This window comes from Streptomyces sp. NPDC031379 (assembly GCF_055569615.1).
Genome location: NZ_JBVIIT010000005.1, coordinates 1 through 199795 on the forward strand (window position 1 = coordinate 1; position 199795 = coordinate 199795).

The 199795-nt window shown below is 72.1% G+C and carries 169 protein-coding genes and 3 pseudogenes; 87 read left to right on the forward strand and 85 right to left on the reverse strand.

Features of this window, described 5'->3' with window-relative positions; genetic code table 11:
- Together ACZ5CW_RS08540 and ACZ5CW_RS08545 are read right to left on the reverse strand one after the other, a co-directional pair.
- On the reverse strand, positions 1-94 hold a 94-nt coding region (locus ACZ5CW_RS08540), incomplete at its 3' end, for a biotin carboxylase N-terminal domain-containing protein (protein WP_280842533.1).
- Positions 95-145: 51 nt separating this feature from the next.
- Positions 146-283, reverse strand: coding sequence for a surface protein (locus ACZ5CW_RS08545; RefSeq protein WP_468599530.1), 138 nt, complete (start codon positions 281-283; stop codon positions 146-148).
- A 780-nt stretch (positions 284-1063) separates the two neighbouring features.
- Between ACZ5CW_RS08545 and ACZ5CW_RS08550 the strand changes: the two genes are divergently transcribed.
- A complete protein-coding gene (locus ACZ5CW_RS08550) occupies positions 1064-1816 on the forward strand; it encodes a response regulator transcription factor (protein ID WP_468599531.1) in 753 nt (250 codons plus the stop codon).
- A gap of 10 nt (positions 1817-1826) precedes the next feature.
- Here the strand turns inward: ACZ5CW_RS08550 and ACZ5CW_RS08555 are convergent, their stop codons facing one another.
- Complete coding sequence (locus ACZ5CW_RS08555) at positions 1827-2720, reverse strand: hypothetical protein (RefSeq protein ID WP_468599532.1); 894 nt, start codon at positions 2718-2720, stop codon at positions 1827-1829.
- Positions 2721-2977: 257 nt separating this feature from the next.
- Positions 2978-3433, reverse strand: coding sequence for a MarR family winged helix-turn-helix transcriptional regulator (locus ACZ5CW_RS08560; protein WP_468599841.1), 456 nt, complete (start codon positions 3431-3433; stop codon positions 2978-2980).
- A gap of 152 nt (positions 3434-3585) precedes the next feature.
- Here ACZ5CW_RS08560 and ACZ5CW_RS08565 point away from each other — a divergent pair, with 152 nt between their 5' ends.
- Positions 3586-4410 carry an NmrA family NAD(P)-binding protein gene (locus tag ACZ5CW_RS08565; protein WP_468599533.1) on the forward strand — a complete coding sequence of 275 codons (825 nt, stop codon included), beginning with the start codon at positions 3586-3588 and terminating at the stop codon, positions 4408-4410.
- A 206-nt stretch (positions 4411-4616) separates the two neighbouring features.
- Here ACZ5CW_RS08565 and ACZ5CW_RS08570 read toward each other — a convergent pair whose 3' ends face one another.
- From ACZ5CW_RS08570 to ACZ5CW_RS08585, 4 genes are all read right to left on the reverse strand, one after another.
- Positions 4617-5534 (reverse strand): alpha/beta hydrolase, encoded by a 918-nt coding sequence (locus ACZ5CW_RS08570; RefSeq protein ID WP_468599534.1) that lies wholly within the window; start codon positions 5532-5534, stop codon positions 4617-4619.
- Positions 5535-5592: 58 nt separating this feature from the next.
- A complete protein-coding gene (locus ACZ5CW_RS08575; protein ID WP_468599535.1) occupies positions 5593-6222 on the reverse strand; it encodes an NADPH-dependent FMN reductase in 630 nt (209 codons plus the stop codon).
- A gap of 36 nt (positions 6223-6258) precedes the next feature.
- Complete coding sequence (locus tag ACZ5CW_RS08580) at positions 6259-7077, reverse strand: NAD(P)H-binding protein (protein ID WP_468599536.1); 819 nt, start codon at positions 7075-7077, stop codon at positions 6259-6261.
- An 89-nt stretch (positions 7078-7166) separates the two neighbouring features.
- Positions 7167-8705 (reverse strand): acyl-CoA dehydrogenase family protein, encoded by a 1539-nt coding sequence (locus ACZ5CW_RS08585; protein ID WP_468599537.1) that lies wholly within the window; start codon positions 8703-8705, stop codon positions 7167-7169.
- A 131-nt stretch (positions 8706-8836) separates the two neighbouring features.
- Here ACZ5CW_RS08585 and ACZ5CW_RS08590 point away from each other — a divergent pair, with 131 nt between their 5' ends.
- Positions 8837-10360, forward strand: coding sequence for an MFS transporter (locus tag ACZ5CW_RS08590; RefSeq protein ID WP_468599538.1), 1524 nt, complete (start codon positions 8837-8839; stop codon positions 10358-10360).
- Positions 10361-10412: 52 nt separating this feature from the next.
- A complete protein-coding gene (locus ACZ5CW_RS08595) occupies positions 10413-11087 on the forward strand; it encodes a TetR/AcrR family transcriptional regulator (protein WP_468599539.1) in 675 nt (224 codons plus the stop codon).
- A 105-nt stretch (positions 11088-11192) separates the two neighbouring features.
- Here the strand turns inward: ACZ5CW_RS08595 and ACZ5CW_RS08600 are convergent, their stop codons facing one another.
- The 16 genes from ACZ5CW_RS08600 to ACZ5CW_RS08675 all read right to left on the reverse strand — a co-directional run bounded on the left by ACZ5CW_RS08600 (position 11193) and on the right by ACZ5CW_RS08675 (position 28090).
- Entirely contained in the window at positions 11193-12200 is a 1008-nt protein-coding gene (locus ACZ5CW_RS08600) for an acyltransferase domain-containing protein (RefSeq protein WP_468599540.1), read from the reverse strand.
- Positions 12201-12279: 79 nt separating this feature from the next.
- Positions 12280-12477, reverse strand: coding sequence for an acyl-CoA carboxylase epsilon subunit (locus ACZ5CW_RS08605; protein WP_468599541.1), 198 nt, complete (start codon positions 12475-12477; stop codon positions 12280-12282).
- 68 nt (positions 12478-12545) lie between these two features.
- Positions 12546-14090: an acyl-CoA carboxylase subunit beta gene (locus tag ACZ5CW_RS08610; RefSeq protein WP_468599542.1), complete on the reverse strand. Its 1545-nt coding sequence runs from the start codon at positions 14088-14090 to the stop codon at positions 12546-12548.
- Complete coding sequence (fabD, locus tag ACZ5CW_RS08615; RefSeq protein ID WP_468599543.1) at positions 14091-15059, reverse strand: ACP S-malonyltransferase; 969 nt, start codon at positions 15057-15059, stop codon at positions 14091-14093.
- A 49-nt stretch (positions 15060-15108) separates the two neighbouring features.
- Positions 15109-17481 (reverse strand): SDR family oxidoreductase, encoded by a 2373-nt coding sequence (locus ACZ5CW_RS08620; protein WP_468599544.1) that lies wholly within the window; start codon positions 17479-17481, stop codon positions 15109-15111.
- Entirely contained in the window at positions 17478-18749 is a 1272-nt protein-coding gene (locus ACZ5CW_RS08625) for an NAD(P)/FAD-dependent oxidoreductase (RefSeq protein ID WP_468599545.1), read from the reverse strand. The genes ACZ5CW_RS08620 and ACZ5CW_RS08625 overlap by 4 nt, the downstream gene beginning before the upstream one ends.
- Complete coding sequence (locus tag ACZ5CW_RS08630) at positions 18746-20083, reverse strand: FAD-dependent oxidoreductase (RefSeq protein WP_468599546.1); 1338 nt, start codon at positions 20081-20083, stop codon at positions 18746-18748. Before ACZ5CW_RS08630 ends, ACZ5CW_RS08625 begins: the two co-directional genes overlap by 4 nt.
- Positions 20084-20132: 49 nt before the next feature.
- On the reverse strand, positions 20133-20336 hold the full coding sequence (locus ACZ5CW_RS08635; protein ID WP_468599547.1) for a ferredoxin: 204 nt from the start codon (positions 20334-20336) through the stop codon (positions 20133-20135).
- A gap of 47 nt (positions 20337-20383) precedes the next feature.
- Entirely contained in the window at positions 20384-21568 is a 1185-nt protein-coding gene (locus tag ACZ5CW_RS08640) for a cytochrome P450 (protein ID WP_468599548.1), read from the reverse strand.
- A 31-nt stretch (positions 21569-21599) separates the two neighbouring features.
- Positions 21600-22541 (reverse strand): aromatase/cyclase, encoded by a 942-nt coding sequence (locus ACZ5CW_RS08645; protein ID WP_468599549.1) that lies wholly within the window; start codon positions 22539-22541, stop codon positions 21600-21602.
- 34 nt (positions 22542-22575) lie between these two features.
- Positions 22576-23358, reverse strand: coding sequence for a 3-oxoacyl-ACP reductase FabG (gene fabG / locus ACZ5CW_RS08650; protein ID WP_468599550.1), 783 nt, complete (start codon positions 23356-23358; stop codon positions 22576-22578).
- A gap of 86 nt (positions 23359-23444) precedes the next feature.
- Complete coding sequence (locus ACZ5CW_RS08655; RefSeq protein WP_468599551.1) at positions 23445-23708, reverse strand: acyl carrier protein; 264 nt, start codon at positions 23706-23708, stop codon at positions 23445-23447.
- 51 nt (positions 23709-23759) lie between these two features.
- Complete coding sequence (locus tag ACZ5CW_RS08660; protein WP_468599552.1) at positions 23760-24974, reverse strand: ketosynthase chain-length factor; 1215 nt, start codon at positions 24972-24974, stop codon at positions 23760-23762.
- Positions 24971-26239 (reverse strand): beta-ketoacyl-[acyl-carrier-protein] synthase family protein, encoded by a 1269-nt coding sequence (locus ACZ5CW_RS08665; protein ID WP_468599553.1) that lies wholly within the window; start codon positions 26237-26239, stop codon positions 24971-24973. The genes ACZ5CW_RS08660 and ACZ5CW_RS08665 overlap by 4 nt, the downstream gene beginning before the upstream one ends.
- Complete coding sequence (locus ACZ5CW_RS08670) at positions 26236-26574, reverse strand: TcmI family type II polyketide cyclase (RefSeq protein WP_468599554.1); 339 nt, start codon at positions 26572-26574, stop codon at positions 26236-26238. The genes ACZ5CW_RS08665 and ACZ5CW_RS08670 overlap by 4 nt, the downstream gene beginning before the upstream one ends.
- A gap of 52 nt (positions 26575-26626) precedes the next feature.
- Positions 26627-28090: an FAD-dependent monooxygenase gene (locus ACZ5CW_RS08675; protein WP_468599555.1), complete on the reverse strand. Its 1464-nt coding sequence runs from the start codon at positions 28088-28090 to the stop codon at positions 26627-26629.
- A gap of 657 nt (positions 28091-28747) precedes the next feature.
- On the opposite strand from ACZ5CW_RS08675, the gene ACZ5CW_RS08680 reads away from it, so the two are divergent.
- From ACZ5CW_RS08680 to ACZ5CW_RS08695, 4 genes are read left to right on the forward strand one after another with little or no spacing between them, the layout of a single operon-like run.
- Complete coding sequence (locus ACZ5CW_RS08680) at positions 28748-29731, forward strand: ABC transporter permease (RefSeq protein ID WP_468599556.1); 984 nt, start codon at positions 28748-28750, stop codon at positions 29729-29731.
- A gap of 1 nt (position 29732) precedes the next feature.
- The gene (locus ACZ5CW_RS08685; RefSeq protein WP_468599557.1) at positions 29733-30683 is read left to right on the forward strand and encodes an ABC transporter permease; all 951 of its coding nucleotides are present in this window, start codon (positions 29733-29735) and stop codon (positions 30681-30683) included.
- Complete coding sequence (locus tag ACZ5CW_RS08690) at positions 30680-32764, forward strand: dipeptide ABC transporter ATP-binding protein (RefSeq protein ID WP_468599558.1); 2085 nt, start codon at positions 30680-30682, stop codon at positions 32762-32764. The genes ACZ5CW_RS08685 and ACZ5CW_RS08690 overlap by 4 nt, the downstream gene beginning before the upstream one ends.
- A gap of 52 nt (positions 32765-32816) precedes the next feature.
- Positions 32817-34499 carry an ABC transporter family substrate-binding protein gene (locus tag ACZ5CW_RS08695; protein WP_468599559.1) on the forward strand — a complete coding sequence of 561 codons (1683 nt, stop codon included), beginning with the start codon at positions 32817-32819 and terminating at the stop codon, positions 34497-34499.
- A gap of 172 nt (positions 34500-34671) precedes the next feature.
- On the opposite strand, the gene ACZ5CW_RS08700 is transcribed toward ACZ5CW_RS08695, so the two are convergent.
- Positions 34672-35496 carry a DUF1684 domain-containing protein gene (locus ACZ5CW_RS08700; RefSeq protein WP_468599560.1) on the reverse strand — a complete coding sequence of 275 codons (825 nt, stop codon included), beginning with the start codon at positions 35494-35496 and terminating at the stop codon, positions 34672-34674.
- A gap of 79 nt (positions 35497-35575) precedes the next feature.
- Positions 35576-36499, reverse strand: coding sequence for an LLM class F420-dependent oxidoreductase (locus ACZ5CW_RS08705; protein WP_468599561.1), 924 nt, complete (start codon positions 36497-36499; stop codon positions 35576-35578).
- Positions 36500-36715: 216 nt separating this feature from the next.
- Here ACZ5CW_RS08705 and ACZ5CW_RS08710 point away from each other — a divergent pair, with 216 nt between their 5' ends.
- The 4 genes from ACZ5CW_RS08710 (at position 36716) to ACZ5CW_RS08725 (ending at position 39662) form a co-directional block, all read left to right on the forward strand.
- A complete protein-coding gene (locus ACZ5CW_RS08710; protein WP_468599562.1) occupies positions 36716-37087 on the forward strand; it encodes a hypothetical protein in 372 nt (123 codons plus the stop codon).
- Between the two features lie 11 nt (positions 37088-37098).
- Positions 37099-38682: a peptidoglycan-binding protein gene (locus tag ACZ5CW_RS08715; RefSeq protein WP_468599563.1), complete on the forward strand. Its 1584-nt coding sequence runs from the start codon at positions 37099-37101 to the stop codon at positions 38680-38682.
- A 142-nt stretch (positions 38683-38824) separates the two neighbouring features.
- Complete coding sequence (locus tag ACZ5CW_RS08720) at positions 38825-39202, forward strand: protease inhibitor I42 family protein (protein ID WP_468599564.1); 378 nt, start codon at positions 38825-38827, stop codon at positions 39200-39202.
- Between the two features lie 46 nt (positions 39203-39248).
- Complete coding sequence (locus ACZ5CW_RS08725; protein WP_468599565.1) at positions 39249-39662, forward strand: hypothetical protein; 414 nt, start codon at positions 39249-39251, stop codon at positions 39660-39662.
- Between the two features lie 115 nt (positions 39663-39777).
- Here ACZ5CW_RS08725 and katG read toward each other — a convergent pair whose 3' ends face one another.
- Positions 39778-41970, reverse strand: coding sequence for a catalase/peroxidase HPI (gene katG / locus ACZ5CW_RS08730; protein ID WP_468599566.1), 2193 nt, complete (start codon positions 41968-41970; stop codon positions 39778-39780).
- A 306-nt stretch (positions 41971-42276) separates the two neighbouring features.
- Positions 42277-42540: pseudogene (locus ACZ5CW_RS08735) on the reverse strand (encapsulin); the annotation flags it as partial.
- Between the two features lie 322 nt (positions 42541-42862).
- Here ACZ5CW_RS08735 and ACZ5CW_RS08740 point away from each other — a divergent pair.
- The gene (locus ACZ5CW_RS08740; protein ID WP_468599567.1) at positions 42863-45181 is read left to right on the forward strand and encodes an FdhF/YdeP family oxidoreductase; all 2319 of its coding nucleotides are present in this window, start codon (positions 42863-42865) and stop codon (positions 45179-45181) included.
- Between the two features lie 33 nt (positions 45182-45214).
- Here the strand turns inward: ACZ5CW_RS08740 and ACZ5CW_RS08745 are convergent, their stop codons facing one another.
- A complete protein-coding gene (locus ACZ5CW_RS08745) occupies positions 45215-46996 on the reverse strand; it encodes an FUSC family protein (RefSeq protein ID WP_468599568.1) in 1782 nt (593 codons plus the stop codon).
- A complete protein-coding gene (locus ACZ5CW_RS08750) occupies positions 46963-47241 on the reverse strand; it encodes a molybdenum cofactor biosynthesis protein MoaE (protein ID WP_468599569.1) in 279 nt (92 codons plus the stop codon). Before ACZ5CW_RS08750 ends, ACZ5CW_RS08745 begins: the two co-directional genes overlap by 34 nt.
- A 161-nt stretch (positions 47242-47402) precedes the next feature.
- Here ACZ5CW_RS08750 and ACZ5CW_RS08755 point away from each other — a divergent pair, with 161 nt between their 5' ends.
- Positions 47403-47891 carry a GNAT family N-acetyltransferase gene (locus tag ACZ5CW_RS08755; protein ID WP_468599570.1) on the forward strand — a complete coding sequence of 163 codons (489 nt, stop codon included), beginning with the start codon at positions 47403-47405 and terminating at the stop codon, positions 47889-47891.
- A 256-nt stretch (positions 47892-48147) separates the two neighbouring features.
- On the opposite strand, the gene ACZ5CW_RS08760 is transcribed toward ACZ5CW_RS08755, so the two are convergent.
- Positions 48148-49368: a metallophosphoesterase gene (locus ACZ5CW_RS08760; RefSeq protein ID WP_468599571.1), complete on the reverse strand. Its 1221-nt coding sequence runs from the start codon at positions 49366-49368 to the stop codon at positions 48148-48150.
- 442 nt (positions 49369-49810) lie between these two features.
- Between ACZ5CW_RS08760 and ACZ5CW_RS08765 the strand changes: the two genes are divergently transcribed.
- Together ACZ5CW_RS08765 and ACZ5CW_RS08770 are read left to right on the forward strand one after the other, a co-directional pair.
- Positions 49811-51124 carry a PP2C family protein-serine/threonine phosphatase gene (locus ACZ5CW_RS08765; protein WP_468599572.1) on the forward strand — a complete coding sequence of 438 codons (1314 nt, stop codon included), beginning with the start codon at positions 49811-49813 and terminating at the stop codon, positions 51122-51124.
- Between the two features lie 134 nt (positions 51125-51258).
- Positions 51259-52116 carry a GAF and ANTAR domain-containing protein gene (locus ACZ5CW_RS08770; RefSeq protein WP_468599573.1) on the forward strand — a complete coding sequence of 286 codons (858 nt, stop codon included), beginning with the start codon at positions 51259-51261 and terminating at the stop codon, positions 52114-52116.
- A gap of 331 nt (positions 52117-52447) precedes the next feature.
- Here ACZ5CW_RS08770 and ACZ5CW_RS08775 read toward each other — a convergent pair.
- From ACZ5CW_RS08775 to ACZ5CW_RS08805, 7 genes and pseudogenes are all read right to left on the reverse strand, one after another.
- A pseudogene (locus ACZ5CW_RS08775) lies at positions 52448-52650 on the reverse strand (IS630 family transposase); the annotation flags it as partial.
- 38 nt (positions 52651-52688) lie between these two features.
- Positions 52689-53393, reverse strand: coding sequence for a hypothetical protein (locus ACZ5CW_RS08780; protein WP_468599574.1), 705 nt, complete (start codon positions 53391-53393; stop codon positions 52689-52691).
- A gap of 68 nt (positions 53394-53461) precedes the next feature.
- A complete protein-coding gene (locus ACZ5CW_RS08785; protein ID WP_468599575.1) occupies positions 53462-53815 on the reverse strand; it encodes a DoxX family protein in 354 nt (117 codons plus the stop codon).
- Positions 53812-55845: an acetoacetate--CoA ligase gene (locus ACZ5CW_RS08790; protein WP_468599576.1), complete on the reverse strand. Its 2034-nt coding sequence runs from the start codon at positions 55843-55845 to the stop codon at positions 53812-53814. The genes ACZ5CW_RS08785 and ACZ5CW_RS08790 overlap by 4 nt, the downstream gene beginning before the upstream one ends.
- The gene (mhpA, locus tag ACZ5CW_RS08795; protein WP_468599577.1) at positions 55842-57464 is read right to left on the reverse strand and encodes a bifunctional 3-(3-hydroxy-phenyl)propionate/3-hydroxycinnamic acid hydroxylase MhpA; all 1623 of its coding nucleotides are present in this window, start codon (positions 57462-57464) and stop codon (positions 55842-55844) included. The genes ACZ5CW_RS08790 and mhpA overlap by 4 nt, the downstream gene beginning before the upstream one ends.
- Positions 57461-58399 carry a fumarylacetoacetate hydrolase family protein gene (locus ACZ5CW_RS08800; RefSeq protein WP_468599578.1) on the reverse strand — a complete coding sequence of 313 codons (939 nt, stop codon included), beginning with the start codon at positions 58397-58399 and terminating at the stop codon, positions 57461-57463. The genes mhpA and ACZ5CW_RS08800 overlap by 4 nt, the downstream gene beginning before the upstream one ends.
- Complete coding sequence (locus ACZ5CW_RS08805; RefSeq protein WP_468599579.1) at positions 58396-59541, reverse strand: VOC family protein; 1146 nt, start codon at positions 59539-59541, stop codon at positions 58396-58398. Before ACZ5CW_RS08805 ends, ACZ5CW_RS08800 begins: the two co-directional genes overlap by 4 nt.
- A gap of 138 nt (positions 59542-59679) precedes the next feature.
- Here ACZ5CW_RS08805 and ACZ5CW_RS08810 point away from each other — a divergent pair, with 138 nt between their 5' ends.
- Entirely contained in the window at positions 59680-60315 is a 636-nt protein-coding gene (locus ACZ5CW_RS08810; RefSeq protein ID WP_468599580.1) for a TetR/AcrR family transcriptional regulator, read from the forward strand.
- Here ACZ5CW_RS08810 and ACZ5CW_RS08815 read toward each other — a convergent pair.
- From ACZ5CW_RS08815 to ACZ5CW_RS08825, 3 genes are all read right to left on the reverse strand, one after another.
- Positions 60284-60934 carry a TetR/AcrR family transcriptional regulator gene (locus ACZ5CW_RS08815; protein WP_468599581.1) on the reverse strand — a complete coding sequence of 217 codons (651 nt, stop codon included), beginning with the start codon at positions 60932-60934 and terminating at the stop codon, positions 60284-60286. The two genes, ACZ5CW_RS08810 and ACZ5CW_RS08815, sit on opposite strands and share 32 nt — an antisense overlap.
- 114 nt (positions 60935-61048) lie before the next feature.
- Positions 61049-62095 carry a zinc-binding dehydrogenase gene (locus tag ACZ5CW_RS08820; RefSeq protein ID WP_468599582.1) on the reverse strand — a complete coding sequence of 349 codons (1047 nt, stop codon included), beginning with the start codon at positions 62093-62095 and terminating at the stop codon, positions 61049-61051.
- A 158-nt stretch (positions 62096-62253) separates the two neighbouring features.
- Positions 62254-65475, reverse strand: a complete 3222-nt coding sequence (locus ACZ5CW_RS08825; RefSeq protein ID WP_468599583.1) for a bifunctional cytochrome P450/NADPH--P450 reductase — start codon at positions 65473-65475, stop codon at positions 62254-62256.
- 245 nt (positions 65476-65720) lie between these two features.
- On the opposite strand from ACZ5CW_RS08825, the gene ACZ5CW_RS08830 reads away from it, so the two are divergent.
- From ACZ5CW_RS08830 to ACZ5CW_RS08845, 4 genes are all read left to right on the forward strand, one after another.
- On the forward strand, positions 65721-66353 hold the full coding sequence (locus tag ACZ5CW_RS08830) for a TetR/AcrR family transcriptional regulator (protein ID WP_468599584.1): 633 nt from the start codon (positions 65721-65723) through the stop codon (positions 66351-66353).
- Positions 66354-67026: 673 nt separating this feature from the next.
- Positions 67027-67236 (forward strand): ferredoxin, encoded by a 210-nt coding sequence (locus ACZ5CW_RS08835; RefSeq protein WP_468599585.1) that lies wholly within the window; start codon positions 67027-67029, stop codon positions 67234-67236.
- Positions 67226-68581 (forward strand): NAD(P)/FAD-dependent oxidoreductase, encoded by a 1356-nt coding sequence (locus ACZ5CW_RS08840; protein WP_468599586.1) that lies wholly within the window; start codon positions 67226-67228, stop codon positions 68579-68581. The genes ACZ5CW_RS08835 and ACZ5CW_RS08840 overlap by 11 nt, the downstream gene beginning before the upstream one ends.
- 31 nt (positions 68582-68612) lie before the next feature.
- The gene (locus ACZ5CW_RS08845) at positions 68613-69797 is read left to right on the forward strand and encodes a cytochrome P450 (protein WP_468599587.1); all 1185 of its coding nucleotides are present in this window, start codon (positions 68613-68615) and stop codon (positions 69795-69797) included.
- Between the two features lie 913 nt (positions 69798-70710).
- Here the strand turns inward: ACZ5CW_RS08845 and ACZ5CW_RS08850 are convergent.
- Positions 70711-71313 (reverse strand): hypothetical protein, encoded by a 603-nt coding sequence (locus ACZ5CW_RS08850; RefSeq protein ID WP_468599588.1) that lies wholly within the window; start codon positions 71311-71313, stop codon positions 70711-70713.
- A gap of 506 nt (positions 71314-71819) precedes the next feature.
- Between ACZ5CW_RS08850 and ACZ5CW_RS08855 the strand changes: the two are divergent.
- From ACZ5CW_RS08855 to ACZ5CW_RS08885, 7 genes and pseudogenes are all read left to right on the forward strand, one after another.
- Positions 71820-72074: pseudogene (locus ACZ5CW_RS08855) on the forward strand (hypothetical protein); the annotation flags it as partial.
- Positions 72075-72154: 80 nt separating this feature from the next.
- Positions 72155-72451: a hypothetical protein gene (locus ACZ5CW_RS08860; RefSeq protein ID WP_468599589.1), complete on the forward strand. Its 297-nt coding sequence runs from the start codon at positions 72155-72157 to the stop codon at positions 72449-72451.
- Between the two features lie 133 nt (positions 72452-72584).
- Entirely contained in the window at positions 72585-73079 is a 495-nt protein-coding gene (locus ACZ5CW_RS08865; RefSeq protein WP_468599590.1) for a DUF5994 family protein, read from the forward strand.
- A 152-nt stretch (positions 73080-73231) separates the two neighbouring features.
- The gene (locus ACZ5CW_RS08870; RefSeq protein ID WP_468599591.1) at positions 73232-73603 is read left to right on the forward strand and encodes an STAS domain-containing protein; all 372 of its coding nucleotides are present in this window, start codon (positions 73232-73234) and stop codon (positions 73601-73603) included.
- Positions 73600-74013, forward strand: a complete 414-nt coding sequence (locus tag ACZ5CW_RS08875; protein ID WP_468599592.1) for a DUF5994 family protein — start codon at positions 73600-73602, stop codon at positions 74011-74013. Before ACZ5CW_RS08870 ends, ACZ5CW_RS08875 begins: the two co-directional genes overlap by 4 nt.
- Positions 74014-74520: 507 nt before the next feature.
- Positions 74521-74940 carry an aspartate 1-decarboxylase gene (gene panD, locus ACZ5CW_RS08880; RefSeq protein WP_468599593.1) on the forward strand — a complete coding sequence of 140 codons (420 nt, stop codon included), beginning with the start codon at positions 74521-74523 and terminating at the stop codon, positions 74938-74940.
- Positions 74941-74972: 32 nt separating this feature from the next.
- On the forward strand, positions 74973-75317 hold the full coding sequence (locus ACZ5CW_RS08885) for a GNAT family N-acetyltransferase (RefSeq protein WP_468599594.1): 345 nt from the start codon (positions 74973-74975) through the stop codon (positions 75315-75317).
- A 1393-nt stretch (positions 75318-76710) separates the two neighbouring features.
- Here ACZ5CW_RS08885 and gndA read toward each other — a convergent pair.
- Entirely contained in the window at positions 76711-78150 is a 1440-nt protein-coding gene (gndA, locus tag ACZ5CW_RS08890; RefSeq protein WP_468599595.1) for an NADP-dependent phosphogluconate dehydrogenase, read from the reverse strand.
- Positions 78151-78422: 272 nt separating this feature from the next.
- Between gndA and ACZ5CW_RS08895 the strand changes: the two genes are divergently transcribed.
- Positions 78423-79655 (forward strand): transglycosylase family protein, encoded by a 1233-nt coding sequence (locus ACZ5CW_RS08895; RefSeq protein ID WP_468599596.1) that lies wholly within the window; start codon positions 78423-78425, stop codon positions 79653-79655.
- Here the strand turns inward: ACZ5CW_RS08895 and ACZ5CW_RS08900 are convergent.
- Positions 79645-80976, reverse strand: a complete 1332-nt coding sequence (locus tag ACZ5CW_RS08900) for a DMT family transporter (protein WP_468599597.1) — start codon at positions 80974-80976, stop codon at positions 79645-79647. The two genes, ACZ5CW_RS08895 and ACZ5CW_RS08900, sit on opposite strands and share 11 nt — an antisense overlap.
- A 253-nt stretch (positions 80977-81229) precedes the next feature.
- On the opposite strand from ACZ5CW_RS08900, the gene ACZ5CW_RS08905 reads away from it, so the two are divergent.
- The 6 genes from ACZ5CW_RS08905 to ACZ5CW_RS08930 all read left to right on the forward strand — a co-directional run bounded on the left by ACZ5CW_RS08905 (position 81230) and on the right by ACZ5CW_RS08930 (position 90209).
- Positions 81230-81985, forward strand: coding sequence for a (2Fe-2S)-binding protein (locus ACZ5CW_RS08905; RefSeq protein WP_468599598.1), 756 nt, complete (start codon positions 81230-81232; stop codon positions 81983-81985).
- Between the two features lie 40 nt (positions 81986-82025).
- Positions 82026-83177 (forward strand): glycogen synthase, encoded by a 1152-nt coding sequence (glgA, locus tag ACZ5CW_RS08910; protein WP_468599599.1) that lies wholly within the window; start codon positions 82026-82028, stop codon positions 83175-83177.
- A 50-nt stretch (positions 83178-83227) separates the two neighbouring features.
- Positions 83228-84448 carry a glucose-1-phosphate adenylyltransferase gene (glgC, locus tag ACZ5CW_RS08915; protein WP_468599600.1) on the forward strand — a complete coding sequence of 407 codons (1221 nt, stop codon included), beginning with the start codon at positions 83228-83230 and terminating at the stop codon, positions 84446-84448.
- A gap of 182 nt (positions 84449-84630) precedes the next feature.
- Positions 84631-86952 carry a GH92 family glycosyl hydrolase gene (locus ACZ5CW_RS08920; protein WP_468599601.1) on the forward strand — a complete coding sequence of 774 codons (2322 nt, stop codon included), beginning with the start codon at positions 84631-84633 and terminating at the stop codon, positions 86950-86952.
- A 145-nt stretch (positions 86953-87097) separates the two neighbouring features.
- Complete coding sequence (locus tag ACZ5CW_RS08925; RefSeq protein ID WP_468599602.1) at positions 87098-88429, forward strand: wax ester/triacylglycerol synthase family O-acyltransferase; 1332 nt, start codon at positions 87098-87100, stop codon at positions 88427-88429.
- Between the two features lie 241 nt (positions 88430-88670).
- Positions 88671-90209, forward strand: coding sequence for an SDR family NAD(P)-dependent oxidoreductase (locus ACZ5CW_RS08930; RefSeq protein WP_468599603.1), 1539 nt, complete (start codon positions 88671-88673; stop codon positions 90207-90209).
- A gap of 222 nt (positions 90210-90431) precedes the next feature.
- Here the strand turns inward: ACZ5CW_RS08930 and ACZ5CW_RS08935 are convergent, their stop codons facing one another.
- On the reverse strand, positions 90432-90827 hold the full coding sequence (locus ACZ5CW_RS08935; protein ID WP_468599604.1) for a hypothetical protein: 396 nt from the start codon (positions 90825-90827) through the stop codon (positions 90432-90434).
- Between the two features lie 498 nt (positions 90828-91325).
- Here ACZ5CW_RS08935 and ACZ5CW_RS08940 point away from each other — a divergent pair, with 498 nt between their 5' ends.
- Positions 91326-91499, forward strand: a complete 174-nt coding sequence (locus tag ACZ5CW_RS08940) for a hypothetical protein (RefSeq protein ID WP_468599605.1) — start codon at positions 91326-91328, stop codon at positions 91497-91499.
- 436 nt (positions 91500-91935) lie between these two features.
- Here the strand turns inward: ACZ5CW_RS08940 and ACZ5CW_RS08945 are convergent, their stop codons facing one another.
- Positions 91936-93288: an amidase gene (locus ACZ5CW_RS08945; protein ID WP_468599606.1), complete on the reverse strand. Its 1353-nt coding sequence runs from the start codon at positions 93286-93288 to the stop codon at positions 91936-91938.
- Positions 93289-93615: 327 nt separating this feature from the next.
- Between ACZ5CW_RS08945 and ACZ5CW_RS08950 the strand changes: the two genes are divergently transcribed.
- The 4 genes from ACZ5CW_RS08950 to ACZ5CW_RS08965 all read left to right on the forward strand — a co-directional run bounded on the left by ACZ5CW_RS08950 (position 93616) and on the right by ACZ5CW_RS08965 (position 100061).
- Positions 93616-95643, forward strand: coding sequence for an endo-beta-N-acetylglucosaminidase (locus ACZ5CW_RS08950; protein WP_468599607.1), 2028 nt, complete (start codon positions 93616-93618; stop codon positions 95641-95643).
- 162 nt (positions 95644-95805) lie between these two features.
- Positions 95806-96534 (forward strand): SAVMC3_10250 family protein, encoded by a 729-nt coding sequence (locus ACZ5CW_RS08955; protein WP_468599608.1) that lies wholly within the window; start codon positions 95806-95808, stop codon positions 96532-96534.
- Positions 96535-96574: 40 nt separating this feature from the next.
- Positions 96575-98689, forward strand: a complete 2115-nt coding sequence (locus tag ACZ5CW_RS08960) for an AIPR family protein (protein ID WP_468599609.1) — start codon at positions 96575-96577, stop codon at positions 98687-98689.
- Between the two features lies 1 nt (position 98690).
- Entirely contained in the window at positions 98691-100061 is a 1371-nt protein-coding gene (locus tag ACZ5CW_RS08965; protein WP_468599610.1) for a protein kinase domain-containing protein, read from the forward strand.
- Here the strand turns inward: ACZ5CW_RS08965 and ACZ5CW_RS08970 are convergent.
- Positions 100014-100772: a FadR/GntR family transcriptional regulator gene (locus ACZ5CW_RS08970; protein WP_468599611.1), complete on the reverse strand. Its 759-nt coding sequence runs from the start codon at positions 100770-100772 to the stop codon at positions 100014-100016. The genes ACZ5CW_RS08965 and ACZ5CW_RS08970 overlap by 48 nt on opposite strands.
- A gap of 165 nt (positions 100773-100937) precedes the next feature.
- Here ACZ5CW_RS08970 and ACZ5CW_RS08975 point away from each other — a divergent pair, with 165 nt between their 5' ends.
- Genes ACZ5CW_RS08975 through ACZ5CW_RS09005 form a run of 7 tightly spaced genes read left to right on the forward strand, consistent with a single transcriptional unit; the run spans position 100938 to position 108503 of the window.
- Positions 100938-102011 (forward strand): sugar ABC transporter substrate-binding protein, encoded by a 1074-nt coding sequence (locus ACZ5CW_RS08975; protein WP_468599612.1) that lies wholly within the window; start codon positions 100938-100940, stop codon positions 102009-102011.
- Entirely contained in the window at positions 102008-103558 is a 1551-nt protein-coding gene (locus ACZ5CW_RS08980; RefSeq protein WP_468599613.1) for a sugar ABC transporter ATP-binding protein, read from the forward strand. The genes ACZ5CW_RS08975 and ACZ5CW_RS08980 overlap by 4 nt, the downstream gene beginning before the upstream one ends.
- The gene (locus tag ACZ5CW_RS08985) at positions 103555-104592 is read left to right on the forward strand and encodes an ABC transporter permease (RefSeq protein WP_468599614.1); all 1038 of its coding nucleotides are present in this window, start codon (positions 103555-103557) and stop codon (positions 104590-104592) included. The genes ACZ5CW_RS08980 and ACZ5CW_RS08985 overlap by 4 nt, the downstream gene beginning before the upstream one ends.
- A gap of 35 nt (positions 104593-104627) precedes the next feature.
- A complete protein-coding gene (locus ACZ5CW_RS08990; RefSeq protein WP_468599615.1) occupies positions 104628-105968 on the forward strand; it encodes an L-fuconate dehydratase in 1341 nt (446 codons plus the stop codon).
- Positions 105965-106720: an SDR family NAD(P)-dependent oxidoreductase gene (locus tag ACZ5CW_RS08995; RefSeq protein WP_468599616.1), complete on the forward strand. Its 756-nt coding sequence runs from the start codon at positions 105965-105967 to the stop codon at positions 106718-106720. The genes ACZ5CW_RS08990 and ACZ5CW_RS08995 overlap by 4 nt, the downstream gene beginning before the upstream one ends.
- A complete protein-coding gene (locus ACZ5CW_RS09000; protein WP_468599617.1) occupies positions 106717-107670 on the forward strand; it encodes an aldo/keto reductase in 954 nt (317 codons plus the stop codon). The genes ACZ5CW_RS08995 and ACZ5CW_RS09000 overlap by 4 nt, the downstream gene beginning before the upstream one ends.
- On the forward strand, positions 107667-108503 hold the full coding sequence (locus ACZ5CW_RS09005; RefSeq protein ID WP_468599618.1) for an amidohydrolase family protein: 837 nt from the start codon (positions 107667-107669) through the stop codon (positions 108501-108503). The genes ACZ5CW_RS09000 and ACZ5CW_RS09005 overlap by 4 nt, the downstream gene beginning before the upstream one ends.
- Here the strand turns inward: ACZ5CW_RS09005 and ACZ5CW_RS09010 are convergent.
- A complete protein-coding gene (locus ACZ5CW_RS09010; protein ID WP_468599619.1) occupies positions 108491-109912 on the reverse strand; it encodes a lipase maturation factor family protein in 1422 nt (473 codons plus the stop codon). The two genes, ACZ5CW_RS09005 and ACZ5CW_RS09010, sit on opposite strands and share 13 nt — an antisense overlap.
- Positions 109913-110072: 160 nt before the next feature.
- Between ACZ5CW_RS09010 and ACZ5CW_RS09015 the strand changes: the two genes are divergently transcribed.
- Positions 110073-112139: a SpoIIE family protein phosphatase gene (locus ACZ5CW_RS09015; protein ID WP_468599620.1), complete on the forward strand. Its 2067-nt coding sequence runs from the start codon at positions 110073-110075 to the stop codon at positions 112137-112139.
- A 95-nt stretch (positions 112140-112234) separates the two neighbouring features.
- The gene (locus tag ACZ5CW_RS09020) at positions 112235-113098 is read left to right on the forward strand and encodes an Fpg/Nei family DNA glycosylase (protein ID WP_468599621.1); all 864 of its coding nucleotides are present in this window, start codon (positions 112235-112237) and stop codon (positions 113096-113098) included.
- 4 nt (positions 113099-113102) lie between these two features.
- Here the strand turns inward: ACZ5CW_RS09020 and ACZ5CW_RS09025 are convergent, their stop codons facing one another.
- The 3 genes from ACZ5CW_RS09025 to ACZ5CW_RS09035 form a co-directional block, all read right to left on the reverse strand.
- Positions 113103-113756 carry a zf-HC2 domain-containing protein gene (locus ACZ5CW_RS09025; protein ID WP_468599622.1) on the reverse strand — a complete coding sequence of 218 codons (654 nt, stop codon included), beginning with the start codon at positions 113754-113756 and terminating at the stop codon, positions 113103-113105.
- A 151-nt stretch (positions 113757-113907) separates the two neighbouring features.
- On the reverse strand, positions 113908-114423 hold the full coding sequence (locus ACZ5CW_RS09030) for a hypothetical protein (RefSeq protein ID WP_468599623.1): 516 nt from the start codon (positions 114421-114423) through the stop codon (positions 113908-113910).
- Between the two features lie 142 nt (positions 114424-114565).
- Positions 114566-115135, reverse strand: a complete 570-nt coding sequence (locus tag ACZ5CW_RS09035; protein ID WP_468599624.1) for a sigma-70 family RNA polymerase sigma factor — start codon at positions 115133-115135, stop codon at positions 114566-114568.
- A gap of 216 nt (positions 115136-115351) precedes the next feature.
- On the opposite strand from ACZ5CW_RS09035, the gene ACZ5CW_RS09040 reads away from it, so the two are divergent.
- A complete protein-coding gene (locus ACZ5CW_RS09040) occupies positions 115352-116551 on the forward strand; it encodes a CapA family protein (protein ID WP_468599625.1) in 1200 nt (399 codons plus the stop codon).
- Here ACZ5CW_RS09040 and ACZ5CW_RS09045 read toward each other — a convergent pair whose 3' ends face one another.
- Both ACZ5CW_RS09045 and ACZ5CW_RS09050 read right to left on the reverse strand, forming a co-directional pair.
- Positions 116552-117976 carry an amino acid permease gene (locus tag ACZ5CW_RS09045; protein ID WP_468599626.1) on the reverse strand — a complete coding sequence of 475 codons (1425 nt, stop codon included), beginning with the start codon at positions 117974-117976 and terminating at the stop codon, positions 116552-116554. It lies immediately after the preceding gene.
- A gap of 520 nt (positions 117977-118496) precedes the next feature.
- On the reverse strand, positions 118497-118967 hold the full coding sequence (locus ACZ5CW_RS09050) for a universal stress protein (protein WP_468599627.1): 471 nt from the start codon (positions 118965-118967) through the stop codon (positions 118497-118499).
- Between the two features lie 609 nt (positions 118968-119576).
- Here ACZ5CW_RS09050 and lysX point away from each other — a divergent pair.
- Together lysX and ACZ5CW_RS09060 are read left to right on the forward strand one after the other, a co-directional pair.
- Entirely contained in the window at positions 119577-122855 is a 3279-nt protein-coding gene (lysX, locus tag ACZ5CW_RS09055) for a bifunctional lysylphosphatidylglycerol synthetase/lysine--tRNA ligase LysX (RefSeq protein WP_468599628.1), read from the forward strand.
- Positions 122856-122947: 92 nt separating this feature from the next.
- Complete coding sequence (locus ACZ5CW_RS09060) at positions 122948-123778, forward strand: polysaccharide deacetylase family protein (RefSeq protein WP_468599629.1); 831 nt, start codon at positions 122948-122950, stop codon at positions 123776-123778.
- A 30-nt stretch (positions 123779-123808) separates the two neighbouring features.
- Here the strand turns inward: ACZ5CW_RS09060 and ACZ5CW_RS09065 are convergent, their stop codons facing one another.
- Positions 123809-124480 carry a class F sortase gene (locus ACZ5CW_RS09065; RefSeq protein ID WP_468599630.1) on the reverse strand — a complete coding sequence of 224 codons (672 nt, stop codon included), beginning with the start codon at positions 124478-124480 and terminating at the stop codon, positions 123809-123811.
- A 329-nt stretch (positions 124481-124809) separates the two neighbouring features.
- Here ACZ5CW_RS09065 and ACZ5CW_RS09070 point away from each other — a divergent pair, with 329 nt between their 5' ends.
- The gene (locus ACZ5CW_RS09070; RefSeq protein ID WP_468599631.1) at positions 124810-125790 is read left to right on the forward strand and encodes a hypothetical protein; all 981 of its coding nucleotides are present in this window, start codon (positions 124810-124812) and stop codon (positions 125788-125790) included.
- Between the two features lie 136 nt (positions 125791-125926).
- Here ACZ5CW_RS09070 and ACZ5CW_RS09075 read toward each other — a convergent pair whose 3' ends face one another.
- Positions 125927-126691 (reverse strand): bestrophin-like domain, encoded by a 765-nt coding sequence (locus ACZ5CW_RS09075; RefSeq protein ID WP_468599632.1) that lies wholly within the window; start codon positions 126689-126691, stop codon positions 125927-125929.
- A 32-nt stretch (positions 126692-126723) separates the two neighbouring features.
- The gene (locus tag ACZ5CW_RS09080) at positions 126724-126852 is read right to left on the reverse strand and encodes a hypothetical protein (protein ID WP_468599633.1); all 129 of its coding nucleotides are present in this window, start codon (positions 126850-126852) and stop codon (positions 126724-126726) included.
- 797 nt (positions 126853-127649) lie between these two features.
- On the opposite strand from ACZ5CW_RS09080, the gene ACZ5CW_RS09085 reads away from it, so the two are divergent.
- From ACZ5CW_RS09085 to ACZ5CW_RS09095, 3 genes are all read left to right on the forward strand, one after another.
- Positions 127650-128615: an SCO0930 family lipoprotein gene (locus ACZ5CW_RS09085; RefSeq protein WP_468599842.1), complete on the forward strand. Its 966-nt coding sequence runs from the start codon at positions 127650-127652 to the stop codon at positions 128613-128615.
- A 277-nt stretch (positions 128616-128892) separates the two neighbouring features.
- Positions 128893-129705 (forward strand): SAM-dependent methyltransferase, encoded by an 813-nt coding sequence (locus ACZ5CW_RS09090; protein ID WP_468599634.1) that lies wholly within the window; start codon positions 128893-128895, stop codon positions 129703-129705.
- On the forward strand, positions 129702-131846 hold the full coding sequence (locus tag ACZ5CW_RS09095; protein ID WP_468599635.1) for a putative bifunctional diguanylate cyclase/phosphodiesterase: 2145 nt from the start codon (positions 129702-129704) through the stop codon (positions 131844-131846). The genes ACZ5CW_RS09090 and ACZ5CW_RS09095 overlap by 4 nt, the downstream gene beginning before the upstream one ends.
- A 127-nt stretch (positions 131847-131973) precedes the next feature.
- Here ACZ5CW_RS09095 and ACZ5CW_RS09100 read toward each other — a convergent pair whose 3' ends face one another.
- Positions 131974-132858 carry a LysR family transcriptional regulator gene (locus ACZ5CW_RS09100; protein ID WP_468599636.1) on the reverse strand — a complete coding sequence of 295 codons (885 nt, stop codon included), beginning with the start codon at positions 132856-132858 and terminating at the stop codon, positions 131974-131976.
- A gap of 120 nt (positions 132859-132978) precedes the next feature.
- On the opposite strand from ACZ5CW_RS09100, the gene ACZ5CW_RS09105 reads away from it, so the two are divergent.
- From ACZ5CW_RS09105 to ACZ5CW_RS09140, 8 genes are all read left to right on the forward strand, one after another.
- Positions 132979-133650 (forward strand): succinate dehydrogenase, encoded by a 672-nt coding sequence (locus tag ACZ5CW_RS09105; protein WP_468599843.1) that lies wholly within the window; start codon positions 132979-132981, stop codon positions 133648-133650.
- Position 133651: 1 nt separating this feature from the next.
- Positions 133652-135601, forward strand: coding sequence for a fumarate reductase/succinate dehydrogenase flavoprotein subunit (locus tag ACZ5CW_RS09110; RefSeq protein WP_468599637.1), 1950 nt, complete (start codon positions 133652-133654; stop codon positions 135599-135601).
- Positions 135598-136347, forward strand: a complete 750-nt coding sequence (locus ACZ5CW_RS09115; RefSeq protein WP_468599638.1) for a succinate dehydrogenase/fumarate reductase iron-sulfur subunit — start codon at positions 135598-135600, stop codon at positions 136345-136347. The genes ACZ5CW_RS09110 and ACZ5CW_RS09115 overlap by 4 nt, the downstream gene beginning before the upstream one ends.
- A 295-nt stretch (positions 136348-136642) precedes the next feature.
- Complete coding sequence (locus ACZ5CW_RS09120) at positions 136643-137413, forward strand: GNAT family N-acetyltransferase (protein WP_468599639.1); 771 nt, start codon at positions 136643-136645, stop codon at positions 137411-137413.
- Complete coding sequence (locus ACZ5CW_RS09125) at positions 137413-138255, forward strand: lysophospholipid acyltransferase family protein (protein ID WP_468599640.1); 843 nt, start codon at positions 137413-137415, stop codon at positions 138253-138255. The genes ACZ5CW_RS09120 and ACZ5CW_RS09125 overlap by 1 nt, the downstream gene beginning before the upstream one ends.
- 266 nt (positions 138256-138521) lie before the next feature.
- The gene (locus tag ACZ5CW_RS09130; protein WP_468599641.1) at positions 138522-140825 is read left to right on the forward strand and encodes an NACHT domain-containing protein; all 2304 of its coding nucleotides are present in this window, start codon (positions 138522-138524) and stop codon (positions 140823-140825) included.
- Positions 140822-141481, forward strand: coding sequence for an HAD family hydrolase (locus ACZ5CW_RS09135; protein WP_468599642.1), 660 nt, complete (start codon positions 140822-140824; stop codon positions 141479-141481). The genes ACZ5CW_RS09130 and ACZ5CW_RS09135 overlap by 4 nt, the downstream gene beginning before the upstream one ends.
- A 22-nt stretch (positions 141482-141503) precedes the next feature.
- Positions 141504-143045, forward strand: a complete 1542-nt coding sequence (locus tag ACZ5CW_RS09140) for a B12-binding domain-containing radical SAM protein (RefSeq protein WP_468599643.1) — start codon at positions 141504-141506, stop codon at positions 143043-143045.
- A gap of 6 nt (positions 143046-143051) precedes the next feature.
- On the opposite strand, the gene ACZ5CW_RS09145 is transcribed toward ACZ5CW_RS09140, so the two are convergent.
- From ACZ5CW_RS09145 to ACZ5CW_RS09155, 3 genes are all read right to left on the reverse strand, one after another.
- On the reverse strand, positions 143052-145382 hold the full coding sequence (locus ACZ5CW_RS09145) for an ATP-binding cassette domain-containing protein (RefSeq protein ID WP_468599644.1): 2331 nt from the start codon (positions 145380-145382) through the stop codon (positions 143052-143054).
- 71 nt (positions 145383-145453) lie between these two features.
- Positions 145454-145642: an antitoxin gene (locus tag ACZ5CW_RS09150; RefSeq protein WP_468599645.1), complete on the reverse strand. Its 189-nt coding sequence runs from the start codon at positions 145640-145642 to the stop codon at positions 145454-145456.
- 79 nt (positions 145643-145721) lie between these two features.
- Positions 145722-146729 carry an LLM class flavin-dependent oxidoreductase gene (locus ACZ5CW_RS09155; protein WP_468599646.1) on the reverse strand — a complete coding sequence of 336 codons (1008 nt, stop codon included), beginning with the start codon at positions 146727-146729 and terminating at the stop codon, positions 145722-145724.
- Between the two features lie 201 nt (positions 146730-146930).
- On the opposite strand from ACZ5CW_RS09155, the gene ACZ5CW_RS09160 reads away from it, so the two are divergent.
- Entirely contained in the window at positions 146931-147422 is a 492-nt protein-coding gene (locus tag ACZ5CW_RS09160; RefSeq protein WP_468599647.1) for a phosphatase domain-containing protein, read from the forward strand.
- A gap of 3 nt (positions 147423-147425) precedes the next feature.
- On the opposite strand, the gene ACZ5CW_RS09165 is transcribed toward ACZ5CW_RS09160, so the two are convergent.
- Positions 147426-147641 carry a dodecin gene (locus ACZ5CW_RS09165; RefSeq protein WP_067043298.1) on the reverse strand — a complete coding sequence of 72 codons (216 nt, stop codon included), beginning with the start codon at positions 147639-147641 and terminating at the stop codon, positions 147426-147428.
- A 220-nt stretch (positions 147642-147861) separates the two neighbouring features.
- Here ACZ5CW_RS09165 and ACZ5CW_RS09170 point away from each other — a divergent pair, with 220 nt between their 5' ends.
- Positions 147862-149118 (forward strand): extracellular solute-binding protein, encoded by a 1257-nt coding sequence (locus ACZ5CW_RS09170; RefSeq protein ID WP_468599648.1) that lies wholly within the window; start codon positions 147862-147864, stop codon positions 149116-149118.
- A 1-nt stretch (position 149119) separates the two neighbouring features.
- On the opposite strand, the gene egtD is transcribed toward ACZ5CW_RS09170, so the two are convergent.
- The 4 genes from egtD to egtA are packed head-to-tail and all read right to left on the reverse strand — an operon-like array spanning position 149120 to position 153595.
- On the reverse strand, positions 149120-150079 hold the full coding sequence (gene egtD, locus ACZ5CW_RS09175) for an L-histidine N(alpha)-methyltransferase (RefSeq protein WP_468599649.1): 960 nt from the start codon (positions 150077-150079) through the stop codon (positions 149120-149122).
- On the reverse strand, positions 150076-150891 hold the full coding sequence (gene egtC / locus ACZ5CW_RS09180; protein WP_468599650.1) for an ergothioneine biosynthesis protein EgtC: 816 nt from the start codon (positions 150889-150891) through the stop codon (positions 150076-150078). The genes egtD and egtC overlap by 4 nt, the downstream gene beginning before the upstream one ends.
- Positions 150891-152249, reverse strand: coding sequence for an ergothioneine biosynthesis protein EgtB (gene egtB, locus ACZ5CW_RS09185; protein WP_468599651.1), 1359 nt, complete (start codon positions 152247-152249; stop codon positions 150891-150893). Before egtB ends, egtC begins: the two co-directional genes overlap by 1 nt.
- The gene (gene egtA, locus ACZ5CW_RS09190; protein WP_468599652.1) at positions 152246-153595 is read right to left on the reverse strand and encodes an ergothioneine biosynthesis glutamate--cysteine ligase EgtA; all 1350 of its coding nucleotides are present in this window, start codon (positions 153593-153595) and stop codon (positions 152246-152248) included. Before egtA ends, egtB begins: the two co-directional genes overlap by 4 nt.
- Positions 153596-153871: 276 nt before the next feature.
- Between egtA and ACZ5CW_RS09195 the strand changes: the two genes are divergently transcribed.
- A complete protein-coding gene (locus tag ACZ5CW_RS09195) occupies positions 153872-154771 on the forward strand; it encodes a TIGR02452 family protein (protein ID WP_468599653.1) in 900 nt (299 codons plus the stop codon).
- Between the two features lie 37 nt (positions 154772-154808).
- Here the strand turns inward: ACZ5CW_RS09195 and ACZ5CW_RS09200 are convergent, their stop codons facing one another.
- Positions 154809-155255: a type II toxin-antitoxin system PemK/MazF family toxin gene (locus ACZ5CW_RS09200; protein ID WP_468599654.1), complete on the reverse strand. Its 447-nt coding sequence runs from the start codon at positions 155253-155255 to the stop codon at positions 154809-154811.
- Between the two features lie 55 nt (positions 155256-155310).
- A complete protein-coding gene (locus ACZ5CW_RS09205; RefSeq protein WP_468599655.1) occupies positions 155311-155778 on the reverse strand; it encodes a hypothetical protein in 468 nt (155 codons plus the stop codon).
- A 155-nt stretch (positions 155779-155933) separates the two neighbouring features.
- Between ACZ5CW_RS09205 and ACZ5CW_RS09210 the strand changes: the two genes are divergently transcribed.
- The gene (locus tag ACZ5CW_RS09210) at positions 155934-156566 is read left to right on the forward strand and encodes a helix-turn-helix transcriptional regulator (protein WP_468599656.1); all 633 of its coding nucleotides are present in this window, start codon (positions 155934-155936) and stop codon (positions 156564-156566) included.
- Positions 156567-156645: 79 nt separating this feature from the next.
- Positions 156646-157074 carry a hypothetical protein gene (locus tag ACZ5CW_RS09215; protein ID WP_468599657.1) on the forward strand — a complete coding sequence of 143 codons (429 nt, stop codon included), beginning with the start codon at positions 156646-156648 and terminating at the stop codon, positions 157072-157074.
- A 147-nt stretch (positions 157075-157221) separates the two neighbouring features.
- Here ACZ5CW_RS09215 and ACZ5CW_RS09220 read toward each other — a convergent pair whose 3' ends face one another.
- From ACZ5CW_RS09220 to ACZ5CW_RS09235, 4 genes are all read right to left on the reverse strand, one after another.
- Positions 157222-158709 (reverse strand): SPFH domain-containing protein, encoded by a 1488-nt coding sequence (locus tag ACZ5CW_RS09220; protein ID WP_468599658.1) that lies wholly within the window; start codon positions 158707-158709, stop codon positions 157222-157224.
- A 133-nt stretch (positions 158710-158842) separates the two neighbouring features.
- Complete coding sequence (locus ACZ5CW_RS09225) at positions 158843-159061, reverse strand: hypothetical protein (protein WP_468599659.1); 219 nt, start codon at positions 159059-159061, stop codon at positions 158843-158845.
- A 26-nt stretch (positions 159062-159087) separates the two neighbouring features.
- Entirely contained in the window at positions 159088-160515 is a 1428-nt protein-coding gene (locus tag ACZ5CW_RS09230) for an amidase (RefSeq protein WP_468599660.1), read from the reverse strand.
- 51 nt (positions 160516-160566) lie between these two features.
- Positions 160567-161517 (reverse strand): LysR substrate-binding domain-containing protein, encoded by a 951-nt coding sequence (locus ACZ5CW_RS09235; RefSeq protein WP_468599661.1) that lies wholly within the window; start codon positions 161515-161517, stop codon positions 160567-160569.
- Between the two features lie 142 nt (positions 161518-161659).
- Here ACZ5CW_RS09235 and ACZ5CW_RS09240 point away from each other — a divergent pair, with 142 nt between their 5' ends.
- Positions 161660-162667 carry an aldo/keto reductase gene (locus ACZ5CW_RS09240; protein ID WP_468599662.1) on the forward strand — a complete coding sequence of 336 codons (1008 nt, stop codon included), beginning with the start codon at positions 161660-161662 and terminating at the stop codon, positions 162665-162667.
- Between the two features lie 54 nt (positions 162668-162721).
- The gene (locus tag ACZ5CW_RS09245; RefSeq protein WP_468599663.1) at positions 162722-163132 is read left to right on the forward strand and encodes an SRPBCC family protein; all 411 of its coding nucleotides are present in this window, start codon (positions 162722-162724) and stop codon (positions 163130-163132) included.
- Between the two features lie 733 nt (positions 163133-163865).
- On the opposite strand, the gene ACZ5CW_RS09250 is transcribed toward ACZ5CW_RS09245, so the two are convergent.
- A complete protein-coding gene (locus ACZ5CW_RS09250; protein ID WP_468599664.1) occupies positions 163866-164837 on the reverse strand; it encodes an alpha/beta hydrolase in 972 nt (323 codons plus the stop codon).
- A gap of 148 nt (positions 164838-164985) precedes the next feature.
- Positions 164986-166212: an MFS transporter gene (locus ACZ5CW_RS09255; protein WP_468599665.1), complete on the reverse strand. Its 1227-nt coding sequence runs from the start codon at positions 166210-166212 to the stop codon at positions 164986-164988.
- Positions 166213-166268: 56 nt separating this feature from the next.
- Here ACZ5CW_RS09255 and ACZ5CW_RS09260 point away from each other — a divergent pair, with 56 nt between their 5' ends.
- Positions 166269-167246: an ArsR/SmtB family transcription factor gene (locus ACZ5CW_RS09260; RefSeq protein ID WP_468599666.1), complete on the forward strand. Its 978-nt coding sequence runs from the start codon at positions 166269-166271 to the stop codon at positions 167244-167246.
- 197 nt (positions 167247-167443) lie between these two features.
- On the opposite strand, the gene ACZ5CW_RS09265 is transcribed toward ACZ5CW_RS09260, so the two are convergent.
- Positions 167444-168007 carry an NAD(P)H-dependent oxidoreductase gene (locus ACZ5CW_RS09265; protein WP_468599667.1) on the reverse strand — a complete coding sequence of 188 codons (564 nt, stop codon included), beginning with the start codon at positions 168005-168007 and terminating at the stop codon, positions 167444-167446.
- Positions 168008-168107: 100 nt separating this feature from the next.
- On the opposite strand from ACZ5CW_RS09265, the gene ACZ5CW_RS09270 reads away from it, so the two are divergent.
- Positions 168108-168791, forward strand: a complete 684-nt coding sequence (locus ACZ5CW_RS09270) for a TetR/AcrR family transcriptional regulator (RefSeq protein WP_468599668.1) — start codon at positions 168108-168110, stop codon at positions 168789-168791.
- Positions 168792-169235: 444 nt separating this feature from the next.
- Here the strand turns inward: ACZ5CW_RS09270 and ACZ5CW_RS09275 are convergent, their stop codons facing one another.
- Together ACZ5CW_RS09275 and ACZ5CW_RS09280 are read right to left on the reverse strand one after the other, a co-directional pair.
- Positions 169236-170381, reverse strand: a complete 1146-nt coding sequence (locus ACZ5CW_RS09275; RefSeq protein ID WP_468599669.1) for an FAD-dependent oxidoreductase — start codon at positions 170379-170381, stop codon at positions 169236-169238.
- A gap of 22 nt (positions 170382-170403) precedes the next feature.
- Positions 170404-171066, reverse strand: coding sequence for a TetR/AcrR family transcriptional regulator (locus ACZ5CW_RS09280; RefSeq protein ID WP_468599670.1), 663 nt, complete (start codon positions 171064-171066; stop codon positions 170404-170406).
- Positions 171067-171215: 149 nt separating this feature from the next.
- Between ACZ5CW_RS09280 and ACZ5CW_RS09285 the strand changes: the two genes are divergently transcribed.
- Entirely contained in the window at positions 171216-172217 is a 1002-nt protein-coding gene (locus ACZ5CW_RS09285) for a LacI family DNA-binding transcriptional regulator (RefSeq protein WP_468599671.1), read from the forward strand.
- Positions 172218-172283: 66 nt separating this feature from the next.
- Here the strand turns inward: ACZ5CW_RS09285 and trxA are convergent, their stop codons facing one another.
- Complete coding sequence (trxA, locus tag ACZ5CW_RS09290; protein WP_468599672.1) at positions 172284-172661, reverse strand: thioredoxin; 378 nt, start codon at positions 172659-172661, stop codon at positions 172284-172286.
- Positions 172662-172802: 141 nt separating this feature from the next.
- Between trxA and ACZ5CW_RS09295 the strand changes: the two genes are divergently transcribed.
- Positions 172803-174233, forward strand: coding sequence for a dihydrolipoyl dehydrogenase family protein (locus tag ACZ5CW_RS09295; protein WP_468599673.1), 1431 nt, complete (start codon positions 172803-172805; stop codon positions 174231-174233).
- Positions 174234-174258: 25 nt separating this feature from the next.
- On the opposite strand, the gene ACZ5CW_RS09300 is transcribed toward ACZ5CW_RS09295, so the two are convergent.
- On the reverse strand, positions 174259-174903 hold the full coding sequence (locus ACZ5CW_RS09300) for a peptide deformylase (RefSeq protein ID WP_468599674.1): 645 nt from the start codon (positions 174901-174903) through the stop codon (positions 174259-174261).
- Between the two features lie 154 nt (positions 174904-175057).
- Between ACZ5CW_RS09300 and ACZ5CW_RS09305 the strand changes: the two genes are divergently transcribed.
- A complete protein-coding gene (locus ACZ5CW_RS09305) occupies positions 175058-175567 on the forward strand; it encodes a BlaI/MecI/CopY family transcriptional regulator (protein ID WP_468599675.1) in 510 nt (169 codons plus the stop codon).
- Positions 175462-176391 carry a M48 family metalloprotease gene (locus tag ACZ5CW_RS09310; RefSeq protein ID WP_468599676.1) on the forward strand — a complete coding sequence of 310 codons (930 nt, stop codon included), beginning with the start codon at positions 175462-175464 and terminating at the stop codon, positions 176389-176391. The genes ACZ5CW_RS09305 and ACZ5CW_RS09310 overlap by 106 nt, the downstream gene beginning before the upstream one ends.
- 52 nt (positions 176392-176443) lie before the next feature.
- Here the strand turns inward: ACZ5CW_RS09310 and ACZ5CW_RS09315 are convergent, their stop codons facing one another.
- Together ACZ5CW_RS09315 and ACZ5CW_RS09320 are read right to left on the reverse strand one after the other, a co-directional pair.
- Positions 176444-176791: a tetratricopeptide repeat protein gene (locus ACZ5CW_RS09315; RefSeq protein WP_468599844.1), complete on the reverse strand. Its 348-nt coding sequence runs from the start codon at positions 176789-176791 to the stop codon at positions 176444-176446.
- A gap of 186 nt (positions 176792-176977) precedes the next feature.
- Positions 176978-177628 carry a histidine phosphatase family protein gene (locus ACZ5CW_RS09320; protein ID WP_468599677.1) on the reverse strand — a complete coding sequence of 217 codons (651 nt, stop codon included), beginning with the start codon at positions 177626-177628 and terminating at the stop codon, positions 176978-176980.
- A gap of 231 nt (positions 177629-177859) precedes the next feature.
- Between ACZ5CW_RS09320 and ACZ5CW_RS09325 the strand changes: the two genes are divergently transcribed.
- From ACZ5CW_RS09325 to ACZ5CW_RS09345, 5 genes are all read left to right on the forward strand, one after another.
- Positions 177860-178525 (forward strand): response regulator, encoded by a 666-nt coding sequence (locus tag ACZ5CW_RS09325; protein WP_468599678.1) that lies wholly within the window; start codon positions 177860-177862, stop codon positions 178523-178525.
- Positions 178522-179628: a sensor histidine kinase gene (locus tag ACZ5CW_RS09330; RefSeq protein ID WP_468599679.1), complete on the forward strand. Its 1107-nt coding sequence runs from the start codon at positions 178522-178524 to the stop codon at positions 179626-179628. The genes ACZ5CW_RS09325 and ACZ5CW_RS09330 overlap by 4 nt, the downstream gene beginning before the upstream one ends.
- A 194-nt stretch (positions 179629-179822) precedes the next feature.
- Entirely contained in the window at positions 179823-181193 is a 1371-nt protein-coding gene (locus ACZ5CW_RS09335; protein WP_468599680.1) for a rhodanese-like domain-containing protein, read from the forward strand.
- Complete coding sequence (locus ACZ5CW_RS09340; RefSeq protein WP_468599681.1) at positions 181190-181357, forward strand: hypothetical protein; 168 nt, start codon at positions 181190-181192, stop codon at positions 181355-181357. Before ACZ5CW_RS09335 ends, ACZ5CW_RS09340 begins: the two co-directional genes overlap by 4 nt.
- Positions 181354-182100 (forward strand): sulfite exporter TauE/SafE family protein, encoded by a 747-nt coding sequence (locus tag ACZ5CW_RS09345; protein ID WP_468599682.1) that lies wholly within the window; start codon positions 181354-181356, stop codon positions 182098-182100. Before ACZ5CW_RS09340 ends, ACZ5CW_RS09345 begins: the two co-directional genes overlap by 4 nt.
- Before the next feature lie 15 nt (positions 182101-182115).
- On the opposite strand, the gene ACZ5CW_RS09350 is transcribed toward ACZ5CW_RS09345, so the two are convergent.
- On the reverse strand, positions 182116-182403 hold the full coding sequence (locus ACZ5CW_RS09350) for a metal-sensitive transcriptional regulator (protein WP_468599683.1): 288 nt from the start codon (positions 182401-182403) through the stop codon (positions 182116-182118).
- 81 nt (positions 182404-182484) lie between these two features.
- Between ACZ5CW_RS09350 and ACZ5CW_RS09355 the strand changes: the two genes are divergently transcribed.
- Positions 182485-183114 (forward strand): rhodanese-like domain-containing protein, encoded by a 630-nt coding sequence (locus ACZ5CW_RS09355; protein ID WP_468599684.1) that lies wholly within the window; start codon positions 182485-182487, stop codon positions 183112-183114.
- Between the two features lie 82 nt (positions 183115-183196).
- Here ACZ5CW_RS09355 and ACZ5CW_RS09360 read toward each other — a convergent pair whose 3' ends face one another.
- On the reverse strand, positions 183197-184162 hold the full coding sequence (locus ACZ5CW_RS09360; RefSeq protein WP_468599685.1) for a hypothetical protein: 966 nt from the start codon (positions 184160-184162) through the stop codon (positions 183197-183199).
- A 181-nt stretch (positions 184163-184343) separates the two neighbouring features.
- Here ACZ5CW_RS09360 and ACZ5CW_RS09365 point away from each other — a divergent pair, with 181 nt between their 5' ends.
- Both ACZ5CW_RS09365 and ACZ5CW_RS09370 read left to right on the forward strand, forming a co-directional pair.
- The gene (locus ACZ5CW_RS09365; protein WP_468599686.1) at positions 184344-186644 is read left to right on the forward strand and encodes a heavy metal translocating P-type ATPase; all 2301 of its coding nucleotides are present in this window, start codon (positions 184344-184346) and stop codon (positions 186642-186644) included.
- 154 nt (positions 186645-186798) lie between these two features.
- Positions 186799-187923: a S8 family peptidase gene (locus ACZ5CW_RS09370; protein ID WP_468599687.1), complete on the forward strand. Its 1125-nt coding sequence runs from the start codon at positions 186799-186801 to the stop codon at positions 187921-187923.
- 154 nt (positions 187924-188077) lie between these two features.
- On the opposite strand, the gene ACZ5CW_RS09375 is transcribed toward ACZ5CW_RS09370, so the two are convergent.
- On the reverse strand, positions 188078-189355 hold the full coding sequence (locus ACZ5CW_RS09375; protein WP_468599688.1) for a helix-turn-helix domain-containing protein: 1278 nt from the start codon (positions 189353-189355) through the stop codon (positions 188078-188080).
- A 580-nt stretch (positions 189356-189935) separates the two neighbouring features.
- On the opposite strand from ACZ5CW_RS09375, the gene ACZ5CW_RS09380 reads away from it, so the two are divergent.
- The gene (locus ACZ5CW_RS09380; protein WP_468599689.1) at positions 189936-190607 is read left to right on the forward strand and encodes a PAS domain-containing protein; all 672 of its coding nucleotides are present in this window, start codon (positions 189936-189938) and stop codon (positions 190605-190607) included.
- A 66-nt stretch (positions 190608-190673) separates the two neighbouring features.
- On the opposite strand, the gene ACZ5CW_RS09385 is transcribed toward ACZ5CW_RS09380, so the two are convergent.
- Together ACZ5CW_RS09385 and ACZ5CW_RS09390 are read right to left on the reverse strand one after the other, a co-directional pair.
- A complete protein-coding gene (locus ACZ5CW_RS09385) occupies positions 190674-191192 on the reverse strand; it encodes an RNA polymerase sigma factor (RefSeq protein WP_468599690.1) in 519 nt (172 codons plus the stop codon).
- Between the two features lie 63 nt (positions 191193-191255).
- On the reverse strand, positions 191256-192485 hold the full coding sequence (locus ACZ5CW_RS09390) for a phthiocerol/phthiodiolone dimycocerosyl transferase family protein (RefSeq protein ID WP_468599691.1): 1230 nt from the start codon (positions 192483-192485) through the stop codon (positions 191256-191258).
- 482 nt (positions 192486-192967) lie between these two features.
- On the opposite strand from ACZ5CW_RS09390, the gene ACZ5CW_RS09395 reads away from it, so the two are divergent.
- Positions 192968-199795 (forward strand): amino acid adenylation domain-containing protein (locus ACZ5CW_RS09395; protein WP_468599692.1); only part of this gene is annotated, 6828 nt, incomplete at its 3' end.

A 199795-nucleotide genomic window follows, 5' to 3' on the forward strand; every position in this document is an offset into this window, starting at 1 on the left:
CGTAGACGGCCACGCTCGCGATACCCGCGTCCCGACAGGCCCGGGCCACGCGGACAGCGATTTCGCCACGGTTGGCGATGAGCACCTTGCGCACGGTGACTCCTTGATTCTGTTTCAAGTGGGGAGAGGGCACGGGGATTGACGATCAGTCGATGCCGCGCACGATGTGGTCCTCGAACTCCTGCTCGTCGTCGCCGGCGAGCAGGAGCGGGGGAGCGGCCACCACCGCCGGCTGCGGGGCGTCGACGCGGGGACGGCCTTCGTGTTCAACAACAGGGTTCATCGCTCCTCCGTGCTCCTCCGGTTCGTCCGTGTGAAGAATGTCTCCGAAGCGGCCACTCATGGCGTCACGCCGCTCGCTCCCCGGGCGCGTCGACACTCGGTCGCCGTACTGCCGGCACGCCGCGCCGGTCGACGTACGGCTGTGAAAAGCACCCACCGGGACGGGTGGCTGGTATTCACCGGACCTGTGTAACGGCCGGTGTAGCGCCGGGGTGTTGGGCGGGGGAGCCAATAGTTCGGGCCGCCGGCCACGTGCGACCGCATCGCCGAGTGAGCCGGGTTGCGGGGCCGCTGAATTCACGGTGACAGATACACCTACTCCATGATGTTGCTCATTCTCTTCGCTCGGTCCAGGGTCCGTCAAGGGTGCCAGGACGTGTCCTGATTGCGCTCTTGAAATAACCAGCTGAGCCGAAACGTGACCACCGGAGGCACGGATTCCGCTCGAGAAAGCCCTCATTTTGGCGTCACATCAGGGGGCGATTCGGACATCCTCGGCGGGAAGGCAAGTCCTCGTTTCGGCCAAATCGTCATTTCAGCATTGAAATGACAGCGCTACGTCCTAAGACTGGTGATGCGTTCACAGGAGTCGGTGAGTTACTGATCGGCGTGGATGTCGAACCGCCGGATTGCGATACCGAAGGGGGAGCGGTGTATCCATGTCTGTGCCGTTCGTTTTCCAAGAGGTCCCTGTAATTTCGAAGTATCCACTTCGTGCAGCCACATTTGATTTAGGCAACAATTTCTGTTGCAGTTCAGGGTGGGAAAACGAGAGGTGAATATGCGCGTGCTCTTTGTGACAGGTGACGGCGACCCTTTACTCAGTATAGGAACACTGAAGCGCTATGGGCACAAAATCCTCATGGCGCGTTCGGCGCAGCAGGCGCTGGCCATGCACACCCAGGCGGATTTCGTCTTCCTCGACCTCGGCATGACCGATGCGGACGGGCTCGAGGTCTGCCGGGCGATCCGGAAGGTCAGCGACACGCCCATGATCGCGGTGACCGAGCAGGGCGACGAACTCGAACGGGTCCTCGGTCTGAAGGCGGGAGCGGACGACTGCGTCGACCGCGGCTGCGGCATCCACGAGCTGGTGGCGCGGATCGAGGCCGTCACGCGGCGCAGCGGCGTGCGGCACAGGCCCTCCGGCATCATCGCCTACGGGCCGCTGCGCATCGACCAGTCGTCCCGCGCGGCCTGGCTCGCCGGCAAACCGATCAAGCTGACCCGCAAGGAGTTCGACCTGCTGCTCACGCTCGCCTCCCGGCCCGGCGTCGTCCTCACCCGTAAGGAGCTGATGTCGCATGTCTGGAACGACAGCTGGACCCGGGGCCGGACGATCGACACGCATGTCAACAGCCTGCGGACCAAACTGGGTTCGAACGACTGGATCGTGACCGTCCGGGGGGTGGGATTCCGGTTCGGTGAGTGTGTCGCCGAGCCGCCCACCGGTCCGGAACCTTCGGACAGCGCCCTGCAGATGGGGCACCACCGGACCGGTACGCACGTCGTGCCGCCGGCCCGCGTGGGCTGATCCGCAGCTTCTACGGTGCGGCGCGACGGCCGCGTTCGGACAGGGAACGCTGGGCGTCGCCCGCGTGGTAGAAGGTCCGGCCCGCCCGGTTCCGGCGGCGCCAGCCCTTCTCGCTCGCCAGTCGGTACACGGTGCCGCGGGGCGCCTGCCACAGCTGCGCTATGTCCGTCGCGGACAGCCACAAGGAGGTGGCGGCCGCGGCGGCACTCGGCGTGTCGTCGTCCGCGTGCTCCGGGGCCGGCGGCTGACCGGCGTCCTTCGGGAGCCACTCGTGAAGTGCCCAGCGATGACCGGGGGCTGCGGTGCAGACCACCTCCGGAGCCGTCCCCGAGTCCCGCGCGGTCCGGGCCACCAGGGTGCCGCCGCACCCGGCCACCGGGCACCCGCCGACCGGCATCCTCCGCTCGGGCGGCGTGTCCACCACACGGGCCGCCGTGCGCATCAGTCCCGCCACCTCCTCGGCGAGGTCGACGACGGCCTGATGGCCGGAAAGCCAGTCCAGGTGACGCAACAGGAAGCCCGCGAGGGCGGGAACCTCGCGCCGCGGTGTGACGGTGCCGCGCTGCTCGGCCACCAGACCGCTCCACGAGGCGAGCACGCGAGTGATCGCCGTGCGTGCCTCCACGGCCGCCGTGTTGAGCGGCATGCCGGGCATCGTCCGGCTGGACGTGCGCTCCTCCCAGCGCCGGGTGCGGGAGCCGTCGAGGACGCGTCCGCACTCCTCGTAGACGCCGGGAAGTGCCACCAGCGAACGGGCCAGCCGGCCCGTGCAGTCGGCGCACAGCCGTGTTCTCGGTGTTCCGCCGCCGGTCCCGGCCGACGTCCGCCGCCGGGTTTTCACGCAGCGGAGATTCGGGCAGTGCACCCGTCCTTCCATTTCGCGCCCGGTGTTCGGCTGCCGCATTTGTGACTCCTTTTCGACGGGGTTTCCGTCCCGTCGACCATGCTGCCCGTCGAATCGCCGTCGAATGCGCTGCCTGCGGGGACCTGACGAGGAGCGGTACAAGGCTTTCCGTGGGCAGCACCGGCTTGTCGGCATGTGCGGGAGAACTGGATGAGGCCTTGACGCACAGCGGTGGCGCAGTTCACGGAAATTTGACAGTCGCGGGCGCGGCACCCGGCTGTGCGGAAGCGAACGGAGGCGGCCCGGCCGGCGGGGCTTCAGTCGCCGGGAGTCAGCCGGTGTTCGAGCACGCGATCGAGGAGGGCCGTCAGCTGCCCCCGCTCGCCGGGCTCCAGCGGGGCCAGGAGGCTGTCCTGGGCCTCGGTCAGGGCGTGCTCGATGCGCTTCAGCTGCCGTACGCCGGCCGGGGTGATGGTGATGGTGTTGCGTCTGCGGTCCGTGGCGTCCACGTCGCGCACCACGAAGCCGCCGCCCACGAGTTCGTTGACCGCCTCCACGATGTAGCTGCGGTCGATCCCGCAGCGTCGGCCGAGTTCCGCCTGGCTCAGCGGGCCGAACTCGTCGAGCGACGCCAGGAGCGCGAAGTGGTAGCGACGGGCGTCGACGGAGGCCAGCGCCTGCGAGACCAGGCGGGCCGTGTGGAGGGCGATCTGGGTCACGAGCCAGCTGGGCATGGCCCGCAGCCGGGCCGGAGCGTGGGAGATCGCCTTCATGGTCACCGCACCACCGTACCAGCGGGCTCGGGAAATCTGTTGGTCAGGCCCACGAATATGTTACGTTGGTCAGGTCAACGATTCGGGAGCGTCGCCGGCTCCGTCCGCGTCGACCGTCCCGCCCCCCACCCCGTCTCTTGGTAAGTGAGTTCATGATCCTCGTCACCGGAGCCACCGGAAATGTCGGTCGTCAAGTCGTGCTGCAGTTGCTGGAGGCGGGCCAGCCGGTCCGGGCCCTCACGCGCAACCCGGACCAGGCCAGACTTCCCGCAGAGGTGGAGGTGGTCGCCGGCGACATCGCGGACCCGAAGAGCCTGCCGCCCGCACTGAAGGGCGTGGACCGGGCTTTCCTGTTCCCCGTCTTCGGGCAGCTGGCCGGGTTCCTGGAGGTTGCCAAGGAGTCCGGTGTGGACCACATCGCCATGCTGTCCTCCTCGGCCGTCGAGTTCGACGAGCCGGGCTTCATCGGGCAGGTGCACCAGGAGTGCGAGGACGCGGTGACGGGGTCCGGCATCCCGCGCAGCTTCGTCCGGGCCGGCCTCTTCATGCTCAACGACCGGGGCTGGGCACCGCAGATCCGGGAGGCGGGCGTGGTGCGCACGGCGTACGGCACGGCGGCGGCGGCCCCCGTCGACGAGCGGGACATCGCCGCGGTCGCGACCGCCTCGCTGCTGGCGCCGGAGGACGGCAGCGTCCACAGCCTCACCGGCCCCGAGTCCCTGACCCAGATCGACCGCGTCCGGATCATCGGAGAGGTGCTCGGCAAGCCGGTGGCGTTCGAGGAGCTGTCCCGTGAGGCGGCCCTGAGCCACCTCGTCCGGCACATGCCGCAGGACGGCGCCGAGTTCCTGCTGAACCAGCTCGCCTCCTGGCAGGGCGTCACCGCCGAGGTGCTGCCCACGGTCGAGGACGTGACCGGCCGCCCCGCGCACACGTACGCGCAGTGGGTCGAGCACCACGTCGCCGACTTCGCCTGACACATCCCCGTACGGTCCGTCCTCCGTCGGGCCGTACGGGGAAACAGGATGCGGGAAATCGCGGTGTGCGTGACGGCGGATTCATTGCCCGTCACGCACAGCGCCTTTTTCCATGCCGGGAAAAAAGCCGTGAGCCTGTCGGTGTCATCTGGTGATCGATCCGCGGCGCGCATCCCCGGGAACACCGCGGGAATTCCGCGGTCGCCTCAGCCGACGGCCCGGTGCAGGAGGCATTCCTCCAGGAAGGCGAGCATCCTCAGGTGGTAGGACCGGGCGGCCCAGCCGAGGCTGATGTTGTGGCCGGCGTCCGGCTGCCGGTCGACGGTGACGGGCGCGTGGAGCAGCAGGCCGCCCAGCTCGGCCAGCGCCGGCGGATCGTGCCGCCACCGCTGCTCGTGCTCGGCGAAGGTGAACCGGACGGGAATCCGCACCTCGGGGGCCAGCCGCTCCAGAGTCCCGGGCCAGGCGGGCAGTTCGGCCGCCTCACGCGGAGGCATCGCGCTGCTCAGGGACTGCGCCAGCGTGAAGGTGCGCGGGGGATAGAGCCCCAGCGGACCCCAGTTGTTGGCACGCAGCCGGCGCCGCCACTGCGCGGCCCCGGCTGCGTCCGGCTCCTCGGTGAACCGATGGCCGCAGCCCGACACCGCCAGCCCCGCCAGCGGCAGTTCGTGGTGCCGGGCCGCGAGGGTCAGGGCCACCTTGCCGCCGTAGGAGTGCGCGAGGACGAACGGGCGCGCCCCGCCGGGCCGGGAGTCGAGGAAACCGGCCAGCGCCCGGCTCAGCACGGCCGCCTGCTCCACCAGCGGCAGCCCCTCGGGCAGCTGCGCGGCCGAGAGGCCGTAGCCCGGCCGGTCCACGGCGAGGACGGTCAGGCCGAGTTCCGCTCCGAGGGTGAGCAGCGACAGGCCGGGTGCGGCCGTCTGGTGGAAGTAGCCGGCGCGCATGCCGCCGCCGTGCACGGCGATGACGACGGCGCGCGGCACCGCCCGGCGGGGCTCGGCCAGCAGACCGGACAGCCGGAGCCCTCCGGACTCCAGGACGATCTCCCGCACCGTGATGGGGAACCGGTGCGCGGCGGCGGCATGCGCCGTCTGGCCGCGGACACCGACGGACGGCGACGACATGGTCAGAACCCTCCTCGGGTGAAGGTGGGGATGGACATCCGTGGTGGCCCGTGCGCCCTCACGCCGGCCGGCCCGCGGCGGACACGACGGGAGGGCGGGCCCCGTGCGGGTAGGGATGGTGGACGCGGCCCTCCCGCAACACGCGGGCCCACCAGACCAGCTGGGCGACGAGCTGCTCGGCTGCCGCGGTGCTGCCGGCCGGGTCGGTGGGCTGCCCGTCGCTGTCGAAGAGCCGGCCCACGCCGTGGAAGCTGACCGTGTCCCGCACCGGCACCGCGTGCAACTCACCGAACACCTGGCGCAGTTGCTCGACCGCCCGCAGTCCGCCGGAGCGGCCGCCGTAGGAGACGAAGCCCACCGGCTTGGCCTGCCACTCACTGTCGTGCCAGTCGATCGCGGTCTTCAGCGTGGCCGGGAACGAACGGTTGTACTCGGGCGTGACCACGACGAACATGTCCGCGCGGTCCAGCCGCGGGGTCAGACCCGCGAGGACCTCGCGGACCTCCGGCGGCGGCACCGGGACCGGCTCGGCGGGCAGGGGGTGCTCGGCGAGGTCGACGACGTCCGTCTCCACACCGTCACACCGGCGCGCCGTCTCGGCGAACCAGCGGGCGACGGCGGTGCCGCTCCTTCCCGGCCTGCCGCTGCCGACCAGGACGGCCAGCCGCACGGGGTCGTACCACATCATCAGCCTTTCCACGGCGGGGCGTACCGGCGGGGACGATCAGGTGAAGTCGGCCACGTGGTCGGCCGCCCACTCGGCGAAGCTGCGGGCGGGCCGGCCGAGGAACGGCTCGATCGGCGAGATCTCGTGCGGCCGGTCGACCAGAGCCGCGAACATGCGCAGCCGGGCCTCGACGGCGGCCGGCGGGATGCCCGCCTCGGCCATCTCCTTGCGGGTCTCGTCGTGGCTGATCTCCTCGAACCGCACCGGCTTGCCGATCGCCTCACCGATGAGCCGGGCCCGGTCCGCGTAGGTGATCGACTCCGGGCCGCTGAACATCGGCTTGGCGCCGAGCAGTTCGTCGGTGAGCAGGGCGCGGGCCGCCAGTTCGGCGATGTCCCGCTCGTGCACCGGCGCCGAGTGGGCCCGGCCGAACGGGCCGCGGGCCACCTGGGTGGTGCGGATCTGATGGCTCCACTCCAGCGCGGTCACCGCCAGGCCGCCGGCCGGCTGCAGGGCGGTCCACTCCAGGCCGGACGCCTCGATCTGCCGTTCCAGATCGCGATGGCGCACCGCGATGGAGTTCTTCGGGTCGTTGTCGCGCGCCGAGTAGGAGGACAGGGCGACGATGCGTCGCACGCCGTGCTCCTGAGCCTGGCGGATCACCTCGGCGGGGCCGTCGGGGAACGCGGCGAGTACGAAGAAGACCGCGTCGACGCCCTTCATGGGCAGCTCGTCGGTGCGCGCCACTTCCACCCCCTCGGGCAGCCGGGCCCGCTCCGGGTTCCGGGTCAGGGCGCGCACGCTCACCCCGCCCTTGACCAGGAGGTCGACCAGGGGGCGTCCGACGTGTCCGGTGGCGCCGGTGACCAGTATCAAGGTGTTCTCCCGTTCGAGTTCGTCGGTCTCTGAGGTCGGTGTCTTGGGTCGGTGTCGTCGCGGGCGTCGCCGCGGCGTGGCCGGTGGCGTCAGCCGGCCAGGCCGCGCGTGTAGTCCAGTCCGGCGGGCTCGAACTGCACGACGGCGTGGCTCGCCACCGAGTGGACGTCGCGCCAGAACCGCTGCAGCGGGTGCCGGGCGTCCTGCGCGCGGGTGCCCCCGGCGCGCAGCAGCAGGTCCACCGCCTCCACGAGGAGTTCCAGGGCGTGCGCCGCGTCACGGCGGCTGCGGCGGACGAGCACGGGGTTGAGCCGTCCGGTGTCGGCGACCTCGGCGACCCGGATCAGCAGCAGCTGGGCCGCGTCGATCAGGCCGGCGGCGCGCGCGTACCCGATCTGGTAGGCCTGTCCGGACGCCTCGCGCGGACCGGTCGCGGGGACGGTGGTGGCCGGGGCGGCGGCACGCAGCGCGCCCAGCGCGGCGCCGAGCGCCGGGGCCACGAAGGTCAGGCCGTTGACCGCCATGGTGGGCGGCGGCGGAGTGGCCACGCCGACCACGCGGCCCTTCATGGCGTCCTCCCGCAGGCAGGTGCGGTGCTCCGGAACCAGCACGTCGTCCAGGACGACCGTGTGGCTGCCGGTGCCCCGCATGCCGAGCGAGTCCCAGGTGTCGCGGTAGGTGAAGTCCGCACGGGGCACGAGGAAGAACCGCAGCGGCTCGCCGCCCTTTCCGGGCGGACCGGCGGGGGCGGGACCGGCGAGCAGCGCCCAGTCGGCGAACTCGACGCCGCTGACGAACGTCCACTCGCCGGACAGCCGCCAGCCGTCCTCGGTCCGGGAGGCCTTGCCGAGCGGCTTGTTGACCACGCACACCCGGGCGTCGGGGCCGTCCCCCCAGACCTCGGCCTGCGCCTTCTCGGGCAGGCAGGCGACGTACCGGGCGGCGAACGCGAACAGCGAGGCCAGCCAGGCGGTGGAGGCGCATTCGGCGCCCAGCGTCGCGACCGAGCGCACGAGTTCGGCGTAGCCGCGGGGGTCGCCGCCCCGCTCGCTCGGTACCAACCAGCGGGCGAACCCGGCGGTGGTCAGGGCCTCGATCACCTCCGGGGCCACGCGCCGTCCGGTGTCGGCCGAGCCGGCCTGCGCCGCGGCCAGCACCGCCGCGTCACGCACCGGCGCCGGCGGCCAGGCGGCCGGCTCCGTGGGAGCGGGTTCGGGCTGCTCGGCCAGCAGGTCGCGTCCCTCCGGGCTGTCCAGCGACGCGACGGTGTCGAAGGAGGTGAGGTGGACGACGGCACCGTCCGCGGAGTGCACCGTGGCGGGGCCGGAGCCGGTGTAGGAGCCGCCCTCGCGCAGGGCGTCGACGCTGACGCGGACGTATCCGGCCATGCCGGTGACGGCCGGGTCGAGGGTCTCGATGAACGAGTAGGCGAAGCCCCGGTCGGTCGGCCGCCAGGTACCCCGGCCGCGGCTGATCGGGGTGACCAGTGTGACGGTCCCGTCGGGCAGGAAGGAGATCGTGAACGGGTCGGTCTGCCCGTCGTGGTCGGCCGTGCCGGTCCACACTCCGACCGGGGTCGAGGGGGAGCCGAGGGCGGAGCCGGCGGGGTCGTGGATGCCTGTGGTCATGTGACACCTTCCCTGGAAAAAGTACAAGCGGTCATTTATGATCGGGCGTACATTTTTTTGCTCCCGTGTGGTCCCGGGGGATCCCCCCGCTGGGGCTGGGAGCGGCCCCCACCGGAGGAGTTGGAGGAGCCATGTCCGTGGACGACCGACCCGCGGCCGCCGAGGCGGCGACCGGGCAGCCGAGCGGCCGGGGCTTAGTCCTGGCCGTCCTCGCCACGGCCCAAGTCATGATCATTCTGGACGGCACGATCATGAACATCGCGCTGCCCAGCGTTCAGCGCGATCTCGGGGTCAGCAGTGGTGCACTGGCCTGGATCGTCACCGCATACGCACTGTCCTTCGGCGGCCTGCTGCTGATCGGCGGACGCGCCGGTGACATCTACGGCCGCCTGCGGCTGTTCCGCCTGGGCATCGCCGTCTTCACCCTGGCGTCCCTGGCGGGCGGCCTCGCACCGAACGAGGGCGTGCTCATCGCCGCCCGCGCAGCCCAGGGCCTGGGCGGCGCCCTGGTCTCCCCGGCCGTCGTCGCGCTCATCGCGGCGAACTTCCCCGAAGGCCCCGCGCGCAACCGGGCCATGGGCGTGTACGGCTCGATGAACGGCGTCGGATCCACGCTGGGCCTGCTGCTCGGCGGCGTGCTCACCGCCTACCTGGACTGGCGCTGGGTCCTGCTGGTCAACGTCCCCGTCGGTGTTGCCGTCGTCTGGGGCACCGGGCTGCTGCGCGACCCGGGCCGGCACGCCGGCCGACTCGACGGACCCGGCGCGCTCGCCGGCACGATCGGCCTCACCTCGCTGGTGTACGGACTCACCCGGGGTGGCGACGACGGCTGGGCGGACCCGGTGACCGTCGCCTCGCTCGGCGGCGCCGCCGTCCTGCTCGTCCTGTTCCTCGTGGTCCAGGCGCGCAGCGACCACCCGATGATGCCGCTCCGGCTGCTGCGCGACCGCAATCGCGGCGGCGGCTACGCCACGATGCTGCTCATCGGTGCGGGCATGTTCGCGATGTACTACTTCCTCACCCTGTACATGCAGCAGATCCTCGGCTTCTCGGCGATGCGCACCGGACTGGCCTATCTGCCGCTGAGCCTCGGCATGTTCGTCTCCGGCGGCTTCCTCGCCCCGCGGCTGGTGGGCCGGCTGCCCACCCGCGCCGTGACCGGACCGGGGCTGGCACTGAGTACGCTGGGTGTCCTGTGGTTCAGCACCCTGACGCCGCACTCGGCGTACCTCACCCACCTCGCCCCGGCGATGCTGCTCACCTCGGTCGGACTCGGGCTGTGCTTCGTGCCGCTGACGATCCGTATCCTCAGCGGTGTCGCCCCGCAGGAGACCGGCATCGGCGCCGGCATCCTCACCACCGCGAGCCAGATCGGCGGCGCCCTCGGGCTGGCCTTCCTGCCGGGCATCGCGGCGACCACGGCCGAGGACCGGACGGCGGACGCGCCGGACGCCCTGCTGCGGGCGCTCGCCCGGCACGACCAGGACCTGCTGGACCGGGCGGCCGACGCCCTCACCCACGGCTACGGCACGGCGTTCCGCATCGTCGCCGCCCTGTACGCCGTGGGCCTGGTGACCGTGGTGGCCCTGGTCACGGCCGGAAGGCCGCGGGCCATCCGGCCGGAACACTCCGAGCGGCAGCGAGCGCGGGCGTAGCCGGACACGGCAGCATGACTGAGCAACCATGACACGACAAGGAGGCAGCGCAGTGATCCCCAGCGTCGACGAAACGCCGCAGCACCATCCGGCGGCGAGCACCCCGGTGGTCGTGCCGCGGCCTGACGGCAAGGGTGAACGGACTCGTCGCCGCATCCTCCTCGCGGCACGCCGAGTCTTCGGCGAGTACGGCTACGAGCGGGCGACCATCCGTCTGATCGCGGAGGCCGCCGACGCCCACAAGTCCTCCGTGATGCAGTACTTCGGCACCAAGGACCAACTGTTCAGGGAGGCTGTCCACTTCGAGATCCCGATCGACGAACTGACCACGCCCGACCCGGTGAGCAGCGCCGAGAACTACCTGCGCACGATGCTCGGCCGGTGGGCCGCGAGCCCGGACAGCCCGATGGCGGTCCTGGTCCGCACGAGCATGACCAGCGAGGTCGCGGCGGAAGAGCTGCGCCGCCTGGTCACCGACCAGTCGACCGAGGCCATCGCCCAGCACATCGGCCTGCCCGACGCGCGGGTCCGGGCGGGCCTGTTCTCGGTGATCATGTTCGGCATCGCCAGCGGACGCTACCTGCTGCGCATCCCGGACGTCAGCGAACCGGACCTGGAGGACATCATCCGGGTGGCCGCCCCGGTGATCCGCTCCCTGATCGCCGGCGACGACGGGCCGGCGGGCGAGTGCGGGACGGAACAGCAGGGCCGGCCGGAGCACGACTGAGGTACGGCCGGGCCGGAGCCCCGGGTACGGCCGCGGGCCGTGGCCCGGGGGCCGGGCCCGCACACGGCCCCCGGCGTCCCACGGTGGGGACGTGCCGACAGCCCGTCACCCCCGCGCCGCGACCGGGCCGCTGGTCACACCGAGTTCCGCCAGCCGGTCCAGCGCCGCCTGCCAGGTGCCCCAGCAGTCCTGGCGCTCGCCCGGAAGCATCGAGATCACCTCGCTGCGGCCGGAGCGCACGGACGGGTGCCGGCGGGCCGGGGCGGACAGCGAGATGCCCGGTCCCGTCTCGACCAGCGTGTAGTCGCCGGAGTCCAGCAACTTGGACAGCGCCTCCCAGTACAGCACCGGCTCGGCCATCTGACCGGCCCAGAACGCCGGGTCCACGGCCTCGCGTCCGGTGACGGCCCGGCCGGTGCGCGCCGAACGGATCGGCACCCGCGGCGGATGCAGCGGCTCGGCGGCCACCGCCTCCTCGAAGGCGAGCGCCGCGTCCCGCAGCACCGGCGAGTGCCACGGCTCGGTCGCCCGCACCCGCCGGGCCACCAGCCCGGCGGTGCGCAGCGTCTCCTCGGTCCGCACCAGCGACGACTCGGGCCCGGCCAGGATCGTCTGCGCGGGCGCGTTGACCGCGCCGACGGCGACACCCCGGTGCGCACCCTCCGCGTCGAGCCAGGGCCGTATCCGCTCCGGCGCGGCGGCGACCGCGAGCATGCCGCCGGCGGGCGCGGCCGACAGCGACCGCGAGCGGGCCAGCAGGATGCGGGCCGCGCTCGGCAGGTCGAAGACACCGGCCAGAGCCGCCGCGGCCAGTTCGCCGATGCTGTGCCCGAGGAGCACCGCCGGGCGCACACCGTAGTCCTGGAGGACCCGGCCGACGCCGTAGCCGATGGCGAACAACAGCGGCTGGGCCCGCCGCCCGTCGTCCACCGGCAGTGCCGGCGCGTCACCGAGCCAGTCCTCGCGGATCCGTGCTCCCTGCGGGCCCATCAGGTCCAGCACCTCGTCCACGGCGACGCGGAACCGGGGCTCTCGTTGGTACAGCGGTACCGCCATGCGCGGGTACTGCGCACCCTGACCGGGGAGCAGCAGCGCGACGGGGCGTTCGGCCATGGGGGTCTCCGTCACAGATCTGGGAACAAAAGGGAAGGACGTGGGTGGGAAGGGGCCGCGGAGGAGGGCCGGGCGGCCTTCAGTGCCGCCAGCTGCGCGGCGAACCGAACGCGGTGCGCCGTTCGGGCCGCTGCCAGCGGACGACGGGCGGGTCCGCCTGCTCCTGCGGCCCGTCCGCGCCGGCCAGCGCCAGCAGCACCACGAGGACCGCGGCGATCTCCTCCTCGGCGGCGTTCCCGCGCTCGACGCGCAACACGTCCCCGACGGCCGTCGACATCGTGAACTCCTCTCGTTCGCGGGCCGGTACGGCCCACGGGGCTGGTGGGACGCGTGTGCGGGCGGTGCTCACTGCGGCGGATTGCCGTGCTTGCGGTGCGGCAGTTCCGCATGCTTGGTACGCAGCATGTGCAGCGAGCCGATCAGGATCCGGCGGGTCTCGGACGGGTCGATCACCTCGTCGATCAGCCCGCGCTCGGCGGCGTAGTACGGGTGCATCAGCTCGGCCCGGTACTCCTTGACCCGGCGGGCGCGCACCGCCTCCGGGTCGTCCGCCTCGGCGATCTGGCGCCGGAAGATGACGTTGGCCGCGCCCTCCGCGCCCATCACGGCGATCTCGTTCGTCGGCCAGGCGTAGGTCAGGTCGGCGCCGATGGACTGCGAGTCCATGACGATGTAGGCGCCCCCGTATGCCTTGCGCAGCACCAGGGAGATACGGGGCGTGGTCGCGTTGCAGTACGCGTACAGGAGCTTGGCGCCGTGCCGGATGATGCCGCCGTGCTCCTGGTCGACGCCGGGCAGGAAGCCCGGGACGTCCAGCAGCGTGACGATCGGGATGTTGAAGGCGTCGCACAGCTGCACGAACCGCGCGGCCTTCTCGGACGCGTGGATGTCGAGCACGCCCGCCAGTACCTGCGGCTGGTTCGCGACGATGCCCACGACCTGGCCGTCGAGCCGGGCCAGCGCGCAGATGATGTTGCGTGCCCAGCGGTCGTGGACCTCGAGCAGTTCCCCGTCGTCGACGATCTCCTCGATCACCGCCCGCATGTCGTACGGCCGGTTGCCGTCCTCCGGCACGAGTTCGAGCAGCGCGTCGGTGACCCGCTCGCGTGAGTCCGACGGCACGGTCACCGGGGGCAGTTCGCGGTTGTTGGACGGCAGCAGGGACAGCAGATAGCGGACCTCGGCCAGGCAGGTCTCCTCGTCGTCGTGGACGAAGTGGGCCACCCCGGAGTTCCCGGCGTGCACATCGGCGCCGCCCAGCCCGTCGTGCGTGATGTCCTCGCCCGTGACGGCCTTGACCACGTCCGGGCCGGTGATGAACATCTGCGACGTGCCCCGCACCATGAACACGAAGTCCGTCAGCGCGGGGGAGTAGGCCGCGCCGCCGGCGCACGGGCCGAGCATCACGGAGATCTGCGGGATGACACCGCTCGCCCGGGTGTTGCGCTGGAAGATGCCGCCGTACCCGGCGAGCGCCGAGACGCCCTCCTGGATCCGGGCGCCGGCGCCGTCGTTCAGCGAGACCAGGGGCGCTCCGGCCGCGATGGCCATGTCCATGATCTTGTGGATCTTGGTGGCGTGGGCCTCGCCCAGCGCACCGCCGAAGATCCGGAAGTCATGGGCGTAGACGAACACCGTGCGGCCGTCCACCGTGCCCCAGCCGGTGATCACACCGTCGGTGTACGGCTTCTTCGTCTCCAGGCCGAACCCGGTCGCCCGGTGCCGGCGCAGCGACTCGACCTCGTGGAACGAGCCCTTGTCCAGCAGCAGATCGATCCGCTCACGGGCGGTCAGCTTGCCCTTGGCCCGCTGCGCCTCGGTGGCCCGCTCGCTCGGCCCGCGCAGCACCTGTTCTCGTAACGCGTGCAGTTCCGCCACCCGGGAGAACATTCAGACCACTCCTTCGGCCGCCGTCGACCGCACCAGGGCGTTCACGGTCGTCTTCATCTGCTGCGCGTCGGTGGTGCGCAGTGTCTCCACACCCGGCACGATCCGCGTGCACAGGCCGCTGAGCGCCTTGCCCTGGCCCACCTCGACGAACCGGTCCACGCCGGCGTCCGACATGTGCCGCACCGCGTCCGTCCACAGCACCTGCCCGGTGAGCTGGGCCTGCAGGAACTCCTTCGCCTGAGCCCCGCTGGTGACCAGGGCGCCCCCCGTGCCCGAGTACAGCGGCACCGCCGGGTCCAGGAACTCCACCTCGTCCAGCGCGGCGGCGAACTCCGGGGCCACCCGGCCCATCAGGCTGCAGTGCGCCGGGCCGCCGATGCGCAGGACGACGACCCGGTTGGCGCCCGCCGAATCCACCAGCTGCACGAGCCGGTCCACGCCCTCCACCTGGCCGGAGACGACCACCTGGGTGGGGTCGTTGTGGTTCGCGATCTCCACCACGCAGCCCGTCTCCTCGGCCGCCTGCGTGCACAGCTCCGCCACCTGAGGCAGCGTCAGCCCCAGCACGGCCGCCATCCGGCCCGGCACGGATTCCGTCACCGAGGCCATCAGCTCGCCACGCACCTGCACCACGCGCAGCGCGTCCTTCCAGTCCAGCACGCCCGCACAGACCAGCGCGGCGAACTCGCCCAGGCTGTGCCCGGCCACCGCGTCCGGCGCGGCCCCGTGGGACCGCAGCACATCGAGCGCGGCCACACTGGTCACCAGCATGGCCGGCTGGGTGACCCGCATGTCGGCCAGCGCCTCGGCCGGGCCCTCGAAGCACAGCGTGGAGATCGGCATGCCGAGCAGTTCGTCGGCGGGCGCGTAGTAGGTGTCGATCAGATACGGCCACTGCTTGGCGAGGTCGAGTCCCATGCCGACCCGCTGCGAGCCCTGACCGGGGAATACGAAAGCGGTCCTGCCCATGCTGGGCCCCTCCTGGTGAACGTGTCGGTTGAGCGTGGGCCGGCCGGGGTCACAGGAGCGTGCCGCCGGTGGCGTCGATGAAGGCGCCCGTGATCCAGCGCGAGGAGTCGGAGGCGAGGAAGGCGACCACGTCGGCGATGTCCGACGGCTCGCCCACCCGGTTGAAGGCGGACAACTGGGCCATGAACTGCACGGCCTGCGGGTTGTCGAAGATCTCACCGCCGTTGTTCGTCACCCCGGGGGCCACGCTGTTGACGGTGATGCCGCGCCCGGCGAGGTGCTTGGCGTAGTGCCGGGCCAGGGTCTCGACGGCGCCCTTGGTCATCGCGTACGCGATCTCCTCGGGGTTGGCGAACCGGGTGAGTCCCGAGGTGATGTTGATGATCCGGCCGCCGTCGCGCAGGGTGCGCAGCGCCCGCTGGATGATGAAGAACGGCGCCCTGGCGTTGATCGCCACGAGCCGGTCGAACAGCTCCGGTGTGGTGTCCTCAGGGGAGACGCCGCCCATGATCCCGGCGTTGTTGACGACGATGTCCAGCTCGACGCCGCCGGTGTGCTCCTTGAGCCCTTCCTCGATCCCGTCGAAGAGGGCGTCGACGTCACCGGCAGCGCCGAGGGTCGCGCGGACCGCGAAGGCACGGCCGCCGGCGGCCCGGATGCCGGTCACGGTGTCCTCCGCGGCCTCCTTGTTCCGGGCGTAGTGCACCACGACCAGCGCGCCCTCGGCGGCCAGCCGCTCGGCCACGGCCCGGCCGATACCACGGCTGGAACCGGTCACCAGGGCCGTCTTGTTCTCCAGCGTTCCCATCTTCTGCCTCCTGGGGAGTGGGGCGGGTGCCGATGTGCCGGCCGGGCGAGCGGTCTGCGCACCGCCCGTTGCTGCCGTACGTCCTCCCGCGCGGGCCACGGTGCCCAGTTCGCGGGGCGCGCCGAACCAGCGGCGCAGCGCGTCGAGGGCGGCCGCGGTGCCCTCCGGGTGAGCCCAGACGATGTGTCCGTCGGGACGCACCAGGACGGCGCCGAGCCGCGCCGGTTCGCTGTCCGGGGCCGCGGTGGCCACGACGACCCGGACCCGGTCGGCCCACAGCGCGGCCTGTGCACGCAGGTGCGCGTGGCCCGGCGCGTCGGGGTCGGTGTCGATCAGCAGACCGGTGCCCGAGCGCAGCAGTTCGGCCGTGGAGACGGCCGCGCCGAGGCCGGTGACCAGTTCCGCCGGTGCCAGCCGGGCACCGGACCAGGGTTCGCCCAAGGCCCCGGCGGTGCGCAGGTCCACGCCGCTGATCCGGCCCGCCAGCTGCCGCACGGCGCTGTCGTGGCGCAGGACCTCGGCGAGGACGGCGCGCAGGTCGGTCACCTCGCCGCCGCCGAGCAGGACCGCCGACTGCGCCGCGATGTTGTCGAGCACCTGCCGCCCGATGGCGTGCCGTTCCTCGTGGTAGGTGTCGAGCAGCCCCTCGGGCGCCCGGCCGGCCACCTCGGCGGCGAGCTTCCAGCCCAGGTTCGCGGCGTCCTGCAGACCCAGGTTGAGGGCCTGGCCGCCGACGGGCATCTGGACGTGCGCGGCGTCCCCGGCGAGCAGGACCCGGCCGACGCGGTAACGGTCGGCCTGCCGCCGGGCGTCGCCGAAGGCGTTCAGCCACAGCGGGGTGCCGGCGCCGATGTCCTCACCGGTGACCTCCCGCCACACGGCGGCGACCTCGGCGAACTCCGGGTCGGCGGTCCGCCGCACGGCGGGCCTGCCGAACCGGTGCACCATGACCCGGGTCACGCCGTCCGGCCGGCGGCCGGCGATGGCCAGCCCGTCCGGGAACCGCTCGAAGCGGCGGTCCGGGATGTCGATCCCGGCCACGTCCGCGCGCAGCAGCTCCCGGGTGGCGTCGACGCCGGGGAACGCGAAGCCGGCCAGGCGCCGCACCGCGCTTTCCTCGCCGTCGCAGCCGACCAGGTAGGCGGAGCCGATCCGCAGCGTGCGCCCGTCGGCGGTGCGCACGGTGGCCAGCACCCGGTCCTCGTCCTGCGCCAGCGCGACCAGCTCGTGCCCGGACCGGACATCGGCGCCCAGCCCGGTCGCCCACTCCAGGAGGACCTCCCGGGTGCGGGTCTGCGGCACCTTCCACTGGCCGGCGTACGGACTGTCGACGCCGCCCAGATCCATGGGGATGCCGCCGAAGTGGCCCCGAGGGTCCCGCGGCGGGGTCGGGCCGATGCGCTCCACCAGGCCGCGCTGGTCGAACAGTTCCATGGTCCGGGCATGCAGGGTGGTCGCCCTGGACTCCTGGGACGGTTCGGTCAGCCGCTCCAGGACCACGACGTCGGCGCCGCCGAGCCGCAGTTCACCGGCGAGCAGCAGACCGACCGGCCCCCCGCCCACCACGACGACCTGTGTGTCCCACGGCGCCCGCGGACCTGTCGTGCCGTTCACTTCCGTCCTCCGTTCAGCGCCGCTGCGCGTCGGTTCCCGCCGGTCGCGTCAGCGCCACCGGACTCCCGGCGAGCCGCGTGGTCCAGTGCCTCGCGCCACGTCGCGCGGGCACGGAGCAACTGCCGGTACCGGGCGACCTCGCCGCGCCGGTCGACGGCCAGCACGCCGGTGAGCCGGTCGCCCGTGCCGAGCAGGGCGACGAAGCGGTGTGCGGCGGGATCCCCGATGATCTCGGTGCGCTCGGCCTGGGGAACCCCGAGGAACTGGATGCGCACCCCGTACCAGTCCGACCAGAAGTACGGCACCGTCGCGCATTCCTCGCGCTCCGGGCCCACCGCGTTACGGGCGGCGAGGGCGCCCTGCTCGGCCGCGTTGGTCCAGTGCTCGAGGCGCATGGACCGGCCGAACAGCGGATTGTGCCAGCGCAGCACGTCGCCGGCCGCGTACACGCCGGGGACGCCGGTGGCGAGGTCGCTGCCGCACACCACGCCGTCGTCCAGCACCACTCCGCTGCCGTGCAGCCACTCGACGGCCGGATCCGCCCCGATCCCGAAGACGACCAGGTCGGCCGGCAGCACGGTGCCGTCCTTCAGCACCACCCGCTCCACCCGCCCGGCGCCCTCGACCCGCTCGACGAGGGCCCCGCATCGCAGCCGGCTGCCCGCGTCGGCGTGCAACCGCGCCAGGAGGGAGCCGAGTTCGGGACCGACCGAGCGGATCAGCGGCGAAGTCGCCGCGTCCAGCAGCGTCACCTCGGCACCGCACTCCCGGGCGGCCGAGGCCACCTCGGCGCCGACGAACCCGGCGCCCACCACGACGACCCGGCGGGCCGTGCGCAGCTCGCGGCGCAGGGCCCGGGCGTCGTCCACCGTGCGCAGCGTGTGCACACCGGCGGGCGGCACGGCCCCGGACATCCGCCGGGCGCGTACCCCGGTGGCGATGACCAGCCGGTCGTACGGCACCGCGGTGTCGCCGACGTGGACCGCACGGGCGTCGGCGTCCAGCGCGGTGGCGGGGGTGCCGAGCAGCAGCCGTACGCCCAACTCTTCGGCGTAGGAGGCCGGGTCACGGTAGTGCGGGACCGGTGGCTCGACGGCCGCCGGATCCGCGAGGAAGGACTTGGAGAGCACGGTGCGGTCGTAGGGCAGGTGCGGTTCGGCACCGACGAGGGTCAGCTCGCCGGTGAACCCGGCCGTCCGCGCGGCCTCCACGGCCCGCAGCCCGGCCAGCGACGCGCCCACCACGACCAGCCGGCGGGGGACGCTCACCGCACACCCCGCGCGGCCAGAGTGCGCAGCACACGCAGCACGAACCGCGGGCGCAGCAGCGCCGTGCCCGGGTCCACCAGCGACAGCACCCGGATCAGGGTGCGGCTGACGGTGGCGTCCCGTGACGCGGCCCGCTGCACGAGGCCGGTGTACGCCTGGATGAACCGGGTGCGCGGTGAACGCCGGCCGGGAACGCCGGGGAACCGCAGGTCGTTGACGGCGTTGGTGTCCCACACCGGACCGACCGCCTGCCGGGCCAGGTCCCGCAGATACGGCAGCGGCGCCGGGTGGCCGCCGCGGCGCAGGTGCTCGCGCAGCACCTCGGCACCCAGCGCGGCCACCGTCATGCCCTGGGCGTAGACGGGGTTGAAGCTGCACACCCCGTCCCCGGCGACCAGCAGCCGCTCCGGGAACCGCGTCATGTGCTCGTAGCGCCGGCGCATGCTCACCGGGAAACGATGGGCGACCGGGTCGTCCAGTGGTTCGGCGAGCTGCGTCAGCTCGTGGAGGTCCGGCACGGGCAGCGACTTGAGGTAGGCCTCGAACTCGGCCGGCTCGGTGGGCGGGACGTCGCCCAGGATGCCGTTGACCGTCACCTGGATCCGCCCGTCCTCGATGTGCGCGCAGATCCCGCCCCGCGGATTGTCCGGGGACGCGATCACCACGACCGCCCGGCCGTGGTGATCGACGCCCGGCCGCAGCCGGTACTGGCGGGTGGCGTAGCCCACGCCGATCTCCAGCCGGTCGGTGGCGACCTCCGGGTAGCCCAGCTCGGTCAGCCACCCCGGCGTGCGGGTGCCGCGGCCCATGGCGTCGACCACCAGGTCGGCGGAGAACTCCTGTTCGCTGCCGTCCGAACGCCGGCGCACCACCGCTCCGGTGACCCGGCGCCGGTCGGGCGTGGCCGTCAGGCCGGTGACCTCGTGGCCGTCGGCGATGACCACCCCCGGCAGCTCCCGGACCCGTTCCCGGATGTAGGCCTCCAGGAACGGCCGGCTGGCCGCCAGTGTCACCAGGTCGCTGCGGGCCTTGCGCACCGACAGCGTGCCGAAGTACCAGTCGCCGCCCGCGACCGTGTCGTTGACCCGGGCCCCGGCCGCTGTCATACCGTCGGTCAGACCGGGGAACAGCGACTCCAGGATCCGCAGGCCCCGCGCCTGCAGACCGTGGATCTGCCGGCCCTGTGGAACGCCGCGCCGGGCAGCGGTGCCCTGCAGCTCGTCGCGGTCGACCACGGTCACCCGCGCGTACCGGTCGGACAGCACCCGCGCGGTCAGCAGCCCCGCGAGACTGCCGCCGAGCACCAGCGCGTGCTCACCGGTGTGCGATGTCATCGCCCTCACCTCCTCGCTTTGCGTGTCGTCTCGTCGGCGTCGACACCGGTCACTCGCTCCGGCTGCGCAGCGCGCCGATCGGGCACACCCGCACGGCACTCGCGGCGGCCGCCTGCTGCTCCGCCGGCAGCTCCGCCGCGGTGTCGAACAGGACGTCGAGATCCCCCTGGTCGTCCAGCCGGAACAGCTCCGGCGCCGCCTCCTCACACAGGCCGTGGCCCTCGCACCGGGCAAGGTCGACGGACAGCTTCATACCTCTGCGCTCCTAGTCGTTCGATGCCTCGTCGGTCCGGCCGCGGGTCAGGCGTGCAGAACCACGGGAAGGGACTCGATGCCCCGGATGGTGTTGTGCAGCCGCCACTGCGGACGCCCGACCTCGATCCGCCGGACCTTGCGCAGCAGCGCGTCCATCAGCGAGTGGCCCTCCAGACGGGACAGGGCCTGGCCGACACAGCCGTGGATGCCGTGCCCGAAGCCGAGATGCTCGGCCGCGTTGGGCCGGGTGATGTCGAAGGTCTCCGGCGACTGCCAGTGCCGCTCGTCGCGGTTGGCCGACCCGTACAGCAGCAGCACCCGGGTGCCCGAGGTCAGCGGGACACCGCCCAGCTCACGGTCGACGGTGAGCAGCCGGGTGAAGCCGCGCAGCGGCGACTCCAGACGGACCACCTCGTTGAAGGCGTTCGATGCCAGCGTGGGTTCGGCGCGCAGCAGTTCCCACTGGCCGGAGTGCGAGCCGAACAGCCACAGCAGGCTCGACAGCGCGCTCACGGAGGTGTCCATCGAGGGCGCGAGGAAGTCACCGAGCAGGGCGGGCAGCAACTGATCGGCGATCTTCCCTTCCTGCGCGTCGGCGACCAGCTGGGCACCCCAGGTGCCCGGCCGCAGGTTGCCCGGCACGGACATGCGGTGCAGGAACTCGCCCATCTCCTGCAGCAGCGGGAAGCCCGCCATGGTCCGCTCGTTGAGCGGGCCGAAGGCGTTGAAGCCGGCCGCGGCCCAGTCGAGGAGCCGCTCGCGGCCCTCGTCCACCGGCCAGCCCAGCAGGTCCGGCACGAGCGCCAGCGGGAAAGCCTGACCGAAGTCCCGCACCGCGTCGAACTCGCCGCGGGCGATCAGCTCGTCCACCAGCCGGTCCGCCCAGTCCTTGACGTGGGCCTGCACCTCACGCAGCGACTTCGGCGTCAGATGCCGGGCGACCAGACCGCGCACCATGTCGTGGTAGGGCGGGTCGCTGGTGAGGCTGCTGCCGTGCTGTGCCTTGTTGAGCTGTTCGGTGATGCCGACGCCTTCGCCGGAGATGAACGACTCGTGGTCGTGGAGGGCGTCGTAGACCTCCTGGTAGCGGGCGACGGCGTGCACCTGGTACTGGTCCAGGCGCACTACCGGGCCCAGATCGCGCAGCGCCCGGTACGGGCCGTACGGATCGAGGATCGACTCGTCCGTGTACGGGTCGATGTCGGAAGTGGGGATGTCAGTGGTCAGCACGGGGACTCCTCGGGTCTCCGGGTGCGGAAGGTCAGCGGCGGGCCTCGGCGTACGCCTTGGCGTGGCCGAGGGTGGCGCGGCTGTTGCCGCTGAGCGCGGTGCGCACGAACTCCTGGGCCTGGGCGAGAGTGGCGTCGGGGCCCAGAACGCTCGCGATGTTGGCCGTGTTGATGGCGACCGTGTGCTGCGAGGTGGCCCGCACGCCGCCGTCGTTCTCCTCGAGCAGCCAGTAGCCGGTGTGCAGCGTCATCAGCGCGGGCAGCACCGACTGCTTGTAGACGATGCGGTGGTGCGGGAAGCACACCCGGACCGACTTGGTGGTGTGCGTGGAACCGTCCTTGGTGCGGGTGTCCATCTCCAGCGTCTGCAGACCCGGCGACGGCTCCTCCAGCCGTACGGCGGCCACGTGCGGCAGCCGCTCGGTCCACAGCCCGGCCTCGTTGAGGAAGTCGTACACGTCCTTGGCCGATCCGGCGATCTGCACGGTGTCCTCGAACGACACCACGGTGTCGCCGGCGGTGACCAGCTCCAGGCTCGTCTTCAGGGCCCCGAGTTCGGAGCGCGAGTTACGGTCCACGGCCTCGTCGATCCAGGCCAGGTCGGCCGGATCGTCGTCGACGGCCCGGTAGTCGTGCAGCAGCCGGATGCGCGAAGTGGTCTCCGACAGCGGCTCGACGATCCAGCTGCCGCCCATGGAGGCCACCGGCGGCGCCGAGATCTCCTGGCGGAAGTCGATCCGCAGCTCGTCGGGCCGGACCGTTCGGCGTGACGTCCAGTTCTTGGGCTCGCCGTTGGCGGTGGCCCAGATGCGGATGCGCTCCTCGGCGCCGTCACGCTCGATCGTCTCGGCGTGCACGGTCGGCGGGAAGACCTGCGGCCAGGTCTCGACCTGCGACAGGAACCGGTAGACGGCACCTGCTTCGGCGAGCACGGTGACCTCGTGCTCGACCCTCTTCGGGGACTGCTGCGCCATGGATGACTCCTTGGTGATCGGCGCCGACGGACGGTCAGAAGTTGCCGAGGCCACCGCAGACGTTGATCGCCTGGGCGGTGATGGAGGCGGCGGTGTCGGTGGTCAGATAGCCGACGAGCCCCGCGACCTCCTCGGGCGTCGAATAGCGGCCGAGCGGGATCTTGGCCTGGAAGCGCTCCAGAATGGCGTCCTCGGTGGTCTCCCAGGCCGCCGCGTACCCCTGCCGCACGCGCTGGGCCATCGGCGTCTCGACATAGCCGGGGCAGACCGCGTTGACGGTGATGCCGGTGGGCGCGAGTTCGTTGCCGAGCGCCTTGGTGAAGCCGACCACCCCGTGCTTGGAGGCCGAGTACGGCGCGGCCAGGACCACACCCTGCTTGCCCGCGGTGGAGGCGATGTTGATGATCCGCCCCCGGTCCTTGTGCCGCATGCCGCCGGTGGTCAGCACCTCCCGTGTCACCCGGAAGACGCTGTGCAGGTTGGTGTCGACGACGTCGAACCACAGCTCGTCGGTGAGGTCGGCGGTCACCCCGCCACCGCTGCGGCCGGCGTTGTTGACCAGCACGTCGACCGTCCCGAACGTGTCGACGGCGGCCTGCACGAAGGCGCGGACCTCGTCGCCCGACCGCACGTCGCACGCGCGCCCGTCGACGGTCAGCCCCTCTTCGGTCAGCTGCTTGACGGTGGCCGCGACGGACTCGTCGGTCCGCGCGCACAGGAAGACGCGGTGCCCCAGCTCGCCGAGCACCCTGGCGACCGCCAGGCCGATGCCGCTGGTCGCGCCGGTGACCAGGGCGACGGGCTGTTGTGTGGTCATGAACCCTCCCGGGGTGGAGAAATGAGCAAGAAGATCGGCGGAGGGCGGCCGGCGGGGGATCCGGCCGCCCTTCCACCGGGCGGGAATCAGGCAGTGCGCAGCGAGAGCAGCTGCTTGTTGAGCGCGTCGACCAGCTGACGCGGCGTCTCGGCGTCGACGAAGACGGTGTCCTCCAGCTCGATGCCGTACTCACGGCCGATCCGGGCACCGGTCTCCAGCAGGGCCAGCGAGTCGTAGCCCAGGTCGCCGAAGGTGACGTCGTCGATGTCGCCGTCCAGGTCGACGTCCTCGCCGGCACCCTCGCGCAGGATGCGGCGCAGGTCGTCCAGGGTGAACTCGTGTGCGGTCACGGGTTGTTTCCTCTCTCTGTTCGTCTGACGGGCGTGGGGGCGGCGGCCGGCTCAGCCGGCGGCGCGGACCACCATCGCCGAGTTGAATCCGCCGTAACCCCGGGCGATGACCAGCGCGGTGCGCACGTCCGCCGAGCGGGGCACCCCGGTCACGAGGTCCAGCTCGTGCGCGGGATCCGGGGTCACGTTGACGGTCGGCGGGACGAGACCGTCCCGGATGGCCAGCAGCGCGGCGGTCACGTCCAGGGACGCGGCCCCCGAGTAGAGCCGCCCGGTCATCGTCTTGGGCGCGGTGACGGGGACACCGAAGGCACCGAACACCTCGCGCAGCGCCTCCGCCTCCTGTCGGTCCAGCTCCGGTACGCCCGCCGCGTCCGCGAAGACGACGTCGACGTCGCCGGGCGAGACGTCCGCGTCCGCCAGCGCCAGGGAGATCGCCCGGCTCAGCGCCGGGGGCCGGTCGCCGCCGGGCCGTGGGTCGGTCGTGGCGGCGTACCCGGCGATCTCTCCGTAGACCCGCGCGCCGCGCTCACGGGCGTGCTCGGCGTCCTCGAGGATCACCAAAGCCCCGCCCTCGCCGGCCACGAAGCCGTCGGCGTCGCGGTCGAAGGGGAGGTAGGCGCGGCCGGGATCGGTGCGGGTGCTCATCCGCCCCGCGGCCATCTGCGCCACCCAGCCCCAGGAGCACAGGGAGCTGTCGATGCCGCCGGAGACGATCAACGAGGTGCCCTTGCGGATCTGCCGGCGCGCCTGCGCGATCGCGTCCAGCCCGCCGGCCTGGTCGGAGACGACCACGCCGCTCGGCCCCCGCATCCCGTGACGGATGGAGATCTGGCCGGTGTTGACGGCGTAGAACCAGGCGTACGACTGGTAGGCACTGACGTACTTGCTGCCCTTGCTCCACAGGTTCTCCAGCTCACGCTGGCCGAACTCGAAGCCGCCGGAGGAGGCCGCCGTGATCACACCGGCGTCGAAGTCGGGCAGTTCGCCCGGCTTGACGTCGGCGTCGGCCAGCGCCCAGTCGGCGGCCGCCAGGGCGAGCCGCGTCATGTGGTCGGTCTGCGGAATCAGCCGGTTCGGCAGATGCTCCTTGGGGGTGAAGCCGGGCACCTCACCGGCCAGCTTCGCCGGGTAGCCCGAGGCGTCGAACCGGCTGACCGGCCGGATGCCGCTGACGCCCAGCCGGGTGGCCCCCCACCAGGCGTCGGTGCCGAGTCCGTTCGGCGCGGTGACACCCACGCCCGTGACGACGACGGACCTGGTCATACTGCCCTCCTGTCCGGCCGCGCGAGCACCATGGCGCTCTGGAAGCCGCCGAATCCGCTGCCCACGGTGAGCACCGAGTCGGTGCGCCATTCCCGGGCGTGCAACGGCACGTAGTCCAGGTCGAGTTCGGGGTCGGGGTTGTGCAGGTTGGCCGTGGGGGGCACCACGTTGTGCTCCATGGCCAGCGCGGAGGCGGCGATCTCGATCGAGCCGATCGCGCCCAGCGAATGCCCGATCATCGACTTGATGGAGCTGACCGGCACCCGGTAGGCGTGCTCGCCGAGCGTGGTCTTGAAGGCCGCCGTCTCGTGCCGGTCGTTCTGCTTGGTGCCCGAGCCGTGCGCGTTGACGTAGTCGATGTCGGACGGGTCGAGCCGCGCCTGGTCCAGGGCCACCCGGATCGCCTCGGCCATCTCCGCGCCGTCGGAGCGCAGACCCGTCATGTGGTACGCGTTGCAACGCGACGCGTAGCCGCAGATCTCCGCGTAGATGTGCGCCCCGCGCCGCCGGGCGCTCTCCAGCTCCTCGAGCACGAACCCCGCCGCGCCCTCGCCGAGCACGAATCCCGTGCGGGTCGCGTCGTAGGGCCGGGAGGCGTGCTCGGGGTCGTCGTTGTACGTCGACGTCGCCTTGATCGCGTCGAAGCAGGCGACGGTGATGGGGGAGATCGGCGCCTCGGTCGCACCGGTGACGGCGATGTCCGCGGTGCCCTCACGGATCAGTTCCACGGCGTAGCCCACCGAGTCGATACCGGAGGTGCAGCCGGTCGAGATGACCGAGGCCGGGCCCTCGGCGCCCACCGTCCAGGCCACCTCGGTGGCGAAGGAGGACGGAACCAGGTGGTGGTACAGGTGCGGCGGGGCGTAGGTGTGGTCGACCAGCGGAAGCCGGCCGTCGTCGCTGACGACCCGGTACTCGTTCTCCAGGCTGATGGTGGCGCCGACCGCACTGCCGATGGCGACCGCCACCCGCGTCGGGTCCGCCGCGGAGAAGTCCAGGCCGCTGTCCGCGACCGCCTCGCGCGCGGTGACCACGGCGAACTGAGCGGCCCGGTCCATCCGGCGCAGCTCCTGCGGCAGCAGACCGTGCTGGCCGGGGTAGAAGTCCACCTCGGCCGCGACCCGGGAACGGTAGCCCGTCGGGTCGAAGCAGGAGAGCGTGCGGGTGGCCGTACGGCCAGCGGTCAGCAGGGCCCAGAAGTCCTTCGCGTTGGTGCCGCCCGGTGCCACCACACCGATGCCGGTGATGACGACGCGTCGGGTCACTTTGATCCAGCCTCCTTCGGATTCCACAGGTAGAAGCGCTCGGCCATCGCGTCGGACGGCGTCTGCCAGGCGGGGTCGTAGGGGTCGATGAAGGGGCGGAGATCGGCGCTGATCTGCTTGAACCGCGGATCGCTCTTGGCCGCCTCGATGGTGTCTCCGCCCTCGGCGTGGTCGAAGTCCTGGAGGTGGAAGTACAGGCCCTTGTAGGCGAACAGCTGGCGGCGCCGCGTGCCCATCAGGTGCGGCATCTCCGTGGCGTCGAACTCGCCGAAGAGCCGGGCGACCTCGGCCTGCGACTCGGCGGCCATCCGGGCCACGATGAGGGTGCTGTGCATCCGTGTCCTCTTTCTCTGTCGGGGTGAATGACCGGCGGTACGCTCCGGCGCCTCAGCGCGGCAGGCCGAACCACCGGTACAGGGACCGCGGCAGGTCGCCGCTCCCGGTCGACGTCCAGGCGACATGGCCGTCGGGGCGGAGCAGCAGGGCCTGCGTGCCCGCGAACGGGCTGCCCTGCGCCGGTTCGTGCGGCCGGCCGGTGAACACGTCGACCCGCCCGTGCCAGGCCGAGGCGATCCGCCGTACGGCGTCGTCGTCGGCCAGGTCGAGCAGGACACCGCGGCCGGCCCGCAGCAGCTCGGTGGTGGTGGTCTTGTCACCGTCCCGCGCCACCAGTTCCTGGAAGGGCAGGCGGCGGCCGAGCAGCGGGTGGTCGCCGGGGCCCACGTCGTACCTGACCTCCAGACCGGTGACCATCTCGGCGAGCTGGAGGCTCACCTCCGGGAGCTGGATCAGCTCACCGAGCAGGTCGCGCAGCGGCTGAACCTCCTCCCCGCCCATGAACAGCAGGCCCTGCGCCCGGGTGTTCATCAGCAGCCGCTCGCCCACCGGGTGCCGCTCGCGGTGGTAGGTGTCGAGCAGTCCGGGCGGGGCCCAGCCGCCGATCACCGCGGCCAGCTTCCAGCCGAGGTTGACGGCGTCCTGGATGCCGACGTTCATGCCCTGGCCGCCGGCCGGGAGATGAATGTGGGCGGCGTCGCCCGCGAGCATGATCCGCCCGCGCCGGTAGGCACTGGTCAGCCTGCTGGCGTCACTGAACGAACTGGCCCACACCGGCGTGGCGCCGCTGATGTCCTGCCCGGTCAGCCGCTGCCACGCTGCCGTGACGTCGGCGAACTCCGCGGGCCGCTCACGGGGCGGTGCGCCGTGCTCCTTCACGATCAGCCGGTGCACGCCGTCGCCCAGCGGTGCCGCCATGGCGACGCCGCCCGGCAGCCGCTCGCCGAAGGGCCTGGCCTCGATCTCGCAGTCGGCGACATCGGCCAGGAGCATCTCGTACGTTCCCGCCTTGCCCGGGAAGTCGAATCCGGCGAGGTTCCGTATCGTGCTGTGTCCGCCGTCGCACCCCACCACATAGGAGGCACGCAGCTTCCGAGGCCCGTCCGGGCCGGTGACCTGGACGTCGACGCCGTAGGAATCCTGCTGGATTCCGGTGACCCGGTGTCCGCGCCGGACGTCCGCGCCGAGTTCCGCGGCCCATTGCCCGAGTACTTCCTCGGTCTGCGACTGCTTGATCCCGTGCGAGGTGCGGTGCGGGCTGTCCAGGTCGGCGAAGTCGACGAGCAGTCCGCCGAAGTGGCCCATGGGGCTGGTCTGTATGTCACCGAACCGGTCGAGCAGCCCGCGCTCGTCCAGGATCTCCATCGTCCGCACGGTGAAGCCGAGCGCACGGGACTGCCTGGTGGGTTCACGCAGTTGCTCCAGCACGACGACGGATGCCCCGGCCAGCCGCAACTCGCCCGCGAGCATCAGCCCCACGGGGCCCGCACCCACGATGATCACCGCGGTGTCCATGACTACCGCCTCTCTTCAGTGGTCGACAGGTCCGGCGGAACGTTTCCGGAACACGAGAACAAGGCCCCTGGGGAGAAATCCCTGAGGCCTTTCCAAAGGAAAATCGGGATGGCTGGCGCGTCCCCCAAAAACGTCCACGAATACGTGTCCCGATGGGGTCTCGAAGACAAAGCACCGGACTCTGACAATGAGTCTCTTCGCCGCAGGTCGAACGCGCAAGATCGATAATTTCAGGGTTCCGCAAAGCTCTTGTCAGTCGATTTACCGAATGTCATGGGACTGTAAGAAGGCGGTCAGGAACGGCACGAAGCCGCAGGTCACGCCGCACGGATCGTGTTCGTCGCCCCCCGCGGGGACAAGGTGACGGCGGCCGGCGGCCGGCGACCGCGAGGCCGTCGACGCGTTCGTGCGGTTGCCTTCCCGGCCGACGTCGAGGCACGGACCAGGGCGGGGCGTGTCCCGTGTGCTACGGCAACATGTCGACCTTGTGGCACCCCCAGGCAAAACCTGGTGCCGCGGCACAGTACGGACCAGGCTGACGTGTACATCCCCATGTCGTCTTCCGTACCCGCAGAAAGCCTCACCGCGCATGCATTCGACCTGTCTCCCCGGTGCTCCAGAGGCACACATCTCGTGTGTGGTGAGGAGGTGCCGCGCGTGGTGCGCTATGTGATGCGCAAGGCGGTCGGCTGGCTGGTGATGATCGTGGTCGCGACGAACGCGACCTATTTCCTCGCCAGTTGGTTCCTCGACCCGCGGTCGAACTTCAAGGAACTGCGGCCCGTCCGCAGCGAGGCACAGATCGACCGGGCCCTCGCGCCGTACAATCTGGACCCCAGGGTGCCGTTGCTGCACCGCTGGTGGGACTGGCTGACCTCGGTGACCCTGCGCTTCGACTGGGGAAAGTCCCCCACCGGCGTCTCCGTCAACGGCGAAGTGGGATACCGGGCGTTCGTCAGCGCGGAGTTGGTCGTCATCGCGACCGTGCTGTCCGTCGTGATCGGCGTCGCGCTCGGCGTCTACACCGCCGCACGGCAGTACGGCTGGGCCGACCGGGTGTCGCAGGCCGTGTCCATCGTGGTGTTCAACGTCCCCGCCTCCGTCGCCGCCCTCGCCGTGGTCTTCGTCGCCATCTGGCTGAACCAGCACGCCGGGTGGCACTTCCTCTACGTCGCCGGGGAGAACTCGCCGGGCGTCGAAGGACTGCTCCCCACGATCGGTGACCGCCTCCTGCACCTGATCCTGCCGACCCTGACGCTCACACTGATGGGGTACGTCGGCTACCACCTGACGCAGCGTTCGCTGCTGCTCGACACGCTCCACGCCGACTTCGTGCGCACCGCGCAGGCCACCGGGCTCACCCGCAGCCAGGCCATCCGCAGGCATGCCCTGAGGGCCGCGCTCATCCCGACCGCGGCTTCCGTGGCGTTCAGCGTTCCGGCCGTCTTCACCGGTGCCGTCATCACGGAGACGATCTTCGGCTGGAACGGCATGGGCCGCTACTTCATCCAGACCATCAGCAAGAACGACGTACACGGCGCGGTCGCGACGGCCGCCTTCGCCGCGGCACTGACCGCGATCGGCGCGATCCTCGCGGACATCGCCACGGTCTTCCTCGACCCCAGAGTGCGGGTGAGCTGACGTGACCACCGACGCGACGACCGCCGCGTCCTCCCGTCCCGCCGCGGAGCCCACTCCCGACGTGCCGGCCACCCCGCGGAAGCACTCGAACCTCGGCCTCGGCCGGCTCTATCTGCGGCGTTTCCTGCGCAACCGCCTGGCCGTCGCCGGAGTGGTGATCTTCGTGTTGCTGGTGGTGTTCTCGGCCTTCGGCGGCCGGTTCACCTCCTACGCCTACACCGACGCCGACTTCACCGCCCTCACCCAGCCTCCGAGCGGCCTCCACTGGTTCGGCACCAATCAGGGTGGCAACGACGTCTACGCCTGCGCCGTGCACGGGCTCCAGCGCTCCCTGGTGATCGCCGTGAGCGTGTCGGTACTGACGATCGTCCTGGCCGCGATCATCGGCTCCGGCGCCGCGTACTTCGGGGGCCGAGTCGAGCGGGTGACCCTCGCCGTCATCCACTTCCTCCTGATCGTCCCCTCGTTCCTCATCCTCGCTCTGGTCTCCCACCGGATGGCCGGCGACTGGCGCGTCCTCATCATCGTGCTGACCGTGTTCGGCTGGATGTCCACCGCGCGCGTGATCTGGTCCGTGTCGACCTCACTGCGCGAACGGGACTACGTGAGGGCGGCCGAGTTCATGGGAGTCGGTCCGCTGCGCATCATCCTCCGGCACATCATCCCCAACCTCGGCTCCCTGCTGATCGTCAACCTGACCCTCGGCGTCGTCGCGACCGTACTCAGTGAGACCGCCCTGTCGTTCCTGGGGTTCGGCGTCCAGACCCCGGACGTCTCCCTCGGCACCATGCTCGCGGACGGTGCGAGCACCGTCACGAGCGCCCCCTGGCTCTTCGCCTGCCCCGCGGGGCTGGTCGTTCTGCTCACCGTGTCGATGACCTTCATCGGTGACGGCTTGCGCGACGCCCTCGACCCCACGTCGGTGACCGGCTCGGCAGGAGGCCGACGATGACCCTCGCGACCCCGCTGCCCGCCCCGGCCCCGTCCACCGGCACCGCCCCCGTCCTCTCCGTACGGGACCTGCGGATCTCCTTCCCCTCCGAGGCGGGCACCGTCGAGGCGGTGCGCGGCGTGAGCTTCGACCTGCTGCCCGGCCGGACCCTCTGCATCGTCGGCGAATCCGGCTCCGGCAAGTCGGCCACCGCGATGGGCGTCATGGGCCTTCTGCCGCCGACTGCCGACGTGCGCGGCCAGGTGCTGCTCAGCGGACAGGACCTCATCGGTCTCGATGACCGGACACTGTCGAAGATTCGCGGCAACTCCATCGGCATGGTCTTCCAGGACCCCTTGTCCGCCCTCACGCCGATCTTCTCGGTGGGCAGGCTGCTTTCCGACGCCCTGCGGGTCCACCAGGACCTGACGAAGCGGGCGGCCTGGGATCAGGCCGTGCAACTGCTCGATCTCGTCGGCATCCCCGACCCGCGCGGCCGGGCCGCAGCCTTCCCGCACGAGTTCTCCGGCGGCATGCGCCAGCGCGTGGTCATCGCCATGGCCATCGCCAACCGGCCGTCCGTGCTCGTGGCCGACGAACCCACCACCGCCCTCGACGTCACCGTGCAGGCCCAGATCCTCGACGTGCTGCGGCTGGCGCAACAGGAGACCGGCGCCGGTCTCGTCCTGATCACGCACGACCTCGGGGTCGTCGCGGGCCACGCGGACGACGTCGCCGTCATGTACGCGGGCCGGTTCGTGGAACAGGCGGGCGTCGCGGAACTCTTCCGCCGCCCGACGATGCCGTACACCGCGCGGCTGCTGACCGCGGTGCCGACCGTGGACAGCGGGGCCCGCCGCCCCCTGATCCCGATCGGTGGGGAACCACCCGCCCTGGTGGGCCTCCCGGACGGGTGTCCCTTCGCGCCCCGCTGTGCCGTCGCCCTCGATGCGTGCCGCTCCGACGAACCGGAGCTGCGCCATGTCACCGGACACGGACATGTGGCCTGCCTCCGCGCCGCCGAGATCGCCGACGGATCCCTGGACCCGACGGGCGATGCCGCCCCCGTCGACCGACCGGCGCCCTCCAGTCGTGTCGAGGCAGGCGAGGTGGTGCTCCGTGTCGAGGACCTCGTCAAGACGTTTCCGGTCACCAAGGGCGCCCTGCTCAAGCGCCGGATCGGCACGCTGCACGCCGTCAACCGGGTCAGCTTCGAGCTGCGCGCCGGCGAGACGCTCGGCCTGGTGGGTGAGTCCGGCAGCGGCAAGACCACGACCCTGATGGAGATCCTTCGGCTACGACGGCCCGAAGGCGGCCGGATAGAGATCTCCGGCACCGACGTCGGCGCGGTCGCGTCCGGCGCGCGCGCACGGGAGCTGCGGCAGGACGTACAGATCGTCATGCAGGACCCCCTGGGGGCCCTGGACCCCCGAATGCCCGTCTTCCACTCGCTGGCCGAACCCCTGCGGGCGATCGGGCGCGATCGCGAGTCGATCCGCGCACGGGTCCATGAACTGCTGACCCTGGTGGGTCTGGACGCCTCGGTGGCCGACCGCTTCCCGGCCGCACTCTCCGGAGGCCAGCGCCAACGGGTCGGTATCGCCCGTGCCCTGGCGACGGAGCCGAAACTGCTCGCGCTCGACGAGCCGCTCTCCGCCCTGGACGTCTCGGTACAGGCCGGGGTGATCAACCTGCTGGTGCGGCTCAAGCGGGAACTCGGACTCGCCTACCTCGTGGTCGCCCACGATCTGGCCGTGATCCGGTACATCTCCGATCGCATCGCCGTGATGTACCTGGGGCACATCGTCGAGACCGGGGACACCGAGACGATCTTCTCCGACCCGAAGCACCCCTACACCCGCGCGCTGCTGTCGGCGATCCCGATACCCGACCCCGACCGGGAACGCACCCGCGAACGCGTCGTGCTGAAGGGAGAGCAGCCGAACGCCGCACACATGCCCGCGGGGTGTGTCTTCGTCGACCGCTGCCCGCTGTACCGCCTTGCCGACGAGGAACTGCGGCACCGCTGCCGCACCCAGCCCCCCGTGCCGACTTCTGCGGCCGGACTCCCCGGCCATCAGTACGCCTGTCACGGCGTCTGAACACCGGCCCCGGCGATGTTGTCCCTCACCCACCTCTAAGGAACCTTCCACCATGCGCACGAGACTGGCCCTGCCCGTCACTCTGATCGCCGCCATCTCCGTCGCCGCCACCGCGTGCCAGTCCTCATCAGGGAAGGACTCCGCGCAGTCGGACGCGAAGAACGCTCCCTCGGCCGCATCGTCCGCCGCCGACTACAACCCCACGCCCTACGACCGGATCAAGGACGGGGGCACGTACACCACGGTCGGGACCTTCGACGACCAGGGCAACCCGTTCAACGTCAATGCCACGCTGACCGCGTCCCGCATCTGGGCCTGGTACAACGCCGACGCGATCACCTACTCGCCGACCGGCGAAGTGCAGTACAACCCGGACTACTTCAGCGACGTGAAGGTCTCCGTGGAAGGCGGCGACCAGAAGGTCACGCTGACCATCAACCCCAAGGCCGTCTTCAACGACGGCACACCTGTCGACTGGACCGCGATCAAGGCCACGTGGAAGGCCAACAACGGTTCCGACAAGGCTTACGCCGCCTCCTCCACGGACGGCTACGACCAGATCACCTCGGTCGACAAGGGCAGGAACGCCAAGCAGGCCGTGATCACCTTCAAGGGAGTGAACCCCTCCTGGTCGAGCCTGTTCACCACCTTCCTGCACCCCAAGGCCGCGACGGTCCAGAACTTCAACAACGCCTACGTCAAGAAGGCCCACCCGGAGTGGGGCGCGGGGCCGTACACCGTCGGCAAGTGGAACACCCACTCGGGCGACATCACGTTCGTCCGCAACCCGAAGTGGTGGGGCAGGAAGGGCAAGCTCGACAAGCGCGTCTACGTCAACCTGGAATCGACCGCGGCGATCAACGCCTTCAAGAACGGGCAGCTCGACTACGTCTCCGCGGTCGACGCCGAGAGCCTCAAGCAGATCAAGGGGCTCCACGGCACGGAGATCCGCAGCGGCGGAAGCCCCTTCGAGTACTCGCTCTACTTCAACACCAAGTCCTCCGTCCTCGCCGACAAGGCCGTGCGCAAGGCCATCGAGGAGAGCATCGACCGCACGCAGATCGCGAAGATCCAGTTCCAGGGCCTGGACTACAAGGAGCCGCTGCCCGGTTCCGCCATCCTCTACAGCTTCCAGAAGGGCTACCAGGACAACCTCTCCGCCGTGCTGAAGTACGCGCCGGACGACGCCGAGAAGGCACTGGACGCGGCGGGCTGGAAGCCCGGGGGCGACGGCGTACGGGTCAAGAACGGCAAGAGACTCGAAGTCGGCTACACACTCCTCGGCGACGACCCGCTGGACAAGGCGACCGCCGGCGCCTTCGCGGCGATGCTGAAATCGGTGGGCATCCGCCTCGACATCAGGAAGGCGGACGAGGCGGACTTCTCCGAGATCCTCAGCGATCGCAAGTTCGATCTGTTCCTGTCCGGGAACCGCTCGATGGACCCGTTCGGCGCCCGCTACCTGTGTGACTTCTACTGCTCCGACCGCGACTCCAACATCACGGGTGCGGGTTCGCCCGCGCTGGACACGGAGATCCGCGCCACCGGCAAGATCGCCGACCTCGGCAAGCAGGCCGCGGCGGCCAACGAGGTCGAGCGGAAGGCGCTCCGGGAGTACGCCTTCCTGCCGCTGTTCAGCGGCCCCTCGACCTACGGGGTGAAGAAGGGCCTCGCCAACGTCGGCGCGACCATCTTCCACAACCCGCTCCCGGAGACGGTCGGCTGGGAGAAGTGACCACCCCGCAGGACAGTGCCGTAGGGCGAGCACTCGCAGGACCAGCCCGCCGCACTGTCCTGCGAGCGCGACCGGCAACCGGCCCGGAGCATCCGCTGGAGACGCTCCTCAGGAGTGAGCCCGGCAAGGGGCACGGCTTGCCGGCCGCCGTCACCTCGGCCGGCATGCCCGTTCAGGACCCGCCGCGCTCGCGGGGGATCTTCAGACCCGCTTCGATCGCCACCGGCAGCCGGTTCTCGGCCGGTGGCAGCGGGCAGGTGGCCAGGTCCGTGTAGGCGCACGGCAGGTTCGCGGCCCGGTTGAAGTCCAGGACGACCGTGCCGTCGGCGGCGGGTGGCTCGACGGCCAGGACCCGGTTGGCGGCGTAGGTGGTGACCCCGGAGGTCGCGTCGGTGAACAGCACCGTCAGCCGGCCGGCACCATGTCCGGGGAACGCGGTCAGGGACAACCGGTGCCCGTGCAGGTGGAATTCGATCCTGCCCGGAGCGTCGTAGACATGCTCAAGGCCCTCGACGGCCGCGCCCACGGTGGTCGGCCGCGGCTCGTCGAAGGGTACGTACCGGCCCGTCACGGCCCAGCGCGGGTCGGGGGTGTACGCGGGTGTTCCGGTGAAGGCGGTGCGCAGCGGCGCGTCCGGGTGCCGGGGGCGCACGATGTCATGGCCGCCCCGCTTGGCGACCTCGATGACGGCGTCTCCCCAGACCGCGTCGACGCCGCTGCGCTCGGCAAGCACGCCGAAGCGGTGTTCACCCCGCACCGGCGTTCCGTCGACGACGAGTTCCTCTCCGTCGTCGAGGTTCACGACGACCCCGTCGCGGCCGGTGTGCCAGGCACCGGGCGCGTCGGGGAAACGCTGCGGACGGCCATCGAGCCAGTGCAGGCCGGTGATGGCCAGGAACCCGTGCGGGTCGGCGAGCCTGGCCTCCTGGGCGCGGTACCAGTCCAGCCAGTCCTCGGTGAAAGCCTGGCGGTCTGTCGTGGTGACCTCAGTGGTCATGGGTTCTCCTTCGTCACGCGAGGCTCGGCCTCGCTCAGGGGTGCAGGGCATCTGCCGGGCCGGTGCCCGGTGGGCTCACTCAGCCGGCCAGTTCGCCGAGGAGTGCCCACGTGCGACGGCGGTCCGCCTCTCCCGCGATGTCGGTGCCCGCGAACACGACCTCGGTGGCGCCGGCGTCGCGGTAACGCCGTACTTCGGCTTCGACCGCCTTCTCGTCGCCGATCACGGCCACGTCGGCGGCCCGGCGGCCGCCGGACAGTTCGATGACCCGCGCGTAGGACGGGATCTGTTCGTAGAACGCGAGGCTGTCGGTGGCCTTCGCCCGCACCGCATCCACGTCGTCCGTGACCACGCCGGGCACCAGGGCCACGACCCGGGGTGCGGGACGGCCGGCGGCCTCCGCCGCGGCGGTCAGGGCGGGGACGATGTGTTCCGCCAGGGCACGCGGTCCCGCCAGATACGGCAGGATCCCGTCCGCCAGCTCGCCGCTGACCCGCAGCGCCTGCGGCCCCATCGCGGCTACCAGCACGGGGACGCCGTTCTCGGCGCCCGGTACACGTGCCGGGACCGGGGTGGTGGCGGTGAGCAGCTCACCGTGGAAGTCGGCCGTGCCGGTCCGGGTCAACTGCCGTAGTGCCGTGAGGAATTCGCGTAGGCGGGCGATGGGGCGTTCGAAGGGGAGGCCGAAGCCGGTCTCTGTCAGCAGTTTGGTGCCCAGGGCCAGACCGAGGTGATAGCGGCCGTGCGTCGCGGCCTGGGCGGTCTGGGCCTGGCTGGAGACGAGCAGTGGGTGCCGGCCGAAGACGGGGATCGCGGAGGTGCCCACATGCAGTCCGGGTACCGCGCGCCCGACGATCGCGGCGAGCTGGGGTGAGTCCGCGCCGAAGGTCTGGCCGAACCAGGCCGACCGCAGACCGGCGGCCGCGGCCTCCTGGGCCAGCTGCACGGTGGCGTCGACCTGGTTCTGCGCGTCGGACGCGTCGAGTGCTACTCCAACAGTCATACCAGTCAGAACGGGTGCCCGCCGGACCCGCATTCCGGTCCGTGTGTGACAGCCTCTTGTCAGTCATGTGTACGGGAGCGGTACCTCCCCGCGGCAGAAGCGCGTGGGCGGGTGATGTGGAGGAGGCGTGTGCGGCGGCCGACGTGTGATCCTTCGTGAATACGGTGCGTGTTAGCCTGCCCGCGATCATGATCGAATGCACACGGGGGAGGCACGGTGGGCTCGGACGGCTACCAGGTCAAGGCAGGTATGACCGGCCAGGCCCAGCAACTCGACGACGCCGGCACGGACATGGACGGCGTCAGCTCGGCCGTCAAGTCCCGCACGACCTACTCGTACGGCGACGTCGGCGGCGATGACGCCGCGTCGGCGCTGAACTCTTTCGTCAAGGCCTGGGAGGCGGAGACCAAGACACTGGCGTCGGCGTTGCACGAACTCGGCGGCAAGGTGCAGTTGGCCAAGAAGACCTACCACGGCGCCGACGGCCTGGTGAAGACGCGCGCGGACAGCGTCCCCGCCGGCGGCACGAGCGGCCTCACCCACACATCGACGCAGGGCGTGCGCACCTCGGCCCTGTCGAGCTACTGAGGGACGGGCCGATGTCGTTCTTCTCCTCTCCCCTCGACTCCCCTTCCTTCCGGCTCGCGTTGCTCGCCGGGCTGTCCAAGAAGATGCTCGGCGCCGGAAGCAAGAACGAGCTCCTCGACCTGATCGACAACGCCCTCTCGGTGCCCGAACCGGGCGGCGACCAGGGCGTGCTGGAGGGCGTGGCCATGCTCTACCGCGGCCAGGTCGACCAGGTCGGCAGCGTCTTCGACCAGGTCGACCGGGTGGGCCGCAAGGGTCTTCCGGAGGTGTGGGTCGGCGACACGAGCGTCCTCGCCTCCGACGTGGTGAACGCCGCCGGGCGGTCCGTGACCCAGATGAGCGAGGCGTTCATGGGGTGCGCGTCGGTGCTGCTGACGCTGGCCGACGCGATCGGCGCCGCGCAGCGCAAGGACGAGCAGGGCCGCGGACAGCTGCTGGAGCAGAAGAAGATGCTCGGCGGCAGGGACGGTTTCTTCGACGACCTGCACGAGAACGACGAGGAGGAGTGGGACCGCAAGAACGCCGCCCACTTCGGCTCCTCCGCCGTCGACATGATGCACGCCGCCGTCTCCGACGCGCAGGAGGCCACCCGCGTCGCGGCCCGGGACCTGAACAAGTGGGCCGCCGAGGCTCGGGCCGGGAAGATGGAGACCAGCGAACTCACCGCCGTCGACAAGCTGATGCTCGCCGACACCGGCGTCGCGGGCGCCGACACCGAGCTGAACGAGATCCTCACGGCCGGCGACCTGACGCGCGCGTCGACGCGCATGGACCAGCTGAGCCTCGACGACGAGACGGCCATGGAGCGGATGCTGGCGAAGTCGGACAGCCCACAGGAGCGGGCCTACCTGATGAAGGCCCTGGCCGCCGGCCACAGCGTCGCCGAGATCGAGACGTTCCAGGGCAAGATCCACGGCAAGGACCCCGACTGGCTGCGCCGGCACCTCACTCCGGTCGTCACCGGCGCGGACAGCATGAAGGACGAGGGCCTGGCGCCGGACGGCTCGAACAACAACAAGGACTACGTGACGTTCGACGGCCAGCGGTGGATCCAGGGCGGCGACGGCTCCGAGGGCACCTGCGTGGCCTCGTCCACCGTCACGTCCCGCGCCATGGTCGACCCCTTGTACGCGCTCGACCTCACCGGCGGCCCCGACGGGCAGCAGGACGACCCCGACGCCTTCAAGCAGCGCCTGGTGGCCGAACAGCACCGGCTGCACACGGAAGGCGAGGGCGGCAAGAACTGGGGCGGCATGGGGCCCGAGGGGCAGGAACGGATCGCCGACACCGCCGTCGGCAGTGCCACCGGCAGTGACTACGAGCGCCAGGACCTGAACAGCGCCGCCGACCGCAGGGCGGTCCTCACCGAGGTCGAGAAGTCGGTGGCGCAGGGGCGGCCGGTGCCGGTCGACGTCTCGGGCAAGGAGGGCGCACACGCGATGACCATCATCGCCCAGGAGGGTGACAAGCTTCAGGTGTACAACCCCTGGGGCTCGACCACCTGGGTCAGCGAGGACGACTTCATCAACGGCCACATGGGCAAGGCATCCACCAGTGATCTCCCCAACGCGTACAGCGTCTATCTTCCGCGGTAGCAGGGGCGGTGCCGCGATCGCGGCGGCCGCGCTCCTCGCTCTGGCCACGGGCTGCGGCTCGGGCACCGACGAACCGGCCGGCGGCTCCACGAGCACCACGAGCCACCCCACGAGCGCCGCGAGCCGTCCGGCGAGCCACCCGGTGAAAGACACCAGCATCACCGCCGAGCCGGGCGAGCGCTTCACGCTCACCGTCGACCAGAACGCCTCCACCCGCGAGTACTGGTACCTGGTCGACCCCGAGCCCGACAGCTCGGTGCTGGTCAGCCGCGGCCAGGACTACGCGTCGGACTCCGGCGACGAACCGGTGGACGGTGCCGGCGGCCGGCTCACCTTCACCTTCGAGGCCAAGGGCAAGGGGACCACCCGGTTCACGCTGCTGCACTGCACTTTCACCACCTGCCAGGGCAACACCTCCACCCTGCCCCCCGAGACGACCGGACCCTCCGCCTCCCCGACGGGGGCGGCCACCCCCTCCCAGGCACCCGAGCGCATCACCTACACCGTCACCGTCGGCTGAGCCGCAGCGGACCAGTCAGATGAGACGAGACACCCGAGGCCCCGCCATGAACGACGACGCCCCGTACCCGCCGGACCGCACGGACGACGAGCTGGCCCGGCTCGACATCACCCTCCTGCTGCGTTACGGCCTCGCCGCCGAGCCCGGCACCCGGCGCACCGCCCTGTTCGGCGACGGCGCCGCGGCCGCGGCCGTCATCCTCGACCGCCTCGGCACCGAGCCGCGCTCGGTCGCCTTCCTCGCCGACACCGTGCGCGCCGGCGGACTCGCCCGCGCCGCGGAGCTGCCCGAGCCCCTGCCCCGCCGGGAGGCGGCCGTCCTCGCACGGGAGTGGCTGCGGGCCGGCACCGAACTCGCGGGCGGGATCACCGCCGACGACACCGCGGCCACCTGGCTGCACGCCGTCGCGACCATCATCGAACTGAAGCAGTTGACCCGGGCGCGGGGCCGGAGCGCGTGATCTGAACAGCCGATCCGACGACGACGGCGGGTGCGGGGCCATCGGGCGGCTGCCGTGGGCTTCACGGAGAAGACCCGTCCCGGGCGGCCGCTGAGGGCCGACCGGGACGCCGGGCTCAGGCGAGGTCGAACCGATCGAGATTCATCACCTTGTTCCACGCTGCCACGAAGTCACGTACGAACTTCTCTCTCCCGTCCTGGGACGCGTAGACCTCCGAGACGGCTCGGAGCTGGGAGTGCGAACCGAAGATCAGGTCGACGGCGGTGGCGGTCCACTTGACCTCGCCGGTGACACGATCCCGGCCTTCGAACACGTTCTCGTCCGTTGCCGACGCCTTCCACTCCGTACCCATGTCGAGCAGATTGACGAAGAAGTCGTTGGTCAGGAGTCCCGGCCGGTGGGTGAAGACACCGTGGGGGGACCCCTTGAAGCCGGTGTTCAGGGCCCGCATGCCGCCGATCAGCACCGTCATCTCGGGAGCGGTCAGCGTCAGCAGGTTGGCGCGGTCCAGCATGAGGGTCTCCGGCGACAGCTTCTCGCCCTCCGGAAGGAAGTTGCGGAAGGCATCCGCCTTGGGCTCCAGCACGGCGAAGGACGTCGCGTCGGTCTGCTCCTGCGAGGCGTCCGTACGCCCCGGAGCGAACGGAACCGTGACGTCGTACCCGGCGTCCCTCGCGGCCTGCTCGACGGCCGCGCACCCGCCGAGGACGATCAGGTCGGCGACGGAGACCCGCGTTCCGCCGTTCTGGGAGAGGTTGAAGTCCTGCTGGATGCGCTCGAGCGCGCGCAGTACCTCGGTCACCTCGGGGAGGTCGTTCAGCTCCCAGTCCTTCTGCGGCGAGAGCCGGATCCGTGCTCCGTTCGCTCCGCCGCGCTTGTCGGTGCCGCGGAAGCTCGCCGCCGACGCCCAGGCGGTGGTGACCAGCTGGGAGAGGGGAAGGCCCGAGGCAAGGATCCTGCCCTTGAGGGCAGCGACGTCCTCGTCCCCGATCAGCTCGTGCTCGACGTCGGGAACGGGGTCCTGCCACAGCTGCGGCTCGGGAATCCACGGGCCGAGGTAACGCGAGCGGGGTCCCATGTCGCGGTGCAGCAGTTTGTACCACGCCTTGGCGAACGCCACCGCGAGTTCGTCCGGGTTCTCGTGGAACCTCTTCGTGATCGGGCCGTAGACCGGGTCCACCTTCAGCGCGAGGTCCGTCGTCAGCATCATGGGGGCGTGCCGCTTCGACGGATCGTGGGCGTCGCGGACGGTGTTCCTGGCCGCGGGATCCGAGGGAGTCCACTGGTGGGCGCCGGCGGGGCTGCTCGTCAGCTCCCACTCGTAGCCGTAAAGATTGTCCAGGTACCCGTTGTCCCACTTGATCGGCTCGGTGGTCCATGCACCCTCCAGACCACTGGTGAGCGCGTGCGGGCCCGTGCCGCTGCCGTAGGTGTTCCGCCAGCCGAGGCCCTGCTGCTCGATGGAGGCGGCTTCGGGTTCCGGGCCGATATAACTGGCCTCGACCGCGCCATGACACTTGCCGAAGGTGTGGCCGCCGACGATGAGTGCGACCGTCTCCTCGTCATTCATCGCCATGCGCCTGAACGTCTCCCGAACGTCCCGGGCGGCAGCCGACGGGTCCGGGTTTCCGTTGGGCCCCTCCGGATTGACGTAGATCAGTCCCATCTGTACGGCGCCGAAAGGACCGGTGAGTTCCCTGTCTCCGCTGTAGCGCTCGTCTCCGAGCCATGTGTCCTCGGGCCCCCAGAAGATCTCCTCGGGTTCCCAGATGTCCTCTCGCCCGAAACCGAACCCGAACGTCTTGAACCCCATGGATTCCATGGCACAGTTTCCGGCGAAGACCAGAAGATCGGCCCAGGAGATTGCCCGGCCGTACTTCTGTTTGACCGGCCAAAGCAGCCGGCGCGCCTTGTCCAGGCTCGCGTTGTCCGGCCAGCTGTTGAGGGGGGCGAAGCGCTGTGCGCCGCTGCCGCCACCGCCGCGGCCGTCCTCGATGCGGTACGTTCCCGCGGCATGCCAGCTCATCCGGATGAAGAGCGGCCCGTAGTGACCGTAGTCGGCAGGCCACCAGTCCTGCGATGTCGTCATCACCTCGAAGACGTCACGCTTCAACGCGTCGACGTCGAGGGTCGCGAACTCTTCCGCGTAGTCGAAGTCCTCGTCCATCGGGTTGGACCGGGGCGAGTGCTGGTGGAGAACCTGAAGGTCCAGCTGATTCGGCCACCAGTCCCGGTTCGTCCTGGGCCGCCGAGTAGGGGTGGGTGTCGGTGAAGGGATTGCCGGATTCTCGCTTTCACTGCCGGACATGCCCGTCCTTCTTCCTGTCTCGGTGTTCCGTCTGCCGGCTGCCGGTCTTGACGTCGCCTGCTTTGCGGGTGTCGAGCACGTCGACCCACGCAATCAGCGCGTCATGGCACCCACCGGCTGGAAAAGGTGTGGTGTCGCGTCCGTATGGTCGCGCACCGCAGACCACACCTCTATGAAACACGCAGAGCACCCCGCATGACAGTCGTGAGAGAAAGGGGTGGCCTTTCTGCTCCCTTGCCGATTTCCAACGCAAGCCGAATCGAATACGACAGCCCGTGAGCAGTCGTCCACCCGTGGTCGGAGGTCTCGCAGCGAGGGCAGGGCCCGGCTGACCGCGTCGGGGTGCTCGCGTGGCCCGGCGGGCAGCCGCAGCACCGGGTTCGACGACCGGGCGCGCAGCCCCTGGACGCCCGCGGCCCCGTACTCGTCGCAGACGGTGCGGTCCTCGACGAACGCCCTCGTGCGCGCCGCCTCCTTCACGGGCTGCCAGTCGGAGTCCTTCGAGCCGCGCCCGACGTCGTCCACGGCGACCCGGGTGACGGTGCACGGGGCCCGGAGCTCGACGACGGGCCTCCTCGGGGGAACGGACGGCCATCGAGCGGGTGAGACCGGCAATGTTCTGGAGCACCTCGCGCACGGTGGCCTCGCAGCCAGGGGCGAGGGTGGCCGTCAGGAGGACGGCCGCCTTGGCGGGCGGTGCAGCGCGGGCTGGGGTGCAGCCATGCGATTCCCGTCGGACCGACAAGATGTCAGGGCGGATGAAATACGCGCGATCACCGAATCCGCGCGCTGGGGGTGGCGCAGTCCGGATGGCAGGCCGGAAATGCCGGACCTAGCCTGATCGAAGGTGTCGTTTTGTCCCCTTGCATCCCTTCGTGAAGGGTTGAGCGTCGTGACCACCAGCAAGGACGAGCACGAACCCACGGTGAAGCCCCGCGTGGGGCCCGATGCGCAGGGGGAGCCTGAATTCCATCCGTACCACCACCCGGCGGCCGGCTGGGGTGCGGCCAAGAGTGTGACGCGCTTCCTGGTGCGTGAGCGCGCTCTTCCGGTGGACGGGCCGCGGGCGATCATGAAGATGAACCACGAGCGGACCGGGTTCGACTGCCCGGGCTGCGCCTGGCCGGACGACACCAAGGGTCTCCATCTCGACATCTGTGAGAACGGCATCAAGCACGTCACGTGGGAGATGACCCGCAAGCGGGTGGGGCGCGAGTTCTTCGCCGCCCATTCGGTGACCGAGCTGTCCGGGTGGACCGACCACGACCTCGAGGATCAGGGTCGGTTGACCGAGCCGATGGTGTACGACCCCGACACGGACCACTATGTGCCCATCGCCTGGAAGGACGCCTTCGAGCTCGTCGGCCGGACCCTGCGCGAACTGGACGACCCGAACCAGGCGTCGTTCTACACCTCGGGACGGCTCGGCAACGAGGCCACGTTCCTCTACCAGCTCATGGCTCGTGAACTCGGCACGAACAACCTGCCGGACTGCTCCAACATGTGCCACGAGGCCAGCGGCCGGGCCATGCAGGCGTCCCTGGGCACCGGCAAGGGCACGGTCGACCTCAAGGACTGGGAGACCGCCGACGCGCTGTTCATCTTCGGCGTCAACGCCGCCTCGAACGCGCCACGGATGCTCACCGCGCTCGCCGAGGCGTACCACCGCGGCGCACAGATCGTGCACGTCAACCCGCTCGTCGAGGCCGCCGCCACACGGGCGATCATCCCGCACGACTTCAAGGACATGGCCACCTTCCACGCCACGAAGACGTCCACGCTCAACCTTCAGCCTCGTATCGGCGGCGACATGGCGCTCGTCCGCGGCATGGCCAAGGCGGTCCTGGAACAGTCCGCGACCGACCCCAAGGCACTGGACCAGGAGTTCATCGACCGCCACACCATCGGTTTCAAGGAATACCGGGCGCTGTGCGAGGCGACGCCCTGGGAGGTGATCGAGCGGCAGTCGGGGCTCAGCCGGGATGACGTCCTCAAGGCAGCGCGGGTGTACGAGGAGGCCGACCGCAGCATCGTCAGCTGGTGCCTGGGGCTCACCCAGCACGAGCACGGCGTCGACACGGTCCGGGAGATCATCAACCTGCTGCTGCTCCGCGGGAACCTGGGACGGGAGGGGGCGGGTCCCTCTCCCGTGCGCGGTCACAGCAACGTGCAGGGCAACCGCACCTGCGGCATCGACCACCGCCCGACCGAGGAATTCCTGGACCGTCTCGCCGAGGTGTGCTGCATCGACCCGCCGCGCGCGCACGGCCTGGACACGGTCCACACCGTCAAGGCGATGCACAGCGGGGACGTGAAGGTGTTCGTCGGCATGGGCGGCAACTTCGCGCTCGCGGCACCGGACACCCCGTATACGTACGCGGCGCTGAAGCAGTGCGAGCTCACCGTGCAGGTGAGCACGAAGCTGAACCGCAGCCACATCGTCCACGGCCGCCGGGCGCTGATCCTGCCGTGCCTCGGCCGCACGGAGAAGGACCACCAGCGAAAGGGCATCCAGAGCACCTCGGTCGAGGACTCGATGAGCATGGTCCACCTGTCGATCGGCATGAAGCGGCCCGCTTCGCCGCACCTGCTCTCCGAGCCGGCCATCATCGCCGGGATGGCGCGCGCCTCACTGCCGGACAGCGAGACGCCGTGGGAGTGGTACGTCGAGGACTACGACCGGATCCGCGACACCATGGCCAAGGCCCTGGACGGCTTCGAGGACTTCAATCGGCGGGTGCGCCTGCCGCTCGGCTTCCGCATCAAGCAGCCGGCCCGGGAACTCGTCTTCCTGACCCCGTCCGGGCGCGCCGAGTTCTCCACCGCCGAGCTGCCCGACGTCATCCCGGCCCCGGGCACCTTGGCGCTGGGCACGATGCGGTCGCACGACCAGTGGAACACCACGATCTACTCCGACAACGACCGCTACCGCGGCATCAAGAACCTGCGCACACTGGTGTTCATGAACCGGGCCGACATGCGCGAGCGCGGTATCGCCGACATGAGCCCGGTCGCCATCACGAGCACCGCGGCGGACGGCAGCCGACGGCACCTCGACGGCTACCTGGCCGTTCCGTACGACATCCCGCGCGGATGCGCGGCCGGCTACATGCCGGAGATGAACGTGCTGTGCGCGCTCGGCGACTACAGCACCCAGAGTGACCAGCCGATCATGAAGCACGTCAAGGTCACCATCAGCTCCTCCTCCTGAGCAGGGCTCCCCGTGGAGCGGCTCGTCCGGGCGTCAGCGCCCCTGGACGAGCCGCTCGAGCAGCAGGTACGCACGCTGCTCCGCGGCGGCCAGCTCGATCGGGTCGATCTCCGCCTGCCACAGCTCGCCCGCCGCCGCGTCGTCGGCCTCGCGCAGCTCTACCACGGCCGCCGCCAGACGGGTCTGGGCGACGAGGTGCGAAGGCTCGGCGTGCTCCGCCAGCGCCCGTTCCGCCCGCGCGCAGGCCGCGGTGCACGCGGCCAGTGCCCGCTCCGCCCGTACGGCCGCGTGGTCGTGGACCACCACGAGCGCGCAGAGCAGCGCGATGACGACGCCGAGCGCACTGCTCAGCGCCCGGTCCACGACGAGGGCCCCGGCGGGCGCGGGCGCGGTCAGGTCGCTGAGCAGCAGCGCCAGCGGCGTCAGGAACACGACGCCAAGTCCGTAGTTGCGGGCGACGACGTACTCCAGCAGGAACTCCAAAAGCACGATCACGAGGACCAGCACCACCGGGCCGGGCTCCAGGGCCAGCAAGCCGAGCGCGAGGCCCAGTCCGGCGACGGTGCCCAGGGTGCGCTGCACCGCGCGCTGCGCGGCGGTGCGCACGTTGATCGAGTGGAGCACTGCAGCGGCAGAGATCGCTGCCCAGTAGCCGTGGCCGAGGCCCAGGGCGAGGGCCGCGCCGCCCGCGAGGCTTGTGCCGATGACCATCCGCAGCGCCGGCACCAGAAGCACCGACACGCGGCCGTGGCAGCCGTGGCCCGGGCCCGTCACCAGCTCCGCGGCACGCAGTTCGGCTGCGCGCGGGGTGGAGGGGGCGTCCGGCGCCGGTCCGGGGCCGGACGGGGCGGCCCGGGCGTCCGCGAGCGGCCCCGTCAGCTCGGGTACGACATCCGGGGCCCGGGCGCGGCGGCTCACGAGCAGTCGGACCTGCACGCGCAGCTGCCCCGCCAGGCCGGCGGGATCGTCCGGCGGGCGGCTCGCGGAGCCGATCGACAGCGACCAGGACAGGTCGGTCAGGACGACGCAGGTGTCGCCCCGGCCGCCCGGCTTCCGCCGCTCCCCGGCCGTCGGGGGCATGCGGCCGATCGTCCGATACGCCTGCAGCACCGCGGCGGTCGCCCGGTGCCGCGCGAGCCCGTCGCCCTTCCCCGCGCCGATCGCCTCCAGCAGGCCCGCGAGTTCACGCAGCGCGGCGGCGACGGCGAGCCGCTGCGGCCGGTCGGGGTGCACGAGGCGGCCCGACACGCCCAGCAGCCAGGCCACGGCCGCGCCCAGGGCGGCCAGGCCGGTGTGCGGAAGGACGTCGGACGGCTCGGGCGATCCGTTGGCCGCCACGGCGAAGGAGAACAGCAGCAGCACGGCCCCGAGCCCGCTCAGCCGTGCCGCGTCGCAGGCGAACTTCGCGAGGCCGGCAACCAGCGCCGTGACCGCCACCACCACGGCGGCGCCCGTTCCCCCGTCCTGCGGACGGGCCCAGGCCCCGAGCGTCGAACCGCCGCCCACGCAGGCCGTCATGGCCACCGCGACCACCGCGAGCACGCGGGCCCGGCGCGCGTACGGCAGGTTGCGGCCGAAGGTGGTCGTGAAGGAGCCGAGCATCGCGTACACGGCCTGGTCGGCGCGGCCCGCGAGCGCCATCGGTACGGCGGGCAGCGCCATGGCCAGTGCGGCCCGCAGGGCGAAGGACAGCGCGCCGTCCACGCTGTGCAGGGCGAGTGCGCCCCGAGGCGAGAGCGCGCTTCCCACGCGCGTGGCCGGACTCCGTCGGCCGCGCGAGGTCACCACGGAGAACGGAGGGCGCAAACGTGACATACGCGGTGTATAGCACCTGCAGGCGCAGCCTTGTGGCCGGCCGACAGCGTGCCCCCACCCACTCCTCGTCGCCGTCGGAGAAGACCTGATGCTTTCCAGAGCGGCACCTCGTGCTCAGGGTCCTCGACCAGGCGGGCGCGGGCCGCGAACGCCTCGGCGCGGTGCGGGCACGGGACGGCGGCGATCACCGCGATGTCGCCGACGGCCGGTGGGCCGGTGCGGTGCACGGCGGCAAGCGTCGGCATGACTCCTGAAAGACCTGGGGATGTGGAGTCGCGCTCCGGCGCGGCTTCGGCGTGAGATCGGTTGCGCTCGCACGAGTGGTTCCCGGGAGCGGTGCAGGAGCGCCTGCCCGAGCAGCCGACCCGCCGCAGGAAGGCACTCCCCGGTGCGAAATACTCTCCCGATGAGTGCACGCACTTCCCCGATCACCCAGCCGATCACGATACGGAGGGCAGTCGCGCGGGATGCCAAACGGCTCACGCGGCTCGTGCGTGGCTCAGACGCCTACGAGGGTAAGTACGCGGCCGCGGTGGCGGGCTACCGGGTCGGTCCTGATTACATCGAGGCCCACCGCGCCTTCGTAGCCGTCGGCGCCGACGAGCATGGAGGCCGGGTCGTCGGGTTCTACTCGCTCGTACTCGCTCCCCCGGAGCTCGACCTGCTGTTCGTCGCCAACGATGCGCAAGGACGTGGTATTGGACGGCTGCTCGTCGCGCACATGCAGTCCGAGGCCCGTGCCGCCGGGCTCGACCGTGTCAAGGTCGTGTCGCATCTTCCCGCCGAGGACTTCTACCACCGCGTCGGTGCGGTGCGGACCGGGACCGCGCTCGCGAACCCGCCCGCCGTGCCGTGGGACCGTCCCACATTCGAGTTTCGCATTCCTTCGGAATGACGCGGTGTGCCGGTTCGCAGGGCACCGGCTTCGCCTGCACGGTGGCTGGCATGCAGGAGGCCGCTGGACGCCGGGCGCTCCGTGTGTGCGGTCGTCTCTGCCCCGGCGGGGTCGGGGGGATCGCCTGCGCCAGTGGCCTCTCCCGGCGACTCCCTCGCCTCCGGCACTCCCGTAGGGCGTTGCAGGATGCGTAGCCCTTCTTCGGGGTGCCGGCGCCCTGCAGCATCTCCGGGCGGAACCGCCGGCCCGCCCAGCGCTACGGCGTGGGGGGCCGCTGCGGGGAGCGGAGCACGAGCAGGGTGATCTCGCTCGGGGCGAAGACGCGGAAGGGCGGGCCCCAGAAGCCGGTGCCGCGGCTGGTGTAGAGGAGCGTGCGGGTGCCGTGGCGGCTGAGGCCGGCGAGGGCGGGCTGGTCGATGCGGACCAGGTGGTGGAAGGGCCAGATCTGGCCGCCGTGGGTGTGGCCGGAGAGCTGGAGGTCGACGCCGCCGGCTGCCGCCCGGTCGATGAACTTGGGCTGGTGGGCCAGGAGCAGGACGGGGTGGTCGGGGTCGGCGCCGTGCAGGGCTCCGGCGAGGTGGGCGCCGTGGCCGGCGAGGCCGGAGGACTCGGCGGTGACGTCATCCACGCCGGCGACCACGAGGGTGTCGCCTCCGCGTTCGAGCAGCAGATGGCGGTTGCGCAGCGGCTCCCAGCCCAGCTCGTCCATCAGGTCGACCCAACCCTGGGCCTCGCTGTAGTACTCGTGGTTGCCGGTGACGTAGACCCGAGCCCGGGTGGCCTGCACGGTGCCGAGTGGGGCGGCCTGGGCGCGGCGGCGTTCGGCCGTGCCGTCCGCGATGTCCCCGGTGTGGCAGACCAGGTCGGCCTTCAGCGTGTTGACCGTCTCGCAGACCCGCGCCGACCAGCGGGCGCGGTCGAGCGGGCCGTAGTGGGTGTCGGTGATGAGGACGACGCGGGTGCCGTCCAACCCGGCCCCCAGGCGCGGAAGTTGCACGTCCAGGCGGCGTACCCGCGGTACCCGGCGGGCCTCGGCGTACCCCCAGGTGAGCAGCACGGTGGCTGCGCCGAGGACCGACCAGGTGACGATCCGGGCCCGGTCCTGGCCGTCGCCGACGCCGGTCACGGTCAGGGCGAGCCGCAGCGGGACGCCGAGCACGACGGACCAGGTGAACAGGGTCCAGATGATGCCCAGCAGGGTGTCTCCGACGATCGCCGCCCAGTCCTGCTGGCGCCGGCCGTGGCCGCGCACCATCGCGAGCGGCATACCGATCAGGCCGAGGGCGAACAGGGCGGTGCCGGCGAGCGTGACAGGGAGCGGCCAGTGCTGGCCGGTGTGCAGCAGCAGCCAGCAGGGCACGGTCCACAGCAGGACGGGGGCGATCAGGGGGAGGTAGCGCATCAGGCGGTGCAGTCGGCTCTGCTGAGTCGCGTGCGCCGTACTGTCGGCGGATCGGGTTTCGCTGGTGTCGGTCACGCTTCCCCTCCTTGAGCAACCAGGATGCCGTCGCGCGCACTGTATCCGGCCGTCCCGGACCGGCCGGACGGACGGGGTGCTCATGGTGGGCAGCCCCATGTGGCGAGGTGGCCTCCGAGTTCGCCCCCGGCTCACGCGGTTGGTGACTCTGCTCCTGACCGGGGCCGCGGCGGCTTCGAACGGTGAGGCGCGGAAGCCCCGAAAGCATGGGGCTGTGTGAGAGGTGAGGAACCCGTGCGACGTCCGCGTACCGCTGCGCTCGTCAAGCGCAACGCCCGCTGCAATACCGTAACGGGAGGTATCGATGCCACGACCGAGAGGGTGTCCGACAGGCAGTACATGCCTGGGCCCTCGTGCCGTGCACGGCTTCAGTGCACTACCCGAGGAGTGGTTTCCCAGGGCGGAAGCGGCCGTAGGGCCACCAGGTGGGTAAGTGGTCGCCATGGACGAGGATGACGCGGACGCGGCGCTGCGAGCGGTGCTCGACCAGCTGGCGTTCGCCACTCGGAGCGCGGCGGCGCTGTCGAGCACGCTGGACGCGGTCGAGGGGCTCAGGCGGGTGTGCCGGGTGCTGGTGCCGGGACTGGCCGATTGGTCCGCGGCCGACCTGATGGACGAGGACGGCGCCGTCGAGCGGGTCTGTTTCTCACACCGCGACCCCAACGCCGCCCTGACCGGCCTGACGGGACCGTTGCCGCCGGTGCCGGAGACGGCGACAGGCCCGCTGTCCCGGGTGCTTCGCGGCGCCGGCCCGCTGCTGTTGTCGGCCGGGCGGCTGCCGACCGGGCAGGAGGCGTCCGATCCGCTGCACACGGCAACCATGCAACCGTTCGCCCGACTCGGGGGAGACTCCGTGATCGTGGCACCCTTGCGGGCACGCCGGAGAGTGCTGGGTGCGCTGACCCTGGTCAGGGGCGAGGGGCACCCTCCGTGGGGCGAGGCGGACCTGGCGCTGGTCGAGGACCTGACCCACCGCATCGCGCTGGCTCTCGACAACGCCAGGCTCTACGCCGAGACCCAGGCCGTCGCCGAGCGCCTCCAGCGCTCCCTGCTGCCGGACCTGCCCGTCGTACCAGGTCTGCGCATCACCGCCCGCTACTCCCCGGCGGGCACCACAGCACGGATCGGCGGTGACTGGTACGACAGCTTCGTCCTGCCGGAAAGCGGTGACACCACTCTGATCATCGGCGACGTCACCGGACACGATCTGCATGCCGCCGTGACCATGAGCCAGATGCGGAACATGCTGCGTGGCATCGCCTGCGACCGCCGGGAGCCCCCCGGCGTGATCCTGCGCCGCTTGGACCTCGCAGTCGACGCCCTCTACAGCCACCGGACCGCCACCTGCGTGTACGCGCTGCTCAAGGGCCAGGAAGGAGGGCCGTACCAGCTGGAATGGGCGAGTGCCGGACATCCACCGCCCCTGCTGGTCACCGCGGACGGCGACACCACCTACCTCTGGGAAGCACACGGCCTGCTGCTGGGCGTCGACCCGCACGCCGAACGGCCCAGTGCCTGCCTGCCCCTGCCCGAGGGCAGCACCCTGCTGCTGTACACGGACGGTCTGATCGAACGGCGCGGCGAATCCCTGGATCACGGCATGACCCGGCTCCGGCAGCACGCTGCCGCCTTGGTCGACCAGGACCTCGACGAGCTGAGCGACGAGCTGATGAACGGACTCGCGGCAGGGGCCCACGACGACATCGCCCTGCTCGCCCTGCGACTGCCACGGTCGGACGACGGCGTCTCGCCCTGAGGCCAAGTCGAATGCTCGCCGTACGCGATGTTCCTGCGACCGTGACGCCTAGGTGTGCGCGCGCTGGCAAGGAGACAATGCAAGACCCGGGAGCATGGGGGCGGCCTGCCGAGCAGCGAGGAGGGCGAGGACTAGTGGGCCAGGAGATCGACATTCACGTCAGCACGCATCCGAGTCCGTCCGGCCAGGCGGATCCGGTCGAGCGGCTTCGGCAGGAGAACGTCGCACTGCGCAATCGGATGCTCGCGCACGCGGCCGTGGCCGCCGCTGAGGGGATCCTCAAGGAGCGATACCGTCTCGCCTCCCTGGAGGAGGGGTTCGAGCTGCTGCGCCGTACTTCTCAGCGGCACAACGTCAAGCTCCATACACTTGCGGACGCGGTCATCCGCATCGCCGGGCCGGACGAGCGGACCGGCGCCTGGTTTCCCGACCGCGCCCGGGCCGGCGCCCCCCGGCTTCCCGGGCTCCGGCTGTCCGGCAGCACAAGCTCGACGGCTCCGCAGGGCGCGGTCCTCGGCGCGGGGCTGCGCCGCGTACTGGAGATCACCGAGACCGCCATGGGCAATGTGCAGCTCGCCGAGGGCGGACTGCTGCGCCTGGAGAAGCACTCCGGGCTCGGTCGGCAGTTCACGGACTTCTTCGCCTTCGTCGACCACTCCGGCACCGCATGCGCGCAGGCCGCCCGGGACCGCCGGCAGGTGACCATTCGCGACGTCGCCACCGCCACCGTCTTCGACGAGGATTCCCGGCACGTGATCCTGCACGCCGGCAGCCGCGCTTGTCACAGCGTTCCGCTGCTCGACGAGCGTGGTGCCTTGTTGGGAGTGATCTCGTCGCATCACGCCCGGCCGATCGCCGGCTTCACCCGCAGCCAGCTCGCGGCCCTGCACGAAACCGCCGACGTGGTGGGCCGCTGGCTGGCATGGCACCGACGCACCGTCATCCTGGACGCCCTGGAGGATCTCCAGCGCACGGCGTCCCAGGCGTACTGAGCGGCTGTTCGGCCCGGCTTGGCCCCGGTGCTCCAAAGCGAGCGGTCCAGGTGCTTGCCCGTCCAGGTCAGAGGCAACCCGAACCCTCCACGAGCACCTCGAACGAACTCCAAAGCTCCAGTGCGTGATCAGCGACCGCCGGAAGTCCGGCGTGCGACGTTTCGGTCAGATGGGTTCGGGGACACGTCGGTCGGAGGTCGCGTCGCGTGCGGGTTCGGAAGTGAGCTGGCATTCAATTCGTCCGCCCGCCCTGCCGTCCGGATCAGATCGCGGGCGGCAGAGCTGTGCTGCGTGATGACCACACCGATCGCTTGGTCTACCACGGTGTGGGAGATGACGGCCTGACCTGGATGACGGGTGTGCGTCCGCGCCGGGACCAGGTCCGTGCGGTGGGCGGCGTCATCGAGAAGCCGGCTTCGTCTTCCAAGCACAGCCAGGCGTCGAGCGCCGCCACGGACCTTCCACCTGCGGCCAGGTCTCCTTCACCCAGCCTGCGACGGCCTCCTCGTCGCGCTCGACCGCTCGGCGGGCCGGGGCAACCGCATGTACGCGCTCGGCCGGCGGGTGTTGCATCAGCGGCTCGCGCCGGTGTCGCCATTGTCGTGAGGAGAATTCCGGTGTCTCCTGCCGCCCGGAGCGGAGTCGTCCCCCTTCTCTTCCAACAGTTCGAGGAGCGCGGCATCCGCCCTCTTCTGATCTTCTTTCGTCAGCTCGACCGGCGCATTGTTGTAGACGGTGTAGCGACTCGGATCGATGATGTTGGCGGCTCGCAGGGTGAACGTCAGCAGGCGGCGCCACCCCTTGCGGTGACCGACCCGCACTTGCAGCTGGACCGTGTAGTCACGGGCCTCCGGCATGAACCCCGAGAACGGTGCCTCGAACTCGACGAAGAGCTGTTGCGCTTCTCTGCCGGGCACGACGAAGCCCGCCGGCAGCTTCGCGTCCTCGTCCGGCCCCGGCTGGAGGCGCGAGGGCGAGGACACCCACAGAAGCGGCAGGTGGGAAGCGGGCTCGTCAGGGAAGGTCAGGATGAGGTCCTGGACGACTATCGGCTTGGGGCCGGTGTTGTGAAGGACGAGCGGGAGCCGCAGGCGGGCGGTGGATGAGTGGACGATCGCTGCGAAGGCATGAGGCTCCCACGTCTTCAGGCGCCCTTGTCTGGCGTTGAGCCACCAGAACGACGCGACAGTGAAGAGCAGTGCGCAGGCCGACACGACGCCGGCGCCTGTGAGTGATGAGGACGCGGCCTGATCGGCCGCGGTCATCAGCGGAACCACAGATTCAGTGTGCCAGGCCCGGCGTGGGCACGCTCACAGGACTCAGGGACCTCCGCCGCGGGTTCATGTCATGAGTCGATACCGACAAGGAGCAGGAGATACCAGGCGACCAGTGCGGCGCACACCGCCGCCGGGACGAGTTTCGGCAACCTGTCTCCCTTGCGCACGTGCGTGGTCACAGCACCGGCGAGAAGTATCAGGAGCCCGACGCCGGCCGGCCCTCCGAACAGCGGCAGGACCGGCCCGAGGGCCACACCGATGGCGCCTGCCAGCTCCAGCGCACCGATCACCCGGTAGGCCGCGGGGGTGAAGCCGGCGTGGGCGGCCAGCTCGCGCATCGGACCGAGCGCCATGATCTTGGCCACGCCGAGCAGGGCGAAGATCAGCACGATGAGACAGGCCAGGGCGGTGGAGAGGCTCATGAGGCGTCCTTGACGGTGTGCGGGTGACGGGCCTGGCGGCGTTCCGTTCCCACGCGGGCGAAGTAGGCGACGAGGTCCGGGTTGTCGACCGCCGAGGGATTGAGGACCTGCTCCGCGGGGGCTCCCTGGAGAAGACGCTTGACCGGGACTTCGAGCTTCTTGCCGGTCCTGGTGTGCGGGATTGCCGGCACCGCGATGATCTCGTCGGGGACGTGGCGGGGGGAGGCGCCGGTGCGGATGGCGTCGCGGATCCGGTCGCGCAGGGCCTCGTCCAGACCGACCCCGTCGGCAAGGACCACGAACAGCGGCATCCAGTAGCCGCCGTCGGGTTCCTCCACGCCGATGACGAGGGCCTCGGTGAGCTCGGGGAGGCGTTCGACGATGTCGTGGATGTCGGCGCTGCCCAGGCGCACGCCGTTGCGGTTGAGGGTGGCGTCGGAGCGGCCGTGGACGATCACCGAGCCATGGGAGGAGAGGGTGATCCAGTCGCCGTGCCGCCACACGCCCGGGTAGGCGCCGAAGTAGGTGTCGCGGTAGCGGCTGCCGTCAGGATCGTTCCAGAAGTACAGCGGCATGGAGGGCATGGGACGGGTGACGACCAGTTCGCCTACCTGGTCGACGACCGGCCGTCCTGCGTCGTCGTAGGCCGCGAGTGCGACGCCGAGGTGGGGGGCGGACAGCTCGCCGGCCCAGACGGGCGTCGTGGGGGCGCTGCCGGCGAAGGCGGAGACGACGTCGGTGCCGCCGCTGGTGGAGGCCAGCTGGATTCCCGCACCCACGTGGTCGCGGACCCAGGGGTACGCGGAGGCGGGCAGGGCGGAGCCGGTGCTGCCGATGGCGCGGATGGCCGACAGGTCGTGAGCGGAGGGTTCGACGCCCAGTTTGGCCATGGCCAGCAGGTACTGGGGGCTGGTGCCGAAGACGGTGACCTTGTGGCGGGCCGCCAGCTCCCACAGGACGTCGGGGTGCGCCACCGGCGCGGGGCTGCCGTCGTAGGTGCAGGTGGCGGCGCCGGTCAGCAGGGTGGAGACGACCAGGTTCCACATCATCCAGTGGGTGGTGGTGTACCACAGCAGGCGGTCCCCGACGCCCAGGTCGCAGTGCAGGCCGAGGATCTTGAGGTGTTCGAGCAGGACGCCGCCGTGCCCGTGGACGATGCCCTTCGGCAAGCCCGTGGTGCCGGAGGAGAAGACGATCCACAGAGGGTGGTCGAACGGCACCGGGGTGACGGTGAGGTACTCGGTACGGGTGGCGGCGTCGTCCCAGGGGACCGTCAGGCCCGTGTGCCGGGTCTCGGGCCAGGTATTGCCCAGGTGATCCACGAGCACCGTGGCCTTCAGGCTGGGCAGGGCGTCGGCCAGTTCGAGGGAGGCGGCGCGGCGGTCGTGCGTGGTGCCGTTGAAGAGGTAGCCGTCCGCCGTGATGAGCACCGTGGGTTCGAGCTGGGCGAAGCGGCCGGCCGCGGCCCTGGGTGCGTAGTCCTGGCCGCACACCGACCACACGGCGCCCAGGCTGGCGGTGGCGAGGAAGGCGATGACGGCGTGCGGGGTGTTGGGCAGGTATCCGACCACCCGGTCGCCCTGTCCGACGCCCAGGTCGCGCAGGGTGGCCGAGACGGAGGCGACCCGGGCGCGCAGCTGCCGGCCCGTGATCTCGTAGCCGGTTCCGGTCTCGTCCAGCGCGGTGATCGCGGGAGCGTCCGGGTGCAGGTTGCGCAGCGCGTGGTGGGCGTAGTTGAGGGTGGCGCCGGGGAACCAGCGCGCGCCGGGCATGGTCTCCTCGGTCAGTACCCGCTCGTACGGGGTGGTCGCGTCGACGTCGAAGTACTCCCATACCCCGGCCCAGAATCCCTCCAGGTCGGTGACGGACCAATGGTGCAGGGCCTGGTAGTCGGTGGGGTCCTGGATCCCTTCGGCACGCTGTTGCCTGGCGGCCCAGCGGGCGAAGTCCGCGATACGGCTGCCGGCGACCGCATTCGGGTCGGGCGACAGGAATGGTCTCGAATATGGCGTGGGGTGCTGGGTGGTCATGGCGCGGTGCTCCTCGGCAGGGGGACGGACCGGGCTTCGGCGGTATGGCGGGCCGTGTGCAGCAGGGAGGCCCAGGCGGTGGAGTCCGGGAAGGCGCCGGTGCCGGCAGGGACGGCGCTCATCACGGCGCGGTCGGGCCGCAGCACAACCGCGTCCGCCCGGCCCCGTTCCAGCCAGTCGGCCAGGGTGCCGTCGTCGTCGAGGTCGTCGACGTGGATCGTCGGTGCGTCCAGCGCCATGGCCACGGCCGTCATCTGCGGGGTGGGCGGGACAGCGGTCAGGACGGTGAAGGAGTCTCCCAGCACGTCATCCAGTCGGACTCGCCTGCCGTCGGTGATCACCCAGGGCTGTGGGCAGAAGGTGCCGGCCGGCCCGCGTTTGACGAGCCCGGGACGGCGCCGTACGAGCGGGCCGGCGGTCAGCGCGGGGCTGAGGTCACGGCTCACCGCAGAGGTCACTCCGGGCACGCGGCAGGCCATGCCCACGGCGGCCCGGCGGAGCGCCGCGGCGTGGTCCTGTCCACCCGTCATGGCCCAGCCCATGGCCACCGCGAGCCGGATCACATGGCGGGCGTGCGGTTTGCGCTCGCCCTCGTAGGTGTCCAGCAGCCTGTCGTCTGCGCCCTGGCGGAGAACGCGGGCGAGTTTCCAGGTCAGGTTGCGGGCGTCGCGCAGGCCCGCGCACAGGCCCTGCCCGATGAACGGTGGGGTGAGGTGGGCGGCGTCGCCGAGCAGGAAGACGCGCCCCCGGCGCCACCGGTCGGCGAGGCGGGCCCGGAAGGTGTACTGCGCCTGCCGGATCACCTCGAAGTCGTCGCCCCCCGAGGCGTCGGACGGCACGTCCACCCACGGGGCGACCAGCTCGCGCAGGAGAACCCGGCCGTCCGGGCCGTCCAGGTGTACGTCGGCGGGCAGCCGGAACTCCCAGCGGTAGCGGTCCTCGCCGAGGCGCATGAAGGTGGCGGGCTGGTTGGGGCAGCAGATCTGGTCGACGCCTTCCCATGTGCGCACCGGGCGACTGGTGCGTACGTCGATGACCCGCCAGCTCTCCTCGAAGTGCAGGTCCTCCCACACGGCGCCGATGGCGTCACGGGTGAGACCGCCCGCGCCGTCACAGCCGAGCACGGCGTCGGCCCATACGTGCTCCTCGTCCGTGCCGCCCTCCCGCCGGAAGGTCACCCGGACCGGAGCCGTACCGTCGGTGTCCTGGGTGACGGACACGACCTCCACCCCGCCCCACAGCTCGCACTCCGGGCGGCGCGCAAGAGCGGCGCGCAGCAGGCGCTCCAGGTCCGGCTGGTCGAACATGCTCGTCTGGGGGAAGCCGTGGTGGCCGTGCGGCGACCGCGCGAATTCGGCGATCACGCGGTGCCGGGAGTCCAGCAGTCGCAGGCCGCGCGCCGGTCGGGCGAGGGCGGCGAACTCCTCGTGGACGCCGGCACTTTGCAGGATCCGGCGCACCTCGTCGTCCACGACGACGGCGCGTGGCAGGGGGTAGACGTCCCGGTGGCGTTCCAGGAGGAGGCTGGGCACTCCGTGCCGGGCGAGCAGGAGCGCCGCCGTGACTCCGACGGGCCCCGCACCGATGATCACCACCGGTCTGCGGGCTGCGGCGCTCACGTCGCGTCCGCCACGGCGGTGCGCTGCTCGCCCAGGTCGATGTGCCCGTCGGGGGTGGAGATCGTGGCCGTGACGAGGTCGCCGTTGCGCAGGTAGCGGGGGTTCTTGGCCTGGCCGTTGAAGAACGCCTTCCACTTCAGCGCGGGCGGCAGCAGGGCGGCGATCTTCTCGACCGGCTTGGGCGGGGCCTTCAGGGCGGTGCCGCCGGGAGTGCCGGTGAGCAGCAGGTCACCCGGGTCGAGGTTCTGGAAGCGGGCGAGCAGGGTGAGCGCCTGCGCGGGCCGTACGATCATGTCGGCGAGCGTGCGGTCCTGACGCGGCACGCCGTTGACCGACAGCCGCAGTCGCAGGTCGATCAGGCGGGCGAAGTCCTCGGGCTCCAGCAGGGCCAGGTACGGCCCGGTCGGGGTGAAGGTCGGGTAGGACTTGCTCTCGTAGAACTGGGTCTTGGTCAGCTGCACGTCGCGGGCGCTGACGTCGTTGGTCAGGACGAGCCCGGCGACATACGAAGGCAGGTCCCGCTCTTCCACGACGGTGCCCACCGGCAGCGGCGCACCCATGACGAGGCCGAGTTCCACCTCGTAGTCGAGGAACCTCACGTGCGCCGGGCGGACGATCGCCTCGTGCGGACCGCTGACCGAGCCGGACGCCTTGCGGAAGAAGGCGGGCGGTATGTCGCCGGTGAAACCGGAATCCTTCGCGTGGCTGCGGTAGTTGACCATCTGGGCGACCACCCGGCACGGGGTGGTGACCGGGGTGAGCGCCACCAGGTCGGCGACGGGCGTACCACTCTCGCCGGAGGCGGCGGCCTCCCGTACGGCGGCGCGGTCGGCGAGCAGGTCGGCGGTGGTGACCGCCTTGGTCTCGATGCGGACGGCGCGCTCGTCGCGGACGACCCACCAGCCGTCGCCGGTGCGCAGAACGTCGGTGCTCATGAGTTCATCGCTTTCATCAGGCCCAGCAGGCGTGCGGGGTCGAGTTCGTTGTCGTCGCGCAGGGCCGTCATGACCTCGCGGAGCTTGGCGGGGGAGGGGCTGGTGCCCAGGAAGTCGCGGGTGACGGGCGGGCCCCACTGGGCCAGGCCGCTCGCCGACATCGGCGCCCATCCGGGTTCGAGGTCGCAGGAGAACAGGTCGCCGTCGGCGAAGTGCTCCAGCATGAAGCGGTCGGGGTCGCGCCAGTAGTCGAAGAGCTGGCTGCCCTGGATGTGCCGGCCGATGCCCCAGCTGCGCTGGTAGCCGCGCTCGGCCAGGTACTCCCCGCCGGCGGCGATCGCGTCGAGGTCGGTGACCTGGTAGGCGGAGTGGACGTAGCCGGTCCCGGGCCCGAGGTGCAGGGCGAGAGTGTGGTGGTCCACGGGCGTGCTGCCCTGGTCGCAGCGGATGAACGCCATGGTGGGACCGCGCTCGCGCTGCCCGTCCAGGAACAGGAAGTCGGACACGATCATCCCGAGGGTGTCCAGATACCAGTCCAGGGTGCGGGTGAACGTCCGTGTCTCCAGGACCACATGGCCGAGGCGCTGGATGCGGGACGGCTCGCGGGGCGGACGCTGGGTGGCGTTCGTACGACGGTGGTCGGAACCGAAGTTGAGGATCAACGGCTCCTGCCCGGGCAGCGCGGGCAGTGGCTCGGCACAGTGCACCACCCGGACCGGCAGGCCCGACGGATCGAACAGGGCGACCGACCGGCCACCGCCCGGTACATCGATGTCCCGGACGGTGTGTCCGACGGCCGAGGCCAGCCGGTCCACATCGGCCCGCTCGGCCGCTCGGAACGCCGGCCCGAGGAAGCGGGAGGCATGCCCACGCCGGATGACCATGCAGGGGGAGCCCTCGAACGTGCCGCGCAACCACAGCTCGTGCTCGGTGCGGGCGGCGATCGCGAACCCGAAGTCACGGGCGAACACCTCGGCCCGGTCCAGGTCCGGCTTCTCGAACTCCAGCCAGGCCAGGTCCGCCACCTTGATCACGGGGTTGCGGGCTCGTCCGGGGTGCTCTGCGCGCAGGGCGCCCTGCTCGCTGTGGAGGTCTTGGTGGGGCGTCAGAGGACCGCCCTTGTCAATGGGGATGTGGGACATGGTGTCCTCCAGGCAACACTGCTGTAATGAGGAAATCATCAACTCTGCCGTTTCTCATCGTCAATAGGCACAGCCCAAATAATTGAGGATCTCATCAGTAATGGCAGCGTCATCGTCGCGGCGGTTACACTCAGCCGTATGCCGACGTCAGCCCCACCCAAGAACCGCTTCGAACGGCGCCGCGCCGAGACCCGTCAGGCGCTCGTCCGGGCGGCCCGGCAGATCCTCGCGGAGACCGGGGACACCAGCGCCAGCATCCAGGTCATCGCCGAGCGCGCCGATGTCGGTTTCGGCTCCTTCTACAACCACTTCGAGTCCAAGACGGAGCTGTTCGACGCCGCGGTGACGGACGCCCTGGAGGAGTTCGGGCAGGTCATCGACGAGCGCGTGGAAGGCATCGACGACCCGGCCGAGCTGGTCGCCGCCGGTTTCCGGCTCACCGCCCGGATGGCCGACTCCCATCCGGAACTCCTGCGGATCCTGCGCGACCGCGGTCTGTCCCACATCCACTCGGACAGCGGTCTCTCCCCGCGCGCCTTGCGCGACCTGGAGATCGGCATCGCGTCGGGCCGTTTCACCTGCGGCAACGCGACCACCGCCCTGTCCGCCGTGGGCGGCACCCTGATGTCCCTGGTGGCGCTACGACTGGCCCGCCCCGACCTCGACGGTGACGAGGCCGCCTCCGACCTGGCCGAGATGGTCCTGCGCATGCTCGGCGTCCCTCCGGACGACGCCCATGAGGTCACCCGACGCCCGCTGCCGGACCTCGCCTGACAACGTCCCGCACCCGGAGAGCAGCCGCCCGGGGTGCCACACCGGCGGCGACGAGGAATGCGGTGGCGGCGGCCTCACCCGTGGGGTCCGCCCACGTGCCCGCGGCGTTCTCCTCGACGAAGGTCAGCATCAGTGCTTCCAGCGCCCGGGCGAGGACAGGTGCCGGGACATGGTCTGCGAACACGCCTTGGTGTTGACCGCGCCGTATGGTCGCGACGGCCTCCTCGCGGGCCGGTGCCAGGGCGGCGCGGATCGCCTCCTCTCCCAGGTGGCGTCGCCCCAGGGAGTTGAGCATGCGGTACTGGTCGCCCACCGCCCATGCCGCCAGCACCATCCGCGTCATCGCTTCGAGCGGATCGGCGCCCGGGACACGGGTTGCGGCGAACGCCTGGTGAAGCGCTCGCGCCGCTTCCTGCGTCAGATCGGCGACCAGCGCTTGCCTGCTGGAGAAGTGTCCGTACAGGGTGCGCCGCGCCACGCCGGCCGCAAGAGCGATGCCGTCGAGACTCACGTCGGGGTCGTCCCGCAGTTTCCGGCGAGCGGCCGCGAGGATTCGTCTGCGGTTCCCGTGAGCATCCCTGCGCCGCGGAGTACTGCCCGGGGTGTCGTTCGTCTGCATGGCTCCGTCCCTGCACGGTTCTGCTGCCGGAAGACCCGTGGGCGCCGGTGCTCCCTCACGCACCGGCGCCCACTCACCCCTGCCCGAGGTGGCTTGGTGTCCTGCTGACGGGCGTCAGGGGACGAGGATGAGGCGGATCGGGTCGCCGATCTTGTTCTCCAGGCGGCTGACCGCGTCGGCCGCGTCGACGAGCGGGATGTGGTCCGTGATGGAGGGGGCCAGGTCGAGGCGCCCGGCCGCGGCCAGCCGCACCAGCTCGGAGACCGACTCCGGGAAGCCGCCGTAGTGACCGCGCACCTGCTTCTGCAGGTAGTTGAAGGTCAGGCCCTCGGTGATGGTGAGCGGCTTGGGCGTGATGCCCACCAGGATCAGGGAGCCGCCCAGGCCGAGCACGGAGGCGGCCTGCTCGCGGACGGCGGGTACGCCGGCGCAGTCGAAGGCGAAGTCCAGGCCCCGTCCGTCGGTGGCCGCGCGCACCTGGTCGGCGAAGTCGGGGGCGGCCGGGTCCAGGGCGTGGTCCGCGCCGAAGGCCAGGGCGCGCTCCCGGGCGCCGAGCAGCGGGTCGACGGCGATGATCGGCGCGGCACCGACCAGGCGGGCGAGGCGTACGTTGTGCGCGCCGACTCCGCCCACGCCCCAGACGCCGACGGACTGGGCGGGACGGACGCCCGCGGTGGCGACGACGGCGGCGTAGGGGGTGGAGACCGCGTCGGGGATGATCGCGGCCTGGTCGAAGGGGAGGCTGTCCGGGATGGGGATGAGGGTGTCCTCGCGGGCGATCACGTACTCGGCCCAGCCGCCGTCGTAGTCGATGCCGGCGGTGAGCATCTGGGCGCAGGGGCGGCGGCGCACGCAGCCGGCGCACTTACCGCAGGTCTTGCCGGCTTCCAGGGTGACGCGGGTGCCGGGGGTCAGGCCGCGCTTGAGGTCGGGGCCGAGGGTGTGGATCACGCCGGAGACCTCGTGGCCGACGGTGACCGTGTCAGAGGTGGCGAACAGCGGGACGAGGGAGCCGTCGATCAGGTGGACGTCCGAGAGGCAGACGCCCGCGGCCTTGACCTCGATGAGTACCTCGCCCGGGCCGGGCACGGGGATGGGGACCTCCTCCACGGCGAACTTCTTGCTGTCCAGGTGGAAGCGTCCGGCGAGCATGGTGTCCATGAGGATCTGCTTTCTGTGAGCGGCACTCGGCGGTTCGGCCGAGGGGTGCCATGGGGTGTCCGAGGGTCTTGTGGGGGCCGGGAGGCGTACGGCCGGCAGCGGGGGATGCCGCACGCCTCCCGGCGTCGGGGGGCACACGCCTTGACGGCCTGCGACGGTCAGGCGAAGACGTCCTGCTGGTAGCGCTCGTCCGCCTCCATCTGGGCGAGCCACTGCTGGGCGGTCTCGTCGTCGCTGCCGGTCTTCTGACGGTGGATGGCGGCGAGGGCCTCGCGGACGGCGGGTGCCATACGGCGGCCGTCACCGCAGACGTAGATGTACGCGCCGTCCTCGATGGCCCACCACACCGTGTCGGCCGCGTTCGCGAGGCCGTTCTGCACGAACCGGGCCGGGTGGCCGGTCACCGCGGAGAAGGCGGTGTGGACCTGCGCGATCCCGGCCCGCTCCCAGTCCTGCATCTCCTGCCGGTAGAAGTAGTCGTGCTCGGGGTGGCGGCAGCCGACGAAGACCTGCGACAGACCGACCTCGGTGCCGTTGGCGTGCTGCCAGGCCCGCTCCTCCAGGAAGCCGCGCAGCGGCGCGATGCCGGTGCCGGGGCCGATCAGGATCAGCGGCGTGGCGGGGTCGGCCGGCGGGGCGAACGTCGGGGAGGGAACGCGGACGTAGCCGTAGACGACGTCCCCGGGCTCGAGGCCGGCGATGTAGGAGGAGCAGGTGCCGCGGTACTGGCCGTCGCCGGACAGGGCCGGGCCCTCCAGCAGGCCGACGGTCAGGCGCACGTGGCGCGGATTGGCCGACGGGGCGGAGGAGATGGAGTAGAAGCGCGGACGGATCGGCCCCATCATCTCCAGGAACACGGCCAGCGGCAGCTCGACCGCGGGGAAGCGCTCCAGCAGGCCCAGCACCGAGACCCGCTTGCCGAGGATCTCCTTCTGGTAGTGCTCCTCGGCCTCCTGGGTGTCGGCCGCGTACGCCTGGAGCTGCGGCCGCGTCCATGGGCACTGGGTGTACTCGGCCAGGGTCTGGATCTGGGAGCGGGTGGCCACGTCCTGCAGCTCCAGGAACTCGGTGAGCAGGATGCCGGCGGTGACGGGCACGCCGACCGGCAGGTGGGTGCGGCCGCCGCCGGGCTGGTCGAGCCGGAGCACCTGGCCGTAGTCGACGCCGAGCCGCCTCAGTGCGCGCTCCACCAGGACGGCTTCGTTCTTGGCGAAGACGGCGAGATGGTTGCCGGTGTCGTAGGTGACACCCTCGGGCAGCTCGACGGTGATGGACTTCGCGGACGGGCGCGGCGGCTCGATGCTGAAGTCCCACAGGCCGGTCGCGTCGGCCACGAGTTCCTCGTTGGCCACCACCGTGAGCGGATACGCCTGCTCGGAGACGATGGCGGGGCGCACGTCGGACTCGGTGAGCAGCTGGACCTGGTAGCGCGGGCCGCTCGCCGCGGAGGTGTCGGCGGCGTACTCCTCGGCCAGGGTGGCCCAGAGGTTGTCCATCCACCGCGTGGCCATGCCGTCGAAGTCACCGGCGGCGTCCGCGATGCCGCGCTCGACGACGGGGGTGGCGCCGGCGGCCAGCAGACCTTCCTCGATCCGCTTGGGGAATGCCTGGAAGGTGGCCACCCACTGCGTGTTGCCGGCGCCCAGCAGCGCGAACCGCACGTCGGCCAGTGAACCCTCGGGCAGTCCGGCGGCGAGCAGGTCGTCGAAGCGCTGGGCGTTGTCGGGCGCCTTGCCGTTGTAGCTGGCGGCGACGACGACGAGCAGGCCCGCGGTGGGCAGGTGGTCGCCGAGATCGTCCAGGCTCGTCAGCGTGGTGCCGAAGCCGGAGCGCTCACCGCGGTCGGCGACGGTGCGCGCGAGGTCCTCGCAGGAGCCGAGGCTGGAGCCGTAGGCGACGGTCAGGTTCACCCCGACACCGCTGACCGCTGTCTGCGCCTGCGTGTCGCCGGCCTGCGGGTCGGCGGCGCCGAAGACGGTCCGCTGGTGCTCCTGACGCCTGCGGACGACCAGCTGGAAGTCGCCGGGCTTGCGGGTCAGCGCCTCGCGGACGTCCATCCGGTAGTCGGCGGTGTCGGAGAACCGGAACTTCTGCAGTACCAGCGCCAGGGCCAGGCGGGCCTCGGTGAGCGCGAACTGCCGGCCGATGCAGGCACGCACACCGTTGCCGAACGGCTTGTAGGCGTGCGGGTGCTGCTCGGCGCGGTTCTCCGGCAGCCACCGGTCGATGTCGAACTCCTCCGGGCGGTCCCACGCCTTGGGGTGGGAGTGCAGTGCGCCCATGAGGATGTTGGCCCTGGTCCCCTTCTTCAGCTCGTACCGGTCACCGATGACGGTGCCGTCGATGGGCGCCTTGGCGATCATCGGGATGGGAGCCCACAGGCGCAGGGTCTCCTCCAGGATCCGCGGGATGACGTCCAGCTGCATGATCGTGTCGTAGTCCGGGACCGTGTCACCGGGCAGCAGGCGGTCCACCTCGGCGTACGCCTGCGCCAGGACGTGCGGGTTGCGCATCAGCGAGTACGTGGCGAACGACAGCAGGCCACTGGTGGTCTCGTGCCCGGCGATCAGGAAGGTCACCACCTGGTCGCGGACGTTGTCGTCCGCCAGCAGCTCGCCGGTCTCCGGGTCGGTGGCCTCCAGCATGAGGCCGAGCAGGTCCTCCTCGCCGCTGCCCCTCCCTTCGCGACGCTCCTTGATCACGTTCTCGACCAGGTCGCGCATCAACTGGATGTTCTCGCGGTACTTCCTGTCGTCCGCCTTCCGGAGCCTGGTCATCATCGGCAGCTCCTGGGAGCGCCGCAGCGACTCGACCAGCGCCTCCAGCAGCGCGTTGAGGAAGGGGTGCAGCTCCTCCTCGGCGAAGGAGCCGAACCGGTAGCCGAAACCCGACAGAGCGATGGTGTCCAGGGTGAGCCGGGTGTAGTCGTCGGTGATGTTGACCGGCTGACCCTCCCGGCTCTCCCACTTGCCGACCAGGTTCTGGGCGATCTCCAGCATCTGCCCGTAGTAGGTCTTCATGGCCCGCTGGCTGAAGGCCGGCAGGAGGATCCGGTGGGCCATGGCCCATTCCTCTTCGTGCTGGTGGGCCGTGAACAGCCCCGCCCCCGTGAAGTCCCGCACATGGTTCAGCGGCGTCTTCTCGATCTGCTTGAAGAACCGCGTCTCGTCGCAGACCTCGGCCACCAGGTCCGGGTCGTAGACGAAGACCTGTTCGATGCCGGCGATGTCCATGCCGTAGATGCCCTCGGGGAACTGCTGAGACAGCTCGTTGAAGTACTCGACGGGGTTGGTGTCGGGGATCTGCGGCGTGTGGCCGAGCAGGGGGATCCCGCGCGGGGACCGGATGGGGCGAAGGCCGTTCGCGGAGTGCGTGGTCATGGCTTGCTCCTGTGTGGGAGGGGGATGGGCACGGGCGCGGTGCGCTGGTCGATGCCGTGGCGCCTCACGGAAACATACGCCGTATGGAACCAGTACCGTACGTCGTATGGAAACGCGACGCAACCTCCGGCGGTGCGGCTGAAGCCTGTGATCAAGGTCATTTCCATACGGTGTACGAAACTGATACCGTACGAGGTATGGAAAAGAAGGTGAGGCGTCCCCCGCGGGGAACGAGGAAGAGAGACGTGCCTCTGACCGAGGCCGGGATCCATACCGCCGCCCTGCGGCTCATCGACGAGGACGGGGTCGAGGCGCTCACCATGCGCAAACTCGCCACCGTGCTCGATGCGAACCCGATGTCGCTGTACCACCACGTGCCGAACAAGGAAGCCGTGCTGCGCGGCGTGGCGAGAATGGTCGGCGCCCAGTTCCGCACCGTGACGCTTCAGGACGCTCCCTGGCAGGAGCGCATCCGTCTGCTCGCCACGGATTTCCGGACCCTGGCGCACCGTCACCCCAATCTGATGGCCTACTCGTTCAGCCACCAGCCGGACTTCATCCAGCCCGACGATCCGTTCTGGACCGCGCTCACCGCGATCGTGGCCGCCGCGGGAGTGCCGGAGTCGGAGGTCTCGGAGGCCGCCGCTCTGGTGGTCGCCGTCGTCGTCGGTGTCCTCGCCGCCGAACTCAACGGTTCGCTTCACCAGTGGGCGAGCCTCAAGCCCCCCGGTCCCGCCGCCGGCGAAGCCGAGTCCTCGGACGCGGACCCGTCGGGGCCCGTCCAGGACCGCAGGTTCCGCATGGTGATGGACACGCTCATCGCGGGCCTGGAAAGCCGGCTTGCCGCCGAACGTGACAGCCGGGGCCCCGGCCGTTGAGTCCCGGCTTCTGAGGCGTCGCGGCCTGGGGCGCCGCCCCTGATCGGGCGAGTTCGGTCCGCGACGCACTGGGAGTACCCCTCACATGCGGGAATACGATCCCGGGGTGGCGAACAGCGGGGTGGGCCTTACAGGGCGGCGCCGCCACTGACAGGGCCGCGGTCCGGATACCCGAGCGGCCCCCGTCGGGAGCGGGTCGACCAGGGACTGGCCGGCGAGTATCTCGAGGACTTTCTGGTGCAGCCAACCGCGACCGGCCTGCGGGTGTGACGACGGCTGCGAACACCGGCTCGTCATCGATGTCGGCCACCCGCCGCCCTGCGGCCGTACTCGCGCCGGCAGCGGCAAAGGTCTGGCGAGTGGGTGTCCGTGAGTGTCGCGTCGAGGGAGGGTGGGCCGAACCCGGCCTCGACTCCGGGCAGGCGATGTGCAGCGCCTGGCGTGTTCCGAGCCACACTTCCATACGTTGTATGGAAGTGTCGAAGTGGCGCGCGTCACCGGGATGCCGTCTGCTGACCAAGCCGCACAACTGACGTTGATTACACCGGAGTCGACTGTTCCCGACCTCGTCGGCGCGCCGGGGTTCGGCGTTCCGCAGCCGCGACATGCGGGCCTGCGATTCCCGGCCCATGCTGGACACGAGGGGGGTGAGACAACGGAGGAAGTGGTGGAGATGCGGACCGTTGTCGACCTCACGCGCTGCCAGGGCTATGCACAGTGCGTGTTCCTCGCGCCGCAGGTGTTCGAGCTGCACGGCGAGGAGGGACTGCTGTACGCCACGGCCGTCCCCGACCACCAGGTCGAACGCGTGCGTCAGGCCGCGGCGGCGTGCCCGGTCCAGGCGATCCTGCTCGGGGAAGAGGTGAACGTCGGTGCCCGATGACCTTAAGCGCGGCCGTATCGTCATCGTCGGCGCGTCGCTGGCCGGGTTGCGGGCCGCCGAGGCGCTGCGCGAGGAGGGCTTCACCGGTTCACTGACCCTGGTCGGCGACGAACCCCACGCACCCTACGACCGGCCGCCGCTGTCCAAGCAGGTGCTGCTCGGGCAGGCGACGGCGGACACCACAGAGCTGCCGATGCGCCGGGATCCCGAGGCGGAATGGCGTCTGGGCGTGCGCGCCACCGGTGTGGATCTGCTGGCGAAACGGGTGCTGCTGGAGGACGGAGAGTCGCTGCCGTACGACCGGCTGCTGATCGCCACCGGCACCCGGGCGCGGCCCTGGCCCAACCCGGAGGAAGCCGCCCTGGACGGGGTGTTCACCCTGCGCACCCGGGAGGACGCCGCCGGGCTGGCCGAACGGCTGGATGCGAGGCCGGAGCGGGTGCTGGTGATCGGCGGCGGCTTCACCGGCTCGGAGATCGCCTCGGCCTGCCGGGAGCTGGAGCTTGCGGTCACGGTCACCGAACGCGGCCCCGCGCCCCTGGTCGGCGCTCTCGGCGGCACCTTGTCGAAACTCGCGGCGGTCATGCAGCGCAACCACGGCGTGGACCTGCGCACCGGGGTGACGGTCACCGCCCTGCGCGGCAACGGCAGTTTCACCAGCGCGGAGCTGTCGGATGGCAGCCGCGTGGACGCGGACGTGTGCGTCGTCGCGCTGGGTGCGATCCGCAATGTCGAATGGCTGGCGGACTCCGGCCTGGCGGCAGGCCCGCGCGGTATCGCCTGCGACGCCGGGTGCCGGGCCTTCAACATGTACGGCATCGTCACCGACGACGTCTTCGTGGCCGGCGACGTCTCCCGCTTCCCCCACCCGCTGTTCGGCTACCAGATGCTGTCCCTGGAGCACTGGGGAAACGCGGTGGAGCAGGCCCAGGTGGCGGCCCACAACATGGTCAACCCCGGGCCGCTGCAGCGACCGCACCTGGCCGTCCCGTCGTTCTGGTCGACCCAGTTCGGACTCAACATCAAGTCCGTGGGCGTACCCACCTACTCCGACCACGTGGTCATCGCCCAGGGCTCCCTGGAGGCACGTCGTCTGGCCATGGTCTACGGCTACCAGGGCCGGGTCACCGCCGCGGTCACCGTCGACATGGCCAAGTCACTCGACTACTACCGGCACCTGATCGAGACGGCTGCGCCGTTCCCGCCGCCGCCCGGCGCGCAGGACCGGGCGATCGCGGCCGACATCCCGATCCCCTCTCTCGTGCCGGATCCGTCAGGGTTGTCCCACGGCCCGACCGTCGCGCTCACCGGCCATCTTCCCGACCGCAGACTGACCGTGGTGTAGCCCACGTCCCGCCGACCCACGAGGATCCGCCATGGAATCCGAGACCCTGCTGGCACGGATCACCGACTACGCCAGCCGCCCCGACCCCTACCCGCTGTATGCGGAACTCCGCGAGGCCGGTCCCGTGGTACGGCAGACAGACGGCAGCTACCTGATCGGCACCTACCACGAGATCGCCGCTCTGCTCCACGACCCGCGGATGAGTGCCGACCCCCGCACCCGGGGGGCAGTGACCCACAAGCCGCCGTTCCTCCGGCTCGACGACCCCGAACACCACAGGCTGCGCACCCTGGCCATGCGGCCGTTCGGCCCGCCGCACAGCCCCGACCGGGTCGACTCCATGCGCGGCGAGATCGACCGGATCACCACCGAACTGCTGGCGTCCTTCGAGGCCGGCCGGCAGATCGACATCGTCGACGACTTCGCCTACCCGCTGCCCGTCACGGTGATCTGCCGGCTGCTCGGCATACCGCGCGAGGACGAGCCGCTGTTCAGGGCCTGGTCCGACGCGCTGGTCGCAGCCGCCGACGTCAGGCCCGACGACGACTCCACCGAGACGGACAAAGCCGGCGACCAGGCACGGATGGAGATGGGCGGGTACCTGGTGAACCTCGCCGAGCAGCGTCGCGGCGATCCGGGCGACGACATGCTCTCCGCCTTCGTCAACGAACCGGACCCGGCCCTGCGACTCACCCGGGAGGAACTCGCGGAAACCGCCGTGCTGTTGCTCATCGCCGGGCACGAGACGACGGTCAACCTGATCACCAACGGGGCGCTCACCTTCCTGCGCCGGCCCGAGCAGCTGGACCTCCTGCGCCGCGAACCGGACCTGCTGCCGCGAGCGGTGGAGGAACTGCTGCGCTACGAGCCCCCGGTCCACATGCGCGAGCGCATCCCGCACGCCGACATGGACGTCGCCGGCACCAAGATCCCGCAACACGCGTCCGTCATTCTGGCGCTGGCCTCGGGCAACCGCGATCCCATGCGTTTCCACGAGCCCGACCGGTTCGACCCCGCCCGCGCGGACAACCAGCACCTCGGCTTCGGCAGTGGTATCCACGTGTGCTACGGCAGCCCCCTCGCCCGCATCGAGGCGTACGCCGCGCTCGGCGCGCTGCTTCCCCGCCTCGGCAGCGCCCGCCTGGTCGAAGACCCGCCCCCGTACCGGCAGAACGCCATGCTCCGCGGACCCCGCCACCTGCCCGTCCATATGTGAAGCCGTGCAGCCACGGCGCCCTCGGGCCCGCGCACTGCGACGTACCCAGGTCGCCTCGTGGGACCTGCCGCACGAAGTGGCCGCCGTCCCGACAGCCCGGCACCTGGCCGTCCGTCATGACGTCTTCGTGCGTCGCGGAAGCGATGGCTACCGAAGTCCCTTCCGGCAGTCGGGACTTCGATGCCGGAAGGCAGCGTCGGAGCGACACCTCGGGCAGGGCCCGGAACGCCTTTCGGAGGGCCGATGGTCGTACGGCGCGGTCGTCGCGTCGGCCGAGGGGGAGGGCCGCGGTGGCGGCGTCGGCGGCGGGACGTTCACCGCGGCGGCGAGGTCGAGGCCGAGCACGCCGATAGGGGGGTCTTCCCTGCTCGAACGGAGTCGCGCGGGCGCTGTCGTGTCGGCCGTGCGGCCGGGTACTCGAAGAAGGGCACATCGGGGCTCCGATGTCTTCTGTGACCCGTCGGCCGGGAGTCCCGGGACGCGGTGTGGTCTGCGCGGGAAGACGGCGGCGACGTGGTGGAGGGCTTGAGGTCCGACGGAGAGCACGAGCGGCGGCTGTCGGCGGCGGAGCCGGCTCTGTGGCAGCAGGTGGGCGAGCAGCCGGGCACGGCCGTTCCCGCGATCGACCTGGCCGGGCGGATCGCCGCGGTCAACCCGGCCGCCGAGCGGCTGCTGGGACGCGCGGCGGCGTTGGTGTACGGGCAGGACCGGCATCACCTGTGCCATCGGGACCCGGGAGATGCCCTCATCCCGGGGGAGCGCTGCCCGGCCCTCGCGCACGAACCACTGGACACCCTGTGCGACCAGCCGTCGGCCCGGATGCCCCCCGGCAGCACCGACGACATCGCCCTTCTCACCCTGCGCCTGCCCGTGCCCCTGACCGGGGCCGAAGCGGGATCCATGACGGGGTTGCTCACGTCCCCGGAGCCAGCACCAGAATGCGGAACGGACCGGGCGGCACGGCCTGGAGGGTGTCGTCCCCGGCGTACCGCCAGCCCCAGGACCGCATTGTCTCAACGGTCCTGTCGTCCCGGCCGTCCACAAGTGCGACGCCGAGCGTAGCTCCGTGGTCGGCGAGCAAACGCCGCTGCAGGCGCCGGGCGAGGTTCCAGACGTGGTCCCGGTGCTCCCGGCGCACGCGCGGCGGGACGACGATGCCGGAGACGACGAAGAGCCGCCCGGAGGCGGCTCGGCGGAGCAGACTTGCCCGAACGTGTCCGTCGAAGCCCGCCCACCATGGACCTGCGCCGCCCGTGGGGAAGCCGTAGGCGTATCCGGTCAGGGCGGTGGTCTCCGCGATCAGCAGCGAGAACCCCGGTCGTCGTGCGTCGGCCGCGAGATGGCGCAGGAAGGCGGCGCGCGCCTGGTTCCACGCCCATGGGTCGCCTCCGGAGGTCTCCGCGTACAGGTCGCCGAACTCCTGCAGGCGGTCCGCGACCTGACCACGCGTCAGTGGACGGACACGTTCCGCAACCTGGGGCGAGGACCTGCGCTCCCTCTTCGGCGGGCCCGGCATGCGGGTACGCGGCCTGCCCCGTACGGGCCGGAGCGCTGGGAGGGCCAAGGTCGTCGGGAGGAACACCTGCGCGGTCATGACCAACCCTGCCCCGGGCGCGGACCAAGGCCGCCCCGGCGTCGTCGATCCCCGAGAGCGGCACCGATGCCTGAGGCGGTGCGCGGCGTGCCCTCGGTGTCTCCACCCTACTCCGAGCCGGCTCCGCCCCGGCGGGCCCGGCGGTCTCGCCGACGCCTGCGGCAGCCGACGCCGAGAACGGCACCGGCCGTCCGCGAGTGGTCGCTGTCCTCCGGCCCAGGCCGGCTCGCCTGGCCACCGGGCTCGGCCGGGCGACCGGCAGGCGGCCGGTCGCCCGCCCGGTCATGGGACGCACGGCCGCCCTTACCCGGCATACCCTTCAAAGGGAGGCCGCCGTGGAAACGTGACGCAGCCCCCGTACAGATGCCCGGTGCGTCGGGCAGCGACCGGAATCATGGTGCGTACCCGTCGCCTGTCAGGAGGTCCGTATGGAGCACGAGCCCTTTCCCTCCGAGGACCACGCCGAGGTCCGCATCGTCGCCGCGACGCCGGAGGTCGCCCGGCGCGTCGCCGAAGTACTCCGGCGCTGTTTCGCCTCGACCGAGCAGCGCAGCTACCCCGCCGGTCGCGAAGGAGGGACCCGGCTCCATCTCACCCTCGACACCGCGCACACCGCGGAACCCGCACGGTCCTGGCTCGCGACCAGCAAATCGACGGAGCAGGCGCACGCTCACGCCGACGAGGTGGGAACCGGGTCCGTGAGGCCACGAGGATCCGCCGGCGCGTCCGTCCCCCGGCGGCCGTCACCCGGAGAACGACAGCCATGACAAAACTCCGCGAACGCAAGAACAACCGGGAGGCGGTCCTGCGATCCCTGTACGGGGCCGTCGAACGCAATCGCCCCGAGGTCAGCGGATCGGTGCTCCGCGCCGAGCTGGGCCTGCCCGACGAGGACCTCTCCGCCGCCTGCGCCTATCTGGCTGACGAGGGCCTGATCAGCGTGGACTGGACCTCGCACCGGACCCCCGCGGCCGTCTCGCTGACACATGAGGGCATCTGCCTGATGGAGGAGGTGGAGGAGGAACAGGAGAGGGCAGAGAGGACGGAGCCGGACGACTGACCCGTCCGCTTCTCCCCGGCCAGGAGTAGCCTGACCGTACCGAGAGTTTTTCGCGCAGCGCTTCCGGCGGTGCCGTTCCCGGCGAGGGACGAAACGGGCAGTCGTCCTACGGCTCCCGGGACGGGACCGCACGATGGAACCCACCAGAACGCCGGCCGAAGGCGCGTCCGGTGCCGACGCGCACACGTATCGCATGCCCTCGCCCCGCCTGACCCTCACTCCGGACGTCAGTCACGGCCCGCTGGACGGGGCCTGGTGGCCGCACTGCGATGCGCTGGAGCTCGAACTTCCCTCGCTCGTCGGCTCGTTGGAGCCGGACCCGGGGGCCGCGATACGGGTCACCGTGGACCCCGCCGAATGGCCCGACGCCCCGCACACGGTCATGGCGCCCGGCCGGGTGATCGCCGTGGATCCGGCCGGACCCGGAGGCGACGCGCACGTGATCACCCTGGACTGCGGCACCGTGGGGCGCTGGGTGCTCCTGGTCGTCCCGCCCGAGGAGCCCGCCGGAACAGCCGTCCGGCTGCTGGCCGCCGCAGCCGACCCCGAGAACCCGCTGACCGCCGCGCGCATGCTGGCGCTCGCCGAAACGGGTCGCCCGTTGGGCGCGACCGGGGAGGCGGAATGAGGCACAGGGCCGCTTGGGAGCCCGCGGCAGGGACGACCGACCGGCCTCAACCACCATCCGCGCGCGAGTCGTTGCCCACTCGGCACGATGCGTATGCGCTCTTCGAGGAGTGCCGCATCGTCCGCGCCCATGGCGAACCGGACACGCGGACCGTGGCACCACTGGTCCGTGCCCTGACCGAGGCCCGCGCGGCCCGGCCCGGACGGCTCCTCCTGGTCGTGGACCCGAGCGAGGTGACTTTCACCGACTCCAGCATCCTGCCGCCACTGTCCGAGGCGTGGGCCGACCGCCGCGCCCGGGGCGGCCGGCTGCGCACCGTCCACGACAACCACACGACCGACCTGGTCTTCCGCCACACCGGCCTGCTCGACCGCTTCCCCGCCTACGCGACCGTACAGGACGCCTGGGAGGGTCGAACGGCCGAAGCACTCCGCCTCATCGCGTGCTCGCTCCCGGCCGCCCAGGCGCACCCTCGGGCCGAGGACGACGTGCCGCGCCGAACCACTCGACAGGACACCTCATGAGCAACCGACAACGGCACCTGCGGCCGGCCCCGCCCCTCCTCCGCCTGTACCTCGCGCCCGAGGGCACCCTGCCACGCCGCATCGACGGGGCCTGGTGGCCGCGTACCTTCGATCTCCTGGCGGAGCTCCCGCCGCTGCTGTCCGGTCTGCCCCGTGCCTGGGGCCAGATCGTCAGTGTCCTGGTGAACGGGGCGTGGACCGGGGCACCGGGCCGCATGCTCGTCTGCAACCAAGTCGTCCGGCTGCGCAGGACCACCACGGCGCACACGCCGAGCACCATCGTTCTGATGGCCCCCGCCCATGGGCGCCGGGATCTGCTGGTGGTGTCACCGGAGGCCACCGAGCACGCCGCCGAATCGCTTATGTCCGCAGTGGGACTGACACCGGAGCAGGGCTACTTCGCAAGCTGAGTGCGCGGGTGGTCCGTCCAGCGGCACAGGCAGGCACATCCGAACGAGGATGCGCTCGGTTGGTGATCGCTTTCCGGAGAGCGCGTCTTCGCAGGTCAGTGCCTCCGGCCAGGGCCGGGCCTTCACCCTCGACCAGGCACCGGCCACCTGACATGGCTTCCCTGTGTATGGCCGTCGGCTGCTCGCGGTGAGGGAGGTCGGTGACGCGAGGCCGAGCGCGCCGCCGCTGCTTGGCGGTGTTCGACCGACGTGCACATCATCGCCTGCCTCGGATCGAGAGACCTCGAGTCCGTCATGCCGACCGTGGTCTGGAAGGGAAAACGTGCCGAGTTCCCGTGCCGCGGGTGCTCGTGCGACTGGCGTGGCGTCAGAAGAGTCAGCAACGGGCCGGTGTGAGCCCTCGAACACCTGCCGACAGCTGACCCCACATGAGAAACGATGTAGCCTCCGGTCACCGCCCTTGACCTGCAGAAGCAGGCAGGGAGCAGACGAATCGGGAGTTTCTTCGTGCTTCGTACCATGTTCAAGTCCAAGATCCATCGCGCCACCGTCACCCAGGCCGACCTGCACTACGTGGGATCGGTGACCATCGACGCGGATCTCCTCGACGCCGCCGACCTGTTGCCGGGTGAACTCGTGCACATTGTCGACATCACCAACGGTGCCCGGCTGGAGACGTACGTCATCGAGGGCGAGCGCGGGTCCGGGGTGATCGGGATCAACGGAGCGGCCGCCCACCTCGTGCACCCCGGAGACCTGGTGATCATCATCAGCTACGCTCAGGTCACCGATGCCGAGGCGCGGCAGCTGCGGCCGCGGGTCGTGCACGTCGACGGCGACAACCGGATCGTGTCCCTCGGGGCCGACCCGTCCGAGCCGGTGCCCGGCTCCGACCAGCAGCGCAGCCCGCAGGCCGTCAGGGCCTGACCGGCGGACCAGGACCAGGAGCGTGCGTGCCCATGAGCGAGATCGAGATTCGTGACGACCGGGCGGCGGGCCGCCTGGAAGCCGTCGGCGAGGGTGAAGCCGTCGGTCACATCGAGTACTTCGTCCTGGAGTCGCCCGCGCGGGCCCTGGTCCCGGTGCACACCATCGTGGAGCCGGCCCACGAGGGCAAGGGAATCGCCGGCTCCCTGGCCCGGGAGCTGTACGCCCTCGCCGAGCGCGAGGGCGTCCCGGTGGCCCCTCTCTGCCCGTACGTCGTCAAGTGGGCCGAACGCCACCCCGAGGTGGCCCCGCCGGCCGATCCGCAGTTGCTGGCCGCCGCGAAGGACTGGCTCCGGGCCCACCCCGACAAGTTCTGACGGAGCCGGCCCGCACGGCGGAACGTCCCCGACTCGAACACTCACCCCGGCCCCTTGGACGGAGCCCCGGCGGCACTCGACTGCCGGGGCTGGTGCTCCGACGGGGCCAGGCCCCCAAGGCCCGGCCACGACGGGGGCACCCCGGCGGTCGCGGTTTCCCGTCCCTGGCACGGACGCACCCCGGCGGTCACGGGCCCCGGTCCGTCCGCCCCGGTGAACACGGAACGGCTGCGGCATTCAGGCCGCCGGCCTTCGCTAGGACCCGTGGGTCTTCGCTCCGGCCGGTCGGCTTCGGCTTCGGCCGGTCGCCTTCGGCCCGTGGGCCCTCGCCCCGGCCGGTCGGTCTCGGCTACGGCTGGTCGGCTTCGGCCCGTCGGTCTCGGCTCCGGCCCGCTGGCCTTCGCCCCGGCTGGTCGCTCTTCGCGCCGGCCCGTCCGTCTCGGCCCGTCCGTCTCGGCCCGGCCGAGTTGGTCTTCGCTGCGGCCTTCGGTCTTGGCTTCGGCCGGTCCGCCTTCGCTCCGTCCGGTCGGTCTCGGCTTCGGCTGGTCGGCCTTCGACCCAACCCGTCGGTCTCGGCCTCGGCCCGTCGGTCTTCGCTCCGTCCGGTCGGTCTTTGCGCGGGCCTGTCGGTCTCCGCTCCGTCCGGTTGGTCTCAGCGTCGGCCGGTCGGCCTTCGCTCCGTCCGGTCGGTCTCGGCTTCAGCTCGCCGGCCTTCGTCCCGGTCGGTCGGTCTCCGCCCCGTCCGGTCGGCCTTCGACGCAACCCGTCGGTCCCGGCCTCGGACAGTCGGCCTTCGCTCCGGCCCTCGGTCTCGGCTTCGGCCCGTCGGCTTTCACCCCAGCCCGTCGGTCTCCACCCCGCCCCGCCGTCGGTCTCCACACCGCCCCCCCACACACCCACACCCCCACCCACCCAGCCCCCTCCCGTCCTGCCGTTGGGTGAGTGCTGGAGCGGGTGTCGGGTAGGCGGGGGAGTAGTCCAGAGGCGACGTCCAGTGACTGCCCGGAGGACAGCGATGACGAATCCGTACCCCGATCCCGTTCCACCGGGACCTACGCCGGGACCGGGCCCGACCCCGCCGGACCCGTACCCCAGCCCCGTCCCGCCCCCGCAGCCGGGCCCCGAGCCCACTCCGCCGGGCCCCGGGCCGGAACCGACGCCACCCGCACCGGGCCCGGACCCGACCCCGCCCCCGGCACCACCGGCACCGGGCCCGCCGGAACCCTCACCGTCCCCGATCCCCCCGGGGCCGGAGCCCGTACCGAACCCCGAGCCCGGCCCGCCCCTCACCTGAGAACGCCGGAAGGCGAGGGGAACCGCGCGACCCGTCACAACGAACCCGTGCGGGCGCCACAACAGTTCCCCCCGCCTCCTCAGGCGCGGAAGACCACCGTCAGGCCGAGACCTCCGACCGGTCCCCGCCCCACAGCGTGTGGAACGACCCGTCCTGGTCCACCCGCCGATACGTGTGCGCGCCGAAGAAGTCCCGCTGTCCCTGCGTCAGAGCCGCCGGCAGGCGTTCCGCACGGAGTGCGTCGTAGTACGCGAGCGCCGCCGCGAAGCCAGGCGTCGGCACCCCCTGCCGCGTCGCCGCGATCAGCACCTCACGCCAGTCGTCCTGCGCCGCCGCGATCTCCTGCGCGAACGTCTCGTCCGACAGCAGGCTCGGCAGATCGGCGCGGGCGTCGTACGCGGCGCGGATCCGGTCGAGGAAGGCCGCGCGGATGATGCAGCCGCCCCGCCAGATCGCGGAGACGGCGCCCAGGTCGATGTCCCAGCCGTACTCCTCGCTGCCCGCCGCGATCTCGTGGAAGCCCTGCGTGTACGACACGATCTTGGATGCGTACAGCGCCTGCTCCACCCGGTCCGCGAAGGCCGCCGCCTCCGACTCGCTCAGCGCGGACGCCGTCGGCCCGGCCAGCCCCCGCGACGCCTCGCGCAGCGCCGCGTGGCCGGACAGGGAGCGGGCGAAGACCGCCTCGGCGATTCCGGACACCGGAACGCCCAGGTCGAGCGCGATCTGCACCGTCCAGCGGCCGGTGCCCTTCTGCTCGGCCTGGTCGACCACGACGTCCACGAACGGCTTGCCGGTCGCGGCGTCCACGTGGGACAGCACCTCGGCGGTGATCTCGATCAGGTAGGAGTCCAGCCGGCCCGTGTTCCAGGTGCGGAAGATGTCCGCGATCTGCGCGGGCGAGTAACCGGCCACGTCGCGCAGCAGCTGGTACGCCTCGCCGATCAGCTGCATGTCGGCGTACTCGATGCCGTTGTGGACCATCTTCACGAAGTGCCCGGCACCGTCGGGACCGCAGTGCGTGACACAGGGCGCTCCGTCCGCCGCCTTCGCGGAGATCTTCTCCAGCATCGGGCCCAGGGACCCGTACGACTCCTTCGAACCGCCCGGCATGATGCTCGGCCCGTGCAGCGCGCCCTCCTCACCGCCGGAGATGCCCGTGCCGACGAAGTGGATGCCCCGCTCGCGCAGCTCCCGCTCCCGGCGCCGGGTGTCCGCGAAGTGCGCGTTGCCACCGTCGATGATCATGTCACCGGGCTCCAGCAGCGGCGCGAACTCCTCGATCACCGCGTCCGTCGGCTCGCCCGCCTTGACCATGATGACCAGCCGGCGCGGACGCTCCAGCGCCGCCACGAAGTCCTCGGCGGTCTCGGCCGAGACGAAGTCCCCCTCGTGCCCGAACTCCTCCACCAGCGCCTTGGTCCGCGAGACCGTACGGTTGTGCACGGCGACCGTGTAGCCGTTGCGGGCGAAGTTGCGGGCGAGATTGCGGCCCATGACCGCGAGTCCCGTGACGCCGATCTGCGCTGAAGTGCTCATACCGCCTGCTCCCTAGCTGCCTCGTGACTACGGCTCCGTCAGTACGGGCCCTCGCCCATCCTGACGTGCCGCTACGGCGATCGCACATCCGACCCGCCACGCTTGATTACGCGGCGACGGCGCCCTGAACCTCAGTCTTCTGCGATCCCGTTCCAAGGAGCGGCTCTTCCCGGCCACTTGGCAGGGCCGCACGGCCGATTTGCTGTCTTGTCATGGCCTGTTCGCGGCGCTTACTTTTGCCCCTCCTGACGCATGCCGAGGGGATTTCGGACATGGCCGTACGCGGCCGGCACCGCCGGTACCAGCCGAACAGGATCAACCGCGCCTCACTCACCGTCACGGCGGGCGGCGCCGGCCTCGCGATCCCGCTGGTCGCCGCAGGCACGGCCGACGCCGCGGACGCGTCCACCTGGAACAAGGTCGCCGCCTGCGAGTCCAGCGGCACCTGGGACATCAACACCGGCAACGGCTATTACGGCGGACTGCAGTTCACCCGGTCCACCTGGGAGGCGTACGGCGGCACCCGGTACGCGCCGCGCGCCGATCTCGCGACCCGGGACCAGCAGATCGCCGTCGCCGAGAAGGTGCTCGACGGGCAGGGGCCGGGAGCCTGGCCGGTGTGCTCGGTGCGGGCCGGGCTGACGCGCCGCGGTGCGGAACCCGGTCCGCCCACGGACGGCGCCGCCACGCGTCCCGCGCGGAGCGACTCGAAGCCGCACACCGCGAAGGCCGCCCCCGCACAGGACGTGCGGCCGCAGACCACCCCGCAGTCCCGTGCGGGCCGGGCCGAGATGTACACGGTGGTGCACGGCGACACCCTCTCCGGCATCGCCGGCGAACAGCGGGTCCGGGGCGGCTGGCGACAGCTGTACGCGGGCAACCGCTCGACCATCGGCGCCGATCCGGACCTCATCCTGCCGGGCCAGCGACTCAGCCTGCACACCAAGGGTGCCGCGCCCGACACCCACACCACGGCCAAGTCGCCGAAGAGGAAGGCGCCTTCGGAGAAGCGGAAGGCTCCTGCCGAGAAGAAGGCCCCGTCGGGGAAGAAGGCTCCGTCGGAGAAGAAGGCCGCTCCCCGTCACACCTCCCCGGCCGGGCACTCGCTCGTCGCGCCGGTGAACGCGCCCATCGGCACCAGCTATCACGTGGCGGGTTCACACTGGTCGAAGGGATACCACACGGGGGTCGACTTCCTCGTGCCGACCGGCACCTCCGTGCAGGCGGCGGAGGCCGGGCAGGTGGTCGCCGCCGGATGGGGCGGCTCCTACGGCTACCAGGTCGTCCTCCGGCACGCCGACGGCCGGTACACCCAGTACGCGCACCTGTCGGCCATCTCCGTGCGGGCCGGCCAGCGTGTCGGCACCGGCCAGCGCCTCGGCCGCTCCGGCTCCACCGGCAACGTCACGGGCCCGCATCTGCACTTCGAGGTGCGGACCGGGCCCGGCTTCGGCACGGACATCGACCCGCTCGCCTATCTGCGGGCCGGCGGCGTCAGGATCTGACGCGCGTGCGCTGCCGGTCCAGGAACGGCAGCGGCACGTAGATGCTCAGGACGGGTGCGGCGTACGACACCGGGGGAAGCATCGGGACCGGCGGTTCGCCGCTCTCGGCGTCACCGCCACCGCCCTGCGGAACCGGTCTTGGTGCCGGTACGAGCATCTCCCTCGGCACCGGTTCGCCCGACTCCCGCAGGACCGGTTCCCGCAGGACCGGCTCCCGCAGGACCGGCTCCCGCAGGACCGGCTCCCGCAGGACCGGCTCCCGCAGGACCGGCTCCCGCAGGACCGGCTCCGTGGAGCCGCCGTCGGCTGCGGACGGTTCCCGCAGGACCGGTTCCGTGGATCCGCCCTCTGCCCCGGCCGGCTCCCGCCGGCCCGCCCGCTTCGCCGTCGGCTCCGCTGCCGGCCGCTGCTGAGGCACGGCGAGGAGCACGCCCTGCGCCGGAACCGGTTCGGACGCGGCGGGAACGGACTCCGTCCCGGCATCCGCCTCCGTGCGCTCCATCCGCTCCGTCGTCAGCATGATCAGGCCGCCCGCCGCCGCCGCACCGCAGGCCAGGGCGAGCACGGTGCCGGTGCCGCCGTAGCGGAACGTCTCGCCGAACATCAGGATGCCGACCGCGGCGGCCAGCACCGGGTTGACCACGGTCAGCGTGGCCAGCGGGGCGGCGAGGCCGCCGCCCCGGTAGGACGCCTGGGACAGCAGCACACCGGCGGTGGCGAACACGCCGATCACCGCGAGGGAGGACAGGTCGCCCAGGCCGATGTCCTCGGACCAGTCGACGGCGACGGTCTTGGTGAACACCGACGACATGCCGAACGCTATGCCGGAGGCGGTGGCGAGCAGCACGCTGCGCACTGCCGGATGCCGGTGTGCGGCGAGGCCCGCGCACATCAGCGCCACGACCGCCCCGCCGGTGGCGAGCGCGACCGCCACCCGCTGGGCGCCGTCCAGGGAGTGCGTGTCGGCGGAGCCGACCAGGGACAGCAGACCGGCGAGGCCCACCGTGGCCATCAGGGCACCGCGCCAGGCCGTCGCACCGGCCTTGCGGCCGACGAAGAGCGCCGCCATGGGCAGGGCGAAGACGATGGTCAGCGCGCCGAGCGGCTGGACGAGGCTGAGCGGGCCGTAGGCCAGCGCCACGACATGCAGCACGCCACCGAGGCCGTTGAGCGCCAGGGCCCACCACCAGCTCGGCCGGCGCAGGGGCAGGTAGGCGCTGTCGGGGGAGGCCACCGCGACCTGCTCCTGCATGATCGCTCCGCCCGCGTAGGCGAGGGCGGAGACGAACGACAGGAGCACGGACACCGCGAGGGCGCTCATCGGCGTCTCCCCTGGATGAGGCGGGGGCCCTGGCCCTGCGGACGGCGGGGACCCGGAGCCCGGCGCGGCGGGCGGTCGGCTTCCATGGCCAACACTCTGCCCGCCCGCAGGCATTCCGTCGTCGTCCCTGAGCACGCAATGCGTCCTACTGCCGATGGAGTACACCCGCGGTGCGATCATCCTTTGGAGGGGTGACGTCACCTGCCGACCCCGTGTCCCGGACCTCCCGTCCCGCCTGGTACTAGTGCCTGTCGTGGACCTCGACCCGGATCTCGCCGCACTCCGGCCGCTCGGCGGCTTCTTCGTCCTGCGCACGCTCCCGGCCCCGGCGGCCGGCGGGCCGGACCCCGCAGATCTGCCGCCCCTGACACAGGCATACGGGCCGGGCGCCTCGGGCGTTCACCGCGATGCGCTGACTCTGCGCGTGAACACGGTGGCGACACGGCTCGGCACCCCCGAGCCGAGGGTCGCCGCCTCCATCGCGCAGCAGGGGCTGGCCGCCCGGCTGTGGTCGGTGGCCCTGGGCTGTGCCGTGCTGTACGGCCGGCTGCCGGACCTCGACGCCCGCCTGCTGCGCTGGGACCCTCTCGCGTCCGCCCCCGACGACCTGTGGCTCGCCGAGCCGCGGCCGCTGCCCGGCGACGCGGCCACGCTCGCCGGCACCGTGCTGCGCGGGCATCTGGAACCCCTGGGGGCCGCCCTGAGGGCGCGCTACGGCGTCGCGCCGGGCCTGCTGTGGGGCAACGCCGGTTCGGCGCTCGCCGGTGCGGCCCGCGAACTGGACCGCTGGGCCCGTGCGCACGGCCGCACCGACGCCGCGGACCGGGCCCGCGCCCTCGCCGACGACCTCTTCGCCCACCCTCTCCTGCGCGCCACCGGCATCCGCACCGGCACGGCCTTCCGCCGCCGCAGCTGCTGCCTGTACTACCGGGTGCCGGGCGGCGGGGTCTGCGGCGACTGCTGCTTCACCCGGCCGCCGCGCTCTTCCCCGCGCGCCGCATCTGGGTGACCATGAGGGGAAGCTGCCGCCGAGACCAGGGGGTTGTCGGGTGCGAGTGGGACTGCTGACCCGGGAGTACCCCCCGGACGTGTACGGCGGCGCCGGCGTCCATGTGGAGTTCCTGGCGCGGGAGTTGGCCTCCCTGGTGGATCTGGAGGTGCACTGCTGGGGCGAGGGCCGGGGGATCGGCGTCGTGCGCCACCGCCCCTGGTCCGCCCTCGACGGGTCCAACGACGCGCTGCGCACCTTCTCCGCGGACCTCTCGATCGCCGCCGCCCTCGAGGGCCGCGAACTCGTCCACTCGCACACCTGGTACGCGAACCTCGCCGGCCACTTCGCCAAGCTGCTGTACGACGTCCCGCACGTGGTCACCGCGCACTCGCTGGAGCCGCTGCGCCCGTGGAAGGCCGAGCAACTCGGCGGCGGGTACGCGCTGTCCGGCTGGGCCGAGCGCACCGCGATCGAGGCGGCGGACGGGGTGATCGCCGTCTCGGGCGCCATGCGCGAGGACATCCTCGCCTGCTATCCGGCGCTCGACCCGGCGCGGGTCCACGTCGTGCACAACGGCATCGACACGCGCATCTACCGGCCGGACCACGGCACCGACACCCTCGCCCGCCACGGCATCGACCCCGCCCGTCCCTACGTCCTCTTCGTCGGCCGGATCACCCGCCAGAAGGGCGTCCCGCATCTGCTGCGCGCCGTACGGGACATCGACCCCGGCGCGCAGGTGGTGCTGTGCGCGGGTGCGCCGGACACCCCGGAGATCGACCGGGAGTTCCGGGAGCTGTACCGGGAACTGAGCCGGGTCCGCGAGGGCGTGTGCTGGATCCCGCAGATGCTGCCGCGCGCGGAGGTGGTCCAACTCCTCACGCACGCCGCCGTGTTCGTGTGCCCCTCGGTGTACGAACCCCTCGGCATCGTCAACCTCGAGGCGATGGCCTGCGGCACGCCCGTCGTGGCCTCCAGGGTCGGCGGCATTCCCGAGGTCGTGGACGACGGCCGTACCGGTCTCCTGGTCGACCTGGACGACGACTTCGAGGCGAACCTCGCCCGGGCGCTGGACGCCGTGCTCGGCGACCCGGAGGCGGCCCGGCGGATGGGCGGGGCCGGACGGGAGCGCGCGGTCGGCGAGTTCGGCTGGGACGCGGTGGCCCGGCGCACGGCCGGGCTGTACGAGGAGATCCTCAAGCAGGCTTAGCCGGGCCCGCTCGGGGCATCCATGGTTCATCCAGGGTGAGGGGAGACGCCATGCGTCGTGGTGGGCCTTCGGTTCTCGGGATCGTGCTGGCGGGCGGGGAGGGCAAGCGCCTGATGCCGCTCACCGCGGACCGCGCGAAACCAGCGGTCACCTTCGGCGGGACGTACCGCCTGGTCGACTTCGTCCTCTCCAACCTCGTCAACGCCGACGTCCTGCGCATCTGCGTGCTGACGCAGTACAAGTCGCACTCGCTGGACCGGCACATCACCACCACCTGGCGGATGTCCAGCCTGCTGGGCAACTACATCACCCCGGTTCCGGCGCAGCAGCGGCTCGGCCCGCGCTGGTATCTGGGCAGCGCGGACGCGATCCTGCAGTCCCTGAACCTGGTCCACGACGAACAGCCCGAGTACGTGGCCGTGTTCGGCGCGGACCACGTCTACCGCATGGACCCGCGGCAGATGCTCCGGCAGCACATCGAGGGCGGCGCGGGCGTGACGGTGGCCGGCATCCGGGTTCCCCGTTCGGAGTCCTCCTCCTTCGGTGTGATCACGCCGGGCCCGGACGGCCGCGGCGTCGAACGTTTCCTGGAGAAGCCGGCCGACCCGCCCGGCCTGGCCGACGACCCCGGGTGCGTGTTCGCCTCGATGGGCAACTACGTCTTCACCACCAAGGCCCTCGTCGAGGCGCTGCACCGGGACGCCGAGGACGGGCAGTCCCTGCACGACATGGGCGGCTCGATCCTGCCTCAGCTCACCGCGCGCGGCGAGGCGCAGCTGTACGACTTCAGTGACAACCACGTGCCCGGCGAGACCACCCGCGACCAGGGCTACTGGCGGGACGTCGGCACCCTGGACGCCTACTACGAGGCGCACATGGACCTGATCGCCGAGCGCCCCGCCTTCAACCTCTACAACCGCCAGTGGCCCATCTACACCCACTCGGGCCAGCTCTCCCCGGCCCGGTTCAACGCGGGCGGTATCGCGAGCGAGTCCATCATCAGCGCGGGCTGCCTGATCCGCGGTCAGGTCACCCGGTCCGTGCTGTCCCCGGGCGTGCGCGTCGACCCGGGCGCGGTCGTGCAGGGTTCGGTGCTGCACGACAACGTCCGCATCGGCCGGGGCGCGGTCGTCCGCGGTGCCGTCCTGGACAAGAACGTCGAGGTCCCGCCCGGCGCGACGATCGGCGTCAACCCGGAGCGGGACGCGGAGCTGTACACGGTCTCCAAGGGCGGGGTCATCGCCCTGGGGAAGGGTCAGCGGGTGCCGTAGGGGACGGCTGCGACAGTGAGCACACGAAAGTTCGAACCGGCCCTCTGACCGCCCGTCATGGTGCGGGCCTGCCTCGTCGCCGTGCGCGACGCGTTCGTGTAATCCCGCCGGGATGCCCGGGTTTGCCGTCTTCGCCCCTCAGGATGCAGGCAACGATGTCGAACCTCCGGAGGTCATCCGACATGAGAGGGACCCGGCGCACACGGCTGTGCCTGGCCGGGGTGATGGCAGCGTCCACGCTGATCGCCACCCCCGCCGCACGGGCCGCCGAGCGGACCGACGGCCACCTCACCGACCTGGTCAACCCCTTCATCGGGAGCCAGAACGAGGGCAACACCTTCCCCGGCGCTGCCGTGCCCTTCGGCATGGTGCAGCTCTCCCCGGACACCGGCCACAACACCGGTTACGACTACACGCAGAACCGTATCCGCGGCTTCTCCCTGGTCCACCTCTCGGGCGTCGGCTGCCGCATCGGCGGCGACCTGCCCGTGCTGCCCACCACGGGCGACGTCCGGCAGACGGACTACGCCAAGTACGCCGCCACCTTCTCGCACGAGAACGAGGAGGCGTCTCCCGGTTACTACCGCGTCGGCCTCGACTCCGGCATCCGCGCCGAGCTGACCGCGACCGAGCGCACCGGCGTGCAGCGCTACACCTTCCCGGCCACCGACAAGGCCAACGTGCTGCTGAACGCGGCCCAGTCGCTGCACAAGGCGGTCGGCAGCACCGTGGAGATCCTCGACGACCGCACCGTGCGCACCGAGATCACCGGCCACGGCTTCTGCCGGGACACCGGCCCCTACACGGTCTACACGATCACCCGTTTCAGCCGGCCCTTCACCGCGTACGGCACCTGGGACGGCCCGACCGTCACCCCCGGCGCCCGGAGCGGACGCGGCGGCGCCTACGTACGCTTCGACACCACCGAGGACCGCACCGTCCAGGCGACCACCGCCCTGTCGTACGTGGACGCGCGCGGCGCCGCGACCAATCTGCGGGCCGAGGGCGGCCGGTCCTTCGACGCCGTACGTCACCGGGCGCGCGAGGAGTGGGAGCGCCGGCTCACCGACGTCCGCGTCCAGGGTGGCACGCCCACGCTCCGCCGTACGTTCTACTCCTCGCTGTACCGGTCGTTCCTCGCGCCCAACATCGGCAGCGACGCCGACGGCCGCTACACCGGCTGGGACCGCCGCACCCATCGCGCCGACGGGTTCACGTACTACCAGAACTGGTCGCTGTGGGACACCTACCGCACCCAGGTCCAGCTGCTCGCCCTGCTCGCGCCGCGCGAGTCGCGGGACATGGCCCGGTCGGTGGTCGCGATCGACGAGGACGGCGGCTGGCTGCCCAAGTGGGGCTACGGCCCGGTCGAGACGAACGTCATGAGCGGCGACCCGGTCACCCCGTTCCTGACCACCGCTTACCACATGGGCCTGCTCAAGGGGTTCGAGGAGCGGACCTACCGCGCGCTGAAGAAGAACGCCGACGGCGTGCCGCCCGCCGAGTACCCCGGCATCGGCCGGGAGGCCAACGTCGAGTTCGTCGGCCAGGGCTTCGCGCCCTACGTCAAGGGCCGGCCGCTGGCCAAGATGGGCGACTCCGACTACCACCACGGCGCCTCCGTCACCCTCGAGTACGCGCTCGCGGACGCCATGCTCGCCCAGATGGCCCGCGGCCTCGGCCACGAGGACGACGCCGCCCGCTATGCCGCCCGGTCGCGCAACTACCGGAACATCTTCGACCCGGCCACCGGCTTCTTCCGTGCCCGCGACGCCTCCGGCGCCTTCACCGGCTCGTCCGACCCGGCCCGCGGCACCGGCTTCCACGAGGGCACCGCCTGGCAGTACCAGTGGCTCGTCCCCCAGGACCTGCCCGGCATGGTCGGCCTCATCGGCGGCAAGCGCGCGGCCAACGACCGGCTGGACTCCTTCTTCGCCTACGACCGGCTGCTCGCCGACCCCGAGAAGACCGCCCGCGAGGTGTGGGTGCACGGGGACGCGTACGACTACTACGACGCCGACAAGTACAACCCGATGAACGAGCCCGACCTGATCGCGCCCTACACCTACCTGTCCACCGGCCAGCCCTGGAAGACCACGGACGTGGTGCACGCGGCGCTGACCCTGTTCACCGACACCCCCACCGGCATGACCGGCAACGACGACCTCGGCACGATGTCCGCCTGGAACGTCCTGTCGTCCATCGGGCTCTTCCCGATCCAGCCCGGCTACGACACCTGGGGCCTGTCCACCCCGGTCTTCGACCGCGTCCGCCTCAGGCTCGACCGCCGGTACTGGCCGAGCGGCGGGCTGACGATCACCGCGCCCGGCACCTCCGCCGCCGACCGGTACATCCAGGCCGTCCGCACCGACGCGCGGCCGCACCGGCGGACCTATCTGACGACCGGTGGGCTGCGCTCCCTGCGCGCGCTCTCGTTCACGGTCGGCCCGCGCCCGTCTGAGTGGGGTACGGCACCCGAGGCCGCGCAACCGGTCCTGAGGTGACCTCGCCAGTCACCTGGGTCCCGCCCCTCTCCGTGGGGCGGGACTTAATCTGCTGTTAACTGTGCGTAGCCTGATCGTACTTGACCGTAATCGGCTCGCGGAGTTTGACTGCAGATCCACCCGTCGTCGACGCGCGAGGCAACCCTTGACTTCCGACCTGCTCGCTCCTCTCGACCTGGCCTTCTGGAACATGGAGTCCGACCGGCATCCGATGCACCTCGGAGCGCTCGGTGTCTTCGGCGCGCACTCGCCCACGGCCGGCGCCCACGCGGCCGACCTGCTCGCCGCCCGCGCCGCCGCCGTACCGGGCCTGCGCATGCGCATCCGCGACGTCTGGCAGCCGTTCGCCTTCGGCGGCGCGACCCGCGAGACCGCCCCGGACTTCGACCCGCTCGACCATGTACGGCTGCACGCGCCGACCGCCGACTTCCACGCGGCCGCCGGCCGGCTGATGGAACGCCCCCTGGAGCGCGGCCGGCCACCGTGGGAGGCGCATGTGCTGCCCGGCGAGGACGGGGTGTCCTTCGCGGTGCTGTTCAAGTTCCACCACGCCCTCGCCGACGGGCTGCGCGCGCTCAAGCTCGCAGCCGGCGTCCTGGACCCGGTGGACCTGCCCGAGCGCGCGCCCCGCGCCATCGAGCCGCCCCGCGGCCTGCTGCCGGACGTGCGCAAGCTGCCCGCCCTCGTCCCGGAGCTGGTCAAGGGCGCCCTGTCCGACGTGGGCCGGGCCCTGGACATCGGCGCCTCGCTCGCCCGCTCCACGCTCGGCATGCGCCCGTCCTCCGCGCTGGCCTCCGCGCCCAGCGGCACCCGCCGCACCGCGGGCGTCGTCCTCGACATCGACGACGTGCACCGGGTGCGCAAGAGCGTCGGCGGCACCGTCAACGACGTCCTCATCGCCGTGGTCGCCGGGGCCCTGCGCCGCTGGCTGGACGAACGCGGCGACGGCAGCGCGGGTGTGGCGCCCCGCGCCCTCATCCCCGTCTCCCGGCGCCGCCCGCGCACCGCCCAGCCACAGGGCAACCGGCTCTCCGGGTACCTGATACCGCTTCCGGTCCACGAGCCCGACCCGCTCGGCCGCCTCACCGCCGTGCGCACCGCGATGATCCGCAACAAGGACGCGGGCCCCAACCGGGGCGCCGGTGCCGTCGCCCTGCTCGCCGACCACGTGCCGGCGCTCGGCCACCGGCTCGGCGGGCCGCTCGTCGGCCAGGCCGCCCGGCTGTGGTTCGACATCCTGGTCACCAGCGTGCCGCTGCCGGGCCTGGGGCTGCGGCTGGGCGGTCATGAGCTGAGGGAGGTGTATCCGCTGGCCCCGCTGGCGCCGGGCCAGGCGCTGGCGGTCGCGATCTCGACGTACCGCGGTCGCGTGCACTACGGGCTGGTCGCCGACGCCCGGGCCGTGCCGGACCTGGACGTGTTCGCCCGGGCGGTCTCGGACGAGGTGGAGACGCTGATCTCCGTCTGCGACGCCTGAGCGGCCGGCCTCCGGCCGGCCCGGGGTACCCGCCGCACCACCCGTGCGGCACTCTTCGCCGGGTGCGGGCGGGTACCCATGGCGTCGGGGGAGAGGGGCCGGCAGCAGGGCCGGGCGGGACCGACGGGGCGGTGCGTACCGGTCGGGTTTGGCCGAAAGGGCTGCCGCTCCGTAAAATTCCCCGTTCGAAAGCGGGCGCGAGTCGGAGCGCTGCGCGGGTGATCAGGGAAGCGGCAGCGCGATGACGGTGACAGAGGACGGGGCTGCGTCCATGGAGGCCCCCATGGACGTCCCCACGGACGCCTCCATGGACGAGGTGGTCCACGGACCCGGTATCGACCCGGAGCGGCTGGCCGTCTGCCTGAGCGTGCTCGAGGAACTGGACCGGATCGACGTCGACCACCCCGACGCGATCACGGTGCGCCGGGCCACCTCGCACATCTACCGCACGGTCAAGCAGCGCCGCCGCCAGGAGCGCCGGGCCGCCAAGACCGCGCACGACCGCGCCGTCACGGAGGCCACGGCCACCGGTTCCGCCGAGCGCATCGACGACGAGACCGAGGGCATCCTTCCCTCCTCGAAGATCGAGGCGGGCCGGATCGCCGGCATACTCCAGCGCCCGCGCTCCTGCTACACCTGCAAGGGCCGGTACGTCGAGGTCGACTACTTCTACCACCAGCTCTGTCCTGACTGCGCCCGCGTCAACCGGGCGAAGCGCGACGCCCGCGCCGACCTCACCGGCAAGCGCGCCCTGCTCACCGGCGGCCGTGCCAAGATCGGCATGTACATCGCCCTGCGCCTGCTGCGCGACGGCGCCCACACGACCATCACGACGCGGTTCCCCAAGGACGCCATCCGCCGCTTCAAGGCGATGGACGACTCGGCGGACTGGATGCACCGTCTGGAGATCGTCGGCATCGACCTGCGCGACCCGGCCCAGGCCGTCGCGCTGGCCGACCAGGTCGCCGAGGCGGGCCCGCTGGACATCCTGATCAACAACGCCACGCAGACCGTGCGCCGCCTGCCCTCCGCCTACGCCGCCCTGGTCGAGGGCGAGGGCACGCCGCTGCCCGCCGGGGAACTCCCCGCCCACCACGTCATCGGCGCCTTCAACTCCGGCGCGGTCGGTGAACTCGGCGGGTCGGCCGCGCTGCCCGTCGGCACCAGCGGCCTCGACGCACAGCAGGTCGCCGACCTCGCCCTGGTCGCCGGGAACGCCAGCGTCGCCCGGCACCTGGACGGCACCGCCATCGACGCGGGCGGCCTGGTCCCCGACGTCGTCGAGACCAACACGTGGGTGCAGACCATCGAGCAGATCTCGCCGGTGGAACTGCTCGAGACGCAGCTGTGCAACTACACGGCGCCGTTCATCCTGATCAGCAAGCTCCGTCCGGTCATGGCCGATGCCGCCACGAAGGCGACGAGCGGACGGGCGTACGTCGTGAACGTCTCGGCCATGGAAGGCGTCTTCGGCCGCGGCTACAAGGGCGCCGGGCACCCGAACACCAATGCGGCCAAGGCCGCGATGAACATGGTGACGCGGACCAGCGCCGAGGAGATGTTCCAGAGCGACGGCATCCTCATGACCTCGGTCGACACCGGCTGGATCACCGACGAGCGCCCCCACTACGACAAGCTGCGCCTCGCCGACGAGGGCTTCCACGCGCCCCTGGACCTGGTCGACGGCGCCGCCCGCGTCTACGACCCGGTGGTGCGCGGCGAGGCGGGCGAGGACGTGTACGGCGTCTTCCTGAAGGACTACGCGCCCGGCAAGTGGTGAACCGCGGGCGGCAAGGCGTGTGCCGCCGGGCCGCGGGCCGGGAAGACGGTGGCGTGCCGGGCGTCCGGTGATCTACCGTCCGATCGTCGAGCCGGGTGCCCGGTGCGCAGGTGACGCGTACTTCGTGGTTGAACTCCACCCGACAGGCCGCCTGGTGCCTGTCAGGCCCTTCGGTGGGCCGACCGCGTCGCCGCCGGGACCTCGGGCACCCGGTCCCGGCCGTCAATCCACCGCGCCGAGCGGCGAGTTGCGCGCCGCCACCAGTTCCAGCACCGTGCGCCAGTCCTCCAGGACGCCTGCGTCGAAGCCGCCCGTCCGGCTCTCCTCCTCCGCCCGACGCAGGCGCAGCACATCGTCGTCGGCGAGTCCCGTCTCCCCGCACACCAGCCGGAACACCCGCTCCCCGAGCAGGGAGCGCACCGCCTCGGCCGCGCTGCGGGCGCGCGCCGCGCCGTCGCCCGGGCGGAGCACCGGCCCGATGCCATGGACCAGCCCGGCCACCTGGAGTTCCTTGTCGGCGGGCCGGCTGCGGCGCAGCAGCGCCGCGGTCCGCAGCGCGTGTTGGTACCGGCCGGCGTACAGCAGATCCATCAGCTCCTCGACGCTGCGCAGCTCCATGCGTCAGTCCTTCCGCGAGACAGCCGTGCCGCCCGCCAGCAGAGCACGGCCGGCTTGCGGCCCGGCCAACGGCATCTGAACTGCGCCGCGCCCGGTCGCCGTAAACCTCGGGCTGGTATCGAAGAAACGTTCGCTTATGTAGGCCGAGTGGGTGATTCGCTCGGTCGCGCGGGTGATGCGCGCGGTTACAAATAGCCCCATATTGAGGGGTATTGGATGGCCAATGGACTCGCATGCGTTACAGCTTGTTTGCACTCCCTATCGAGCGGACGTCCGCTCATTTGGTTAATCTGGAGGGGACGGACAGCAGTACGGGGTCCCACCCACACCCACCGTCCGTCCCGGGGCGAGCCGGTCCACAACGGCCTGCTCTGACACGAGAAACCGGCGCCACCGCGTCCGAACTGGCCTTCAATCCAGACCCGAGCGGGCGACAAGTGCCGGAGCGCAGACTGTCCGGTATGCCCCGAGGGTGACCCGACACATAAGGAGTGCGCGGTGACACCGGAGAAGACGAATCGCGAACAGCGCCCCAAGGAACGCACGGAGCGCTCGGGCCGCCGGGCCGGAGAACTCGGCAGCCTCGAGGTGTGGGCCCGGTCCGCCCCGATCCGCCTCGCGGGCTACGAGGACGACCTCGCCGAACCCCACATTCTGCCCAGCGTGGACTGACACCGGGACCGGACCCGTCGCGATCGCCGACGGCATGGGCGTGGCAGCTTCACGCCCATGCCGATCAGGGAGGCCGCGGCCGACCACCGACCGCGGATCCAGCCCTTCCGGCACCGCATCGTCACCGCCGCCGAGACCTGCGCCCGGGCCCCGGAGACGACCGAGGTGACGGCCCGCGCGCTCTGGACGGACCCCGCCGAGCGCGTCCACGTCACCGAGGACCCCGCCGCAACCGTGGTCGGCTCGGCCTGTCCCACCGCCGGCCACGGCGGACCGGCCGCCCGAGTGGCCGACGCCGGCTTCCCGACCGGCCCGGACCACACCGGCCGCGCCGTCGGCCGGAAGCACCCACGGCCCGGCAGGACGGGGCCGCACGTCACGTACCGCTCGCCGGACCGGACCCGGCCGCCGACCGGGCCCGCCGCCGCACACACCGCTACCGCCGGTCCGCCACCGGTGCCGTCCGCTGCCACGGGTGCAGGCGCTCCAGTTCCTCCGCCACCTCCAGCAGGACGGACTCCGTGCCGGGGCGGCCCACGAGCTGTACGGCGCAGGGGGCGCCCGAGGGCAGGGTGCCGAACGGGACGGACATCGCGGGCCAGCCGGTCAGGTTCCACGGCGGGGTGAACGGCGAGTAGGCCGTGTTGGCGAGGACATTGCGCAGCCAGCCGCGCTCGTGCCACGGACCGGCCTGGGGGGAGCGGCGGGCCAGCGCCGGGGTGAGCAGGACGTCGTGCTCGGCGAAGAAGGGCGTCAGCCGGTCGCGCAGACGCTCGCGCGCGTCACCGGTGCGGACCGAGCGGACGAAGCGCCGGCCCACCGCCGCGTGCACCCGGGTCCGCCGGGCCAGCCGAGCCGGGTCCAGGCCCTCGGCGTCCACCGCTGTCCCGGCCGTCCAGTGCCGCAGCGAGGTGACGCCCAGATCGAGGGGGTACGGCGGCTCGGCCCGCCGCACCCGGTGCCCGGCCCGGGCCAGCAGCCCGGCCGCCTGCCGGACCGCAGTCGTATACGGCCTGCTCACGCTCACCCCGGCCAGCGGGCTGCGCACGGCGACGGCGATCGTCCTGCGTGACGGCTCCTCCGGCCGGGCGGAACCGGTGCCCGCGAGGACGTCGAACATCAGCCGCAGGTCCTCGACGGTCGTGGCCAGCGGGCCGTTCTCCGACATGCCGAACCAGTCGCCGTTGCCGATCCCCGCCGGCACCACCCCGTGCCCCGGTTTCAGCGTGACCAGCCCGCAGTTCGCGGCCGGGATGCGCAGCGAGCCCATGCCGTCGTTGCCGAGCGCGATCGGCACGAGCCCCGCGGCCACCGCCGCCGCGCTGCCGCCCGAGGAGCCGCCCGCCGTGCGCGAGAGGTCCCACGGATTGCGGGCGATGCCGAAGACCCCCTCCGTGGTGCCGAAGACACACAGCTCGGGCACGTTCGTCAGGCCCACGACCACCGCACCGGCCGCCCGCAGCCGGGCCACCGTGACGTGGTCCTCGGTGGCCGGCGTGTCCGGACCCGCGGCGGTGCCGTTGCGGTGGGACTCGCCGCGCACCGCCAGGTTGTCCTTCACGGCCACCGGCACGCCCGCGAGCGGCAGTTCGGCCAGATCGGCACGCAAGGCCAGCTCGTCGGCCTCGGCGAGCGCGGCCTCGGCGCGGACCTTCCGGAACGCCTCGATCCGTCCGTCGAGCCGCTCGATCCGCGCCAGATGCCCGGCCACCACCTCCCGTGGTGTCACCCGCTTCTCGCGTACGGCGTCGGCGATCTCGGCGGCGCTCCGCCCGGCCCAGTTCCCCACGGGCACTCCTCGGTCAGTCGTCGGCTACTCGCTGGTACGCATCACGGCGCAGGGAGAACTGTGCCCGGTCGGGGGCGGCACGTCGAGAGGTCCGGCGGTGGGTGCGCAAGCTAATGCGCTTGAGTGGCACGGCTCTAAAGCGCATTAGCGACGATCGAAATCTCCCAAGCAAGCCACTCTGACCTGCACTAATGGGCGGTCATTCGCTTTAGCTCGGCGAATGCATTGACTTTCCCCGAAGGTCCCGGGCAAGGTCTTCGGCGCCACCACGGCGAAGTCGTCACGCCCGGACCAGGTACTCCCCACCCCACAAGGAGACTCCCGCTCGTGAAGCCCACCAGACGCACCGTGCTGATCGCCGCGACCGCGGCCGCCCTCACACCGTCCCTGCCCGCCACCGCGGCCCCGCGCGCCACCGCCGCGACCCCGCCGTACGCCTCCTACTGGTACCCGGACTCGCTCCCCTCCGGCAGTCCCGGCACCGGGATCACCTGGCGCAGCCTGAAGACCTGGCGCGCGGCCGACGACCCCGACCTCGCCTTCAACGCCGCGTCCGTGCCGCTCGCCGCCCGCTTCACCCCGACCCCCGCCAACACCACCGCCCGCTCCGGCCAGGCCCGTGTCCAGGCCCTGGTCTCCTTCGGCCCCACCTCGAGCAACCCCTCCCAGGGCTCGGCCACCGCCGACTACTACGCCCTCACCCACTGGGCCTATCTGGACGAGCTGGTGTTCTGGGGCGGCTCGGCGGGGGAGGGGCTGATCCTGGCGCCGAACGCGCCGATCGTGGACGCGGCCCACCGGCACGGCGTCCCCGTCCTCGGCAACATCTTCCTGCCGCCCACCGCCTACGGCGGGCAGCTCCAGTGGACCCGCGACCTCGTGCAGACGGACGCCGGCGGGCACTATCCGCTCGCCGCGCAACTCGTCGCGGTGGCCGCGGCCTACGGCTTCGACGGCTGGTTCGTGAACGCCGAGACGAGCGGCGGCAACACCGCACTCGGCACGGCCATGCTCGGCTTCGTCAAGGAGCTGAAGGCCCTCGCCGCGGCCAAGGGGCAGCGGGTGACCTGGTACGACGCGATGACCGTGAAGGGCACGGTCAGCTGGCAGGGTGCCCTGAACAGCCAGAACCAGGCGTTCTTCCGGGCCGCCGACGCCATGTTCGTGGACTTCCGGTGGAGCGCGAGCACGCTGGCCGCCTCGGGCACGAAGGCGGACCAACTGGGGCGCAGCCGGTATGAGTTGTGGGCGGGCGTCGACGTCGAGTCGAACGGATCGAATTCGTCCGTGAACTGGGACGCGATCGTGCCCGCAGGGAAGCCGCACGTCGCCTCGGTCGGCTTCTACCGGCCGGAGTGGACCCGTAACCACCTGCCCGCCGACCGGCGCGCTCCGGAGGATTTCCACGCCGCCGACGACCGGTTCTGGAGCGGGCGGTCGCTCGATCCGTCCCGGCCGGACGGCACCGATCCCTGGCGGGCGCCGGCGGTGTCGGTGGCGGACCGCTCGACGGTGACCTCGATACCGTTCGCCAGCGTGTTCAACACCGGGCACGGGCTGCGGTGGTACGAGGAGGGAGCCGTCGCCTCGGAGACGCCCTGGAACCACCTCGGCCTGCAGGACCGGCTGCCCTCGCGGCGATGGGTGATACGCACGGCCGGGGAGCGGCCGGCGGTCTCCTTCGACTTCGCCGACGCATGGCGGGGCGGCAGCAGCGTGCTGGTGGACGGTGAACTGGATCAACCCGTGGTGGTGGATCTGTACGCGACTCGGTTGCCGATCGGTGTGAACACCGTTGTCGAGCTGACGTACCGAACCGAAAGCGGCGGTGTGAACGCCGAGTTGGCGGTGGCGACGGCCGAACCGGGCGGCGCCGGGGCGGCCCCGCCGTACACGTATCTGGCGGTGGATCCGGCCGACGACGGGGCCCGCGTGAAGTCCGTCAACGGCTGGCACACGGTGACCCTCCCGCTCACCGGGCTGTCCGGCACCGTGCATGCCCTGGGGGTCCGGCTCACCGCCACCGAGGGCCCGGTGCGCTGGCGGCTGGGCGGCCTCGCCGTCCGGGACGCGGTCACCACACCCGCCGCCCCCACCGGCGCCCGGATCACCGCGGCCAGCGGCGGCGACCTCCGCCTCGCCTGGAACGCCGCCCCCGGCGCCGTACGCCACTACACCCTCCACCGCCTCCTCCCCGACGGCGGCCGCCGCTTCCTCGGCGCCACCGGTCAGCGTGCCTTCTTCGTCCCGGGCCAGCGGCCCGAACAGGGCGAGACGGCCGCACGGTTCGAACTGCGCGCCGTGGGGGAGTCGTACGGAACCTCGGCCCCCGTGACCGTCACCCACCCCTGGTGACGGACCGCGCGTCCCTGGACGTCACCGTGCGCGGCGGCTGACCACGGGGCGCGCGGCGCGGATTCCCGCCCGTCCCGTCCCTCCGGCGACGAGCGTTCTGGCAGACGAGCCACCGGCTTGATGGAAGGATGGGGCGCACGACACCACAGCCGGGGGGCGGAATTGCGTGAGTTCGTGTACCTGTCGGACGGGAAGCTGCGGCAGTTCCTGCCCAGGCCGTCCCGTTTCACCCTGCCCGGTGCCATTCGCCTGAACACCCCGGTGGGCGGCCTGGACGTGGAACAGGGCCCGCAGGACGGTGAACGCGACCGACTGCAGCACCTGGAGAAGGTCGACAAGCACCTGAACAACCAGGCCGAATGGTTCGGGGATCCCGCGCTGCGCCCTGGCGTATGGGTCTGGTTCGAGGCGCCACTGCGCTGTGTGACGTTACGGGGCGCGTACCAGCACATGGTTCTCTTCGCCGATCCGGTCCCCGGGGAGGACCCGGAGTACGACAGGCAGACGGGCTGCCGTCTCCTGATGCACGGATCTTCCCGGCATCTCCTCGGCTACGCGCCGGTGACCATCGACGGACCGCCGCTCGAGGGGATCGAGGGCGGATCCAGCATCGGGACGACGTTCCTCACCAGCGCCGGCCATGTCGTCAGTGCCCTGTCCCTGGAGCATGATCCCCTGGCGGCCCATGTGCCGGCGCCGGCCGTGGACCTGAGCGGAGCGGCGGTCCGGGAGCTGGTGGCCGCGCTCGACGCCCGGCACGCTCAGGCCGGCGGCGCGGCCCGCATGCACGGGTACGCGCGGGTGACAGCCGTTCTGCCGGCCACCGACGACGCAGCGCGGCTGGTCGTGGCAAGCCCGCTGAGTGTGGAGTATGCGTACGACCGGTCGTGACCCGACCGGATGCGGACAGCGCGGGAGAAGGAAGGTGCACATGGAGGACGTGGGCGGCGGCCTGCCCGGTGAGGTGCGTTTCCTCAGCGACCATCTCAGGCGCACCTTCGAGCCCTTGATCGACCTGAGGGACCTCGACCGCCGCCCGGGTCGCGAGCGGGACGCCGCCTTCCTGACACGCGCGCTGGCCGCTCAGGCCGTTCGCATCGTCACCGGCTGCGGTCCCGAAGAGGCAGCGGCCGCGGTGACGGACGGAGCCGACGACCAGGGCATCGACGCGATCGCGATCTCTCCGAGCGGATCGGACATCTGGTTCGTCCAGGCGAAGTGGAGTCCCACGGGCAGGGCGGTGCTCGGAGAGGACGACGCGCTGCGCCTCGTGGCGGCACTGCGGCGTCTGACCAACCGCCACCACCAGGGCTCCGCCCCGCGGATCAACGCACTGCTGCACCGCATCGACGAGGCGCTGGGTTCACCTCGGTGCACCGTGCACCTGGTCGCCGCGCTGGCCGGCGACGGGCACCTCGCGCTCCAGGCGGAGCGACGGCTGGAGCGGGTGGGGAAGGAGTTCGGCTTCGAGGGCCGTACACCGGTCGAGGTGAGGACGCTCGGGCTGGCCGACTTCCACTCCGCGGCCCGCCTTCAGACCGCGCCGGTGCCCGTACACGTCACGGCGAGTCTCACGCAGGGCTGGCATGCCGTCCAGACGCCCTATCCGGCGTACACGGGACTGGTTCCGGCCGCCGAGGTCACCGCCTGGTACGAGAGCCACGGCCTGAGGCTGCTGGATCCGAGTCTGAGAGACACCCTCCGCGCGGACCGGGTCGACAAGGAGGCCGTCCACCGGCTGATCACCGAACCGGAGTACTTCTGGTACATGTCTCACGGACTCACGCTCACCTGCGATTCCGTCGACACGGAGTACTTCGGCCGCCGGATACCGGGAGAGCCCGCTCGCCTGCGGCTGGCCAACGCCCGGGTCGTCAACGGCGCGCACCTGCTGGCCTCCCTCGCCCACGCGGCGGCCCGCGACCCCCGTGCGGTCGATCTGGCTCTCGTCCCCGTGCGGGTGATCTGCGTGGCCGACGCGTCCGAGGACTTCGTCTCCCGGCTCACCGCGTCGTCACTGACGGACCACCGGCCGAACGTCCTGGACCAGGTCGCCTCCGACCCCGAGCAGGCACTGATCCGCTCCGAGTTCGCCCATGTGCTGGACAAGCAGTACGTGTTCAGGACGGGCGCCGTACCCCCGGCCCCCGGCGCCGGTTGCACGGTGCAGGAGGCGGCCCTGGCCCTCGCCTGCGCGCATCCGGACGTCGCCCTGGTCGCGCACACCTGCGCCGACTCCGAGTACCTCTTCCGGCCCTCGCCCGGCGGCGCCTACACCCGCCTGTTCGGTCAGGCTCCGCCCGCCCGGCACATCTGGACCGCGGTCCTCATCCACCGCCTCGTGCAGAGCGTCCTGGCCGAGCTGGCCCACACCGAGTCCCTCTGGGTGCGGGACGTGATGGAGCACGGTGACCTGCTGATCGGTCACCTCGTCTTCGAGCACATCGGCATCGAGAACAGGGAAGGGTGGCTGCAGTCCGCGCAGGAGGAGGGGGACTGGGGCAGGGCATGGATCCACAGACGCGTCCGAGTCCTCGCGTCGGCCGTGGCCGGCCTCTACGGCAAGAGCGTGTTCCTGGCCAGCATCTTCACCGACACGCGCAAGTGCCGTCAGCTCGCCACCGCGGTGTCGGAATCGCTCTCTTCTCTTGGCGAGTCAGGGGCCGGGCGACCGGTGCAGCCGGTACGCCGGCCCAGCAGCGTCTCGGTGCTCGTCGATCACCGGCGCATCCCGGACGGCGCACGGCTGTTCTACCGGCCGAGCAGCCTCGTCGAGGAGGAAGCCATCGGTGACTGGCTGCGGGAGGATCCGCGACGCTACCTCGCCACCTGGGTCAACGACCGCCGGAAGCCGCTGATCTGGGCCGCCGACGGCGAGAGCTACTCGCCCACCGGACTCGTCACGCACATCTGGCAGGAGGCGCGCTGGGACGACGCGCCCTCGGCGGTCCGTGGTCCGTCCGGATGGCATGTGCCGGGCGAGGGCACCCTGGTCGACCTCGCCGACCAGCTCGTGCCCCCCACGGAACCGGACGGCGGCGTGTGACATGAGAGTGGTCGACAACCGCTACGAGCTGCGCAATCCGCTCGGCCAGGGCAGCATGGGGCAGGTGTGGCAGGCCTGGGACAGGCGTCTCAGGCGAGCCGTCGCCATCAAGATCATCAACCCTGAGCGGCTCGCCGGTGCCGGCAGCGGCCTGACGACCGACGACATCGTCGCCAGGTTCTGCCGGGAGGCCGAACTGGGCGCCCGCTTCACGCACCCCAACCTCCCCGTGCTCCTCGACGCCCGGCTGGAGGGCAGCCCGAAAGACCTCCACATGGTCTGGGAACTCGTCCTGGGGACGGATCTGGCCCAGGTGCTCGCCAAGGACGGCCGCCTCCCGGTCGGCACCGCCCTCGATGTCGCCCGGCAGACCGCACAAGTGCTGCACCACCTGCACTCCTATCCGGTGATCCACCGGGACGTGAAGCCGGCCAACATCATGATCACCGAGGCGGGCGGCATAAAGATCGTCGACCTCGGCGTGGCCGCGGTCTTCGGTACCGCCAATCCCCGGCTGACGCAGGCCGGTCAGCTCCTCGGCACGGTCGCCTACATGGCGCCGGAACAGTTCCACAGCGGAGCCGTCGTGCCGCAGACCGATCTCTACGCCCTGGGCTGTGTCCTGTACGAAACGCTCACCGGCCAGCCCCCCTTCACCGGCGAGGCGGTCACCGTCATGGACGGACACCGCACCGCGGTCCCCGTCGCCCCCGAGACGCTACGGCCCGACCTCCCCGGGGACGTCACCGCACTCGTGATGGACCTGCTGGCGAAGGAGATAGCAGGGCGCCCGCCGTCCGCCCGGATCGTGCTCGACCGGCTGGACAGGCTGCTCGCCGCCACCCGCCGACCGCCGCGGCCCGCAGCACGGACCAGCACCCCGTCCGGCGCCCCCGCCACGCCGGCGCTGTCCGTCACGATTCGCAGGAGCCAGGCGCTGGCGCTCTTCCACGACGGTAGCTTCGGTCAGGCACTGCCGCTGTACGCGGCCCTCGGCAAGGAGCTGGCGGCGGCCGGACCCGAGCACGCGGCCGACGCCGCCCGGTGCCGGGCCAAGGCCGCCCACTGCCACATGCGTCTGGGGAACCTGGAGCAGGCGCTGGACGAGTACACCGCCCTGTGCGACGAACTGCCGCAGGACGACCCACGCGATCCGCTGCTGCTGGAGGTGCGCGGCGAGATCGGACTGCTGCAGGAGACCGTGGGCCACCCGGATGCCCTGGAGACCCTGGCGAACCTCTACCCCGTGCTGGCCGAGCACCTCGGTCCCGAGGAGCCCAAGACCGCGGAGGTGCGCGCCGCGCTCAACCGGGCCGTCGCCCGTTCACGCGTGACCCCGGGCCGGGCCGAGGCCCGCACCGCCCAGGGATGACGACAGGTCCTGGCCACCCAGCTGAGCCCGCAGCCACTGCTCCACCTCGCTCACGTGGGCCGCTGCCGCGGAGCGTGCCGCCTCCGGGTCGCGGGCGGCGAGAGCGCGGTGGATGGCGGCGTGCTCACGGCGGGTGCGGGCGAAGGCGCCCTCCTCCTGGTAGCCGCGCCAGACGCGGGCACGGAAGGTGCGCGAGGACAGGCCCTCCAGGATCGCGGCCATCGTCTCGTTGCCCGCGGCGGCGGCGATCTCCCGATGGAAGGCGAGGTCGTGGGCGAGGATCTCCTCCGGGTCGTCGGCGGTGTTCATCGCCGACAAGTGCTTCTCCACGGCGGCCAGTTGCTCCTCCGTGATCCGTGCGGCGGCCAGCGCGGTCGCCGTGGACTCCAGGATCCGGCGCACCTCCAGCAGCTCCACCAGCCGCGGCCCACGGGACAGGTCGGCGACCACGCCGAAGGTCTCCAGCAGGTCGCCGGCCTCCAGCGCGGTGACGTAGATGCCGGAGCCGTGCCGGGCCTCCAGCACGCCCAGGACCGTCAAGGCGCGGATCGCCTCCCGCATCGAACTGCGCGAGATACCCAGCCGGGCCGCCAGATCCCGCTCGGTGGGCAGCCGCTGGCCCGGCTCCAGCCGGCCCCCGGCGATCATCGCCTTGATCTCCTCGATGGCGCGCTGGGTCACCGTGCCCTTCTGCGGGGCTGCCTCGTCCACGCCACTCCTCCGGTCACCAGGTTGCGTCGCAGTCTAGCCAGCGCAGTGGTCCGACCACTACGCCGAGGGAGTGCGATTTTCCGCTGCACGAGGGTGTTCCGGCGCTCAAGTGGTCTGATAAGTATCCAGGCATCTGCTCGAACACCCTCGACGAGGAGCCGCGAGATGCCCGCCAGAACAGCGAGGAAGCAGAACAGGTCACGGATCACCGGCGCGGCGGCCCTGGCCGTCGGCGCCTCCCTCCTGCTCGCCGCGTGCGGCAGCACGAAGGACACGGGCGCCGCCGGCGCGGCAGGCGGGGACGGCTCGGGCAAGGTCGGGGTGATCCTGCCGCTGCTGACCTCCCCGTTCTGGCAGTCGTACAACGACTACGTGCCGAAGATGGCCAGGTCCGAGGGCGTCGACGCGCTCAAGACCGTCAACTCCAACAGCGACCCCTCGCAGCAGATCACGGACATCAACAACGAGCTGAACCAGGGCGTGCGCGGTCTCGTCGTCGCCCCGCTGGACAGCGCCGCCATCCAGGCGGGGCTCGACCAGGCCGAGCGCAAGGGCATACCGGTCGTCGCCGTGGACGTCGCGCCCGACCAGGGCAAGGTCGCCATGGTGGTGCGCGCCGACAACGTCGCCTACGGCGAGAAGGCCTGCGACTACCTCGGGCGGCACGTCACCGGCGGCAAGGTCGTGCAGATCATGGGCGACCTCGCCTCGGTCAACGGCCGCGACCGCTCCGAGGCCTTCAGGTCCTGCGTGAAGAAGAAGTACCCGAAGCTCAAGGTGCTGGAGATCCCCGCCAAATGGGAGTCCGACACCGCCGCCGCCAAACTGGACACCCTCCTCAACGCCAACCCCGACATCAAGGGGATCTACCTGCAGGCCGGCGGCGTGTACCTGGCGCCGACCCTGCAGACCCTGAAGTCCAAGGGCATGCTGCGGACGGCCGGGCAGAAGGGCCACATCGCCATCGTCTCCAACGACGGCATCCCGCAGGAGTTCGACGCCATCCGCAAGGGGCAGATCGACGCCACCGTCTCCCAGCCGGCCGACGCCTACGCCAAGTACGGCATGTACTACATCAAGGCCGCGATGGCCGGGAAGACGTTCGAGCCCGGGCCGACCGACCACGACTCGACCATCGTGAAACTGCCGAGCGGCATCCTCGAGGACCAGCTGCCCGCCCCCCTGGTCACCAAGGACAACGTCGACGACCAGAAGCTCTGGGGCAACACGGTCCGATGAGCACTCCACTCGTCGAAGCCAGGGGCGTCGTCAAGCGTTACGGCCCCACGCTCGCCCTCGCCGACGGCCGGCTCACCGTGTTCCCCGGCGAGTCCCACGCCCTGGTCGGCCGCAACGGCGCGGGCAAGTCCACCCTGGTCAACATCCTCACGGGCCTCCAGGCCCCGGACGAGGGCACCGTCCGCTTCGACGGCGAGCCCGCACCCCCGCTCGCCGACCGGGACGCCTGGCGCCGCAGGGTCGCCTGCGTGTACCAGAAGCCCACCGTCGTACCGGAGCTGACGGTCGCCGAGAACCTGTTCCTCAACCGGCAGCCGATGAGCCGCGGGTTCATCAGCTGGCGCAGGCTGCGCGGCGAGGCCGCCGACCTGCTCGCCACCTGGGACGTGCACGTCGACCCCGAGACACGCACCTCCGACCTGAAGGTCGAGGACCGCCAGATGGTCGAGATCGCCCGCGCGTTGAGCCTCGGTGCCCGGTTCATCGTCCTGGACGAGCCCACCGCCCAGCTCGACAACCGGGAGATCGAGCGGCTGTTCACCCGCATGCGCGCCCTGCAGGAGTCCGGGGTCACCTTCCTGTTCATCTCGCACCACCTGCAGGAGGTGTACGAGGTCTGCCAGGCGGTCACCGTGCTGCGCGACGCCCGGTGGATCACCACCGCGCCCGTCGCCGACCTGCCGAGGGCGGCCCTGGTGGAGGCGATGGCCGGTGAGTCGATCACCGAACAGGCCGTACGGGTCGGCGCAGTGGACGCGGCCGCCCCCGTCCTGCTGGAGGCGCGCGGGCTCACCTCACCGGCGTACGAGGACGTCGACCTCACCGTCCGCCGTGGGGAGGTGGTCGGCCTCGCCGGCTCCAGCGGCAGCGGCAAGACCGAGCTGGCCGAGTCGTTCGCCGGACTGCACACCCCAACCCGCGGAACCGCGCAACTCGGCGGTGAGCAGCTGCGGTTCGGGGACGTGCGGGCCGCCCTGGCGGCCGGGATCGGCTGTGTCCCGCGCGACCGGCACGACCAGGGCCTCGTGGCCGGAATGAGCATCGGCGACAACACCACCCTGAGCGTGCTGGACCGGCTCGGCCGCTTCGGCTTCGTCGCCACCGAGCGCAGACGCGCCTTCGCCGGAGAGCTGATCGACCGCCTCGACATCCACGCCGAGGGCCCCGACCAGCCGGTGGCGGACCTGTCCGGCGGCAACGCGCAGAAGGTCGTCATGGCCCGCGCACTCGCCTCCGATCCCCGTCTCCTCGTCCTGATCAACCCGACCGCGGGCGTCGACGTGAAGTCCAAGGAGTCACTCCTCGCCCGCATGGACAGCGCCCGCGACGACGGCACGGCCGTCCTCGTCGTCTCCGACGAACTCGACGACCTGCGCCGCTGCGACCGCGTCCTGGTCCTCTTCCACGGCCGTGTCGTCGCCGAGCATCCGGCCGGCTGGCACGACCACGAGCTGATCGCCTCCATCGAAGGAGTTGACCATGGCTACAGCCTCTCTCCGGGGGGCGACCCCCCAAACCCCCGGCCGACCCGCAGGGCGGCGGGGTGACTGAGACGAAGGCCGCGGCGACGGCGACCGCCGAGCCCGCGCGGGACGTGCGGGGCCTGCGCGGCTCCAGGACGCTCCTGCTCCGCCGGGCCCGCGAACTCGCGCTGGTTCCCGCGCTGTTACTGCTCATGGTGCTGGGCGCGGTGGTCAACGACTCGTTCCTGACCGAGCGCAACCTGATCTCCATCCTCGGCGCCTCCGCCGCGCTGGCCTTGGTCGTGCTCGCCGAATCCCTCGTGCTGATCACCGGCAAGTTCGATCTCTCCCTGGAGTCGGTCGTCGGTGTCGCACCCGCCATCGGCGCCCTGCTGGTGCTGCCCGCGCACCAGTCCGGCTGGGGCACCGGCTTCCCGGCCGCGCTCGCCCTCCTCGCGATCCCCGTCGTCGGCGCCGCCATCGGCGCCTTCAACGGCGTCCTGGTGGTCAAGTTCCGGCTCAACGCGTTCATCGTCACGCTCGCGATGCTCATCGTGCTGCGCGGCCTGCTGGTCGGCGCGACCAAGGGCAAGACGCTGTTCGGCATGCCCGACGCCTTCTACTCCCTGGCCACCACCACCTTCCTGCACGTCCCGATGTCCGTGTGGCTCGCCGCGGCCGCCTTCGCGGTCACCGGACTCGTGCTCAGGTACCACCGCACCGGCCGCGCCCTGTACGCGATCGGCGGCAACGCGGACGCGGCCCGGGCGGCCGGTATCCGCGTGGACCGCGTCATGCTCGGCGTGTACGTCGTCGCGGGCATGCTCGCCTCGGTCGGCGGCCTCCTGCAGACCGGGTACGTCGGCGCGATCAGCGCCAACCAGGGCCAGAACATGATCTTCACCGTGTTCGCGGCCGCGGTGATCGGCGGCATCAGCCTGGACGGCGGCAGGGGCACCATGTTCGGCGCCCTGACCGGTGTCCTCCTGCTCGGCGTCGTCCAGAACCTGCTCACCCTCGCGCAGGTGCCGTCGTTCTGGATCCAGGCCATCTACGGCGGGATCATCCTCGTCGCCCTCATGATCGCCCGCGTGACGACCGGCCGTGCCCAGGACTGATGGACCGTCAACCACCGCCGACCGAAAGGACTTCAGTGCCCGAGGCCCCCGCCCGCGTCACCGCGGTCGACACCCACGACATCCGTTTCCCCACCTCGCGCGAGCTGGACGGCTCCGACGCGATGAATCCCGACCCCGACTACTCGGCGGCCTACGTCGTGCTCCGCACCGACGCCGCCGACGGGCACGAGGGACACGGATTCACCTTCACCATCGGGCGGGGCAACGACGTCCAGGTCGCCGCGATCGACGCCCTGCGGCACCATGTGCTCGGCCGCGACGTCGACGGACTGTGCGCCGACCCCGGCTCGCTCTTGCGGGACCTGATCGGCGACAGCCAACTGCGCTGGCTCGGCCCCGAGAAGGGCGTGATGCACATGGCCGTCGGGGCCGTCGTCAACGCCGTGTGGGACCTCGCCGCCCGGCGGGCCGGCAAACCGCTGTGGCAGCTGCTCGCCGACGCCGAACCGGAGTGGCTGGTCCGGCAGATCGACTTCCGGTACATCACCGACGCGCTCACCCCCGAGGAGGCCCTCCGCCTGCTGAGACGGGGCACGGAAGGAGCCGCGGAACGCCGGGCCCGGCTGCTGGAGCGCGGCTACCCCGCCTACACCACCTCCCCGGGCTGGCTCGGCTACGACGACGACAAACTGGGCCGGCTCGCCGCCCAGGCCGTCGCCGACGGTTTCCGGCAGATCAAGCTCAAGGTCGGCGCCGACCTCGACGACGACATCCGCCGCTGCCGGGTGGCCCGCGCGGTCATCGGACCGGACGTGCGCCTGGCCGTCGACGCCAACCAGCGCTGGAACGTGGACGAGGCGATCCGCTGGACCAGAGCCCTGGCCGAGTTCGGCCCGTACTGGATCGAGGAACCCACCAGCCCCGACGACGTCCTCGGCCACGCCGCGATCCGCCGCGCCGTGCGCCCGGTCAAGGTCGCCACCGGCGAACACGCGCACAACCGGATCGTGTTCAAGCAACTGCTCCAGGCCGGCGCCCTGGACATCGTCCAGATCGACGCCGCCCGTGTCGCCGGGGTCAACGAGAACCTCGCCATCCTCCTGCTCGCCGCCAAGTTCGGCGTCCCGGTCTGCCCGCACGCGGGCGGGGTCGGCCTGTGCGAACTCGTCCAGCACCTGTCCATGTTCGACTACCTGGCGGTCTCGGGCACCACCGAGGACCGGGTCATCGAGTACGTCGACCACCTGCACGAGCACTTCCTCACACCGGTCGTCCTCCGCGACGCCCACTACACGGCACCCACCGCGCCCGGCTTCTCCGCGGCCCTGCGCCCGGAGTCCGTCGCGCGGTACACCTTCCCCGGCGGCACCTTCTGGGCCGCCGACCCCGAGACAGCGAAGGGACAGGCCGCATGAACGACTTCGCGGGCCTCAAGGCCCTGGTCACCGGCGGTGCGTCCGGCATCGGCCGGGCCACCGCCGACCTCCTGGCCGCGCGCGGCGCCCGGGTCGCCGTCCTCGACCTGGACCCGTCGCCGGTGCGGGAGCCGCTCCTGGCGTTCCCCGCCGACGTCACCGACGACCGCTCGGTGCGCGCCGCCGTCGAGGAGGCCACCGAAGCCCTCGGCGGTCTGGACATCCTCGTCAACAACGCCGGGATCGGCGCCCAGGGCACGGTCGAGGACAACGACGACAGCGAGTGGCGGCACGTCTTCGACGTCAACGTCCTCGGCATGGTCCGCACGGCCCGCGCGGTCCTGCCGTCCCTGCGCCGCTCCCGCCACGCGGCGATCGTCAACACCTGCTCCATCGCCGCCACCGCGGGACTCCCGCAGCGCGCCCTGTACAGCGCCACCAAGGGCGCCGTGTACTCGCTCACCCTCGCCATGGCCGCCGACCACGTCCGCGAGGGCATCCGCGTCAACTGCGTCAACCCCGGTACGGCGGACACCCCGTGGATCGGCCGTCTGCTGGACGCGGCCCCGGACCCGGCCGCCGAGCGTGCCGCGCTGGAGGCCCGCCAGCCCACTGGACGGCTGGTGTCGGCCGCCGAAGTCGCGGGAGCCATCGCCTACCTGGCGGGCCCCCTGTCCGGCGCCACCACCGGCACCGCCCTCGCCGTCGACGGCGGCATGCAGGGCCTCAGGCTGCGGCCAGTGGGCCGGTGAGGGCGCTCGGCCGCGGCGGCGTCGAAGTCACCCCGCTCGGGTTCGGCGCCGCGGGCATCGGCAACCTCTACACCCCGCTGGACGACGAGCAGGCGTACGACACCGTGCGGGCCGCCTGGCAGCGGGGCATCCGTTACTTCGACACCGCACCGCACTACGGGCTCGGCCTGTCCGAACGCCGGCTCGGTACGGCCCTGCGCGCGTACGAGCGCTCCCGGTACACCGTCTCCACCAAGGTCGGCCGCCGCCTGGACCCCGCCGACGGCACCGGCGACGACCTCGGGAACGGCTTCGCCGTGCCCGCCGCCCACCGGCGCGTGTGGGACTTCAGCGCCGACGGCGTCCGCCGCACCCTGGAAGCCAGCCTGGCACGGCTCGGCCTGGACCACGTCGACATCGTCTACCTCCACGACCCGGACGACCACGCCGAACAGGCCTTCCGCGAGGGCTATCCGGCCCTGGAGAAACTGCGCGCCGAGGGCGTCGTGGGGGCGATCGGCGCGGGCATGAACCAGACCGGGATGCTCACCCGGTTCGTCCGCGACACCGACGTCGACGTGGTGCTCTGCGCGGGCCGCTACACCCTGCTCGACCAGAGCGCCGGCACCGCACTGCTGCCCGCGGCCGCCGAGCGGGGCGTGTCGGTCGTCCTCGCCGGCGTCTTCAACTCGGGCCTGCTGGCCGACCCGACACCATGGGCGACCTACGACTACGCCCCCGCACCACGGGAGTTGCTGGACCGTGCCCTGCGGCTGAAGGAGGCGGCCGAGCGGCACGGCACCACCCTGCGTGCCGCCGCGCTGGCCTTCGCGTCCGCGCACCCGGCCGTCACCGCCGTCCTGACCGGGCCCCGCTCGGCGGCCGAGGTCCACGACGGCGCCGACCAGTTCGCGGCATCCGTACCGGAGGCGTTCTGGCGGGAACTGCGCGACACCGGCCTGCTGCCATGACCGTGGACGCCCACCACCACGTCTGGGACCTGTCCGTCCGCGACCAGGACTGGATCGAGGGTCCCCTTCTGCCGCTGCGAAGGAACTTCACGCTCGCCGACCTCGAACCCGAGGCCCGTGCCGCCGGCGTCGACCGTACCGTCCTCGTCCAGACGGTCACCGTCGCCGAGGAGACACCGGAGTTCCTCGCGCTCGCCGCCGAGCACGATCTCGTCGCCGGGGTCGTGGGCTGGACCGACCTCACCCGCCCCGACATCGCCGACGAACTGGCCCGCCTGCGCGCACTTCCCGGCGGCAGCCACCTGAGGGGCATCCGCCACCAGGTACAGGGCGAGCCCGACCCGGAATGGCTGCTGCGGGCGGACGTCCGGCGAGGACTGACCGCCGTCGCCGAGGCCGGCCTCGTCTACGACCTGGTGGTCCAGAGCCACCAGCTCCCGGCCTGCGTCCAGGCGGCCGCCGCCCTGCCCTCTCTCGTCTTCGTCCTGGACCACCTGGGCAAGCCGCCCATCGCCTCGGGTGAACGTGAGCCCTGGGCCTCCTCCCTGCGGGCCCTGGCCGCCCTGCCCAACACGGTCGCCAAACTCTCCGGCCTGGTCACCGAGGCCGACCCGGCGACGTGGCGGACCGGCGACCTGCGCCCGTACGCCGAGACCGCGCTGGAGGCCTTCGGCGCCGACCGTCTGATGTTCGGCTCCGACTGGCCGGTGTGCACCATCGCGGCCACCTATGCGGACGTGCTCGGCACGGCGAAGGAGCTGACCGCTCGACTCGGCGCGGCGGAACGCACGGCCGTGTTCGAGGGCACCGCACGGCGCGTCTACGACCTCTGAGCCACCCCGGCCAGCCGGGTCGGCGGCAGATACTCCCGCACATACGTCCGCTCCCAGCAGGCGCCCGTCTCCCGCAGCTCCCGCCAGGTGGTGTAGCGGTAGCGGAAGAGACGGGCCCGGACGTGGCGGGGCGGGGTGTCCGGCGGGAAGGGGGAACGGCGCAGGAGCCTCAGGGTGTCGCGGTCGTTCTCCAGCAGCCGCTCCACCAGCCCGCCGAACCACTCCCCGGCATAGGCGGGCGACAGCGCGGCGAACCACATCAGCCAGTCCAGGCGCAGGTGGTACGGCGCGAACTGGCGGGGCCAGTGCCGAAGCGCGCCGGGTTTGCCCTTGAACTCGTACTCCCGCCAGTCCGAGTCCTCTCTGGGTGTGTCGTCCAGCGTGCCCTCGACCACCACCTCGTAGCGCACCCGGCTGACGCTGCCGAAGGCGCCGTAGGTGTTCACCAGGTGCAGCGGGTCGAAGGAGCGGTTCATGACCTGGCGGCGGGAGATCATGTTCAGCACCGGGCGGTAGCTCAGGAAGAGCAGCAGCGCGGCGACCGCCGACACCACGATCTCGTACCACAGGGGCGCCGACGGCACGGACGGCGCGGTCGTCGGGAGCCGGAGCGCGGACAGCGCCAGCACGACGGTGATCCAGTTCAGCCACGAGAAGTTGCCGGAGAGCACCAGCCACAGCTGGGTGACGATCATCAGGGCGGCCGCGGCCGAGGCGATCGGCTGCGGCGTGAACAGCAGCACCGGTACCACCAGTTGGGTGACGTGGTTGGCGGCCACCTCCACCCGGTGCAGCGGCTTCGGCAGATGGTGGAAGAACCAGCTCAGCGGACCCGGCATGGGCTGTGTCTCGTGGTGGTAGTACAGGCAGGTCAGCTTCCGCCAGCAGGCGTCGCCCCGCATCTTGATCAGCCCGGCGCCGAACTCGACCCGGAACATCACCCAGCGCAGCAGGAACAGCACGACGACGGGCGGCGCCACCTCGTCGTTGCCGAGGAACGCCGCGAGGAACCCGGTCTCCAGCAGCAGCGACTCCCAGCCGAACGCGTACCAGGTCTGGCCCACGTTGACGATCGACAGATACAGCGCCCAGGGCACCAGCCACAGCAGGATCCCCGCCCACAGCGGCAGCGCGGAGTCCGCCCCGGCGAGCAGGGCCGCCGACACCGCACAGCCCGTCCAGGCACAGACCGCGAAGAACCGGTCCGAGTAGTGCGCGTGGAACAGGCTCGGGGCCCGTCTGAAGGGCACCCGTGCCACGAAGCGCGGCACCGGCAGCATGCCGCGCTCCCCGAGCAGGGCCCGGAACTGCAGGGCCGCCGTCAGGAACGCGAAGAGGTACACGGCGGCCAGAGCCCGCTGGAGAACCAGCCGGCTCAACCAGTAGTCGGGTGCGGTGAACCAGTCCACGGCGGTGCGTGCCCTTCTTCGCGGCCGGATGCTCCCCCGAGTTGCCCGTCGGACAAGGGCGATGCAGACGATAGTGGGGAATCACCGACCGTGATGCGGCGGGCACGGTACGGAAGGCCACCAAGTCGAATAATCGGGCAAATCCTGGCAAGGTGGCTCCATGGCTGATCGGGGAGCGAGTGCCCTGTCACTCCCGGAGGACTGGCCCGCCCATCCGGACCCGATTCTCGCGCTCAACCGCATGGGCAGCTTCGACTGGGACCTGGACGGCGGTCTCTTCCACATGGACGCCCAGGCCTACGAGGTGTTCGACCTGCTTCCCGAGGAGTACGACGGCCGCCCGGAGTCCCTCGCCGTCCGGGTGCCGCCGCCGGAGGCGGCCCGGCTCGACGCGGTGGTCGCCCAAGCCATCAAGGACGGCAGCGAGAACTACGGTGCCTACTTCCGCATCCGCCGCCGCGACGGCACCCCGCGCTGGACGCACACCCAGGGCTACATCCGGCGCGACGCGTCGGGCCGCCCGCGCCGGGTCGTCGGCATCGTCCGGGACGCCACCCAGGAACTCGCCGACAGCGCGGCCCGCAGCCTCCGGGCCGCCCAGGACGAGGCCCTGCGCCAGCAGACCAACATCGTCCAGGTCATCTCCGCCGCCCTCGCGCACGCCCGCAGCGTGCAGGACGTCATCGACGTCCTCAAGGACGCCCACGGCATCCGCCACCTCGGCGCGGCCAGCCTGGTCATGGGCCTGGTGGAGGCGGGCCGCATCCGGCTCGTCGCCGAGGGCCCCGCCGGCAGCTTCGTCCCCGGCACCCGGATCACCCGGACGGACGAGCCGTACCCGATGAGCGAGGTCGTCCGCACGCTCGTCCCGCGGTTCATCGAGTCCCCGGAGGAGTTCGCCGAGGGCTACCCGATCCTCTGGCCGCACCTGGCCGATCTGCACATCACCTCGGCCGCCTATCTGCCGCTGATCGCCCAGGCCCGCCCGATCGGCGCCATGGGCCTGCTCTACGACGACCGGCGCGGCTTCTCCACCGAGGAGCGCGCCGTGCTGGTCGCGCTCGGCAGCAGCATCGCGCAGAGCCTCATGCGGGCCATGCTCTACGAGCAGGACAAGGACCTCGCCCAGGGCCTCCAGCAGGCCATGCTGCCCCGCACGATCCCCAGCGTCCGAGGCGCCGACGTCGCCGTCCGCTACCGTTCGGCGGCCCTGGGCCGGGACATCGGCGGCGACTGGTACGACCTGATCCCGCTGCCCGGCGGCCGGGTCGGAGCCGTCATCGGCGACGTCCAGGGCCACGACACCCATGCGGCCGCCGTGATGGGCCAGCTGCGGATCGTGCTGCGGGCCTACGCGGCCGAGGGGCACACCCCGGCCACCGTGATGGCCCGCGCCTCGGTCTTCCTGCACGAACTCGACACCGACCGCTTCGCCACCTGCCTGTACGCGGAGGCCGACCTGGCCACCGGCGTCGTCCAGGCGGTCCGTGCCGGCCACATCGACCCGCTGCTCCGGCACGCCGACGGCACCTGCCGCCGGGTGCCCGTCGAGGGCGGACTCCCGCTCGGCCTGTCCGCCGAGTTCGGCCGCCTGGAGTACCCCGTCTCCACCCTCGAACTCGACCCCGGCCACACCCTGCTGCTGTGCACCGACGGACTCGTCGAGCAGCCCGGAGCCGATCTCGACGACGGGATGCGCGGCCTGACGACACTCATCGCCAAGGCCCCGGACGACGTGCGCGCCCTCGCCGACCGGCTGATCCGGATGGCCGAGGAGCGGGGCGGCGACGACGACGTGGCCCTGCTCCTGCTGCGCCGCCGGGTGCCGCAGGCCCGGCGGCCCGGCGGCCGCCTCCAGCAGCATGTGGCGCCCGGCGACCCCGAAGCCCTCGTCCAGGCCCGGCACATGATCCGTGCCGCCGTCCGCGCCTGGGGCGCCGCCGAGCGCACCGACGAGATCGAGCTGGTCGCCGACGAGCTGATCACCAACGCACTGATCCACACCGAGGGCTCGGCGATCGTCACCCTGCGCGCCCTCGACAGCAGCGGCCGCACGCTCCGCATCGAGGTCGAGGATTCCTCCAGCGCCCTGCCGCGCCGCCGCGAGGCGGGGGAGGAGGGCGTCTCGGGCCGCGGGCTGCTCCTCGTGGACCGGCTCGCCGATGTCTGGGGCGTCGAGGCACGCGGCGGCGGCAAGGCGGTGTGGTGCGAGTTCCGCATGCCCTAGGGGGTTTCGTTCGGACCCGGGCCGATCCGGGCGGAGCCCCCTGGCGGCAGGAATCCCGGCAGGGCGTTGTCGGTGCCCGGTGGCACCCTGTACCTATGCCGGAACTGCCCGAGGTAGAAGCGCTGACGGACTTCCTCACCGAGCACCTGGTCGGCCGCCGGGTGGTGCGGGTCATGCCGGTCGCCATCAGCGTCCTGAAGACGTACGACCCTCCGGTCACCGCGTTCGAGGGCGGCGAGGTGACGGCCGTGCACCGGCACGGCAAGTTCCTGGACCTCGAGGCGGACAGCGGCCTGCACCTGGTGACCCACCTGGCCCGCGCCGGCTGGCTGCAGTGGAAGGACCGGCTGCCGGACGGCCCGCCCAAGCCGGGCAAGGGCCCGCTCGCGCTGCGCGTGGCGCTGGAGACGGGCGAGGGTTTCGACCTCACCGAGGCCGGCACCCAGAAGCGGCTCGCGGTGTACGTCGTCCGGGACCCGCAGGAGGTCCCGGGCATCGCCCGGCTCGGCCCGGACCCGCTCGCCGGTGATTTCGACGAGGACCGCTTCGCCGCCCTCCTGAAGGACGAGAGGCGCCGGCTCAAGGGCGCGCTGCGGGACCAGTCCCTGATCGCGGGTGTCGGCAACGCCTACAGCGACGAGATCCTGCACGCCGCGAAGATGTCCCCGTTCAAGATCGCCGGTTCCCTCACCCCGGAGGAGACCCATCATCTCTACGAGGCGCTGCGCGGCACGCTCACCGAGGCGGTCGAACGCTCCCGCGGAGTGGCCGCCGGGCGGCTGAAGGCCGAGAAGAAGAGCGGCCTGCGCGTCCACGGCCGCACCGGCGAGCCCTGCCCGGTGTGCGGCGACACCGTCCGCGAGGTCTCCTTCAGCGACTCCTCGCTCCAGTACTGCCCCACCTGCCAGACGGGCGGCAAGCCCCTGGCGGACCGCCGGCTGTCCCGGCTGCTGAAGTGAGGTCCTACGGCGCCTCGAGGGTCACCAGGCTCTGTCCTTCCGCCGTGCGGACCTCGTAGCGGGCGATCTGGTCCGGATGCATCTCGGCGGCGCCGAGCGCCGTGGTGGGCCTGGTGCTCCGTCCGGGGTTGGTCCAGCCGGCGACGACCTGTTCCGTGCCGTCATTCCCGATCGCGACGAGCCGGCAGGCGCGCGGGCCCGAGCCGTCCTTGATCTCCAGCCGGAGGTCGCTGCCCCAGTCCTCGTCCTCGGAGGTGACCCGCGCCCACACCCCGGTGTGCGGATCGGTCGCCGCGGTGACGTGCGCGGTGGGCTCCGGATGGCCGGCGAAGGCCACGATCCCGGGTCCGGCCACGGCCAGCACCACCGAGGCGGCCAGGCCGTACAGCAGCCGGCGGCGCCGGGCCCGCCGGCGGTGGGAGATGTCGCCGAGCAGCCGGTCCAGCAACCGGGGACCGGGCTGTGCCATGGGGTGCACGAAGCGCGGCGTGGCCCGGCGGTACAGCATCAACTGCCGGGCCGCGGGCCCGAATTCGGTCACGTGTGCCGCGCACTGCGGGCACTCCATGAGGTGGTCCTCGAAGCGGAAGGCCTCCGCCTCGTCCAGCACGCCGAGCGCGTACGCGCCGACGTCGCGATGCCTTTCCAGGGACCTCATGCCGAATCCTCGTGCCGAAGGGTGGGGGAAGGGTTACTCCTTGCTCCCACCCGTACGCAGCCGACAGCCGAATCACTCAAGCCACGCGCAGAATCCCGGACAAGAGATTCGGAGCGGCCGGGCCCACGGATTGGTGTGAATTTCGGATTGGTCAGAAGAGATGGATCGCGAGGTGCCCGAGGGGCAGCCCGAGCCGCCAGGCCGGCGTCCACACCTTCGGCCCGTCGTCCTCGCCGAACACCGCGCCGCCGCCCGGGACGGCGTCCAGGTCGGGCGCGAGCAGCTCGGTCTCCTCCAGCCAGCGCCAGGCGTCCGCCGCGAGCGCCAGGTCGGCCGAGGGGGTGCCCGCCTCGGCGTCCTGGGCGGTCAGCTCGGCCAGGCGCTCGTGCACCCAGTCCCGCCAGGGCTGGTCGTAGGCGGTCAGCGACAGCCAGTTCTCCAGCTGTGAGATCACCCGGATGCCCGAGAGTTCACCGTCGGTGTCGGACAGGAAGACGGTCAGCGCCAGCGCGTCCCGGCCGGCCCGGAACTCGAAGGACGTCGGTGGCATCAGATCGCCGGTGCGCAGCAGCTCGTCGGCGATGTACTCGGCGTACAACCAGGCCATGGGGACGATCAGTTCACCGCCGCCGGTGTCGTCGGTGCTCTCGTGACCTCTGTGCAGCATCCCTTCCTGCCCTTCCTCCGGTACGTGCGCGTCGCCCGACCCCCCGGACCCTGCCCCGCCCGGAACGCGGTTGAGGACAGCCCATTGCCCGAAGGGGGCCCACAGCAAGGCGCTTTACCGAGGTTTGACCTGGCTTCCGGTTTCACCGCAGGTCGGCTGCGTAGCCCGGAAGGACCCGGCGCAGGGCGCGCAGCGCGTAGAACGCGCGAGACTTCACCGTACCCGGTGGGATCCCCAGGGTTTTCGCCGCTTCCGCCACACTGGCCCCGCGGAAGTACACGAGTACCAGTACGTCACGGTGCTCTGGAGTGAGTGTCTTCACAGCCTCCCGGACATCCAGCACCGCGGCGGACCGCTCGGCGTGGTCGGCGGTCACCCGGGCGTTCTCCGGAACCGCGTCACCGACCTCGGGCGGCCGGGCCTGCCGGGCCCGCCGGGCGTCGATCGCGAGCCGCCGGGCGACGGTCAGCAGCCAGGGCCGCACGGAGTCGAAGTCGTCGGCGTGCAGGGCCTCGGGATGCTGCCAGGCGCGCACCAAGGTCTCCTGCACGAGGTCCTCGGCGCGCTGCCGGTCCCCGTCGCAGAGCCTGAACAGCAGGGCGAACAGGGGCCCGCCGTGCTCGCGCTGGAGTGCGGCCAGCTCGTGCTCGGCGGTCGTCGTCCCGAGGGGCGGTGTCGTCGTCCCGTGGATCAGTGAGGTTCCGGCCGTCATGGCCGTATCGCAGCGCAGGGCGCGACCGGGGCACAGGGGGCGGGCACGGCTGTGCGACGGACGGTCGATCGCGTCGGCGAACGGTCGGACGAACGGTCCGGCACGGCACCGGACGGGCTAACGAGACCGTACGGGTTGTTTACGGGAGAGGTCAGATTCGTACCCATATGCCCGTCACGGCTTTGTCTGTAGATACGAAGACCTTGGGGTGAGCTGATGTTCCGTCGCAGGCAGCAGATGACCCTGGCCCTGGCCCTGACCGCCCTCCTCGCGGCGGCGGCCGCCTGCCAGAACCAGGACCGGCAGGACGATGGGGCTCCCGCGCCCGCTGCCCCCTCCGCAGCCGCCTCCGCCACCGCCGCCTCCGCAGCCGCCGCCTCCGCCGTCCGCGGCTTCACCCTCGTCGCCTCCGGCGACATCCTGCCGCACACCTCCGTCATCGACCGGGCGGACTTCGACGCGAACGGCAGCGGCTTCGACTTCCGGCCCATGCTCGACGGGGTCAAACCGGTCGTCTCCCGAGCCGACCTGGCCCTGTGTCACGTGGAGACCGTCTACGGCGCCGACGGCGACTACTCCGGCCGCCCCGCACTCAAGGCCCCGCCACAGATCGCCCTGGGCCTCGCCACGACCGGCTACGACGGCTGCTCCACCGCCTCCGAGCACGCTCTGGACGACGGCACGCGGGGCGTCCTGCGCACCCTCGACGCCATGGACCGGGCGGGACTCCGGCACGCCGGGACCGCCCGCAGCGAGGCCGAGGCCCGCTCGGTCACGCTCCTGCGGGCCGGCCCGGCCAAGGTCGCGCACCTGTCGTACACGTACGGCACCGACGGCCACCCGAAGCCCTCCGGACAGCCCTGGGCCGTCAACCTGATCGACCCGGACCGGATGATCGCCGACGCCCGCGCCGCCCGGCAGGCCGGTGCCGACGTGGTCGTGGTCTCCGTCCACTGGGGCACCGCGTGGCAGGACGAACCCGACCGGTACCAGACCGGCCTCGCCCAGCGGCTCACCGCCTCGGCGACGAACGGCCGCCCGGACATCGACCTGATCCTCGGCACCCACGCCCACGTCCCGCAGGCGTACGAGAAGGTCAACGGCACCTGGGTGATCTACGGCATGGGTGACCAGATCGCCGGCGAGATGTACAACGACAAGGGCGCCCAGGACCGGCGCGCCAACGAGTCCACGCTGGGCCGCTTCACCTTCGTCCCGCCCGCCCGGCCCGGCGGCCGCTGGCAGGTCGCCAAGGCCGAGTTCGTCCCGCAGCTGTACGACCTCGACGCCGGCCGCGTCGTCGACCTCAACCGGGCGATCGCCCAGGGTGCCGAGCTGGAGAACGTGCGCGACCGGATCAGGGACGTGGTCCTCAGCCGTGGCGCCGCCGGGGACGGCCTGGTCATGGGGGAGTGATCACTCGGTGGGGGCCCGTGTCGCGAGCGCCGAACGCCGGTAGGAGTAGCCGAAGTAGATCACGCAGCCGACCAGGAACCACACCGCGAACCGCACCCAGGTCTGCCACTGCAGGAACGTGATCAGCCAGAGCGAGAAGAGCACACCCAGCGCCGGCACGAACGGCATCCACGGCGTACGGAAGGTGCGCGGCAGCTCGGGCTGCCGGTAGCGCAGCACGATCACCGCCGCGCACACCACCACGAACGCCAGCAGGATGCCGATGTTGGTGAGTTCGGCCGCCTCCCCGATCGGGACGAACCCGGCGATGGCGGCCGACGCCGCCCCGACGATCCAGGTGACCCGGGTCGGCACGTGCCGCGTCGGATGCGTCTTGGCGAACCACCTGGGCAGCAGCCCGTCACGGGACATCGAGAACCACACCCGGGTCACGCCCAGCATGAACGTGAACATCACCGTGAGGATGCCGATGATCGCACCCACCGCGATCACGTCCGCGAGCCCGGTCAGACCGACCGACTTGAACGCCGACGAGAATCCGCTCTCCGGATCGATGTCCTTGTAGTTCTGCATGCCCGTCAGCACCAGGCAGGCCGCCACGTACAGCACCATCGAGATCGCCAGCGAGTAGATGATCGCCTTCGGCATGTGCCGCTGCGCGTCCTTCGACTCCTCCGCGGCCGTCGACATCGCGTCGTAGCCGAACACCGCGAAGAACACCGTCGCCGCACCGGTGAACGCCCCGCTGATGCCGAACGGGAAGAACGGGTGGTAGTTCGCCGTGTTGATGTGGAACACGCCCACCCCGATCACCAGCAGCACCACCAGCACCTTCAGCGTCACCACGAACGTCTCGAAGCGGGCCGCGCTGCGGATGCCCAGGTTCAGCAGCCAGGCGATCAGCAGACACAGCACGGCCGCGAACAGGTCGACCCGGTGGCCCTGCCCGGTGCCGGGCGCGCCCAGCATCCAGGCGGGCAGGTTCGCGCCCATCTCCTCGACCAGGAAGCTGAAGTAGCCGGAGATGCCGATGGCCACCACGGCCACGATCGCCGTGTACTCCAGCAGCAGGTCCCAGCCGATGAACCAGCCCGTGAACTCGCCGAGCACCGCGTAGCCGTAGGTGTACGCCGACCCCGCCTTCGGGATCAGCCCCGCGAACTCGGCGTACGACAGCGCGGCGCACGCGCTCGCGAGACCGGCGATGAGGAACGACACCAGCACCGCGGGCCCCGCCGTTCCGTTGGCCACCGTGCCGGCCAGCGTGAAGATGCCCGCGCCGATGATGCCGCCCACGCCGATCGCGGTGAGTTGCAACAGGCCCAGCGACTTGTCCAGGCGGGGGCCCTCGCCGACCTCCGTCTCCTCGATGTGTTCGATGGGTTTGCGACGGAGAATCCCCTCACCCATACGGAGCTTGGCCACGAGCCTCACCTCTTCGCCGATGGCAAACGGCTGTCGGCGGATCATGATGTCTCAGGCCCGCCCCGGACGGAAGACGCCACGCACGGCCCCGGCCGGTGTCCATGCGCGGGTGCGGGTCGCGGGCGGCGAGCCCCGGATGCGCGTCGGCCGCGTCCCGCACCCGCGCATGGGGATGCACCGGCGCCGGGTCGGCGGGCGGACGCGCCGCGGGTCGTGCCCTGCCCGCCCCTTACCGGAGGGGCTGCTCGGTTCCCCGCCGGCCCGCCCGCTCGCCGCCGGGTCCTGCCCACGGCCGGCGCGCTGCGCGTGATCCGGCCGCCCGGCCCCGCCCTCGTCCGCCCCGGCGCCCCGATCCCCTGCGCGGGCGCGTTCCACCCCGTCCTCGGCGCCGAGCGCCTCGACCCGACCCCGGCCGGGTGGCCCGTACCCTCGCCGCCCGGTCGGTCACCGGCACGGCCGCCACCGCCGCCCTGACCGCCCTGCGGCGCTCACCGGGCCGGAGTGCCGCTCCTGTGGCGCCCTACGGAACGACCGTCACCGGCCAGCGCCCCGCCTTCACCAGCCGCACCGCCACCGAGCCGATGATCCGGTGCCCGGCCTGCTCCGAGGCGCCCACCACCACCGCGTCCGCCTTGAGTTCGTCGGCCGCCTTCACCAGGCCGTTGTAGGGGTCGCCGCGGAAGGTGTGGAACTCCCAGCGCACGTCGAATATCCCCTTGACCCGCTCGGCCGCCTCGCGGATCTGCGCGATCAGGTCCTCGGCGATCTCGTCGGTCGTCTCCGCCACCGGCGCCCCGAGTGCCGCCCCGGCCGCGAGAACCGGCTGCACATACACCACGGCCAGCAGCGCGTGCTGCCGCCGGGCCAGACCGCCCGCGTAGGCGGCGGCACGCAGCGAGGAGTCGGAACCGTCGACCCCGACCAGGATGACCTTCGGCCCGTCCGTCCCCCGCTCGAACCGGTGCGCGTGCTGTTCGTGCTGTTCCGTCACGGCCGTGAGGTTATCGGAACCAGCCCCTCCGGCCACGACGCAGGGCCACGCGACGGGCCCGCGCCCGACCCACCGCGCCGTCTCGGCCGAGCGGGTGTCCGGCCCACAGCGCCCTTTCGGCAGAGCCCGCATCCAGCGCCCGGCGCCGTTTCGGGAGAGCCGGCGTCCGGCCCACGGTGTTGTTACGACTGGGCGGGCATCCGGCCCGGGGCGTCGTTTCGATCGGTCCGGCGTCCGGCCCAGGGCGTCGTTTCGACCGGTCCGGCGCCCGGCCGACAGCACTGACTGGATCGGTCCGGTGTCCGGCGTCGGCGTGTTTTCGGTCGGGCTGGTGTGCGGTTTTGGCGTTGCCTCGACCGGTCCGGCGTCGGCCTCACGGCTCCGCCACGACCTGTCCGGCGCCCGGCTGTGGCATCGTCTCGCATAGTCCCGCGCCTGGCGTCCTGCATCGTCGCGAACGGTCCCTCGCCCGGCTCCGGCATCCGGCATCGTCCCGACCGGGCCCGCGCCCGGTATCCGGCGTCCGGTGTCGTCTCGGCCGCAGTCGCGCCCGGCATTCGGCGCTGTCTCGACGGGCGAGGCGTCCGGCCGCTTCCTACAGTCGGAACCATGACTGCCACCGCGGAGCCCGCCGCGCGGAGGGACGCCACGGCACCCTCACGCCCACCCGCGGGCGGACGCCTCGGCTGGGTGCCGGAGGCCTTCGCGACCCTCTTCGCCGCGCTCGGCCTGCTGTGCGCCCTGCTCGCGTTCATCGCCCCGCTGCGCGTCCTGCTCCGCCCGGTCGTCCGCACCCTCGACCTGCTCCTCGTCCCCATCAGCGCCAACCTCGCCTACGCGGTCTTCCTCTTCCTGCTGGCCGGCGCCACAGCGGCCCGCAAGAAGATCGCCTGGTGGCTGGTGGTCGTCTACCTGGGCCTGCTGGTCCTCACCGACGCCCTCGGCGTGGCCCTGGGCCTGTACGCGCAGTCACTGCCGTCCCTGGTGCTGTGCGCGCTGCTGCTGCTCCTTCTGGTCGTGGCCCGCGGGGAGTTCTACGCCGCCTCCCGACGCGGAGCCGTACGGCGGGCCCTGGGGGTGCTGCTGGCCGGTCTCGCCGTCGCGATCCTGCTGGGCTGGGGCCTGGTCTCGCTGTTCCCCGGCACACTGCCGCAGAGCCAGCACCTGGCCTGGGCGGCCGACCGGGTGTGCGGCGGCCTCGTCTCGGGCAGCTCCTTCGACGGCCGGCCACCACGCCAGGTCACCTTCGTGCTCGGCCTGCTCGGCGCGCTCGCCCTGCTGAACGCCGCCGCCACGCTGTTCCGCTCACAGCGGCTGGAGGCAGCCCTGCACGACGACGAGGAGGCCCGCATCCGCGCCCTCCTCGCGGCCTACGGCGAACGGGACTCCCTCGGCTACTTCGCCACCCGCCGCGACAAGGCCGTCGTCTTCTCGCCCAGCGGCAAGGCCGCCGTCACCTACCGGGTCGAGGCCGGGGTGTGCCTGGCCAGCGGCGACCCCGTCGGCGACCCGGAGGCCTGGCCGCACGCCATCGGGGCCTGGCTGGACATGGCCCGCCGGCACGCCTGGGTGCCCGCCGTGATGGGCGCCTCCGAGGACGGTGCCCGCGCCTACACCCGCGCCGGCCTCGGCGCCCTCCAGCTCGGTGACGAGGCGATCGTGCAGGTGGCCTCCTTCGACCTGAACGGCCGGGACATGCGGGTCACCCGGCAGGCCGCGCACCGGGTCCGCCGCACCGGCGCCACCTGCCGCATCCGCCGCCACGCCACCCTCACCGAACGCGAGACGGAGGAGATCGTCGACAAGGCCGACGCCTGGCGCGACACCGAGACCGAACGCGGCTTCTCCATGGCCCTGGACCGGCTCGGCGACCCCGCCGACGGCGACTGTCTGCTCGTGGAGGCCCTCGGCGAGGACGGCCGGCTCCTCGCCCTGCTCTCCTTCGTGCCCTGGGGCCGCGACGGCGTCTCCCTGGACCTGATGCGCCGTGACCGCACCGCCCCCAACGGGGTGATGGAGTTCATGGTCGCCGAACTGTGCGCCGTGGCCCCCAAACTGGGCGTGCACAGGATCTCCCTGAACTTCGCCGCCTTCCGGTCCGTCTTCGAGGAGGGCGCCCGCATCGGCGCCGGGCCCGTCCTGCGGCTCTGGCGCCGCCTGCTGCTCTTCTTCTCCCGCTGGTGGCAACTGGAGGCCCTCTACCGCTCCAACGCCAAGTACCGCCCCGAGTGGTATCCGCGCTTCATCTGTTACGGCGACACCGCCTCCCTCGCCCGCATCGGCCTCGCCTCCGGCATCGCCGAAGGCTTCGTGTCCGTACCCTCCTTGCGCAAACTCTGGGGAAAGGGGCACCCGAGATCCGGGCAGCGGCCCGCCACGACCGAAGGGCTGCCGTCCCTGACGGCGCTCGGCCTCGACGGAGGGGACCAGGCCGGGCCCGCCGCCCCGGACGCGGGCCTGCCCGATCAGGTCCGCGTCCGGCACCGCAGGCTCGACCGGCTGCGCGAAGGCGGCAGCGACCCCTACCCCGTCGGCGTCCCCGCCCCCACCCACGCCCTCGCCGACGTACCGCCCGACGAGGACGTGACCGTCGCCGGACGCCTCATGCTGGTCCGCGACTTCGGCGGCATCGTCTTCGCCGTCCTGCGCGACTGGTCCGGCGACCACCAGATCGCCCTCACCCGCGACGGATCCGGCACCGCCCTCGACCGCTTCACCGCCGACACCGACACCGGCGACCACATCACCGCCACCGGCCACACGGGACTGAGCGACCGGGGCGAACCCACCGTCTTCGTCACCTCGTGGCAGCTCACCGGCAAATGCCTGCGCCCGCTGCCCGACAAGCGGCGCGGCCTCACCGACCCCGAGGCCAAGGTCCGCCGCCGCTACCTCGACCTCGCGACCAGCCCCGGCGCCCGCTCCGTGCTCCGCGCCCGCTCCGCCGCCGTACAGGCGCTGCGCCAGGGCCTGCTGGACCGGGGCTACATCGAGGTCGAGACCCCGATGCTCCAGCAGATCCACGGCGGCGCCAACGCCCGCCCCTTCACCACCCACATCAACGCCTACGACCTCGACCTGTACCTGCGCATCGCCCCCGAGCTGTACCTGAAGCGGCTGTGCGTCGGCGGCCTGGAGAAGGTCTTCGAGCTGGGCCGCACCTTCCGCAACGAGGGGGTCTCCTACAAGCACAACCCCGAGTTCACGATGCTGGAGGCCTACCAGGCCCACGCCGACTACGACGTCATGCTCGACCTCGTCCGCGAGCTGATCCAGGGCGCGGCGACCGCCGCCTTCGGCTCCCCGGTGGCCCGCAAGGACGGCAAGGAGCACGACATCTCCGGGACGTGGCCGGTCAAGACCGTGTACGGGGCGATCTCCGAGGCACTGGGGGAGGAGATCGGGCCCGGCAGCGAACTGCTGCGGCTGCACCGGCTGTGCGACCGCGCCGGAGTGCCCTACACCGCCGACGACGGGCCCGGCGACGTCGTGCTGGAGATGTACGAGCGGCTCGTCGAGGAACGGACCCAGCTGCCCACCTTCTACAAGGACTTCCCGACCGACGTCTCCCCGCTCACCCGGCAGCACCGCAGCGACCCGCGGCTCGCCGAACGCTGGGACCTCGTCGCCTTCGGCACCGAACTCGGCACCGCCTACTCGGAGCTGACCGACCCCGTCGAACAGCGCCGGCGCCTCACCGAGCAGTCGCTGCGGGCGGCCGGCGGCGATCCGGAGGCCATGGAGCTGGACGAGGACTTTCTGGAGGCACTCGAGTACGCGATGCCGCCGACCGGCGGACTCGGCATCGGCGTCGACCGGCTGGTCATGTTCCTCACCGGCCTGACGATCCGCGAGACGCTGCCGTTCCCCCTCGTACGCCGCCGCTGAAACCGTCGTCCACTGGGCCGTCCGGGTGCATTCACGCCGCCGCAGCGGTGTCGTTGTGGTGCGCCGGAGTCCGGTGGGGCGACTGATGAGTCATGCAGAAGGATCAGTTGTTCACGCGACGCCGGATGCTCCTCGCCGGCGCCGCCGCCGTGGGGGCCGCGGGCACCGCCGGAGTCGTCCTGGCGGGCGGCGCGGAGACCGCGGGGACCGCCGCCCCCGTCCCCGGTCCGCAGGCCCAACGGGCGCTCAGACCCTCCGCCTTCCGGCTCCAGCCGCTCACCGGATACGGACCGCCGCGCGCCGCGCCCCGCAAGCTCGAGGTGCGCGATGAACCCATCCTGCGGGTCTCCGGACGCGGCCGGCGCATGGTGCTGACCTTCGACGACGGCCCGAACCCGGAGTACACCCCGCACATCCTGGACACCCTCGCCAAGCACGACGTCCGCGCCATGTTCTTCGTGTGCGGCGAGATGGTCGTCGACAACAAGGAACTGCTGACCCGGATGGCCGACGACGGCCACGTCGTCGGCAATCACACCTGGACCCACCCGCTGCTGACGACCCTCGACCGCAGGGAGATCCGCTCCGAGATGGAGCGCACCACCGATGTCATCGAGGACGCCTACGGCGAGCGCCCCCAGTGGTTCCGCGCACCCTACGGCGCCTGGAACCGGGCCACCTTCCAACTGGGCGCCGAGATGGGCATGGAGCCCATGGCCTGGACCGTCGACACCACCGACTGGGAGGAGCCGGGCACGAGCACCATCGTGGACCGCGTGGAGGGCGGCGCCGCCCCCGGCGCCGTGGTGCTCTCCCACGACGCCGGAGGCGACCGTTCGCAGACCGTCCGGGCGATCCGTGAATGGCTGCCCTATCTGATCGACTCCGGATATCACCTCACCGTGCCGCGCCGCCGAGTCTGACCGGGCTCTCGCCCGCCCGGTCGCGTGGCATCAGGCGACCGCGACCAGGCGGGCGAAGGCGACGACATTGCCGTCGTAGCCGTTCTGTTTCGAGAATCCTCCGCCGCAGGTGATGACCCGGAGTTCCGGGGTCCCTTTCGAGCCGTACACCCGGTCGCCGGGGAAATTGCTCTTCTCGAAGACCTCGACTCCATAGATCTCGAAGACCGCGGTCTTTCCGTCCTTGCGCAGGATCTCGACCCGGTTTCCCTTCTGCAGGGCGCCGAGACCGTAGAACACGGCGGGGCCCTGTTTGTTGTCGACGTGGCCGACGACGACGGCGGTGCCCTTCTCGCCGGGGGAGACCGCGCCGGTGAACCAGCCCGCCAGGTGGGGGTCGTCCGGCGGTGGCGCGCCGACCAGCCCGTTCGCGTCCAGCCCGACCGGCACGACCGGCGCGTCGACCTGGATCGCGGGGATCCGGACCCGGTCGACGGCGGAGAACGGCAGCACGGTCGGCCCGGCGGTGAAGGTCTCCGGGGTGGTGCGGCTGTCGGGTGCCGCCGCCGAGGCGGGCTGCGGCGGGCCGACGTCGAACTCCCCCGAACCGTTCCGGATGAGCGCCAGGCCGGTCAGCAGAACAAGCGCTATCACGCCCCAGGGCGCACGCTTCTTCCGCCGTTCCTCCTCTTCCGCAAGCTCGGACAGCTCGGACGCCACCATTCTCTTCCCCTCTCGACGCGGCCGTCGCCTCGTCCGTCGCATGGGAAAACGCTAAGTCCCGCGCGCGCGAAGGGCGACGGGGTGATGGGCGAACGGGTGGCGGGACGCTTTCCCGGTGCGCCATCCGAGTTGCAGCCACGAGGAATTTTCTGACGGTGTGTGACCTGCGACAATATCCGATTGTGTGGTTTTCGTTCGGCGTGTCGCCTCACCAGGACGGACCATTCTCGACATGCGGGCGTGTTCCGCGCGTCTGAGGGTCTTTCCGGGAGGTGTTTTCTCGCCGATCGACCGGGGACCGGACCCGGGCGCCTCCCGCGGAGGATCACATGCGAAACCAACGTGCTGTGGGGGCCGCGTGCAGCGTGCTCGCCATGCTCGGGCTCGCCGTTCCCGTGGCCGTCGCGGACGGCATGGGCAACCCGGGCGGGCCGTCCGGTGACACAGGGGTCGTCGCCGGCACGGGCACCGGCGTCGGCGGCCTCACCGGAACCGGCGTCGGCGGCCTCACCGGCATCGGCATCGGCGGCGTGGGCGGCGTGGGCGGCGTCGCGGGCATCAATGGCATCGGCGGCATCAACGGCATCGCCGGCATCGGTGGCATCGCCGGCATCGGCAATGGCAACGGCTTCGGCGGCTTCAACGGCACCGGCCACTTCGACGGCCACTTCAACGGCCGCATCAACGGCAACGGCAACATCAGCACCAACGGCCGGGGCGACAACTTCGGCAACGGCCGGGGCGACAACTTCGGCAACGGCTTGGGCAACAACTTCGGCAACGGCTTGGGCAACAACGGCTTGGGCAACAACGGCCTGGGCCATGGCCTGGGCAACAACAACGGCCTGGGCAACGACTTCGGCGGCGGGGACGGCTTCGGGGGCCTGGGGGGCGACTTCGGCGGCCGCGGCGACGGCAACCCGCGCAACATCGTCGCCACGCCCAGTGTGATCCCCGCCGGAGGCCGGCTCACCGTCACCGTGGACGGCTGCCGTGGCGGCGTGATGACCTCCCGTGCCTTCCGCACCGCCCCGCTGACGCCGTTCCGCGGCGACGCGGCGCGGGGCGTCGTCACCGTCGACCGTGGCGCCCGGCCCGGCCGTTACGACATCACCGTCCGCTGCGACGGCCGTACGCTGACCCGGCCGGCGGCCTTCACCGTGCTCGGCGGTGTGCAGGGCGGCCTCGGCGGCAGCAAGTCCAGCGGCGCGACGCCCGCGGACCTGGCCATCGGCGGCGGTCTGGTGGCCATGGCCGTGATCGGCGGTGGTGCGCTCTGGCTGCGCCGTCGGCACGAGAAGCGCGTCTGAGCCCCGCCGGAGCCGCCCCCGCGGCACAGCGCGGCGCACGCTCACCGGGCCCCTGGCCCCGGTACCTCGTGGGAACCGGGGCCAGGGCCCGCCGTGACACGCGACGTCCGCGGGAACGCGAGGGAGCGACCGGGGATCAGCCGGTCATGCCAGGGAACAGGTTCCGGAACGGCTCCGCGGTCACCGCGATGCCCCGGCTGTAGGGGGCGTCGAAGTCCCAGATGAGGAACAGCATGAACGCGATGGTCGCGGAGAAGAGCCCGGCCAGGACCAACTCGCGTGTCGTGCGCCGGATCTGCAGCGCGAACACCATGCCGATGGTGATCACCGCCCCCGCGAGCAGCCCCCACCACACCACCGGCGGCATGGTTGCTCCCGTGGAGTCGGCGCGCGCGTTGCGGGCCTGGTCGGCGGTGGCCAGCTGGTCCAGCAGCGGCTGGTAGGCCTGCGCCTCGAAGTCGCTCTTGGGCCGGTAGTCGGTGACGTCCTCCCGGACCTTCTGCAGCAGTTGCGTGCCCCGGTCGGTGACCTGCCCGTCGTCCGCCATCGCCGTCCACTCGGTGTGCACGACATAGCTGACATAGGCGTCGATGTCATCGCGGATGCGGTCGCGGACGTCCGGCGGATAGACCCGGACCCGCTCCGAGATCTCGTGCAGCGCCTGCGCCTCGGACTGCACGTAGTCCTGGGCGGAGTTGCGGGCCTCCCACACGCCCGCGATGGCCAGACCCAGGACGATGGCGTACACGACGCCGATCCACATCGTCATGTACTCGATGACGTCCGGGGTCTCGCTGGGGTCCTCGTCCTCGGGAGCCCTCTTGTGGCGCACCACGGTGACGATCACCACCACGGCACAGGCCCCCAGCATCGCGAGGACGAGAACAAGCCAATCCGACAACAGGTGCCTCCAGATGTGAGCGGGCCGGCGCGTCAGCGCGGGCGCAGCGCCGCGACGGCGACGATCGCGGGAATGGTGATGAGCAGGACGTAGGTGACCGGTGTGGTGTGGCCGGGCGCGTGGTGGCTGACCGGGTGGGGGTGGTACGCCGGGTAGCTCACGGGGGTCACCGACGGCCGCCGGGTCGGCTTCGGCGTCGGCTCGGGCTCGGGCTTGTGTGCCGGGGGCGGAGGGGGCGGGGGCGTCGGCCTGGCTGCCGGGGGAGCCGGGGCCGGCCGGGTGGGCGGTGTCGGCCGGGGGGTGGGTTTCGGAGCCGGCTTGGGCGTCGGTGTGGGCGTCGGGGTGGGCGTCGGCGTCGGGGTGGGCGTCGGCGGCGGGGGCGGCGGCGGTTCCGGCGTCGGGGTGGGTGTGGGCGTGGGTGTGGGCGGGCACGGCGGTGGGGTCGGCTCCGGGCAGGGCGGGGGAGTGGGCCAGTGGTGGCCGCTACTGGCGTAGGCCACCGCCACCGCGCCGTCCGGGCCCGTCGAGGCGGACGCGCAGGCGTCGGCCGACGCGCTGCCGACCGGGCAGCCCACCAGGGTCCAGGTCAGCGTCAGCAGGGCCAACGCCCTTGCGGCGGGCGCGCATCGGGTCACTTCGGGTCCATGCACGACGGAGATCATGGGGTGCGGAACGCGGTCGTACGCCGTAGTGCGCCCGGATTGCTCCGAAGGAAGGACATCACGCGATCAGTCGTTTGACCCGACGTGGAGTGACCTCCGGCCCGATACGCACGCTCGTACGAGCCTCCGTCGACGGCGCGTGTCACAGCATCCGGAAAGAAAATCCCGAAGAACTTCCCGCCCCGTTGAACGCTCCGGCCCCTTCGCCGCGTACCCATGGCCGTGCGGCGGCGCAGCAAGGCGCTGCAAGGCGCTACAAGGCGCCGCGACATACAGGCGATAATGGGGAGTTGACGATGAGGACCTCCTGGCGGACCGCCTCACTGGTGGCCACGGCCGCTTCGGTGCTGGCGCTGACGACGGCGTGCGGTCAGGACAACGCCGGCGCTCCCGCGTCGTCGGCCCAGAACGTCGGGGCCACGGCGCCTGCCGGCGACTACGGCAATCCGGGCACCGGCACCACGACCGGCGCGGGCAACGGTTACGGCGCCGACGGCAACAAGAGTTCCAGCGCTCCGGCCCCTGCCACCCCCGCGGGCAAGCTGAGCGTGGCCACCAACCCGGATCTGGGCAATGTGCTGACCGACGGTTCCGGCCTGACCCTGTACCGGTTCGACAAGGACACCGCGAATCCCCCCAAGTCGAACTGCGACGGCGACTGCGCCACCACCTGGCCCCCGGTGCCCGCCGACGACGCCACCGCCGGCGCCGGCATCGACAAGGCGCTGCTCGGCGAGGTCACCCGCGCCGACGGCAGCAAGCAGCTCACCGTCGGCGGCTGGCCCGCCTACCGCTACGCCAAGGACGTCAACGCCGGTGACGTCAACGGCCAGGGTGTGGGCGGCAAGTGGTTCGCACTGGCCCCGAGCGGCAAGAAGGCCGCGCTGTCCTCCCAGCCCGGACTCTCCGTCCGCAAGGACGCCAAGCTCGGTGACATCGTCGTCGACAAGAACGGCATGACGGTCTACCGCTTCATGAAGGACCAGGCCTGGCCGAAGTCCGTCTCCAACTGCACCGGCGCCTGCCTGGAGAAGTGGCCGGCCGTCGCCCCGGTCGGCGCCGACGACACCGAGGGCGTGAAGAAGAAGGGGCTCATGCCCTTCACCCGGTCCGACGGAAAGAAGCAGATGACGGTCAACTGCTGGCCGATCTACACCTTCTCCGGTGACAAGGCTCCCGGGGACACCAACGGTCAGGGCGTGGGCGGCACCTGGTACGCCGTCTCGCCCGACGGCAAGCCGGTCGGCGCGCCGGGCAACTAGATCACCTCCCCAGGGTCGATCGCCCCGCCCGACCGGCGCGCGACCGAAGGTCCGCCCCCTCCGCACCGCACGGAGGGGGCGGACCGTTGTATGGGGCGTACGCCTCCGGCCGTCGGCGCAGCCGTCACACAGCGGGGTCATACGGGCACTTGCCGCAGGCAGTGACCGGGAACGGATGGTCAATTTCCGTTTCAGGTCGCTCCTTCGGCAGGCGATCAGTAGCCTCTGCTCGAACACCGGATCGCCTACGCCTGTTGTCCACGCCTTGGAGAGATACATGGAGCGTCCCGCCTGGGCCCCACGGAGCATCGACATCTCGGTGCCCAGCGTCTCGCGGATCTATGACTACTACCTGGGCGGTTCGCACAACTTCGAGGTCGACCGGGACGCGGCCCGCAAGGCCATGCGGTTCATGCCGGGTCTGCCGAAGATCATGCAGGCGAACCGGGCGTTCATGCGCCGCGCCGTGCGTTTCGCGGCCGAGGAGGGCATCAGCCAGTTCCTCGACATCGGCTCCGGCATCCCCACCTTCGGCAACGTGCACGAGGTGGCACAGGAGGTCGTCCCCGGCGCCCATGTCGTCTACGTCGACCACGACCCGGTCGCCGTCGCGCACAGCCAGGCGGTCCTCGCGGGGAACGACGGCGCCGACGTCGTCGCCGCGGATCTGCGCAAGCCGCGGGAGATCCTCTCAAGTCCCGGTCTGGAGCGGCTGATCGACCTGAATCGGCCAGTCGCCCTCCTCCTCGTTGCCATACTGCACTTCGTGGAAGACGCGGACGACCCGTACGGTGCGGTGGCCGAGCTGCGCGAGGCCCTCGCGCCCGGCAGCCTGCTGATCCTCACGCATGCCTCGTACGAGGGAATCCCGGTGCCCGCCGAGCGGGCCGAGGGTGCGGTGGACGTATACAAGGACATTCGCAACCCGCTGATCATGCGCTCGCGCGACGATATCGCGCGGTTCTTCGAGGGGTACGACATGGTGGAACCCGGACTGGTGCCGATGCCGCACTGGCGGCCGGAGTCGGCGCCGGAGGACGAGGATCCGTACGCCTTCTCCGGATTCGCCGGCGTGGGGCGTACGGCGTGAGCGCGGAGCCGGACGGGCCGGAGGACAGACTTCGCCGTCTGACGACGATCTGGGGCAGGGCGGTCTTCCCGGTCACCTCCACGTCGCTCACCCGCGCCGAGTTCGAGGAACGGCTCCTTCCGCTCGCACGCCGGCTGAGCGAGCTGCTGCGGGCGCACGGCTTCGACGCGGACGGCGCGCGGGCGGTCGGCGCCGCGCTGGTCGAGGCGCACTGCACCGATCCCGAGGCGCTCACCCGCACCCTGGACTGCGTCGACGCCTACCTGGTCCTGTACTGCGGCGAGGACGGCCCGCAGGACGAACTGCGGCTGCGCTCCTCACGGTTGCAGCACGCGATGGCCGCCGGATACGCGCAGGCGCTGCGCGAGCGCACGCTCGCCGAACAAGAGTCCATCGCCCAGGCCGCGTTGCGGGCCCAGGGACTGGTGGCGCAGGCGCTGCACGCCAGCGAGGCCCGCTTCCGCGCGGTCTTCGAAGGCGCGGCCATAGGAATCGGCATCGCCGACCTCGAAGGTAACGTCCTCCAGGTCAACGAGGCGCTGCTGCGCATGTTCGGGCTCTCCCCGCAGTCCCTGCGCGGCCGCCCGGTGATGCACTGGACCCACCCCGAGGACGCGCCGCAGACCTGGAAGCTGTACGAGGAACTCGTCCGCGGCGAGCGCGAGCACTACCACATGGAAAAGGCGTTCAACCGCCCCGACGGCACGGTGCTGTGGACCAATCTGACGGTGTCCCTGCTGCGCGACGCCGACGGCAACCCGCAGTACCAGCTCGCCCTCATGGAGGACACCACCGAGCGCCGGCTGCTCAACCTCCGGCTGCGCTACGAGGCCACGCACGACGCGCTCACCGGACTGCCCAACCGCACCCTGTTCTTCGAGCGGCTGGAGAAGGCCCTGAGCGCCGGCGAGGGCCAGCGCTTCGGCCTGTGCTACCTCGACCTGGACGGCTTCAAGACCATCAACGACAGCCTCGGCCACGCGGCCGGCGACCGGCTGCTGGTGGAGGTCGCCGACCGGCTGCAGTCCTGCGCGACCGCGCCCGGTGAGATGGTCGCCCGGCTCGGCGGCGACGAGTTCGTGGCGCTGACCACCGGGCCCGGCACCGAGCACACGGTGGACGAACTCGCCGAGCGGATCATGAGCGCGCTGGTCACCCCGATCAGCATCGACGGCCGGGACCTGATGGTCCGCGGCAGCCTCGGCATCGTCGAGGGCCCGGCGGGCGAGCGCACCGCGGCGGAGGTCCTGCGCAGTGCCGACATCACCATGTACCGGGCCAAGTCGGCGGGCGGCAACCGCTCGGAACTGGCCGATGCGGAGGCCGACGCCCGCGCGATCACCCGCCACGGTCTGACCACGGCCCTGCCCACCGCCCTGGAGCGCGGCGAGTTCTTCATCGAGTACCAGCCGCTCGTCCACCTCGGCGACGGCAGCGTGCGGGGCGCCGAGGCCCTGGTCCGCTGGCTGCACCCGCAGCACGGGGTCCTCGGTCCCGACCGTTTCATCCCGCTCGCCGAGCACACCGGCCTGATCGTCCCGCTGGGCCGCTGGGTCCTGGAGGAGTCCATCCGCCAGGCCCGGACCTGGCGAGAACGGCACGGCGACGAGACGGCCGCCGGCCCGCTGCGCATCAATGTCAACCTCTCGCCCGTCCAGCTCAGCCACTCCGGCCTGGTGCAGGACACCGTCGACATCCTCGAGCGCGCGGGCGTCACGCCGGACGCCCTGTGCCTGGAGGTCACCGAGTCCGCGCTGATCGGCGCCGACGACGATCTGCTCAAACCGCTGCGCCGGCTGGCCGAGATGGGCGTCGACATCGCCCTGGACGACTTCGGCACCGGGTACTCGAACCTGGCGAACCTGCGCCGCCTGCCGGTGAGCATCCTCAAGCTGGATCGCTCCTTCACCCAGGGCATGCAGCAGTTCCCCGCCGACCCGGTCGACCTCAAGATCGTCGAGGGCATCGTCTCCCTCGCCCACAGCCTCGACCTCGCGGTCACCGTCGAGGGCGTGGAGACCGGCGCCCAGGCCGAGCAACTGCGCATACTGGGCTGTGACACGGCCCAGGGCTGGTACTACGCCAGGCCGGGCCCACCCGAGAGACTGCACGAGCTGGCACTGGTGGACGCGAGGGGCTGACGGGACGTGGGGGGCGTGGGGGCGCGGCCCCCCACGCAGGGGCCCGGGGAACCGCGCGACGAGCCACGACGGACCCGCACGCCCGAACGGCGCCGACGAGGCGGACGCATCCGGCCGAGACCCACCGTCACCGCTCGAGCAGCATCCGCTGCAACTCCCGGGCGGCCCGCGGCGGAGCCACGTCGCTGCGGTGAGCCAGCGCGATCGTCCGGTGCAGTCCCGGCCGGGCCAGCGCGGTCACCCGCAACCCCCGCCCCGCCCGCGAGGCGACCATCCGCGGCACCACGGCCAGCCCGAGCCCCGCCCGGACGAACCCCAGCACCGCGTCCATCTCGCCCCCCTCCACCGCGAAATCCGGCTCGAACCCGGCGGAGCGGCACGCCGCCACCGTCAGCTCGCGCAGGTCGTAGCCGTGCCGGAACATCACCAGGCGTTCGCCCTCCAGATCACCGATGTCGACCACCCGGCCGCCCCGCCCCGGCGGCGGCACCTCCGGCGAGGACACCACCACGAGGTCCTCCCGCAGCAGCTCCACCGTGGTGAGCGCGGGCGCCGGCGTCGGCAGCGGCAGCACGACCAGGGCCAGGTCGAGCGCGCCACGGGCCAGCCCCCGCACCAGGTCGTGCGAGCCGCCCTCCTCGATCAGCAGCTGGATGCCGGGATAGCGGTCGTGGAAGGCACGCAGCACGTCCGGCAGCAGTCCCGTGCACAGGCTCGGCGTCGCCCCCAGCCGCACCCGTCCCCGGCGCAGCTGCACCAGTTCCTGCACCTCGTGCCGGGCCGTGTCCGCGTCCGCCAGGATGCGCCGGGCCAGCGGCAGCAGCGCCTCGCCCGCGTCGGTCAGCGTGATGTTGCCCCGGGCCCGCAGGAACAGATCCGCCCCCAGCTCCCGCTCCAGCGCCTTGATCTGCTGGGACAGCGACGGCTGGGCGACATGGACCAGCTCGGCGGCCCGGGTGAAGTGCCGGGTCTCGGCGACGGCCACGAAGTACTGGAGCTGCTGGAACTGCACCCCACCAGCATAGCCCCAGCCTATGGAAACAAGCCGGACCATGTCTTGGACCGATCGGGTCACCCGGCCCTAGCGTGCTGTTCCATGGCTCTGGCAACGCGGACGGACCGACGGCCGTCCTTGGCGCGCACGATGTGGGACTCCTCCGTCGGCAAGAAGACGGTGATGGCCGTCAGCGGCGTGATCATGCTGCTCTACCTGGTCGCCCACGTGATCGGCAATCTGAAGATCTTCTTCGGCCCGGCGGAGTTCAACCACTACGGGCACTGGCTGCGCACGGTCGGCGAGCCCTTCATGCACTACGAGTGGACGCTCTGGCTCATCCGGATCGTCCTCGTCGTCGCCGTGGTCGCCCATGCCACGTCCGCCTACCAGCTCAGCCGCCGCGACCTCAGGGCACGGCCCAGCAAGTACGTGCACAAGAAGCCGAGGGCGAGCTACGCGACCCGCACCATGCGCTGGGGCGGGACCATCCTGGGCCTGTTCATCGTCTGGCACGTCCTGGACCTGACCACCGGCACCGTGCACCCGGGCGGCTTCCAGGAGGGGCACCCGTACCAGAACGTCGTGGACACCTTCTCCACCTGGTACGGCAACGTCATCTACATCGTCGCGATGCTGGCGCTCGGCCTGCACATCCGGCACGGCTTCTGGAGCGCCGCCCAGACCCTCGGCGTCGGCAGCCGCACCCGCGACCGCGCCCTGAAGACCGTCGCCGACGTCCTCGCGCTGCTGCTCACGGCCGGCTTCATCGCCGTACCCGTGGGCGTCATGACCGGAGTGGTGAGCTGACATGACTACCTACGTGGACTACACGACCGGAGAGCCGGTCGTCGACGGCCAGGCGCCCTCGGGCCCCGTCAACGAGCGCTGGGACAAGCGCCGCTTCGAGGCGAAGCTGGTCAACCCCGCCAACCGGCGCAAGCACACGATCATCGTCGTCGGCACCGGCCTCGCGGGCGGTTCCGCGGGCGCCACGCTGGCCGAACAGGGCTACCACGTCGTCCAGTTCTGCTACCAGGACTCCCCGCGCCGCGCCCACTCCATCGCCGCGCAGGGCGGTATCAACGCGGCGAAGAACTACCGCAACGACGGCGACTCGATCCACCGGCTGTTCTACGACACCGTCAAGGGCGGTGACTTCCGGGCGCGTGAGTCCAACGTGCACCGGCTCGCGCAGATCTCCGTCGAGATCATCGACCAGTGCGTGGCCCAGGGCGTGCCGTTCGCCCGGGAGTACGGCGGCCTGCTCGACACCCGTTCCTTCGGCGGCGTCCAGGTCTCCCGGACCTTCTACGCCCGCGGCCAGACGGGCCAGCAACTGCTGCTGGGCGCCTACCAGGCGCTGTCCCGGCAGATCGCCGCGGGCAACGTGGAGATGCACCCGCGCACCGAGATGCTCGACCTGATCGTGGTCGACGGCCGGGCCCGGGGCATCGTGGCCCGGGACCTCGTCACCGGGAAGATCGACACCTACTTCGCGGACGCGGTCGTCCTCGCCAGCGGCGGCTACGGCAACGTCTTCTACCTGTCGACCAACGCCATGAACTCCAACGCGACCGCCGTCTGGCGGGCGCACCGGCGCGGCGCGTACTTCGCCAACCCCTGCTTCACACAGATCCACCCGACCTGCATCCCGCGCACCGGCGACCACCAGTCCAAGCTGACCCTGATGAGCGAGTCGCTGCGCAACGACGGCCGGATCTGGGTGCCCAAGGCCAAGGGCGACGACCGGCCGCCGCACCGGATCCCCGAGGACGAGCGCGACTACTACCTGGAGCGCATCTACCCCTCCTTCGGCAACCTGGTCCCGCGTGACATCGCCTCCCGCGCCGCGAAGAACGTCTGCGACGAGGGCAGGGGAGTGGGCCCCGGTGGCCAGGGCGTGTACCTGGACTTCGCCGACGCGATCGAGCGGATGGGGCGGAAGGCCGTCGAGGCCAAGTACGGCAACCTCTTCGACATGTACCAGCGGATCACCGACGAGGATCCCTACGAGGTGCCGATGCGGATCTACCCGGCCGTGCACTACACCATGGGCGGTCTGTGGGTCGACTACGACCTCCAGACCACCGTCCCCGGACTGTTCGCGATCGGCGAGGCCAACTTCTCCGACCACGGCGCCAACCGGCTCGGCGCGTCCGCGCTGATGCAGGGCCTGGCCGACGGCTACTTCGTCCTGCCCGCCACCATCAACGACTACCTGGCCCGCAACCCGCACCAGGAGCCGGTGACCGACGGGCACCCCCTCGTCCAGGAGGTGCTGGCGGAGACCGAGGACCGGCTGAACCTGCTGCTGGCGGTGGACGGCGACCGCACCCCCGACTCCTTCCACCGCGAACTCGGCGAACTCATGTGGGAGTTCTGCGGCATGTCGCGCAGCGACGCCGGTCTGCGCAAGGCCCTCGAGCGCATCCCCCAGATCCGCGAGGAGTTCTGGCGGCGCATCAAGGTGCCAGGCACCGGCGAGGAGTTCAACCAGTCGCTGGAGAAGGCCAACCGGATCGTCGACTACCTGGAACTGGCCGAGCTGATGTGCCTCGACGCGCTGCACCGCGCCGAGTCCTGCGGCGGCCACTTCCGCGACGAGTCCCAGACCCCCGACGGCGAGGCCGCCCGCAAGGACGACGAGTTCTCCTACGCGGCCGCCTGGGAGTTCACGGGTACGGGCGAGGCCCCGACCCTGCACAAGGAAGACCTGGTCTTCGAGTACGTCCACCCCACCCAGCGGAGCTACGCATGAAGCTCACCCTGCGCGTCTGGCGGCAGAAGAACGCCGACGCGGAAGGAACCATGTCCACCTACGAGGTGGACGGCGTCTCGCCCGACATGTCCTTCCTGGAGATGCTGGACGTCCTCAACGAACGGCTCACCCTCTCCGGGGAGGAGCCCATCGCCTTCGACCACGACTGCCGCGAGGGCATCTGCGGAGCCTGTTCGCTGGTCATCAACGGCGACGCGCACGGACCGGAGCGGACCACCACCTGCCAGCTGCACATGCGCTCCTTCACCGACGGCGACACGATCGACGTCGAACCGTGGCGGGCCGCCGCCTTCCCGGTGATCAAGGACCTGGTGGTCGACCGGTCCGCGTTCGACCGGATCATCCAGGCCGGCGGCTACGTCACCGCGCCGACCGGATCCGCGCCGGAGGCACACGCGACGCCGGTGCCGAAGGCCGACGCCGACTTCGCGTTCGAGCACGCGGAGTGCATCGGGTGCGGGGCGTGCGTGGCCGCGTGCCCCAACGGGGCGGCGATGCTGTTCACGTCCGCCAAGGTCAACCATCTGAACGTGCTGCCCCAGGGGGCGCCCGAGCGGGAGACGCGGGTGCTGGACATGGTGGCGCAGATGGACGAGGAGGGGTTCGGGGGGTGCACGCTCGCCGGTGAGTGCGCGACCGCCTGCCCCAAGGGGATTCCGCTGGTCTCGATCACGAGCATGAACAAGGAGTGGCTGCGGGCCGCCCGGAGGGCGGGGAAGCGCTAGCGCCGTAGGGGCTGCGGGCGCGTCGTGGGCGCTCGCGGTTCCCCGCGCCCCTCACGGGGCGCCATCGTGAACGTTCGCCGAACAGTGGGCGGGCGGGCGGGGCCGGGAGCGGTGCTCTTCCCGGCCCCGTCTGGTATTCCGCCCCGGCCCTCGCCCATGCCGTTCAACAACCCCACACCCCCGCTCCCGCCATCGGTCACGCGTACGCCAACCGGCGTCGGAAGAACAGGAGCGGCAGGCCGGACCCCGGTCTGCCACTCCTCGCCGACCCCGGCCCGTGACCATGGAGAGAGCCATGACCGGCGTCACCGCGCTCGACCGTCCTCCGCAGCCCGCGGCACCCACTCGCTACACCGTCGGTCTCGCCCGCGACGAGGCCGACGTCCGCGCCGCGCAGCGGCTGCGGCACGACGTCTTCGCCGGGGAGATGGGCGCCCTGCTCGGCAGCCCGGAGCCGGGCCACGACGTCGACGCGTTCGACGCGTACTGCGACCATCTGCTGGTGCGGGAGAGCGTGAGCGGGCAGGTCGTCGGCACCTACCGGCTGCTGCCGCCGGAGCGGGCCGCGGTCGCCGGCCGGCTGTACTCCGAGGGGGAGTTCGAGCTGACCGCGCTCGACGCGATCCGCCCCGGCCTGGTCGAGGTCGGCCGCTCCTGCGTGCACCCCGACCACCGCGACGGCGCCGTCATCGGCCTGATCTGGGCCGGCATCGCCCGCTACATGGTCGACCGCGGTCACGAGTGGCTGGCCGGCTGCTGCTCGGTGCCGCTCACCGACGGCGGAGCCCTCGCCACCGCCAGTTGGGAACGGATGCGCGCCAAGCACCTGGCGCCCGAGGAGTTCCGGGTACGGCCGCTGCTGCCGTGGATCCCGAACGCCGCGGCCCCGGCCGGACACCGCGAGCTGCCCGCCCTGCTGCGCGGCTACCTCCGCCTCGGCGCCTGGGTGTGCGGCGAGCCCGCGCACGACCCGGACTTCGGGGTCGCCGACCTGTACGTACTGCTGTCGATGCGCCGGGTCGATCAGCGCTATCTGCGGCACTTCCTCTCTCTCGTGCCGGCCTGATGAGCGCCTGGCTGCCCAGCGCGCCCTGCACCCCGGGCACCTGCGTGGACCCGGTCCGGGCCGCCGCGGCCGTACCCCGTGCCCTGCTGCGGCTGACCGCGGTCACGGTGCTGGTGCTGGCCGGGATCGCGCTGTCCCCGTTCGGCGGGCGGATCCCCGCCGAGTGGGTCAGGCGGTGGTGCCGGATGATCGTGCGGGCCGTCGGGGTCCGTGTCCGCCTCACCGGCACCGCGGCACCGCCCGGCGGGCTGCTGCTGGTCGCCAACCACGTCTCCTGGCTGGACATCCCGCTGCTGACCGCCGTACGCCCCGCCCGGATGCTCGCCAAGGCCGAGGTCGGGCAGTGGCCGGTGGCGGGCGCGCTGGCCGCACGCGGTGGTGCCCTGTTCATCGAGCGGGACCGGCTGCGCGCCCTGCCGGGCACCGTCGCCCGGATCGCCGACGCCCTGCGCGAGGGCGCCGCCGTGACCGCCTTCCCGGAGGGCAGCACCTGGTGCGGGCGGGCCCACGGCCACTTCCACCGGGCCGTCTTCCAGGCCGCGCTGGACGCGGGCGTGCCCGTGCAGCCGGTCCGCATCCGCTATGTGTCCGCCGCCGGAACGCCGAGTACCGCGGCCGCGTTCGTCGGCGAGGACACCCTGCTCGCGTCCTTGTGGCGGGTCGCCGCCACGCGTGGGCTGGCCGCCGAGGTCGAGGTACGGCCGGTCATACCCCCGGGCACCCAGCCGGACCGGCGTACGCTCGCCCTCGCCGCGGAGCCGCTCCCGCCCTTCCGGCACGACCGGGGACAGGCCCGCGGCGAGACCGGCACCCGCTCGGCACACCCCGGCCGTCCCTGCTGACGGCGCCTGCGGCACAGGCGCACCGCCGACCGCACCAGGTCGGTTCCCGCCCGTACGACCTTCACCGCCGATGCCGCTGCCACCAGATGGGGCAGCACGTCGTAGGAGTGTTCCATGTGCTCCAGCCAGTTCATCGTCGCTCCTTGGGAAAAAGGTTGCGGAACGAGGTCGGCCGACGCCGGTCGCGGTCGGCCAGTTCCAGTCAACGGCAGCCTTCGGACCAGGAGTTGGTTGTTACCGGGTCATAAGGCGGGCATTATCAGGTCATGGCGGTCGAGATGGGGGCACCCGACGCTTCATGCGACGACATCGAAGCCCTGATACTCGATCTTCGACTTCTCAGGGAACGCGGTCTGACCGCCGTTCGGGATCTGCCGCTGCCCGCACTCAGCGCCGCGATTCGCGCCGCCCATGGCGCCGCTGACGGCATACAGGTGTCGTCCGCGGCGGTTCAACGCCTCCTTGCCGCCGCGGTGGACCGATTAGGCGGTGACCGGGCCGGGGAAGCCGCCCACTACTGTTTCGGTCTGGTGCAGGGCACGCGATTCTGGCCGGCGTCACAACGGAGAAAGGCGGCGGCGCAGGCCCAGGGCGTCAGTGTCGAGCGTTTCCGCAAGGGTTACGAGCCGCTGATCATCCGACAAGTGGCCGAGGAGATCAGCGCCATTGTCGCCGAGGCGCCGCATTCGGCCCCCGCTCAGCCGGCCGCTTCCGCCCCGCCCCGGCACGGTGACGCAGGGATCACCGCGGACGACACGGAATGGGCGAGGGACGGGGTCCGGGCAATGTCGGCGACTCTCCTCGCCCGGCTGGGCCGACGCCGAACCGCCTATCCGCTGGACATGAGCCTGGGGGAACTCGTGCGCTCCGGTCTCGCCGTCGACACCCGCATCGCACACTATTCCGCGCAGCGGCGATCGCCCGGGCCGGCCACCGTCCGGTTACCGGCGATCCTCGGCTCCGGGCGTTCCTGCCTTCTGCTCGGCGAGCCGGGTGCCGGGAAGACTCTCGTGCTCTACCGGGCGGCGCTCGCCTGCGCGGAGCAGGGCCTCGTCCCCGTCGTGCTGCGCGCGGGCGACGTCGAGCAGCTCGGGGCCGACGCGGCGTGGCAGGCCGTGTCCCAGACCTCGTCCGGCGCGGTCGTGGTCTTCCTCGACGGGCTGGACGAGGCGCTGACGGCCTGGTCGAGCGCCGACGCTCTCCCGTCGGTCCTCACCGACACCCTGTCCCGTTTCCCCTGCATGGTGACCTCCCGCACGCGTGACTTCGAGAGTTCCGCTCTGCTCCACCAGGCGGATGTGGTCTTCGACGAGATCTACCGGCTCGAACCCTGGTGCGTCGAGGAGGAGTTCAGGGAGTACGTCGAGCGGCTGCGCGGCGTCGGCAGGCTGCCCAACCCCGATCTCTACGCTCTGGTGCAGTGCACTCCGGAGCTGACGCGGGTCGCCAGCCGTCCCCTGCACGCGCGCATGCTGACCTTCGTCAGCGAAGGCGGCGGCGTCGGGCGTTTCAGCGACAGCGTCACCTTGTACGGGGAATACGTCGCGAAATTGGCGCGCATAGCCGACGGCGATATGCGGCGCCGCTCGTATTCCTTGAAGGAGGGCGTGCTCAAGCTCTGGCAGCGGTTCGCCTGGGAGGTGCACCGGAACGGCTCCCACGCCGAGGTGGCCGTCGACCTGAAACCGATCGAGGGGGCGCTGGGCGAATTCGGTTCCATCCGCTGCATCCGTAGCGCGCTGGATTACATCCTGGACCGTCGTGACGCCGCGGGGCGTGAGGTCGGGGAATTCATCCATTACTCCTTCTACGAGTATCTGCTGGCCGGGCACGTCGCGGAGGTGCTGACGGCGCACGCCACTCCGGTCTCCATTGTGGAGGCGTGCCGGAACGACCTGAGCCGGGAGATGCGGCATTACCTGACGGGCCAACTTCGCAGTGCCCCCTCGAACGAGGTGTCGCGAAATCTCGTGGGCGCGTACCGGCTGGCCCGCACGGCCGACGGACTCACCTCCGAAGAGGTGCTGATCGCCTGCAATCTGATCGGTTATCTGATCTCGCGCACCGGGACCGGGTCTCCCGTTCAGCTGCGCGCCCTGGTGGCCGACGAAGAGGATCCGTTCCTGAGGGTCTCCTTGTTGTGGGCCCTGTGCCACCTCGGTGACATGCACGGCTTGACGGAGTTCTGGCAGGGCCTGGAGCACGACACGGATATCCGGGAAATCGCGCGTGGTTACGTTCTCTATTACTACGGCGATCTGCCGAGAACCGCGGATCCCCCTTACCGGGACTGTGCGCCCTACCGTCCGCTGCGCTTTACTCCCAGCAGGGTGCCGCGCATGCTGCGAGACCCCCAGTACGCGGCAACCATTCAGCCCGCACGTCAGTTTGTCGACATATACTCATTCGTCGACGTGATGAGAGTACGCGACCTGGGGCTTCCGCAGCAGGATAGGGTGCAGCTTCTCGCTCTGGTCCGCGGGTTGGCGGACGCGGGAATCGATGGGCTGCTTCTGAGTGGGCTCGCGGCCATGATCAGCGAGCTTCGATTGCTTGAGGAGGTTCTATGAGAAAACTATTCGTGTGGGACTTGCACGGCACGTTAGAGCATGGCAACGACCGTGCCGTGGTCGATGTCTCCAACCGTGTCCTGGATCGTCACGGCTTCACGGAACGGTTCACGTACGAGGACGGCAGGAAGCTGTACGGCAGCAAGTGGTACGAGTACTTCGAGTGGCTGCTGCCCCACAAGTCCTATGAGACCTGGTCCCGGCTGCAGGACGACTGCTTCGAGCTGTCGGAGACCGACATACAGCTCCAGTGCAGGTGGCTGCAGCCTTCCGACCACGCTCTCGAGGTGCTGAAGTCGATCGACGAACGCCCGGACTGCGACCAGATCCTGATCTCCAACACCCGTACGGCGAACCTGAAGATCTTCATCGACGCCCTGGGGATCGCGCCCTTCTTCCCGGAGGGGTCGCACTACGCTGTCGACGGCCACGCCGCACATGAGCATGCGACGAAGAAGGACGTTCTGCGCGGCCACCTGAAGGACCGGCATTACGACCACCTGATCTTCATCGGCGACTCGCCCGGTGACATGCGTCTTAGAGAAGTGGCCGGCGGTACCGGATATCTGTACACGCATGGCGACTTCCCGTTCCGGGAGTGTGAGGCGGACTACAAAATCAGAGACCTGCGCGCGATCCTGGAGCCCGACAGCTGACGTCGACGGGGGGATGAGCGTGATGTCTCTGTGTGCGGGCTCCGGTTTCCGCAGCGCCGGCATGGTCGTGGTTCCTCCACCGTCCCCTTCCGACACCAATCCGCCGCTCGGGCCGGCCGTGCTGGCGCGGGTGGCGGACCGTCAGGGTGTGCCGCTGAGCGTGGTCGACCTGAACATCGCGTACGTCAACCGGTTCCGCGACCGTGCTCGTCGCAGGCCCACCCAGGCACTGGGTGATCACGGCAAGGACCGGGCCCTCGTCGCCGCCGCGGCCGGTGAACTCTTCGCCGCTTTCGGGCTGGCCGAGGAGCCGCCGCTGTTCCTGCCGGCGGGCGAGCCGCCGATCGCGGGCATGCACTACGCCTTCGACACGCTCGACCGGCGGCTCACCCGGGTGGCGTCGGAGAGCGCGCTGTCGGAGTGGATCGAGGAGACGCTGTTCGGCCGCCCGGACTGGCCGCCGAGGGTGCTCGGCGTCTCCCTCATGGGCCCTTCGCAGGTGTTCGTCGGCTTACTGCTCCTGCAGCTGGCGAAGCGACGCCACCCCGAGATCCTGACGATCGTCGGCGGCAGCCACGTCACTCTCCTCGGGCAGCTGATGCGCACCGACGCACGCTACCGGCGTCACATCGACGTCGTACTGCCCGGCCACTGTGAGGAAGCGTTCGGAGAGCTGCTGAGGAACCCCGAGCGGATGCCGGGACCCCGCACACCACATTCCGCCCGTGCGCCGCGGCCGTTAGGGAAGACGGCCCCCTCGCCCGCACCCCCTTTTGCGTACACCCCCTTGTTCGACTCGGCGCAACTGGCTCTGTGTCCGCAGGACCGGCTCACCCTGCCGGTGCAGTTCACACGCGGCTGCGTCTACGGCCGCTGCACGTTCTGCACCTATCCCGCGGTCGAGCCGGAGACCACCGACCTCTACGAGGAACCGGCCGTCGACACGCTGGCCGAGTTGGCGGAGACGCACGGTGTACGGCGCTTCTCGTTGAAGGACTCGCTGCTGACGTCCGCGATGATGGAGCGTCTGGCCCGAGCCCTGCTGGGCCGTCGTCAGGCCGTCGAGTGGAGCGCCACGACGAAGGTGACGAGGCGTCTGGCCCTCCTGGCTCCGCTGCTGGCCGAGTCGGGCCTGCGGACGGTGGAACTCGGCGTCGAGACGATCAGCCCGCGGGGACAGCTGCTGATCGACAAGCGTGCGCGACTGGCCGACATCGAGGCGGTGATCACCGCTCTCACCGACCACGGCATCGTGGCGGTGATCAACCTGATCTTCGGCCTGCCGGGAGAGGCCCTCGAAGAAGCCGAGTACCAGCTCGACTGGCTGAAGGGGGTGCAACGTGCCACCGGCGGCCGCATCGACTTCTCACTGAACATGCTGCAGATCGTCCGCGGCTCCCCTCTCGCCGCCGGCTTCGGGGGCACCAAACTCTGGGGCATCGCTCCCTGGGCCTACAGCTACGCCTGGGAACGCCCGGCCTGGGTCACCGAGTTCGCCGAACGCATCACCGACCTCGAACTCGCCGACCCCGTGCCGGCGGGAGACCGTCGGGACGCCGACTGAGACTCTTCAGGGCAGCGCCCGCGCCAGGTAGGGCGCTGTGGCGCCGGACGGCTCCTGGGCCACCCGCTCCGGGGGACCGGCCGCGATGATCCGGCCGCCTCGGTCGCCGCCGCCCGGACCCAGGTCGATCACCCAGTCGGCGCCCGCCACCACCGTCATGTCGTGCTCGACCACCACGACCGTGTGCCCGGCGTCGACCAGGCCGTGCAACCGGTCCAGCAGCACCTCCACGTCGGCCGGGTGCAGTCCGGTCGTCGGCTCGTCCAGCAGGTAGAGGGTGTGGCCGCGGCGGCCGCGCTGCAGCTCGCTCGCCAGCTTGATCCGCTGGGCCTCGCCGCCGGACAGCTCGGTCGCCGGCTGGCCGAGCCGCAGATAGCCGAGTCCCACGTCGAGGAGCGTGCCCAGGCTGCGGGCCGCGGCCGGGATGTCCGCGAAGAACTCCGCCGCTGCCTCCACCGTCAGGTCGAGCACCTCGGCGATGTTCCGGCCCCGGTACGTCACCCGCAGTGTCTCGGGCTGGTAGCGGGCGCCGCCGCAGTCCGGGCAGGGCGCGTACGTGCTCGGCAGGAACAACAGCTCGACGCTGACGAAGCCTTCGCCCTGGCAGGTCTCGCAGCGTCCTCCGGCCACGTTGAAGGAGAAGCGCCCGACGCCGTACCCGCGCGCCCGAGCCTCCTCGGTGGCGGCGAACACCTTGCGGACGACGTCGAACAGGCCGGTGTAGGTGGCCAGGTTGGAGCGCGGTGTCCGCCCGATCGGCCTCTGGTCCACCCGGACCAGGCGGTCCACGCCCGCCAGATCCTCCGTCAACTCACCGATGAGCGTGGACTTCCCGGAGCCGGAGACCCCGGTGACGGCGGTGAACGCGCCGAGCGGGAACTCGGCGGTCACCGCACGCAGGTTGTGCCGGGTCACGGGACCGACCGCCAACCACCCGCGCGGTTCACGGACCTCCCGGGCCGGTCCCGGTGACTCGTCGAAGAGGAACGCGGCCGTCGCCGACTCCTCGACCGACGCCAGTTCCTCCGGCGGACCGCTGTACAGCACGCGCCCGCCGTGCTCGCCCGCGCCGGGGCCCACGTCCACCAGCCAGTCGGCGCCCCGCACGACGTCCAGGTGGTGCTCCACGACGAACACCGAGTTGCCCGCCGCCTTCAGCCGGGCCAGCACGGTCAGCAGCGCCTCGGTGTCCGCCGGGTGCAGTCCGGCGGACGGCTCGTCCAGCACGTACACCACGCCGAAGAGCCCGGAGCGCAACTGCGTGGCCAGTCGCAGCCGTTGCAGCTCGCCCGCCGAGAGGGTGGGAGTGGCCCGGTCCAGGCTCAGATAGCCGAGGCCCAGTTCGACCACCGGCGCGATCCGGGACCTGAGGTCCTGCGTGAGGACCCTGCCCGTCTCCGAGGCGCCGGCCGGCAGCCGGGCGAGGTCGGTCAGCGGCAGCGCGGCCAGCTCGGCGATGGTCCGGCCGCCGAAGGTCACCGCCAGCGCCTCGGGCCGCAGCCGGCTGCCCCCGCAGGCCGGACAGGGCGCGCTGGTCAGGAAGCGCTCGGCCTTCGCCCGCAGCGTCGGGGACTTGGTGTCCGAGAAGGTCTTCAGCACATAGCGGCGGGCGCTCATGTACGTGCCCTGGTACGGCCGTTGGATGCGGTCGGCGTCGCGGACCGGGTGCACGGTGACGACCGGCTGCTCGTCCGTGAACAGGATCCACTCGCGCTGTCCGGCGGGCAGCTCGCGCCAGGGCCGGTCCACGTCATGGCCGAGCGTGTCGAGGATGTCCCGCAGGTTCTTGCCCTGCCAGGCGCCCGGCCAGGCCGCGATGGCGCCCTCGCGGACGGACAGCGAGGGATCGGGGACGAGCAACTCCTCGGTGGTCTCGTGCACTTGGCCGAGGCCGTGGCACGCGGGACAGGCACCGGCCGCCGTGTTCGGCGAGAACGCGTCCGAGTCGAGCCGCTCGGCGCCCGGCGGGTACTGCCCGGCGCGCGAGAACAGCATACGCAGGGAGTTGGAGAGGTTGGTGACCGTGCCCACCGAGGAACGTGAGGTGGGGGTCGAGCGGCGCTGCTGCAGGGAGACCGCGGGCGGCAGGCCGGTGATCTCGCCGATCCTGGGCGCTCCGACCTGGTGGATCAGCCTGCGCGCGTACGGCGCGACCGACTCGAAGTAGCGCCGCTGGGCCTCGGCGTAGATCGTGCCGAACGCCAGGGACGACTTCCCCGAGCCGGACACGCCGGTGAACACGGCCAGTACGTCCCGCGGGATGTCCACGTCGACACCCTTGAGATTGTGCTCGCGGGCGCCGCGGACGCGGACGTACGGGTCATGGGGGCTGTGCATCGGGGGGACACTCCGTACGGGCCTGCCGGGACGGGGGCAAACCCCTCGATTCTAGCCCGCCCCCCGGCGCGTCAGGACTGTGGGGGCCGGTCCTGCCGGGTGCCGAACTCGTCCCTCATCTTGTCCTGTCCGGTGTCGACCTGTGACTTGTACTTGTTGCCGGTGCGCTGGTCGACGTAGTCGCCGCCCTTGTCGATGCCCTTGTCGGCCATGCCCTCATGGCCCTTGAGCATGCCCTTGATCTTGTCCATGAAGGACATGGCAGCCCTCCTCGTCGGTTGAGGCTTGCTCTCCCAGGGTCACCGGCGCACGCCAGGATCGCATCTCGGGGCCGGGGGCTCAGCGGTCCGGCCCGAAGAGGGCGGCGAGCCGCCGGGCGGAGTCCAGCAGCGTCGTGCGGTCGTAGGTGCTGGTGGTCACCAGGACCTCCTCGGCGCCGGTCTCCTTCAGCACCGTCTCCAGCTCGTGGGCGACCTGCTCCTCGGTGCCGGCGACATGGCCGGCGAGACCGCTCTCGTAGAACTCCCGCTCCTTGACGGTCATCGTGCGGGCCTCGATCTCCTCGGCGGGGGAGAGGGGCGGGAAGGTGCCGTGCGTGCGTGAGTACGCCATCGACCACGCCTCCGGGACCAGCAGCCGCCGTGCCTCCTCCTCGCTGTCGGCGACCGCGATCGTGCCGGAGATCACCACGTACGGCTCGGCCGCCCAGGAAGAGGGCCGGAACAGGGAGCGGTACTGGTCGATGCCGCGCAGCATCTTCTCGCGCCGGCGCAGGTCGCCGATGACCATGGGCAGACCCGCGCGCGCCGCGATCCGCGCACCCTCGCCCATCGCCAGCACGAACGGCGGCACCGCCAGGCCCTCCGACGGGCGGGCGTGCACCCCGGTCGGCGAGGTGCCCGCGAACCAGTCCAGCAGTTCGCCGAGCTGGGCCGCGAAGTCCTCGGCGTCCTCCTTGTCCCGGCCGAGGGCCTTGCGCACCCCGTCCGTGAAGCCCACGGAACGGCCGAGCCCCATGTCGATCCGCCCGGGGAACAGCGACTCCAGCACGCCGAACTGCTCGGCGACGACGAGCGGTCGGTGGTTGGGCAGCATCACTCCGCCGGTGCCCACGCGGATCGCCCGGGTGGCTCCGGCGACCGCCGCGGCGAGCACCGTCGGCGCCGATCCGGCGACCCCGGGCACGCCGTGGTGCTCGGACACCCAGAAGCGGTGGTAGCCGAGGGCCTCCGCCTCCCGTGCCAGCGCCACGGTGTCCCGCAGTGCCTCGGCGGGCGGGTGGCCCTCGCGGGTGCGGGAGCGGTCGAGGACGGAGAACCGGGTCCGGGCGATCACTGAGCTGCTCACGCAATCTTCAACGCCCGCACGAGCCCGGGATTCCCGCGGTCACGCGGCGTCAGCGCGCGGACGCGCCGAGCACCGGGCCCTTGGTCCCGGACCGGGCGGTCGCCGCTCGGCGCCCGCGGGCGCGGCAGGCCGCGCCCGTACGCCTCGGGCAGCCGCTGCGGTACGAGGTTCCGTACGCCGTGGCCTGGCTAGGGTGGCCGTGTGACAGACAGCAGCAAGCCACCGCTCGCCGTGTTCGACCTCGACAACACCCTGGCCGACACGGCCCATCGGCAGCACTTCCTGGAGAGCCGGCCCCGGAACTGGGGCGCGTTCTTCTCCGCCGCGCCCGCCGATCCGCCCCTCGCCGAGGGGGTGTCGCTGGCCCTGGAGAGCGCCCGGGAGTGCGAGGTCGTCTACCTCACGGGCCGCCCCGAGCGGTGCCGCCGGGACACGCTGGACTGGCTCGAGGCCCACGGGCTGCCCGAGGGACGCGTGCACATGCGGAGCAACGCCGACCGCAGGCCGGCCCGCTTCACCAAGCTGGAGATCCTGCGCCGGCTCGCGCGGGACCGGGAGGTCCGGGTCCTCGTCGACGACGACGAACTCGTCTGCGACGACGCCGAGCGGGCCGGATTCACCGTGGTGAGGGCCCGCTGGGCCGCGAAGTCCGCCGCGCTGCAGGAGGCGCAGGAGCGCGAAGGACGTACCTGAGGCCTAGTCGCCGTCCTCGATGCGGAAGCCCACCTTCAGGCCCACCTGGTAGTGCTCGATCCGCCCGTTCTCGATCTGGCCGCGGACCTGCGTCACCTCGAACCAGTCCAGGTTCCGCAGAGTCTGGTCGGCCCGTGCGATGCCGTTGCGGATGGCCTGGTCGACGCCCTCGTGCGAGGTGCCGACGATCTCGGTGACCCGGTAGGTGTGGTTCGACATGCGGGTGCTCCTCTCGTGTCACGCCGTACTCCACCGTGCCGCATCGGCGCCCGGCCCGCACGGCGTCGCGTGCGAACCGGGGACAGCCCTTGACCCTGCGTATTGGTACATACCAAAATCCAGAACACCCGTACGAGCGCGAGCGCCTGCGCTCGTCCCCCCACGATCGGGCCCCCCACCCCTGTCCGCACCACCCAGGCCAGACAGAACAGGACCCCTCGTGAGACGTCGTCTGCTCGCCCTCATCTGTGTCACCGGCTCCCTCGTCAGCGCCTGCGGGATGCTTCCCGGCGGGCACGAGCGGAAGACCGTCACCGTCTGGCTGATGAAGGACAGCGCCTCCAAGGAGTTCCTGCAGCGCTTCACCGAGGACTTCGAACGCACGCATGAGGACCTGCGCCTGGACATCCGCATCCAGGAGTGGACCGGCATCGTCGAGAAGGTCCGCGGAGCGCTGAAGCAGGGGGCCGCGGACGGACCGGACGTCATCGAGGTCGGCAACACCCAGGTGCCGCTGTACGCGGACGGCGGCCGGCTCGTCGACCTCACCCTGGAGTCGATGCGCGACTGGGGCAAGGAGAAATGGCTGCCCGGCCTGGCCCAGCCCGGCAAGGACGGCAACAAGCAGTACGGCATCCCCTGGTACGCGGCCAACCGTGTCGTCATCTACCGCAAGGACCTCTTCGAGCAGGCCGGGATCACCCGCCCGCCCAAGACCCGCGACGAATGGCTCGCCGACACCGAGAAGCTGGACGCCGGCGGCAACCAGGGCATCTACCTCGCCGGGCAGGACTGGTACACGCTCTCCGGCTTCATCTGGGACGAGGGCGGCGACCTCGCCCAGGAGAAGGACCACGAGTGGCGGGGCACCCTGGAGGAGCCGGCCGCGCTGCGCGCCATGGACTTCTACCGGCGGCTCCAGGCGCTGGGTGACGGTCCCGTGGACGCCGACGAGGAACATCCGCCGCAGGCCGGGGTGTTCGCCGGCGGCAAGGTCGCGCAGCTCGTCGCCGTCCCCGGGCTCGCCCAGTCGATCGTGCGGCAGAACCCGGACCTGGAGGACAAGCTCGGCTTCTTCCCGGTGCCCGGCGGGACCGCCGGCCGGCCCGGCACCGTGTTCACCGGCGGCTCCGACCTCGTGATCCCGCAGAACACCGAGGACCAGTTCGCCGCGTCCGCCGTCGTCGGCGCGCTCACCGGCGCCAAGTGGGACACCGAACTCGCCCGCACCATGAACTACGTGCCCAACAAGACCACCCTCGCCGGCGCGGTCGCCGGCGAGGAGGGGGTCGCCGCCATGGCCGCGGGCGCGGCACACGGCAGGGCGACCCCGAACACCCCTCAGTGGGCCGACGTCGAGGCCGACAACCCCATCAAGGAGTACATGACCCGGGTGCTCAAGGGAGCGGACCCGGCGACCGAGGCCCGCCGGGCCTCCCGCAAGATCACCGAGGCGCTCACCCCGGACGTGGGCTGACTCACCGCACCACGCTCAGCGACAGCGCGAACCGGTCCTGGTCGTCCGTCCACCAGTGGGTCAACTCAAGTCCCGCGGCAGCCAGTTCGGAGGTCACCCCGGACTGACGGAACTTCGCCGACACCTCGGTGCGCAGCTCCTCGCCCGCCGCGAAGTGCACGGCGAGGTCGAGCGCGGGCACCTTCACGGTCTGCGCGGTACGGGAGCGCAGCCGCATCTCGATCCACTCCCGCTCGGCGTCCCACAGGGCCACATGGTCGAAGGCGTCCGGATCGAAGTCGGCGCCCAGCTCCCGGTCCACGACGGTCAGCACGTTCTTGTTGAACGCGGCCGTCACCCCGGCCGCGTCGTCGTACGCCCGGACCAGCACCTGTTCGTCCTTGACCAGGTCCGTGCCGAGCAGCAGCCCGTCGCCCGGCGCGAGCAGGGACCGTACCGAGGCCAGGAACGCGGCGCGCTCGGCGGGCAGCAGATTGCCGATCGTGCCGCCGAGGAAGGCCACCAGCCGGGGACCGGGGGTGGCCGGCAGGGTCAGCGGTGCGGTGAAGTCCGCGATCAGCGCGTGGACTTCGAGGTCCGGGCGTTCGGCGATGAGCGCCTGCCCGGCCTGGGTGAGGGCGCTCTCGCTGACGTCCACCGGGACGTACGCCGCGAGCGGGAACGCGTCGATGAGATAGCGGGTCTTCTCCGACGAGCCCGAGCCCAGTTCGACCAGCGTCCGGGCACCGCTCGCGGCGGCGATCTCCCCGGACCGGGCGGCGAGGATCTCCCGCTCGGCGCGCGTGGGGTAGTACTCGGGCAGTTCGGTGATCTGCTCGAACAGCTCGCTGCCGCGGGCGTCGTAGAACCACTTCGGCGGCAGCCACTTGGGGGTGACGGAGAGGCCGTGCAGGACGTCGGCGCGCAGCGCGGCGTCCGTCGCGTCCTCGGGGAGGGTGCGGGTGACGTGCAGGGGGCTCACGTACAGGGCTCCTTCGGTGATGGGGACGCCCCCGCTCGAGCGGAGCCGAGAGTGGGCGAGGCCGCCGGGTCCTCCAGCGGGGCGAGCAGCGCGCCGGCGCGGCTCGCGGTGAGCACGGTGCGGTCGGGGACCTCCTGCCACAGCGGGTCGTCGTCGTACGGCTCGGAGGCCACGACCGTGCCGCGGCCGGGCTCCGTGCGGTACCAGAGCGAGTCGCCCCAGGCCGTTGCGGCGATCGTGTCGCCATCGGTGAGCAGCAGGTTGAGACGGGAGGCGGGGGCCGCCTCGGCGAGCAGGCGAACCGTCTCGCCGAGGGCCACGGCGGGTTCCTCACCCGTGCGCAGCCGGTGCAGGACCAGCGCCCAGACGAACGCCGAGTCGGTACGTGCCTGCAGCGACAGCAGGTCGACCGGGGGCAGCGCGGACACCAGGGGTGCCGCCGCGTCCGGCCAGCCGGCGATCGCGCCGTTGTGGCTGAACAGCCACCGCCCGGCCGCGAACGGCGCCGCCGCGGCCTCGGCGTCCGCGCCCGCGAGCGTCGCGTCCCGGACGGCCGCGAGCACGGCGCCGGAGCGCACCACCCGCGCCAGGTCGGCGAAGGACAGGTCCGCCCAGATCGGCCCGGCCCGCCGGTAGCGGGCTGGGACGGGATCCCCGGAGGCATACCAACCCACGCCGAAACCGTCGGCGTTGACCGTGCCGTAGCGCTGCCGCCGCGGCGCCCACGACTGACGGAACAGGCTGTGCGGGGGCTCCACGAGGAGCGTCCCGAGCGGCTGCTCGGGACCCAGATAGGCCAGGTGCCGGCACATCAGACGGCCTCCGAGCGGGCCGTGCGGAACCCGGAGAAGATCTGCCGGCGGATCGGGTAGTCCCAGTTGCGGAACGTGCCCCGGCACGCCACCGGGTCCACGGCGAACGAACCGCCGCGCAGCACCTTGTGCTCGGAGCCGAAGAACACCTCCGAGTACTCCTTGTACGGAAACGCCCGGAAACCCGGGTACGGCAGGAAGTCGCTCGCCGTCCACTCCCACACGTCACCGATCAACTGACGTACTCCGAGAGGCGATTCACCGGCCGGGTAGCTTCCGGCGGGAGCGGGCCGCAGATGCCGCTGACCCAGGTTGGCGTGCTCGGGGCCCGGGTCGGCGTCGCCCCACGGATAGCGCCGTGAGCGGCCGGTCGCCGGGTCGAAGCGGGCCGCCTTCTCCCACTCCGTCTCGGTGGGCAGCCGGCGCCCCGCCCAGCGGGCGTAGGCGTCGGCCTCGTACCAGCACACGTGCAGCACCGGCTCGTCGGGCGGGACGGCCTCGGTGACCCCGAACCGGCGCCTGAGCCACTGGCCGCCGTCCCGGCGCCAGAACAGCGGGGCCGTCAGGGAGTGCTGCCTGACGTGCGCCCAGCCCTGAGGACTCCACCAGCGCTCGGTGTCGTAGCCGCCGTCCTCGATGAACGCCTGGTAGGCCCCGTTCGTGACCGGCGTCGTGTCGATCCAGAACGGCGCCACCTCCCGCGGGTGCGCCGGGCGTTCGTTGTCCAGCGCCCATGGCTCGGCGGAGGTGCCCATCGTGAACGGGCCCCCGGGGACCAGGACTTCGGACGGCCCGGTGAACAGCGGCACCGGTTCCGGGTCCGGCGCGGTCAGCGCCTGGGGCCCCTTGCGCAGCTGATGGGTGATCAGCATGGTCTCGTCATGCTGCTGTTCGTGCTGGGCGATCATCCCGAAGGCGAAACCGGCCTCGGTCAGCCGGGTGCCGTGGAAGTCCGCGCCCTCCAGCAGGTCCATGACCCGGCCGCGCACCTCGGCAGCGTACTGCCGGGCTTCGGCGGGCGGCAGCAGCGGCAGCGAGGGCCGCTCCGCACGCGGGTGCTCGAAGGCGTCGTACAGGGTGTCTATCTCCGGCCGCATCGCCTCCCCGCCGCCGACCGCCCGCAGCAGCCACAGCTCCTCCTGGTTGCCGATGTGCGCGAGGTCCCACACCAGCGGGGACATCAGCGGGGAGTGCTGGGCGGTGAGGTCCGGTTCCTCGACGCAGCTGGTCAGCAGCGTGGTGCGGTCGCGGGCGGTGGTGAGCGAGGCGAGCGCGCGCTCGCGCAGGGCCTCGGTGTCCGGCTCGCCGGTCGTGCTGGGGGTCTCGCCGGTCGTGGTGTCGGTCTCGGGGGCGGTCATGTGCGGATGTCCTTCCTCCCATGGGCGGTGGGCGTGCCCCCGACGGGGCCGGCCCGGAACCTCGGCGGCTCCGGGTCGCGCAGCCGGTCCAGCAGGTCGTCGGCGGGGCAGCGGCCCCGGGCGACGTAACGGTCCAGGTAGGCGGCCACGGCATCCGTGACCCGGGTGGTCGCGCCGAGTCGCGGCAGGGCCTCCAGCGCCACCGCGAAACAGTCGGCGGCCGCTTCGCGCAACTCCGGGTCGGCGAGCCCCAGCCGGGCCGCGTCGGTCCACAGCGGGTTGTGCGGCGCGGGCCGGTTCACCGCTCGCTCGGCGAGCGGCTTCACGATCCGGTACGCGGTCTCCGCCGCCTCCGGATCGTCGAACAGCGCCGCCGTCACCGCGAGCGGCACGATCCAGCCGTCCTCGCCGGGCTGCGCGTCGATCATCCGCAGCTCCAGGTGTCCGCGCGGCCGGACGGGCGGGAACAGGGTGGTCAGGTGATAGTCGAGATCAGCCCGGGTGGGCGGCCGGGGCGACCGGGAGCGGGCCCACTCCCGGAAGGTCAGCCCGTCGGGCACGTCCCACGGCCCGCTGTCCCGGCGGACGCACATCACCGGCGAGTCCAGCACGTGCCGCGCCCACACGGCCCGCGGATCGCCGTCCAGCGGGGGGCCGCCCGCCCGGCCCGCGCCGATCTCCATCCACATCAGCTGCCGGGTGGACATCCAGCCCGTGGGGAGTCGCCCCATCAGCGGGGAGTTGGCGAACGCGGCGACCAGGACCGCGCCCAGCTGGTGGGCCAGCCACCAGCGCCGCGCGTGCCCCAGCGGGCCGGGCTCCTCGTGGCCGGCGTCCACGCAGACCTGGACGGAGGCCGAGGCGCACATCATGTGCCGGCCGGCCCGCCCGGTGCGGTCCAGGCAGGCCTCCATGGCGTCGTAGCGCGGTTCGTGCAGGAACCTGCGCGGTGCGTGCCAGGGGTCGTGGCCGATGCCGACGAGACCGAGACCGTCCTCGGCGAGGACGGCACGAACGGTGTCCAGGTCGGCGGAGACGGTGCCGATGCACTCCATCAGGGAGGCGGCGGGCGGCGAACTCAGCTCCAGCTGGCCGCCGGGCTCCACGGTGAGCGCCGATCCCAGGGACACGGCCCGCAACGTGGCGTAGGCCGCTTCGAGTCGTTCGGGTGTCACGGTGAGCCGCGGCTGCCGCAGCTCGTGGACGAGCCATTCCAGCTCCACACCGACGGTGCGGGGTGGCCCGGTCTTGAAGCAGATGCCCCTGACCAGGGCCTCCACCTCCGGCTCGGAGACGGCGATGCGGTGCTCGGTACAGTCACCACCATCGCTGTGCGAATCAGACATGTCGGGATCCTCCTGAGATTCCTGTCATGCCACCGGCCCCGTTCTACGGGGGCCGGGCAGGCACTCGTTCCACCCAAAACCCTCGAGCCGATTCGCACAAGGGCGCCCAGCCGGTCGTTCCGGACAGGTCATCTCCGTTTCCGTGTGTGTTTCCGGACCGTTCCGTGGGCGGGAAACTCCGTTGCACCGCATCACCAGCATCACCCAGGATGCCTGCATGAGCACGACGGGGGAGACCGCGCAGGCCGTGGTCGCGGCGCCCACGGGGGTGGCGCCATGAGCGCGCGCCTGCGCGGGATCGCCGCCGAGACGGAACACATCGTGGCGACGGGCCGCTATCGCGCGCCGGACGGCCGGGAGGTGTCCGTCGCGGCGGCGGTCGCGGCGGCGCGGGCGGGCACGAGGATGTCCGGTCCCGCGCCGGTGCCGCTCCCGCCGGTCACCGGGGCCGACGCGGTCGTCAAGGCTCACGCGGTCGTCAAGGCCCACGCGGTCGTCAAGGCCCACGCGGTCGGCGAAGCCGAGGCGGTCCCCGAGGCCGGTCCCGTGCTCGAGGTGACCGGCGAGAGCAGCCTGGAGGCGGCCCGCCGGCTGGCCGGCGCACCGGTCGCGGTGCTGAACTTCGCCTCGGCCCGGAATCCGGGCGGCGGCTACCTCAACGGCGCGCAGGCCCAGGAGGAGGCCCTGTGCCGCGCCTCCGCCCTGCACACCTGCCTGCTGACGGCCCGCGGCTTCTACGACCACCACCGGGCCGACCGCGATCCCTTCTACACGGACCGGGTCATCCACTCACCGGCCGTCCCCGTCTTCCGCGACGACCGGGGCCGGCTGCTCGCCGAGCCGTACCTCGCGGGCTTCCTGACCGCCGCCGCGCCCAACGCGGGTGTCGTCCGGCGCACGGCCCCGGAACGCGCCGCCGAACTCCCGGCCGTCCTGGCGCGGCGAGCCGAGCGCGTCCTGGAGACGGCCGTGGCGCACGGCTACCGCCGGCTGGTGCTCGGTGCCTGGGGCTGCGGTGTCTTCCAGAACGACCCGGCGCAGGTCGCGCACGCCTTCCGGGTGCTGCTGGGGCCCGCCGGCCGATTCGCCCGAAGCTTCGAACACGTGGTGTTCGGAGTGCTCGACCGGACGCCGGAAGCGGTGGTGCGAGCAGCCTTCGTCAGGGCGTTCGCGTAGCGTTCCGCCGCATGCGCGAGCGGCCGCGGGGCGCCCGTCAGGTCCAGCCGTAGCGTTCGTGGAGTCGCCGGCGGACCAGGTCGAAGCGCATCCGGTCCAGTGCGCACGCCTCACGGCGCATGCCCTCCTCGTGCAGTCGCAGCACCCGGTCCACGTCCACCCACGAGTCGCGCCCCGACCGGTCCCACGGCCCGCTGCCGATCGCCACCCACTCCCGGTCGCCGTCGTGCCGCTTGCTGGAGAGCTGCACGGCGAGGAACGTACCCGCCGCCTCCCGGGCCACGACCAGGACCGGGCGGTCCTTGCCCCGGCCGTCGTTCTCCTCGAACGGCACCCAGGTCCACACGATCTCCCCGGGGTCCGGGTCGCCGTCGTGGGCCGGGGAGTACTCGGTGCGGACCCGGCCGACCTCGCGCGGGTCGGCCTCGGCGGTGGCGTGCGGGCCGTGGCGGCCGGGGACGTTCTCATCGGTAGACGTGCTCACGCAGGCACCCTAGTGGTCCGCTCCCCGGGCGCAACGGGCGCCCTTCGTCCGGACGTTACGCGGGGGCGTCGGTGTGCGGGCCGGGGGAGGCCGCGGCGGGCGGGACCGGGACCTCGCCCGGGCGCGAGCCGATCCGCATGCCGGGACGGCGGCGGTGGACGGTCAGATACGTCAGGCCGCTCTCCCCGGCGGTGATGCTGCGCGTGGCGCCGTGCGGCAGCCAGGCCAGGGCGCCCTCGGCGAGCGGCTGCGGGGCGGCCGCGGGGTCACCGCCGAGCGCTCCCGACCCGGCCACCACGACGAGCATGACGTCCAGCTGCGCCTCGGTGTGAGCCGTGATCCGTCCGCCCGGGGCGATCCGGACCACATTGGCGTCCAGCTGGCGTCCGCTCTCGGCCAGCTTCCACAGCACCCCGGCCGGTACGGGCGGCTCCTGCGCCAGGGCCCGGGTGTCGCACAGCACGCGCGGACCCGCCGGCTCGCGCTCGGCCGGTCCGCTGTCGATCGCCTGCGGCGACGTCATCTGGTGTTCCCCTCGACTCCGCTGCACCCGTCCCCAGGTGTCCCTGCTCACCCTACAATTAATACATGTAGGCCTCGTGAAAAATAGGCGCAGGTGGAGAGGGGTGTCCGAGGGTGACGACGCGGGAGAGACCCCGTCGCCGAGAGGTGCTGGAGATGCTGCGCGCCGCGGGATCGCCGCTCGGCGTCGCGGAGGCGGCCGAGCGGGCGGGCGTCCATCCCAACACCGTGCGCTTCCACCTGGACGCCCTGGTGTCCGAGGGCGTGGCCGAGCGCCGCACCGAGGCGTCCCCGGGACCGGGCCGGCCCCGGACCGTCTACACGGCACGCCCCGGCATGGACCGCGGCGGCGTGCGCGACTACCGGCTCCTCGCGCGTGTCCTGCTCGGCCGGTGGGCCTGTGCCGACCCGGCCGAGGCGCTCGAAGAGGCGAAGGAGACGGGCCGCGCATGGGGCCGTTCCCTGGCGGACCGGCTGCCTGCGGGTGAACGGCCGACGGCCGGGCGCCCGGTGGCCGGACTTCTCGCCCTGCTGGACGACATGGGCTTCGCGCCGCGGCCGGAGGGCGGGGACGAGAGGGCCGGCCGGCCGCCCGAGCGGATCCGGCTGCGACACTGCCCGTTCCTCGAACTCGCCGAGGAGCACGGGCGGCTGGTGTGCCCGCTGCATCTCGGCCTGATGCAGGGCGCGTTGGAGCGGCTGGGCGCTCCGCTGACCGCCACCGGCCTGGAGCCGTTCGCCGAACCGGACTCCTGTGTGGCCCACTTGGCGGGCACAGCCGCGCCTTGAGGGACCCGGCAAGCGGCCCGCTGCCGCGTCGATGCCACGAATCCGACCCGCCGAGCCCGGCGGAGAAAGGCCCACGCCGATGAACGCCACGTCCGCCGCCACCGCGAGCGCGGTCACCTTCGTCTGGCTCGGAATGGTGCTGGCGATCTCCTTCCTGGAGGCCCCGCTCAAGTTCCGCGCTCCGGGCGTGACGATCCCCCTCGGTCTGGGCATAGGCCGTCTGGTCTTCCGCGCGCTGAACGCCGTCGAGTCGGCCCTGGCGCTCGTCGTGATCGCCGCGGTCGCCCTGGGCGGCGCCACCGCGGGCGTCACCGCCCTGACCGCGACCGTGGCGCTCGTCCTCCTCGCCCAGCTGGCCGTCGTCCGCCCCCGCCTCAACCGCCGGTCCGACCGGGTCCTCGCGGGCGAGGAACTGCCCCGTTCCCGCGGCCATCTCTGGTACGTGGCGCTGGAGATCCTCAAGGCCGCCGCCCTGATCGCCCTGGGAGCCGTGCTGCTCGCGGTGTGACCGGACGCCCCGGCGAAGACACCCCGCGCGGAGCGGCTCGCCCACGCCGCCACCGCGAACCTGGGCCCAGACGCGGTTCGACGGCTCGTCGGCACACACGGCCGGGGCCCCTGCTCAGGGACCCCGGCCGCGCGGCACACCGCTTCCTCAGCCCTCCTGCTCGACGGGCACCCGCTGCGGCGGAGGCGTCCCCGCTCCGTTGAGCGAGGGCGAAGGGCCGTTCACCGCCTGCCCGGTGTCGCCCATCGTGGCGAGCAGCCGGCGGGCGAGGCCCAGGCCCGTGCCGCCCATGGTGAGTGCCTTGGCGAACAACTCGCCCATCCCGTCGGCGCCGTTGAGCAGCACCATGTTGTCCACGTTGCCGAACGCGGACGCGCCCGCCTGGACGATCTCCGGCCACTTCTCGGCGAGTTGCTGGGCGACGACCGCCTCCTGGTTCTCGGCGAGCGCGGCGGCGCGGGCCTTGATGGCCTCCGCCTCGGCCAGACCCTGCGCCTTGGTCGCCTCGGCCTCCGCCAGACCCTTCGCCTGCGCGGCGGCGGCCTCGGCCTCACCGGTGGCCCGGGTGGCGTCGGCGGTCGCCGCACCGCGGGACTTGGTCGCCTCCGCCTCGGCGGCCGCGGCGGTCTTCACCCGGGTCGCCTCGGCCGCGGCCGCCAGCTCGGTCTCCTTCGCCTTGGCCTGGGCCGCCGAGATCCGCGCGTCGCGCTCGGCCTCGGCCAGCGTCCGCTTCTCGTACGCCTTCGCGTCCGCCGGCTTGCGGACGTCCGCCTGGAGCTGCTGCTCCCGCCGGTGCGCCTCCAGCTCGGCCACCCGCGTCTCCTGGACGACGACCTCCTGCCGGGCCGCGGCCGCGGCGAGGGGTCCGGCCTGCTGGGCCTTCGACGCCGCCTTGTCCCGCTCGGCCTGGTAACCGGCCTGCAGGATCTCGCTGTCCCGGGTGGCCTCCGACATCCGGGCCGCCGCCTGCTGCTCGGCCTCGGTGGCGAGCCGGTTCGCCTCCGCCTGCGCGATGCGCGCGTCCCGCTGCACGGCCGCCGCGTGCGGCATCGCCAGGTTCTGGATGTAACCCGTCGGGTCCTCGATCTCATGGATCTGCAGCGAGTCCACGATCAGACCCAGCTTCTCCATCTCCGTACCGCAGGCCGCCCGGGTCTGCCCGGTCAGCTTCTCCCGGTCGCGGATCATGTCCTCGACCGTCAACCCGCCCACGATCGAGCGGAGATGACCGGCGAAGACGTTGTGCACCCGCTCCGCCATCAGCCTCTGCTGGTCCAGGAAACGACGGGCCGCGTTCGCGATCGACACGAAGTCGTCGCCCACCTTGAAGATGACCACGCCCCGCACCTTCAGCGGAATGCCCTGGTGCGTCACGCAGTCCACGTGCAGTTCGGTCTCGTTCAGGTCGAGCGAGAGCTTGCGCACCGCCTGCACCCCGGGCAGCACCAGCGTGCCGCGCCCGGTGACGATGCGGAATCCCATGCCCTCCTCGAGGCCCTCGGTGCGGTGCTTGGACCCGGAGATGATGAGTGCCTCGTTCGGCTCGGCCACCCGCCACATCATCTTGAACAGACCGATCAGCACGAGGACGGCAACGACGACCGCCCCCGCAACGACGCCGACAACCATCGGCATACGCCCCCTTTGGATGGTGCCCTTTCGGCACCGAACGAAGGGAGTGTGCTCCCGCGGCAGCCCGGGGAGAAGACGCTGACGGATCCTTGTTGCAATCTTGACGCGTACCGCCCTCACCTGGGGCGCAGCACGCTCAACTGTCGTACGCGGCGGTGACGTAGACCGTCCTCGGCGGCAGGTGTTCCACCACCATGACCACTGTGCCGGGTGCGATCCGGGCCGTGCCGTCGGCCGGGTAGGCGAGGAAGTGCTCAGCGCCGCCGCGCACGCGCACGATCACCTCGCCGACCAGCCCGGGGCCGACCGTCCCCGTCACCCGCCCCATCAGCCCGACCATCGACGCGTCGTCCATGGGCCCAGGGTAAGGGCGGAAAGCCGTCACACGGCCGGTGTGCCGGCTTCCGTGTGCTGCGAGGGCGGCCACACCTCGTGCCAGCGCAGCTCCGCCTCCAACTGGGCGGCGACGGACACCAGCAGGGGCTCGCTGCCGGCCGGACCGAGCAGCTGGGCACCGACGGGGAGGCCGCCGTCCACGAACCCGGCGGGCACGTTCACGCCCGGCCAGCCCAGTACGTTCCACGGCCAGGCGTACGGGCACGCGGCGATCATCGCGCGGTCGGTGGCGAACCCGCTGAGCCGGTACAGGGCGCCGATGCGGGGCGGGGGAGCGGCCGTGGTCGGCGCGAGGATCACGTCGTAGGAGCGGAAGAACGCGCCGATCCGCCGGTGCAGCACCGCCTCCGCGCGCCGGGCCGCCCTGAGCGGGGCCCCGCCGAGCAGTCGGCCCAGCCGGGCCGCGTCCCGGGTGCGCGGATCGAGCAGCGCGGGGTCGGGGGCCTCGCGGACCCGCTCGGCGATCCCGGCGGTGGCGCGCGGTACGAAGGTCAGCCCGATCTGCCCGTACGGCGGATCGGCCTCCTCGACGTCGTGGCCCGACGCGGCCAGTTTCTCGGCGAGTTCGACGACCCTGGCCCGGACCGCCGGGTCCAGGCGGGCGGGCACGGCGGTGAACGGCGGCTTCAGGGAGAGGGCGATGCGCAGCCGGCCCGGCTCGCGGCCGACGGCGTCCGCCACCGTCAGCGCGGGCGGCCGGTGCGGGTCGCGGTCGTGGTTGCCGCTCGCCGCGTCCAGCAGCAGGGCGGCGTCGGCGACCGTGCGGGCGAGGGTCCCGTTGACCGTGATGCCCTGGAAGGACTCGCCCCACGGCCAGGTCGAGATGCGGCCGCGCTGCGGCTTGATGCCGATCAGGTGGGTCCAGGAGGCCGGGATGCGGACCGAGCCGGCGCCGTCGGAGCCGAGCGCGGCCGGGACGAGCCCGGCGGCCACGGCGGCGGCCGAACCGCCCGAGGAGCCGCCCGGTGTGTGCCCGGTGTGCCACGGGTTGCGGGTCTCGCCGAACGCCGGGCCCTCGGTGAACGGCCACTGCCCCAGCTCACAGGTGTTCGTCTTGCCGACGATCACGGCACCGGCCGCGCGCAGCCGCCGTACCGCCTCCCCGTCCGTCGCCACCGGCGGGAAGTCGCCCCGGCAGCCGAACGCGGTCGGCTCGCCCGCCACGTCCATGTCGTCCTTGACCGCCACCGGCACCCCGAGCAGCGGCCGGCGCACCCCCGCGGTCAACTCACGGTCGGCGGCGTCCGCCTCGGCGAGCGCGGCCTCGGCGCGCACGATGCGGAAGGCGTTCAGCGTCGGCTGCGTGGCCTCGATCCGGGCCAGGGCCTGTTCCACCAGCGCGCGGGAGGTCACCTCCCCGTCGGCGAGGGCGCGTCGGCTCTCCGCGAGGCCTGCGGCACGGTCGGGTGTCATGGGGGAGCACCTCCGGGAGGCTCCGGGCACGATGTCTACCGAACGGTAACGTCATGTCGGGGGCATGCCTACGGTTTTCGCGCCGGTGTCTTCGGACTCGGGTGCCGGGCGGCCGGACCCGGCCAGGACCAGCCCGCGGAACGCCGGCACCACGGGCCGCAGGTCCACCTGGTGCCAGGCGGCCCAGAGCCGGACCGACGCCTCGTGCCAGGGCAGTTCCCGCACAGTGATGCCCTCGGTGGCGCCCCGCAGCATGCTCCGCTGGATCAGCGCGAGCCCCAGTCCGGAGGCGACGAGCCCGAGCGCGGTCTGCGGCTCCGCGGCGTCGAGGCGCACGTCCGGGGTGAAACCGGACGCGGCGCAGGCGGCGACGAAGGCGTCGCGCCAGGTGGGGTGCTGGGAGTCCGCCACCGCGATCCAGGGCTGCCCGTCGAGGTCGCCCGGTGTCACCGTGTCCCGTGCGGAGAGCGGATGGCCTTGGGGGAGGGCGAGCAGCAGCGGGTCCTCGAGCAGCAGCGCCGAGCGCAGGTCCGGGTCGTCCTCGGCGGGCGGCTCGTGCACCAGCGCGATGTCCAGGCTGCGCTGGCGCAGGCCCTCGAACTGCTCGGCGGGGGACAGGGGGTAGAGCGCGACATGGACGCCGGGGCTGCCCTGGTGCAGCGCCCGCAGCGCGCCGGGCAGGATCCCGGTGTGCAGGGCGTGCGCCACGTACCCGATGCACAGCCCGCCCTCCTCGCCCCGGCCGAGCCGGCGCCCGAGGTTCTCCAGGCGTTCGGCGTGCCGGAGCAGGGCACGCGCCTCGGTGAGGAAGACCCGGCCGTCGGCGGTGAGCCGGATGCGCTGCTGGCTGCGCTCGAACAGCGTCAGGCCGAGCTTCTGCTCCAGCTGGGCGATCTGCCGGCTGAGCGGCGACTGGGAGATGTGCAGGGCCTCCGCGGCCCGGCCGACGTGTTCGGCCTCGGCGACGGCGACGAAATAGGTGAGCTGGCGCAGATCGAGCATGTAAGACCTCTGGAGACTCAAGTCTGTCGAAGTATGTCTTGGACAGTCTCAACCGCTCGATCCTAGCTTGGATGACGCAAGGCGACGGCCTGCCGGGCGAACGGCACGGCGACCGTCACACCCCTCATCGCAAGGACCCCCCATGAGCATCAAGAACCTGCTGCCCGGACGACTCGGCTTCGGTACCGCCCCGCTGGGCAACATGTTCCGCGCCATCCCGGACGAGGAGGCGGCGGCGACCGTCCAGGCCGCCTGGGACCACGGCATCCGCTACTTCGACACCGCGCCCTTCTACGGCGCGGGCCTGAGCGAGATCCGGCTGGGCGAGGCGCTGTCCGGCCGGCCCCGCGACTCCTACGTCCTGAGCACCAAGGTCGGCCGCGTCATCCTGGACGAGGCCGAGGACCCGGCCGCCCGGGACCTGGGCGAGAAGGGCGGTCTGTTCGAGCACGGCCGCCCCAACAAGATGGTCAACGACTACTCGGCGGACGCCACCCTGCGCTCCGTCGAGGACAGCCTCGAGCGCCTGAAGACGGACCGGCTCGACATCGTGTGGGTGCACGACGTGGCGCAGGACTTCTACGGCGACGAGTGGCTGGCCAGGTACGAGTCCGCCCGGACCGGAGCCTTCCGGGTCCTGGACCGGCTGCGGGACGAAGGCGTCATCAAGGCCTGGGGTCTCGGTGTCAACCGCGTCGAGCCCCTGGAACTGACGCTGGACCTCGAGACGCCCAGGCCCGACGCGTTCCTCCTCGCCGGCCGCTACACCCTGCTCGACCACGAGCGTGCCCTCCAGCGCCTGCTGCCCGCGGCGGCGGAGCAGGACGTCGACATCGTCGTCGGCGGCCCCTACAGCTCCGGCGTCCTCGCGGGCGGTACGCACTTCGAGTACCAGGAGGCGCCCGCGGAGATCGTCGCCAAGGTGGAGCGGATCAAGACGCTCGCCGCACGGCACGGCGTGAGCATCAAGGCGGCCGCGCTGCAGTTCTCCCTCGCCCACCCGGCCACCGTCGCGGCCATCCCCGGCGCCACCCGTCCCAGCCGTGTCGCCGAGGACGTCACCGCGCTCACCGAGACCGTCCCGGCCGCCTTCTGGGCCGAGCTGCGCGGGGAGGGTCTGATCGCCGCGAACGCCCCCGTGCCCGCCTGAACCCCCACTCCGAACCCCTCACCACCCCACCCCCCACCCATCCCAGGAGGAACCGTGGCCACGACCACCGTGTCCATCGACATCCCCGTGCCCGCCGACCGCGTGTGGCAGCTCATCGGCGGGTTCGACTCGCTGCCCGACTGGCTGCCGTACATACCCGGCAGCGAACTCGGCGAGGGCGGCCGCGTCCGCAGCCTGACCAACGAGGACGGCGGCGTCATCGTCGAACGGCTGGAGGCGTTCGACGAACGGGCGCGCACCTACACCTACTCGATCGTCCAGGCCCCCTTCCCGGTCACCGGCTACCTGTCCACCCTCGCGGTGTACGAGGCGCCCGGCGGCGCGCGCGTCGAGTGGTCCGGCACCTTCACTCCCGTCGGAGTGCCGGACGAGGAGGCCGTCGCCCTCTTCCACGGCATCTACTCCGACGGGCTGACGGCCCTGCACCGAACCCTCGCGACCTGAACCGGCCCGCCCTGGCCGCCGCTGTCCGACAGGGGACGCGTGGGTCGCTGCGGTCGGGTGGGGACGCGCCGGTCGCCGCTGTCCGCCCCGCCCCGGCAGCGGTCTGACTCTGACCGGCCAGGTCGTGGCCGTTCGGTGGGACCGGCCCGGACCGGCCCGGCCCCTCGCGGCCGGAAGCGGGCCGTTCCGGTCGCCGTGGCCTGATCCGGGTCGCCGCCGGCGGAGGCCTGACGCGGACCGCTCCGGTTGCTGCTGTCCAGGACTCGAATCGGCCTGGACCCTCGCGGTCGGAAGCGGGCCGCCGCGGTCGCCGCTGTTTGCCCCGGGCCGGCCCGGACCTCTCGCGGCCTGACCCGGATCGCCCCCGGCCGCGACCTGACTCGGCCCCCCAGGTCGTCGCCGTCCGGCCCGGGCCGGCCTCGCGGCCTGACCCAGACCGGCCTGGTCGGTCGCCGCTGTCCGCCCCGCCCCGGACCGCCCCGGCAGCGGTCTGACTCTGACCGGCCAGGTCGTGGCCGTTCGGTGGGACCGGCCCGGACCGGCCCGGCCCCTCGCGGCCGGAAGCGGGCCGTTCCGGTCGCCGCTGCCCGACCTGGCCGCCGAGGTCGCCGTTGTGTGCCCCCCCCGGACCGGCCCGGACTCCTCGCAGCCTGACTCTGACCGCCCCGGTCGCTGAGGCCTGGCCCGTGGCCCCCCGTCGAGGCCTGAGCCGGTCCGCCCGTCCCGGGCCGTGTCAGTGGGCGAGGAGCCGTCGCAGCCATGCCACGCGTGCCGCGCGGGCCGACCGGGACAGGGACGCCTCGGGGGCCAGGGCGTCGAAGCCGTGGAAGCCGCCCGGCCAGACGTGGAGTTCGGCCGCGCCGCCGGCCTGCCATAGTCGGGAGGCGTAGGCGACCACCTCGTCCCGGAAGGTCTCCGCGGAACCGACGTCGAGGAAGGCCGGGGGCAGGCCGGACAGATCGGTGGCGCGGGCGGGGGCGGCGTAGGGCGGGACGTCGGGGCCGCCGCGGCGGTCACCGAGCAGCGCCGTCCAGGCGGTCTCGTTGGCGGTGCGGTCCCAGGCGCCGAGACCGGCCATCTGGTGGGCGGAGACGGTGTCGTTGCGGTCGTCCAGCATCGGGCACATCAGCAGTTGTCCGAGGGGCCGCGGGCCCTGCCGGTCCCGGGTGAGCAGGGCGAGGGCCGCGGTGAGGCCGCCGCCGGAGCTGGCGCCCGCGACCACGATCCGGTCCGGGTCGCCGCCGATCTCCTCGGCGTGCCCGGCGGTCCACAGCAGACCGGCGTACACGTCCTCGACGGGCGCGGGGTACGGGTGTTCGGGGGCGAGCCGGTACTCCACCGACACCACGACTGCGCCCAGGTCCCGCGCCCAGGTCAGGGGCTCGGCCACGCCGGTCCGGTCGGTCCCGGTCATCATGCCGCCGCCGTGCACGTGGTAGATCACCGGCAGCGGGGGCGTGAGCGTCGTGGACGCGGGGCGGCAGAGGAGGAGCGAGATGTCGGGGGCGCCCTCGGGACCGGGCACCACACGGTCCTCCACCTCCAGAGCGCCGTCCAGGGTGAGGTCCAGCAGGCCGAGCAACTCGGGACCGGCCTGCCGGGCGGCATCCAGGTCGTCCAGCGTGAAGCCGGGCGTGATCCCGTCCTCGACCAGCTCCAGCGCGGCGGCGAGTTCCGGATCGAACGGCGGCGGGACCAAGGGCATGGCGTCTCCTCGGACGACTCGGCAGCGCTCCGGCGACGCGCCGGAGCGGATGGACGCGGACGCGGACGCGGCCGGCAGTCCTCGCCTACCCCGTCGCACGCCGTCCGCCGCGTCACCTGCCGAACGAACGGAAGTACCTTTGCGTCCCCTACCCCGTGGCGGCCGCCGTTCCCCGTGTGGCCCGCGTTCCCAGGTGCCGTACCAGGCCCAGCACGGACAGCACGGCGACCAGCGCGCACACCCCGGTCCAGCCGCACCGCGCGTAGGCCCGGGTACCGAGCCAGGAACCGAGGCAGCCACCCAGGTAGGCGCAGGTCATGTACGCGGTGTTGAGGCGGCTGCGTACCTCCGCGCCGAGGGCGTAGATCCGCACCTGGTTGGCGACCATGCCGGACTGCATGCCCACGTCCAGCAACAGCGTGCCGGCCACCAGGGACGACAGGCCCGCGGTGCCGCCGAGGACACCGAGGGCGAGTACCGCGGCGGAGCCGGCGACGAGGAGGAAGCACACCCGGTTCACCGCGTCGGCGCCCCGCCGGTCCACCACCCGGCCCGCGAACGGCGTGACGACCATGGTGACCGCGTTGACCAGCGCCAGCAGCCCGACCGCGCCCGAACCCAGCCCGTACACCGGACCCGTCAGCAGCAGCGCCACCCCGGTCCACACCGCGGAGAAACCGGCGAACACCGTCGCCTGGAAGTAGGCGGAGCGGCGCAGCGCCGGTTCCGTGCGCAGCAGGCGGACGGGCTCGGCGAGCAGGCGCACCCAGCGCTCCCGGGACGCCGGGACCACGTCCGGGACGGCGCGGGCCAGCAGCGGCACGACCGCCAGGGTGAGCAGGGCGGCCACGAGGTACGGAGCCCGCCAGCCCAGCCGGTCGCCGAGGACGCCGCCCGCCGTGCGGGACAGCAGCATGCCCGCGAGGGAACCGCTCAGCAGCGTGCCGCCGACCACGCCCCGCCGCCCCTCGGGGACCAGTCCGGCCGCCAGCGGACCGGCCAGCGGGGCGATCACCGTGGTCGCCCCGGACAGGACGCTCGCCGCGAGCAGCGGCGGCAGCCCGGGCGAGGCGGCCGCCGCGGCCAGGCCGAGTCCGGTGAGCGTGAGCAGGGTGACCAGCAGCGGGCGGGGCGGCAGCCGGTCACCGAGCGGGACGAGCAGACAGATGCCCGCCGCGTAGCCGAACTGGGTCGCGGTGACCACGCCGGCCGCCGCGCCGGGGGAGACGCCGAGGCCGGCCGCCACGAGCGGGGCGATCGCCTGCGGGAAGTAGACGTTGCCGACCGCCACCCCGCAGGCCAGGGCCAGCAGCGGCACGAGCCGGGAGGACCCCGGCGGGCGCGCGGTACGCTGCCCGGTGTTGTGATCCGTCATGAGCCGAAGTCCACGGCCCGCACGGACGGTCGGCAAAGGATGTAGGCGGGGGCTAAATGATCAGCTTCCTGCTCGGAGTCGACGACCTCGCCGACACCCGGTTCGCGATCTCTCCGCTGGGCGAGCTGATGGAGAGCCTGCGGGTCCTGCGCGCCCCCGCGCTGCACCCCCTGCACCGCGGATGGCGCCGGACCGCGCTCGACGCCCTGGACCCTGCCGACCTGTCCCGGCTGTCGGCCCTGGTCGGTCCCACCCTCGCGCTGCCGGACTTCCTGACGCCCCGGCCCGCCGGCCACGCCCCGACACTCGACGAAGAGCTGACCGTCGTACGGGCCACGCCCCCGCAGGCCGTACGACGCGACCTGCGCGCCGCGCACGCGCCCCGCCCGCTCCCCGGCGCCCTGCGGCGGGCCGCCGCGCCCGGTGACGGACCGGTCCTGGAACTCCTCGACGACCTGTGCGCGTTGCTGCGCCGCTACTGGGAGACCGCCCTGTCGCCGCACTGGCCCCGGATCCGGCTCGTCCTGGAGGCGGACATCACGCACCGGGCGGGACAACTGGCCACCGGCGGCGCCGGTGCGCTCTTCGCGGGCCTGCACCCGAACCTGGGCTGGCGGGGCGGTGTGCTGACCGTCACCCGGATGATCGGCCGGCACGAGGTCGAGGGGGCCGGGCGCGGGCTGCGACTGGTCCCGTCGGTGTTCGCGCACAAGCCGGCGCCCCCGATCAGCGCCGAGGCACCGCCGATGCTCGCCTATCCCGGCCGGGGCACCGCGACCCTGTGGGAACCGGAACCCCCGCCCGACGCCTCCGCGCTCACCGCGCTGGTCGGCGCGCCCCGGACCACCCTGCTGCGCCTGCTCGCCGAACCCCTCCCCACCGTGGAACTCGCCCGTCGGCTCGGCGTGACACCGAGCGCCGTCTCCCAGCACCTGCGGGTGCTGGACGCCACCGGCCTGGTGACCCGCGCCCGCGACGGACGGCGCGTGCTCTACCGGCGCAGCCCGCTGGCCGACCGGCTGGTCACGCGCTGAGCGGGCGGCGACCGCGATCCACGGGGCGCCGCCGACGGCTCGCCGCGGCGACGCGGACGGCGGCTCTCCCGGGTGACGCGCACGGCGGCCCTCCCGGGTGACCCGGACGGCGGCTCTGCCGGGCGACGCGGCGTGACGGAGCGCGACGCGGGGCCGGAGCTGCGATCAGCTCCGGCCCCGCGCGTGAGACGTACGGCTCAGGCGGCCACGACCTCGCCGACGTTGCCGTGCAGGCGCGCGACGACCTCGGTCAGCTGGGCGGCGACCTCGGCGTCGTCGACCGGGTGGGTCTCGGCGAAGCGGGTCACCGAGCCGGGGATGGACAGCTTGATGTCCTCGATCACCTTGCCGCCGGCGATGCCCACGGCCTTGCGGGCCTCGTCCTGCGCCCACACGCCGCCGTACTGGCCGAAGGCGGTGCCGACCACGGCGACGGGCTTGCCACCGAAGGCGCCGGCGCCGTAGGGACGGGACAGCCAGTCGATCGCGTTCTTCAGCACGGCCGGGATGGTGCCGTTGTACTCCGGGGAGAAGAGCAGGAAGGCGTCGGTGGCCTGCGCGGCCGCGCGCAGCTTCGCGGCCGGGGCCGGGACGCTGCCCTCGACGTCGATGTCCTCGTTGTAGAACGGGATGTCGGCCAGGCCCTCGAACAGCTCGACCTCGGCGCCCTCGGGCGCGAGCTTCACAGCCGCCTCGGCGAGCTGGCGGTTGTGCGAACCGGCGCGGAGGCTGCCGACGAGCGCGAGGATACGAACGGACATGGGAACTCCAAGGGGGCTGAAACACCGCTGTCAAGATCCGGACCGGGGTCCGTTTAAGTTTCTATCACCATAAGCGGACCGGGGTCCAGTTTTCTTCCCGATGCTTTACGCTGTCTTCATGTCCAGCGCCCTGCCGCCCTTCCCTCCGCAGCCCCAGGAGCCCCTCGAAACCCCCCAATTGCTCAGCATCGGCGCGGCTGACGAGGAACCGTGCCTGCGTGCCGACGCCGCCCGTAACAGGGCCCGCCTGCTGGAGGCCGCCGCCCGGCTCATCGCGGAGCACGGGGTGGCCGGAGTGACCATGGAGGCGGTGGCCGCCGCTGCCCAGGTCGGCAAGGGGACGGTATTCCGCCGTTTCGGCGACCGCACGGGACTGCTGATGGCCCTGCTCGACCACTCGGGCAGGCAGCTGCAGGCGGACTTCCTGAGCGGGCCACCACCGCTCGGCCCCGGGGCGCCGCCCCTCGCGCGGCTGCGGGCGTTCGGCGTGGCGGTGCTGTACCGCTCCGCGGAACAGCTGGATCTGCAGCTGGCCGCCCAGCCGGAGCCGGACCGCCGGTTCTCCCACCCCGCCGCCGGGGCGCTGCGCACGCACGTCACGATGCTGCTGCGGCAGATCGTCCCGGACGCCGACTGCGAGCTGCTGTCCCACACCCTGATGGCCTCGCTCGACCCGGCCCTCATCCACCACCTGACCCGCCAGTGCGGCATGCCCATGGCGCGACTCGAGACCGCCTGGATCGACCTGGTCGCCCGCATGACCGACACGGCCCCGCCCCACTGAGGCCGCCCACGGATCGAACCGCTCCGCTGTGGCAGCTGCTCGCCCGGATCGCCCGACGGACTGATGGCCGCCGCCCGACGTGACCGCTCCGCCGGCGACCTCACCGGCCGGGTCGCGGGTCTCGGCCCCAGATCAGCCGGCCCGTCCCGCTGGGCCTGTGCGTGGGTAGGGTCGATGGGTGTGCTGGTGGGTCGGTCGGCCCGCTCCGCTGTGGCTGTTGTGGGCAGGGTCGGGGGCTTGGCCGTCGGCCTACCGGTCTGCCGCGGCGTGATTGCTCGTCGGCCGGGTTGCCGGGCTCGGCCGCCGGTCAGCCGGTACGGGCGGCCACGACTGCTCGCCCGTAGGCTCCGGCGGGTCGGTCCCGCTGCGCCTGCGCGCCGGGCTGGTGGGCGCCGGGTGGCGTCGGGGGTGGTCGTTCGCCGGCCGGGGTCCCGGCGAGGCTGCTCAGTGGCCGGCGAACATGTCGAGCAGCCCCTGCGGTGCGTCCGTGCGGAACAGGAGGGCTCCGCTGTGTGCGGACTCCGCCGCCGACGCCTCGGCGCGCGGGAACATCGCCGCTTCGTAGGCGGTCAGCGCGGCCTCGGTGTCGCCGGGGTGCGCGGCCAGCGTGAGGCCCAGGTCGGCGCCGTCGGCCAGCGCCAGGTTGGCGCCCTCGCCGGCGAACGGTGACATCAGGTGGGCGGCGTCCCCGAGCAGGGTGACGCCGGGGACCCGGTCCCAGCGGTGACCGACCGGCAGGGCGTGGATCCGCCGGGGCACCAGCGGCCCGTCCGCGTCCGCGACCAGCGCCCGCAGGCTCTCGTCCCAGCCGTCGAACTCCTTCAGCACGGCCGTCCTCGACGCCTCGGGGTCGGTGAAGTCGATGCCGTCCAGCCAGTCCTCCGGCGCCTCGACGGCCGCGTACACGTGCAGGCTGCCGTCGCTCTCCCGGTGCGCCAGGAAGCCGCGGCCCGCGCCGAGCGCGAAGAGCATCCCGCCGCCGACCACCTCCGCGCTCACCGGGCGACGCAGATCCGCCTCGAGCAAATCCGACTCGACGAACGACACGCCGGTGTAGGCGGGCCGGGCGGGGGAGAGCAGCGGGCGGACCCGGGACCAGGCGCCGTCCGCGCCGACCAGGACGTCCGTGGTGAAGCCGCTGCCGTCCGCGAGCGTCACCTCGTGCCGGCCGCCGCCCAGCGGGCGCGCCCCGGTCACCTTGGCGCCCCAGCGGACCGTGCCCTCGGGCAGGGAGCCGAGCAGCAGGTCACGGAGATCGCCGCGGTCGATCTCGGGGCGCCCGCCGGTGCCGTCGTCGGACGTGGCCAGCCGGAGGGTGCCGTCCCGGTCGAGAACCCGCAGGGCCTGGCCGCCGGGATGGACGCGCTCGAGGAACTCCTCGTGCAGCCCGGCCGCGCGCAGCGCCTGCTGCCCGGAGTCGTCGTGGATGTCGAGCATGCCGCCCTGCGTCCGGGCGGCCGGTGAGGCGTCCAGGTCGAAGAGGGCGGCCTCGATGCCGTGCACGTGCAGGACGCGGGCGAGCGTGAGCCCGCCGAGGCCCGCGCCGACGACGGCGACGGGGTGGTGCGGGAGGGAGGAAGGGGTGGTCATGGTGGGGTGGCCTCCTGGCGGTTCAGTCGGGTACGGCGGTCCGCTCGATGCCGTTGATCAGGGTCTGGAAGGCCCAGGACAGGCGGGCTTCGGGGGTGCCGGACAGCAGCGCGTCGGCGGTGGCGGCGATGTGCGGGTGGACGTCGGCGGGCGCCTCGCGCAGGGCGCGGTCCGTGGCCTGCCACTCGGACGGGGACTCCGCCCCGGCGTGCTCGGCGGCGGTCGCGGTGGCGTGCTGCAGCAGCAGATCGACGCCCCATGCCGCCCGGTCGCGCGGCACCCCGCCCTCCTGGAGCAGTTCCAGCAGGGTCTCGATGAGACGCAGAAAGTTCGGGCCGCTGGGCCGGGCGGTCAGCGCCGAGCGGGCGAGGCTCGGGTGCTCCAGGAGCATCACGGTGTAAGCGGTGAGCACCGCCTCCAGCCGCTGCCGCCAGTCACCCTCGGCGGGGGCGGGGCCGATCGTGCCGAGCAGCTCGTCGAGGACGGCGGCGTGCAGTTCGTCGGTGTTGCGGACGTACACGTACAGCGAGGCGGCGCCGGTGTCGAGTTCCTGCGCCAGCCGGCGCATGGTCACCTTGCGCAGACCCTCCGCGCGCAGGACGGCGACGGCGGCGGTGACGATGCCCTCCCGGGACAGGGCGGGCTTCGCGGGTCGTTCACGACGGGAGCGGGGAGCAGCGGTCATACCGGCACCGTAACGAACATGTTCGTTACGAACAAGTTCGGCACGAACATGTTCGGAGGCGGGCGCGAAAAGCGGCTTTTCGTCCAACGATGAACCACGTTCCCCCGCCTGCTCCCGGCCTCCGCCCCTCTGCCAAGATGCGGTCTGTCATGGTGCAGATACCGAACACGCCCACGAGTGCCGACGTGGCCCGCCTGGCCGGCGTCTCGCGCGCGACCGTGTCCTACGTCCTCAACAACACCAGCGCCGTACGGATCAGCGAACCGACGCGCCGACGCGTCCACGAGGCCGCGCGGGAACTGGGGTACGTGCCCCACGCCGCCGCCCGCAGCCTGCGCGCCGGACACAGCCGTATGGTCCTCATGCCCGCCCCGGCGATCCCGGTCGGCCCGCTCTACAGCAGCTTCCTCAACGAACTCCAGTGGGCGCTCGGCCGTCTCGACTACACGGTCGTGCAGTACGGCAGCGTCGGCCTGGAGGGCGACGAAGCCGCCCGCGCCTGGGCCGAGTTGCGGCCGGTCGCGGTGCTGGTGCCGGGCACCGGACCCGGCCCGCGGGGAGTCCAGGTCCTCAAGCGGTCCGGCGCCCGGGCCGTGGTCACCCTCGGTCCTGAACGGGTCGACGGCGCACACGCCCTGCTGATGGACCACGCCACCGTGGGCCACTGCGCGGGCGCCCATCTGTACGAGCGGGGCCGCCGCCGGATCGGCGTCGTCGTGCCCGGGGAGCCGGGCCTGGAGACGTACTCACGGCCCCGGCTCGCGGGCGTACGCCAGGCGCTCGACGCCACGGACGCGACCGTGACGGAGCTGCCGCTCGCGTACACCGAGCAGGCCGCCCACCGACTCGCCGCCCGCTGGAGGGAGTTGGGCCTGGACGCGGTGTTCGCCTACAACGACGAGTACGCGATGCTGCTGATGCGCGCGCTTCAGGACGAGGGCCTTCGCGTCCCGCAGGACGTGGCCCTGATCGGCGCCGACGACCTGATGCTCGGCCGGCTGCTGCGGCCCCGGCTCAGCACGGTCCACATCGAGCTGCCCTCCGGCCGGGACCTCGCCGAACTGGTCGACCGCGCGGTGCGCGACCCCGGCGGCGAGCCGGAGGTGCACAAGGTGCTGGGAGCCTCGGTGATCCGGCGCGAGTCCAGCTGACCCGGAGCCTGCCGGGAGCCGGACCGCGCCGGGCCACCGGACGCGGCGACGAACGCCGCGCACGGGCTACTGGCCGCCGGCGGCCTCCTCGGCGGCGATGCTCTTGCGCACCTCGTCCATGTCCAGCTTCCGGGCCTGCCCGATGACGTCCGCGAGAGCGGCCTCGGGCAGGGCACCCGGCTGGGCGAAGATGGCGACCTTGTCACGGACGATCATCAGCGTCGGGATCGACTGGATCTGGAAGGCCGCGGCCAGCTCCGGCTGGGCCTCGGTGTCCACCTTGCCGAAGACCAGGTCCGGGTTGTCCGCGGCGGCCTTCTCGTAGACCGGCGCGAACTGGCGGCACGGCCCGCACCAGGACGCCCAGAAGTCGATGAGAACGAAGTCGTTCTCGCTGACCGTCTGGTCGAAGTTGTCCTTGGTCAGCTCCACGGTGCTGGTCATGGCGTGATTCCCTCTTCCTGGTGTGGGGGTGTGCCGACGGCGGAAACACGGCCGCCGGGCCGCCTATTCCACCCGTGCACGCCTGTGTTCCGCGCGCGTACCCATGTGGCCGACGCGCACACCACCCACCAGACTGACCCCATGACGGAAACGGAATCCATCGCGTACGACGTCGTGGTGCTCGGGGGCGGGCCCGTGGGGGAGAACGTCGCCGACCGCACCCGCGCGGCCGGTCTCACCACGGCGCTCGTGGAGAACGAACTGCTGGGCGGCGAGTGTTCGTACTGGGCCTGCATGCCCAGCAAGGCCCTGCTCAGGCCGGTCATCGCCCAGGCCGACGCCCGCCGCCTGCCCGGCCTCGCCCAGGCGGTCCAGGGGCCCCTCGACACGCCGGCGGTCCTCGCCCGCCGGGACGGGTTCACCTCGCACTGGAAGGACGACGGCCAGGTCGCCTGGCTGAACGGCACCGGCGCCGACTTCCACCGCGGCCACGGGCGCCTCGCCGGCCCCCGCACGGTCACCGTGACCGCCCCGGACGGCACGGTCACCACGCTCACCGCCCGGCATGCCGTCGCCGTCTGCACCGGCACCCGCGCCCAGCTGCCCGGCCTTCCCGGACTCGCCGAGGTGGAGCCCTGGACGAGCCGTGAGGCGACCAGCGCCAAGGCGGCACCCGGCCGGCTGATCGTCGTCGGCGGCGGTGTCGTCGCCACCGAGATGGCCACCGCCTGGCAGGCCCTCGGCTCGCGGGTCACCCTGCTGGTGCGCGGTAAGGGCCTGCTGAACCGCATGGAGCCGTTCGCCGGGGAACTGGTCGCCGAGGCCCTCGGCGAGGCGGGCGTCGACGTCCGCACCGGCACCTCCGTGGAGTCCGTCACCCGCGAGAACGGCATCGTCGTCGCCGTCACCGGGGCCGGCGACCGGATCGAGGCCGACGAGATCCTCTTCGCCACCGGCCGCGTCCCGCACACCGACGACATCGGCCTGGACACGGTCGGCCTGGAACCGGGCTCCTGGCTGGACGTCGACGACAGCCTGCGCGTCACCGGCACCGACTGGCTCTACGCGGTCGGCGACGTCAACCACCGTGCCCTGCTCACCCATCAGGGCAAGTACCAGGCCCGGATCGCCGGCGCCGCCATCGCCGCGCGCGCCGCCGGCAGCGCCCTCCCGGACGAGCCCTGGGGTGCCCACGCGGCCACCGCCGACCACCACGCCGTACCGCAGGTCGTCTTCACCGAACCCGAGGCCGCCGCGGTCGGTCTCTCCCTCGCCGAGGCGGAACAGGCCGGCCACCGCGTCCGCGCCGTCGACGTCGAGTTCTCCTCCGTCGCCGGGGCGGGCCTGTACGCCGACGGCTACAAGGGCCGGGCCCGCATGGTCGTGGACCTGGAGGACGAGACCCTGCGCGGCGTCACCTTCGTCGGCCCCGGCGTCGGCGAACTCATCCACTCGGCCACCGTCGCCGTCGCGGGCCGCGTCCCGGTCGGCCGCCTGTGGCACGCGGTCCCGTCGTACCCGACCCTGAGCGAGGTGTGGCTGCGGCTCCTGGAGGCGTACCGGGACGCGTGAGCCGGGCTGATCCGGACGAAACCCCCTAGGGCAGGTCGAAGCCCAGGGCCTCGGCCGCCCGCCGTGGGGTCGGCTGGGCCCACAGCGCCGCCACCGCCTCGTTCGTCGACAGGGAGCGCGGTTCCGCGCGGTCCAGGTAGAGGGTGCCGTCGAGGTGGTCCGTCTCGTGCTGCACGATACGGGCCGGCCAGCCGGTGACCACCTCGTCCAGCGCGCGGCCCTGTTCGTCCTCGCCGCGCAGCCGTACCTCGGCGTGCCGGGCCACGACCGCCTGCCAGCCCGGCACGCTCAGGCAGCCCTCGAAGAACGCGGCGCGGGCGGTGCCGACGGGCTCGTACACCGGGTTGACCAGGACACGGAAGGGCTGCGGGACGCGGCCCCGGGCCACGGCGACCTCCTCGGGCACCGGTGCCGGATCCTCGATCACCGCGATCCTCAGCTCCACGCCGACCTGCGGAGCGGCGAGGCCCACGCCGGGAGCGGCGTGCATGGTCAGGCGCAGGGCCTCGATGAAGCGGGCCAGCAGGGTGGGGCCGAGCTGACCGGCGTACGGCTCGGCGCCGTGCCGCAGCACCGGCTGGCCGGCGGCGACGATGGGCAGGGGGCCGCCGGCGGCGAGGAGTTCCTCGACCCGCTCGGCGAGCGGTGCGTGATCACGGGGAGGTGCCATCGCGTCAGAATGCCATGCCCTCCCACCGCCCGCGGCGGCTGCGGAGGTGTCGGCGGCGTGAAGTAGCGTGGGCGACACGCCGACGCCGAAGCGGCGAGTCGGCCGGAGGGGCGGACCGGGGGCGACCCGAGCCACGGGAAGAGGGAGACGGGAGATGGCGCGGGATGACGGCCGGGTCCGGCGGCGCGGCCAGGGCGAACTGGAGGGCCAGGTCCTCGGCGCGCTGCGCGAGGCGGACGGGCCGGTCACCGCGGCCTGGGTGCAGCAGCGCCTCGGCGGCGACCTCGCGTACACCACCGTGGTCACGATCCTCACCCGGCTGCTCGCCAAGGACGTCGTCTCCCGCGAACGCCACGGCCGTTCCTTCCTGTGGACGCCGACGGCGGACGTGGCCCGGCTCGCCGCTCTGCGCATGCGCCGCCTGCTGGACGGCGAGCGGGACCGGGAAGCCGTCCTGGCGAGCTTCGTGACCGCCCTGCCGCCCGGCGACGAACAGGTGCTGAGGGCCCTGCTCGACATCCCGGGCCCGGACGACGGCGGTATGGAGACTGACCGCACATGGGGGTCTTCGTCTTCCTGCCGCTCGTCCTGCCGCTGTCCGCCTGGCCGGTGGCCCGGCTCGCCGAGACGCGGCTGCACCCGCGCACCGCGACCAGGCTGCTGACGGCCGTCGCCGTCGTCATGGCCGGGTGCAGCACCCTGTGCCTGGCCCTGCTCATGGTCGTCGGCACCGCCCAGCTGCCGGGCAATCCGCTCCCGGACGGCTGGTCCGACCCCGAGGTGCGGGCCGCGCTCCCGTACGACGAGGTGGCGGGCCGGGCCGCCATCCCGGCGCTCGCCGTGGTGGCAGCCGCCTGCGCCCGCACGCTGTGGCGGCACCGGCGGGTCACGCGCCGCGCCCGCCGGGCCCTGGCCGCGCTGCCGGGGCCGACGGTCGCGGTACTGCCCGACGGCACGCCCTACGCCTACGCCCTGCCCGGCGGCCCTGGCCGGATCGTCGTCACCACCGCGCTGCTGGCCGGACTCGCCCCCGCCGAACGCCGTGCCCTGTTCGCGCACGAACGCGCCCACCTGGCCGCCCGCCACCACCGCCACCTGCTCGCCGCCCACCTGGCAGCCCGGGCCAACCCCTTCCTGCGCCCGCTGCGCACGGCCGTCGTCTACACGGCCGAGCGGTGGGCGGACGAGGAGGCGGCCCGTGCGGTCGGCGACCGGCGCACGGTCGCCCGCGCCATCGGCAAGGCGGCCCTGCTGTCCACCGGTACTCCGGCGCCGACCCTCGCCGCCCTCGCGGCGACCGGTCCCGTGCCGCGCCGGGTGGCCGCCCTGCTGGCCCCGCCGCCCGCGGCCCGTACCTGGCCGTCCGCCTTCACCGCCGTGGGCCTGGCGGTCTGGGGCGCCGCGGCCGGCGCGCTGGTGTCCGCGATGTCGTCGGCGAACTCCGCCGTCACCCTCTTCGTGACCCTGTGGCAGGCGACCCCGCTGTGACCCCATGCCGAAGGCCCGGCCCCCGACGGGGACCGGGCCCGGGGCGCGGGTCTCACTCCTGCGGGAAGTCGCCCGCGAGCGCCGAGGCGAGCCGCAGATGCCGCTCCGCCTCCTCGTGCCGGGCCTGCCGCTGGAGCGTGCGGCCCAGCATCAGCCGCGCGTAGTGCTCCACCGGGTCGCGCTCGACGATGATCCGCAACTCGGCTTCGGCACGGCGCAGTTGGGCCGAGTGGTAGTAGGCGCGCGCCAGCAGCAGCCGGGGTCCGGTCTGCTCCGGCACCTCCTCGACCAGCCCGGCCAGCACCCGCGCCGCGCTCGCGTAGTCCTTCGCGTCGAAGAACAGCTGCGCGCGCTCCCAGCGCTCGGCGGCGGTTCCGTGGTCGTAGTACGTGGTCTCCACTTGCGTCTCCACTCGTGACCTCCTTCGCCGGCCACAACCGAGCAGAGTTGTTCAATATTCCACTACTTGGCGGCGGGGCAAGAGCGGTCACTCGTCCCCCGCGGTGCCGGAGTCGGTGCACGACCAGGTCGAGGCCGTCGCGCAGCGGCGCCGGAGCACCGCGCGGATCGCTGAGGATGCCGCCGGTCAGCAGGCCGTCAGCAGCAGGGTCGAGGAGTCGGTCGGCCGTGGCCCGGGGTCCGTCGGTTCGAAGAACGTGAGCCGGCCGGCATCGGGGACGGACGCGTCGGCGGGCCGGATGCTCCAGCCGCCCTCGGGCCATGTGAGGCGGACGGTGTGCAGCGGCGCGACCCGGAGACTCCAGAAGGCCCGGGCCGGCGCGGACAGGGCATGGACGAGGAGGGCCTGGACGACGGCCGGTTCGGCGATGACCAGGACGTGCCCCGTCTCGGAGGGCAGGCTGCCGAGCCATTCCCCGGTCCGGTGGCAGAGGTGGCGTACGGTCTCGCCGCCGTGGGGTGCGGCATCCGGATCCGTGCGCCAGACGCTGTATCCGTACGGGTCCTCGGCGACGATGTCGGCCATCGCGCGGCCGCGCCACGTGCCGTGGTCGAGGTCGCGCAGGGCGGGCTCCACCGAGGCCTTCAGGCCGAGGGCGGCGGCGGTCAGCGCGGAGCCGGCCGAAGGCGATCGCACGACGCTGGAGTGGGGAGGAAGCGATGCCAGGGCGGCACTCGCCCGGTGCAGCTCGAGTTCGCTGACCGGCTCGTGGCCGAAGACGTCGTCCGTGGATGTGTCCGCGGGGCGCGCGCACAGAAGTGTCAGCCGGATCGTCATGCTGTCCTCCTCGTCGGGCCGGGCATGTCGTGGGCGATCGCCACGTTGCGCTCTGCCACGTCCTCCAGGGTCGACGCCCCCTCTTGCCGTAGGCATCCGGCAGAGGTCCGGAACGTACCCGCCGAGTGGCTGGAGTCGGCCCCGCCACCTGGGGCGGCCCTGCCGTGCGGAAGCGGGGTGCTCGCCGACGTGGTACGACGGACGGTAATCCGACGATGAGTGGGAGCGCGCGTGATCCGGGTACTGGTGGTCGACGACGAGGCCCTGATCCGTACGGGTTTCAAGTGCATCCTGGACGCCGCGGACGACATCGAGGTCGTGGCGGCGGTTCCCGGCGGGGAGGCGATCCGGACGGCTCGGGAGACCGACCCCGACGTCGTCCTGCTGGACATCCGTATGCCGGACGTGGACGGGCTCTCCGTCCTCGCCGACCTGCGCCGGCTGCGGCCGCCCCCGGTGGTGGCCATGCTCACGACGTTCGACATGGACGAGTACGTGGCGACAGCCCTGCGCCGCGGGGCGGCGGGCTTCCTGCTCAAGGACACCGACCCGGAGCAGCTGCCGTTCCTCGTGCGGTCCCTGGCCGACGGGGGCACCGTGCTGTCGTCCAAGGTCACGCGGACCGTGGTGGACGGATACCTCGAGGCCGGCTGCCAGGAACCCGCCACCCGCGGTCTGGACCGGCTGACCGATCGCGAACGTGGCGTGCTCGTCCTGATCGCCGAGGGACTGTCCAACGCGGACATCGCCGCGCGGATGCACCTGAGCACCGGCACCGTCAAGGACCACGTGAGCGCCATTCTCACCAAGCTGGAGGTCTCGAGCCGCGTCCAGGCGGCCCTGCTCGCCGATCGCGCCGGCCTTCTCAGGCCGCCCCGAGACCTGGAGCCGGGATGATCCCCCGCCGCCTGACCACCGCACTGGGTGATGCCGCCGTCCTCGGCGCGGCACTGCTCGACGTCTTCGTCCACGTGACCTCGGACGAGCCGCTGCGCCTGGCCGTCGCCCTGGCCGCCGCCTGCCTGCTCATGCTGCGCCGGCGCTTTCCGTGGCTCACCTTCCTGCTCACGCTGCCCGCCGTCCTGCTCTCGGACGCGATCTTCGCTTCGCTCGCGGCGCTGTACACGGTGGCCACGGTCACCCGGCGCCGGTTCGTCCTGGCCGTCTGCGCCCTGGCGTACACGCTCAGCGACATGACCTCGTGGTCGCCGTCACCGCAGCTCGAGCTGTGGAGTGCCTCGGCCCTGATCACCCTGGGCTATACCGCGGCGACAGCCGCGGCTCCGGTCTTCCTCGGCCAGCTCGTCCAGGCCCGGCGCGACCTGTCGCTGCGGCTCACCGAGATCTCGCAGGCACGCGACCACGAACGACGGCTGAGCGCGGAGGCCGTTCTGGCCGAGGAGCGCGCACAGCTGGCCCGCGAGATGCACGACGTGGTCTCCCACCAGGTGAGCCTCATCGCGGTGCGGGCCGGGGCCCTGCAGGTCGGCACGCGGGACGCCGAGGTCAAACAGGCCGCGGCCACGATTCGCCGGCTGAGCGTGCAGACACTGGACGAACTGCGGCACATGGTCAACGTGCTGCGCGGCTCGCACAGCCGCCCCACGGAACTGACCCCGCAGCCGTCCCTGAGCGACCTGCGGCGACTGGTCGACGGCAGCGGCATCGACACCGACCTGACCACGGACCTGCCCGGTGACCTTCCGCCGACTCTGCAGCGCGCCGTCTACCGCACCGTCCAGGAAGCGCTGACCAACGTGCGCAAGCACGCCCCCGGGGCCACCGCCACCGTGCTCGCCCGGTACGAGGGCAACGCCATCAGCGTCATGGTCAGCAACACGGCGCCGACCCGTCCCGCCCTGCCCCTGCCCAGCGCCCACTACGGCCTGGTCGCCCTGCGGCAGCGCGCCGCCCTCCTCGGCGGCACCGTCACCGCCGGCCACACCGCCGACGGCGGCTACAGGCTCCGCCTTGACCTCCCGGTCAAGCAGGCGCCGTGACCGGTGCCCCGGCACAGGCCCTCCCGGTCAGGCAGGCGCCGTGACCGGCAGCCGGGCATAGGCCCGTCGATCCCGCTCGGCCGCACCGGTCCCGGTGGCCGGCACGTGTGCCCGGAAAAATACCCCCGGGGGTAATCGTGCTACCGTCGAACACATACCCCGGGGGGTAATTTTTCACCGGAAGGGAGCACCTCGTGTTCTTCATCGACACCATCGAGATCAGCAGGCTGGGCAACCGCAGCTACGTGGCGGGCGGCGAGCGGACGGCGGTGGCGGTCGACCCCCCGCGGGACATCGACCAGGTGATCGAGGCGGCGGCCCGGCGCGGTGTGCGGATATCCCACGTGGTCGAGACGCATGTCCACAACGACTACGTCACCGGCGGTCTCGAGCTGGCCCGGATCACCGGCGCCGCCTACCTGGTGCCGGCCGCAGCCCGGGTGTCGTTCGAGCGGACACCGGTGCACGACGGCGACCGTACGGAGATCGACGCCCCGGCCGGGCTGGCCCTGCGCGCGCTGGCGACTCCCGGCCACACCCCGCATCACACCGCGTACGCGCTGGAGGAGAACGGCAGGGCGGTCGCGGTCTTCACCGGCGGGTCGCTGTTGATCGGCACCGTCGGCCGACCCGACCTGGTCGAGCCGCGGCTGACCGGACACCTAGCCCGCGCCCAGCACGCCTCCGCACACCGGCTGGCCGCCGAACTGCCGGACGACGCGGCGGTGTTGCCCACCCACGGCTTCGGCAGCTTCTGTTCCTCCGGTCAGGTGGAGGGCGGCTCGACCACGGTCGGCGAGGAGAAGGCGTCCAACGCGGCACTCACCCGGGACGTGCACACCTTCGTCGCCGAACTGCTGGCCGGACTGGACGACATTCCCGCGTACTACGCGCACATGGGCCCGGTCAACGCCGCCGGACCCGTGCCCGTCGACCTGACCCCGCCCGCCGTCGCGGACGCCGAGGAGATCGCCGCCCGGCTGGACGCCGGGGAGTGGGTGGTCGACCTGCGCAACCGGGTGGCCTTCGCCGAAGGACACGTCGCGGGTTCTTTCAACTTCGAGGCCGAGGGGCAGCTCGCCACCTACCTGGCCTGGCTGATGCCGTGGCGCAAGCCGGTCACCCTGCTCGCCGAGTCCCCCGGGCAACTCAGGTCCGCGCAGCGCGAGTTGGCGCGGGTCGGGATCGACCGTCCGGCCGCCGCCGCCACCGGGAACCCGGCGCGCTGGGTGCGGGAGGGCGAAGCGCCCGCCTCCTTCCGGCGCGCCACCTTCGCCGACCTCGCGGAGCCCGCCGGCGAGGGCGTCGTCGTGCTGGACGTCCGCCGGGCCTCCGAACGGGCGGCAGGCTTCATCGAGGGCTCGGTCCACATTCCCGTGCACACTCTGCACCGCCGCCTCGACGAGGTGCCCGCAGGGCAGGTGTGGGTGCACTGCGCGGGCGGCATGCGCGCTGCCATCGCCGCCTCCCTGCTCGACGCGGCCGGCCGCCAGGTCGTGGCCGTGGACGACTCCTTCGCCGCGGCCGAGAAGGCCGGGCTCGCCGTACGGACCCCTCGACCGTGAGCGCCACGGACGACCGCCGGACGGGCGACCGATCGCGGCGGCCCGCCGCGCTGTCGCACGCTCTGGGCGGCGAGGCCGTCGGCGTCATGGGCGGCATGCCGGGCCGGCCCGGCGCGGGACCGCCGGTGCGGGACTCGCACGGCGGGAGAGGGGCCGTCGCGTGAGCGCCGTGATACTCGCCCTGGCCGCCGGCGCCGTCGTCGGACTGGCGCTCGGCGCGCTCGGGGGCGGCGGCGGTGTTCTGGCCGTCCCCGCACTGATCTACCTGCTCGGCTTCACGCCGGTCGCGGCCGCCACCGCGAGTCTCGTCATCGTCACCGTCACCTCCGCGACCGCCCTGTCCGCGAACGCCCGCGACGGCCACGTCCGCTGGCGTACGGGGCTGCTGTTCGCCGCGGCCGGGACCGGCCCGGCGATGCTGGGCGGAGCACTCGCCGGGCATCTGCCGGCCGCCCTGCTCACCACCGCTTTCGCCGTGGTCGCGGGCGCCGCCGCGCTGCGCATGCTGCGCCCCCGGACAGCGGCTGAGACCCCCGCGCCGGTGCGACCGGGCCGGGCGGCGGCCGCCGGTGCAGGGCTGGGCGCGGTCACCGGTGTCCTCGGAGTGGGCGGCGGTTTCCTCGCCGTACCGGCACTGGTCGAGGTACTCGGCATGAGGATGCGGACGGCGGTGGGCACCAGCCTGCTGGTCATCACCGTCAACTCGCTCGCGGCACTGGCCATGCGCGCCGGGACGGCCCATGGCCTGGACTGGGGTGCCATGGGCCCGTTCGCCGGAGCGGCGATCCTGGGCGCGTGGGACGGCAGGCGCCTGTCGGCGAAAGTGTCCGGGCGCACGCTTCAGCGGGTCTTCGCTCTGCTCCTGCTGGCCGTGGCCGGCTTCATGCTGGTCGACGTGGTGGCCTGATGCCCGTCGACGCCCTCACGCGAGCGACAGGAAGAGCTTCTCCAGGCGGGCCCGCATCTGCTCGGTGTCCTCACCGTTCTTCGTGCCGGACTCGATGTCCGCCACGCACTGCTGCAGCCCGGTGGCGATGATCGCGAAACCGGCCCGGTCCAGTGCCCGTGAGGCGGCGGCCAGCTGCGTGATGACGTCCTCGCAGTCCCGTCCCTCCTCGATCATCCGGATCACGCCGGAGATCTGGCCCTGCGCACGCCGCAACCGGTTCAGCACGGCTCGCAAAGACGCGCCCTCAAGCTCGAGTTCCACGATCACTCCTCGAAAAATACCCCTAGGGGTACTGTACGTCCCGGTTCGGGACGGCGGCGACCATCAAGGATCACCTCTGCCATGACCACCCCTCTCGCCCTCGACACCGCGCAGGCCCGCGCCCGGCTCCATGAACTCACCGTCATCGACGTGCGCACCCCCGGCGAGTACGCCTCCGGCCACCTTCCCGGTGCCCTCAACATCCCCCTGAACGAGATCCGGCGTGCGCTGCCCGAGATCCGGGTCGCGGCGGAGCGGGGGGAGGTCCTGCTGGTGTGTGCCTCCGGCGCCCGCTCGGAGAGCGCCTGCAAGCTCCTGGCCGGACACGGCATCGCGGCCGCCACCCTCGTGGGCGGCACCACAGGGTGGGCCGCCCAGGCACATGACCTCCACCGGCCCGCGGCCTGCGAGACGCGGGCCGCCTGGAGCATGGAACGGCAGGTCCGCCTCACCGCGGGAGCGGTGGTGCTCAGCGGGCTGCTCCTCGGCCTGCTCGTGCACCCGGCCTTCCAGCTCCTGTCGGCCGGCATCGCGGGAGGCCTCGTCCTCTCCGCCCTCACCGGCACCTGCGGTATGGCGTTCCTCCTGGCCAGGCTGCCGCACAACCGGCCCCGCGCGGCCGACCTCGGCGCCACGCTCGCCGTGCTGCGCGGTCGCACCGGCGAACCGCCCGCCGGGAGCACCGGCCGGCCGCGCGAGGAGGGTGCCTGACCGCGACGGCCGAGGAAAGCGGCGGCCTCCCCCCGCCGGTGGGGCCTCGGCTCGGGGGAGGTGACACGCGACTCGCCGCGGTTCAGTGGCTGTGCCCGGAACCCTTCCCGGGCATCGGGGAGGCCGTTTCAGGGGCGGCCGGCCGCTGCGCCGGCCCGCCCGCTTCGACGGTGAACGCGGCGGTGTGTACCTCGCCGCCGTGCTTGAAGTCCAGGAACAGCCGGTAGGCGCCGGTGCTGGGCGCCGTGGCCGTGAACGAGATGTCCGGCCCCGCCTCGGTCGTTCCGTCGCCGGGCTCGCCGTTGGGGTGTACGTGCAGGTAGGCGAGGTCTGTCGAGCGCAGGGCCACCAGATGGCCGTAGGCGCCGAGGTAGGGCTCAAGGTCCCGTACCGGCGTGCCGTTCCTGCGCACGGTCAGCGTCAGCTCGCTGCTCCCGGCCGGTTCCGGGCGGCCGCGGAGGCTCACCTCGTACCCGTCGGTCTCGGCCGTGGTGCGGGGAGCGGGGAGCGGGGCGGGCTCGTACGTCCCCGACGCGCTCAGATCGGCCCCGAGGGTGATCCCTTCGCCGCCGAGGGGCGTGAAATCGGCGAAGACCCGGTACGCCCCGGCCTCGGGCAGCGTCACGGGCGCGGACCAGGTGCCGTCGGCGGCGCGGGTGGGGTGCAGGTGGCGGTAGACGGTCAGGTCGCGCGAGGCGATGATCAGGTGCAGCTCTTTGGTGTGCTCCTGCTGGTAGGCGGTGAGCGCGCGCCCGGTCGCCTCCCGCACGAGCGCGAACCGCAGGTCGGTCGTCTTTCCCGCCTCGACGGTCGGGGTCTTCAGGTCGAGGGTGTAGCCCGCGTCGGATGTCCGGAGCCCTCCGGGAGGTGCCTCTGATCCGCGGCTTGCGGCGCGGTGTCCGTCGTGCGAGGCGTCGGCGTGCTTCTCGTGCGCCGTGCGCTCGGTCGCCGGGGAGATCCCGCCGACACCGCTGCCCACGCCGTAGGCGGTGCCGAACGTGGCGGCGAGCGCCGCGGCGAAGGCGGTGATCCTCAGTCCGGTGTTCATGGCCGCTCCTTGTCTCATGGCTGCCCAGGGCGGGCTCGACGCACTTCAACATACCCCTGGGGGGTATGAAGTCAAGTCGTGGACCGCCTTGCGCCACATACGGGTGGGGGGTATACATGGAGCCGCCGCCGGATACCCCCTCCAGGTATCCGGGACCGATGTGAGCCGCGAGGAGCAGTAGATGACCACCACCACACCCGGTGCCGCCGAGGTCGAACTCGCCATCGGCGGCATGACCTGCGCCTCATGCGCCGCCCGTGTCGAGAAGAAGCTCAACCGCATGGACGGTGTAGAGGCCACCGTCAACTACGCCACCGAGAAGGCCAAGGTCACCTACCGCGAGGACATCGCGGTCGCCGACCTGATCGCCACCGTCGAAGCCACCGGCTACACGGCGCGCGAGCCCGAACCCGTCCGCGCCGAGCCGACGCCCGCCGGCAGCCCCGCCGGGCAGGAGGCCGACGAACTGCGGCCGCTGCGGCAGCGGTTGACCACCGCGGCGCTCCTGGCGGTGCCGGTGATCGTGATGGCGATGGTGCCGGCGCTGCAGTTCGAGTACTGGCAGTGGCTGTCACTGACGCTGGCCGCGCCCGTGGTGACGTACGCTGCCTGGCCCTTCCACAAGGCTGCCTGGACCAACGCCCGGCACGGCGCCGCGACCATGGACACGCTGATATCGGTCGGTACGTCGGCCGCGTTCCTGTGGTCGCTGTGGGCGCTGTTCCTCGGAACGGCCGGTACGCCGGGCATGAGGCACCCCTTCGAGCTGACCATCGCCCGTAGCGACGGCGCCGGGAACATCTACCTGGAGGCCGCGGCCGGCGTGACCGCTTTCATCCTGGCCGGCCGGTACTTCGAGGCCCGGTCGAAGCGGAAGGCGGGCGCGGCGCTCAAGGCCCTGCTGGAACTGGGCGCCAAGGAGGTCACCGTGCTTCGCGGCGGCCGCGAGGACCGGGTGCCCGTCGCCGAGCTGAAGGTCGGCGACCGCTTCCTGGTCCGCCCCGGTGAGAAGATCGCCACCGACGGGACGGTCGTCGAGGGCTCCTCCGCCGTGGACGCCTCGATGCTCACCGGGGAGTCCGTCCCCGTCGAGGTCGGTGCGGGAGATGCCGTCACCGGAGCCACCCTGAACGCCGGCGGACGACTGGTTGTGGAGGCCACCCGGATCGGCGCCGACACCCAGCTCGCCCGGATGGCGAAGCTGGTGGAGGACGCGCAGAACGGCAAGGCCGCCGCGCAGCGTCTCGCCGACAGGATCTCCGGCGTGTTCGTCCCCGTCGTGATCGCCCTGGCCATCGGCACCCTGGGCTTCTGGCTCGGCAACGGCGCCGGTCCGACCGCCGCGTTCACCGCCGCGGTCGCCGTCCTGATCATCGCGTGCCCGTGCGCCCTGGGGCTGGCCACGCCGACCGCGCTGATGGTCGGCACCGGGCGCGGCGCGCAACTCGGCATCCTCATCAAGGGGCCTGAGGTGCTGGAGAGCACCCGCGAGGCCGACACCATCGTCCTGGACAAGACGGGCACCGTCACGACCGGTCGGATGACCCTGCTGGCCGTGCACACGGCCGAGGGCACGGACGAGACGGACGTCCTGCGCCTGGCCGGTGCCCTGGAGCACTCCTCCGAGCACCCGATCGCCCGGGCCGTCGCCGCCGGAGCGGCCGACCGCGTCGGCGCGCTGCCGATCCCGGAGGACTTCGCCAACGTGCCCGGTCTCGGTGTCCAGGGCGTCGTGGACGGACACGCCGTCCTCGTGGGTCGCGAGCAGCTGCTCGCCCTGGGGGTCCCCCCGCTCGGGCGAAGCGGGGAGCGGGGGAGGGCCCTGTCCCTGCCGGCCGGCCTGCGACGCGCCAAGGAGGGCGCCGAAGCCGCCGGACGCACGGCCATTGCGGTCGCCTGGGACGGCGAGGTCCGCGCGGTCCTCGAAGTCGCCGACGCAGTCAAGGAGACGAGCCCCGAAGCCGTCCGTCGGCTGCGCGCCCTCGGACTGACCCCGATCCTCCTGACCGGCGACAACCGGGCCGTGGCGGAAGCGGTGGCCGCCGAGGTGGGCATCGCCCCCGAGCAGGTGATCGCCGAAGTCCTGCCGCAGGACAAGGTGGACGTCGTCAAGCGCCTTCAGGGCGAGGGGCGATCGGTCGCCATGGTCGGTGACGGTGTCAACGACGCCGCGGCTCTGGCGCAGGCCGACCTGGGCCTCGCCATGGGCACCGGCACGGACGCCGCGATCGAGGCCGGTGACCTGACCCTGGTGCGCGGGGACCTCCGCGTCGCCGCCGACGCGATCCGGCTCGCACGCAAGACCCTGGGCACCATCCGGTCCAATCTGTTCTGGGCCTTCGCGTACAACGTCGCCGCCCTGCCGCTCGCCGCGGCCGGACTGCTCAACCCGATGATCGCGGGCGCCGCGATGGCCTTCTCCTCGGTCTTCGTGGTCGGCAACAGCCTGCGGCTGCGCCGCTTCCGCGCCGCCGACCAGTGAGCGCTCGCCCGAGCGGTGCATGGTCGCGCAGGTCAGCGCGCGGGCGGACAGGCTTCCGGCGGGCCGACCACCCGTCCGCCCCGCCGGAACCGCCCGCCCCCTGCGGTCGTCTTGTGCGCTGACTGTGTACGCAGCGGGGATGTGGGGGGACGTCGTGACGCGGAACGTGACGAAGGCCGGTCTCATGGCGGTGGCCATGGCGACCGTGCTCGGGGCCTCGGCCTGCGGCGGGGAAGCCGGCGCGGCGGCCGAGGGGAGCGGCGGGAAGCCCCCCGCGCACGGGAGGGGGGAGTCCGTGGCGGCCTCCGGTGACGGGGCGTCGTCCGGCTCGGCGCCGACGTCCTCCGGCACCGTGGGGAAGTTGTCCGGGGTCGCGCGGACCGCGGCGTCGCCCGTCACCCGGCACGTGCCGTGGAACCTGGACGTTCTGGATCAGCGGTCGCGGCCGCTGAACGGGAAGTTCACCACCACCGCCACGGGCAAGGGCGTTCACGTCTACGTGATCGACACCGGGATGGACACCGCCCACAAGGAGTTCGGCGGACGCGCCCGCCTCGGCGCCGACTTCGTGGGCCCGAAGGACTCCGGTGACTGCTTCAGCGAGGACGGGCTCGGCCACGGAACGTTCGTCGCGGGCATCATCGGCGGGGCGAGGTACGGGGTGGCGCCCAAGGCGGAACTCGTCCGCGTCCAGGGCATCCTGTGCGAGAGCGAGGGCGGCGGCTCCCCGGCGGCGGCCGAGGCGGCCTTGGTGAAGTCGGTCAAGTGGGTCACCGCGCACGCGCAGAAGCCCGCGGTGGTGAACATGTCCCTCAACCTCGACCACCGGTCGGCGGCCCTGGAGTCCGCCGTGAAGAAGATGGTCGACGCGGGGATCCCGACGGTGGTGTCGGCGGGCAACTTCCATGACGACGCCTGCAAGCACTCTCCGGCCGGCGTCCCCGGCACCATCGTCGTGGCGGCCTCCACCTCGAACGACCGCGCGTGGAGCGACGGCGGCTCCTACGGGTCGGGCTACGGACGGTGCGTGGACCTGTACGCCCCCGGCCAGAAGGTGACCGCCGCCCTCGCCGGCGGCGGTACGGCCACGGAGGACGGCGGCGCGACGTCCTGGGCCGCCCCGCACGCCACCGGCGTGATCGCGCTGTACCTGTCGGCACACCCCCACGCCACGGCCAAGGAGGTCCACGTCTGGCTCGACCACACGGCCACCCGCGGCGTCGTGCGCGGCGTCCGCTCCGACACTCCCAACCGGCTGCTCAACACCGGCGGTCTCTGACCTGCCCCGGCCCGGCCCGCTCAGCCACTCCTGGATCGCGCTCCCGCTCGCGCTCCTCGGCGGAGGCGCCGGCTCCCTCGCCAACGCCTCGGCGATCAACATGGCCGGCCCCACGGGAGACGGCCGGCGACGCCGCCGCCCTGGAGGTGACCTCCTAGGAACTCGGCAGCGTCCTCGGCGTCGCCGTCCGCACCGCGCCTCCCACCCCCGGGGCGCGTGCGTCGGCCAGGGTGGTGGCGAGCGACTGCCAGACGTGGGTGGCCAGGTCGAGATGGCGGGCGTCGGTCGCCTGCTGGCCGAGGCGGCGCAGGGCCGCGATGCCGTCGTCGGTGCGGCCCTCCAGAATCATCAACCGGCCCTCGAGCACGGCCAGCCGTACCCGGTCCCGGTAGGGCAGCCGGAGGTCCCCGCCCGACGGCAGGGCACGGCACAGCTCCCGGGCGTCGTCCACTCTGCCCTCCTGGAAGGCGAGATGGGCACGCAGGGCGTGCAGCTCCTGCAACTGCGGCGGCGTACCGATCAGTTCCAGGACGACAGCGGCCTCGCTCAGCCACCGGCCGGCGGCCTCGACACGCGGGGGTGACATCTGGAGCGCGACGGCCGCCGCGGCCGTACGCAGCCTCGTCCACAGGGTGAGGTCGTCGTTGCCCCGGAGCAGGGCGAGGGCGGCCTCCAGCCGGGAGTGGGCGGTGGCGGGGTCCCCCTGGCGGTCGCTGACCACGGACGCCGTCCACAGCGCCTCGGCCGCCTGCGGGGGAGCGGCGGCGGTCAGCAGGTCCCGCTCCATCTCCCGGACATGACGGTCCGCCGCGTCCCATCGCCCCAGCTCGGTCTCGACGCCGGTCAGCACCGTCAGCGCGGCCAAGGTGTCCGCCGCCGGCAGACGGTCACCGCGCGCGACGGCGAGCGCGGTGACGGCGGCCGGCTCGGCGGCCCGCAGGTCACCGAGGGCGCACAGGCAGCGGGCGTAGTGCACATGGGACCGTACCCGTAGCTCCGGAGCCGCGATCACCTCGCTCAGTTCGACGAGTTCCAGAAGGTGGCCGCGCTCGCGCTCGTAGTCCCCGTGGCCGTTGCAGATGCGGGCGAGGAGCCAGACCGCCTGCCACCGGCCGGCGGGATCCTCGTGCTGGTCCTCCCGGACGGCCTGCAGCAGGACTTCGGCGCTGTCCGTGCCGGCGGGTGCCGAGGCGACGGTGGCGAGCACATGGCTCAGGCAGCCACCGGGACGCGGCTCGGTCAACACGGAGACCTCCACACCCAGTTGCTGCGCGAGATAGCTGACGACACGTCCGTTGGGCCGGCGTTCGCCCGACTCCAGGCGGGAGAGGTATCCCGTGGACATGCCGTCGCCGACGACTGCCGCCTGGCTCAGGCCTCGCTCCAGCCTGAGCTTTCTCAGCTGCCGGCCGAAGTGCGGCTGCTCAAGCATTTCGCCCTCTGATCCCCTGAGGTCCTTTTTAGTCTTCCGCATGCCCCGTGTTCCCGAGGCCACGTCCGGAAGTTGCCCACACTTTAGGGAGACCTGGCAATGGCGGCAACGTAGTTACGGGCCCGAGATTTCCCCTGTCATTTGCCTTGTTTTGCCCACGCGTTGTCCTCCTGATCAGGCGCACGCGGAACGTGTGGCTGAAAAGGGTGCTTGGCCAGAACCGTTGGCAATCCGGCCACCCCGGTAGGCAAACACTTGCCAGCCGGGTTGTCCGACCCATAGCCTCCAAGGTGCCGGCCTGATGCGATTTGACCCTCGTCCGCAGGAGGTTTTTCGTGCGCATTGGTGTGCCCCAGGGCTCGCTGCGATGTTCATCGACCGTGCGCACGGCACCGGTTGCCGGATCCTTCGGCTGAGCCTGTGGCCCCGGGCCGTTCTGACAACGTTGTTCCGTCCTGGCGTCACCAGCCGTGGTCGGCCGCCGATCCGGCACGCCCAGGCGCTCAATCCGCTCCCTTGTGCCGATGGACCGGACGGGGAGCGGTTCATCACACCCCCCATGTGCAAAGGGAATGACGGTATGTCCGTGGCGACCACCAACATCACCGCCTCGTCCACCGCCGACGCGCACGCCGATTCCGCGTTACCGACCGGGCGCACGGCTGTCGACGGCAGCCGCCGCACCTACACGGCCCACGCGGCCCCGGACGTGACCATCACGGCCGCCGAAGCGGAGTTCGCCAAGCAGTTCGGCTCGAGCCCCGGCGAGATATGCGGCCGACAGCTGTGCGAACTCGTCCAGGCGGGCCCACCCGCACGCCTGCGACACCGGTTCGCCGACCTGTGCGAGGGCCGCACGAGCAGGTTCACGGAGCGGGTGACCGGCCGGCACCCCACCGGCCGTGCCTTCTCCGCCGTCATGACGGCCACCGCGGTCACCGGCCCTGACGGCCCGGCCGGGCTTGTCATCCTGCTCCGCCCCATCGGCGGGCAGGACCTGCCCCGTTCCGGCGAACCGACGCTCAGCGAACTCGACGCCCGCGTCCTCGAAGGAGTGGCGGGCGGCGCGTCGACCGTACAGCTGGCCGGCCGTGTCTATCTGAGCCGTCAGGGCGTCGAGTACCGCGTGGGCCTGCTGCTGCGCCGCTTCGACGCCCCCAACCGCCCCGCCCTCGTGGCGCGCGCCCACGCGATGGGCCTGTTCGCGCCGGGACAGTGGCCCCCGCGGGTGCTGCCGGACTTCATCGAATAGCGGTCGCGGTCCCTGACGGCCGTCGGCGGCGGTCCACCCCGCCGCCGGCCGCCACGCCGGGCGCGACTACGCGGCCGAGGGCTGCCAGGCCTCCCGGAAGCGCAGCCGGGCGCGGTGCAGCCGGGACCGTACGGTGCCCACCGGCAGCGACAGGACCCGGGCCATCTCCTCCTCGTTGAGGCCGTAGGCGCGCAGGGTGAGGACCTGCCGGTGGGACGCCGACAGCCGGTCCAGTACGTCGGTGATGTGCACGGCATCCAGCGGATTCGCCTCCTGACCCGACTCGACCCGCAGATACGTGCCCTCCGTACCGGTGCGCTTCGCGGTCCGCACGGCCTCACGGACCGTCACCGACCGCACCCAGCCGTAGAACGCGGTCGGCTCACGCAGGGTGCGCAGTCCCCGGTAGACGGCGAGGAGGGCCTCCTGGGTGGCGTCGGCACCGTCGTCGTGCGTGATGGACCGGCACAGCCGGGCGACGTACGGGGTGATCCCGGTCAGCAGCTGGTTCATGGCCTGCTCGTCGCCCGCCTGGGCTCGGGGCAGCAGCGCCAGGGGAGTGGGTATGTCGCTGACGGTCTTCATGTCGGCGGGGGGCTCCTTACAGTGGCCGGTGTGTGCGGTGCGGTGAGCCGGGCGGGGGCGGGCTCAGCCCGCCTGTGCGGGAGCGGGCCCGGCGGTCTCGGCGAAGGCGAGCAGCGCCTCGCGGACCTCGTCGCGGAAGGCATCGACGAACGAGGCGCTGAAACAGGCCGTGAAGTGGGGGAACTCGACGGCGAGCCGCCCCTCGAAGGAGACGACGCAGGCCATCACGGGACTGCGGCCCGCCTGCGGGAAGTACTGCTCGCGGGCCGGCACCAGCCGGACGTCGGTGGCCTGCAGTCCTTCGGGCAGCCGCGGGCCGGGCACGACGCCCATGTTGGTGGCGATCACCGTCGCCAGCTGCAACGCCGGGTTGCGCGGTATCTCGGGCGTGATCCGCATCTCGTGGTGCGGGCCCGCGCCCGCGACGAAGTCGCTCAGCCGGGCGTGGAGGGTACGGGCCAGCGCGGTGCGGTCCGTCCGAGGGGTGACGTCCAGGGTCTGCAGATGGGTGGTGACGGCGGGCACCATGACCAGCGCGGGCAGCGGCGGTGACAGGCGGGACCGCAGGTCGACGGGGGACAGGCAGCCGAGGGTGCGCGGCTCGTCGCCGGGCAGCCGCCGGCGCGCCGCCGCGAGCAGCGCCGCGCTGACCACGGCGTGCACGGAGACGCCCGCCCGGCGCGCGGCACCGCGCAACCGGTCGGTGCGCTCCTGGTCGAGCGTCAGCCGGGACACCTCGATCCGGCCCTCGCCGGCCGGATCCCCGGCGTCGTAGGCGACCAGCTCCACCGGGTGCTGCCGCGCCTCCGCGACGCGCCGCTCCAGATACGCGGAGGTCTCCGCCCCGTCGGCGGCGGGCAGCAGCCGGCTGACCGGCTCGGGCCAGTCGGTCGCCGCACCGGACAGGACGGCCACGCCGCCCTCGACCAGGGCGCGGTAACGGTCCCAGATCTCGTGGTGCAGCGCGATACTGCTGTGCCCGTCCGTGATGGTGTGGTCCACCGAGAGGACGAACAGATGACGGTCGCCCCCGGGCGCGCTGACCAGGACCGCCCGGCTGACCGGAGCGCCGATGGGCAGCGGCGTGTTCAGCTCCGTCGCGTAGGCGTCCTGCTCCTCGCCGGTCCGGACGGTCAGCCGCGGCCGCTCGGCCTCGTCCAGCAGGCGCAGGGCGAACCCTTCGCCGTGCGGCACGATGCGGGTGCGCAGCGACGGGTGCGCCTGTGTGACCGCGTCGAAAGCGGCCGACAGCGCCCCGACGTCGACGCGGCCCCGCAGGGTGCTGGAGAGCACCGCTCGGCTTCGCTGCCCGACATACAGCGTCTCCACCGGACACAACGCACGGTGCATGACCTCGGTTCCCATTCCGTCCGCCCATTTCTGGAACCCGCGGTCACTGACCGTCCGTCAACACCGCGGGTTCGGCTCAACGTCCTCTCGAGAGTGCATTGCCGGCCCCGGGCGAATCCACCGGATGAGGCGCGCCGGGGGGAACTCGCGGAATTTCCCTAAAGCTTGTCGTGTCGGCCGCTATCCCGGCGCCCGCGTTCTTCAGGGAAACACCTGAATTCCCCTCCGGCGTGCCGGGCCGGGCTTGACCGGGCTCTCGCCGCTGCCCCACCGTGAGGAACTCGTGAACCGGCGGCGGGCCGCGATATGGCCACGCCCTCGGCGTGCGACCGCATCCGGCCGATGGGCCCAGGCCGCACCCCCTGTCCGACCGGCCGGGCCCGTCCCGGCCGGGTCATTACGGCTTGCCACGTGAGGGTTGTGCTATGTCACTCCACGAGGAGTCACTCCCCGAGGACGAACGTCTCCCCCTGTCCGGAGCGCAGGAGGGCCTGTGGTACGCGCAGCGGCTGGCACCCGACAGCGCCGCGTACAACACCGCGGAGGCGGTGGAGATCCACGGACCCCTCGACACCGGTGTGTTCGAGACCGCGCTGCGCCGGGCCGTCGGCGAGGCCGGGACCTTCGCGCTGCGCTTTTTCGACACCGACGACGGCCCCCGCTGCCACCCGGCCGCGGACGCCGACGACTGGCCGCTGCACCGGGTCGACGTCAGCGACGCCGCCGACCCGGAGGCCGCGGCCTGGGAGCGGATCCGCGCCGACCTCGTGACCGAGGTGGACTGCGACAAGGACCCGCTGTTCGCGCACACCCTGCTCACCCTCGCCGCCGACCGGCACATCTGGCTGCTGAGGGCCCATCACATCCTGCTCGACGGCTACAGCTACAAGCTTCTGGGCCGCCGCCTCGCCGACGTCTACAACGCGCTGACCGAGGGACGCGAACCCGGCCCCGCCGGCTTCCCGCCCGCGAGCCGGCTCCAGACCGAGGAGGCGGCCTACCTCGCCTCCGAGCGCTGTGCCCGCGACCGCGCACACTGGACGGACCGGCTGTCCGGACTGCCCGAACCGGCCCGGCTCACCGGCCGTACGGCGGCACCGCGCGCCCCGTTCCTGCGCCGGACCGCGGACATCGACACGGCCGACGCGCAGGCCCTGTCCGCCGCGGCGACCCGCCTCGACGTCACCCGCACCGACCTGCTGACCGCCGCGGTCGCCGCCTACCTGCACCGCATGACCGGCGCCGACGACCTCGTCCTCGGCATGGCCACGATGAGCCGGCTCGGCAGCGCCGCCCTGCGCACCCCGGGCACCGCCTCCGACGTCCTGCCGCTGCGCGTGAGCGCCGAACCCGGCACCCCCGTCGCCGACTTCGCGCGCGCGGTGGCCGCGGAACTCGCGGCACTGCGCCGCCACCAGCAGTACCGGGGCGAGTTCATCCGCCGGGACCTCGGACTGCTGGGCACCGGGCGGCGGCTGTACGGCCCGGTGCTGAACATCGTCCCGTTCACCGAGGACCTGAACTTCGGCAACAGCGCTGCCACATGGCACCACCTCTCCGGCGGCGCCGTCGACGACCTGCAGATCAGCGTCCGGCCCGGCACCCGGCCCGGCGGCCTCTGGCTGGCCTTCGACGCCAACCCCGCCCTGTACGACGCGGACGAACTCGCCCTCCACCGCGACCGGTTCCTCACCCTGCTGCGGCAGCTCACGCAGGCGGCGCCCACCACCCCGCTCGGCGGCCTCGACCTGCTGCTGCCCGGCGAGCACCCGGGTCGGTCGCCGGTGCGGGACTTCCCCGTCACCGCCACGCTCACCGAGCTGTTCGAGCGCCGGGCGCACGCCCGGCCCGACCGCATCGCGGTGACGCACGAGGGGGAACGGCTCACCTACGGCGAACTCGACGCCGAGGCCAACCGGCTGGCCCGCCTGCTGGCCGAGCGCGGCGCGGGACCGGGCCGGGTGGTGGCGCTCGCGCTGCACCGGAGCCTCAGGCTGCTGCCCGCCCTGCTGGCGGTCCTCAAGACCGGCGCCGCCTACCTGCCGATGGACCCCGGTCATCCCGCCGAGCGCCTGCGCCTGGTCATGGAGGACGCGGCCCCCGTCCTCCTCGTCACCGAGACCGCCCTCGCCGAACAGCTCCACGGCGATGTCCCCGCCGTCCTCCTGGACGACCCGGCCGTCACCGCCGACCTCGCCGCACGGCCGGCCGACGCCCTGACCGACGCCGACCGCACCGGCCCGACGAGCCCCGCGGACATCGCCTACATCATCCACACCTCCGGCTCCACCGGCCGCCCCAAAGGCGTGCCCGTGCCGCACGCGAACGTGGTCCGGCTCTTCGCCGCCACCGCCGAGCACTTCGGCTTCGGCGCCGACGACGTCTGGACCCTGTTCCACTCCTACGCCTTCGACTTCTCCGTGTGGGAGATCTGGGGCGCCCTCCTGCACGGCGGCCGGCTCGTCGTCGTACCGTACGCCGTCAGCCGCTCCCCGCGGGACTTCCTGCGGCTCCTGCTCGACGAGGGCGTGACCGTCCTCAACCAGACACCGTCCGCCTTCGAACAGCTGATGGACGCCGACGAGGCGCGGCCCACCGGCGCGCCGGTGGGCGCGCTGCGGTACGTCGTCTTCGGCGGGGAGGCCCTGCGCCCGCAACGGCTGCGCCCGTGGGCGGCCCGGCACGGCCTGGACCGCCCGGCCCTGGTGAACATGTACGGCATCACCGAGACCACCGTGCACGTCACCCACCACCGCATCACCCGGGCCGACCTGGAGGACCCGCGCCGTGGCAGTGTCATCGGCACGCCCCTGGCCGACCTGCGGGTCCACCTGCTGGACCGGGCCGGCCGGCCCGTGCCGCCGGGCGCCGTCGGCGAGATGTACGTCGCCGGCGCGGGCGTCGCGGCCGGCTATCTGCACCGCCCCGAGCTGACCGCCGAGCGGTTCCTCGACGACCCCTTCGGCCCGCCCGGCAGCCGCATGTACCGCTCCGGCGACCTGGCCCGGCGCCGCGCCGACGGCACCCTCGACTACCTCGGCCGCGCCGACCAGCAGGTCCAGCTGCGCGGCTTCCGCGTCGAACCCGGTGAGATCGAGGCCGTCCTCGCCCGCCACCCGGGAGTCTCCCGGGCCGCCGTCGTCGTACGCCGGGCCGACAACGGCGCCCAGCAGCTCGTCGCCTACACGGTGGCCGCGGCCGGCCGGGCCCCGAGCCCCGCCGAGCTGCGCGCCCATGCCGCGGCGCAGCTGCCCGACCACATGGTCCCGGCGGCCTGCGTGCCCGTCGACGCGCTCCCGCTGACCGCCAACGGCAAGCTCGACACCGACGCCCTGCCCGCGCCCGACTTCACCGGGGCGGCGGCGGGCCGACGACCCGTCTCCGCCGGACAGACGCTGCTGTGCGGCCTGTTCGAGGACGTGCTGAAGCTGCCCCGGGACACGGTCGGCGTGGACGCCAACTTCTTCGACCTGGGCGGCGACTCGCTGCTCGCCACCCGGCTGCTGGCCCGCCTGCGGCACGAGACCGGCGCCGAGGTTCCCATCTCCGCCCTGTTCACGGGGCCGACGCCCGCCGCCCTGGCCCAGCTGGTGGACGACGGGCCCGGCACCGCCCCCGCGCGCCCCGTCCTCGGCGCGGCGGACCGCCCGGAGCGCCTCCCGCTGTCGTACGCCCAGGAACGCATGTGGTTCCTCAACCGGCTCGACGACTCGACCGCCACGTACAACATCCCGCTGGCCGTGCCGCTCGGCTCCGGCACCGACAGCGAGGCCCTGCGCGCCGCACTGGGCGACCTCGCCGACCGGCACGAGAGCCTGCGCACGGTGTTCGCCGAGCGCGACGGCGCGCCGTACCAGCGGATCCTGCCGCCCGGAGAGCTGCGCCCCGGACTGCGCCGCGTCGACTGCCCGCCCCAGGAGATCGCCGCGCACGTCGCCGTCGCCTCCCGGCACCGCTTCGACCTCACCGCCGAAAGCCCCCTGCAGGCCTGGCTCTTCGGGGCCGGTGAGGAGCAGACACTGCTGCTGGTCCTGCACCACGGCGCGGCCGACGGCTGGTCGCTGCGCCCCCTCGCCGACGACCTGGGCGCGGCCTACGCGGCGCGCCGCGCGGGCACCGCGCCGGCCTGGGACATGCTCCCGGCCCAGTACGCCGACTACGCCCTCTGGCAGCGCGCCCTGCTCGCCCCCGCGCCGGACGGCACCGGGCGCGCCGAGCGGCTGACCGCGCACTGGCGCGAGGCACTGGCCGGACTGCCGCAGGAGTGCACCCTGCCCGGCGACCGGCCGCGCCCCCCGGCACCGCGCGGCGGCGCCCACGTCACCCAGCACGTGGACGCGGCCCTCCACCGCCGCCTCACCGGCCTCGCCGAACGTGAGGGCGCCAGCCTCTTCATGGTGCTGCACGCCGCCGTCGGCGCCCTGCTCACCCGCTGCGGCGCCGGAGAGGACATCGTCCTCGGCACCCCCGTCGCCGGACGCTCGGAACCCGGCCTCGACGACCTGATCGGCCTGATCACGAACACCCTCGTGCTGCGCGCCGACACCTCCGGCGACCCCTCCTTCCGCGAACTGCTGGCCCGGGTCCGCCCACGCGACCTGGCCGCCCTGGACCACCAGGACCTGCCCTTCGACCGGCTGGTGGACGAACTCAACCCGCCCCGCGTGCCCGGCCGTCACCCGCTGTTCCAGGTCATGCTGGCCCTGCAGAACAACGAGCCCGCCGTGCTCCGCCTCGACGGACGCGAGGTGCCGCTGCGGCCCACCGCCACCGGCACCGCCAAGTTCGACCTCTTCGTCGACGTCCTCGAACGGCACACCCCGGACGGCACCCCGGACGGCCTCGACCTGCACATCGAGTACGCCACCGACCTCTACGACACCGCCACGGCCGAGGAGTTCGCCCGCTGCCTGGGCCGGCTGCTGGACACCGTGTGCGCCGGCCCCGACGTGCGGCTCGGCGAGCTTCCCGCGCCGGGCCCGCGCACGCCCGCCGAGGCCCCCGTGGCCGACGCCGCCGGACTGGAGGACACGGCGCTGTCCGTGCCCGGCATCCGTGACGCCGTCGCGCTGCCCGCGGCCGACGGTGGTGCACCGCGGCTGTTCGTGGTGCCGGGCCGCGCGGAGGCCACCGAAGGCGTCGAACGGATCCTGGAGCGCACCGGTGCCGAAACCGTCCGCGTCACCGCGGTCAGCGCGCTGCCCCGCACCCCCGACGGCACCCTCGACCCGGCCGCCCTCGCCGCCCTGCCGCCGGTCGACCGGGCCGCCGCCGTGGCCTGGCAGCAGCGGCTCACCCGCGTCGCGGGCGTCGGCGCGGCCGACGTCCTCGTGGAGAACACCCCGCAGGAACTGGGCCGCCGGCACGCCGGGCCGCCGCGCCGCACCGCCGAGGCCGCGCCGGAGGCGAGCGCCCGTACGGCAGCCGGCACGAAACCGGCCCTGAGCGAGGGTCCGGAGCTGACCGAACCGTCCGTGACCGGCTGGACCGAGGCCCTGCTGCGCGCCGCCGAGCGTGGCCGGGGCGACATCGTGCACGTACACCCCGACGGCAGCGAGACACGCCGCGACTACGCCTCCCTCGTCCCCGAGGCCTCGCGGGTCCTGGCCGGGCTCAGGCGGGCCGGACTGCGCCCCGGCGACCAGGTGATCCTCCAGTGCGACGACGGTGAGGACTTCCTCGCCGTGCTGTGGGGCTGCATCCTCGGCGGCTTCGTCGCCGTCCCGCTGACCGTGCCCGCCTCCTACGGCACCCCCTCGGCCGCGCTCACCAAACTCGAGGGCATCTGGCGGATGCTGGGCCGGCCCTGGATGGTGTGCTCGCCCGGACTCGAGGCCGCACTGCGCGACCTGGCGGACCGGCAGGACTGGCCCGGCCTGCGGCTGACGACGGCCGACGCGCTCCGCGACGCACCCGAGGACCGCGACTGGTACGCCGCCGAGCCGGACGACCTCATCCTGATGCTCATGACCTCCGGCAGCACCGGTCTGCCCAAGGCCGTACGGCTGACCCACCGCAACGTGCTCACCCGGTCCGCCGCCGCCGAGGCCATGAACGGACTCGGCGAGGACGACGTCACCCTGAACTGGATCCCGCTGGACCACGTCACCGGCGTGGTCATGTTCCACCTGCGGGACGTCTACCTGGGCTGCCGGCAGATCCACGCGCCCACCTCCTGGATCCTCCAGGAGCCGCTGCGCTGGATGGACCTCGCCCACCGGCACCGGGTCACCGTCACCTGGGCCCCGAACTTCGCCTTCGGGCTCCTGGCCGAACAGGCCCACCGCTTCCAGGACCGGGAGTGGGACCTGACCCCGATGAAGCTGGTGATGAACGCCGGCGAGGTCGTCGTGGCCGCGGGCGCCCGCGGCTTCCTGCACGCCCTCGCCCCCTTCGGGCTGCCGCAGGACGTGATGCACCCCGGCTGGGGCATGTCGGAGACCTGCTCGGTGGTCACCGACGCGGTGCTGCCGGCCGAGGCGCCGGGCACCGACGAGACGTTCGTCAGCTGCGGCCTGCCCTACCCCGGCTTCGCCATGCGGATCGTCGGCGAGGACACCCGCCTGCTCGCCGAGGGCGACGTCGGCCGGCTGCAGGTCCGCGGCACCTCCGTGACCGGCGGCTACCACGACAACCCGGCGGCCAACGCCGAGGCGTTCACCGACGACGGCTGGTTCGACACCGGCGACCTGGCGTTCCTGCGCGACGGCGAGCTCTACATCACCGGCCGTGCCAAGGACGTCATCATCGTCAACGGCGTCAACCACTACAGCCACGAGATCGAGGCCTGCGTCGAACAACTGCCCGGCGTCGTCCGCAGCTTCACCGCTGCCTGCGCGGTCCGCTCCGACCCGTCCGCGACCACCGACGAACTCGCCCTGTTCGTCCACCTCGCCCCCGGACCCGACCGCGCCGCCGCACTGCGGGAGATCGCCGGCAAGGTGACCCGGGAGATCGGCGTCAGCCCCGCCTTCCTCATCCCGGTCGGCACCGACGACATCCCGAAGACCGAGATCGGCAAGATCCAGCGGACCAAGCTGCGCAAGAGCTTCGAGGCGGGCGACTTCGACGACGCCGTCCGCGAGGCCCAGCTGCTCCTGGGCACCGCCGCGACCCTGCCCGACTGGTTCCTGCGGCCCGTGTGGCAGCGGGCCGAGCGGCACCGGCCGCGGGGGGGGGGGGGGGGGGGGGGGGGGAGGGGGCGGGGGGGGGGGGGGGGGGGGGGGAGGATGTGGGTGGCGGGGGCCTCGTTG

Coding starts and splice junctions, on each gene's coding strand:
- egtA (WP_468599652.1), bottom strand. CDS start 153,595: ATGTCTGATTCGCACAGCGATGGTGGTGACTGTACCGAGCACCGCATC.
- ACZ5CW_RS09015 (WP_468599620.1), top strand. CDS start 110,073: ATGGCTGATCGGGGAGCGAGTGCCCTGTCACTCCCGGAGGACTGGCCC.
- ACZ5CW_RS09275 (WP_468599669.1), bottom strand. CDS start 170,381: ATGACCACCCCTTCCTCCCTCCCGCACCACCCCGTCGCCGTCGTCGGC.
- ACZ5CW_RS09225 (WP_468599659.1), bottom strand. CDS start 159,061: ATGGACGACGCGTCGATGGTCGGGCTGATGGGGCGGGTGACGGGGACG.
- ACZ5CW_RS09110 (WP_468599637.1), top strand. CDS start 133,652: ATGACTACCTACGTGGACTACACGACCGGAGAGCCGGTCGTCGACGGC.
- ACZ5CW_RS08725 (WP_468599565.1), top strand. CDS start 39,249: ATGAACGACGACGCCCCGTACCCGCCGGACCGCACGGACGACGAGCTG.
- ACZ5CW_RS08860 (WP_468599589.1), top strand. CDS start 72,155: ATGACAAAACTCCGCGAACGCAAGAACAACCGGGAGGCGGTCCTGCGA.
- ACZ5CW_RS09020 (WP_468599621.1), top strand. CDS start 112,235: ATGCCGGAACTGCCCGAGGTAGAAGCGCTGACGGACTTCCTCACCGAG.
- ACZ5CW_RS08545 (WP_468599530.1), bottom strand. CDS start 283: ATGAACCCTGTTGTTGAACACGAAGGCCGTCCCCGCGTCGACGCCCCG.
- ACZ5CW_RS08565 (WP_468599533.1), top strand. CDS start 3,586: ATGATCCTCGTCACCGGAGCCACCGGAAATGTCGGTCGTCAAGTCGTG.
- ACZ5CW_RS08920 (WP_468599601.1), top strand. CDS start 84,631: ATGAGAGGGACCCGGCGCACACGGCTGTGCCTGGCCGGGGTGATGGCA.
- ACZ5CW_RS09090 (WP_468599634.1), top strand. CDS start 128,893: ATGGAGCGTCCCGCCTGGGCCCCACGGAGCATCGACATCTCGGTGCCC.
- ACZ5CW_RS09285 (WP_468599671.1), top strand. CDS start 171,216: ATGGTGCAGATACCGAACACGCCCACGAGTGCCGACGTGGCCCGCCTG.
- ACZ5CW_RS09250 (WP_468599664.1), bottom strand. CDS start 164,837: ATGCCCTTGGTCCCGCCGCCGTTCGATCCGGAACTCGCCGCCGCGCTG.
- ACZ5CW_RS08705 (WP_468599561.1), bottom strand. CDS start 36,499: ATGACTGTTGGAGTAGCACTCGACGCGTCCGACGCGCAGAACCAGGTC.
- ACZ5CW_RS09330 (WP_468599679.1), top strand. CDS start 178,522: ATGATCCCCCGCCGCCTGACCACCGCACTGGGTGATGCCGCCGTCCTC.
- ACZ5CW_RS09240 (WP_468599662.1), top strand. CDS start 161,660: ATGAGCATCAAGAACCTGCTGCCCGGACGACTCGGCTTCGGTACCGCC.
- ACZ5CW_RS08875 (WP_468599592.1), top strand. CDS start 73,600: ATGAGCAACCGACAACGGCACCTGCGGCCGGCCCCGCCCCTCCTCCGC.
- ACZ5CW_RS08575 (WP_468599535.1), bottom strand. CDS start 6,222: ATGATGTGGTACGACCCCGTGCGGCTGGCCGTCCTGGTCGGCAGCGGC.
- ACZ5CW_RS09205 (WP_468599655.1), bottom strand. CDS start 155,778: ATGACGTCGCCGCAGGCGATCGACAGCGGACCGGCCGAGCGCGAGCCG.
- ACZ5CW_RS08550 (WP_468599531.1), top strand. CDS start 1,064: ATGCGCGTGCTCTTTGTGACAGGTGACGGCGACCCTTTACTCAGTATA.
- ACZ5CW_RS09030 (WP_468599623.1), bottom strand. CDS start 114,423: ATGCTGCACAGAGGTCACGAGAGCACCGACGACACCGGCGGCGGTGAA.
- ACZ5CW_RS09135 (WP_468599642.1), top strand. CDS start 140,822: ATGAGAAAACTATTCGTGTGGGACTTGCACGGCACGTTAGAGCATGGC.
- ACZ5CW_RS09130 (WP_468599641.1), top strand. CDS start 138,522: ATGGCGGTCGAGATGGGGGCACCCGACGCTTCATGCGACGACATCGAA.
- ACZ5CW_RS08965 (WP_468599610.1), top strand. CDS start 98,691: ATGAGAGTGGTCGACAACCGCTACGAGCTGCGCAATCCGCTCGGCCAG.
- ACZ5CW_RS09270 (WP_468599668.1), top strand. CDS start 168,108: ATGCTTTACGCTGTCTTCATGTCCAGCGCCCTGCCGCCCTTCCCTCCG.
- ACZ5CW_RS09070 (WP_468599631.1), top strand. CDS start 124,810: ATGCGAAACCAACGTGCTGTGGGGGCCGCGTGCAGCGTGCTCGCCATG.
- ACZ5CW_RS08715 (WP_468599563.1), top strand. CDS start 37,099: ATGTCGTTCTTCTCCTCTCCCCTCGACTCCCCTTCCTTCCGGCTCGCG.
- ACZ5CW_RS08800 (WP_468599578.1), bottom strand. CDS start 58,399: ATGAGCACCGACGTTCTGCGCACCGGCGACGGCTGGTGGGTCGTCCGC.
- trxA (WP_468599672.1), bottom strand. CDS start 172,661: ATGACCAGCACCGTGGAGCTGACCAAGGACAACTTCGACCAGACGGTC.
- fabG (WP_468599550.1), bottom strand. CDS start 23,358: ATGACCACACAACAGCCCGTCGCCCTGGTCACCGGCGCGACCAGCGGC.
- ACZ5CW_RS09085 (WP_468599842.1), top strand. CDS start 127,650: ATGAGGACCTCCTGGCGGACCGCCTCACTGGTGGCCACGGCCGCTTCG.
- ACZ5CW_RS08835 (WP_468599585.1), top strand. CDS start 67,027: ATGCGGACCGTTGTCGACCTCACGCGCTGCCAGGGCTATGCACAGTGC.
- ACZ5CW_RS09195 (WP_468599653.1), top strand. CDS start 153,872: ATGAGCGCGCGCCTGCGCGGGATCGCCGCCGAGACGGAACACATCGTG.
- ACZ5CW_RS09065 (WP_468599630.1), bottom strand. CDS start 124,480: ATGGTGGCGTCCGAGCTGTCCGAGCTTGCGGAAGAGGAGGAACGGCGG.
- ACZ5CW_RS08980 (WP_468599613.1), top strand. CDS start 102,008: ATGAGCACTCCACTCGTCGAAGCCAGGGGCGTCGTCAAGCGTTACGGC.
- ACZ5CW_RS08590 (WP_468599538.1), top strand. CDS start 8,837: ATGTCCGTGGACGACCGACCCGCGGCCGCCGAGGCGGCGACCGGGCAG.
- ACZ5CW_RS08600 (WP_468599540.1), bottom strand. CDS start 12,200: ATGGCCGAACGCCCCGTCGCGCTGCTGCTCCCCGGTCAGGGTGCGCAG.
- ACZ5CW_RS09320 (WP_468599677.1), bottom strand. CDS start 177,628: ATGACGATCCGGCTGACACTTCTGTGCGCGCGCCCCGCGGACACATCC.
- ACZ5CW_RS09035 (WP_468599624.1), bottom strand. CDS start 115,135: ATGACGGCCGGAACCTCACTGATCCACGGGACGACGACACCGCCCCTC.
- ACZ5CW_RS08785 (WP_468599575.1), bottom strand. CDS start 53,815: ATGAGCCTCTCCACCGCCCTGGCCTGTCTCATCGTGCTGATCTTCGCC.
- ACZ5CW_RS08755 (WP_468599570.1), top strand. CDS start 47,403: ATGAGTGCACGCACTTCCCCGATCACCCAGCCGATCACGATACGGAGG.
- ACZ5CW_RS08825 (WP_468599583.1), bottom strand. CDS start 65,475: ATGACCACGCACTCCGCGAACGGCCTTCGCCCCATCCGGTCCCCGCGC.
- ACZ5CW_RS09300 (WP_468599674.1), bottom strand. CDS start 174,903: ATGGCACCTCCCCGTGATCACGCACCGCTCGCCGAGCGGGTCGAGGAA.
- ACZ5CW_RS08570 (WP_468599534.1), bottom strand. CDS start 5,534: ATGTCGTCGCCGTCCGTCGGTGTCCGCGGCCAGACGGCGCATGCCGCC.
- ACZ5CW_RS08630 (WP_468599546.1), bottom strand. CDS start 20,083: ATGACATCGCACACCGGTGAGCACGCGCTGGTGCTCGGCGGCAGTCTC.
- ACZ5CW_RS08995 (WP_468599616.1), top strand. CDS start 105,965: ATGAACGACTTCGCGGGCCTCAAGGCCCTGGTCACCGGCGGTGCGTCC.
- ACZ5CW_RS09305 (WP_468599675.1), top strand. CDS start 175,058: ATGGCGCGGGATGACGGCCGGGTCCGGCGGCGCGGCCAGGGCGAACTG.
- ACZ5CW_RS08660 (WP_468599552.1), bottom strand. CDS start 24,974: ATGACCAGGTCCGTCGTCGTCACGGGCGTGGGTGTCACCGCGCCGAAC.
- ACZ5CW_RS08690 (WP_468599558.1), top strand. CDS start 30,680: ATGACCCTCGCGACCCCGCTGCCCGCCCCGGCCCCGTCCACCGGCACC.
- ACZ5CW_RS09060 (WP_468599629.1), top strand. CDS start 122,948: ATGCAGAAGGATCAGTTGTTCACGCGACGCCGGATGCTCCTCGCCGGC.
- ACZ5CW_RS08815 (WP_468599581.1), bottom strand. CDS start 60,934: ATGCAGACGAACGACACCCCGGGCAGTACTCCGCGGCGCAGGGATGCT.
- ACZ5CW_RS09140 (WP_468599643.1), top strand. CDS start 141,504: ATGTCTCTGTGTGCGGGCTCCGGTTTCCGCAGCGCCGGCATGGTCGTG.
- ACZ5CW_RS08695 (WP_468599559.1), top strand. CDS start 32,817: ATGCGCACGAGACTGGCCCTGCCCGTCACTCTGATCGCCGCCATCTCC.
- ACZ5CW_RS08700 (WP_468599560.1), bottom strand. CDS start 35,496: ATGACCACTGAGGTCACCACGACAGACCGCCAGGCTTTCACCGAGGAC.
- ACZ5CW_RS08850 (WP_468599588.1), bottom strand. CDS start 71,313: ATGCCGGGCCCGCCGAAGAGGGAGCGCAGGTCCTCGCCCCAGGTTGCG.
- ACZ5CW_RS08930 (WP_468599603.1), top strand. CDS start 88,671: ATGACGGTGACAGAGGACGGGGCTGCGTCCATGGAGGCCCCCATGGAC.
- ACZ5CW_RS09165 (WP_067043298.1), bottom strand. CDS start 147,641: ATGTCGAACCACACCTACCGGGTCACCGAGATCGTCGGCACCTCGCAC.
- ACZ5CW_RS08810 (WP_468599580.1), top strand. CDS start 59,680: ATGCCGACGTCAGCCCCACCCAAGAACCGCTTCGAACGGCGCCGCGCC.
- ACZ5CW_RS08900 (WP_468599597.1), bottom strand. CDS start 80,976: ATGAGCGCCCTCGCGGTGTCCGTGCTCCTGTCGTTCGTCTCCGCCCTC.
- ACZ5CW_RS09040 (WP_468599625.1), top strand. CDS start 115,352: ATGTTCCGTCGCAGGCAGCAGATGACCCTGGCCCTGGCCCTGACCGCC.
- ACZ5CW_RS08820 (WP_468599582.1), bottom strand. CDS start 62,095: ATGGACACCATGCTCGCCGGACGCTTCCACCTGGACAGCAAGAAGTTC.
- ACZ5CW_RS08560 (WP_468599841.1), bottom strand. CDS start 3,433: ATGAAGGCGATCTCCCACGCTCCGGCCCGGCTGCGGGCCATGCCCAGC.
- egtB (WP_468599651.1), bottom strand. CDS start 152,249: ATGACCGCCCCCGAGACCGACACCACGACCGGCGAGACCCCCAGCACG.
- ACZ5CW_RS09215 (WP_468599657.1), top strand. CDS start 156,646: ATGAACGCCACGTCCGCCGCCACCGCGAGCGCGGTCACCTTCGTCTGG.
- ACZ5CW_RS08765 (WP_468599572.1), top strand. CDS start 49,811: ATGGACGAGGATGACGCGGACGCGGCGCTGCGAGCGGTGCTCGACCAG.
- ACZ5CW_RS09005 (WP_468599618.1), top strand. CDS start 107,667: ATGACCGTGGACGCCCACCACCACGTCTGGGACCTGTCCGTCCGCGAC.
- ACZ5CW_RS08635 (WP_468599547.1), bottom strand. CDS start 20,336: ATGAAGCTGTCCGTCGACCTTGCCCGGTGCGAGGGCCACGGCCTGTGT.
- ACZ5CW_RS08745 (WP_468599568.1), bottom strand. CDS start 46,996: ATGTCACGTTTGCGCCCTCCGTTCTCCGTGGTGACCTCGCGCGGCCGA.
- ACZ5CW_RS09260 (WP_468599666.1), top strand. CDS start 166,269: ATGATCAGCTTCCTGCTCGGAGTCGACGACCTCGCCGACACCCGGTTC.
- ACZ5CW_RS08805 (WP_468599579.1), bottom strand. CDS start 59,541: ATGTCCCACATCCCCATTGACAAGGGCGGTCCTCTGACGCCCCACCAA.
- ACZ5CW_RS09365 (WP_468599686.1), top strand. CDS start 184,344: ATGACCACCACCACACCCGGTGCCGCCGAGGTCGAACTCGCCATCGGC.
- ACZ5CW_RS09255 (WP_468599665.1), bottom strand. CDS start 166,212: ATGACGGATCACAACACCGGGCAGCGTACCGCGCGCCCGCCGGGGTCC.
- ACZ5CW_RS08895 (WP_468599596.1), top strand. CDS start 78,423: ATGGCCGTACGCGGCCGGCACCGCCGGTACCAGCCGAACAGGATCAAC.
- ACZ5CW_RS09375 (WP_468599688.1), bottom strand. CDS start 189,355: ATGCTTGAGCAGCCGCACTTCGGCCGGCAGCTGAGAAAGCTCAGGCTG.
- ACZ5CW_RS09385 (WP_468599690.1), bottom strand. CDS start 191,192: ATGAAGACCGTCAGCGACATACCCACTCCCCTGGCGCTGCTGCCCCGA.
- ACZ5CW_RS08670 (WP_468599554.1), bottom strand. CDS start 26,574: ATGCACAGCACCCTCATCGTGGCCCGGATGGCCGCCGAGTCGCAGGCC.
- ACZ5CW_RS08790 (WP_468599576.1), bottom strand. CDS start 55,845: ATGACCACCCAGCACCCCACGCCATATTCGAGACCATTCCTGTCGCCC.
- gndA (WP_468599595.1), bottom strand. CDS start 78,150: ATGAGCACTTCAGCGCAGATCGGCGTCACGGGACTCGCGGTCATGGGC.
- ACZ5CW_RS09150 (WP_468599645.1), bottom strand. CDS start 145,642: ATGTCCTTCATGGACAAGATCAAGGGCATGCTCAAGGGCCATGAGGGC.
- fabD (WP_468599543.1), bottom strand. CDS start 15,059: ATGGGCAGGACCGCTTTCGTATTCCCCGGTCAGGGCTCGCAGCGGGTC.
- ACZ5CW_RS08585 (WP_468599537.1), bottom strand. CDS start 8,705: ATGACCACAGGCATCCACGACCCCGCCGGCTCCGCCCTCGGCTCCCCC.
- ACZ5CW_RS09295 (WP_468599673.1), top strand. CDS start 172,803: ATGACGGAAACGGAATCCATCGCGTACGACGTCGTGGTGCTCGGGGGC.
- ACZ5CW_RS09355 (WP_468599684.1), top strand. CDS start 182,485: ATGACCACCCCTCTCGCCCTCGACACCGCGCAGGCCCGCGCCCGGCTC.
- ACZ5CW_RS09125 (WP_468599640.1), top strand. CDS start 137,413: ATGAGCGCCTGGCTGCCCAGCGCGCCCTGCACCCCGGGCACCTGCGTG.
- ACZ5CW_RS09210 (WP_468599656.1), top strand. CDS start 155,934: ATGCTGCGCGCCGCGGGATCGCCGCTCGGCGTCGCGGAGGCGGCCGAG.
- ACZ5CW_RS08975 (WP_468599612.1), top strand. CDS start 100,938: ATGCCCGCCAGAACAGCGAGGAAGCAGAACAGGTCACGGATCACCGGC.
- ACZ5CW_RS09115 (WP_468599638.1), top strand. CDS start 135,598: ATGAAGCTCACCCTGCGCGTCTGGCGGCAGAAGAACGCCGACGCGGAA.
- ACZ5CW_RS08865 (WP_468599590.1), top strand. CDS start 72,585: ATGGAACCCACCAGAACGCCGGCCGAAGGCGCGTCCGGTGCCGACGCG.
- ACZ5CW_RS09235 (WP_468599661.1), bottom strand. CDS start 161,517: ATGCTCGATCTGCGCCAGCTCACCTATTTCGTCGCCGTCGCCGAGGCC.
- ACZ5CW_RS09120 (WP_468599639.1), top strand. CDS start 136,643: ATGACCGGCGTCACCGCGCTCGACCGTCCTCCGCAGCCCGCGGCACCC.
- ACZ5CW_RS08935 (WP_468599604.1), bottom strand. CDS start 90,827: ATGGAGCTGCGCAGCGTCGAGGAGCTGATGGATCTGCTGTACGCCGGC.
- ACZ5CW_RS09230 (WP_468599660.1), bottom strand. CDS start 160,515: ATGACACCCGACCGTGCCGCAGGCCTCGCGGAGAGCCGACGCGCCCTC.
- ACZ5CW_RS08675 (WP_468599555.1), bottom strand. CDS start 28,090: ATGGACACCGCGGTGATCATCGTGGGTGCGGGCCCCGTGGGGCTGATG.
- ACZ5CW_RS09265 (WP_468599667.1), bottom strand. CDS start 168,007: ATGTCCGTTCGTATCCTCGCGCTCGTCGGCAGCCTCCGCGCCGGTTCG.
- ACZ5CW_RS08605 (WP_468599541.1), bottom strand. CDS start 12,477: ATGTCGACGGCCGTCGGGGACGTGTTGCGCGTCGAGCGCGGGAACGCC.
- ACZ5CW_RS09380 (WP_468599689.1), top strand. CDS start 189,936: ATGTCCGTGGCGACCACCAACATCACCGCCTCGTCCACCGCCGACGCG.
- lysX (WP_468599628.1), top strand. CDS start 119,577: ATGACTGCCACCGCGGAGCCCGCCGCGCGGAGGGACGCCACGGCACCC.
- glgC (WP_468599600.1), top strand. CDS start 83,228: ATGCGTCGTGGTGGGCCTTCGGTTCTCGGGATCGTGCTGGCGGGCGGG.
- ACZ5CW_RS09025 (WP_468599622.1), bottom strand. CDS start 113,756: ATGAGGTCCCTGGAAAGGCATCGCGACGTCGGCGCGTACGCGCTCGGC.
- ACZ5CW_RS08610 (WP_468599542.1), bottom strand. CDS start 14,090: ATGTTCTCCCGGGTGGCGGAACTGCACGCGTTACGAGAACAGGTGCTG.
- ACZ5CW_RS08845 (WP_468599587.1), top strand. CDS start 68,613: ATGGAATCCGAGACCCTGCTGGCACGGATCACCGACTACGCCAGCCGC.
- ACZ5CW_RS09280 (WP_468599670.1), bottom strand. CDS start 171,066: ATGACCGCTGCTCCCCGCTCCCGTCGTGAACGACCCGCGAAGCCCGCC.
- ACZ5CW_RS08885 (WP_468599594.1), top strand. CDS start 74,973: ATGAGCGAGATCGAGATTCGTGACGACCGGGCGGCGGGCCGCCTGGAA.
- ACZ5CW_RS08555 (WP_468599532.1), bottom strand. CDS start 2,720: ATGCGGCAGCCGAACACCGGGCGCGAAATGGAAGGACGGGTGCACTGC.
- ACZ5CW_RS09220 (WP_468599658.1), bottom strand. CDS start 158,709: ATGCCGATGGTTGTCGGCGTCGTTGCGGGGGCGGTCGTCGTTGCCGTC.
- katG (WP_468599566.1), bottom strand. CDS start 41,970: ATGTCCGGCAGTGAAAGCGAGAATCCGGCAATCCCTTCACCGACACCC.
- ACZ5CW_RS08750 (WP_468599569.1), bottom strand. CDS start 47,241: ATGCCGACGCTTGCCGCCGTGCACCGCACCGGCCCACCGGCCGTCGGC.
- ACZ5CW_RS09310 (WP_468599676.1), top strand. CDS start 175,462: ATGGGGGTCTTCGTCTTCCTGCCGCTCGTCCTGCCGCTGTCCGCCTGG.
- ACZ5CW_RS09360 (WP_468599685.1), bottom strand. CDS start 184,162: ATGAACACCGGACTGAGGATCACCGCCTTCGCCGCGGCGCTCGCCGCC.
- ACZ5CW_RS09145 (WP_468599644.1), bottom strand. CDS start 145,382: ATGCACAGCCCCCATGACCCGTACGTCCGCGTCCGCGGCGCCCGCGAG.
- ACZ5CW_RS08960 (WP_468599609.1), top strand. CDS start 96,575: ATGGAGGACGTGGGCGGCGGCCTGCCCGGTGAGGTGCGTTTCCTCAGC.
- egtC (WP_468599650.1), bottom strand. CDS start 150,891: ATGTGCCGGCACCTGGCCTATCTGGGTCCCGAGCAGCCGCTCGGGACG.
- ACZ5CW_RS08645 (WP_468599549.1), bottom strand. CDS start 22,541: ATGGCGCAGCAGTCCCCGAAGAGGGTCGAGCACGAGGTCACCGTGCTC.